Origin of the sequence: Pseudomonas syringae group sp. J248-6, assembly GCF_032586995.1 — a bacterium.
Lineage (GTDB): Bacteria > Pseudomonadota > Gammaproteobacteria > Pseudomonadales > Pseudomonadaceae > Aquipseudomonas > Aquipseudomonas amygdali.
Map to the genome: position 1 here is coordinate 1 of NZ_JAWHOP010000002.1, position 227,500 is coordinate 227,500.

General features: G+C 58.8%; 206 protein-coding genes, 2 tRNA genes and 10 pseudogenes (1 of these 218 cut by a window edge). 121 read left to right on the forward strand and 97 right to left on the reverse strand.

The annotated features are described in order from the left end of the window. Window positions 1-224: 224 nt before the first annotated feature. Complete coding sequence (oprI, locus tag RYC17_RS02075; RefSeq protein WP_002553018.1) at window positions 225-476, reverse strand: outer membrane lipoprotei OprI; 252 nt, start codon at window positions 474-476, stop codon at window positions 225-227. Between the two features lie 473 nt (window positions 477-949). Between oprI and RYC17_RS02080 the strand changes: the two genes are divergently transcribed. Beyond that, on the forward strand, window positions 950-1,237 hold the full coding sequence (locus RYC17_RS02080; RefSeq protein WP_002553019.1) for a GNAT family N-acetyltransferase: 288 nt from the start codon (window positions 950-952) through the stop codon (window positions 1,235-1,237). An 85-nt stretch (window positions 1,238-1,322) separates the two neighbouring features. Here the strand turns inward: RYC17_RS02080 and RYC17_RS02085 are convergent, their stop codons facing one another. Continuing rightward, the gene (locus RYC17_RS02085; protein WP_058401037.1) at window positions 1,323-2,399 is read right to left on the reverse strand and encodes a 3-deoxy-7-phosphoheptulonate synthase; all 1,077 of its coding nucleotides are present in this window, start codon (window positions 2,397-2,399) and stop codon (window positions 1,323-1,325) included. 243 nt (window positions 2,400-2,642) lie between these two features. On the opposite strand from RYC17_RS02085, the gene RYC17_RS02090 reads away from it, so the two are divergent. The 4 genes from RYC17_RS02090 to cysB all read left to right on the forward strand — a co-directional run bounded on the left by RYC17_RS02090 (window position 2,643) and on the right by cysB (window position 6,237). After that, a complete protein-coding gene (locus RYC17_RS02090) occupies window positions 2,643-3,614 on the forward strand; it encodes a putative 2-dehydropantoate 2-reductase (protein WP_058408927.1) in 972 nt (323 codons plus the stop codon). A gap of 3 nt (window positions 3,615-3,617) precedes the next feature. Then, window positions 3,618-4,538, forward strand: a complete 921-nt coding sequence (locus RYC17_RS02095) for a 5'-nucleotidase (RefSeq protein WP_316902414.1) — start codon at window positions 3,618-3,620, stop codon at window positions 4,536-4,538. Between the two features lie 76 nt (window positions 4,539-4,614). Further along, window positions 4,615-5,103 (forward strand): universal stress protein, encoded by a 489-nt coding sequence (locus tag RYC17_RS02100; protein ID WP_058408926.1) that lies wholly within the window; start codon window positions 4,615-4,617, stop codon window positions 5,101-5,103. A 159-nt stretch (window positions 5,104-5,262) separates the two neighbouring features. Then, window positions 5,263-6,237, forward strand: a complete 975-nt coding sequence (gene cysB / locus RYC17_RS02105; protein WP_003382487.1) for an HTH-type transcriptional regulator CysB — start codon at window positions 5,263-5,265, stop codon at window positions 6,235-6,237. Window positions 6,238-6,315: 78 nt separating this feature from the next. Here cysB and RYC17_RS02110 read toward each other — a convergent pair whose 3' ends face one another. Further along, window positions 6,316-7,050, reverse strand: a complete 735-nt coding sequence (locus RYC17_RS02110) for a phosphoadenylyl-sulfate reductase (protein WP_002553025.1) — start codon at window positions 7,048-7,050, stop codon at window positions 6,316-6,318. Between the two features lie 139 nt (window positions 7,051-7,189). On the opposite strand from RYC17_RS02110, the gene thrH reads away from it, so the two are divergent. Beyond that, entirely contained in the window at window positions 7,190-7,807 is a 618-nt protein-coding gene (gene thrH, locus RYC17_RS02115; protein ID WP_122258751.1) for a bifunctional phosphoserine phosphatase/homoserine phosphotransferase ThrH, read from the forward strand. A gap of 118 nt (window positions 7,808-7,925) precedes the next feature. Here the strand turns inward: thrH and pabB are convergent, their stop codons facing one another. The 4 genes from pabB to RYC17_RS02135 all read right to left on the reverse strand — a co-directional run bounded on the left by pabB (window position 7,926) and on the right by RYC17_RS02135 (window position 12,413). Beyond that, window positions 7,926-9,269 carry an aminodeoxychorismate synthase component I gene (pabB, locus tag RYC17_RS02120; protein ID WP_316902416.1) on the reverse strand — a complete coding sequence of 448 codons (1,344 nt, stop codon included), beginning with the start codon at window positions 9,267-9,269 and terminating at the stop codon, window positions 7,926-7,928. 75 nt (window positions 9,270-9,344) lie between these two features. Continuing rightward, window positions 9,345-10,322, reverse strand: coding sequence for an alpha-L-glutamate ligase-like protein (locus tag RYC17_RS02125; RefSeq protein ID WP_161936594.1), 978 nt, complete (start codon window positions 10,320-10,322; stop codon window positions 9,345-9,347). Next, entirely contained in the window at window positions 10,322-11,857 is a 1,536-nt protein-coding gene (locus RYC17_RS02130) for an inactive transglutaminase family protein (protein ID WP_005732527.1), read from the reverse strand. Before RYC17_RS02130 ends, RYC17_RS02125 begins: the two co-directional genes overlap by 1 nt. A gap of 4 nt (window positions 11,858-11,861) precedes the next feature. Further along, window positions 11,862-12,413, reverse strand: coding sequence for an ATP-dependent zinc protease (locus tag RYC17_RS02135; RefSeq protein ID WP_122258753.1), 552 nt, complete (start codon window positions 12,411-12,413; stop codon window positions 11,862-11,864). A gap of 296 nt (window positions 12,414-12,709) precedes the next feature. Here RYC17_RS02135 and RYC17_RS02140 point away from each other — a divergent pair, with 296 nt between their 5' ends. From RYC17_RS02140 to prpF, 5 genes are all read left to right on the forward strand, one after another. After that, window positions 12,710-13,417: a GntR family transcriptional regulator gene (locus RYC17_RS02140; RefSeq protein ID WP_122281126.1), complete on the forward strand. Its 708-nt coding sequence runs from the start codon at window positions 12,710-12,712 to the stop codon at window positions 13,415-13,417. After that, window positions 13,414-14,307 (forward strand): methylisocitrate lyase, encoded by an 894-nt coding sequence (prpB, locus tag RYC17_RS02145; RefSeq protein ID WP_005732529.1) that lies wholly within the window; start codon window positions 13,414-13,416, stop codon window positions 14,305-14,307. Before RYC17_RS02140 ends, prpB begins: the two co-directional genes overlap by 4 nt. Before the next feature lie 383 nt (window positions 14,308-14,690). Continuing rightward, a complete protein-coding gene (prpC, locus tag RYC17_RS02150; protein WP_122281127.1) occupies window positions 14,691-15,818 on the forward strand; it encodes a 2-methylcitrate synthase in 1,128 nt (375 codons plus the stop codon). Between the two features lie 69 nt (window positions 15,819-15,887). Then, window positions 15,888-18,476, forward strand: a complete 2,589-nt coding sequence (gene acnD / locus RYC17_RS02155; RefSeq protein ID WP_057401160.1) for a Fe/S-dependent 2-methylisocitrate dehydratase AcnD — start codon at window positions 15,888-15,890, stop codon at window positions 18,474-18,476. Window positions 18,477-18,612: 136 nt separating this feature from the next. After that, window positions 18,613-19,794 (forward strand): 2-methylaconitate cis-trans isomerase PrpF, encoded by a 1,182-nt coding sequence (gene prpF / locus RYC17_RS02160; protein WP_316902420.1) that lies wholly within the window; start codon window positions 18,613-18,615, stop codon window positions 19,792-19,794. 53 nt (window positions 19,795-19,847) lie between these two features. Here the strand turns inward: prpF and RYC17_RS02165 are convergent, their stop codons facing one another. Continuing rightward, on the reverse strand, window positions 19,848-20,666 hold the full coding sequence (locus RYC17_RS02165; RefSeq protein ID WP_010215814.1) for a pyruvate, water dikinase regulatory protein: 819 nt from the start codon (window positions 20,664-20,666) through the stop codon (window positions 19,848-19,850). Between the two features lie 193 nt (window positions 20,667-20,859). Between RYC17_RS02165 and ppsA the strand changes: the two genes are divergently transcribed. From ppsA to RYC17_RS02205, 8 genes are all read left to right on the forward strand, one after another. After that, window positions 20,860-23,235: a phosphoenolpyruvate synthase gene (ppsA, locus tag RYC17_RS02170; RefSeq protein WP_316902422.1), complete on the forward strand. Its 2,376-nt coding sequence runs from the start codon at window positions 20,860-20,862 to the stop codon at window positions 23,233-23,235. A gap of 161 nt (window positions 23,236-23,396) precedes the next feature. Then, window positions 23,397-24,389 carry an alpha/beta fold hydrolase gene (locus tag RYC17_RS02175; protein WP_058408919.1) on the forward strand — a complete coding sequence of 331 codons (993 nt, stop codon included), beginning with the start codon at window positions 23,397-23,399 and terminating at the stop codon, window positions 24,387-24,389. 87 nt (window positions 24,390-24,476) lie between these two features. Next, window positions 24,477-24,965 (forward strand): ribonuclease E activity regulator RraA, encoded by a 489-nt coding sequence (gene rraA / locus RYC17_RS02180; protein ID WP_058401048.1) that lies wholly within the window; start codon window positions 24,477-24,479, stop codon window positions 24,963-24,965. Between the two features lie 11 nt (window positions 24,966-24,976). Beyond that, window positions 24,977-25,972 carry a zinc transporter ZntB gene (locus RYC17_RS02185; protein ID WP_058408918.1) on the forward strand — a complete coding sequence of 332 codons (996 nt, stop codon included), beginning with the start codon at window positions 24,977-24,979 and terminating at the stop codon, window positions 25,970-25,972. An 86-nt stretch (window positions 25,973-26,058) separates the two neighbouring features. After that, window positions 26,059-26,307 carry a hypothetical protein gene (locus RYC17_RS02190; protein WP_002553041.1) on the forward strand — a complete coding sequence of 83 codons (249 nt, stop codon included), beginning with the start codon at window positions 26,059-26,061 and terminating at the stop codon, window positions 26,305-26,307. Window positions 26,308-26,309: 2 nt separating this feature from the next. Beyond that, entirely contained in the window at window positions 26,310-27,134 is an 825-nt protein-coding gene (locus RYC17_RS02195) for a mechanosensitive ion channel family protein (RefSeq protein ID WP_002553042.1), read from the forward strand. 82 nt (window positions 27,135-27,216) lie between these two features. Beyond that, on the forward strand, window positions 27,217-27,807 hold the full coding sequence (gene sigX, locus RYC17_RS02200) for an RNA polymerase sigma factor SigX (RefSeq protein ID WP_002553043.1): 591 nt from the start codon (window positions 27,217-27,219) through the stop codon (window positions 27,805-27,807). Between the two features lie 105 nt (window positions 27,808-27,912). After that, the gene (locus RYC17_RS02205) at window positions 27,913-28,947 is read left to right on the forward strand and encodes an OmpA family protein (RefSeq protein WP_058401050.1); all 1,035 of its coding nucleotides are present in this window, start codon (window positions 27,913-27,915) and stop codon (window positions 28,945-28,947) included. 87 nt (window positions 28,948-29,034) lie between these two features. Here the strand turns inward: RYC17_RS02205 and cobA are convergent, their stop codons facing one another. From cobA to RYC17_RS02230, 5 genes and pseudogenes are all read right to left on the reverse strand, one after another. Further along, a complete protein-coding gene (gene cobA / locus RYC17_RS02210; protein WP_316902424.1) occupies window positions 29,035-29,796 on the reverse strand; it encodes a uroporphyrinogen-III C-methyltransferase in 762 nt (253 codons plus the stop codon). Between the two features lie 10 nt (window positions 29,797-29,806). Next, the gene (locus RYC17_RS02215; RefSeq protein ID WP_316902426.1) at window positions 29,807-32,527 is read right to left on the reverse strand and encodes a molybdopterin-dependent oxidoreductase; all 2,721 of its coding nucleotides are present in this window, start codon (window positions 32,525-32,527) and stop codon (window positions 29,807-29,809) included. Window positions 32,528-32,547: 20 nt separating this feature from the next. After that, a pseudogene (locus tag RYC17_RS02220) lies at window positions 32,548-33,753 on the reverse strand (NAD(P)/FAD-dependent oxidoreductase); the annotation flags it as partial. A gap of 277 nt (window positions 33,754-34,030) precedes the next feature. After that, window positions 34,031-35,692, reverse strand: a complete 1,662-nt coding sequence (locus RYC17_RS02225; RefSeq protein WP_316902428.1) for a bifunctional protein-serine/threonine kinase/phosphatase — start codon at window positions 35,690-35,692, stop codon at window positions 34,031-34,033. A 7-nt stretch (window positions 35,693-35,699) separates the two neighbouring features. After that, a complete protein-coding gene (locus tag RYC17_RS02230; protein ID WP_002553050.1) occupies window positions 35,700-36,911 on the reverse strand; it encodes a nitrate/nitrite transporter in 1,212 nt (403 codons plus the stop codon). A gap of 901 nt (window positions 36,912-37,812) precedes the next feature. Here RYC17_RS02230 and RYC17_RS02235 point away from each other — a divergent pair. Next, a complete protein-coding gene (locus RYC17_RS02235; protein WP_003433034.1) occupies window positions 37,813-39,060 on the forward strand; it encodes a glycoside hydrolase family 68 protein in 1,248 nt (415 codons plus the stop codon). A gap of 59 nt (window positions 39,061-39,119) precedes the next feature. On the opposite strand, the gene RYC17_RS02240 is transcribed toward RYC17_RS02235, so the two are convergent. Together RYC17_RS02240 and RYC17_RS02245 are read right to left on the reverse strand one after the other, a co-directional pair. Then, on the reverse strand, window positions 39,120-39,695 hold the full coding sequence (locus tag RYC17_RS02240; protein WP_316902432.1) for an ANTAR domain-containing response regulator: 576 nt from the start codon (window positions 39,693-39,695) through the stop codon (window positions 39,120-39,122). A gap of 14 nt (window positions 39,696-39,709) precedes the next feature. Then, entirely contained in the window at window positions 39,710-40,921 is a 1,212-nt protein-coding gene (locus RYC17_RS02245; RefSeq protein ID WP_316902434.1) for a CmpA/NrtA family ABC transporter substrate-binding protein, read from the reverse strand. 251 nt (window positions 40,922-41,172) lie between these two features. Between RYC17_RS02245 and RYC17_RS02250 the strand changes: the two genes are divergently transcribed. Next, window positions 41,173-42,204, forward strand: a complete 1,032-nt coding sequence (locus RYC17_RS02250; RefSeq protein WP_122281136.1) for a quinone-dependent dihydroorotate dehydrogenase — start codon at window positions 41,173-41,175, stop codon at window positions 42,202-42,204. Window positions 42,205-42,342: 138 nt separating this feature from the next. Here the strand turns inward: RYC17_RS02250 and rmf are convergent, their stop codons facing one another. Next, on the reverse strand, window positions 42,343-42,558 hold the full coding sequence (gene rmf / locus RYC17_RS02255) for a ribosome modulation factor (RefSeq protein ID WP_002553055.1): 216 nt from the start codon (window positions 42,556-42,558) through the stop codon (window positions 42,343-42,345). Window positions 42,559-43,146: 588 nt separating this feature from the next. On the opposite strand from rmf, the gene rlmKL reads away from it, so the two are divergent. Continuing rightward, entirely contained in the window at window positions 43,147-45,399 is a 2,253-nt protein-coding gene (gene rlmKL / locus RYC17_RS02260; protein WP_122258762.1) for a bifunctional 23S rRNA (guanine(2069)-N(7))-methyltransferase RlmK/23S rRNA (guanine(2445)-N(2))-methyltransferase RlmL, read from the forward strand. Window positions 45,400-45,539: 140 nt separating this feature from the next. Beyond that, window positions 45,540-47,930: a diguanylate cyclase gene (locus RYC17_RS02265; protein ID WP_316902437.1), complete on the forward strand. Its 2,391-nt coding sequence runs from the start codon at window positions 45,540-45,542 to the stop codon at window positions 47,928-47,930. Between the two features lie 52 nt (window positions 47,931-47,982). Here RYC17_RS02265 and dacB read toward each other — a convergent pair whose 3' ends face one another. Beyond that, a complete protein-coding gene (gene dacB, locus RYC17_RS02270) occupies window positions 47,983-49,449 on the reverse strand; it encodes a D-alanyl-D-alanine carboxypeptidase/D-alanyl-D-alanine-endopeptidase (RefSeq protein ID WP_316902439.1) in 1,467 nt (488 codons plus the stop codon). A gap of 329 nt (window positions 49,450-49,778) precedes the next feature. Here dacB and RYC17_RS02275 point away from each other — a divergent pair, with 329 nt between their 5' ends. Further along, the gene (locus RYC17_RS02275; RefSeq protein ID WP_316902441.1) at window positions 49,779-50,123 is read left to right on the forward strand and encodes a YggL family protein; all 345 of its coding nucleotides are present in this window, start codon (window positions 49,779-49,781) and stop codon (window positions 50,121-50,123) included. Between the two features lie 71 nt (window positions 50,124-50,194). Here the strand turns inward: RYC17_RS02275 and RYC17_RS02280 are convergent, their stop codons facing one another. The 7 genes from RYC17_RS02280 to RYC17_RS02310 form a co-directional block, all read right to left on the reverse strand. Beyond that, window positions 50,195-53,764: a transporter substrate-binding domain-containing protein gene (locus RYC17_RS02280; RefSeq protein ID WP_316902571.1), complete on the reverse strand. Its 3,570-nt coding sequence runs from the start codon at window positions 53,762-53,764 to the stop codon at window positions 50,195-50,197. A gap of 56 nt (window positions 53,765-53,820) precedes the next feature. Then, on the reverse strand, window positions 53,821-54,447 hold the full coding sequence (locus tag RYC17_RS02285; RefSeq protein WP_046719639.1) for a response regulator transcription factor: 627 nt from the start codon (window positions 54,445-54,447) through the stop codon (window positions 53,821-53,823). Window positions 54,448-54,805: 358 nt separating this feature from the next. Continuing rightward, entirely contained in the window at window positions 54,806-55,198 is a 393-nt protein-coding gene (locus RYC17_RS02290; RefSeq protein WP_316902443.1) for a response regulator, read from the reverse strand. 249 nt (window positions 55,199-55,447) lie between these two features. Continuing rightward, window positions 55,448-56,779 carry a deoxyguanosinetriphosphate triphosphohydrolase gene (locus tag RYC17_RS02295; protein WP_058402165.1) on the reverse strand — a complete coding sequence of 444 codons (1,332 nt, stop codon included), beginning with the start codon at window positions 56,777-56,779 and terminating at the stop codon, window positions 55,448-55,450. A gap of 173 nt (window positions 56,780-56,952) precedes the next feature. Further along, on the reverse strand, window positions 56,953-57,309 hold the full coding sequence (locus RYC17_RS02300; RefSeq protein ID WP_002553116.1) for a hypothetical protein: 357 nt from the start codon (window positions 57,307-57,309) through the stop codon (window positions 56,953-56,955). Further along, window positions 57,306-57,698, reverse strand: coding sequence for a phage holin family protein (locus RYC17_RS02305; protein WP_002553117.1), 393 nt, complete (start codon window positions 57,696-57,698; stop codon window positions 57,306-57,308). The genes RYC17_RS02300 and RYC17_RS02305 overlap by 4 nt, the downstream gene beginning before the upstream one ends. Before the next feature lie 4 nt (window positions 57,699-57,702). Beyond that, on the reverse strand, window positions 57,703-58,017 hold the full coding sequence (locus tag RYC17_RS02310) for a YqjD family protein (RefSeq protein WP_002553118.1): 315 nt from the start codon (window positions 58,015-58,017) through the stop codon (window positions 57,703-57,705). A 243-nt stretch (window positions 58,018-58,260) separates the two neighbouring features. On the opposite strand from RYC17_RS02310, the gene RYC17_RS02315 reads away from it, so the two are divergent. The 8 genes from RYC17_RS02315 to pcaC all read left to right on the forward strand — a co-directional run bounded on the left by RYC17_RS02315 (window position 58,261) and on the right by pcaC (window position 65,293). Then, complete coding sequence (locus RYC17_RS02315; protein WP_122281140.1) at window positions 58,261-59,331, forward strand: acyltransferase family protein; 1,071 nt, start codon at window positions 58,261-58,263, stop codon at window positions 59,329-59,331. 57 nt (window positions 59,332-59,388) lie between these two features. Beyond that, window positions 59,389-59,631 carry a glutaredoxin family protein gene (locus RYC17_RS02320; protein ID WP_003315616.1) on the forward strand — a complete coding sequence of 81 codons (243 nt, stop codon included), beginning with the start codon at window positions 59,389-59,391 and terminating at the stop codon, window positions 59,629-59,631. A gap of 52 nt (window positions 59,632-59,683) precedes the next feature. Beyond that, window positions 59,684-60,613 (forward strand): pca operon transcription factor PcaQ, encoded by a 930-nt coding sequence (gene pcaQ, locus RYC17_RS02325; RefSeq protein WP_316902445.1) that lies wholly within the window; start codon window positions 59,684-59,686, stop codon window positions 60,611-60,613. A 128-nt stretch (window positions 60,614-60,741) separates the two neighbouring features. Further along, window positions 60,742-61,461 (forward strand): protocatechuate 3,4-dioxygenase subunit beta, encoded by a 720-nt coding sequence (gene pcaH, locus RYC17_RS02330; RefSeq protein WP_003366939.1) that lies wholly within the window; start codon window positions 60,742-60,744, stop codon window positions 61,459-61,461. Between the two features lie 11 nt (window positions 61,462-61,472). Next, entirely contained in the window at window positions 61,473-62,075 is a 603-nt protein-coding gene (gene pcaG, locus RYC17_RS02335; protein ID WP_003366941.1) for a protocatechuate 3,4-dioxygenase subunit alpha, read from the forward strand. Between the two features lie 87 nt (window positions 62,076-62,162). Further along, entirely contained in the window at window positions 62,163-63,512 is a 1,350-nt protein-coding gene (locus RYC17_RS02340) for an MFS transporter (RefSeq protein ID WP_058408908.1), read from the forward strand. Between the two features lie 24 nt (window positions 63,513-63,536). Beyond that, window positions 63,537-64,898, forward strand: a complete 1,362-nt coding sequence (locus RYC17_RS02345; RefSeq protein WP_316887244.1) for a 3-carboxy-cis,cis-muconate cycloisomerase — start codon at window positions 63,537-63,539, stop codon at window positions 64,896-64,898. Next, window positions 64,895-65,293, forward strand: coding sequence for a 4-carboxymuconolactone decarboxylase (gene pcaC / locus RYC17_RS02350; protein WP_054079414.1), 399 nt, complete (start codon window positions 64,895-64,897; stop codon window positions 65,291-65,293). The genes RYC17_RS02345 and pcaC overlap by 4 nt, the downstream gene beginning before the upstream one ends. 244 nt (window positions 65,294-65,537) lie before the next feature. On the opposite strand, the gene RYC17_RS02355 is transcribed toward pcaC, so the two are convergent. Continuing rightward, the gene (locus RYC17_RS02355) at window positions 65,538-66,794 is read right to left on the reverse strand and encodes an OprD family porin (protein ID WP_316902447.1); all 1,257 of its coding nucleotides are present in this window, start codon (window positions 66,792-66,794) and stop codon (window positions 65,538-65,540) included. A 260-nt stretch (window positions 66,795-67,054) separates the two neighbouring features. Here RYC17_RS02355 and RYC17_RS02360 point away from each other — a divergent pair, with 260 nt between their 5' ends. Then, complete coding sequence (locus RYC17_RS02360; RefSeq protein ID WP_002553127.1) at window positions 67,055-67,942, forward strand: DMT family transporter; 888 nt, start codon at window positions 67,055-67,057, stop codon at window positions 67,940-67,942. 779 nt (window positions 67,943-68,721) lie between these two features. Here the strand turns inward: RYC17_RS02360 and RYC17_RS02365 are convergent. After that, a complete protein-coding gene (locus RYC17_RS02365; protein WP_316887241.1) occupies window positions 68,722-70,050 on the reverse strand; it encodes an MFS transporter in 1,329 nt (442 codons plus the stop codon). Window positions 70,051-70,667: 617 nt separating this feature from the next. Here RYC17_RS02365 and quiC point away from each other — a divergent pair. Next, entirely contained in the window at window positions 70,668-72,575 is a 1,908-nt protein-coding gene (gene quiC / locus RYC17_RS02370) for a 3-dehydroshikimate dehydratase QuiC (RefSeq protein WP_058400195.1), read from the forward strand. A 107-nt stretch (window positions 72,576-72,682) separates the two neighbouring features. Further along, on the forward strand, window positions 72,683-73,354 hold the full coding sequence (locus tag RYC17_RS02375; protein ID WP_010212247.1) for a TetR/AcrR family transcriptional regulator: 672 nt from the start codon (window positions 72,683-72,685) through the stop codon (window positions 73,352-73,354). Between the two features lie 3 nt (window positions 73,355-73,357). Here the strand turns inward: RYC17_RS02375 and RYC17_RS02380 are convergent, their stop codons facing one another. Then, a complete protein-coding gene (locus tag RYC17_RS02380; protein ID WP_058400196.1) occupies window positions 73,358-74,212 on the reverse strand; it encodes a shikimate dehydrogenase in 855 nt (284 codons plus the stop codon). A gap of 184 nt (window positions 74,213-74,396) precedes the next feature. Between RYC17_RS02380 and RYC17_RS02385 the strand changes: the two genes are divergently transcribed. Beyond that, complete coding sequence (locus RYC17_RS02385) at window positions 74,397-75,287, forward strand: pseudouridine synthase (RefSeq protein ID WP_230018301.1); 891 nt, start codon at window positions 74,397-74,399, stop codon at window positions 75,285-75,287. Window positions 75,288-75,363: 76 nt separating this feature from the next. On the opposite strand, the gene RYC17_RS02390 is transcribed toward RYC17_RS02385, so the two are convergent. Together RYC17_RS02390 and mobA are read right to left on the reverse strand one after the other, a co-directional pair. After that, window positions 75,364-75,588 carry a YgdI/YgdR family lipoprotein gene (locus RYC17_RS02390; protein ID WP_002553129.1) on the reverse strand — a complete coding sequence of 75 codons (225 nt, stop codon included), beginning with the start codon at window positions 75,586-75,588 and terminating at the stop codon, window positions 75,364-75,366. 104 nt (window positions 75,589-75,692) lie between these two features. Then, window positions 75,693-76,292 carry a molybdenum cofactor guanylyltransferase MobA gene (mobA, locus tag RYC17_RS02395; protein WP_316902453.1) on the reverse strand — a complete coding sequence of 200 codons (600 nt, stop codon included), beginning with the start codon at window positions 76,290-76,292 and terminating at the stop codon, window positions 75,693-75,695. A gap of 75 nt (window positions 76,293-76,367) precedes the next feature. On the opposite strand from mobA, the gene moaB reads away from it, so the two are divergent. The 3 genes from moaB (at window position 76,368) to RYC17_RS02410 (ending at window position 79,139) form a co-directional block, all read left to right on the forward strand. Beyond that, a complete protein-coding gene (moaB, locus tag RYC17_RS02400) occupies window positions 76,368-76,907 on the forward strand; it encodes a molybdenum cofactor biosynthesis protein B (RefSeq protein ID WP_002553131.1) in 540 nt (179 codons plus the stop codon). Between the two features lie 6 nt (window positions 76,908-76,913). Continuing rightward, window positions 76,914-78,125 (forward strand): gephyrin-like molybdotransferase Glp, encoded by a 1,212-nt coding sequence (glp, locus tag RYC17_RS02405; protein WP_058407618.1) that lies wholly within the window; start codon window positions 76,914-76,916, stop codon window positions 78,123-78,125. 87 nt (window positions 78,126-78,212) lie between these two features. Next, entirely contained in the window at window positions 78,213-79,139 is a 927-nt protein-coding gene (locus tag RYC17_RS02410; protein ID WP_058400200.1) for a glycosyltransferase family 2 protein, read from the forward strand. Window positions 79,140-79,181: 42 nt separating this feature from the next. On the opposite strand, the gene RYC17_RS02415 is transcribed toward RYC17_RS02410, so the two are convergent. Then, complete coding sequence (locus tag RYC17_RS02415; protein WP_230018305.1) at window positions 79,182-80,990, reverse strand: monovalent cation:proton antiporter-2 (CPA2) family protein; 1,809 nt, start codon at window positions 80,988-80,990, stop codon at window positions 79,182-79,184. Between the two features lie 243 nt (window positions 80,991-81,233). Here RYC17_RS02415 and RYC17_RS02420 point away from each other — a divergent pair, with 243 nt between their 5' ends. Then, window positions 81,234-81,422 (forward strand): hypothetical protein, encoded by a 189-nt coding sequence (locus tag RYC17_RS02420; RefSeq protein WP_003393013.1) that lies wholly within the window; start codon window positions 81,234-81,236, stop codon window positions 81,420-81,422. A gap of 33 nt (window positions 81,423-81,455) precedes the next feature. On the opposite strand, the gene RYC17_RS02425 is transcribed toward RYC17_RS02420, so the two are convergent. Then, on the reverse strand, window positions 81,456-81,848 hold the full coding sequence (locus RYC17_RS02425; protein ID WP_060403656.1) for a hypothetical protein: 393 nt from the start codon (window positions 81,846-81,848) through the stop codon (window positions 81,456-81,458). Between the two features lie 229 nt (window positions 81,849-82,077). Then, window positions 82,078-83,106: a FecR family protein gene (locus RYC17_RS02430; protein WP_005779809.1), complete on the reverse strand. Its 1,029-nt coding sequence runs from the start codon at window positions 83,104-83,106 to the stop codon at window positions 82,078-82,080. Window positions 83,107-83,361: 255 nt separating this feature from the next. On the opposite strand from RYC17_RS02430, the gene RYC17_RS02435 reads away from it, so the two are divergent. The 4 genes from RYC17_RS02435 (at window position 83,362) to map (ending at window position 85,838) form a co-directional block, all read left to right on the forward strand. Then, entirely contained in the window at window positions 83,362-84,393 is a 1,032-nt protein-coding gene (locus RYC17_RS02435; protein WP_058400202.1) for an Ldh family oxidoreductase, read from the forward strand. Between the two features lie 102 nt (window positions 84,394-84,495). Next, the gene (locus RYC17_RS02440; RefSeq protein ID WP_316902458.1) at window positions 84,496-84,705 is read left to right on the forward strand and encodes a hypothetical protein; all 210 of its coding nucleotides are present in this window, start codon (window positions 84,496-84,498) and stop codon (window positions 84,703-84,705) included. A gap of 87 nt (window positions 84,706-84,792) precedes the next feature. Continuing rightward, on the forward strand, window positions 84,793-85,050 hold the full coding sequence (locus tag RYC17_RS02445; RefSeq protein ID WP_002553140.1) for a ParD-like family protein: 258 nt from the start codon (window positions 84,793-84,795) through the stop codon (window positions 85,048-85,050). Continuing rightward, window positions 85,047-85,838 carry a type I methionyl aminopeptidase gene (map, locus tag RYC17_RS02450; RefSeq protein WP_058400204.1) on the forward strand — a complete coding sequence of 264 codons (792 nt, stop codon included), beginning with the start codon at window positions 85,047-85,049 and terminating at the stop codon, window positions 85,836-85,838. Before RYC17_RS02445 ends, map begins: the two co-directional genes overlap by 4 nt. A 77-nt stretch (window positions 85,839-85,915) precedes the next feature. Here map and RYC17_RS02455 read toward each other — a convergent pair whose 3' ends face one another. From RYC17_RS02455 to RYC17_RS02465, 3 genes are all read right to left on the reverse strand, one after another. Continuing rightward, entirely contained in the window at window positions 85,916-86,152 is a 237-nt protein-coding gene (locus RYC17_RS02455) for a DUF6555 family protein (protein ID WP_122259691.1), read from the reverse strand. A 234-nt stretch (window positions 86,153-86,386) separates the two neighbouring features. Continuing rightward, window positions 86,387-87,088, reverse strand: coding sequence for an endonuclease (locus RYC17_RS02460; RefSeq protein ID WP_058400205.1), 702 nt, complete (start codon window positions 87,086-87,088; stop codon window positions 86,387-86,389). 4 nt (window positions 87,089-87,092) lie between these two features. Next, the gene (locus tag RYC17_RS02465) at window positions 87,093-87,344 is read right to left on the reverse strand and encodes a DUF1654 domain-containing protein (RefSeq protein ID WP_316902462.1); all 252 of its coding nucleotides are present in this window, start codon (window positions 87,342-87,344) and stop codon (window positions 87,093-87,095) included. 134 nt (window positions 87,345-87,478) lie between these two features. Between RYC17_RS02465 and RYC17_RS02470 the strand changes: the two genes are divergently transcribed. The 8 genes from RYC17_RS02470 (at window position 87,479) to RYC17_RS02505 (ending at window position 94,870) form a co-directional block, all read left to right on the forward strand. Beyond that, the gene (locus tag RYC17_RS02470; RefSeq protein WP_005746777.1) at window positions 87,479-87,703 is read left to right on the forward strand and encodes a YgdI/YgdR family lipoprotein; all 225 of its coding nucleotides are present in this window, start codon (window positions 87,479-87,481) and stop codon (window positions 87,701-87,703) included. A 232-nt stretch (window positions 87,704-87,935) separates the two neighbouring features. After that, window positions 87,936-88,856 (forward strand): sugar ABC transporter substrate-binding protein, encoded by a 921-nt coding sequence (locus tag RYC17_RS02475; protein WP_371217791.1) that lies wholly within the window; start codon window positions 87,936-87,938, stop codon window positions 88,854-88,856. Window positions 88,857-88,909: 53 nt separating this feature from the next. Continuing rightward, window positions 88,910-90,463, forward strand: a complete 1,554-nt coding sequence (locus tag RYC17_RS02480; protein WP_057402301.1) for a sugar ABC transporter ATP-binding protein — start codon at window positions 88,910-88,912, stop codon at window positions 90,461-90,463. Continuing rightward, the gene (locus tag RYC17_RS02485) at window positions 90,460-91,452 is read left to right on the forward strand and encodes an ABC transporter permease (protein ID WP_002553148.1); all 993 of its coding nucleotides are present in this window, start codon (window positions 90,460-90,462) and stop codon (window positions 91,450-91,452) included. Before RYC17_RS02480 ends, RYC17_RS02485 begins: the two co-directional genes overlap by 4 nt. Window position 91,453: 1 nt before the next feature. Next, the gene (locus tag RYC17_RS02490; RefSeq protein WP_060403660.1) at window positions 91,454-92,470 is read left to right on the forward strand and encodes a LacI family DNA-binding transcriptional regulator; all 1,017 of its coding nucleotides are present in this window, start codon (window positions 91,454-91,456) and stop codon (window positions 92,468-92,470) included. 30 nt (window positions 92,471-92,500) lie between these two features. Continuing rightward, entirely contained in the window at window positions 92,501-93,421 is a 921-nt protein-coding gene (gene rbsK / locus RYC17_RS02495; protein ID WP_122259694.1) for a ribokinase, read from the forward strand. Further along, entirely contained in the window at window positions 93,418-93,822 is a 405-nt protein-coding gene (rbsD, locus tag RYC17_RS02500) for a D-ribose pyranase (protein ID WP_044323545.1), read from the forward strand. Before rbsK ends, rbsD begins: the two co-directional genes overlap by 4 nt. 22 nt (window positions 93,823-93,844) lie before the next feature. Continuing rightward, window positions 93,845-94,870: a nucleoside hydrolase gene (locus RYC17_RS02505; protein WP_057402304.1), complete on the forward strand. Its 1,026-nt coding sequence runs from the start codon at window positions 93,845-93,847 to the stop codon at window positions 94,868-94,870. Between the two features lie 27 nt (window positions 94,871-94,897). On the opposite strand, the gene RYC17_RS02510 is transcribed toward RYC17_RS02505, so the two are convergent. Next, window positions 94,898-95,092, reverse strand: coding sequence for a hypothetical protein (locus RYC17_RS02510; RefSeq protein WP_002553154.1), 195 nt, complete (start codon window positions 95,090-95,092; stop codon window positions 94,898-94,900). A 310-nt stretch (window positions 95,093-95,402) separates the two neighbouring features. Between RYC17_RS02510 and RYC17_RS02515 the strand changes: the two genes are divergently transcribed. Next, window positions 95,403-95,750 carry an I78 family peptidase inhibitor gene (locus RYC17_RS02515; RefSeq protein WP_058407608.1) on the forward strand — a complete coding sequence of 116 codons (348 nt, stop codon included), beginning with the start codon at window positions 95,403-95,405 and terminating at the stop codon, window positions 95,748-95,750. A gap of 65 nt (window positions 95,751-95,815) precedes the next feature. Here the strand turns inward: RYC17_RS02515 and RYC17_RS02520 are convergent, their stop codons facing one another. Together RYC17_RS02520 and RYC17_RS02525 are read right to left on the reverse strand one after the other, a co-directional pair. Then, window positions 95,816-96,028 (reverse strand): cold-shock protein, encoded by a 213-nt coding sequence (locus RYC17_RS02520; protein WP_003315566.1) that lies wholly within the window; start codon window positions 96,026-96,028, stop codon window positions 95,816-95,818. A 295-nt stretch (window positions 96,029-96,323) separates the two neighbouring features. Next, window positions 96,324-96,629 (reverse strand): hypothetical protein, encoded by a 306-nt coding sequence (locus RYC17_RS02525; RefSeq protein WP_057412273.1) that lies wholly within the window; start codon window positions 96,627-96,629, stop codon window positions 96,324-96,326. A gap of 360 nt (window positions 96,630-96,989) precedes the next feature. On the opposite strand from RYC17_RS02525, the gene thrS reads away from it, so the two are divergent. The 12 genes from thrS (at window position 96,990) to RYC17_RS02585 (ending at window position 106,638) form a co-directional block, all read left to right on the forward strand. After that, window positions 96,990-98,912: a threonine--tRNA ligase gene (gene thrS / locus RYC17_RS02530; protein ID WP_316902465.1), complete on the forward strand. Its 1,923-nt coding sequence runs from the start codon at window positions 96,990-96,992 to the stop codon at window positions 98,910-98,912. Further along, window positions 98,912-99,463: a translation initiation factor IF-3 gene (infC, locus tag RYC17_RS02535; protein ID WP_170855886.1), complete on the forward strand. Its 552-nt coding sequence runs from the start codon at window positions 98,912-98,914 to the stop codon at window positions 99,461-99,463. The genes thrS and infC overlap by 1 nt, the downstream gene beginning before the upstream one ends. Before the next feature lie 60 nt (window positions 99,464-99,523). After that, window positions 99,524-99,718, forward strand: coding sequence for a 50S ribosomal protein L35 (gene rpmI, locus RYC17_RS02540; RefSeq protein ID WP_002553160.1), 195 nt, complete (start codon window positions 99,524-99,526; stop codon window positions 99,716-99,718). 29 nt (window positions 99,719-99,747) lie between these two features. Then, entirely contained in the window at window positions 99,748-100,104 is a 357-nt protein-coding gene (gene rplT, locus RYC17_RS02545) for a 50S ribosomal protein L20 (protein WP_002553161.1), read from the forward strand. A 104-nt stretch (window positions 100,105-100,208) separates the two neighbouring features. Then, the gene (pheS, locus tag RYC17_RS02550) at window positions 100,209-101,225 is read left to right on the forward strand and encodes a phenylalanine--tRNA ligase subunit alpha (protein WP_002553162.1); all 1,017 of its coding nucleotides are present in this window, start codon (window positions 100,209-100,211) and stop codon (window positions 101,223-101,225) included. A 28-nt stretch (window positions 101,226-101,253) separates the two neighbouring features. Continuing rightward, the gene (gene pheT / locus RYC17_RS02555) at window positions 101,254-103,632 is read left to right on the forward strand and encodes a phenylalanine--tRNA ligase subunit beta (RefSeq protein WP_316902467.1); all 2,379 of its coding nucleotides are present in this window, start codon (window positions 101,254-101,256) and stop codon (window positions 103,630-103,632) included. A 3-nt stretch (window positions 103,633-103,635) separates the two neighbouring features. Next, window positions 103,636-103,938 carry an integration host factor subunit alpha gene (gene ihfA, locus RYC17_RS02560; RefSeq protein WP_002553164.1) on the forward strand — a complete coding sequence of 101 codons (303 nt, stop codon included), beginning with the start codon at window positions 103,636-103,638 and terminating at the stop codon, window positions 103,936-103,938. Beyond that, a complete protein-coding gene (locus RYC17_RS02565) occupies window positions 103,919-104,275 on the forward strand; it encodes a MerR family transcriptional regulator (protein WP_002553165.1) in 357 nt (118 codons plus the stop codon). Before ihfA ends, RYC17_RS02565 begins: the two co-directional genes overlap by 20 nt. A gap of 88 nt (window positions 104,276-104,363) precedes the next feature. Further along, window positions 104,364-104,440 (forward strand) — tRNA-Pro (locus tag RYC17_RS02570). A 321-nt stretch (window positions 104,441-104,761) separates the two neighbouring features. Continuing rightward, window positions 104,762-105,256 carry a type VI secretion system tube protein Hcp gene (locus RYC17_RS02575; RefSeq protein ID WP_316902469.1) on the forward strand — a complete coding sequence of 165 codons (495 nt, stop codon included), beginning with the start codon at window positions 104,762-104,764 and terminating at the stop codon, window positions 105,254-105,256. 95 nt (window positions 105,257-105,351) lie between these two features. After that, window positions 105,352-106,044, forward strand: a complete 693-nt coding sequence (locus RYC17_RS02580) for a DUF4225 domain-containing protein (protein ID WP_410478446.1) — start codon at window positions 105,352-105,354, stop codon at window positions 106,042-106,044. A 519-nt stretch (window positions 106,045-106,563) separates the two neighbouring features. Further along, a tRNA-OTHER gene (locus RYC17_RS02585) sits at window positions 106,564-106,638 on the forward strand. 642 nt (window positions 106,639-107,280) lie between these two features. Here RYC17_RS02585 and RYC17_RS02590 read toward each other — a convergent pair. Both RYC17_RS02590 and RYC17_RS02595 read right to left on the reverse strand, forming a co-directional pair. Beyond that, window positions 107,281-108,133, reverse strand: a pseudogene (locus tag RYC17_RS02590) (IS5 family transposase). 86 nt (window positions 108,134-108,219) lie between these two features. After that, window positions 108,220-108,379, reverse strand: a pseudogene (locus RYC17_RS02595) (site-specific DNA-methyltransferase); the annotation flags it as partial. A gap of 157 nt (window positions 108,380-108,536) precedes the next feature. On the opposite strand from RYC17_RS02595, the gene RYC17_RS02600 reads away from it, so the two are divergent. The 9 genes and pseudogenes from RYC17_RS02600 (at window position 108,537) to RYC17_RS02640 (ending at window position 115,362) form a co-directional block, all read left to right on the forward strand. After that, on the forward strand, window positions 108,537-108,827 hold the full coding sequence (locus RYC17_RS02600; protein WP_122281731.1) for a hypothetical protein: 291 nt from the start codon (window positions 108,537-108,539) through the stop codon (window positions 108,825-108,827). A 456-nt stretch (window positions 108,828-109,283) separates the two neighbouring features. Beyond that, entirely contained in the window at window positions 109,284-109,643 is a 360-nt protein-coding gene (locus RYC17_RS02605; protein ID WP_316902471.1) for a hypothetical protein, read from the forward strand. An 85-nt stretch (window positions 109,644-109,728) separates the two neighbouring features. Continuing rightward, on the forward strand, window positions 109,729-110,022 hold the full coding sequence (locus RYC17_RS02610; RefSeq protein ID WP_316902473.1) for a hypothetical protein: 294 nt from the start codon (window positions 109,729-109,731) through the stop codon (window positions 110,020-110,022). Between the two features lie 150 nt (window positions 110,023-110,172). Next, window positions 110,173-110,322, forward strand: a pseudogene (locus RYC17_RS02615) (helix-turn-helix domain-containing protein); the annotation flags it as partial. A 185-nt stretch (window positions 110,323-110,507) separates the two neighbouring features. Continuing rightward, window positions 110,508-111,230, forward strand: a complete 723-nt coding sequence (locus RYC17_RS02620; protein ID WP_019741340.1) for a GntR family transcriptional regulator — start codon at window positions 110,508-110,510, stop codon at window positions 111,228-111,230. Then, complete coding sequence (locus RYC17_RS02625) at window positions 111,227-112,015, forward strand: SDR family oxidoreductase (RefSeq protein WP_316902475.1); 789 nt, start codon at window positions 111,227-111,229, stop codon at window positions 112,013-112,015. The genes RYC17_RS02620 and RYC17_RS02625 overlap by 4 nt, the downstream gene beginning before the upstream one ends. An 84-nt stretch (window positions 112,016-112,099) precedes the next feature. Then, a complete protein-coding gene (locus RYC17_RS02630) occupies window positions 112,100-113,032 on the forward strand; it encodes a 3-keto-5-aminohexanoate cleavage protein (RefSeq protein ID WP_010200522.1) in 933 nt (310 codons plus the stop codon). A gap of 46 nt (window positions 113,033-113,078) precedes the next feature. Further along, on the forward strand, window positions 113,079-113,957 hold the full coding sequence (locus RYC17_RS02635) for an SMP-30/gluconolactonase/LRE family protein (RefSeq protein WP_058400211.1): 879 nt from the start codon (window positions 113,079-113,081) through the stop codon (window positions 113,955-113,957). 82 nt (window positions 113,958-114,039) lie between these two features. Next, window positions 114,040-115,362: an MFS transporter gene (locus tag RYC17_RS02640; RefSeq protein WP_058400212.1), complete on the forward strand. Its 1,323-nt coding sequence runs from the start codon at window positions 114,040-114,042 to the stop codon at window positions 115,360-115,362. A gap of 146 nt (window positions 115,363-115,508) precedes the next feature. On the opposite strand, the gene RYC17_RS02645 is transcribed toward RYC17_RS02640, so the two are convergent. From RYC17_RS02645 to RYC17_RS02670, 6 genes are all read right to left on the reverse strand, one after another. Next, complete coding sequence (locus tag RYC17_RS02645) at window positions 115,509-116,462, reverse strand: sugar-binding transcriptional regulator (protein ID WP_058400213.1); 954 nt, start codon at window positions 116,460-116,462, stop codon at window positions 115,509-115,511. 81 nt (window positions 116,463-116,543) lie between these two features. Continuing rightward, on the reverse strand, window positions 116,544-117,344 hold the full coding sequence (locus tag RYC17_RS02650) for an SDR family oxidoreductase (RefSeq protein ID WP_058400214.1): 801 nt from the start codon (window positions 117,342-117,344) through the stop codon (window positions 116,544-116,546). A gap of 30 nt (window positions 117,345-117,374) precedes the next feature. Next, window positions 117,375-118,139 carry an SDR family oxidoreductase gene (locus tag RYC17_RS02655; RefSeq protein WP_058400215.1) on the reverse strand — a complete coding sequence of 255 codons (765 nt, stop codon included), beginning with the start codon at window positions 118,137-118,139 and terminating at the stop codon, window positions 117,375-117,377. Window positions 118,140-118,170: 31 nt separating this feature from the next. Further along, window positions 118,171-119,700, reverse strand: a complete 1,530-nt coding sequence (locus RYC17_RS02660; RefSeq protein WP_016981997.1) for a sugar ABC transporter ATP-binding protein — start codon at window positions 119,698-119,700, stop codon at window positions 118,171-118,173. Between the two features lie 15 nt (window positions 119,701-119,715). Then, window positions 119,716-120,648, reverse strand: coding sequence for a sugar ABC transporter substrate-binding protein (locus tag RYC17_RS02665; RefSeq protein ID WP_057422473.1), 933 nt, complete (start codon window positions 120,646-120,648; stop codon window positions 119,716-119,718). A gap of 63 nt (window positions 120,649-120,711) precedes the next feature. After that, complete coding sequence (locus RYC17_RS02670; protein ID WP_054070966.1) at window positions 120,712-121,716, reverse strand: ABC transporter permease; 1,005 nt, start codon at window positions 121,714-121,716, stop codon at window positions 120,712-120,714. A gap of 360 nt (window positions 121,717-122,076) precedes the next feature. Between RYC17_RS02670 and RYC17_RS02675 the strand changes: the two genes are divergently transcribed. The 4 genes from RYC17_RS02675 to RYC17_RS02690 all read left to right on the forward strand — a co-directional run bounded on the left by RYC17_RS02675 (window position 122,077) and on the right by RYC17_RS02690 (window position 127,355). Continuing rightward, complete coding sequence (locus tag RYC17_RS02675) at window positions 122,077-122,913, forward strand: transketolase (protein ID WP_005753658.1); 837 nt, start codon at window positions 122,077-122,079, stop codon at window positions 122,911-122,913. Continuing rightward, complete coding sequence (locus RYC17_RS02680) at window positions 122,903-123,835, forward strand: transketolase family protein (RefSeq protein WP_058400216.1); 933 nt, start codon at window positions 122,903-122,905, stop codon at window positions 123,833-123,835. The genes RYC17_RS02675 and RYC17_RS02680 overlap by 11 nt, the downstream gene beginning before the upstream one ends. Before the next feature lie 30 nt (window positions 123,836-123,865). Beyond that, window positions 123,866-125,341: an FGGY-family carbohydrate kinase gene (locus RYC17_RS02685; protein WP_316902477.1), complete on the forward strand. Its 1,476-nt coding sequence runs from the start codon at window positions 123,866-123,868 to the stop codon at window positions 125,339-125,341. A 391-nt stretch (window positions 125,342-125,732) separates the two neighbouring features. Continuing rightward, window positions 125,733-127,355 carry a methyl-accepting chemotaxis protein gene (locus tag RYC17_RS02690; protein WP_058400217.1) on the forward strand — a complete coding sequence of 541 codons (1,623 nt, stop codon included), beginning with the start codon at window positions 125,733-125,735 and terminating at the stop codon, window positions 127,353-127,355. A 134-nt stretch (window positions 127,356-127,489) separates the two neighbouring features. Here RYC17_RS02690 and RYC17_RS02695 read toward each other — a convergent pair whose 3' ends face one another. Then, the gene (locus RYC17_RS02695; protein ID WP_058407599.1) at window positions 127,490-127,825 is read right to left on the reverse strand and encodes an ArsR/SmtB family transcription factor; all 336 of its coding nucleotides are present in this window, start codon (window positions 127,823-127,825) and stop codon (window positions 127,490-127,492) included. Between the two features lie 58 nt (window positions 127,826-127,883). Between RYC17_RS02695 and RYC17_RS02700 the strand changes: the two genes are divergently transcribed. After that, on the forward strand, window positions 127,884-128,975 hold the full coding sequence (locus RYC17_RS02700; protein WP_058400218.1) for an NADH:flavin oxidoreductase/NADH oxidase: 1,092 nt from the start codon (window positions 127,884-127,886) through the stop codon (window positions 128,973-128,975). 68 nt (window positions 128,976-129,043) lie between these two features. Here RYC17_RS02700 and RYC17_RS02705 read toward each other — a convergent pair whose 3' ends face one another. The 11 genes from RYC17_RS02705 to urtA form a co-directional block, all read right to left on the reverse strand. Further along, on the reverse strand, window positions 129,044-129,901 hold the full coding sequence (locus tag RYC17_RS02705; RefSeq protein ID WP_122259749.1) for an urease accessory protein UreD: 858 nt from the start codon (window positions 129,899-129,901) through the stop codon (window positions 129,044-129,046). Continuing rightward, on the reverse strand, window positions 129,898-130,560 hold the full coding sequence (gene ureG / locus RYC17_RS02710) for an urease accessory protein UreG (RefSeq protein ID WP_316902482.1): 663 nt from the start codon (window positions 130,558-130,560) through the stop codon (window positions 129,898-129,900). The genes RYC17_RS02705 and ureG overlap by 4 nt, the downstream gene beginning before the upstream one ends. Before the next feature lie 26 nt (window positions 130,561-130,586). After that, window positions 130,587-132,299, reverse strand: coding sequence for an urease subunit alpha (ureC, locus tag RYC17_RS02715; protein WP_058400220.1), 1,713 nt, complete (start codon window positions 132,297-132,299; stop codon window positions 130,587-130,589). 3 nt (window positions 132,300-132,302) lie between these two features. After that, window positions 132,303-132,998, reverse strand: a complete 696-nt coding sequence (locus tag RYC17_RS02720) for an urease subunit beta (protein WP_058400221.1) — start codon at window positions 132,996-132,998, stop codon at window positions 132,303-132,305. A gap of 27 nt (window positions 132,999-133,025) precedes the next feature. Then, window positions 133,026-133,757 (reverse strand): urease accessory protein UreF, encoded by a 732-nt coding sequence (locus RYC17_RS02725; RefSeq protein ID WP_005779762.1) that lies wholly within the window; start codon window positions 133,755-133,757, stop codon window positions 133,026-133,028. Beyond that, window positions 133,754-134,194 carry an urease accessory protein UreE gene (gene ureE, locus RYC17_RS02730; RefSeq protein WP_005746865.1) on the reverse strand — a complete coding sequence of 147 codons (441 nt, stop codon included), beginning with the start codon at window positions 134,192-134,194 and terminating at the stop codon, window positions 133,754-133,756. Before ureE ends, RYC17_RS02725 begins: the two co-directional genes overlap by 4 nt. Window positions 134,195-134,216: 22 nt before the next feature. After that, complete coding sequence (gene urtE, locus RYC17_RS02735; RefSeq protein ID WP_005746864.1) at window positions 134,217-134,906, reverse strand: urea ABC transporter ATP-binding subunit UrtE; 690 nt, start codon at window positions 134,904-134,906, stop codon at window positions 134,217-134,219. Window positions 134,907-134,908: 2 nt separating this feature from the next. Next, window positions 134,909-135,646 (reverse strand): urea ABC transporter ATP-binding protein UrtD, encoded by a 738-nt coding sequence (gene urtD / locus RYC17_RS02740; RefSeq protein ID WP_003367067.1) that lies wholly within the window; start codon window positions 135,644-135,646, stop codon window positions 134,909-134,911. Continuing rightward, a complete protein-coding gene (gene urtC, locus RYC17_RS02745) occupies window positions 135,643-136,785 on the reverse strand; it encodes an urea ABC transporter permease subunit UrtC (protein ID WP_122259752.1) in 1,143 nt (380 codons plus the stop codon). The genes urtD and urtC overlap by 4 nt, the downstream gene beginning before the upstream one ends. Window position 136,786: 1 nt before the next feature. Next, a complete protein-coding gene (urtB, locus tag RYC17_RS02750; protein ID WP_031595402.1) occupies window positions 136,787-137,689 on the reverse strand; it encodes an urea ABC transporter permease subunit UrtB in 903 nt (300 codons plus the stop codon). Window positions 137,690-137,755: 66 nt separating this feature from the next. Continuing rightward, the gene (urtA, locus tag RYC17_RS02755; protein WP_058407590.1) at window positions 137,756-138,937 is read right to left on the reverse strand and encodes an urea ABC transporter substrate-binding protein; all 1,182 of its coding nucleotides are present in this window, start codon (window positions 138,935-138,937) and stop codon (window positions 137,756-137,758) included. A 742-nt stretch (window positions 138,938-139,679) separates the two neighbouring features. On the opposite strand from urtA, the gene RYC17_RS02760 reads away from it, so the two are divergent. The 3 genes from RYC17_RS02760 to RYC17_RS02770 all read left to right on the forward strand — a co-directional run bounded on the left by RYC17_RS02760 (window position 139,680) and on the right by RYC17_RS02770 (window position 143,216). Next, on the forward strand, window positions 139,680-140,828 hold the full coding sequence (locus RYC17_RS02760; RefSeq protein WP_011168900.1) for a transporter substrate-binding domain-containing protein: 1,149 nt from the start codon (window positions 139,680-139,682) through the stop codon (window positions 140,826-140,828). Next, a complete protein-coding gene (locus tag RYC17_RS02765) occupies window positions 140,825-141,457 on the forward strand; it encodes an ANTAR domain-containing response regulator (protein WP_122281693.1) in 633 nt (210 codons plus the stop codon). The genes RYC17_RS02760 and RYC17_RS02765 overlap by 4 nt, the downstream gene beginning before the upstream one ends. 88 nt (window positions 141,458-141,545) lie before the next feature. Beyond that, the gene (locus tag RYC17_RS02770; protein WP_316902486.1) at window positions 141,546-143,216 is read left to right on the forward strand and encodes an amidase; all 1,671 of its coding nucleotides are present in this window, start codon (window positions 141,546-141,548) and stop codon (window positions 143,214-143,216) included. 59 nt (window positions 143,217-143,275) lie between these two features. Here RYC17_RS02770 and RYC17_RS02775 read toward each other — a convergent pair whose 3' ends face one another. The 5 genes from RYC17_RS02775 to RYC17_RS02795 all read right to left on the reverse strand — a co-directional run bounded on the left by RYC17_RS02775 (window position 143,276) and on the right by RYC17_RS02795 (window position 148,751). Beyond that, window positions 143,276-144,250 carry an aliphatic sulfonate ABC transporter substrate-binding protein gene (locus RYC17_RS02775; protein ID WP_230018340.1) on the reverse strand — a complete coding sequence of 325 codons (975 nt, stop codon included), beginning with the start codon at window positions 144,248-144,250 and terminating at the stop codon, window positions 143,276-143,278. A 76-nt stretch (window positions 144,251-144,326) separates the two neighbouring features. After that, window positions 144,327-145,286, reverse strand: a complete 960-nt coding sequence (locus RYC17_RS02780; protein ID WP_058407588.1) for a D-isomer specific 2-hydroxyacid dehydrogenase family protein — start codon at window positions 145,284-145,286, stop codon at window positions 144,327-144,329. Then, on the reverse strand, window positions 145,283-146,629 hold the full coding sequence (locus RYC17_RS02785; RefSeq protein WP_230018342.1) for an LLM class flavin-dependent oxidoreductase: 1,347 nt from the start codon (window positions 146,627-146,629) through the stop codon (window positions 145,283-145,285). The genes RYC17_RS02780 and RYC17_RS02785 overlap by 4 nt, the downstream gene beginning before the upstream one ends. 180 nt (window positions 146,630-146,809) lie before the next feature. Continuing rightward, window positions 146,810-147,712: an arginase family protein gene (locus RYC17_RS02790; protein WP_316902490.1), complete on the reverse strand. Its 903-nt coding sequence runs from the start codon at window positions 147,710-147,712 to the stop codon at window positions 146,810-146,812. A 109-nt stretch (window positions 147,713-147,821) separates the two neighbouring features. Beyond that, complete coding sequence (locus tag RYC17_RS02795) at window positions 147,822-148,751, reverse strand: helix-turn-helix domain-containing protein (protein ID WP_219171346.1); 930 nt, start codon at window positions 148,749-148,751, stop codon at window positions 147,822-147,824. Between the two features lie 735 nt (window positions 148,752-149,486). Between RYC17_RS02795 and RYC17_RS26845 the strand changes: the two are divergent. From RYC17_RS26845 to RYC17_RS02810, 4 genes and pseudogenes are all read left to right on the forward strand, one after another. Then, window positions 149,487-150,851: pseudogene (locus RYC17_RS26845) on the forward strand (PAS domain-containing protein); the annotation flags it as partial. Between the two features lie 207 nt (window positions 150,852-151,058). Next, window positions 151,059-151,526, forward strand: a pseudogene (locus tag RYC17_RS26850) (methyl-accepting chemotaxis protein); the annotation flags it as partial. Further along, window positions 151,523-153,004: a chemotaxis protein CheW gene (locus RYC17_RS02805; protein WP_316902494.1), complete on the forward strand. Its 1,482-nt coding sequence runs from the start codon at window positions 151,523-151,525 to the stop codon at window positions 153,002-153,004. The pseudogene RYC17_RS26850 and the gene RYC17_RS02805, both read left to right, overlap by 4 nt. 65 nt (window positions 153,005-153,069) lie before the next feature. Beyond that, window positions 153,070-153,195: a hypothetical protein gene (locus RYC17_RS02810; RefSeq protein ID WP_080164905.1), complete on the forward strand. Its 126-nt coding sequence runs from the start codon at window positions 153,070-153,072 to the stop codon at window positions 153,193-153,195. Window positions 153,196-153,282: 87 nt separating this feature from the next. On the opposite strand, the gene RYC17_RS02815 is transcribed toward RYC17_RS02810, so the two are convergent. Both RYC17_RS02815 and RYC17_RS02820 read right to left on the reverse strand, forming a co-directional pair. Beyond that, complete coding sequence (locus tag RYC17_RS02815; protein WP_058407583.1) at window positions 153,283-153,681, reverse strand: hypothetical protein; 399 nt, start codon at window positions 153,679-153,681, stop codon at window positions 153,283-153,285. A gap of 94 nt (window positions 153,682-153,775) precedes the next feature. Next, a pseudogene (locus RYC17_RS02820) lies at window positions 153,776-154,650 on the reverse strand (MBL fold metallo-hydrolase). Between the two features lie 107 nt (window positions 154,651-154,757). Here RYC17_RS02820 and RYC17_RS02825 point away from each other — a divergent pair. After that, window positions 154,758-155,654, forward strand: coding sequence for a LysR family transcriptional regulator (locus tag RYC17_RS02825; RefSeq protein ID WP_058400235.1), 897 nt, complete (start codon window positions 154,758-154,760; stop codon window positions 155,652-155,654). 118 nt (window positions 155,655-155,772) lie between these two features. Here the strand turns inward: RYC17_RS02825 and RYC17_RS26855 are convergent, their stop codons facing one another. The 12 genes and pseudogenes from RYC17_RS26855 to RYC17_RS02880 form a co-directional block, all read right to left on the reverse strand. Continuing rightward, window positions 155,773-156,540: a methyl-accepting chemotaxis protein gene (locus RYC17_RS26855; RefSeq protein WP_410478449.1), complete on the reverse strand. Its 768-nt coding sequence runs from the start codon at window positions 156,538-156,540 to the stop codon at window positions 155,773-155,775. Window positions 156,541-156,630: 90 nt separating this feature from the next. Then, window positions 156,631-157,761 (reverse strand): annotated as a pseudogene (locus tag RYC17_RS26860) (cache domain-containing protein); the annotation flags it as partial. A gap of 167 nt (window positions 157,762-157,928) precedes the next feature. Then, window positions 157,929-158,501, reverse strand: a complete 573-nt coding sequence (locus RYC17_RS02835; RefSeq protein ID WP_058400237.1) for a sarcosine oxidase subunit gamma — start codon at window positions 158,499-158,501, stop codon at window positions 157,929-157,931. 3 nt (window positions 158,502-158,504) lie between these two features. Then, complete coding sequence (locus RYC17_RS02840; RefSeq protein ID WP_316902499.1) at window positions 158,505-161,411, reverse strand: 2Fe-2S iron-sulfur cluster-binding protein; 2,907 nt, start codon at window positions 161,409-161,411, stop codon at window positions 158,505-158,507. Then, window positions 161,408-161,713, reverse strand: coding sequence for a sarcosine oxidase subunit delta (locus tag RYC17_RS02845; RefSeq protein WP_058400239.1), 306 nt, complete (start codon window positions 161,711-161,713; stop codon window positions 161,408-161,410). The genes RYC17_RS02840 and RYC17_RS02845 overlap by 4 nt, the downstream gene beginning before the upstream one ends. Before the next feature lie 13 nt (window positions 161,714-161,726). Then, the gene (locus RYC17_RS02850; RefSeq protein ID WP_316902501.1) at window positions 161,727-162,968 is read right to left on the reverse strand and encodes an FAD-dependent oxidoreductase; all 1,242 of its coding nucleotides are present in this window, start codon (window positions 162,966-162,968) and stop codon (window positions 161,727-161,729) included. Beyond that, window positions 162,950-163,852 (reverse strand): bifunctional methylenetetrahydrofolate dehydrogenase/methenyltetrahydrofolate cyclohydrolase FolD, encoded by a 903-nt coding sequence (gene folD / locus RYC17_RS02855; RefSeq protein ID WP_316902502.1) that lies wholly within the window; start codon window positions 163,850-163,852, stop codon window positions 162,950-162,952. Before folD ends, RYC17_RS02850 begins: the two co-directional genes overlap by 19 nt. After that, a complete protein-coding gene (gene purU / locus RYC17_RS02860; RefSeq protein WP_004658059.1) occupies window positions 163,849-164,715 on the reverse strand; it encodes a formyltetrahydrofolate deformylase in 867 nt (288 codons plus the stop codon). The genes folD and purU overlap by 4 nt, the downstream gene beginning before the upstream one ends. Before the next feature lie 509 nt (window positions 164,716-165,224). Continuing rightward, window positions 165,225-168,071, reverse strand: a complete 2,847-nt coding sequence (locus tag RYC17_RS02865) for an RHS repeat-associated core domain-containing protein (RefSeq protein ID WP_316902504.1) — start codon at window positions 168,069-168,071, stop codon at window positions 165,225-165,227. A gap of 653 nt (window positions 168,072-168,724) precedes the next feature. Then, window positions 168,725-169,453: a DUF4198 domain-containing protein gene (locus RYC17_RS02870; protein WP_057402788.1), complete on the reverse strand. Its 729-nt coding sequence runs from the start codon at window positions 169,451-169,453 to the stop codon at window positions 168,725-168,727. Window positions 169,454-169,491: 38 nt separating this feature from the next. Beyond that, window positions 169,492-171,603 carry a TonB-dependent siderophore receptor gene (locus RYC17_RS02875; RefSeq protein ID WP_316902506.1) on the reverse strand — a complete coding sequence of 704 codons (2,112 nt, stop codon included), beginning with the start codon at window positions 171,601-171,603 and terminating at the stop codon, window positions 169,492-169,494. A gap of 225 nt (window positions 171,604-171,828) precedes the next feature. Further along, window positions 171,829-173,130 carry an Nramp family divalent metal transporter gene (locus tag RYC17_RS02880; protein ID WP_058400245.1) on the reverse strand — a complete coding sequence of 434 codons (1,302 nt, stop codon included), beginning with the start codon at window positions 173,128-173,130 and terminating at the stop codon, window positions 171,829-171,831. A 162-nt stretch (window positions 173,131-173,292) separates the two neighbouring features. Here RYC17_RS02880 and RYC17_RS02885 point away from each other — a divergent pair, with 162 nt between their 5' ends. Next, window positions 173,293-174,033: a carbon-nitrogen hydrolase family protein gene (locus tag RYC17_RS02885; protein ID WP_316902508.1), complete on the forward strand. Its 741-nt coding sequence runs from the start codon at window positions 173,293-173,295 to the stop codon at window positions 174,031-174,033. Between the two features lie 6 nt (window positions 174,034-174,039). Here RYC17_RS02885 and RYC17_RS02890 read toward each other — a convergent pair whose 3' ends face one another. From RYC17_RS02890 to RYC17_RS02900, 3 genes are all read right to left on the reverse strand, one after another. Continuing rightward, window positions 174,040-175,293 (reverse strand): MFS transporter, encoded by a 1,254-nt coding sequence (locus tag RYC17_RS02890; protein ID WP_058400247.1) that lies wholly within the window; start codon window positions 175,291-175,293, stop codon window positions 174,040-174,042. 106 nt (window positions 175,294-175,399) lie between these two features. Next, window positions 175,400-175,582: a DUF1289 domain-containing protein gene (locus tag RYC17_RS02895; RefSeq protein ID WP_004665593.1), complete on the reverse strand. Its 183-nt coding sequence runs from the start codon at window positions 175,580-175,582 to the stop codon at window positions 175,400-175,402. Window position 175,583: 1 nt separating this feature from the next. After that, window positions 175,584-175,955: a hypothetical protein gene (locus RYC17_RS02900; RefSeq protein WP_316902510.1), complete on the reverse strand. Its 372-nt coding sequence runs from the start codon at window positions 175,953-175,955 to the stop codon at window positions 175,584-175,586. 432 nt (window positions 175,956-176,387) lie between these two features. On the opposite strand from RYC17_RS02900, the gene RYC17_RS02905 reads away from it, so the two are divergent. From RYC17_RS02905 to RYC17_RS02925, 6 genes and pseudogenes are all read left to right on the forward strand, one after another. Further along, window positions 176,388-176,687, forward strand: coding sequence for a hypothetical protein (locus tag RYC17_RS02905; RefSeq protein WP_316902511.1), 300 nt, complete (start codon window positions 176,388-176,390; stop codon window positions 176,685-176,687). Window positions 176,688-176,805: 118 nt separating this feature from the next. Further along, a complete protein-coding gene (locus tag RYC17_RS02910) occupies window positions 176,806-177,897 on the forward strand; it encodes an SMP-30/gluconolactonase/LRE family protein (protein WP_316902512.1) in 1,092 nt (363 codons plus the stop codon). Between the two features lie 110 nt (window positions 177,898-178,007). Continuing rightward, on the forward strand, window positions 178,008-178,844 hold the full coding sequence (locus RYC17_RS02915) for a DUF1206 domain-containing protein (protein WP_122259770.1): 837 nt from the start codon (window positions 178,008-178,010) through the stop codon (window positions 178,842-178,844). Window positions 178,845-179,751: 907 nt separating this feature from the next. Continuing rightward, window positions 179,752-180,174, forward strand: a pseudogene (locus RYC17_RS26865) (HAMP domain-containing protein); the annotation flags it as partial. A gap of 96 nt (window positions 180,175-180,270) precedes the next feature. Further along, entirely contained in the window at window positions 180,271-181,029 is a 759-nt protein-coding gene (locus RYC17_RS26870; protein ID WP_404944460.1) for a methyl-accepting chemotaxis protein, read from the forward strand. Window positions 181,030-181,046: 17 nt separating this feature from the next. Continuing rightward, complete coding sequence (locus tag RYC17_RS02925; protein ID WP_316902513.1) at window positions 181,047-181,967, forward strand: substrate-binding domain-containing protein; 921 nt, start codon at window positions 181,047-181,049, stop codon at window positions 181,965-181,967. A 144-nt stretch (window positions 181,968-182,111) separates the two neighbouring features. On the opposite strand, the gene RYC17_RS02930 is transcribed toward RYC17_RS02925, so the two are convergent. Continuing rightward, window positions 182,112-183,056, reverse strand: coding sequence for a DNA/RNA non-specific endonuclease (locus tag RYC17_RS02930; RefSeq protein WP_316902514.1), 945 nt, complete (start codon window positions 183,054-183,056; stop codon window positions 182,112-182,114). Between the two features lie 210 nt (window positions 183,057-183,266). Here RYC17_RS02930 and RYC17_RS02935 point away from each other — a divergent pair, with 210 nt between their 5' ends. The 3 genes from RYC17_RS02935 (at window position 183,267) to RYC17_RS02945 (ending at window position 187,261) form a co-directional block, all read left to right on the forward strand. Next, window positions 183,267-184,880, forward strand: a complete 1,614-nt coding sequence (locus RYC17_RS02935) for a methyl-accepting chemotaxis protein (RefSeq protein ID WP_058400257.1) — start codon at window positions 183,267-183,269, stop codon at window positions 184,878-184,880. 165 nt (window positions 184,881-185,045) lie between these two features. Then, window positions 185,046-186,842 carry a methyl-accepting chemotaxis protein gene (locus RYC17_RS02940; protein ID WP_122258629.1) on the forward strand — a complete coding sequence of 599 codons (1,797 nt, stop codon included), beginning with the start codon at window positions 185,046-185,048 and terminating at the stop codon, window positions 186,840-186,842. A gap of 107 nt (window positions 186,843-186,949) precedes the next feature. Beyond that, window positions 186,950-187,261 carry a DUF6482 family protein gene (locus RYC17_RS02945; protein ID WP_032609388.1) on the forward strand — a complete coding sequence of 104 codons (312 nt, stop codon included), beginning with the start codon at window positions 186,950-186,952 and terminating at the stop codon, window positions 187,259-187,261. A 6-nt stretch (window positions 187,262-187,267) separates the two neighbouring features. Here the strand turns inward: RYC17_RS02945 and RYC17_RS02950 are convergent, their stop codons facing one another. The 3 genes from RYC17_RS02950 to RYC17_RS02960 form a co-directional block, all read right to left on the reverse strand. Beyond that, the gene (locus RYC17_RS02950) at window positions 187,268-187,669 is read right to left on the reverse strand and encodes a RidA family protein (RefSeq protein ID WP_003367150.1); all 402 of its coding nucleotides are present in this window, start codon (window positions 187,667-187,669) and stop codon (window positions 187,268-187,270) included. A 63-nt stretch (window positions 187,670-187,732) separates the two neighbouring features. Continuing rightward, on the reverse strand, window positions 187,733-189,709 hold the full coding sequence (locus tag RYC17_RS02955) for a DNA topoisomerase III (protein WP_122258628.1): 1,977 nt from the start codon (window positions 189,707-189,709) through the stop codon (window positions 187,733-187,735). Between the two features lie 160 nt (window positions 189,710-189,869). Next, window positions 189,870-190,697: an HDOD domain-containing protein gene (locus RYC17_RS02960; protein ID WP_058400260.1), complete on the reverse strand. Its 828-nt coding sequence runs from the start codon at window positions 190,695-190,697 to the stop codon at window positions 189,870-189,872. 334 nt (window positions 190,698-191,031) lie between these two features. Here RYC17_RS02960 and RYC17_RS26875 point away from each other — a divergent pair. The 16 genes and pseudogenes from RYC17_RS26875 to RYC17_RS03035 form a co-directional block, all read left to right on the forward strand. Beyond that, window positions 191,032-192,063, forward strand: a pseudogene (locus RYC17_RS26875) (cache domain-containing protein); the annotation flags it as partial. Window positions 192,064-192,156: 93 nt separating this feature from the next. After that, on the forward strand, window positions 192,157-192,921 hold the full coding sequence (locus tag RYC17_RS26880; protein WP_371875234.1) for a methyl-accepting chemotaxis protein: 765 nt from the start codon (window positions 192,157-192,159) through the stop codon (window positions 192,919-192,921). Window positions 192,922-193,186: 265 nt separating this feature from the next. Continuing rightward, entirely contained in the window at window positions 193,187-194,020 is an 834-nt protein-coding gene (phnC, locus tag RYC17_RS02970) for a phosphonate ABC transporter ATP-binding protein (protein ID WP_002553874.1), read from the forward strand. Between the two features lie 38 nt (window positions 194,021-194,058). Continuing rightward, the gene (gene phnD / locus RYC17_RS02975) at window positions 194,059-195,069 is read left to right on the forward strand and encodes a phosphonate ABC transporter substrate-binding protein (protein ID WP_058400263.1); all 1,011 of its coding nucleotides are present in this window, start codon (window positions 194,059-194,061) and stop codon (window positions 195,067-195,069) included. A gap of 28 nt (window positions 195,070-195,097) precedes the next feature. Continuing rightward, window positions 195,098-195,886 (forward strand): phosphonate ABC transporter, permease protein PhnE, encoded by a 789-nt coding sequence (gene phnE / locus RYC17_RS02980; RefSeq protein ID WP_002553872.1) that lies wholly within the window; start codon window positions 195,098-195,100, stop codon window positions 195,884-195,886. A gap of 36 nt (window positions 195,887-195,922) precedes the next feature. After that, window positions 195,923-196,657, forward strand: coding sequence for a phosphonate metabolism transcriptional regulator PhnF (gene phnF, locus RYC17_RS02985; protein WP_058400264.1), 735 nt, complete (start codon window positions 195,923-195,925; stop codon window positions 196,655-196,657). A 14-nt stretch (window positions 196,658-196,671) separates the two neighbouring features. Then, a complete protein-coding gene (gene phnG / locus RYC17_RS02990; RefSeq protein WP_230018371.1) occupies window positions 196,672-197,136 on the forward strand; it encodes a phosphonate C-P lyase system protein PhnG in 465 nt (154 codons plus the stop codon). Then, complete coding sequence (phnH, locus tag RYC17_RS02995; RefSeq protein WP_316887112.1) at window positions 197,136-197,732, forward strand: phosphonate C-P lyase system protein PhnH; 597 nt, start codon at window positions 197,136-197,138, stop codon at window positions 197,730-197,732. Before phnG ends, phnH begins: the two co-directional genes overlap by 1 nt. Continuing rightward, a complete protein-coding gene (locus tag RYC17_RS03000; RefSeq protein ID WP_002553868.1) occupies window positions 197,732-198,811 on the forward strand; it encodes a carbon-phosphorus lyase complex subunit PhnI in 1,080 nt (359 codons plus the stop codon). The genes phnH and RYC17_RS03000 overlap by 1 nt, the downstream gene beginning before the upstream one ends. An 11-nt stretch (window positions 198,812-198,822) precedes the next feature. Then, the gene (locus RYC17_RS03005; RefSeq protein ID WP_371875235.1) at window positions 198,823-199,695 is read left to right on the forward strand and encodes an alpha-D-ribose 1-methylphosphonate 5-phosphate C-P-lyase PhnJ; all 873 of its coding nucleotides are present in this window, start codon (window positions 198,823-198,825) and stop codon (window positions 199,693-199,695) included. Then, window positions 199,692-200,513, forward strand: coding sequence for a phosphonate C-P lyase system protein PhnK (gene phnK, locus RYC17_RS03010; protein WP_410478447.1), 822 nt, complete (start codon window positions 199,692-199,694; stop codon window positions 200,511-200,513). The genes RYC17_RS03005 and phnK overlap by 4 nt, the downstream gene beginning before the upstream one ends. A 47-nt stretch (window positions 200,514-200,560) precedes the next feature. Further along, a complete protein-coding gene (phnL, locus tag RYC17_RS03015; RefSeq protein ID WP_058407561.1) occupies window positions 200,561-201,277 on the forward strand; it encodes a phosphonate C-P lyase system protein PhnL in 717 nt (238 codons plus the stop codon). Continuing rightward, a complete protein-coding gene (locus RYC17_RS03020; protein WP_316902515.1) occupies window positions 201,271-202,416 on the forward strand; it encodes an alpha-D-ribose 1-methylphosphonate 5-triphosphate diphosphatase in 1,146 nt (381 codons plus the stop codon). The genes phnL and RYC17_RS03020 overlap by 7 nt, the downstream gene beginning before the upstream one ends. Continuing rightward, window positions 202,416-202,982 carry a phosphonate metabolism protein/1,5-bisphosphokinase (PRPP-forming) PhnN gene (phnN, locus tag RYC17_RS03025; protein ID WP_002553865.1) on the forward strand — a complete coding sequence of 189 codons (567 nt, stop codon included), beginning with the start codon at window positions 202,416-202,418 and terminating at the stop codon, window positions 202,980-202,982. Before RYC17_RS03020 ends, phnN begins: the two co-directional genes overlap by 1 nt. Beyond that, window positions 202,973-203,734 (forward strand): phosphonate metabolism protein PhnP, encoded by a 762-nt coding sequence (gene phnP, locus RYC17_RS03030; RefSeq protein WP_316902516.1) that lies wholly within the window; start codon window positions 202,973-202,975, stop codon window positions 203,732-203,734. The genes phnN and phnP overlap by 10 nt, the downstream gene beginning before the upstream one ends. 126 nt (window positions 203,735-203,860) lie before the next feature. Next, window positions 203,861-206,224 carry a glucose/quinate/shikimate family membrane-bound PQQ-dependent dehydrogenase gene (locus RYC17_RS03035; protein WP_316902517.1) on the forward strand — a complete coding sequence of 788 codons (2,364 nt, stop codon included), beginning with the start codon at window positions 203,861-203,863 and terminating at the stop codon, window positions 206,222-206,224. A gap of 79 nt (window positions 206,225-206,303) precedes the next feature. Here RYC17_RS03035 and RYC17_RS03040 read toward each other — a convergent pair whose 3' ends face one another. The 12 genes from RYC17_RS03040 to RYC17_RS03095 form a co-directional block, all read right to left on the reverse strand. Next, complete coding sequence (locus RYC17_RS03040; RefSeq protein ID WP_122281723.1) at window positions 206,304-206,609, reverse strand: contact-dependent growth inhibition system immunity protein; 306 nt, start codon at window positions 206,607-206,609, stop codon at window positions 206,304-206,306. Between the two features lie 133 nt (window positions 206,610-206,742). Further along, the gene (locus RYC17_RS03045; protein WP_316902518.1) at window positions 206,743-207,204 is read right to left on the reverse strand and encodes an SMI1/KNR4 family protein; all 462 of its coding nucleotides are present in this window, start codon (window positions 207,202-207,204) and stop codon (window positions 206,743-206,745) included. A gap of 101 nt (window positions 207,205-207,305) precedes the next feature. Next, window positions 207,306-207,779, reverse strand: a complete 474-nt coding sequence (locus RYC17_RS03050) for a hypothetical protein (RefSeq protein WP_054078886.1) — start codon at window positions 207,777-207,779, stop codon at window positions 207,306-207,308. Further along, window positions 207,779-209,149: a DUF6861 domain-containing protein gene (locus RYC17_RS03055; RefSeq protein ID WP_316902519.1), complete on the reverse strand. Its 1,371-nt coding sequence runs from the start codon at window positions 209,147-209,149 to the stop codon at window positions 207,779-207,781. Before RYC17_RS03055 ends, RYC17_RS03050 begins: the two co-directional genes overlap by 1 nt. Before the next feature lie 335 nt (window positions 209,150-209,484). Next, window positions 209,485-211,008 carry an amidase gene (locus RYC17_RS03060; RefSeq protein WP_316902520.1) on the reverse strand — a complete coding sequence of 508 codons (1,524 nt, stop codon included), beginning with the start codon at window positions 211,006-211,008 and terminating at the stop codon, window positions 209,485-209,487. A gap of 124 nt (window positions 211,009-211,132) precedes the next feature. Further along, complete coding sequence (locus RYC17_RS03065) at window positions 211,133-212,284, reverse strand: M20 family metallopeptidase (protein ID WP_316902521.1); 1,152 nt, start codon at window positions 212,282-212,284, stop codon at window positions 211,133-211,135. Continuing rightward, complete coding sequence (locus RYC17_RS03070) at window positions 212,281-213,708, reverse strand: M20 family metallopeptidase (protein ID WP_316902522.1); 1,428 nt, start codon at window positions 213,706-213,708, stop codon at window positions 212,281-212,283. The genes RYC17_RS03065 and RYC17_RS03070 overlap by 4 nt, the downstream gene beginning before the upstream one ends. Then, window positions 213,705-214,718, reverse strand: coding sequence for an oligopeptide/dipeptide ABC transporter ATP-binding protein (locus tag RYC17_RS03075; RefSeq protein WP_316902523.1), 1,014 nt, complete (start codon window positions 214,716-214,718; stop codon window positions 213,705-213,707). The genes RYC17_RS03070 and RYC17_RS03075 overlap by 4 nt, the downstream gene beginning before the upstream one ends. After that, on the reverse strand, window positions 214,715-215,716 hold the full coding sequence (locus tag RYC17_RS03080) for an ABC transporter ATP-binding protein (RefSeq protein ID WP_122258617.1): 1,002 nt from the start codon (window positions 215,714-215,716) through the stop codon (window positions 214,715-214,717). The genes RYC17_RS03075 and RYC17_RS03080 overlap by 4 nt, the downstream gene beginning before the upstream one ends. Before the next feature lie 16 nt (window positions 215,717-215,732). Next, complete coding sequence (locus tag RYC17_RS03085; protein ID WP_122258616.1) at window positions 215,733-216,641, reverse strand: ABC transporter permease; 909 nt, start codon at window positions 216,639-216,641, stop codon at window positions 215,733-215,735. 8 nt (window positions 216,642-216,649) lie between these two features. Then, window positions 216,650-217,567 carry an ABC transporter permease gene (locus RYC17_RS03090; RefSeq protein ID WP_316902524.1) on the reverse strand — a complete coding sequence of 306 codons (918 nt, stop codon included), beginning with the start codon at window positions 217,565-217,567 and terminating at the stop codon, window positions 216,650-216,652. Between the two features lie 102 nt (window positions 217,568-217,669). Beyond that, complete coding sequence (locus tag RYC17_RS03095) at window positions 217,670-219,190, reverse strand: ABC transporter substrate-binding protein (RefSeq protein WP_054070851.1); 1,521 nt, start codon at window positions 219,188-219,190, stop codon at window positions 217,670-217,672. A gap of 205 nt (window positions 219,191-219,395) precedes the next feature. On the opposite strand from RYC17_RS03095, the gene RYC17_RS03100 reads away from it, so the two are divergent. From RYC17_RS03100 to RYC17_RS03115, 4 genes are all read left to right on the forward strand, one after another. After that, a complete protein-coding gene (locus RYC17_RS03100) occupies window positions 219,396-220,304 on the forward strand; it encodes a LysR substrate-binding domain-containing protein (RefSeq protein WP_316887105.1) in 909 nt (302 codons plus the stop codon). 173 nt (window positions 220,305-220,477) lie between these two features. Continuing rightward, window positions 220,478-221,383 carry a GTP cyclohydrolase FolE2 gene (gene folE2 / locus RYC17_RS03105; RefSeq protein ID WP_316887104.1) on the forward strand — a complete coding sequence of 302 codons (906 nt, stop codon included), beginning with the start codon at window positions 220,478-220,480 and terminating at the stop codon, window positions 221,381-221,383. Between the two features lie 11 nt (window positions 221,384-221,394). After that, window positions 221,395-221,955, forward strand: a complete 561-nt coding sequence (locus RYC17_RS03110; RefSeq protein WP_005733507.1) for a carbonate dehydratase — start codon at window positions 221,395-221,397, stop codon at window positions 221,953-221,955. Between the two features lie 51 nt (window positions 221,956-222,006). Continuing rightward, on the forward strand, window positions 222,007-223,173 hold the full coding sequence (locus RYC17_RS03115; protein WP_122258612.1) for a DUF1624 domain-containing protein: 1,167 nt from the start codon (window positions 222,007-222,009) through the stop codon (window positions 223,171-223,173). 48 nt (window positions 223,174-223,221) lie between these two features. On the opposite strand, the gene RYC17_RS03120 is transcribed toward RYC17_RS03115, so the two are convergent. Continuing rightward, complete coding sequence (locus tag RYC17_RS03120) at window positions 223,222-223,827, reverse strand: helix-turn-helix domain-containing protein (protein WP_004665568.1); 606 nt, start codon at window positions 223,825-223,827, stop codon at window positions 223,222-223,224. Between the two features lie 290 nt (window positions 223,828-224,117). Here RYC17_RS03120 and glnT point away from each other — a divergent pair, with 290 nt between their 5' ends. The 4 genes from glnT to RYC17_RS03140 all read left to right on the forward strand — a co-directional run. Further along, entirely contained in the window at window positions 224,118-225,452 is a 1,335-nt protein-coding gene (gene glnT / locus RYC17_RS03125) for a type III glutamate--ammonia ligase (RefSeq protein WP_002553848.1), read from the forward strand. Between the two features lie 139 nt (window positions 225,453-225,591). Next, entirely contained in the window at window positions 225,592-226,512 is a 921-nt protein-coding gene (locus RYC17_RS03130; RefSeq protein WP_058400283.1) for a class II glutamine amidotransferase, read from the forward strand. Further along, window positions 226,509-227,192 (forward strand): protein glxC, encoded by a 684-nt coding sequence (locus RYC17_RS03135; protein ID WP_058400284.1) that lies wholly within the window; start codon window positions 226,509-226,511, stop codon window positions 227,190-227,192. Before RYC17_RS03130 ends, RYC17_RS03135 begins: the two co-directional genes overlap by 4 nt. 15 nt (window positions 227,193-227,207) lie before the next feature. Then, window positions 227,208-227,500: the 5' portion of an FMN-binding glutamate synthase family protein gene (locus RYC17_RS03140; RefSeq protein WP_003423978.1), read on the forward strand. 1,048 nt of this gene lie beyond the right edge of the window; 293 of the gene's 1,341 nt are visible here — the first part of the coding sequence; its start codon is at window positions 227,208-227,210; its stop codon lies off the right edge, out of view.

The window sequence follows — 227,500 nt, forward strand, 5'->3', positions numbered from 1 at the left end:
CGAACCTCAATCCACCTCAAGTCGCAGAACCGCTGTGTGACGCGGAGCGTCACGAACTGCATTCCCACGCGGAGCGTAAGGAACGAGAGGCGTCTGGGATAACAAAGGTGATCTGAGTCGAACCTCACTATCGTGCCAATCTGTAAGCCATCACCCAGCCAGATAACAGGCATAAAAAAAGCCGACCCGTTGCCGGATCGGCTTTCAATAATCCCGGGGGATTATTACTTGCGGCTAGCTTTGTCCAGCATGCGCAGAGCGCGCTCGTTGGCTTCGTCAGCAGTTTGCTGAGCTTTTTGAGCAGCAGCCAGAGCTTCGTCAGCCTTGCGGTAGGCTTCGTCGGCACGTGCTTGCGAACGAGCTGCTGCGTCTTCGGTAGCTGTCAGACGAGCTTCGGTTTCTTTGGATACGCTGCTGCAACCGGTAGCCAGAACTGCGGCCAGAGCCAGAGCAGAGAATTTCAGAACGTTGTTCATCGTGTTCACCTTCAAGGAATTTTGTTCAAATTAGTCATCTCTCGAAAATGAGAAAACGACCGGCGTACATAGTACCCATTGTTTGTAGTAAGTAAACGGACCCAGCGCAAGAAGCTGCTAAAATTCCCTGCTTTGAAAGTGTTCCGCGTTACTTCTCAAGCGTTCTGTACAAAAACTATCCACTTTCACTGGACCCCCTGTCCGTATCGGCGGTTCCGCACAACGCGTTTGAACATCTGCAAAAACCTTGGATGTTTGACTGTCGGTCGGTGCGGGAGCATTTCCAGGCATTTTTAATCCGACCGCGCTTGAGCATATCCGGCAATGGTGCCTACTATCTCAGTGTGATGTGCGTCGAGATCGGCAATGCTCTTACCGGTGTCGAAAACAGACACTGGGCGGCGTAGATGTTCCTTCGCCTGAAAAAGACCGGTAAGGTAGGGGTCAAATTCCAAGACCCGCGAGGAGTAGCGATGAGCGAGGCGTTGTCCATCCACCATGACGAAGTCGGCCACCATTTCGAAATCATTATCGACGGCCACCGTGCCTACCTGACGTACATGGATCTCGGCAAGCAGACGCTGGATTTCTACCGGACCTTTGTGCCCGATGCCTTGCGTGGACGCGGTATAGCCGCCGCCCTGACCAAGGAAGCCCTGGACTATGCAGGCAGCATGGGCTATTCCGTCATACCGTCCTGCTCTTATGTCGAGCGCTATATGGAACTGCATGACCTGCAGTCGCAGGCGGCCAAGCTCTGATACATCGAGCTTACTGACCGTCAGCATGAAAAACGCCGAGCATATGCTCGGCGTTTTCGTTGTTGCAGGTTAATCGGTCAGGCAGTTACTTGCGCTTGCGAGCGGGCAGTACACCCTTGAGTTTCGCGTGCATGCTGCGCAGGGTCTTTTCAGTGCTTTCCCAGTCGATGCAGGCATCGGTAATGGATACGCCGTACTGCAATTCCGACAGGTCCTTCGGAATCGCCTGACAGCCCCAGTTCAAGTGACTCTCAACCATCAGGCCGATAATCGATTCGTTGCCTTCCAGAATCTGGTTGGCGACGTTTTCCATTACCAGCGGCTGCAGGGCCGGGTCCTTGTTGGAGTTGGCATGGCTGCAGTCGACCATGATGTTCGGGCGAATGCCGGACTTGTTCAGGGCCTGTTCGCACAGCGCGACGCTGACCGAATCATAGTTGGGCTTGCCATTGCCGCCGCGCAGCACGACATGGCCGTAGGCATTGCCCTTGGTGGTCACGATCGACACGCCACCTTCCTGGTTGATGCCGAGGAAGCGGTGCGGGCTCGAGACCGATTGCAAGGCGTTGATGGCAACGGTCAGGCCGCCGTCGGTGCCGTTCTTGAAGCCGACTGCCGACGACAGGCCGGAAGCCATCTCGCGGTGAGTCTGGGATTCGGTGGTGCGCGCGCCAATGGCCGACCAGCTGATCAGGTCCTGCAGATACTGCGGGGAGATCGGGTCCAGTGCTTCGGTGGCGGTTGGCAAACCCATTTCAGCCAGGTCCAGCAGCAACTGGCGACCGATATGCAGGCCATCCTGGATCTTGAACGAGTCATCCAGGTACGGGTCGTTGATCAGGCCTTTCCAGCCCACGGTAGTGCGTGGCTTCTCGAAATAGACGCGCATGACCAGATACAGCGTGTCGGACACTTCTGCCGCCAACGCCTTGAGGCGCTCTGCATACTCCTTGGCTGCCTTCAGGTCGTGGATCGAGCAGGGGCCGATCACGATGAACAGGCGGTGATCATTGCCATCGAGGATGTTGCGAATCACCTCGCGACCCTGGCTGACGGTGTGCAGGGCAGCGTCGGTCAGAGGGATTTCGCGCTTGAGCTGATCCGGGGTGATCAGAGTCTCGTTGGAGGCAACGTTAAGGTCGTCAATCGGTAAATCAGCCATCGTGTTACTCATCAGGTCGCGGGTACTGGCCGCCAACGGTCCCCCGTGCGGCGGTGCCCAGCAGGTTTGAGCGCAGCGGGGAGCCGAACCTTAGCGCGTTATCGCGCTGTTCGACAATAAGTAAACGAGGTATCGGGCAGGTTACGGGTAACTGCCCGCCGGGCCGCGCTGCTGTATTGCAAGACAATCCGCTGCGACGGATAGTGTGAGGCCCGAAATAATCTGACAGCCAAGGGAGAGGTCATGAGTGTTGATTTCCGTCGTCCGCGTGTCGGCATTATTGGTACAGGTGCCATCGGCGGCTTTTACGGGCTGATGCTGGCGCGTGCCGGATACGACGTGCATTTTTTGTTGCGCAGCGAGTTTGAGGCGGTTGCGCGCGAGGGGTTGCAGGTCAGTAGTGCCGTGCATGGCGATCTGCATCTCAAACCCGTTCAAGCCTATCGCTCGGCGGCTGACATGCCGCCTTGCGACTGGTTGCTGGTTGGCACCAAGAGCACTGGCAATGCCGCGCTGGGGCCGATCATTAGCCAGGCCGCTGCGCCGGACGCCAAAGTGTTGCTGCTGCAGAACGGTCTGGCCGTCGAAGATCAGTTGCGCAGCGTGCTGCCCGACAGCCTGCATATATTGGGCGGGCTATGTTTCGTCTGCGTCAACCGGATTGCGCCCGGCGTCGTCGCTCATGAAGCCTTCGGCGCGGTCAGTATCGGCTATCACAGCGGCCCGGCAGGCGACCAGGCGAGCCGCATGGCGGTCGTCGAAGCCTGCGCGGCCTTGTTCAAGACGGCCGGTATCGACGCCCCCGTCATGGCCAATCTGCAGCAGGCCCGCTGGCAGAAGCTGGTCTGGAATGTGCCCTACAACGGGCTGTCGGCCTTGTTGCAGACCAGTACCAGCCAATTGATGGCCGACCCTGACAGTCAGGCATTGATCCAGGCGCTGATGGATGAAGTAGTACAGGGTGCCGAGGCCTGTGGTCATGCCTTGCCGCCCGGTTTCGCGCAGCATCTGTTTACCGTGACCCAAAGCATGCCGGACTACAGGCCCAGCATGTATCACGACCTGGTCGAGAAGCGGCCACTGGAGCTTGAAGCCATTTATGCCCGGCCCCTCGCTGCCGCGCTTGCTGCAGGGTTTGACATGCCGCGCATGCGGGCGCTTTATCAGGCACTGGCATTTATTGACCGTGGCAACCGCTCGGCAAACGAGGAGTGACTCATGACAGAGGCTGATGGCCATAAGCTGGTGCTGGCGATTTCATCGCGGGCGCTGTTCGATCTTCGTGACAGCCACGACGTGTATATGGCCGACGGCGTGGAGGCCTACCGCAAGTATCAGATCGAGCACGAGGATGAGATTCTCGAGCAGGGCGACGCTTTCCCGCTGGTTGAAAAACTCCTGAGCCTCAATGCCAGCCTGGACAAGGCGCGCGTGGAAGTGGTGCTGGTGTCGCGCAACAGCGCCGATACCGGCCTGCGGGTGTTCAACTCGATCCAGCATTACGGCCTGGACATCAGCCGTGCCGCCTTCGCGGGTGGGCGCAGTCCTTATCCTTATCTGGCTGCGTTTGGCTGCCATCTGTTTCTGTCGACCCATGCCGAGGATGTGCGCAGCGCGCTGGATGCCGGTTTTGCTGCGGCGACAATCCTTTCTGGCGGTGCGCGGCGTGCAGCCAGCGCCGAGCTGCGGATTGCGTTCGATGGTGACGCCGTGTTGTTTTCCGACGAATCGGAGCGGGTTTACCAGAGCGGCGGCCTGGCTGCCTTTCAGGCCAGCGAGCGTGAGTCGGCGCGCGAGCCGTTGCGTGGTGGCCCCTTCAAACCGTTTCTCGCCGCACTCTACCAATTGCAGCGTGAGTTTCCCGATGCGAGCTGCCCGATTCGTACCGCGCTGGTCACGGCCCGCTCGGCACCTGCACATGAACGGGTGATCCGCACCTTGCGCGAATGGGACATTCGTCTCGACGAGTCGCTGTTTCTCGGCGGCTTGCAGAAGTCGGCCTTTCTTGAAGCATTTGCCGCCGATGTGTTCTTCGACGATCAGCCCGGTCACTGCGAAAAGGCGCTTGAAGTAGTGGCAACCGGACATGTTCCGCATGGCATCAGCAATGAAATAACGCCGCTTGCCAACGGTGGCTGAGAAGTCCGTCGTCGCAGCCGATGATGCGCTGCTACGCTGAGTCAATCTCCGCCATTCCGGTTGTTCGGGAGGTTGTATGGTTCGTTCGATGCTGTATGCCACAGACCTTGGTCTGTACGCGCCTTATGTAACGCAGCACGCGCTGGCGCTGGCTCGAACGTTCAACGCAGGGCTGTATGTAATCCATGTCGTTGAGCCCTTGGGGCTGTTCGCCGAGTCGGTATTGCAGAGCCATCTGGGCGAGGAGGCCTTGAAAGAGCTTCGTGGCAAGGGTGTTAATACGTTTCTGGACGCCATAGAGCAACGAATGCTCGACGGCTTTCGTGAAGAACTGGGAGACGGCCACGCGGACCTCTCCCTGATTCGTACGGTGCGTGTCGTTCAGGGAGAGCCTGCCAGTGTGATTATCGAGCAGGCGCACAAGCTGGAGGTGGATTTGCTGGTGGTGGGCAGTCACAGTCGCAGGATAGAAGAGGGCACCTCGATAGGCCGGACGGCTGCCAGGGTCCTGCAATTTTCCGACGTGCCGGTCTACATGGTTCCGATGATGTTGAAAAAGGAGTGAGGGTAGGGAGAGGAAGGTTCAATTGGTGGTTTTAGTGAAATCGAGCGTGCGATCACCTTACAAAGGTGATAAAAAGTTCTAGAATTATTCGTCTCACCATTAATCCAGTTATATACCGTCGCTGATACCCATAGGGTTTATCTGCTTTGAGGGATACATATGAAGCTCCAACAACTGCGCTACATTTGGGAAGTGGCGCACCACGACCTCAACGTTTCTGCGACGGCCCAGAGCCTTTACACCTCCCAGCCCGGCATCAGCAAGCAGATTCGTCTGCTTGAAGACGAGCTGGGCGTCGAGGTTTTCGCCCGTAGTGGCAAGCACCTGACGCGCGTGACACCCGCAGGCGAGCGGATTATCACCACCGCAGGCGAGATTCTGCGGAAGGTCGAAAGCATCAAGCAGATTGCCCAGGAGTTCTCCAACGAGAAGAAAGGCACACTGTCGATCGCAACCACTCACACCCAGGCACGCTATGCGTTGCCGCCGGTCATCAGTAATTTCATCAAGCAGTACCCTGACGTGGCCTTGCACATGCATCAGGGCTCGCCAATGCAGATCGCCGAAATGGCCGCTGACGGGACGGTCGATTTCGCTATTGCCACCGAAGCGCTCGAGCAGTTCAGCGATCTGGTGATGATGCCGTGCTACCGCTGGAACCGTTGCGTTGTTGTACCGCAGGGCCACCCGTTGACCAAGGTGCCCAAGCTCACGCTGGAGCTGCTGGCCGAGTACCCGATTGTGACTTACGTCTTCGGTTTTACCGGCCGCTCCAAGCTCGATGAAGCGTTCAGTCATCGGGGGCTGGTGCCCAAGGTCGTGTTTACGGCTGCGGATGCTGACGTGATCAAGACCTACGTTAGACTGAATCTGGGCGTGGGCATTGTTGCAAGGATGGCGGTAGACGAAGAGGTCGACAGCGATCTGGTGGTACTGGACGCCAGCGACCTGTTCGAGTCCAGCGTGACCAAGATCGCTTTCCGTCGCGGCACCTTCTTGCGTGGCTTTATGTGCGATTTCATCGAAAAGTTTGCCCCGCACCTGACCCGTGAAGTCATGGCCAAGGCGATTCAGTGCCATAACAAACAGGAAATGGAAGAGCTGTTTGCCAACGTCGAGTTGCCGGTGCACTAGTCGCAGCGGCAAGTTACAAGTCAGAGCCGTACGCGCTTTGACCTGTAACTTGCAGGTTGAGGCGTGCCTCTGGCGGCGTCAGTTGCGCGCTATCAGGTTGCCCGCATGCAGCCCGCATTCCTTCTGTGTGGCTTCTTCCCACCACCAGCGACCTTCGCGTTCGTGCTGGTTCGGCAATACCGGGCGGGTGCAGGGTTCGCAGCCGATGCTGATGAAACCGCGCTCGTGCAGGCTGTTGTAAGGCAGTTCCAGCATGCGGATGTAGCCCCAGATTTCTTCGCTGCTCATCTGCGCCAACGGGTTGAATTTGTACAGCGTGCGTTCGGCGGTCGAGAACGCGCTGTCGATTTCCAGTGCGGCAACGGCGCTGCGTGTGCCAGGGCTCTGGTCGCGGCGCTGGCCGGTGGCCCAGGCTGTGACGCCAGACAGTTTGCGGCGCAGCGGTTCGATCTTGCGGACGCCGCAGCATTCGCCATGACCATCCCGGTAAAAGCTGAACAGGCCTTTTTCCTTGACGAACGGTTCGAGCTTGCTCTGGTCCGGCGAGATGATTTCGATCTCGATCTTGTAGTGGTCACGGACCTGTTCAATGAAACGATAGGTTTCCGGGTGCAGGCGTCCGGTGTCGAGACTGAAGACCTTGACGTTTTTGTTCAGCTTCCAGGCCATGTCTACCAGCACGACGTCTTCGGCGCCGCTAAAGGAGATCCATAGTTCGTCACCGAAGTGTTCGAAGGCCAGTTTCAGAATGTCTTGTGCAGACTTGTTCGCATAGGTCGTCGCCAGTTCAGCGACGTCGAAAGGTTGGCTCATCAGGCGGCTTCCTAGAATGCAAGAGTGGCGCTTAAGCGCTCGTGATGGCAGCAATGGTAACAAAATCCGCTGTTCAGTGGCCGTTGCCGGAGGCTAGAGTGCTGCCTGCGTTGATAGCCAAAGCCTTGAGGAGTGTGCTGTGGAAATTGCCTGTCTGGACCTGGAAGGTGTGCTTGTCCCGGAAATATGGATCGCCTTTGCCGAAAAAACCGGTATTGAATCACTGCGCGCGACCACTCGAGACATTCCCGACTACGACGTCCTGATGAAGCAGCGCCTGCGTATTCTCGATGAGCACGGTCTGAAACTGTCGGATATTCAGGAAGTGATCGCCACCCTCAAGCCGCTGGAAGGTGCAGTGGAGTTCGTCAACTGGTTGCGCGAGCGTTTTCAAGTAGTGATTCTGTCCGACACGTTCTACGAGTTCTCGCAGCCGCTGATGCGCCAATTGGGTTTTCCGACCCTGCTATGTCATCGCCTGATCACTGATGAAACCGGCCGGGTGGTCAGTTACCAGTTGCGTCAGAGAGACCCCAAGCGTCAGTCGGTACTGGCGTTCAAAAGCCTGTACTACCGGATCATTGCGGCAGGCGACTCCTACAACGACACCACCATGCTGGGCGAGGCTGACGCCGGTATCCTGTTCCATGCCCCCGACAACGTTATCCGCGAGTTTCCGCAGTTTCCGGCGGTGCATACCTTTGATGAGCTGAAAAAAGAGTTCATCAAGGCGTCGAATCGGGATCTGCCGCTCTAGACGCAGGGCTTACACTTCTGGTTCCTGCGCAAGATCGGACGCGGAGCGTCCAGAAAGGCATGCCAACGCGGAGCATTGGCACGATAGTCGGAGCGAGGTAGGCGTATCGCGCAGGATCTCAGAGCGCCTCAAGCGTTTCCAGCAGCACACGGACCTTGGTGAAGGTTTCCTGATATTCGGCCTCGCAGTTCGAGTCCGCCACAATGCCGCCGCCGCCCCAACAGGAAATGCGCCCATCCTTGACCAGCAGGCTGCGGATGGCGATCGAGCTGTCCATTTCGCCGCGTACGTCCAGGTACATCAACGAGCCGCAATACAGGCTGCGTCGGGTCGGCTCCAGCTCGTCGATGATCTGCATGGCGCGGATCTTCGGCGCGCCCGTGATGGAACCACCGGGGAAGCTGCCACCGATCAGGTCCAGAGCATCGTTGCCAGCGGCCAGCTCCCCGGTCACGCTGCTCACCAGATGGTGCACGTTGGGGTAGCTTTCGAGGCTGAACAGCTCGGGAACTTTCACCGAGCCGATGCGGCAACTGCGGCCGAGGTCGTTGCGCAGAAGGTCGACAATCATCAGGTTTTCAGCGCGGTCCTTTTCGCTGGCCAGCAGCTCTTTGGCGAACGCGGCATCCTCTGCGGCGTCCGGGCTGCGCGGCCGCGTGCCTTTGATGGGGCGGGTTTCGACCTGTCTGGCGCTGACCCGCACGAAGCGTTCCGGAGAAAGGCTCAGGATTGCATCGTGCCCCGGCAGGCTCAGGTAGCCGGCAAACGGTGTAGGGCATGCCGCTCGTAGTGCGCAATAAGCCGCCCACGGGTCGCCAGTACACTGCGCCTGAAAGCGTTGCGCGAAGTTGACCTGATAACAGTCTCCCGCCTGGATGTAGGCCTGAATGCGTTCGAAAGCCTGTCGATAGTCGTCCGCACTGATGCTGGCCTGAAACGCCTGGCTGAGCCGGAAAACGGTGGGTGGTTGAGTGACGCTGACAGAGAACAGCTCAATCAGCCGTTTACGCTCGGTCTCGGCCAGCGTCGGGTGAAAGACAAGCTGGCTGGTCTGATGCTGATGATCACTGATCAGCGCCCAGGCGTAGAGCGCCAGGCGAGCTTCGGGCAGTTGCAGATCGTCAATGGCCTGATCCGGTAGCGGTTCCAGGCGTCGACCAAACTCATAGCTCAGATAACCGATCATGCCGCCAGCGAAGGGCAGTTCGCACCCGTCAGGCAATTGCGCTGTGCCGAGCGCTTTAAGACTATCGCGCAACCGCTGGAGATAGGCGGCTCCATTCTCGTCATCGGCAACGGTCAGTTCCTGCAGCGGCCATGCACTGAGCAGGTCATATCGGCCGCGCTCGGCGGTCGGCCTGCCGCTGTCGAGCAGCACCGCGCCCGGCGCTTCGCGGATTCGCGCAAAGAACGCGATCGGGTCGGCGCTGTAGGGCAGGGGGTGTATCGAGCAGATCGGCATCGTCGAATATCGGTCTTGGAAACGCGGCTGGCGATTGTAGCCTTGCCGATGCGGCAGTCCTAGCGGTATGTCCGTTCAGACGCCGGGCACGTGACCGAACAGGTCCTGGACAAAGCTGACCCGCTCCTGCGCCGATTCCTGGCGTCCTTCAAGAGCCAGCTGCTCCAGACGCGCCTCGACGGCCTGAGTGCGATGGGTCAGGCCACTGTCATTGGCGATCTGAATGTTCAAGCCGGGACGGGCATTGAGTTCCAGAATCAGCGGGCCCTTGTCCTGGTCCAGCACCATATCGACACCAATGTAGCCCAGACCACAAAGCTCGTAACACTCGGCGGCAAGCTTCATGAAACCGTCCCAGTTGGGCAGTTGCACGCCGTCTACCGAATGGGTGGTGTCCGGGTGCTTGCTGATGATGTTGTTCAGCCAGGTGCCTTGCAGGGTGACGCCGGTGGCCAAGTCCACACCGACGCCAATCGCGCCCTGATGCAGGTTGGCCTTGCCACCTGACTGGCGGGTCGGGAGGCGCAGCATGGCCATCACCGGATAGCCCATCAGCACGATGACGCGGATGTCCGGCACGCCTTCATAACTGATGCTTTTGAAGATCGGGTCCGGAACAACCCGGTATTCGATCAGCGCCCGGTCACGGTGTCCGCCCAGCGAATAAAGGCCCGTGAGGATGCTGGACACCTGATGCTCGATTTCCGCATGGCTGATGATGCGTCCCGAGACGGTACGAAAACGCTCCTCGAAACGGTCGGCGATGACCAGAATGCCGTCGCCGCCTGCGCCCTGGGCGGGCTTGATCACGAAGTCGCTGTGCGCGCCGATGATATCGTCAAGCCGGTCGATTTCCTTTTCCGTGGAAATCACTCCATACATTTCCGGCACGTGAATGCCTGCCGCGATGGCTCGCTCCTTGGTGATGATCTTGTCATCGACGACCGGATAAAGGCTGCGCTTGTTGTACTTGAGCACATAGTCGGCGTTACGCCGATTGATGCCCATGATGCCGCGGGCCTCAAGCGCCTTCCAGGTCTTCCACCAGCCGATCATTTAGTCTTTTCCTCTTTCAGAAAAGCCTTGAAGCGCATCAGTTCGGTCAGGCGATAGCCACGGTATCTGCCCATCGCCAGCATGAAGCCGACCAGTATCAACAGCACTGCCGGGAAGGTGAAAACGAAATAGGTCAGTTCCGGCACGCTCATGATCAGGTGTGCCAACGATGCCGCGAACAGTGTGCCGATCGCGACTTTCATGGCGTGGCTGCCGCCGCGCTCTTCCCAGGTAATCGACAGGCGTTCAATGGTCATGGTCAGGATCACCATCGGGAACAGCGCTACCGAAAGCCCGCGTTCGAGCCCCAGCTTGTGGCTGAACAGGCTGATGGCCGCAATCAGCACCACAACGAAGGTCAGTACAACCGACAGGCGCGGCAGCATTTGCAGCTTCAGGTGCTCCAGGTACGAGCGCAATGACAAGCCCAGGGCGGTGATCACCGTAAACAGAATAATGCCGAAGCCCAGTTGGGTTTCGCGGAACGCCAGGGCAATCAGCACCGGCGTGAAAGTGCCCAGTGTCTGCAGGCCGATCAGGTTGCGCAGGATCAGGATGACCAGTACGCCGATCGGGATCATGACCATGACCATGAAGGTCTGCTGGGTTTGCAGCGGCAGCCCGTAGAGAGAATAGGCGAGGAAGTCGGAGTCGGTGCTGGCATCGGTCAGTTTGGCGAGACGCATGGCGTTCATTTCACTGTTATTGAGGCTGAACGTGACTTGCACTTTCTTGCCCCCTTCGACACTGACCAGGGCGTCTTCACCGGTCCACCACAACAGGCGGTCATCCGGCAGACCGGCTTCCCCGGTATCCGGGTTGAAGTACAGCCATTCCTTGCCATTGAAGCTGCGCAGCCAGAGTTCCGGCGTCTGCTGCTCGGCATCCAGGCGAATGGTGTGGGCCTTTTCCAGTGGTACGTGGGCGATCGACAGCAGCAGCTCGGTGACCCGGGCCTTGTTGGAGGCCGAGTTATCACCGGCCAGCAGCAGCTTGACGTTATCGTCATTCAGGTTGTTGACGCGTTTGATGGCTTCGGTGATGAAGGTTTCCACGTCCGCAGAGTGCTGGCGAATGGGGGCCAGCAGTGCCTCGGCTGCAATTTTTTCGGGGCCTTCGACGGTCATGCTGTCGCGAAAGATCGGCCCTTTGACCTTGGGTTTTTCACCGCTGTAGCGCTTGGTCAGTACCAGGCGGTAGTAAAGCGTCTGGTTGCCGGTGGCGCGACGGGCCGACCAGGTGACCTTGCGATTGCCGTCAGCACGGTTGACGCTGACGCCGTAATTGTTCGAGATGAAGCTTTCATTGAGGCTGATGTAGTCGTGGGCCAGTGGCGGCACGAACATCTGGACCTTCACCGAATCCTTTGGATTGGCGATGAATTCGACTTTGGCGTCGATATTCCACAGGTCATCGGTTTCGTCTTCGGTGACGGGTATGCCGAGCGCCAGTATCTGATAGGCCGTGATCGCGATGCCCAGGGTCACAAGGGCAGTGATCAGGATCTTCAGATGGAGTGTAAGAGAGCGCATGGGTTTACTCTGCGTTTTGAGCGACGGAAGCGCAGCCGGGCTTCCCTGCCGCATATTTAAGACTTGGATCGACCAGCGCATCGAAGCGTTTCAACGCTTCGGAGCCGATCAAAAGCGGATATTGGAAAGCACTTCGGTCAGTCAAGTTCACTTCGATGGTGCGTAAAGCTTCACCCATACAGATATCGAGGTTGATCACCGGACGTGACGAGTATTTATTTTCTTCATTCGGGTCAACGTCGTCGGCGCGGCGCTTGATCTTGCTGACCCGGGCCAGAGGTCGTTCTATGGGGTGTATATGCTTGCTGTCGCTGGCTATATAGAAGCGCACCCAGCTTTCGCCATTGCGTTTGAAATGCTTGATGTCGCGGGCGCTCAGTGAAGCGGTCTTGGCCCCCGTATCCAGTTTGGCGGCAATCTCGACGTCGATTTCAATGAGGCTGGCGTATTCGTTGAGGCCATAGACTGTCTTGTTGGCGGCCAGGCTGACGCTGGGCAGCAGCAGGCCGGAAAAGAACAGCAGGCAGAGCAATGTGGGCAGGCTAGTCAGTCTCATAAATCCTGGCGCGATGAGCGAACAACTTCAGGGTCAGGGCGCAAATGGAGTTGACCTGAGGGTGATAGGGCAGGCAGTTCGCAGTCGCCGCTCCGGTGCGGAGCGTGCTGTGCGGACGCGGCGCATTCTAGCATGAAGCCTCGGCGCTGCCAGTGATCAACCTGTATGTCTGTTCAGGTTCACTCGCAGGAACCTTTGACGTCCTTTCGATATATTGTCGACAATCCTTTGTTTTGCTTTGACTGATTTGCAGTTTATGGCTAGATTTGCGTCTTAAAAGGCTAAAGGTGTCGACAATGCTGGGTGCGGTCGAGAAGGCAGTAGCAGTCGTTGATGAGTCGGAAACCCTCTCCGAGAACGTTTTCCGACGCATTCAATCCGCTATTGTGAAAGGCGAGATCGCCCCCGGTAGCAAGATCTCCGAACCGGAGCTGGCGCGCACCTACGGCATCAGTCGCGGGCCGTTACGTGAAGCCATTCACCGGCTCGAAGGGCAGCGACTGGTGGTGCGCGTGCCGCACGTCGGTGCACGTGTTGTCGCGCTCAGCCATGCCGAGCTGATCGAGCTTTATGAGATCCGTGAGTCTCTGGAAGGGATGGCCTGCCGCCTGGCCGCCGAGCGTATGACCCAGGCCGAGATTGATGAATTGCGCGGCGTCCTTGACACCCATGAGCGCGATGCTGCGTTTCAGGCGGGCATCGGCTATTACCAGCAGGAGGGTGATTTCGATTTTCATTACCGGATCATCCAGGGCAGCGGCAATCGTACCCTCAGCCAGATGCTGTGTGGCGAGCTGTACCAACTGGTGCGCATGTACCGCATCCAGTATTCCACAACGCCCAACCGGCCTCGTCAGGCCTTTGCCGAACATCACCGCATTCTTGATGCCATCGCTGATCGCGACGGTGAGCTGGCTGAATTGTTGATGCGCCGCCATATCGGTGCATCCAGACGCAACATCGAGCGCCACTTCCAGGCGGCTCCCGACCGAGGTGAACAATGAGTCACAACAACAATACTCCCGGCCAGCGTTTCCGCGATGCGGTCGCCAGTGAACAGCCGTTGCAAGTGGTCGGCGCAATCAATGCCAATCATGCGCTGCTCGCAAAACGCGCCGGGTTCAAGGCTATTTACCTGTCTGGCGGCGGCGTTGCGGCAGGGTCACTGGGCATTCCGGACCTGGGGATTACCGGTCTTGAGGACGTGTTGATTGATGTGCGCCGCATCACCGATGTCTGCGACCTGCCGCTGCTGGTGGATGTCGACACCGGTTTCGGTTCTTCGGCGTTCAATGTGGCGCGAACCGTGCGCTCGATGATCAAGGCCGGCGCTGCTGCGATTCACATTGAGGATCAGGTGGGTGCCAAGCGCTGCGGGCATCGCCCGAACAAGGAAATTGTCTCGCAGCAGGAAATGGTCGACCGGATCAAAGCCGCCGTGGATGCGCGCACTGACGACAGTTTCGTGATCATGGCGCGCACCGATGCACTGGCGGTCGAGGGGCTGGAATCGGCACTTGAGCGTGCTGCGGCCTGTATCGAAGCGGGCGCAGACATGGTGTTTCCAGAGGCAATCACCGAACTGGCGATGTACAAGCAATTTGCCAACCGTGCAGGCGTGCCGATCCTGGCCAATATCACTGAATTTGGCGCTACACCCTTGTTTACCGTCGATGAGCTGCGTGCGGCCGACGTGTCGCTGGTCCTTTATCCGCTTTCTGCCTTCCGCGCCATGAACAAGGCTGCGGAAAATGTCTACGGCGCAATCCGTCGCGATGGCAGCCAGAAGAACGTGGTCGACAGCATGCAGACGCGCATGGAGCTGTACGACGCCATCGACTACCACACCTTCGAGCAGAAACTCGACGCGCTGTTTGCGCAGAAAAAGGGCTGATGGGCACAGAACGAGAACTCTCGTTCCCACGCTGCAAGCTCAGCGTTATACACAGGTCTTGAAATGACTATCGTGCCAATGCTCCGCGTTGGCATGCAGTTCGTGACGCTCTGCGTCACAAGTTTCCAGCCTGGCGAGAAAGCAAACGTAATCGAAACTCAGGCCCGCATTCGTACGGACTGAATCACGCGTCAAGGCTCCAATGTGTGACGCGGAGCGTCACGAAATGCATCACCACGCGGAGCGTGGGAACGATCATTATCGTAGTTTGAGCCCCGTTTTCCGGGCTCATTGGGCTGATGTACAACGATGAGCGCTGCAGGTGTGAATTTATCTCGTGACGCTCTGCGTCCCATCACACAAAAACAATAGTGGAGAACATCATGGCTGAAGCAAAAGTATTGAGTGGTGCCGGGCTGCGCGGGCAGGTTGCCGGGCAGACGGCGTTGTCCACGGTGGGCATGGCGGGCGCCGGGCTGACGTATCGCGGCTATGACGTGCGCGAACTGGCCGCTGAGGCCCGGTTCGAGGAAGTTGCCTACCTGCTGCTGTACGGCGAGCTGCCGACCCAGGCCCAGCTGGCTGCTTATCTGGATAAACTCAAGAGTCTGCGCGATCTGCCTCAGGCCCTGAAGGAAGTGCTGGAGCGCATTCCCGCCGACACTCACCCGATGGACGTGATGCGCACCGGCGCGTCAATGCTCGGCACACTGGAACCGGAGCGCAGTTTCGATCAGCAGCGCGATGCCACCGACCGTTTGCTCGCGGCGTTCCCGGCGATCATGTGCTACTGGTATCGCTTCAGTCATGACGGCAAACGCATTGACTGCACAACCGCGGAAGACTCCATCGGCGGGCATTTCCTGCACCTGCTGCTCGACAAGTCCCCCAGCGAACTGCATCGCAAGGTCATGGATGTGTCGCTGATTCTGTACGCCGAACATGAATTCAATGCCTCCACGTTCACTGCCCGCGTCTGCGCGTCGACCCTGTCGGACCTGTTTTCCTGCGTCACCGCAGCCATCGGCACGTTGCGCGGCCCACTGCATGGCGGTGCCAACGAGGCCGCGATGGAGATGATTCAGCGCTTCGCTTCGGCTGAGGAAGCCACCAAAGGCACCTTGGGGATGCTTGAGCGCAAGGAAAAGATCATGGGTTTCGGCCATGCCATCTACAAAGAGTCCGACCCGCGCAACGAGGTCATCAAGGGCTGGTCGAAGAAGCTTGCCGACGAGGTGGGCGACAGCGTGTTGTTCCCTGTCTCAGAGGCCATCGACAAGGTCATGTGGGAGCAGAAGAAACTGTTCCCCAACGCCGACTTCTACCATGCCTCGGCGTACCACTTCATGGGCATCCCGACCAAGCTGTTCACTCCGATCTTTGTCTGCTCGCGCCTGACCGGCTGGGCCGCCCACGTTTTCGAACAGCGCGCCAACAATCGCATCATCCGTCCGAGCGCCGAATACACCGGCGTCGAACAGCGCAGCTTCGTGCCCATCGAGCAGCGCTGAAAAGGGGGCAGGGGAGCCGCTGACGAGTTCCCCGCCCGCATTCCGAACACTCCGTGATCGAGTCCCGCAATGAACAGTGAATTTCGCAAAACGCTTCCTGGCACCCGACTGGACTATTTCGACGCGCGCGCAGCGGTCGAGGCGCTCAAGCCCGGCGCTTATGCCACGCTGCCCTACACCTCGCGAGTGCTGGCCGAGAACCTCGTGCGCCGCTGTGATCCTGCGACCTTGAGTGCTTCTTTGACCCAGCTCATCGAGCGCAAGCGTGATCTGGACTTTCCGTGGTTCCCTGCGCGGGTGGTCTGCCACGACATTCTGGGGCAGACCGCACTGGTCGATCTTGCCGGCCTGCGCGATGCAATTGCCTCGCAGGGCGGTGATCCTGCGCAGGTAAACCCGGTGGTGCCGGTGCAGCTAATTGTCGACCATTCGCTGGCAGTGGAATCCGACGGTAATGACCCGCAGGCGTTCGCAAAGAACCGCGCCATCGAAGATCGTCGCAACGAAGACCGCTTTCACTTCATTGACTGGACCAAACAGGCGTTCAAGAACGTCGAAGTGATCCCGCCGGGCAACGGCATCATGCACCAGATCAACCTGGAGAAAATGTCGCCGGTGGTGCAGGTGCTCGACGGCGTAGCCTTTCCCGACACGCTGGTGGGAACAGACAGCCACACGCCACATGTCGACGCGCTAGGCGTGATTGCCATCGGCGTTGGCGGCCTCGAGGCCGAAAACGTCATGCTGGGGCGCGCCTCGTGGATGCGCTTGCCGGACATCATCGGGGTCGAACTGACTGGACGCCGTCAGCCGGGCATCACCGCCACCGATGTGGTGCTGGCTCTGACCGAATACCTGCGTCAGCAGAAGGTGGTTGGCGCGTATCTGGAGTTCTATGGCGCGGGTGCGTCGAGCCTGACCCTCGGTGACCGGGCGACGATTTCCAACATGGCACCGGAATACGGCGCGACAGCGGCAATGTTTTCCATTGATTCGCAAACCATCGATTATCTGCGCCTGACAGGGCGTGAGGACGAACAGGTCAAGCTCGTCGAGTTGTATGCCCGGCACACCGGCTTGTGGTCGGACAGCCTGAAGGAGGTCGAGTACGAGCGCGTGCTGAGCTTCGACCTGTCCAGCGTGGTGCGCAACATGGCCGGGCCGTCCAACCCCCATGCGCGGGTCGCCACCGCGGATCTGGCAGCCAGAGGTATTGCCGGGCAGTGGGAAGACGTGCCGGGGCAGATGCCCGATGGCGCGGTGATCATCGCGGCGATTACCAGCTGCACCAACACCAGCAACCCGCGCAACGTGATTTCGGCAGGCCTGCTGGCCCGCAATGCCAACCGCCTGGGGCTGATGCGCAAGCCGTGGGTGAAGTCGTCGCTGGCGCCCGGCTCGAAAACCGTGGCCTTGTATCTGGATGCCGCAGGGCTGACGTCCGAACTGGAGCAATTGGGCTTTGGCGTCGTGGCGTTTGCCTGTACCACCTGTAACGGTATGTCCGGCGCGCTCGATCCGTTGATCCAGCAGGAAATCATCGACCGCGACCTGTACGCCACTGCGGTGTTGTCGGGTAATCGCAATTTCGACGGGCGTATTCACCCTTACGCCAAACAAGCGTTCCTGGCCTCGCCACCTCTGGTGGTGGCCTACGCCATTGCCGGCACCATCAGGTTCGATATCGAAAACGATGTGCTCGGGATGGCCGATGGCAAAGAGATTCGCCTCAAGGACATCTGGCCGAGCGATGAAGAGATTGATGCCGTGGTGCAAGCGTCGGTCAAGCCGGAGCAGTTTCGTCAGGTCTACATTCCGATGTTCGCCATCGAAGAACACACCGGGCCGAAAGTCGAGCCGCTGTATGACTGGCGCCCGATGAGCACTTACATCCGTCGCCCGCCCTATTGGGAAGGCGCGCTGGCCGGGGAGCGCACGCTCAAGGGCATGCGCGCACTGGCCGTGCTGCCGGACAACATCACCACCGATCATTTGTCACCGTCCAACGCCATCATGCTGGACAGTGCTGCGGGCGAATATCTGGCGAAAATGGGCCTGCCGGAGGAGGATTTCAACTCCTACGCAACCCACCGGGGCGACCACTTGACGGCCCAGCGCGCAACCTTTGCCAACCCGCAACTGGTCAATGAGATGGCGGTGGTCGACGGCAAGGTCAGGAAAGGCTCGTTGACCCGGATCGAACCCGAGGGCGTGGTTACGCGCATGTGGGAAGCCATTGAAACCTACATGGCCCGCAAGCAACCGTTGATCATCATTGCCGGTGCCGATTACGGGCAGGGTTCGTCCCGTGACTGGGCTGCCAAAGGTGTCAGGCTGGCGGGCGTTGAAGCCATTGCCGCAGAAGGCTTCGAACGTATCCATCGCACCAACCTGGTCGGCATGGGCGTGCTGCCGCTGGAGTTCAAACCGGGCACCAACCGCCTGACGCTGGGCATCGACGGCAGCGAAACCTTCGACGTGATCGGTCAGCGCACACCGCGCGCGACCTTGACGCTGGTGATCCAGCGCCGTAACGGTGAACGTGTGGACGTGCCGGTGACGTGCCGTCTGGACACTGCCGAAGAGCTTTCTATTTATGAGGCTGGCGGCGTACTGCAGCGTTTTGCTCAGGATTTTCTGGAGGCTACTGCATCGTAGCTACGCTGGAGCGTGAGGAACGATAAGCGTGCGCAAGAGCACTATCGTGCCCATGCTTCGCGTGGGCATGCAGTTCTGGACGCCCTGCGTCCGATTTTGAGCGCGCAGCGCGCTCTTTGAACAGGACAACGAATTCATGGCTCATTTACCCCAGATCCGCATCCCCGCCACTTACATGCGTGGTGGCACCAGCAAGGGTGTGTTTTTCAGGCTGACGGACCTGCCCGAAGCTGCACAGATTCCGGGATCGGCGCGGGATGCGTTGCTGCTGCGAGTCATCGGCAGCCCGGACCCCTATGAAAAGCAGATCGACGGAATGGGCGGGGCGACGTCCAGTACCAGCAAAACGGTCATCGTGTCGCGCAGCACCAAGGCCGACCACGATGTCGATTATCTGTTCGGTCAGGTGTCCATCGATAAGCCCTTCATCGACTGGAGCGGCAATTGCGGCAACCTGTCGGCGGCCGTCGGCTCGTTTGCTATCGCCAGTGGTCTGCTCGATGCTGGTCGTGTGCCGCAAGACGGCGTCGTCATTGTGCGTATCTGGCAGGCCAATATCGGCAAGACCATCATCGCCCATGTGCCCGTCAGCAACGGCGAGGTACAGGAAACCGGCGATTTCGAACTGGACGGCGTGACCTTTCCGGCCGCGGAGGTGGCGCTGGAGTTTCTTGATCCGGCAGCGGACGAAGAGGGCGCAGGCGGCTCGATGTTTCCCACCGGCAACCTGGTAGACGACCTTGAAGTGCCCGGTATAGGCACCCTGAAAGCGACCATGATCAACGCCGGTATCCCGACGATTTTCGTCAACGCCGCCGACATAGGCTACAGCGGTACCGAGCTGCAGGGCGATATCAATGGTGATCCGCAGGCGCTTGCCCGTCTGGAAACCATTCGCGCCTACGGTGCCGTGCGCATGGGCCTGATTCGCAGCGTTGATGAAGCCGCAACGCGGCAGCACACACCCAAGGTGGCTTTTGTAGCAGCGCCTGCCGATTACCTGTCTTCGAGTGGCAAACCTGTCGTAGCGCAGGATATCGACCTGCTGGTGCGTGCCGTGTCGATGGGCAAGCTGCATCACGCCATGATGGGCACCGCTGCCGTGGCCATCGGCACCGCCGCCGCCATTCCGGGGACGCTGGTCAGCCTGGCGGCTGGTGGACAGGCGCGCAGCGCGGTGCGCTTTGGTCATCCCTCCGGCACGCTGCGGGTCGGCGCGCAGGCTGTTCAGGAAGGCGCTGACTGGAAGGTCACTAAAGCCCTCATGAGCCGCAGCGCCAGAGTGCTGATGGAAGGCTGGGTGCGAGTGCCACAGTAAAACGACTGAAAAAATCAGCTGAAAAAATCAGCTGACGTGGCTACCTTCAACGGTTATTTGAAGCGCCGCTCTACACCTTTTTCGACCAGCACCTTGGCAGAGATTTCTTCCACCGAAAAATGCGTGGAGTTGATGTTGGGAATGTTCTCGCGGCGGAACAGGCTCTCTACCTCGCGCACTTCGAATTCACACTGCGCATAACTGGAATAGCGGCTGTTTGGCTTGCGCTCGTGACGGATCGCGGTGAGACGGTCCGGGTCAATGGTCAGGCCGAACAGCTTTTCGCGATGCTGCTTGAGCGCCGCAGGCAGTTGCAGCTTCTCCATGTCATCCTCGGTCAGCGGGTAGTTGGCGGCCCGGATACCGAATTGCATGGCCATGTACAGGCAGGTCGGGGTTTTGCCGCAGCGCGACACGCCAACCAGGATGATGTCGGCCTTGTCGTAATAATGCGTCCGCGCGCCGTCGTCGTTGTCCAGCGCAAAGTTGACTGCCTCGATGCGCTCCATGTAGTTGGAGTTATGCCCGATGGAGTGCGATTTGCCCACCGAATAGGAAGAGTGTGAACTAAGCTCCTGCTCCAGCGGGGCGAGGAAGGTCGAAAAGATGTCGATCATGAAGCCATTGGACGTCGCCAGAATCTCGCGGATGTCCTGATTGACGATCGTGTCGAAGATGATCGGGCGCACATCGTCCTTGTCGGCGGCATTATTGATTTGTTGTACCATCGCCCGCGCTTTCTCGACGCTGTCGATATAGGGCCTGGTGAACTTGTTGAATGTAATGTTTTCAAATTGTGCCAACAGGCTCTGGCCCAGGGTTTCGGCAGTGATACCGGTACCGTCCGAGATGAAGAAAGCAGATCGTTTCATTTTTGACCCAGGCCTTAAGCAGTTGACGAATTCTGGCTATCATAGGCGTGCCTGCCTGCAGGTGCGTCTTTTTTGAAGGTACGGTTTCAAGGCATGGGCCTGCGCCCGGCCAGACACGCCCGAGGTCACATCACATGTGATTCGGGTGAATGAGCTTTTCCCAACAACAAACACAGTTAGTGGAGAGATCACCTTGGTAGAGTACGTAGTTTCCCTCGATAAGCTCGGCGTCCATGATGTAGAGCACGTGGGGGGCAAAAACTCGTCCCTCGGCGAGATGATCAGCAACCTCGCAGGTGCTGGCGTCTCAGTGCCCGGCGGCTTCGCGACTACGGCCCAGGCTTACCGTGATTTTCTTGAGCTGAGCGGTCTGAACGATCAGATCCATGCTGCGCTGGACGCGCTCGATGTCGATGACGTCAACGCCCTGGCCCGCACCGGTGCGCAGATTCGCCAGTGGATCATGGAAGCCGAGTTTCCCGAGACGCTCAACGCCCAGATTCGTACTGCATTTGCCGAGCTGTCAGCCGGCAATCCGAACCTGGCAGTGGCGGTGCGCTCTTCCGCGACCGCTGAAGACCTGCCGGATGCCTCGTTCGCAGGCCAGCAGGAGACTTTCCTGAACATTCGCGGTGTCGAGAACGTTATCCGCGCTGCCAAGGAAGTCTTCGCTTCGCTGTTCAATGACCGTGCTATTTCCTATCGCGTGCACCAGGGTTTCGACCACAAACTGGTCGCGCTGTCGGCGGGTGTGCAGCGTATGGTGCGTTCCGAAACCGGAACGGCGGGCGTCATGTTTACCCTCGACACCGAATCCGGTTTCCGCGATGTGGTGTTCATTACCGGTGCCTACGGCCTGGGCGAGACGGTTGTGCAGGGCGCGGTCAACCCGGACGAGTTCTACGTGCATAAAGACACGCTGGCTGCAGGCCGTCCGGCGATTCTGCGGCGCAATCTGGGTAGCAAGGCTATCAAGATGATTTACGGCGACGAAGCCAAGGCTGGTCGTTCGGTCAAGGTGATCGACGTAGAGCCTGCTGATCGTGCGCGCTTCTGCCTGACCGATGCCGAAGTCTCGGAACTGGCTAAACAGGCAATGATCATCGAGAAACACTACAAGTGCCCGATGGATATCGAATGGGCCAAGGACGGTGACGACGGCAAGCTGTACATCGTGCAGGCGCGTCCGGAAACCGTGAAAAGCCGTGCCTCGGCCAATGTCATGGAACGCTACCTGCTCAAGGAGACCGGCAAGGTGCTGGTCGAAGGTCGTGCCATCGGCCAGCGCATCGGCGCAGGCAAGGTGCGGATCATCAAGGACGTGTCCGAGATGGACAAGGTCCAGCCTGGTGACGTGCTGGTGTCCGACATGACCGACCCGGACTGGGAACCGGTCATGAAGCGCGCCAGCGCAATTGTCACCAACCGTGGCGGTCGTACCTGCCACGCCGCGATCATCGCGCGCGAGCTGGGCATTCCGGCAGTGGTCGGTTGTGGCAACGCCACCCAGACGCTGCAGGATGGTCAGGGCGTAACGGTTTCCTGCGCAGAGGGCGACACCGGTTACATCTTTGAAGGCGAGCTGGGTTTCGACATCAAGACCAACTCGGTCGATGCGATGCCCGAGCTGCCGTTCAAGATCATGATGAACGTCGGCAACCCGGATCGTGCGTTTGATTTCGCCCAGTTGCCCAACGCCGGTGTCGGTCTTGCGCGTCTGGAATTCATCATCAACCGCATGATCGGTGTGCATCCCAAGGCGCTGCTCAACTATTCGCTGCTGCCGCCGGAAATCAAGGAAAGCGTCGACAAGCGCATCGCCGGTTACCATGATCCGGTCGGTTTCTACGTCGACAAACTGGTCGAGGGCATCAGTACCCTGGCTGCCGCGTTCACGCCGAAAAAGGTCATCGTGCGTCTGTCTGACTTCAAGTCCAACGAGTACGCGAACCTGATCGGCGGCAAGCTGTACGAGCCTGAAGAAGAAAACCCGATGCTGGGCTTTCGCGGTGCTTCGCGCTATATCAGCGAGAACTTCCGCGATTGTTTCGAGCTGGAGTGCCGTGCGCTCAAGCGCGTGCGTGAAGAGATGGGCCTGACCAACGTCGAGATCATGGTGCCATTCGTCCGGACGCTGGGTGAGGCGAGTCAGGTCATCGACCTGCTGGCCGCCAATGGCCTGAAACGTGGCGAAAACGGCCTGCGCATCATCATGATGTGCGAGTTGCCGTCCAATGCGATTCTGGCCGAAGAGTTCCTCGAGTATTTCGACGGTTTCTCCATCGGCTCCAACGACCTGACCCAGCTGACACTTGGCCTTGATCGCGACTCCGGCGTCATTGCCCACCTGTTCGACGAGCGTAACCCGGCGGTCAAGAAGCTGCTGTCCAATGCCATTCAGGCGTGCAACAAGGCGGGCAAGTACATCGGCATCTGCGGCCAAGGCCCTTCCGACCATCCGGATCTGGCGCGCTGGCTGATGGATCAAGGGATCGAGAGCGTATCGCTCAACCCCGATTCGGTGCTGGAAACCTGGTTCTTCCTCGCCGAGGCGCAGGCGCCTGTCTGAGGCGACACGGCCTTCGTGTGACGCGAGGGTGGCCTGAGCCGTCATGTGCTTCAGGTGTTTGAAAGAGGCGGTTTCTTCGGAAGCCGCCTTTTTTATGGCGTGCCGCGATAGCCCCGGAGCCCGATGTTTCATCCCGTCTGTCAAGCCAGATAAAGAGTGATATGCAAAGCAGTAGCCAGCTTTTTCCCGTTGCCTTGATCAGCGCCGAGCGTCGCGGCGATCTTGTCGAGGACGTCTACCGTCTCAAGCCAGCCAACAGCCCGGACCCCAGCGTCGAACTGGTGGTGACCCGACTGGGGCTGGTCGATCAGCCCGATGTGCGCGGCATCCCGGTGATTCTGCTGCATGGCAGTTTTTCCAACCGGCGTTTCTGGTATTCGCCCAAAGGTATCGGTCTGGGGCCGTATCTGGCGCGTGCCGGTTATGACGTCTGGATCCCGGAAATGCGCGGGCACGGTTTGTCGGCACGCAACCAGAACTATCGCGCCAACTGTGTGGCTGACTATGCCCGTTTCGACGTGCCCGCCATTGCCGCTTTCGTCTGCGAGCAAAGTGGTCAGATACCGCACTGGATAGGTCACTCGCTGGGCGGCACAACCCTGGCGGCCGCCTTGGGCGGCCAATACCTGGGGCCGGAAACTGCAGCGTCGGTGGCGTTGTTCGGCAGTCAGGTCAGCCGCACGTACTGGCCACTGAAAATTCCGCCGCTGCAATGGTCCGCGCGACTGTTGCTCAGGTCCTTCGAACATGTCTCGGGGCCGCGTTTCAAGCGTGGGCCGGAAGATGAGCCGATAGGGCTGGTGCTGGAAAGCCTGCGCTGGCACGGGCTGTTCGGGCGGTTTGGCGAGCGCGACAACAACTGGTGGGCCGGGCTTAAGGAGGTTCAGGTGCCGTTGCTGGCCGTTGCTGCGGCTGGCGATCATCAGGACCCGGTGTGGGCCTGTCGCACGCTGTTCGATCAGATCGGATCAGAGCAGCACAAACAGTTTCTTTGTCTGGGGCGCGAGCACGGCTTTGACGAAGACTTCGACCACGTGCGGATGCTGGTCAGCAAGGCCGCGCAGCAACAGGTCTGGCCGCGGGTCATCGCGTGGCTGAACGAGCAGAATGTTCCTGAACAGGTTGTAGAGTTTCAGGCGGCGGTGGGCAGTTAGCGGTTAAAGTCGCTATGGTTAGCGTCAGCCGGTCGCGCCTGATTGATCAGGCCGGTCCGTATCAATCCCGAGACAGGAGTTGACCTCATGCACTACATCACCCCCGATCTGTGTGACGCCTATCCGGACCTGATTCAGGTCGTGGAGCCGATGTTCAGCAATTTTGGCGGTCGCGATTCGTTTGGTGGCCAGATCGTCACCGTTAAATGTTTCGAAGACAACTCGCTGGTCAAAGAGCAGGTCGAGCTCGACGGCAAGGGCAAGGTGTTGGTGGTCGACGGTGGTGGTTCGCTGCGTTGTGCCTTGCTCGGTGACATGCTGGCAGAGAAAGCGGCCAAAAGCGGCTGGGAAGGTATGTTGATTTACGGTTGCATCCGCGACGTTGACGTCATCGCGCAGACCGATCTGGGTGTTCAGGCATTGGCCAGCCATCCGAAAAAAACCGAGAAACGCGGAATCGGTGACCTGAATGTGTTGGTCACCTTCGGTGGCGTGACCTTCCGTCCGGGAGAGTATCTGTATGCCGACAACAATGGCGTCATCATTTCCCCTTCACCCCTGACCATGCCGGAATAAGCGAAGTATCCATGTTCGATGAAGCAAACGCGCAGTGGGGGCTGGTTCATGCCCTCGTATTGGACGGTAAAGGCGGGGCGCGTTTCATCGCTCGAACCGAGTTGCAGGACCTTGAGCTGCAGCCGCAGGAAAGTCTGTGGCTGCATTGGGATCGCAGTCATCCGCAGACCCATACCTGGTTGCGTACCGGTAGCGGTCTGAGCGAATTTGCCTGCGACCTGTTGCTTGAAGAGAACACCCGGCCGCGTCTGCTGCCGTTGCCGGAGCAAGAGTTGCTGCTGTTTCTGCGCGGGGTGAACCTCAACCCCGGTGCCGAACCGGAAGATATGGTCTCGGTGCGCATTTTTGCTGCTGCGCAGCGGGTGATCTCGTTGCGCCTGCGTCCGCTGCGGGCCACTGAGGAACTGATCGAGAGGCTGGGGCAGGGTAAAGGCCCCACCAGTGCCTCGGAGTTGATCCTGTACCTGGCGCAATACCTGACTGACAAGGTTCAGGACCTGGTCGGCGAACTCACCGAATCGGTCGATGAAGAGGAAGAAAAGACCGACGCCGACGAACGGTACAGCCCAGAGCATGGCAAGCTGCTGCATATTCGTCGACGCGCAGCCGGTCTGCGCCGGTTTCTCGGGCCGCAGCGCGATATTTATGGCCAGCTTTCGCGGATCAAATTGTCGTGGTTCGCGCATGACGACGCCGATTACTGGAATGAGCTGAACAACAGCCTGACGCGCTATCTGGAAGAGCTCGAGCTGACCCGCGAGCGGGTAGGGCTGCTGCTGGAGTCCGAAGACCGGCGCTTGCGCGAGCACATGAACCGCACCATGTACCGTTTCGGGATCATTACCGGTATCTTCCTGCCAATGAGTTTTCTCACCGGTTTGCTGGGTATCAATGTCGGCGGCATACCCGGTTCTGACAGTTCATACGGCTTTCTGGTGGCGTGCTCGCTGATTGTTGCGTTAGCCGTCGGGCAGTGGTGGCTATTCAAGCGATTGCGCTGGGTATGAGTACGGGCTTGTCCGGGTTTTTGACGGGCGCGTGTGACTTGTTGTTTTCGCGTCGCGTCTTTGACTGACATTACGTGAGGTGCCTGATGCACGATCCGTTTGAAGAATCTTTACGCGACATGCTCAATTCTTCATCCTCCAGCCGGGATGATGACGCATGTCTGGGACGCGTCCTGAAAACCGCCAATCGCCAGGTCGGTGCCGGTGTGTTGTTCGGGTTGCTGGGCCGTTGGTCAGAAGCACTGATGATTGCCGTGAACAACGGCTCTGCCCACGTCTCTCCTGTTTCTCGCCGCACCATTCCGGGTGCCCGTTCTATCGATAAGGCTGATTGAGCATGGAATTGAATCTCTGGACCCAGAGCCTTCTTGCTGCAATGACTGCATTGTGGACCAAAGTCGCAAATTTCATCCCTAACCTGTTCGGCGCCCTTGTTGTGGTGCTGCTGGGTTTTGTCGTCGCCAAACTGCTCGACGCGCTGCTTTCCAAACTGCTGGCCAAACTGGGCCTGGATCGTCTGGTCGGCGGTACCGGTCTGACCAAGATTATCGGCCGCGCCGGCGTCAAGGTGCCGATCTCAACCCTGATCGGTAAAATCGTCTACTGGTTTGTCCTACTGATTTTCCTCGTCTCGGCTGCCGAATCCCTGGGGCTGCAGCGGGTTTCAGCTACGCTGGACATGCTGGCGCTGTATCTGCCCAAGGTATTTGGTGCGGCGCTGGTGCTGCTGGTTGGCGTGCTGCTGGCGCAACTGGTCAATGGGCTGGTACGCGGCGCAGCCGAAGGCGTAGGTATCGACTACTCTGCTGGCCTGGGGCGAATTGCTCAGGGTCTGGTCATCATCATCAGTATTTCGGTTGCGATCAGCCAGCTTGAGGTCAAGACCGACCTGCTGAACCACGTTATTGTGATTGCCTTGATTACCGTTGGTCTGACAGTGGCGCTTGCCCTGGGCCTCGGCAGTCGGGAGATTGCCGGGCAGATCATCGCCGGAATTTATGTTCGTGAGCTGTTTCAGGTGGGCCAGCAGGTGCGGGTGGGCGATACGGAAGGTCAGATCGAGGAAATCGGTACGGTCAAAACAACGTTGCTGACAGACGAGGGGGAGCTGGTGTCGTTTTCCAATCGCATCCTGCTCGAGCAGAGAGTAAGCAGCCGTTAAGCGGTTAACCTGCTAATGTATGCCGCCAGGTTGCCGATACAGGCCGTGGCGGACACTGACCTGACTGTCGGCAAGATTTGTTTTGAATAAACCTCAACCGTTTTCGACGCGCTACGATCCCCGCGAGCTCTCTGATGAGGAGCTGGTCGCGCGCGCCCATGTTGAGCTGTTCAATGTGACGCGGGCTTATGAAGAATTGATGCGTCGTTACCAGAGAACACTTTTTAACGTCTGCGCACGTTATTTAGGGAACGATCGCGATGCTGACGATGTCTGTCAGGAGGTGATGCTTAAGGTGTTGTATGGGTTGAAAAATTTTGAAGGTAAATCTAAATTTAAGACTTGGCTTTACAGCATCACCTACAATGAATGCATCACGCAGTACAGGAAGGAACGGCGTAAGCGTCGCTTGATGGACGCTTTGAGTCTGGATCCACTTGAGGAAGCGTCGGAAGAAAAGACGCCCAAACCTGAAGAGCGGGGCGGACTTGATCGCTGGCTTGTGTATGTGAACCCGATCGATCGGGAGATTCTGGTCCTGCGTTTTGTTGCAGAACTTGAATTCCAGGAGATTGCTGACATCATGCACATGGGCTTGAGCGCAACGAAAATGCGTTACAAGCGGGCTTTAGATAAATTACGAGAGAAATTTGCGGGAATCGCCGAAACTTAATACGGTGCAAATATCTCTAAAGAACTGGCGAGGTCTGGTAGACTCGCCGCTGAGTTGTCCCCCTGTGTGGGACCGCTTAATAATCATCAGATGGGGATTTAACGGATGAAACTGAAAAACACCTTGGGCTTGGCCATTGGTACTATTGTTGCCGCAACTTCGTTCGGCGCTCTGGCTCAAGGCCAAGGCGCAGTCGAAATCGAAGGCTTCGCCAAGAAAGAAATGTACGACAGCGCCCGTGATTTCAAAAACAACGGCAACCTGTTCGGCGGTTCGATTGGCTACTTCCTGACCGACGACGTTGAATTGCGTCTGGGCTACGACGAAGTTCACAACGTTCGTAGCGATGATGGCAAGAACATCAAGGGCGCCGACACCGCTCTGGACGCTCTGTACCACTTCAACAACCCAGGCGACATGCTGCGTCCATACGTTTCTGCCGGTTTCTCCGATCAGAGCATTGGCCAGAACGGTCGCAACGGTCGTAACGGTTCCACCTTCGCCAACATCGGCGGCGGTGCCAAGCTGTACTTCACCGACAATTTCTATGCTCGTGCTGGCGTTGAAGCTCAGTACAACATCGACCAGGGCGACACCGAGTGGGCGCCTAGCGTCGGTATCGGCGTAAACTTCGGCGGCGGCAGCAAGAAAGTTGAAGCAGCACCAGCTCCAGTAGCTGAAGTGTGCTCCGACAGCGACAACGACGGCGTGTGCGACAACGTTGACAAGTGCCCTGACACCCCAGCCAACGTAACCGTTGACGCTGATGGCTGCCCAGCAGTTGCTGAAGTTGTTCGTGTTGAGCTGGACGTGAAGTTCGATTTCGACAAATCCGTAGTCAAGCCTAACAGCTACGGCGACATCAAGAACCTCGCTGACTTCATGCAGCAGTACCCACAGACCACCACCACTGTTGAAGGTCACACTGACTCCGTCGGTCCTGACGCTTACAACCAAAAACTGTCCGAGCGTCGTGCAAACGCCGTTAAACAGGTTCTGGTTAACCAGTACGGTGTTGGCGCTAGCCGCGTAAACTCGGTTGGTTACGGCGAATCCCGTCCAGTTGCTGACAACGCAACTGAAGCTGGCCGCGCAGTTAACCGTCGCGTAGAAGCAGAAGTAGAAGCTCAAGCTAAGTAATTAGCCGCTTGTACTGAAAAGCCCGGCTTAGGCCGGGCTTTTCTTTGCCTGCGATTTGCTCAGGCAGACGATCCTCAAGGGGCAGGATCAGCTGGCATTCAGCTGTGCGTGATCCATCAGCGTTTGATTTAGCAGCTCATTGCTGCATGCGGCAACCGCGCCGATCACCAGAATGGCAGGGCTCTTCAGCTCGAAAGCGCTGGCGTCGCGCTGCATCGCATTCAACGTGCTGCGGCACTCGCGCTGCCAGGGCAGTGAAGCATTCTCGATCATCGCCACAGGCATCTCGCCACTCATTCCGCCAGCCAGCAGGCTCTCGCGAATTTCCGCCAGCTTTGCCACGCCCATGTAGACCACCAGAGTAGTTCCGCCTTGTGCGAGGGCCTGCCAGTTGAGGCTGCTGTCGTCCTGGGTATGGGCAGTGACCAGTGTTACGCCACGGCTTATGCCGCGCAGGGTCAGCGAAATGCCACACTGTGTTGCGCCGGCGAGTCCCGCCGTGATGCCGTTGACCAGTTCCACCGCGACGCCGCGTTCCTGCAACCACTGCGCCTCTTCACCGCCACGGCCAAAGATGCACGGATCGCCACCCTTGAGGCGCACAACGCATTTGCCCTGACGTACATAGCGCAGCATCAGGCGATGGATAAACGCTTGTGGCGTTGAACGGCAACCGCCGCGTTTGCCGACCGCGATCACTCGCGCATTCGGGCAGTGCTCAAGCACTGCGGTATTGACCAGATCATCGATCAGCACCACATCGGCTTCGTGCAAGGCTCGCACTGCCTTGAGGGTCAGTAATTCCGGGTCACCGGGACCGGCGCCCACCAGCCATACTTTTGCGCTCATGCTGCACTCCTCATTGGGTAACGGCCACGGTGTTGATCAGTCTTTTTATTTCAGGCACGCAGGAGCCGCATTGGGTCCCGCAGCCCAGTTGTGTCTTGAGTTGATTCAGGTCCAGGCCGCGCCCGATACCGTCCATTACTGCGCTCTGGCTGACGTTCATGCAGTTGCACAAGGTCTTGTCACGGGTCTGCGTCGAGTCTTTGCCAGGTTCGCTGCTGAGCGGGGCAAGCAGCCAGCGCCGCAGCGAAGCATCAATGCGTTCTTCCAGCCATAGCGCCTGCAGCCAGTGTCGGGCAAGTGTTTCACCGGCCAGGCGGATGGCGGTAATGCGGCCGTTGTCGATACGCACCCGCTTGCCAATTGAGCGCTTGGGGTCGTCATAAGCCATAACCGGCCCTTCATCGAGGCCCAGTATCTGGTCAATGTGCTGCAGCAGCATCGTATCAGGCGCTTCGGCGCTGGCGGCGCGTATGACCAATGCAGGCCGCTCGCGTCCGGCAAGGCCCATGCTCAGGTAAGTAAACACGTCGCACAGAGGGCGCAGCCTTTCCATCTGCTGCTGCACATTGCCCTCGATCAGGGCGAAAAACTGCCAGGGCAGATAAGCTTTTTCGATTCTGACCCCGGAATGCTTGAGTTCCGGTTGTTTCGAGACCGGGTCGAAGGCTGGCTGAGTCAGCGTGTTTACGCCGCCCTTGAGAAACCGGTCGCCCCAGTGCATCGGCAAGAAGGCCTGACCGCAGGCAATACTGTCATCGCCGCCGACGGGCAACAGCAGCTCGCCGCGTCGGCTGATCAGCTTGACCAGATCGCCAGGTTGCAGGTCATGACGCTGCATGTCTTGAGGGTTGATGCTCAACAGCGCTTCGCTGACATGCCCGAACAGCCGCGCAGCCGTACCGGTGCGGCTCATGCCATGCCATTGATCGCGCAGCCTGCCGGTGTTGAGTGTCAGTGGGTAGTCAGCATCGCGCAGCTCTTTGGCGGCGATATAAGGCTCGGATAAAAACTGCGCACGGCCCGAGTCGGTGGGGAAAATACCATCGGTATACAGCCGCGGCGTGCCCACGCTGGCACCGCGAGGGAAGGGCCATTGCTGTGGGCCATGGAGGTCGATGAGCTCGCGGTCGATCCCGGACATGTCCAGATCTCGCCCGACCGTCAGGCCTTTGAATTCATCGAACAAGGCCTTGGGTGTGTGGAAATCGAACAGCGCAGGTGCATCGGGTTGCAGGCGCTTTTGCAGGCGCTGGGCGAAGTCCACAGTAATTGCCCAGTCGGAGCGCGCTTCGCCGGGGGGCGCAACGGCTTTGCGGACATTGGAAATGCGCCGCTCCGAGTTGGTCACCGTGCCTTCTTTCTCGCCCCAGCTGGCGGCAGGCAGCAACAGGTCGGCATAGCGCGCCGTTTCGGTGGTCTTGAAGGCCTCCTGAAGCACCACGAACGGGCAGGTTTCCAGCGCCTGTCGGATTCTGTTCTGATCGGGCAGTGATTGTGCCGGGTTGGTACAGGCAATCCACAATGCCTTGATCGTACCGTTCTGCAGTTGCTCGAACAGTTCGATGGCGGACAAACCGGGCTTGGCGGGCAGGCTGTCGACGCCCCAGTAGTGCGCAACCTGCGCACGGTGTTCGGGATTGGCTGCGTCGCGATGGCCGGGCAGCAGGTTGGACAGGCTGCCGGTTTCACGTCCGCCCATGGCGTTGGGTTGGCCGGTGAGCGAAAAGGGGCCTGCACCGGGTCGGCCGATCTGCCCGGTGGCCAGGTGCAGGTTGATCAGTGCGCTGTTTTTTGCGCTGCCTGCAGTGGATTGATTCAGGCCCATACACCACAGCGACAGAAAGCCCGGGGCTTCACCCACCCAGCGGGCGCAGGTGTGTAGCTGTTCCTGGGTAATGCCGCAGAGGGTTGCTACGTGTTCAGGCGGGTAATCTCGTACCAGCGCTGACAGCGCCTCATAGCCCTGTGTGTGTGCGGCAATGAACTCGGGGTCAACCAGGCTTTCGCTGATCAGCACATTGAGGATGCCGTGAAACAGCGCAACGTCGGTGCCAGGCTGAATCGCCAGGTGCAGGTCCGCCAGTTCGCAGGTATCAGTGCGTCGTGGGTCGATGACGATGAGTTTCATCTGCGGGCGACGGCTTTTCGCTTCTTCCAGGCGACGAAACAGAATCGGGTGCGCGTAGGCCATGTTGCTGCCGACGATCATCACGCAATCGCTCAGTTCGATATCTTCATAGCTGCAAGGCGGTGCGTCGGCGCCCAGGCTGCGCTTGTAGCCTGCCACGGCCGAAGACATGCATAGCCGTGAATTGCTGTCGATATTGTTGGTGCCGACCAGTGCGCGGGCCAGCTTGTTGAACGCGTAGTAGTCCTCGGTCAGCAACTGGCCGGAAATATAGAATGCGACGCTGTCGGGGCCGTGCTCGCGGATGCTCTCGGCGAAGACGTTGGCCGCGTGCTCCAGCGCAGTGTCCCAATCGGTGACGCTGCGTGCCAGGTCTTTGCTCAGGCGTAGTTCCGGGTACAGTGCGCGCGCGTCGATGTCCCCGGTCAGGTGCAGACTTGAACCTTTGCTGCACAACTTGCCGAAGTTGGCCGGGTGCTTCGGGTCACCGCTGACGCCGAGGATATTCTGGCCGTCATGCTCGATCAGCACGCCGCAGCCAACGCCGCAATAGCAGCAGGTGGAGGCGGTTACCCGAGTGGTCTGAATGGCGAGGCTGGTCATGCGCGGGCGGCCTCTGGCGCGGCGGGCTTGCCGAATATCAAGTGGTTGCGTATGGCATCGATGCCCTGGCCATCACGGATCTGCTGCAAGTACCAGCTACCGTCCGCGGTGTCGCCATAAAGGCAGGCGCCGACCAGTACGTCGTTCTTGATCACCAGTTTCTTGTAAACGCCGCCGATGGGGTCCGAGAGGGTGATGCTTTCAGTGCCTTCGGCACCGAGAAAGTCCCCGGCGGAAAACAGGTCGATGCCGGTGACTTTGAGCTTGGTCGAGGTCACTGACCCCGGATAACGGGCAAAGCCAAGCTGCGCAAGGTGATTGGCACACACCCGGGCCTGTTCGAACAGCGGCGCCACCAGCCCGTAAGCGATGCCGCGATGGCTGACGCATTCGCCAATCGCATAGATGCGCGGGTCGTAGGTCTGCAACGTATCGTTGACCAGAATGCCCCGGTTGCAGGGCAGGCCAGCCTGTTCGGCCAATTCGGTGTTGGGACGTATGCCTGCGGCCATGACTACCAGATCGGTGTCGATCACCTCGCCGTTTTTGAATTGCACCGCGCGTACGCGGCCCAGATCATCGCCGAGCAGGGCTTCGGTCTGTTCGTTGAGGCGAAAACCCAGGCCACGCTTTTCCAGTGCTGCTTGCAGCATCAGCCCGCTGGTTTTGTCCAGTTGGCGTTCCAGCAGCGTCTGGCCGTTGTGAATCACAGTGACCTGCATGCCGCGCAGGCTCAAGCCGTTGGCAGCTTCGAGCCCGAGCAGGCCGCCGCCGATGACCACTGCACGTTTGTGCGTGACGGCGGTATCGATCATCTGGCGGGTGTGGCCGATGTCGCGGTAGCCGATGACGCCTTCCAGCGTGTTGCCGGGAACCGGCAGAATAAAAGGTCGCGAGCCGGTGGCGATCAGCAGGCGATCGTAAGAGGCCTGGGTGCCGTCATCGGCGATTACCACGCGTTTGATTCGGTCAATCTTCACCACGCGACGGTTCAGCAACAACTGGATACCGTTGCTTTCGTACCAGGCCAGATCGTTGAGCACGATGTCTTCGAAATTCTGTTCGCCTGCCAGCACCGGGGACAGCATGATGCGGTTGTAGTTGGGGTGTGGCTCGGCACCGAAGACCGTGATGTCATACAGGTCTTCGCTCAGTTTCAGCAACTCTTCGAGTGTGCGCACGCCGGCCATGCCGTTGCCTACCATCACCAGTTTGAGTTTTTTCATCTTGCCTCCGAGTCACTGCAGTGCGTGCTCGACACGTTTCGCGCAAACAAAAAAAGGCGTCCCGCCAGTTGCCTGACGGGGACGCCTTTGTCCGGTCCCGTTCTATCGGGAGGCGCAGCCCTCATCGTTGAGGGCTACGCGTTATGAATGATCTGCACAAGACCATGCAGCGCCTGTGCCAACTCGCATTTACCTGCGTAAAGGGGGTTACGGTCGATGCCTCAGGTTATTTCTGCACTGCGTTGAGGCGTGTTGCACAGAAGCAGGGCGGTCCGCTTCAGTGATGGCTCATGAGCCAGATCACCAGCAGAAGATTGAGCAGCATCGAGAACAGTGCCAGCGTTCGCCAGACTTTGAGCGGTTCGCGTTCCAGCAATGGGCGCGGTTTTGCTACCACCGGGCGATGCTCGGCCTGCTCCATTTCCAGTAACCACTGCTCGGCGGTTTCGTAACGCTGGTACGGGTCGGCTTGCAGTGCCTTGTCCAGACTCTGGCTCAGCCATTGCGGCAGATCCGGTCGATAACGGCTGGCGGCGATCGGCGTGCCGAAGCGGCGATGCTGAAAGGCTTCGATCTCGCCATACGGGTAGTGGCCTGTCAGCAGGTAATACAGCGTGACGCCTGCCGCATAGAGGTCTTGCTGCGGATGCGGCTCAGCGCCGTTGAAGGCTTCCGGAGCGATGTAGCTCGGGGTGCCGGGCAAGTCGTCAGGGTTGCCGGTTGACAGTCCCGGGCAGTAAGCCAGACCGAGATCCAGCAGGCGCAGTTCGCCATCATCTGCCAGCAGCAGGTTTTCCGGTTTGATATCGCGATGAATGATGTTGCGTCGATGCAGCAGGCCCGCAGCGCGTAACAGTCGGGTCGCGAGGTCCTGCCATTGAGCCAGCGGCAGCGGCCCGTTGCGTGTGAAGACCTCGGCCAGTGTATTTCCGCAATACTCGCGCATCACGTAATACAGGTGCTGACGGTCTGCCAACGGATGGACCTCGGGAAAGAAGCGCCCGGCAACCCGGCGTAAAAACCACTCTTCAAGCAATAACCCTTGACCTGCACCCGACTCGTCATGTCGGCTGGCCGGCAGGGTTTTCAGCAGCCACGGTTGGCCGTGGGTATCGGTCACCCGATAAAGGATGGACTGGCGCGACTGCGCCACGATGCTGCCAACCGTCCAGCCTTCGAAGGCCTGGCCCGCCTTGAGCGCGGGTGGCAGTGGCCATTGCTGCAATTGCAGCAGCGTGTCCCCCAGATCGTCCTCGCCGAGGCTATCGACCTGAATCAGCAGGGCGCTGGCATTGTCCTGGCTGCCTGCCAGATGCGCCGCGCTGACCAGCGTTTTCACCGCCGAGTCGAGGTTGTCCTGCTCGGTCAGAATCGAGCGGATGCTGGCATCACCAAGGGTCGCCCAGATACCGTCGCTGACCAGCAACAGTCGTTCACCTTCACACAGCTCTCCGTCCAGATAGTCCATGACCACGTATTGGTCCAGGCCCAGCGCGCGCTTGAGCACATGCTGCATGTCGGCCTGTTCCCAGACGTGGTCTTCACTGATGCGCTTTAGCGTACCGGCCTGCCAGCGATAAGCCCGGCAGTCACCGACATGGGCAAGGGTGAAGCGTCGTCCACGCAGCACCAGAGCGCTGAGGGTAGTCAGTAAACCATTGGCCAGCAGCCAGCGATTCTGCGCCAGCAGCAGGCGGTCGAGAGACTGGGCCACGCCCCAGGTTTCCGGCGTGGCGTAATAGTCGAGTGCCAGCGCCTGTAGCGTGGACTGCGCAGCCAGTGCGCCATCGGCACACTGGCTGACGCCGTCGGCCAGGGCGAACAGATAGCCCTTGCTGGCGGCCAGTGCCGGGGCCGGAGTGACCAGGCGCAGAGCATCCTGGTTTTCCGCGCGCGGACCGCTGGCGCTGAATTGAGCGAACTGCAATTGCAGCGTCATCGGCGGTTCAGACTCGCGCCGCAGTCACGGCCGCCGAACCCCAGGTGGTTCTCCAGCGACGTTTAACGTTCAGCAAACCGAACCAGGCCAGCACCGCCAGACCTGCGAACAGCCACAGGCCCAACTGGTAATCGCCAGTGTTCTGTTTGATGGTGCCCAGACCGGCTGCCAGCAGGAAGCCACCGATGCCGCCTGCCATGCCGATCAGGCCGGTCATGACCCCGATTTCCTTGCGGAAACGCTGCGGAACCAGCTGAAAGACCGCGCCGTTACCGGCACCCAGGCCCAGCATCGCGGCAACGAACAGGGCCAGTGCTGCCCACGAGCTTGGCAGGTTGAAACCCACCGCCGCGATACCTATGGCCGCAACGGCGTACATCACGGTCAACGTGCGAATCCCGCCAAAGCGGTCAGCCAGCGCGCCACCAAGCGGGCGCATCAGGCTGCCGCCGAAGACACAGGCAGCGGTGTAGTAACCGGCAGTAATCGGGCTCAAGCCATATTGGTCGTTGAAATAGCCGGGCAGGGCGCTGGCCAGGCCGATGAAGCCGCCGAACGTCACGCTGTAGAAAAACATGAACCACCAGCTGTCACGATCACCCAGCGCCTTGAGGTAGTCCGCCATGGATTTGGGCTTGCTGCGCTCCGGGGCGTTGCGCGCCATAAGGGTGAAAGCGATCAGGGTCAGAACCAGCGGTATCAGCGCCAGACCGAACACGTTGCCCCAACCGAAACTGGCGGCCAGTACCGGCGCGATCAATGCTGCCAGCACGGTGCCCGAGTTGCCCGCGCCGGCAATGCCCATCGCCTTGCCTTGGTGCTGCGGTGGATACCATTGCGACGCCAGAGGCAGCGCGACGGCGAATGAAGCGCCCGCCATACCCAGAAACAGCCCCAGCAGCAGTACCTGACCGTAGGTGTGAATGCCCAGCTGCCAGGCTGCCAGCAGTGCGCCTATGACAATCACCTGACCGATGATGCCGGCGGTCTTGGGCGACAGCTGGTCCGCCAGCAGACCCATGAAAAAGCGCAGCACGGCACCCGCCAGAATCGGTGTGGCGACCATCAGGCCGCGTTGCTGAGTGGTCAGGTGCAGGTCAGTGGCAATCTGCACGGCCAGCGGGCCGAGCAGATACCAGACCATGAAACTCAGGTCGAAATAGAGAAACGCCGCAAACAGGGTCGGTTTATGGCCTGCCTTCCAGAAGCTTGTATCCATGTGCACACCTCATCATCTGCTAGTTAGTCAGTCGGGCCATGACCGCGACACGGGGTATTCCAGACGCTGTGGTGGAGTGTTCCGAATGACGGCGACTCCACCGGCCCCGTACCCGGGACCAAAACGCAAAAAACGTCGCCTCTCTGTCCACGTGAGCGGAAAGAGATGAGCGACGTCTTTGTCGTAAAAGGTGATAGCCGCCGTTGGCTACCGTGTGATTGCTAAAGCAAGAGATGGGCCAATGGCGTTGCAAGCGGTTAGCTGCAAGCTGCGAGCGGGTTTGGGTGATTTCCAGGAAGTAGGCGAGGGCCGGTCAGTGACCTTGAAGCGGGCGCTCGTCAGCAAAGCGCCGTAAAACAGGGCGCGCCGCGAGCGACAGCCTGCAGCCTGACAGGACGAGATCAAGCGTGGTTACTGAAGAGTTTATTAAAGTTCAATGGCGTTATTATTATTTCATGTGCCACTAGTTTTGATATTAGGTACTGTCACTGTGATGCTGTTTTGATGTGCTTTTATGACGGTCTTAATAGCGATGATCAATAAGTGTTAATATTTATTAATTTTCTGTTTATTGAGGTTGTACGATAACGCCGGTCTCAATATTTAATTTACATTGCCCGGTATCTCTGACAGCATTCATTGCACCGTGATTAACACGGCTCATTCATCAGGACATGAATTTACTCTTCACTATGGCAATCTGTAATTGCAAATTGCCTGTCAATTTCGATAAATGTTTACTTTTGAAAAAAAGTAATCGGCTACTCGCTCTTTTTCCGGTTTTCAGTTGCCCCAGGGCTTGAAACACCGATCCCGGGTACCTCCCGGCACTACAGCCCGCAGACCGGGCTGTCTTCCTCTTCGCGCTTCATTGCAGGCGCCAATAAAGGACATCATCATCATGAGTAACATCAATTACGCACCTACCATCTGGTCCCGTGCCGATGCGTTGAAGGTCAATGAAAATGACCCGACCACCACGCAGCCATTGGTAAAAGCGGACTTTCCGGTCATGAGTGATAAGGTCTTCATCTGGGACACCATGCCGTTGCGAGAGCTTGACGGCACGGTGGTCTCAGTCAACGGCTGGTCGGTTATCGTCACACTGACGGCTGATCGCCACCCCGACGACCCGCAGTATCTCGGCGCCAACGGCCGCTACGACATCAAGCGCGACTGGGAAGATCGTCACGGGCGGGCGCGCATGTGCTACTGGTATTCGCGCACCGGCAAGAACTGGATCTTCGGTGGCCGGGTCATGGCCGAAGGCGTGTCGCCCACCACCCGTGAGTGGGCAGGCACACCGGTATTATTGAATGACAAGGGTGATATCGATCTTTACTACACCTGCGTGACACCGGGGGCGACCATTGCCAAAGTGCGCGGCCGTATTGTGACGTCCGATCAGGGCGTGGAGTTGAAAGACTTTACCCAGGTCAAAAAGCTGTTCGAGGCCGACGGCACTTATTATCAAACCGAAGCGCAGAACTCGACGTGGAACTTCCGCGACCCGAGTCCGTTTATTGATCCCAATGATGGCAAGTTGTATATGGTCTTTGAAGGTAATGTGGCCGGCGAACGCGGTACGCATACCGTTGGCGCTGCAGAACTTGGCCCGGTGCCACCCGGCCATGAAGAAGTGGGGGGTGCGCGTTTTCAAGTGGGCTGTATCGGCCTGGCAGTTGCGAAAGATCTCAGCGGAGAAGAGTGGGAAATACTACCGCCACTGGTGACTGCGGTGGGCGTCAATGACCAGACTGAACGTCCGCATTATGTCTTTCAGGACGGCAAGTATTATTTATTCACCATTAGTCACAAGTTTACGTATGCCGACGGTGTGACCGGGCCGGACGGCGTTTACGGTTTTGTGGGCGAGCATTTGTTCGGGCCTTACCGGCCGATGAACGCTTCCGGACTGGTGCTGGGCAATCCGCCTGCACAGCCATTCCAGACGTACTCCCACTGTGTGATGCCCAACGGCCTGGTGACTTCGTTCATCGACAGCGTGCCCACCAGCGGCGATGACTACCGTATCGGCGGCACCGAGGCGCCGACGGTCAGAATCCTGTTGAAGGGCGACCGCTCGTTCGTGCAGGAAGAGTATGACTACGGCTACGTCCCGGCGATGAAGGATGTGCAGTTGAGCTGACAGGCTGCGCCCCTGTAAACGGTGAAGAACGCCTGTGCGGGCAGGCGTTCTTCCTGGCTTCAGCCCAGCAGTTCGCTCATTGCGATAATCTGCTCGGCCACCTGAATCAGCTTTTGCTGACGACTCATTGCCTGGCGTCGCATCAGCGTATAAGCCTCTTCCTCGTTGCAATCCTTCATCTTCATAAGTAGCCCCTTGGCCAGCTCGATCCGCTTGCGCTCGGCCAGTTGCTGATCGCGGGCATGCAATTGCGCGCGCAGCGCCTGATCGCTTTCAAAGCGGGCCATCGCCACATCAAGAATCGGTTGCAGCCGTTGGGCCTGAATACCCTCGACGATATAAGCGCTGACCCCGGACTTGATTGCCTGGCGCATCACGCCCGGATCATGCTCGTCGGTGAACATCACGATGGGCCGCGGTTGGTCACGGCTGACCAGCACCACTTGCTCCATTACGTCGCGTCCTGGCGATTCAGTGTCGATGAGGATGACGTCCGGGCGCACCGCTTCAACGCGAGCGGGCAAGTCGATGATCAGTCCCGATTCGTCGATTACTTCAAAACCGGCCTCTATCAATGCCGATTTGAGGCGACCTACCTTTCTGGCCGTGTCATTGATAAGCAGGATACGCAGCATGCTCACGTTCTCCGTCAACGACTGGCCACAGCGGGCGCGTTGTCGGCCAGCGAGTGGAGCTTGAAGCTACGCGCGTAGCCTGCGGGATCGCTGCCGTCCCAGACCTTGCCATCGATCAACTGACTGCTGCGCAGGGTTGCTGTGGGGGCGTCGATGCCCAGCGCATCGGCTGCCTGGCGATACAGGTCCAGTTGCTGGACGCGGCTGGCGACGGCCAGGTAGTCCGGGTCTTCACGCAACAGGCCCCAGCGCCGGAACTGAGTCATGAACCACATGCCGTCGGACAGCCACGGATAATTGACCTGCCCCTGATCATGGAAACTGACTGCATGCGGGTCCTGCCAGTGATTGCCGAGGCCGTCGCTGTAGTGGCCAAGCAGGCGTGGCTCGATGCAGTCCGGCGAGGTATCCAGATAATCCGCACCGCTGAGCAGCTGTGCGGTGCTGCGCCGGTTATGATCGCTTTGCTCGATGAAACGGCTGGCTTCCAGGACGGCCATGATCAGTGCTCTGGCCGTGTTGGGGTTCTGTTCGACAAACTCGCGGGTACAGCCCAGCACCTTGCCCGGGTGATCCGGCCAGATCGACTGGCTGGTCGCCATCGTGAAGCCCAGTTGCTGCTGAACGGCGCTGGCACCCCAGGGTTCGCCGACGCAGAAACCGTCGATGCGCCCAGCCTGCAGGTGTTGCGCCATTTGCGTGGGGGGCACCACGACACTGTTCACATCATCGAGCGGGTGAATGCCCTGGCTGGCGAGCCAGTAGTAGAGCCACATGGCATGGTTGCCGGTGGGGAAGGTCTGCGCGAAGGTCAGCCTTGAGCCGCTTTGGTGCGCACGTTTGTCCAGTGCCTCAGGAGTGATCACGCCCGCCTGCTGCAGCTCGCGGGACAGGTTGATGCACTGGCCGTTCTGGTTGAGCCCCATGAGGATGGCCATGTCGGCCGCCGGGCCACCGCTGATGCCCATTTCCACCGCATAGATCAGGCCGTACAGGCTGTGTGCCGCCTGCAACTGCCCGCTGACCAGCCTGTCGCGCAGCCCGGCCCAGGAGGTCTGACGCTCGAGGTTCAAGCTCAGGCCGTAAGGCTGGGCGAAACCCTGGGTTGCAGCGACTACCAGCGGGGCACAGTCGGTGAGTGCCATGAAGCCCACGTCCAGGCTGTTCATTTCCGGTGCGTCGCTACCGGCCACCCAGTCCAGCGCATTGCCGGTTCGTTCGTTCATAAAACGTGCTTCATAAAGGTCCGTCCAGAAAAAAGGCGTCGTCCGACCCCTTGCCGATGCAAGTGTCGAAGCGACGCCGTTGTCCATGCACCGCTCCGCCGTTGGAGCGAGTACCGATAGCGGTTTCAAGCAAGGCATATGCCATCGCCGGGGAGGGGCGAGCAACAAGTTTGTCGCGCGCCTCGCCTGACAGGCCTGCACACGTCTATAATCGCCACCCTGAATTCAGCTGCTCACGAGCCCATCCCGCCATGTATAACCTGGCCCGCCAGTTACTGTTCAAACTTTCCCCGGAAACCTCTCATGACCTTTCGCTGGACCTGATCGGTGCAGGCGGGCGGCTGGGCCTCAATGGCCTGCTGAGCAAGTCCCCGGCGAAGTTGCCGGTCAGTGTGATGGGCCTTGAATTTCCCAACCCTGTGGGGCTGGCAGCAGGTCTGGACAAAAACGGTGCAGCCATCGATGGCTTTGCGCAACTGGGCTTCGGCTTTGTCGAGATCGGTACTGTGACGCCACGTCCACAGCCGGGCAACCCCAAGCCGCGCATTTTCCGCCTGCCGCATGCCGAGGCGATCATCAATCGCATGGGCTTCAACAACCTGGGGGTCGACAACCTGGTGTCCCGAGTCCAGGCGGCAAAGTATCGCGGCATTCTGGGCATCAATATCGGCAAGAACTTCGACACGCCGGTCGAGCGTGCGGTCGACGATTACCTGATCTGCCTGGACAAGGTCTATGCCCATGCCAGCTACGTCACCGTCAACGTCAGTTCGCCCAATACGCCGGGGCTGCGCAGCCTGCAGTTCGGTGACTCGCTCAAGCAACTGCTCCAGGCCCTGAGCCTGCGCCAGCAAGAACTGACGCAACGGCACGGCAGGCGCGTGCCACTGGCGATCAAGATTGCCCCGGACATGAGCGATGAAGAAACCGTGCTGGTGGCCTCTGCACTGATCGAGTCGGGTATGGATGCAGTGATTGCCACCAACACCACGCTCAGCCGCCAGGGTGTGGAAGGGCTGCCGCATGGCGATGAAGCGGGTGGTCTGTCGGGTGCGCCGGTGCGGGAAAAAAGCACGCACATCGTCAAGGTGCTGGCCGGTGAACTGGCGGGTCGCCTGCCGATCATTGCCGCAGGCGGGATCACCGAAGGCCGACACGCCGCCGAGAAGATCGCTGCGGGGGCCAGTCTGGTGCAGATCTATTCGGGGTTCATCTACAAGGGCCCTGCGCTGATTCGCGAGTCGGTGGATGCCATTGCGGCGATGCCTCGCGCCGCACGCTGAACCCGGGGTAAAAAAAGGGGCTCTGCAAGAGAGCCCCTGGGCGTTGGCCCGCCGCCCGGGTCGGGCGTGCATGGTACAGGTGTGAATCAGTCAATCATGTGGGTGGCCCGACAGAGGCCTGAAAGTCTTTTAATCGCCTCATCCGACCGCGTGAAGTTCGTTGAGTCTGTGGATGCCCGCAGTGCCGGTCATACCGTCCCAGTTGTCGCCGCGTCCTTCGCGCCAGCCATTGATCCATGCCTGGCGTACTGACGGTAGAGTAAAAGGGCAAAGCTCACGGGATTTACCATGAACGCCGTATTGATATCCGCGTAAAAATGCTCTTTCCAACGGATCACGCTTAAGTCTTCTCATAGGGTAATGCCCTCGTCTGTTGACTGTAATATCCCTGAGACCCCGTGATGAGGTCGGGCAGAATCTTCTGCCGTTGGGGCCCGCTGCCGGCGTCGCGGGCCTTGATGCCATGACCATTGCGGCTATGACCTGAGACGATTTCTAACCAAAGCGCAGGGCGGTGTGAATGATCGTTTTGTCATAAGCACGTCACATTCAGGTCTGTCGAGCAATAAGCGATGATCTGTTTCCACCATGATTTTTTCTGCGGCCCCTTGAACATGGGCGTTTGCAGGCTAATTGAAATCGCTTATCAGGCTCATATACTGGCTCAATGCCTTGGCTGTTTAAGCGACGAAGGGTCATGATCGGCGCTGCACAAATGTGACTTTTCAAAACACGACTTTTGATTGCGCACCTTATTGCCGACATCGGCTTGCCTGATATCTGTTCTAATACGCGCCATAACTGCCGCAATGACATGACAGGATCATGCGGTGGACCGGCACACATCACGTGCCACGCAGGCGTTCTCCACGAAAGACGCCTGTTCAAATCTGGCAGGGCAATGCGTTGCCCGCCGCTGACGGCTCAGGCCCTGGAATACACATGTCGGATCGCTACGAACTTTTCCTCACTTGCCCCAAGGGCCTCGAAGGCCTGCTTGCCGAGGAAGCCACTGCGCTGGGCCTGCAAGAGACCCGCGAGCACACGTCGGCCATTCGCGGCTCGGCCGACATGGAGACCGCTTACCGGCTGTGTCTCTGGTCGCGACTGGCCAACCGCGTGTTACTGGTGCTCAAGCGCTTCCCGATGAAGGATGCCGAAGACCTCTACCACGGCGTACTGGATGTCGAGTGGCAGGATCATCTTGAATCCGACGGCACCATTGCGGTGGAATTCAGTGGTCATGGTTCGGGCATCGATAACACCCATTTCGGTGCATTGAAGGTCAAGGATGCGATCGTCGACAAGCTGCGTACTCCGGATGGCGAGCGTCCTTCGGTCGACAAGATCAACCCCGACCTGCGCGTGCACCTGCGCCTGGATCGCGGCGAAGCCATTCTGTCCCTCGACCTGTCCGGGCATAGCCTGCACCAGCGCGGTTACCGTCTGCAGCAGGGCGCTGCACCGCTGAAGGAAAACCTCGCCGCCGCTATCCTGATTCGTGCTGGCTGGCCGCGCATCGCTGCCGAGGGCGGCGCGCTGGCTGACCCGATGTGCGGTGTCGGTACATTCCTGGTCGAGGCCGGCATGATCGCCGCCGACATCGCCCCGAACATCAAGCGTGAACGCTGGGGCTTCTCGGCCTGGCTGGGCCACGTCCCGGCGCTGTGGCGCAAGCTGCACGACGAAGCGCTGGCCCGCGCAGAAGCCGGGTTGGCCAAAACACCTTCGTGGATTCGCGGTTACGAGGCCGATCCGCGACTGATCCAGCCTGGACGCAACAACATCGAACGTGCAGGTCTGAGCGACTGGATCAAGGTCTATCAAGGCGAAGTTGCGACCTTCGAGCCGCGTCCGGATCAGAACCAGAAAGGTCTGGTGATCTGCAACCCTCCATACGGCGAGCGTCTGGGTGATGAAGCCAGCCTGCTGTATCTCTACCAGAATCTGGGCGAGCGCCTGCGTCAGGCCTGCCTTAACTGGGAAGCTGCGGTGTTCACCGGCGCGCCTGACCTGGGCAAGCGCATGGGCATTCGCAGCCACAAACAGTATTCGTTCTGGAACGGTGCCTTGCCGTGCAAACTGCTGCTGATCAAGGTCACGCCTGATCAGTTCGTGACGGGCGAGCGTCGCACACCCGAGCAGCGTCAGATCGAGCGCGAGAACCCTGTCGAAGTTGAAGTCGTTGAAAGAAAGCTCAACAAGAACGGCAACCCGATCAAGCCGGAACCGGTGGTGGTCGAACAGGCGCGCCTGAGCGAAGGCGGGCAGATGTTTGCCAATCGCCTGCAAAAGAACCTCAAGCTGATGGGCAAATGGGTGCGCCGCGAAGGTATCGATTGCTACCGCGTGTATGACGCCGACATGCCTGAATATTCGCTGGCGATCGACCTGTATCACGACTGGGTTCACGTTCAGGAATACGCAGCGCCCAAGTCCATCGATCCGGAAAAGGCTTCGGCCCGGCTGTTCGATGCGCTGGCGGCGATTCCGCAGGCGTTGAACATCGACAAGAACCGTGTGGTGATCAAACGTCGCGAGCGTCAGAGCGGCACCAAACAATACGAGCGTCAAAGCGCGCAGGGCCAGTTTCTGGAAGTCAGTGAAGGCGGCGTCAAGCTGCTGGTCAATCTGACCGACTACCTCGATACCGGGCTGTTTCTCGACCATCGTCCGATGCGCATGCGTATTCAGCGCGAGGCGGCCGGCAAGCGCTTCCTGAACCTGTTTGCCTACACCGCGACTGCCAGCGTACATGCTGCCAAAGGCGGTGCGCGCAGCACCACCAGCGTCGACTTGTCGCGGACTTACCTGGACTGGGCGCGGCGCAATCTGTCGTTGAACGGTTTCTCCGACAAGAATCGTCTGGAGCAGGGCGACGTGATGGCCTGGCTGCAGGCCAATCGCGACGAATACGACCTGATCTTCATCGATCCGCCGACGTTCTCCAACTCCAAGCGCATGGAAGGCATTTTTGATGTGCAGCGTGATCAGGTCGAGCTGATCGATCTGGCCATGGCGCGTCTGGCTCCGGGTGGCGTGCTGTACTTCTCCAACAACTTCCGCAAGTTCGTGCTCGATGAAAATCTGAGCCAGCGCTATGCGGTGGAGGATATTACCGCGCAAACCATCGACCAGGATTTTGCCCGCAACGGCAAGATTCACCGCGCCTGGAAAATCATGGCGCGTGCCTGACACGGTGTGTGATGAGCTTGCCTGTAACAGTTTTGTACAGGTTTGCTCATCGCTCGCTATGAAAATTACTGGCGAATAGCTATAACAGAAGTCATAGCCAGCTTGGCGTTTCAGCATGTTGGCGTCATGAGTTTCTGTGTATGACAGCGAAACGGTTCAGGCTCAGAGTTCTGAGTTTCATCAACGGCCAGCTCTCAGCGTGGCCAATAGCCGTTTTAGCATTGATGGTCGGAGCGGCACTTACCATCATGTTGGCGCTGGCCGACAATGAGCTCTACCAGCGTCAATTGCGCCAGCGGTTCGATATGCTTGCCGCAGAGCGCTTCAGTCGTCTTCAGGAGCGTCTGGACCGGCAGGTCACTCGGCTGGACACCCTGTGTCGCTTCTTTATCTTTTCCCATCAGGTCGAGCAATCGGAATTCGACGGCTTTGTCGCGCCATTGCTGATTGGAACCCAGGCGTACGCCTGGAACCCCAGAGTGACGTTTGCGGAGCGGGCCGCTTTTGAACAGCAGGCGCGCGAGGAGGGCTCAGCCGAATACGCCATACGAGAAATGGATGAAAACGGTACCTTGAAAACCGCCGCTGTGCGCAATGAGTATTTTCCGGTTCGATTCATCCAGACCCTCAGCAAAATTCCCACGCCGTCGGGGTTCGATATAGCCTCGGAGCCGGTACGTCATGTCGCCCTTGAGCGTGCGCGTTTGCTCAAGCGCATTGTTGCAACGCCTCGTATCAGCCTGCTGGCCCTTGACCCGTCAGACACGTACGGAATTTTGCTGGTGGCGCCGGTATTCTCCATTGGCGAGCCGCCTTCGGAATTGAGGGGGTATGTCACGGCAGTGATCAGCCTGGCGCAATTGATGAGCATTGGCACCGCGGAGCAGGACAATCTTGCGGTCACCATGCTTGACCTCAGCTTACCGACGAAGCCTGAGCAGGTTTACCAGTCGCCGGTCGCAGCCATACGTAATCATTTGTACGCCAGCAGCCTGCTGAGCCTGGGCGACAGGGATTATCTGGTCGAGGTTCGCCCTACGGAAATCTTCAGCCAGAGCAATCAGAGCATTATGCCGGGCCGGGTGCTGTGGCTCGGCGGGCTTTTGAGCCTGATGCTCAGTGCGTTGCTCTACAGCCTGATCAGCCAGCGTCAGCGAGCCTTGCAGCGTGTGGCGCAGCGTACCCGTGAGTTGCGCCAGCGCGGGCAGCAGTTGCGGGCGGCGCACGGGCAATTGCGCAGTGTGCTGGACGCCGCGACGGAAGTGGCGATTATTGCAACCGACCTGGACGGGCTGATCACAACGTTCAACGTCGGTGCGCAGAAGATGCTGGGTTATTCGCAGGAAGAGGTGCTGGGCAGGCTGCGCCTCATGGACCTTTATCAGTCGGCTGAGCTGGAGGCTCGTGCGAGTGTATTGAGCAAGGACCGCGGGCACCCGGTCAGCGCTTCCCGGCTGATGTTTCTCGACGCCGTGCAAGACGCTCATCACCCCTCGCAGGAGTGGACCCTGCAGCGCAGTGACGGCAGTACCCTGGTGGTGAACATGCTGGTGACCGCCGTGCGCGACGATCATGGGCTGTGGACCGGGTACCTGGCGGTGTGCATTGATGTCACCGAGCACAAGCGCGTCAACGAGGCCCTTGCCGAACAAGGGCAATTATTGAAAAAGCTCGGCTCGCAGGTGCCTGGCGGCATTTATCAGTATCACCTGGCTATCGACGGCAGTGCGCGCTTCAGGTACGCCAGTGCCGGCATGTGCGAGCTGTTTGAAGTCGATGAAGCGCAGTTGCTGGGCGATTCCGAGGCCGTTCTGCGACGTATCCAGCCACCGGACCTGACGCGCGTCAAAAGCTCGATTCTGGTCAGCGCGAAGCATCTGACACCCTGGAGCGAAGAGTACCGTGTCGATCTGCCACGCAAGGGCCAGCGCTGGTTGCGCGCTGCATCCACACCGGAACGGTTGGCAGACGGCAGCGTGCTATGGCACGGCTTTGTGTCCGATATCACCGACCTCAAGCGTGTCGAACAGGAATTGCGCGCGCTTTCGGTCACCGACGTACTGACCGGCGCCTACAACCGGCGCTATTTCCAGGACCGCATGCAGGCCGAGCTGAAAAGGATCGACCGGCACGGCGGTAACCTGTCGATCATCATGCTCGATATCGATCATTTCAAGCGCATCAATGACCGTTTCGGGCATGCCGCAGGCGATCAGGTGCTCAAGGCGATTTCGGAAAAGATCAGCCAGCGCCTGCGCAGCGATGATGTGTTCTGCCGGCTGGGCGGAGAAGAGTTCATGGTGATCTGCCCGGGCGCACGGGGCTCGCAGGCGTATCAGCTGGCCTTGAGCCTGCGCGAGGGCCTGCGCAATCAGGTTATCGAAGGCGTCGACCAGGTTGTGACGGCCAGCTTCGGCATCGCCAGCTGGCGAGCCGGTGAGGGGATCGACACGATGTTGTTGCGCGCTGACTCGGGCGTCTATGCCGCCAAACAGGCCGGTCGCGATCGGGTCGAGCCCGAGCAGATCTGACGCACACGGACCCGCTTCGAAAGCGGGTCTGCTGGTTGCATGCTGCGGGTGGTTATTGCTGGATCGAGACCGTGGTGTTGCTCAGTTTCGGCTGTCGATACAGATCGACCAGTACCTCGTCGAGTATCGAGGATGCGCCAAACGGACGCGGATCGTTGAGGATCGCCACGACCGCCCAGGTGTTGCCGTTGCTGTCGCGGCTGAAGCCGGCAATGGCGCGAACCGTGTTCAGTGTGCCTGTCTTGATGTGCGCTTCACCCAGCAGCGGGGTGCGCTTCAGACGTTTACGCATGGTGCCGTCCATGCCTGCCAGCGGCATCGAACTCATGAATTCGGCAGCATACGGGCTGCGCCAGGCAGCCTGCAGGATGATGGCCATCTCACGGGCACTGACACGTTCTGCACGTGACAGACCGGAGCCGTTCTCCATGACCAGATGCGGCGCGGTGATGCCTTTTTTCGCCAGCCATTGGCGGATGACGCGCTGAGCGGCCTTGCCGTCGTCACCGTCCGCGTCATTGCGGAACTCTTCACCCAGGCTCAGAAACAGTTGCTGGGCCATGGTGTTGTTGCTGAATTTATTGATGTCACGAATGACTTCCACCAGATCCGGCGAAAAAGCCTTGGCCAGCAGCTTGGCATTGCCGGGCAGAACGCCAACGCGGTCCTTGCCCTGGATGGTGCCGCCCAGTTCCTGCCAGATGGCCCGTACTGCGCCGGCCGCGTAGGTCGGATGGTCCAGCAGCGAAAGGTAGGTCTGCGAATTGCAGCCGTTGCCCAACTGGCCAGTCACCGTCACATTGACGCTGCCGTCAGGCTGGGTGACCGGGTTGTAACGCACGTCTCCGGTGCACTGCTTCGATGCGCTTGCCTTGACCTGGTTGTCGATGTGGATGGTCGCAATCGGCGGCTCGACCGAAACCAGAATCCTGCCGTCATCGTTGCGGGTCACGAAGCGCAATGCCTTGAGGTTGACCATCAGCGCATCGGGCTTGACCAGAAACGGCTTGTTATCGTCGTTGCCGTCATCATTGAACTCGGGCAATTGCGGCTGCACAAAATGACTGCGGTCCAATACCAGGTCCCCGGTCACCTGTTGCACACCGTTGGCGCGCAGATCACGCATCAGCAACCAGAGCTTTTCCATATTCAGCTTTGGATCGCCGCCGCCCTTGAGGTACAGGTTGCCGCGCAGCACGCCGTTGCTCAGGGTGCCGTCGGTGAAGAATTCGGTTTTCCACTGGTGGGTAGGGCCGAGCATTTCCAGCGCGGCGTAGGTGGTGATCAGCTTCATGGTGGAAGCCGGGTTGACCGATACGTCGGCATTGAACACGGTCGGCGTGCCCGGCCCGTTGAGTGGCAACATCACCAGCGAGAGCGCGTCATCGCCGAGTTTGCTGGCTTTAAGGGCCTGTTGAACCTTGGGGGGCAGCGTGGTGTTGATGACGGCGGCGTAGGAGGGAAGAGCCAGTGGCAAAAGAATTGACGCGAGCAACAATGGACGTAGCGACTTGATCATTGAATAAAACCCTACTGCAAGGGGGACATAAAAAAGAGGGCATGGATGGATTCCCTCGGTAACTATTTCGATGCGATGTTGATAACTATAGTAGTGAATGCGTGGCGGGCTTTTTTTGTAACACACAGTGCCAAGCATGAAACGAGCCGCATTATGCCCCAAGCAGGGCAGGCTTGTGATGGGGGGCAGGCCGGTAAACGTTATTTTTTATCGATCGGGCCTGCATCGCTGTCGCAACCCCGGATATCCATGACAGACCGCAATTGTCGGGCTTTTAAATCGCCAAGCTGGTAAAGTGCCGCCCGATATTTATTGATGAGGATTGTCCCATGGCCAATAACCGCTCCCGCCGTCTGCGCAAAAAACTGTGTGTGGACGAGTTCCAGGAATTGGGTTTTGAACTGAACCTGGGCTTCAAGCAAGAGCTGGATGACAAGGCAATCGATGCTTTCCTTGACGCTTTCCTGAAAGAAGCAATGGAAGCCAACGGTCTTGGTTATGTGGGCGGCGACGACTTCGGTGTGGTTTGCCTGAGCAAGCGTGGCTCGGTCAGCGAAGAACAGCGTGTTGCTGTCGAAGCCTGGCTCAAAGGCCGCAGTGAACTGACAGAAGTCACTGTCAGCCCGCTGATCGACGTCTGGTACCCGGAAAAAGAAATCAACCCGGCCGCCTGATGTAACGGGAGGCAGGCCAGCGCCTGCCTCCCTTGCTGCTCCCCCTTCGCCATACCTTCTTTGAAGCACCTTCAGTCAGGTTTCGCCTGCTGCAGAATCAGCGCGTCCTCAAGCTCGATCATCGCCAGCTCCACAACCTGCTGACAGGTATGGAACTGTTCATCCGGTGTGTTCGCTTCGCAGGCCTGTTCAAGCGCATCGCAGGCATCGACCACCCTTGAAGCGCTGATGATTCGTGCGGCACCTTTGATCCTGTGGGCCAGGTCGCGGGTTTTCCTGCGATTGTTTTCCGGTATCAGTCTGGCCAGCAACAGCCGGTCCTCGTGATTGCTGTGCAGGAGCTGCGCAAGCAGGCGTTCAACCATTTCCGGGCGGTCACCGGTCAGGTTGCTGACGCTGTCGAGGCTGAACGGCAGAGGTGTGCGCGCCTGTGGCGAAATGGCTGTCAGCCGTTCGCTGAGCATCGAAAGGCTGATGGGTTTGAACAGGCAGTCGTCCATGCCTGCTGCGCGGCAGCGCTCGATCTCATCAGGTTGCGCATTGGCCGTGAAACCCCAGACCGGACAGCGTGGCTGGCCGTCTGCATCTTCAATCGCGCGGATTGCCGTGGTCATGTCATAGCCGTTCATGACCGGCATGTTGCAGTCGACAACCACCAGATCAAAGCTATCGGTCTTCCAGTGCTCAAGCCCCTGCGCGCCGTTTTCGGCCATTTCGCAATGGTGACCGAGAAAACCAAGCTGCTGGCAGAGCAGCAGCCGGTTGGCAGGATGGTCGTCGACGATCAGGATCCGTAGCGTCTGGTGAGCCACAGCTATCGGTGGTGTAGCGACGGGCTGGCCGCTCAGCGGTTCAAGTGTGGTCAGCACCAGATTCATACTGACCCGGGTGCCTTGACCCGGTGTGCTGTCGAGCGAAAGGTTGCCGCCCATCATCATGCACAGGTTGCGGCAAATCACCAGGCCCAGCCCTGCACCGGTACGCGCCATTTGCCCGGTGTTATCGGCCTGGGCAAAGGGCTTGAACAAACGCTGCTGGTCTTCAGTGCTGATGCCTATGCCGCTGTCCTGAACGGTGATGTGCAGGTGCAGCAACTGCGGGTCGGGGCTTTCTGCTGCCTGCAGCACGATCCTGATCCGTCCCATCGGGGTGAACTTGATGGCGTTGCTCACCAGGTTGGACAGTATCTGCTTGAAGCGCAGCGGGTCGATCAGCACATCGGCGGTGATTCGGCTGTCCAGTTCCAGCACCAGGTCAAGGTCCTTCTGGCGAGCCAGACCGTCGAATACCCGCAGCACCGACTCTACCAGTCGACGCAGGTTCGCCCGCTCCGGGTTCAGTGAAAGCCGCCCGGATTCGATGCGTGCGATATCGAGAATGTCGCCGATCAGGTCCAGCAGGTCGTTGGCCGAGCTGTAGGCGACTTCGATGGCGGAACGGTCAAGCTCGCCATGATCGGCACGTTTGAGCGCCAGCTCCAGCATTCCGATCACTGCATTCATGGGCGTACGGATTTCATGGCTCATGGTGGCAAGGAAGGTGCTCTTGGCACGGCTGGCAGCGTCAGCCTGTTCCTTGGCGGCCTGCAGGTCTTCGATAAGCTGGCGACGCTCGCTGATATCGATCCAGCCGCCAATGATGCCTTGTACCTCGCCCAGAGAGTCACGAAAGGGCAGGATCCAGTGGTAGATGGTCATCTGCCGGTCGCCAATGCGCAGGGGGCGGTCAAGGATCAGTGCGGTATTGCTGGCCATGACCCGTTGATAGTCGGCAGCGTATTCCCGTGCTTCGAAGGCATTGCCCAGCACACCTTCGGTAGCGCTCTTGCCGATGATGTCTTCACGTTGCGCGGAGAAAACCCTCAGGTAGCTGTCATTGCACATGCGCAGCATGCCTTCGCGATCCCGCACGTAGATCGGATGGGGTGTGCCTTCGACCAGTGCACGCATGAATTCGAACTGGTCGCCCAGCGCCCGTTCCGCTGCTTCACGCTGCCGTATCTGCCGCCGCATCCAGGCATTCCAGGCCAGCAGGCCCAGCAGCAACAGGCCTGCACCGACCAGAATCTGATAGATCAGGCGTTCGTAGTCATGCCAGTTGGCGCTTGAAGGGGTGTAGGCGCGCCATCGATTGTTGATCGCCGCCAGATCCTGCGGCGCGATGCTTGCCAGCGCCTTGTCGAGAATCGAACTCAGCTCGATGGCATTGCGTGAGGTCGCCATGGAAATCAGCGCCGGGTCCTCGCCGATGGTCGCGGTCATCTGCAGGCGTTCCTCGAAGATGCCTGAAGACAGAAAGTAGTCTGCGCTGAGCAGCGAGATGACCGCGCCTTCTGTTCTGCCCAGTGACAACATGTCCAGCGCCTGGAAGGGGTTGTCGATTTCCAGCGGTACGACTCTGGGATATTTGCGGCGCAGCCAGTCCAGCATCGGGCTGCCCTGGGTGATTGCCAGGCGTTTGCCGTCCATCTGCTCCAGATAGCTGGGAGAGCCCTGGTCCTTGCGGGTGACCAGCACGAACGAATTGTCGATATAGGGCCGGCTGAAGCTCAGGCGGTCTTCCCGCTCATCGCTGGACACCAGCGCGCCGATCAGGTCCGCCTGGCCCTCGCTGACCTGGTTCAGCATGTCGGTCAGGCTGGGCGAGCGTTTGACGTCGAACCTGAGCCCGGTACGCAGACGGACCAGTTCAAGCAGGTCGGCGGTGATGCCGCGAAAGTTGCCCTTGGCGTCGAAGAAGGTCAGTGGTGCGTACGCTTCATTGACTACCACGCGTACGGTCGGGTGCTGAGCGATCCAGCGTTCCTCGCGTTGCGTCAGTTGCAGCTTCTGGTCGGTGAGCATCAGGTCGCTGCCGGTGCTCCAGCGCCTGGAAATGTTGATGCGCTCATCGACCGGAATTGCTTTCAGTGTCTGGTTGATGACACCCAGCAATTGTGTGTTTTCATTGCTGACGGCAAAGCTGAAGCCATTGGGCTCGTGCTTGCCGAAATTCGACATCTGCACGTTGTTCAGATAGCCCTTGTTGATGATGTATTGGGTGGAAATCGTATCGCCCAGAAAGACATCGGCCTGGTTGAAGGCCACGGCGTTGATGGCGTTCTGAAACGAGGGGTAGGTTTTCAGTGTTGCACCGGGGTACATCGCCTCGACCTCTGCGGGTGGCAGATAGTGATAGACCATGCTCAGCCGCATGCCTTTGAGGCCCTCATTGAGGGGCCGCGTGTCTCCGACCCGAGTGACCAGCACGGGCTGATCAACCGAGTAGGGCTGTGACAGTCTGATGTTGCGATCAACCGCTTCAAAGCCGTTGGCAGTGCCCAGCAGGTCGACCTGGCCTGTGATCAGGGCCTTGATAGCTGCATCGCGGGTTTCGAAACGCTGCACCCTGACCGGCAGGTCCAGCGCATCCGAAATGATGCCTGCGTAATCGGCAGTGATGCCTTCGTAGTCGTTGCCTGACATCGTGATATCGAAGGGCGGGTAATCGGGGTTCGAGATGCCGAGAGTCAGTTCACGTTGACCGCGTACCCATTGCCATTGGCTGCTGTCCAGCTTTACGTCCATGTGTGCCGGGCTCGAGCGACCGAGCAGTGTGTAATGTTCGGCCGCATGAAGGCTGGCCTGAGCACTCCAGCCCATGCACAGGCCTGTGGCCAGTATTAATAATTGTCTGAAGCGCTTGGGCATCCGTTTTCTCACACTAGCGCGTTGCGTTTTGCCATCTCGATAAGTTCTACCAAGGTTCTTGTTTTTAGTTTTTGCATCAGTCGCGTTTTGTAAGTACTGACGGTTTTGTTACTGAGAAACATACCCTTGGCTATTTCCTTGTTGGAACGGCCCTGGGCAAATAACTGCAATACCATCAGTTCGCGGTCATTGACCAACTTGAACAGCTCCAGCTCGTTGGTCTGTCCATCTTCACGAACTGCGCACGTCAACGCCTGGCTGGGAAAGTAATTGTAGCCGGATAATACCGCTTTCACCGAACTGAGCAGCTCGCTAAGGTCTTCCTGCTTGCACACATAACCCGAGGCACCCGATTGCATGCAGCGAATGGCAAACAGGTTGGGGGTTTGCGACGTCAGCACCAGAATCTTGGAGGACAGCCCCATCGTATTGAAGCGCGCCAGTACCTCAAGGCCGTCGAGCTTGGGAATGCTGATGTCGAGAATGATCAGGTCAGGCATGCATTCGCGAACCATTTGCATCGCGTCGACGCCATTATCGGTTTCGCCCACCACTTCGTAATTTTCGTTTTCCAGAAGCATTCTGACCGCCATCCGGATAACCGGATGGTCGTCGATGATAAAAACTGAGTTCATATTCCATTCCATAACAAGCAGTGAAGAAAGCGCGCACCTTAGCTCAGATGTTCGGGCAGGCACATAAAGAGACTTGCTCGGCAGGCATATATAGGAAAAGTCCTACAATAATTAGCGTATCGGAGTACGTAAAAGCCTACGTTGAACACAAGTGTGTTTAAACGTTAACGCTTATTTCAGTGTGTATTTGGTTATTGAGGCACGGGGTGTTTATTACTTTATGGAATCATCATTCATGTGCGTTGATGATTTCCTACGAGACTGAACGTGAATTCACAAACGACGCGGTTTTGTATCAATTGACGTTTACATAGTTGCCAGACATTTCTGAAGTCGCTTGAAGCAGGATTTGTCGATGTCACTCAGGACCGTGTCCCAGCAAGCGACTGAGGTCAGGGCCATGCAGGGGTTTGCTCAGGCAGCCGAGCAGAGGCAGGTCGCGCTGCGCGGCAAGTTGCTGAATGTTTTCAAGCTGTACATCGGGCAGGCCGCTGAGAAGAATGGCCCGGCGTAACAAGCCTTGACGGGTCGCCTCGTCGATCAGGTCAAGGCCTGACATATCCGGCAGGCACTGATCGCACAGTAAAAGCCCGTAGGGCTCCGGGCTGCGATGCATGGCGGCCATGGCCTCTGCGGCGGTGAGCGCGGGAGTCAGCAGAAAATAGCCCTGATTGTTGAGCAGCACCTGAGTGGCGATCAGTTGAAACGGGTGATCTTCCACCAGGAGGATGCGCAGGCTGTGTGTGGACATGAGTTTTCCGGAAAGGCCCTGGCGAGAGGTTCAGGCCTCGCAGACGGCGTGCGGACCGTTAGTATCGCAGGCGGATGGATGACGAGCCGGAGTGGCATTTGAAGTGGCTGTAATTATTGAGGGATGCAAGAAAAGCTGCGATAGGACTCGTCTGACATGCATGTAGGGCCTGTCTGAGTTTTGCAGGGCAATCAGGTATGACCAGCGTTGTATCTGCCTGCGCTCAGGTACTCGGCTGGTCTATCAAGGCTAAATCTGTCCGGAGCGGCCGGTCATTTCCCGGGCCATTTCACTGGCATAGCTGTCGGTCATGCCGGCGATGAAGTCGATCATGCGCAGGAACGAGGCATGCAACGGTGCCTTGGGATCCGGCGCGCTGTTGCCCAGCAGGTCGAGGATACGTCGATGCTTGAAGGATGGCGTCCTGCCGCCAAACTGTTCGACCGCTGCACCGCAAAATGCGTTGAGGAGAATTTCCAGGGTGGTGTAGGCGCCTATTTCATGCAGCGTTTTGCGCTTGTCCTGAAAGATTTTCTTGCGCGCCATGTCCTTGGCGTTCAGGACGCAGCGCTTGGCCGGACCGTGCATGTGTTCCACCAGATCCCCGGGCAGCGTGCCCGCAAGCAGGGCGTCCTGTTGTTCGACGAATGCTCTGGCCGCTGCATTGGTCAGGTGCTCGATGGCCTTGCCGCGCAGGATGGCCAGCTTGCGCCGCCGTGAGTCGCCAGGGCCCAGTTGCCGATAGGTTTCCGGAAGATCATCGCCGACCAGTCCAAGCAGAAGTGACTCAACTTCCGCGTACTCCAGCAGGTCCATCTCCAGGCCGTCTTCCAGATCGATCAGGGCATAACAGATGTCATCGGCGGCTTCCATCAGATAGACCAGTGGATGGCGCGCCCAGCGTTGTTCCTCAAGTTGCGGCAAACCCAGCTTGCCAGCGATCTGCTCAAGGATCGGCAGTTCGCTCTGATAGCAGCCGAACTTGTGCTTCTTGTAGCCCAGCGAGTCTGCGTGGCGCGCGGTCCACGGGTATTTGAGGTAAGTGCCCAGTGTGGCGTAGGTCAGGCGAGTGCCGCCGTCGAACTGGTGGTATTCCAGCTGCGTAAGGACTCGGAATCCCTGGGCATTGCCCTCGAAATTGAGAAAGTCATTGCGCTCGGTCTCGCTCATCGCGTCGAGCCAGCCACGTCCGGCAGCCTGATTGAACCAGTTGCGAATAGCGTCTTCGCCCGAATGGCCGAACGGAGGGTTGCCTATGTCATGTGCCAGGCAGGCAGATTGTACAACCATGCCCAGGTCGCTCGGTTCGCACCAGTCGGGCAGGGCAGTGCGCAGGGTTTCGCCAACGCGCATGCCCAGTGAGCGGCCGACGCAGCTGACTTCCAGCGAGTGAGTCAGACGGGTATGAATATGGTCGTTGCTGGACACCGGATGGACCTGGGTCTTGCGTCCCAGGCGGCGAAATGCACCGGAAAAGATGATCCTGTCATGGTCCTTGTGAAACGGACTGCGTCCCAGCTCTTCGGGGCTGTGCAGGGTCTTGCCAAGTCGTTCTCGGTTAAGCAGGGTTTGCCAATCCAAGGCGTGCACTCCGTCAGTAATGTTGGCTGTAGCTTCCCGGTTCGGCACGCCTGCCGCAAGGCCTGACGCGCGGACAGAGAGAAACAGGGGCTGTTAAAAAGCAAATGCCCGCCCCGGAGCACCGGAGCAGGCATTTGTCGCGAGGTTCGATTCACGCAAAAAGTCTGGCGTAATCAGAGCCTGCGGTTGCGGTTCTGAATGGCGCGACTCTGCATGGCGACCTTGATCAGTGGCGTCAGCGTGATGCCGAGCTTCAACAGGCGACCCAGCAGGCTGGTGCGTCCGGTCTTGGCACGTTTGCCGCTCAGAAACCCCAGCAGGGCGACCGAGCCCACGCCCCAGAGTGGCGCGTGGCGAAAGCCGAGCGCGCTTTTCCAGTCATGGCGGATCCCGCGAAAGCGTTGCAACGGCTGTAACAGTTGCGTCGATTCGTGACGAATTTCCTGACGGTGCATCTCCATGCGCAGGCGGATCAACGCCTTGCGCAGTTCCCGACGGGTATTGCTCTGGTGCGACTTGGGTTCACTCATGGCATCAATCGCTCGCGGTCGTTGGCCAGCTCTTCGAGGGTTGCGTGGAATGGCGACGACTCATCGAAAATCGCGGCCTTGAGGCGCAACCCGCAGAAGATGGCGGCCAGCAGGTAGAACGTGCACAGGCCGACGATACCCGCCAGGCGATAGCTGTCCCACAGAACGATCAGCAACAAGGCCGAGAGCCCGGTGAGCAGCAGCAGACCGAAAACCAGCGCCAGTCCCGCGAACAGCAGCAGGCTCACGGTGCGTGCCTTCTGCTCCTGCAATTCGATGCCGAACAGTTCGACGTGCGTGTGCAGCAGGCCAAGGAATGCAGCGCCAAGACGCCGCGGTGAAGAGCCCGGAGTTCCCTCGGGCGGTGCTGATTCCGTTCCCAGAGTCATGATGTTAGCGCCTTGTAGCCAGCAGACCGATCAGAAAGCCGACACCTGCGGCGATACCGACTGATTGCCAGGGGTTGTTCTGAACGTAATCTTCGGTCGCGATCACAGCAGCCTCACCGCGCTCGCGAAGCGAGTCTTCAGTGGTCTTCAGGGTTTCCTTGGCACGTAGCAGGCTCTCACGAATCTGGGCACGCAGTTCATCGGCCTGATCACCTGCCAGCGATGCGGTATGCGCCAGCAATTTCTCAGTGTCGGCAACCAGTACCTGGAAGTCGGCTCTCAGGATTTCCTGAGCATTCTGTGCGGTTTGGCGGGCCATGATTTTCTCCGTTTGGGTGGCATATGGATGTTTCGAGTACAGGTGATTCCTGAAGGTTCACTTCGATTGCCGTCTGGTGTCCAATCAGGCTGTGGGCTGCCGCTGCACCTTACTCCAAAAGTATCTGTCAGGAAAAACCGCAACGTGTTGAAGATTGGGGTTCCGTATTTCTGGCCATTGGCTATGCTCCACACGCGTGATCACGTGCATGGCGCGCGATATAAGAGCTGAATGGAGAGAGGCATGGAGCGGCTGTATTCCCTGCAGGGCCTCAGGGGCATAGCTGTCCTGGGTGTGGTGTTGTTTCACATGATGTCGGTAGAGAGCAAGTTTTCCGGTGGCGACATCCTTCTGCCGCCGCTGCTCGATTTTTTTCAGTTGGGTGTCGATCTGTTTTTCGTCATCAGCGGTTTCGTGATGGTGATTGTCAGCCGTGGCCGTTTCCAGAGCGGGGTCGAGGCGCGACGCTTTCTATTCAACAGGGTGTCGCGGATCTACCCCACGTACTGGCTGTACTTTTTCATTACGCTGGCGGTGTACCTGGTGCAGCCGGGCATGGTCAACAGCGGGCATGGGTCTTCCAACTTGCTCATGTCGTTCCTGCTGCTGCCCAACGATAAAGTGCTGCTGGTGATGGTGGCCTGGTCGCTGCTGTTCGAACTGTGGTTCTACGTCGTGTACTCAGGCTTTCTGTTGTTTCGTGAACGCAGCGTGCCGCTTTTGCTCGGCGGCTGGGCGCTGATCATTGTTGTGTTCAACGTGCTGGCCGACTGGCAGGACTATTCGCCCGCACTGAAGATCATCCTGCATCCCTATGCCCTTGAATTCATTCTTGGTGCAGCGCTGGCATTGTTCTTTTATGGTCGGCACAGCGCGCGCGTGCCGACAGCTGCCGTCCTTGCGTCGTTGGGTGGTGCATTGCTGCTGGGTGTGCCCCTGATCGGTTACTTCCGGTTATACGACAGTCAGGGCTTGCTGCGCATGCTCATGGTCGGAGGGACGTTCGGCCTGCTGGTGCTGACCCTGGCCCTGCTTGAACGGCGTCGACAACTGGTTGTGCCTGGGTTTCTGGTCGCTGTGGGCGACATGTCCTACACGATCTACCTGTCTCATCTGCTGGTGCTGGGGGTGATCGGGCGGGTGTGGAGCCTGGTCGGTGCCTGGCCCGAAAGCTATCTGGACAACCTGTTTTTCGCGCTGCTGATGATGGCGGCAGCGGTGTGTTACGGCTGGGTCGGTTACCGTTGTTTCGAGAAACCGGTATTGGACCGCGCCAACGCGTTCAGCAAGACGCATTTCCGGATGTCGACGTGATCCCCGGGTGCGCCTAGAATAATTTTCGGTCGTAGAGGATTTGCCGAGGATCAATTCATGCCGCCCGAATGCCAGCTGTTCAGCACCCTGGGATGCCCGCTGTGCGAGGTTGCCGAAGCGGTTTTACTGCCGTTCGCCATCGAGCACGGCCTGCTGGTTGAGCTGGTCGACATCTGCGAGGATGAGCAACTGCTTGAGCGCTACGAGTTGCGCGTTCCGGTGTTGCGTCGAGTCGACACGGGTGATGAGCTGGACTGGCCATTTGACGCGCCTCAGGTGGCGTCGTTTCTGAGCCGCTGAGCTGCCTTGTCGTTGAGCTGCATTCCCTTTCACTTACCGGACACGACGCGCAGTGAATATCGATACACGCATCAAATTTCGCCACCTGGTCTGCTTTCTCGAAGTGGCCCGGCAGGGCAGCCTGGCGCGTGCCTCCGACGTTCTGGCGATCAGTCAGCCTGCGCTGTCAAAAAGTCTCAAGGAACTGGAAACCCTGCTGGCCACCACCTTGTTTGTGCGCAGCAAGAGCGGTGCGGCGCTGACCGAAGCGGGCGTGGCATTCATGCGTTTCGCCGGGCCGAGCGTCCAGGCCCTGCGTGAAGGTGTCAGCAGCCTGCGCTCGGGGGAGCACGAAACTGTCACCGCCCGGCTGGGCGTGCTGTCCACGGCTGAAAGCCTGTTGGTTCCGGAGGTGGTCCATCGTCTGCACGAGCGCCACCCCGCGCTGATCGTCAGCGTGATGACCGGGCCCAGCGCGTATCTGCTGTCGCAATTGAGGGTAGGGGAACTGGATCTGGTGGTCGGGCGCATGACAGACAGCCCGCAGATTCAGGGCCTGACGTTCGAGCATCTGTACAACGAGTCGATGACGCTGGTGGTGCGCAACGATCACCCGTTACTGGCCGCGCCGCTCAAGCCTGAAAGTCTGGAGCAATTCCCGCTGGTGCTGCCGCTGGCGGGCACCACCATCCGCAAGTTTGCCGACAGTCTGTTCGTACAGTGCGGTATCCGCATGCCACGTCAGCGCCTTGAAACACTCTCGCTCACCCTGAGCCGCCGCTATGTGCAGTGCAGCGATGCGGTGTGGATCGCGCCACTGGATGCTGTGTCGCTGGAGTTGAAAGGCGGCACGCTGGTGGAGCTGGACATGGGTATTCGTGAGCCGGGTGGTTCGGTCGGTTTGTGCAGCAACCCGGCTTTGCCGCTGACACGCGCGGCGCAATGGTGTGTGGATGAGCTACGAGGCGTCGGAGAGATCTACCGCAAAGCGCAGTATGCATAACCATTTGGTTATGGATGGCCGGTTTTATTTCAATTCTCTGTAAGTATGGATCGCGCGACACTTCGCCGCAGCCTGTAGCGCATGTAACCCACGCCTGCGCGCCCCATAAGAAAAACGAGGAGAACGCCATGTCTGCCGCGGACAACAGCCGCTTCGTCATTCGTGACCGAAACTGGCATCCAAAAGCTCTCACCCCTGATTACAAGACCTCGATCCTGCGCTCGCCGCGTCAGGCGCTGGTCAGTATCCCGCAGTCCATTTCCGAGACCACCGGCCCGGATTTCTCGCATTTGAAGTTTGGCCAGCACGACAACGATCTGCTGCTCAATTTCAACAACGGCGGGCTGCCCATCGGTGAGCGCATCCTGCTGGCCGGGCGGGTCTGTGATCAGTACGGCAAGCCTATTCCGCATACCCTGGTGGAGATCTGGCAGGCCAATGCCGGCGGGCGTTATCGCCACAAACGCGATGCTTATCTGGCACCCATCGACCCCAACTTTGGCGGCGTAGGGCGAGCACTGACCGACAGCGAAGGCAATTACAGCTTCCGCACCGTCAAGCCAGGCCCTTACCCGTGGCGCAACGGTCCCAATGATTGGCGCCCGGCGCACATTCATGTGTCGATCAGCGGCCCGTCGATTGCCACACGCCTGATCACCCAGCTGTATTTCGAAGGCGATCCGCTGATTCCGATCTGCCCGATCGTCAAGGCCATCGCCAATCCGGACGCCGTGCAGAGCCTGATTGCCAGGCTTGACCTGGGCATGGGCAACCCTATGGATTGCCTGGCGTACCGCTTTGATATCGTGTTGCGCGGCCAGCGCAAGACTCACTTCGAAAATTGCTGAGGAGGCCCGACATGCCCGTTCAATTGCTGCAGGAAACCCCTTCGCAAACCGCTGGCCCTTACGTCCACATCGGTCTTGCACCACAGGTGGCCGGCAATCCGACCCGCGAGCTGGAAATCTGGAACGAGATGGCCAGGCCCGAGGCGCCGGGCGAGCATATCGTGCTGCTGGGCAACGTCTTCGACGGCAACGGTCATCTGATCCGCGATGCGTATCTGGAATTCTGGCAGGCCGACCATCAAGGCGCGTATCACAGCGAATTCGACCCGGACAGGCCGTTCAACGGCTTTGGTCGCACAGCTACCGCGGACGATGGCCAATGGATCCTCAAGACCATCAAGCCAGGCTCGGCACGTAATGCGGCCGGGGTGCCGATGGCGGCGCACATCAATGTTTCGCTGTTTGCCCGCGGTATCAATATTCATCTGCAGACGCGGCTGTATTTCGATGACGAAGCCCAGGCGAATGCGCAGGACCCGGTGCTCAATCTGATCGAGCAGCCCCCGCGTCGCGAAACCCTGGTGGCGCGCCGTTGCACGCACGAGGGGCAGACGGCCTATCGTTTTGATATCCGTGTGCAGGGTGAAGGCGAGACAGTGTTTTTCGATTTCTGAATCGCTTGTCGATTCAGAAATCAATGTGCGTGCGTTTCAAGGCGCCTGCATCGGCAGGCGACCCTATAAAAATAAAAGGACACCTTCATGACGCTTTCCGCCAGCAGCCCTGCGTCGAGTACGCTCGACGTTCAGGCCTTCATCAATGCGCAACCGCTGTCCGGCTATCAATGGCGAGTGGTTGCGCTGTGTTTTCTGATCGTGTTCCTCGACGGTCTTGATACCGCCGCAATGGGCTTCATTGCACCCGCGCTCAGCCAGGATTGGGGAATCGATCGGGCCAGTCTGGGGCCGGTGATGAGTGCCGCGCTGATCGGCATGGTGTTCGGTGCGCTGGGTTCCGGCCCGCTGGCCGACCGGTTCGGCCGCAAGGTGGTGCTGGTGGTCGCGGTATTCCTGTTCGGTCTGTTCAGCCTGGCGTCTGCCTACAGCAGCAACATTGATCAACTGCTGGTATTACGCCTTCTCACCGGGCTGGGGCTCGGTGCCGCGATGCCCAATGCCACCACGTTGCTGTCGGAATACACCCCGGAACGGCTCAAGTCGTTGTTGGTGACGAGCATGTTTTGCGGTTTCAATCTGGGCATGGCCTGCGGCGGTTTTGTCTCAGCCAAGCTGATCCCCAGCATGGGCTGGCACAGCCTGTTGATGCTGGGCGGTATCCTGCCCATCCTGCTGGCGGCGGTGCTGATGGTCTGGCTGCCGGAGTCGGCGCGGTTTCTGGTGGTACGCAATCGCGGTGCAGAGCGGATTCGCAAAGTGCTGGCACCGATTGCGCCGAAGGCGCTGGCTGGCATCACCGATTTCAGCGTTCCTGAACAGAAAACGGTCAGTAGCCGCAACGTGCTGAAAGTGATTTTCTCCGGTACATACAGCGCTGGCACGCTGTTGCTGTGGCTGACGTATTTCATGGGCCTGGTGATCGTCTACCTGTTGACCAGCTGGCTGCCGACGTTGATGCGCGACAGTGGCGCGAGCATGGAGCAATCGGCGTTCATCGGTGCGCTGTTCCAATTCGGCGGGGTACTGAGTGCAGTGGGAGTCGGCTGGGCAATGGATCGTTACAACCCGCATAAGGTCATTGGTCTGGCCTATGCGCTGGCGGGGGTGTTCGCCTGGCTGGTCGGGCAGAGTCTGGGCAATGTCGCCCTGTTGGCCACGCTGGTGCTGCTGGCCGGGATGTGCATCAACGGTGCGCAGTCGGCAATGCCGTCGCTGGCGGCGCGTTTCTACCCCACTCAGGGGCGTGCAACGGGGGTGTCGTGGATGCTCGGGATAGGTCGCTTCGGTGCCATTCTCGGTGCCTGGGCCGGTGCCACCCTGCTGGGCCTTGGCTGGAGCTTCGAGCAAGTGCTGACGGCGCTGGTGGTCCCGGCCGCCCTGGCCGCGATAGCGGTACTGATCAAGGGCTGGGTCAGTCATTCGGACGCTACCTGAAACCTTTCAATCTGGAGTGGTGATGTGAACAGAGCGAGCAATCAACTTTTCGATGCCTACTTCATGCAACCCGAAATGCGCGAGATCTTTTCGGATGAAGGCCGGGTGCAGGGAATGCTCGATTTCGAGGCTGCACTGGCTCGGGCACAGGCACGAGTAGGCCTGATCCCGCCCGAGGTGGTCGCTGACATCGAGCTGAGCTGCGACGCACGGCTGTTCGATTTCGACGCGCTGGCAATGGCCATCGGCAGCGCCGGCAATTCGGCGATTCCGCTGGTCAAGGCGCTGGGCAAACAGATTGCCGCACGCAGCGCTGAAGCCGAGCGCTACGTGCACATGGGCGCGACCAGTCAGGATGTGATGGACAGCGGTCTGATCCTGCAACTGCGTCGAGCCATCGTACTGCTTGAGCATGATCTTGCTCGACTGGCCGATGCGATGGCTGAGCAGGCACAGCGTCATGCTGGCACGCCGCTGGCTGGACGCACCTGGCTGCAACAGGCCACGCCGGTCACCCTGGGGATGAAAATCGCCGGCTGGCTGGGCGCGGTCACTCGTCATCGACAGCGCTTGAACGAGATCAAACCACGCCTGCTGTGCCTGCAGTTCGGCGGTGCTTCCGGCAGCCTCGCGGCGCTGGGCGATCAGGCCTTTTCGGTGGCCGAAGCGCTGGCCGGTGAATTGCAACTGGCGTTGCCCGAGCAGCCCTGGCACACCCAGCGTGACCGACTGGTAGAGTTTGCCGGTCTGCTGGGCCTGATCGCCGGTAGCCTCGGCAAACTGGGGCGCGACGTGAGCCTGCTGATGCAGACCGAAGTAGGCGAGGTCTTCGAGCCTTCGGCCCCGGGCAAGGGCGGATCTTCGACCATGCCACACAAGCGCAACCCGGTTGGCGCTGCCGTCATGATCAGTACAGCCACCCGCGCCCCGGGGCTGGTCGCCACCATGTTCGCGGCCATGCCGCAGGAGCATGAACGCAGTCTGGGCCTGTGGCATGCCGAGTGGGAGACTTTGCCGGAGCTGTGTTGCCTGGTTTCCGGTTCGCTGCAACAGGCGTTGCAGGTGCTACCCGGCCTGCAGGTCGATGCCGAGCGCATGGCGATCAATCTGCAGTCCACCAAAGGGCTGGTGCTCGCCGAGGCAGTGAGCATTGCGCTGGCTCAGCGTATCGGGCGCGACGCTGCCCACCATCTGGTAGAGCAGTGCTGCCGTCGTGCGGTAGAGCAGGGCGCGCTTTTGCGTCAGGTGCTTGGCGAAACCCCGCAAGTCAGCGAGCAGTTTTCTTCCGACGAGCTGGATCGTCTGCTTGATCCGTCCCATTACCTTGGCCAGGCCCGACAATGGGTCGAGCGTGCCGTGGCTGAACACACAAGGATTTTCCGATGACCGAAGACGAACGTTACCAAGCCGGCATGCAGGTGCGCCGTGCGGTGCTGGGCGATACGCATGTCGATAACAGCCTGAGCAAACTGACGCCGTTCAATGAAGAATTCCAGGAGATGATTACCCGTCACGCCTGGGGTGATATCTGGACCCGTCCGGGGCTGCCACGCCATACCCGCAGTCTGATTACCATTGCGATGTTGATCGGCATGAATCGCGAGGGCGAATTGCGCCTGCACCTGAAGGCCGCAAAAAACAACGGCGTGACCCGTGAAGAGATCAAGGAAGTGCTGATGCAGAGCGCTATCTACTGCGGCATTCCGGCCGCCAATGCGACGTTCCACCTGGCTGAAGCGGTATGGGATGAAATGGGGGTGGAGTCGTTGAAGGAGGATTGAAAAGTCGCATGACAAGGAGCGCTGCAGCGAAATGTCATGCCTTACCCGCGTTCACTGCCCATATGAAAGCGCTGTTTTATCACGAAGTCGGGCCTGAATCTCACTGACTCGCAGAACCAGCGCGTAGCGCCACAAAGAGGACGCAGAGCGTCCAGAACTGCATGCCGACGCGGAGCGTCGGCACGATAGTCAGTTGAATTTCTGTATAACGATGAGTGATCAACCGTGGCGGCGTTCTTTGTTTTTAGAGCAGCGACAGCGGGTAGCTGACGATCAGGCGGTTTTCGTCGAACTGGTTGGTGTTGTAGTCACGACGCATGGTCGAGTTGCGCCATTTGAGCGACAGGCTTTTGAACGCGCCACTCTGGAACACGTACGCCAGCTCGGTTTCCCGTGCCCACTCTTCGCCGTCGGTGATAGCGCCGGTGTGTACATTGTCGCCGCTGATGTAGCGGTTCATCAGGGTCAGGCCGGGTGCGCCCAGGGCTGCGAAGTCGTAGTCATGGCGCAACTGCCAGGATTTTTCCCTGGCGTTGTCGAAGCTGGAGTTGTAACTGTCGTTGGCCAGTGTACCGCCGCTGGTGCCGTTGACGCGCATCCAGGCGCTGTCGCCGCTGACCTTCTGCAAACCCAGGTAAAAGGTGTTACCGCCGTGCCGTGCCGAGAGCATCGCTGACCAGGTCTTGTTGTCCAGATCCCCGGCCAGCGACTGGCCATCGTCCTTGCCCTGGAAGTAGCCAAGGTTGGCACCCAGCGTCCAGCTGCCCAGCGGCTGGCTGTGCAGCAGGTTGAAATATTGCTGGTGGTAGATGTCTTCAAGCTCGGCGTACCAGACCCCGACCTGAGTGCGTTTGTCGTTGAAAACGTACTCGCCGCCGCCGAAGTTGAAACGGTCTGAGGTGAACGCTGAGCGGCCGTTCAAGGACATGTCTTCCATGCTGGCGTCGTTGCGCGGGCTGTTGCTGCGGAACTGGCCGCCGTACAGGGTCAGGCCGTCGATCTCCTTGGAGGTGATCTGCCCGCCCTGAAAGGTTTGCGGCAGCGAGCGGCCGTCATCCGAGCGCAGGATCGGCAACACGGGCATCCACTCGCCGACCTTCAATTCGGTCTTCGAGAAGCGCGCCTTGCCCGCCACTGCCAGTCGTCCGAAGTCGTCGGCCGGGCGTCCATCGCTGTGGATCGGCAGCAATTGCGTGCCGCCTGTTCCCTTGCCGCCGTCTAGCTTGAGCGAGTAAAGGCCCAGCGCATCCACACCAAAGCCAACGGTGCCTTGGGTGAAGCCGGAGCGGGCATCGAGGATGAAGTTCTGCGTCCACTCCTCGGCGTAGTTCTGCGCATTGGCCGGGTCGACGAAGTTGCGGTTGATATAGAAGTTGCGTAGGTTCAGATTGACCTTGGCGTCTTCGACGAACCCGGCAGCATTGCCGCTGATGGGTGTCAGGTTTGCAGCAATGGCCGCAGACAGACCGCAAAGGAGTTTGCAGGAGGAATTGGCGCGCATGGAACAGACCTTTTTTGTAGTTATTGAGTCGTGTAGCTGGCTACGATAGTGAAAGGCCGGAAGGTGCCGTGCAATTGTGAAATAACTGTTTCGGGCGATTATCGAACGTTAATGAACCGGTTCGAACATTTTGTGGAGGGCGTTGCAAACGTGTGTGCGATGCTCACTGGTCTGTAGATACGGGTCTGTAAACATAGGCGGCGTGCTCTGGCGTTTTCGGCCACGGCGTCCGGCTGCTGAAACTTGAACAAGGAAGCGCGATGAGCACTGCCAGCACGCCTTTGTCCGGCGTCAACCAACCACTGAAAGGGATTGGTTTCATTCTTCTGGCGACTTTTCTGTTCGCCAGTCACGACACACTCTCCAAGTACCTGTCCGGCTTCTATCCGATCATTCTGGTGGTCTGGGCGCGCTATCTGGTGCACACGCTGCTCATGGCCTGCATCTTCATGCCATCGGCGGGGTTGCGCGTGCTGCGTACCAAGCGTCCCGGCTTGCAGGCATTGCGTGCGCTGGCGCTGTTGGGCACCAGTCTGCTGTTTACCAGCAGCCTGATGTTCATCCCGCAGGCAGAGGCGACGGCGGTCAACTTTCTCGCTCCGTTGCTGGTCACGGCACTGTCGGTGCCGCTGTTGCATGAGCGTGTGACGCGCGGGCAATGGGTTGCGGTGGTTGTCGGGTTTATCGGGGTGATGATCATCATTCATCCGGGGGGCGAGCTGTTTACCCCGGCGATTCTGCTGCCGCTGTCGTCAGCCTTGTGCTTTGCGCTGTATCAACTCCTGACGCGGCTGGTCAGCCCGTTCGACAGCCCGACCACCAGCAACTTTTTTGCCGGGCTGTTCAATACCCTGTTGATGAGCGCGCTGGTGCCGTTCTTCTGGGAAGTGCCTGCGCTTAAACATCTGCCGTTTCTGCTGGCGCTGGGGGCATGTGGTATGTCGGCCCACTTGCTGCTGACCCAGGCCTTCCGCTTCGCCGCCCCGGCAATGCTCGCACCGTTCAGCTATTGCCAGATCGTGTTTGCCGGGCTGCTGGGTTTCGTGGTGTTCGACCACATGCCATCACCTACCGCACAGGCAGGCATCGCCATCATCTGCCTAAGCGGCCTGGCGGCGGCTTGGCAACAGCGGCGTAAGGGTGGGTGATGAGCTGTTCCTTCGCACGAATACACAAATCTGACTGACTATCGTGCCAATGCTCCGCGTTGGCATGCAGTTCGTGACGCTCTGCGTCATATCTGTACCGCAGCACAACGTAGTGTCTTGCGCGCAATCACTGTGCATAGATAAAGCGCTTTTTTATCGCGGTGGCACTGACGACGCAGAGTGCGACCTTAGTGACGGCTGAGTCCTGGCGCTGATCCGGGGGTAGCCTGGCAGGACGCCAGGCTAGCCGCACCGGACCATGGATGGTCCGTTGCGGCGACCCCCGGATCAGTGACAGGGCGAAGGAACCCGACGAAGTCGGGCCGGAAACAGGAGCGAGGGGATTTGCCTACTTTGGCCCCATCAAAGTAGGTCGCCGAGGGGCGAAAAGGTGACCTGATTCGACCCCCAATCCACCTGAAACCACAGAACCGCTTTGTGACGCGGAGCGTCACGAACTGCATTCCCACGCGGAGCGTGAGGAACGAGCGGCGTCCGGGATAACAAAGGTGACCTGAGTCGAACCTCAATCCACCTGAAACCACAGAACCGCTTTGTGACGCGGAGCGTCACGAACTGCATTCCCATGCGGAGCGTGAGGAACGAGCGGCGTCTGGGATAACAAAGGTGACCTGAGTCGAACCTCAATCCACCTGAGGTCGCAGACCCACGAGAGGCGTCCGGGAGAGCACTTTTCGTCACTCTGCGCAAAGCGTGGGGACAATAGCAAAAAGGCCCGGTCACTGAGTGAGCCGGGCCTTTATGACGGTGTCAGACGATTACTCGCTGAGCGTCGGCACCTTGCGCGGGGCCATGAAGTACAGCCAGATCAACGCGATGAAGTACATCGCCGGGATCATGGTGAACAGCACGTTGTAATTGTTGTTGGTGGCGGTCAACACGGCACCGACAATCTGGGTCATGAACATACCGCCAATGGCCGCGCACATGCCGCCGAAGCCGAACACGGTACTCATCATGTGCTTGGGCGTGTAGTCCATCACCAGGCTCCAGATGTTTGCGGTCCAGGCCTGATGCGCACCTACCGCAAGCGAGATGGCCAGTACCGCCACCCACAGGCCGCTGGCGTTGGCGGCGAATACCACGCTGCAGATCGTGATGGCAAAGATCAGCATCGACAGCAGACGCGCAGTGGTCGCACGCATGCCGCGCCCGATCAGCCAGGAGGACAGAATGCCGCCACCCACACTGCCGAAGTCGGCGGTCAGCCAGATCAGGATCAGCGGGATGCCCATCTGCGTCACGCTGATCCCCAGGTTGTATTGCTGATTGAGAAACGGCGGTAACCAGTACAGGTAAAACCAGAACACCGGCGCAGTGATGGCGTAAGCCAGCGCGAACGCCCAGGTGCCGCGCATCTTCAGAATGCCGGTGAAGGGCACCTTGACTGGCGCAGGTTCGACCTCCTGGTTGATGTAATCCAGCTCGGTCTTGCTGACGGTCGGGTGCTCTTCGGGGTTGTAATATTTCAAGCGCCACATGATGACCCAGATCAGCCCCAGCGAACCCATCGCTAGAAAGGCAGCCTGCCAGCCCCAGACGGTAAGGATCAGCGGCAGCAGCGCCGGGGTCAGCATTGCACCGACGTTGGTGCCAGCGTTGAAAATACCAGTCGCCACTGCACGTTCACCTGCGGGGAACCACAGGCGTGTGGTCTTTACACAGGCCGGGTAGTTGGCCGCCTCGGTCAGGCCCAGAATGAACCGGCAGACCATGAAGCCCACGGCGGAAGTTGCTAGGCCGTGGGCGCCGGTTGCCAGGCTCCACAGCAGCACCGCGAGGAAGAACGCGCGCTTCACGCCGACCTTGTCGATGAAGCGGCCTTGCAGCACGAAGCCGACCGCGTAACCGACCTGAAACCAGAAGTTGATGTTGGCGTAGTCCATCGCCGTCCAGCTCATTTCCTTGGCGAGGATGGGCTGCATGACGCCAAGCGCCGCCCGGTCGATGTAGTTCAGCGTGGTGGCGAAGAACACCAGGGCGAGCATGCCCCAGCGCGTCTTGCCTACGGCGAGTGCGCCGCGGATCTTTTCGCCCATCCCGGCACGGGCGGCCTGGGCGACAGGGTTGGTCTGGGTGTTAAGCATGATGTTCTAACCATCCGTTCCAGGACTGTGCTGCTGGCAACAGTCGGACTGAGAAGTCCACTCGATGCAGGCGTTGTGCAGGTAAAGTGAAGTCGTAGAACCGTGATTCGACTGGCCTGTTGACTCAGGCTGTCATCGAGACGATCCGTCGGGCCGACAATTTACAGGTTGGGCCGCGCAAGTGTGTTGGAATGTTTCAGGCGACGCAGATCCGCGCCGGGCTTTTGGCCGGACGAGTTCGTTGAACCTGACGTCTGGGGAGACGGACGGGCGAGCGGGCGAGCAAAGCGAGAGGGGTGCACATGAGCAATGTTCCTGTTTTTTGAATTGTTATGGGTTGCTGCTGATGAAGCAAAAGATCAAAACGTTTGACTGCGGGTCTACCCTGCAATGTGATGCTGATGTTGAGCATTGCGCGATACAGCGTCAATTGAGTAAGACGGCTTTTGTTCGATAATCGAACGTAAAACTAACCGGTTCGTACACTTTATGTTGCTGTAGTATTTTGACAGGCAAATACTTTACTCGCACCTCTGAATAAGGCCGGGAAAGGCCAGGAATGCGGTGCTGTCCAGTCGTGACCGAAACAGGTCGCGTTCATCCAGGAGCTGAAAAGCATGCAGCGTTCAATTGCTACCGTATCCTTGAGCGGTACTCTGCCCGAAAAGCTCGAAGCCATCGCCGCAGCCGGCTTTGACGGCGTCGAGATTTTCGAAAACGACTTGTTGTATTACGACGGTAGCCCACGCAACGTCAGGCAGATATGTGCCGATCTGGGCATCGCCATTACCCTGTTCCAGCCGTTCCGGGATTTTGAAGGCTGCCGCCGTGATCGCCTGCAGCGCAATGTCGACCGTGCCGAACGCAAATTTGATCTGATGCAGGAACTGGGCACCGATCTGGTGCTGGTCTGCAGCAATGCGTCTGCCGATTCGGTGGGCGACGAGAACATTCTGCTGGATGACCTGAGCCTGCTGGCCGAGCGTGCCGGAGCCCGTAACCTGCGTGTCGGTTATGAGGCGCTGGCCTGGGGCAAGCATGTGAACACTTGGCAGCAGGTCTGGAACCTGGTGCGTCAGGTTGATCATCCGGCACTTGGGGTGTTGCTCGACAGCTTCCATACCTTGTCACTCAAGGGCGACCCGAGCGCGATTGCGCAAATTCCGGGTGACAAGATCTTCTTTGTGCAAATGGCCGACGCGCCGATTCTGGCCATGGATGTGCTGGAGTGGAGCCGCCATTTCCGCTGCTTCCCCGGTCAGGGCGAGTTTGATCTTGCCGGTTTCCTCGCGCCGATTCTGCGCAGCGGCTACACCGGTCCGTTGTCGCTGGAAGTGTTCAACGACGGTTTCCGTGCCGCCCCGACTCGCGCCAATGCGGCGGACGGTTTGCGTTCGCTGCTTTATCTGGAAGAAAAAACCCGCCAGTTGATGGCGCGTGACGAGCCAGCCGCTGCGCCTGAAATACTCTTCAACCCGCCCGCTGCCAGCGCTTACAACGGCGTCGAGTTTCTGGAATTTGCGGTCGACGAGAGCCACGGCGCGCGCCTGTCAGGCTGGCTGCAACGGCTGGGCTTTGCCAAGCTGGGTCAGCATCGCTCCAAGGCGGTCAGTCTGCTGGGGCAGGGTGATATCAAGATTGTGCTCAATGCCGAACCCTATTCTTTTGCCCACAGCTTTTTCGAGGCCCACGGGCCGTCGTTGTGCGCCACTGCCTTGCGCGTCGATGACGGCCATCAGTCGCTGGAGCGTGCGCGGGCTTTCAAGGGCCAGCCGTATCGCGGGCTGGTCGGGCCCAATGAGCGGGAGATTCCTTCGGTCCGCGCGCCCGACGGTAGCCTGATCTATCTGGTTGATAACGCTGCGCCCGGAGAATCGATTTACGACAGCGATTTTGTCGTCGACCCGCAAGCGGTTGCCAAGGGTGGTTTACAGCGTATCGACCACATGGCCATGGCGCTGCCCGCTGACAGCCTGGACAGCTGGGTACTGTTCTACAAAAGCATTCTGGACTTCGAGGCCGATGACGAAGTGGTCTTGCCCGACCCCTATGGTCTGGTGAAAAGTCGTGCCCTGCGCAGCCGTTGCAGTACCGTGCGCCTGCCGCTGAACATTTCCGAGAATCGCAACACGGCCATTTCCCACGCGCTGTCGAGCTATCGCGGCTCTGGGGTGCACCACATTGCGTTCTCCTGTGAAGACATCTTTGCCGAGGTCAGCCGCGCCAAGGAAGCGGGGGTGCCGTTGCTGGACATCCCGCTCAATTACTACGACGACCTGGCAGCCCGCTTCGATTTCGATGAAGAGTTTCTCAGCGAACTGGCGTATTACAACGTGCTTTATGACCGCGATGCGCAGGGCGGCGAGCTGTTCCACGTCTACACAGATGCCTTCGACGGGCGCTTCTTCTTCGAGATCCTGCAACGCAAGAATGGCTACGTGGGCTATGGCGCGGCCAACGTGCCGGTGCGTCTGGCGGCGATGGCCAAGGCGCGCAATGTGGCAGCGCGTCAGGCGCGGCTGTAAGGCGAGACCGACAGTAGAGCTGCTGCGAGGGTTCGAATCCCTCGCAGCTTCCCTCTGCCTGCGGTCAGCTTCATACTTCGCGCATTACCCGTGGTCATGAGCCAACAATGAAAAAAATCGACTCCGCCGTTGCCGTTGAACCTGCCGCTACCGTGCCCAAGGGCCGCAAGAACAATCCGGAAAAAACCCGCGAAGACATTCTTCAGGCTGCTGTCGCCGAATTCGTTGCCCACGGTCTTACAGGCGCGCGCGTCGATGCCATCGCCGAGCGCACTAAAACCTCGAAACGGATGATCTATTACTACTTCGGCAGCAAGGAGCAGCTGTATGTCGAAGTGCTGGAAAAACTCTACGGTGCGATTCGCAACACCGAGAGCGAGCTGAACCTGAGTGAGTTGGAGCCTGTCGAGGCGATTCATCGCGTGGTGGAGTTCACCTTCGATCACCACGACAGCAACGTCGATTTCGTCCGCATCGTGTGCATCGAAAACATACATTACGGCGAGAACGTCAAACAGTCCGATTCGATCCAGGCCAAAAGCCAGAACATCATCAGGGCGCTCGACGGCATCCTGCGTCGCGGCGAGGCCAGTGGCTTGTTCCGCGATGGCGTACATCCGGTGGACCTGCACCTGATGATCAGTTCGTTCTGCTTCTACCGGATTTCCAACCGCCATACCTTCAGCGAAATTTTCCAGATCGAGCTGTGGAGCGAGGAAGTCAAACAGCGTCACAAGGCGATGATTTGCGACGCTGTGCTGCGTTATCTCAAGCGCTGAGGTTTACAGCGTATGGAAGTGCGCCATCATCCGTTCTGCATCGGCTGACTGGCCACTGAACAATTCGAACGCCTTGACCGCCTGAAACACCGCCATGGTGCTGCCATCCAGCGTGCGGCAGCCCAGTGCACGGGCATGCTTGAGCAGTTCGGTTTCCAGCGGGAAGTAGATGATTTCCGCGACCCACAGCTCAGGGCGCAGCAACTCGACCGGCAACGGCGTACCTGGCAGTTTGGTCATGCCGACCGGCGTGGTATTGACCAGGCCATCGGCTTTGGCCATCGCGGCAGGCAAATCGACACCCACCTGCGCCCGTCCGGCACCGAAATGCGCGTTGAGGTTGTCCACCAGGCCTTGTGCGCGTTGCGGCTCGACTTCGAATACCGTCAGGCATTCGACGCCAGCGCTCAATAACGCATGAGCCACGGCAGCGCCTGCGCCACCTGCGCCCATTTGCACCACCTGCTGACGTGGAGCCTTGTCCAGGCCGCGTTGGAAGCCTTCGGCAAAGCCCAGGCAGTCAGTGTTGTGACCGATGCGCTTGCCGTCCTTGAACACCACGGTATTCACTGCGCCGATACCGCGGGCTTCGGCGGACAGCTCGTCGAGTAAGGGGATAACTGCCTGCTTGCACGGAAAGGTGATGTTCAGGCCGGTGAAGCCGCAGTTTTGCGCGCTTTCGATAAGCCGGGGCAGGGCGCTGATGTCCAGTTGCAGGGCGTCGATATCAATCAGCCGATACAAGTAGCGCAGGTTCTGTGCATCGCCTTCGTGCTCGTGCATGGCGGGCGTTCGCGAGGCCTGGATACCCGAGCCGATCAGGCCGGCGAGAACGGATGTTTTTTCAGCATGGGTCATAGAATACGTCTCTTGTTTTTGTGCCACTGCCCGGTCCAGAGCAGGTGTTGAGCGGAATGTACCAGATGGTTAATAGTGCCGCAGGTGGCAGGCGATTACTACGCAGCGATGTTGTGCGGTGATCGCACTAATCAGTGATAATCCACGGCCAGCCGCTTCAGATCAGCCAGAGTTCACGCCGCACATGCCCGATTCCGTTTTCAGCGCCGCACAGCAACAAGCCAGCACGTTGTACCTGCCACCGGGCGCGTGGGCCACAGTGCTTGATTGCCTGTGCGCGAAATTCACCGCCATCAGCCGCGAACAATGGCTGGACCGTATTGCCCGTGGGCGGGTACTGGACGAAAACGGCAGGGCCATCGCGCCTGACCTTGCTTACCGCGAGGGCCTGCGCATTCACTATTTCCGTGAGGTGCCCAATGAAACGCCGATCCCGGTGCTCGAAACGATTCTGTACGCCGACGAGCATCTGGTGGTGGCGGACAAACCGCACTTTTTGCCCGTGACACCCGCAGGCGAGTACGTCGAGCAGACGTTGCTGCGCCGTTTGATCCATCGCCTGGGCAACCCCGATCTGGTACCGCTGCACCGTATCGACCGGCACACCGCGGGGCTGGTGCTGTTTTCCGCCAACCGACAGACGCGCTCGGCTTATCAGGCACTGTTTCCCACCCGGCAGATCGACAAGTTCTACCAAGCCATTGCGCCAGCGCTGCCGGGCCTGGAGTTTCCACGTTTGCACGAAAGCCGTCTGGTTGAAGGCGAACCGTTCTTTCGCATGCAGGAAGGAGCAGGGGCGAGCAATACCCGGACGCAGATCGAGGTGCTCGAGCGGCAGGATCAATTGTGGCGGTACGGGCTTTATCCGGTGACCGGCAAGAAACATCAACTACGCGTGCACATGGCAGCGCTGGGCGCGGGGATCTGCAACGATCCGTTCTACCCGGACGTGGTAAAAGACCCTGTCGACGATTATCAAAACCCTCTGAAGCTGCTGGCCAAGGGCTTGCGCTTCATCGACCCGCTCAGCGGTGAACAGCGTCAGTTCGAGAGCCTGCTTGAACTCGACTGGTAAGCGCTAAAGCCGGGCTGACGGCCAAAAAAAACCCGCACTCGGCGGGTTTTTCCAAATCAGTCACGCGACGCCCGGATCACAGATCCTTGACGGTACGTACCTGATCCTTGTTGATGCGGGTCTGCTTGCCGTCGAGTTGCTTGAACTCGTAGAAGCCCGATTCTTCATCGTACTTTGGCGTGTCGACAGCCTGGATTTCACGACCATCGTTCAAGGTGATCACAGTGGGCGATGCGCAGCCGGCGAGGGAGGCAATGCTCAATGCAAGCAGGAAGGCAGCGGGAAGGGTCCGTTGTTTCATTACTGTGTCTCCAGATGGATTCTTGATTTACTGAACTCTCAGACGGATACACCGTCGGCAAAGTTCCGTATACACCGTCAGCAAGTTCAATAGCCAGCCACTTGCTACGGTTTCTCGCTGATCCCGGTCAATAGACAGGGGGTGTTCAGGTTGGCCAGGCGTGAATCACCGGCTTCCAGTTGCAGGGCGACTGGTTGCAGCGGTTCCAGGGCCCGTCTCGGGCTGCGTTCGCCGGCCTGCCATGCGGCTTCCAGCGTTGCGGCGTGAGCGATGGGGATCATACATAAAAGCGGCTGCCAGTGCTGGCCTTCACGCACCATTATTGGTCGCTCCGGGCATTCAACAGCCTTCTCGCGCAACGCTTTCAGCAACGGTTCATCGACCAAAGGTACATCGCAGGGCAAAACCAGCAACCACGGATGCCGGGCGAGTGGCAGGGCGGCGCGAATTCCGGCCAGAGGGCCGTTGAAATCGGCATCATCGTCCTGCACCAGTTGATCGGCGTACTGCGCATAGCGCTCGATGTTGCGGTTGCAGGAAATAATCAGGTCGTCGGTCAGCGGCCGGGTCAGCCGGTGCAGATGCTCGATCAGCGCCTTGCCCTGCCACTCGATCAGGCCCTTGTCGCGCCCGCCCATGCGCTGCCCGCGACCTCCGGCCAGCAGCAGGATAGAGCAGGGCGGCAGTGCGGCAAGGACATTCATCAAACACTCGGCGGGCAGTCAAAAGGAGTGCTGTGATATAACACCGGCCTGTTTCCTTAACAACTGGATGAGGCCATGAAAGCCAAGGCTGACACACCTTTCGTACCCCTGAATATCGCCGTGCTGACCGTCAGCGATACCCGCACCCGTGAAACCGATACCTCGGGCCAGATGTTCGTCGACCGCCTGACCGACGCCGGTCATGGCCTGATCGAGCGTGTGCTGCTCAAGGATGACCTGTACAAAATCCGCGCTCAGGTAGCGACCTGGATTGCCGACGATCAGGTGCAGGTCGTGCTGATCACCGGCGGCACCGGCTTTACCGGTCGCGACAGCACGCCTGAAGCCGTGGCGTGTTTGCTCGACAAGCAGGTCGATGGCTTTGGTGAGCTGTTCCGGCAGATTTCGGTGCCGGATATCGGCACCTCGACCATTCAGTCCCGTGCGTTGGCGGGCCTGTCCAATGGCACCCTGGTGTGCTGCCTGCCGGGATCCACCAATGCGGTACGCACGGCGTGGGACGGTATTCTCGCCCAGCAACTGGATTCGCGCTTCCGGCCCTGCAACTTCGTGCCGCACCTAAAGCAGGCCGAGCCCTGTGCGACTCGTGGTTGAGTGCTGATGAACAACGAGCCGAAAACCTTGCTGCCTGTCGAAGAGGCTATCGCGCGGCTGCTGGCGATGGCCGAGGCCACGCCGATCACTGATCGCCAGCGTGTTCCGCTGGCCGATGCCGAAGGCCGCGTGCTGGCGGTAGATCTGGTCTCCACGCTGGATCTGCCGCCCTGGCCGAACAGCGCCATGGACGGTTATGCCTTGCGCACGGCGGACTGGAGCGGCGAGCCGTTGACGGTCAGCCAGCGCATCTTCGCCGGTCAGGCACCCGAGCCGCTGGCCCCTGGCACCTGTGCACGAATCTTCACCGGCGCGCCGATGCCTGAAGGTGCCGATTGCGTCGAGATGCAGGAAAACGCCGAGGTGCTGGCGGATCAGCGCGTGTGCTTCAGCGAGCCGCTGAGCGTCGGGCAGAACATTCGCCCTCAGGGGCAGGAAACCCGCGTCGGTGATACCGTGCTGGCGGCCGGAACGCGGCTTGGTCCTATTGAATTGGGTCTGGCTGCTTCGCTGGGCCTCGCCGAGCTTGAGGTGATCCGGCGGGTGCGTGTCGCGGTGCTGTCCACCGGCGACGAGTTGATTGAACCAGGTCAGCCATTGGGGCCGGGGCAGATCTACAACAGCAACCGGGTGTTGCTGTGCAGTTGGCTGAAGCGGCTCGAATGCGAGGTGGTGGATGCAGGCATCCTGCCGGACGATCTGGCGAAGACTCGTGCTGCGCTGGCGAATCTGCACGATGTTGACCTCATCCTCTCCACGGGCGGCGTCTCGGTAGGCGAAGCGGATTTCCTGGGTCACGCATTGCGCGAAGAAGGCGAGCTGACGCTCTGGAAGCTGGCCATCAAGCCCGGCAAACCGCTGACCTTCGGGCATTTTCGTGGCGTACCGGTGATTGGCCTGCCCGGCAATCCCGCCTCCACGCTGGTCACCTTCGCTTTGCTGGCGCGCGCTTACCTGCTGCGCCGCCAAGGTGTGATTGACGTAGCACCGTTGCAGTTTCCGGTGCCCGCAGGCTTTGTCTGGACGCGTCCGGGCAATCGTCGCGAGTACCTGCGCGGGCGTCTGGAGCAGGGCAGGGCCGTGGCCTATCGCAACCAGAGCTCGGGGGTATTGCGCAGCGCCGCCTGGGCTGACGGCCTGATTGAAGTGCGTGAAGGCTCAACGGTGGCCGAAGGGGACTGGGTCAACTTCATCCCGTTGAGTGAAGTGCTGGGCTGAGTGCATTAATGGTTGGGCGGGCACGCATGAGCTACTCTCAACATCGCTGACAAGTTGGGCAACCGGACTTCGCCCTGGAGTATTGTTATGGCGCCATTGAGAGTGGCTTGTGTGATCCCGACCTACAACGGACGCAAGGATCTGGAACGTCTGCTGGACTCACTGGCTACGCAGACTGCGAACTTCGATACGCTGATCGTCGACTCCAGTTCTTCGGATGGCACGCTGGAGCTGGCGCAAGCCCGCTGTGCCAATGTGCTGCGCATCGACAGCAAGGACTTCAACCACGGCGGCACCCGGCAGATGATGGTCGATCTGCATCCCGACTATGACGTCTATGTCTACCTGACCCAGGACGCCTACGTTGAAGATATCAATGCCATTGCCAACATTCTGCTGCCTTTCGCCGACCCCAAGGTCGGCGCGGTCTGCGGGCGTCAACTGCCGCACAAGAACGCCAATCTGCTGGCTCAGCATGCACGGTTGTTCAATTACCCTCCGACGTCGCAGATCAAAACCCTGGCCGATGCCCGCACGCTGGGCATCAAGACGCCATTCATGTCCAACTCGTTCGCGGCCTATCGCGGTGAAGCGTTGCGGGAGATCGGCGGCTTTCCCCGGCATGTGATTCTTTCCGAAGACATGTACGTCACTGCCAAAATGCTGATCGCTGGCTGGAAAGCAGCTTATGAAGGTTCGGCCGTATGCCGTCATTCGCACAACTACAGCCTGCGCGAGGAGTTTTGCCGTTACTTCGATATCGGTGTGTTCCAGTCCCGTGAAGCGTGGATCTACGAAACCTTTGGTGGCATCGGCGGCGAGGGCATGCGTTACGTCAAGTCCGAGCTTAAATTCCTCGGCCCCCGGCGAATTCTCTGGTGGCCCATGTCGTTCGTGCGTAATGCGCTGAAGCTGCTGGCCTACAAGCTCAGCAAGCAGGAAAAGCGCCTGCCCCGCGGCGTTAAGAAAAAGCTCGGGATGTACAAGCGCTATTGGGACAGCCCTTACGCCTGAGCGAACTCTGCGCCGGACGCTGAGCGCCCGGCGTCGAGCGCATCAGAGTTTCGCAGCCTCTTCGTCCAGACGGTCGGCCTCGAACAGTTGTGCGAGGTCGGCCCTGGCTTCACGGGCGGTCTGCAGAACCTTGGCGTCGTCGTCATACACTTCATGCTGTGCGGCCAGCACTTGTTCGTCGTGGCGCTTGAAGCGACTGATGCGCGCGTCGGCCTGTGCTTCGGTCAGGCCCAGCCCCATCAAGGTCTGACGGCTCATCTCCAGGCTTGAATAGAACGTCTCACGTACGGCATGAGCGCCAATGTCCATCAACCGGTGAACGTGCTGGCGGTTACGTGCGCGGGCAATGATCTTCATGTGTGGATACAGCTTGCGGATCAACTCGGCGGTCTTGATGTTGGTGTCCGGATCATCCGTTGCAATGACAAAGTATTCCGCTTCATCAACCTTGGCTGCACGCAGTATTTCCGGACGCAGCGGGTCGCCATAAAACACCGGCACATTACCGAAGCTGCGCGAAAACTCGATCGATTCCACGGCGGTATCCAGAGCGATGAAAGGGATTTTCTGCGCCCGCAGGATCCGCGCTACGATCTGCCCCATACGGCCCATGCCTGCGATGACCACGCGTGGTTTGTCAGTCTGGATATCGCGGTATTCGTCCGGCACGTTGACGGCCTTGGCCTTGGGTTTGATCCAGCGCGCCAGAGCAATGAACAACAGCGGCGTGATCGCCATCGACAAGGTGATGGTCAGCACCAGCATGTCGTACAGCCCGGCCTCGAACAGCCCTTGAGCGCTGCCGATCTTGAACACCACGAAGGCAAATTCGCCACCGGCGGCCAACACCAGGCCCAATTGCAGCGCGCTGCGGTTATTGAGACCGCCAGCGGTACGACCGATCAGGAACAGCATCGGCAGCTTGATTCCGATCAACAGCAGCGTCAGGCCCAGCACCGCGAGGGGCGAGCTGAGCAGCAAGCCGACGTTGGCACCCATGCCGACACTGATGAAGAACAGCCCCAGCAACAACCCTTTGAACGGTTCGATCTGTGCTTCCAGTTCGTGACGGTATTCGGAGTCTGCCAATAGCAGACCGGCGAGAAATGCGCCCAGCGCCATGGACACGCCCACCAGTTCCATCAGCCACGCCGTACCAATCACTACCAGCAAGGCAGTGGCGGTCGAGACTTCCTGGATTTTGGTCTTGGCAACGATGCGAAATACCGGACGCAGCAAATAGCGCCCGCCGATCACCACGATGGCAATGCTGCCCAGCACTCGCAGGCCGTGGTTGATGCTTTCGCCGGTGTCCATTGCGTGATCGGCCCCGGCGAGGAATGGCACGATGGCAATCAAAGGAATTGCTGCAATGTCCTGAAACAGCAGGATAGCGAACGCCATCCGGCCATGCGGGCTGTTCAACTGCTTGCGCTCGGCCAGACTCTGCAAGCCGAAGGCCGTGGATGACAGCGCCAGGCCAAGACCCAGAATAACCGCAGTGTTCAGCGACTGGCCGAAGGCAAACAACGCGATCCCGCCAATGACCAGGCCCGTCAGCAACACCTGCGCCATGCCGACGCCGAACACCGATTTGCGCATGACCCATAAACGCTTTGGCGACAGCTCCAGACCAATGATGAACAGCAGCAAGACCACGCCCAGCTCGGATATGTGACTGACACTCTCCGTATCGCCTATCAAGCCCAGCACCGAAGGGCCGATGATCACTCCCGCGAACAAATAGCCGATCACCGCGCCCAGCTTCAGGCGCTTGGCCAGTGGTACCGTCAGCACGGCGGCGAGTAGAAACACTACTGCGGCCTGCAACAGGCTGCCTTCATGGGGCATGTAAAACTCCTTGGTAATAATTGAACACACTATTTGAGCAGGGCGGTATTAAAGCATGGGAGTTTTACACGGCAACGTTCATCGCGGCATGACAATAATCAACGCGGTTGATAGAGCGTGCGTGAAGGGTGCGAAGGAGGGGAACAGGGCAGGCTGACGATGCCATTCGTCGCGCATCGGCGTAAGCTATGCGCGCAAACAGGCAGTGCCAACTGCCCGCTCATGAGCATTCAGGAAACCGTTATGACCAACAAGCAGCGTTTGATTTACTCGATTCTGATCGCCCTCGGCGTTCTGGCGATCATGCTGGGCTTGTCGCACCTGCAAAACAGCGGTGCCATTACCGAAAAAACCTTTCAGTACATTGCAATCAGCGTGGCCGTACTGGTCGTGATCCTCAACGGAATCATGCGCCGCAAGGTCAAGCGATAAGCGCGGCAAGTGGCAAGGATGACGATGCCCACGTCACTGGGCGCCATCCTTGCCCGCTTCACCCAGCCATTGCCGGGCACGAGGGTGCAGGCTGTAGGTCTTGTCGTCATTGAGGTGAATCACGCCTTCATCGCACAGGCGCTTGAGCACCTCGCGCACACTTAGAAACGACAGCGGTACATCAAGCCTGAGCAACTGGCTGTGCACGCCCCGTACTCCCAATGGCTGGCCTTCTTCGCTCGATACCAGAAGCGCATCAAGCACCTTGAGCCTGACCAGGCTGGTACGCAGACCAAAGCTTTTCAGGAGCAGTCGGATGTGCTCGTTTCCGGGCCGCTCTGTCTCCAGAGCGGGCGACTGTGCCTGCGCAGCCAGTGCTGTTTGGCGCAGCAGGGTGCGAGTCGTGATTCCTTGGCGATTGAACATCCGCAAACTCCTTTTCAGGCTTTTTTTAAACAATCTCAGTTACTAAGACGAACGAGCGCAGCAAAACCTCAGTTATCAATGGAAAAAAATAAAAACGCCAACGCGCACGGGGTCGCCGCAGCGTTGTGCGTTTCAGGGTAGATGAAGATCGGGCAGTCGCGAGGGGGCGGTTGATCCGGCTATCGGCGGATACAAAATCGCTCAGCGTCAGTCAGGTACGCGAGAGCGCTCAGCCTTTTGGCGCGTCGGGTATCCGGCGGTTGAGCACCGGGTTGCCGTTCTGGTTCTGCGTGACATAAACCGGCAGCACCTTGGGCAGAGAGGCCAGCAAGCTGGACAGGTCGCGCGTGTTGAAACTGCCGCCCAGGCGCATCGCACCGGTTGCGGTATCCGCCAGCAGAATAGGCGTTTGCAGGTAGCGATTGATAAGTGGCAGCGCCTGGCTGAGAGGCAGATCATTGAAGATCAGCTTGCCATTACGCCACGCCAGGCTCGAATCCTTTGTGTCGGTCTGGCTGATCAGGGGCGCGTCGTCGCCTGCCTTGTAGCTGGCCTGCATGCCAGGGTCAAGATGATGGCTTGATGACGGATGCGCGCGATCACTGCTGACCTGAACCGAGCCCTCGACCAGCGTCACACGTACCTGATCCTGGTACATCCACACATTGAAGCGTGTGCCCGTGACCTTGATGCTGCCCTTGCCGGCATCGACTACAAAGGGGTGTGTGTTGTCGTGGCTGACCTCAAAGAACGCCTCACCCTTTTTCAGCGTAACGCTGCGTCGATCCTTGTAGTTGGCGTAGGTCAGCTCGGTGCCGAGGTTCAGTTCGGCACGGCTGCCATCTGCCAATACCACAAGACGCGTCGCGGTATCGGCGTTGTAGGACTCATAGGCGTCAGGCAGCCAGCCCTGATTCCAGCCCACATAGCCGGTGACCGGGACAGCCAGGGCAATGACCGCAGCGGCAGCCGCGAGTGGTGCCAGGCGGCGCTTGCGACGAAGTACGGGCTGGTTGTTCTGGGTAGCCTGAATCGGCAGTGCAGGGGCCGGATTGAGCGGTTCGATTTGTCCGGTAATGTCCCAGACTTCCCGCATCGCCTCATACTCCACCGCATGCAGAGGATGGGCCTTCAGCCATTGCTCGAACGCTTTTCGTTCTGCGGCCGTGCAGTCTTCGGCATGCAGGCGCATGCACCAATGCGCAGCGGCATCGGTGATCGCATCGTGTTCTGCCTTGCTGAAAAGAGGGTCGCTCATGGGCGCTCCGGCCTATACCGTTGGCGCATTCTACCCTTGGATATCAGGGAGAGAGAACATTTGCAGGAATTACCCGTCAACGCACAGCTTAATTCCTTGTGAATGCAAGCAGCTCTCATTGAAACCTGTCCGCGACAATCGGGCACACCGTAGTGCGCAGGGAGTGTTTTTGCAGAGCCTGCAGCGCTACTCTCGTTGCTGGTATTTCGTGCGGTTGTTCCCGGTACCTTGCCATGACATGAACAGGAGCCTCAGATGCGCGCCACCCCTAACGATCAGCCGGTCCGGACCGTTTCATATCAGCAACTGACAGATCTGTTGCGGCGGATCTTCCTTGCACACGGCACATCCCCGGAAGTTGCCGATGTGCTTGCCGAGAACTGCGCCAGCGCCCAGCGCGACGGCTCGCACAGTCATGGCATCTTTCGCATGCCTGGCTACATCTCATCGCTGAGCAGCGGCTGGGTGGACGGCAAGGCAGTGCCGTTGATCGAGGATGTCGGTGCTGCGTTTGTCAGGGTCGACGCCGGTAACGGCTTTGCCCAGCCTGCGCTGGCGGCAGCCAGATCATTGCTGATCGACAAGGCGCGCAGTGCCGGGATTGCGATTCTGGCGATACGCAACTCTCATCACTTTGCCGCGCTGTGGCCGGATGTCGAACCTTTCGCCGAAGAAGGGCTGGTCGCCCTGAGCATGGTCAACAGCATGACCTGCGTAGTGCCACATGGTGCGCGTCAGCCCTTGTTCGGCACCAACCCCATTGCCTTCGCTGCACCGCGTGCCGGGAGCGGGCCTATTGTTTTCGATCTGGCGACCAGCGCCATTGCCCATGGTGACGTTCAGATCGCAGCGCGTGAAGGGCGACTGCTGCCGGCGGGTATGGGCGTGGATCGCGACGGCCGGCCCACTGAAGACCCCCGCGCCATTCTCGATGGCGGGGCACTATTGCCCTTTGGCGGTCACAAGGGTTCTGCACTGTCGATGATGGTCGAGCTGCTGGCGGCAGGGCTGACAGGTGGTAATTTCTCTTTCGAGTTCGACTGGTCGAAGCATCCCGGCGCGCAGACACCCTGGACCGGCCAGTTGCTGATCGTCATCGATCCGGACAAAGGCAGCGGTCAGCATTTTGCACAGCGTAGCGAGGAACTGGTAAGGCAGCTCCACGGGGCAGGGCAGGAACGCCTGCCGGGGGACCGACGCTACAGCGAGCGTGCGCGGTCGATGGCGCACGGTATCGACATCGCTGAGGCTGATCTGGAGCGCTTGCAGGGGCTGACGGGCGGTTGAGCCGCTTACAAATTCGCTGACCATTCGTCGCAGTCAGTCTTGTGTCGGCGCTCGGTTCTAAATACTGTATGCATGAACAGTAAAGAGCGAATGAGGTCTGTCATGTCCCTTAAGTCAGTGCAAACGTCAGTACAAAGCCCTGTTGCTCAGCAGCATCGTACTCTCTCTACCGTCGATGAAATGCAGCGTGAGGATTTCCTCCGGCTGGCGGCGGGTCTGCGGCAGTTCAATGGCTACGAGCAGGATGTATCGATAGCCATTGCGGCAGCCCGCACGAGTGGTGAATACCGTCAGGCAAGCGCGATGGAATAGTGCGGCCGATAGCGGTCATGACGCGTCTCGGGTTGATTGTGAGTATATGTAACGTATATGCTTCATATATTCAATTTGAGGTGAATCATGGGTCTGGTAAAGATTTCCGAAAACATGCACGCCAACCTGCGCTCTGCCAGTGTTGCGCTCAGTCGCTCCATCAATGCGCAGGCTGAGCACTGGATGCGCATCGGCATGCTTGCCGAATTGCACCCGGCACTGGATTACAGCGAGATCTGCCAGATGTTGATCCGTATCGAGAACGCAGGCGGCACGGTGCTGACTGCTTCGAACTTCAACGTTGCAGAGCTTTCTGCGTCCAGCCTTTCCAAGGCGGCCTCATGAGCAGCGCCATCGGTATCAAGACCGAACAGGACCTTGTGCAGTTGCGCATAGCCGGAAGGCTGGCTGCCGATGTGCTCGCAATGATCACGCCTCACGTCAAGGCTGGCGTCAGCACCGAAGCGCTCGACGATATCTGCAACGAATACATCGTCAAAGAGCTGAAAGTGATTCCCGCGAATGTGGGCTATCACGGTTTTACCAAGACCACCTGTATCTCTCCCAATGCAGTGGTCTGTCATGGCATACCTTCTGCCACCGATATTCTGAAAGATGGCGATATCGTCAATATCGATGTCGCGGTCATCAAGGATGGCTGGTACGGCGATACCAGCCGTATGTATCTGGTCGGTGAGGTCAGTCCCCTGGCAAAACGTCTTGTCGAGACGACTTACGAAGCAACCCGCGCCGGTATTCATGCAGTGCGCCCCGGGGCAACGCTGGGTGATATCGGTTATGCCATTCAGAGCATCGCTCATCGTGAAGGCTTTAGTGTAGTGCGTGAATATTGCGGGCACGGCATTGGCCGCAAGTACCATGAAGAGCCTCAGGTTCTGCACTACGGCGCTCAGGGCAAAGGCCTCAGGCTGAAGCCGGGCATGGTGTTCACCATCGAGCCGATGATCAATGCCGGCAGGGCCGGTACTCGTACTCTGCCGGATGGCTGGACGGTTCTGACCAGTGATCTTTCATTGTCTGCGCAATGGGAGCATATGGTTGCAGTCACCTCTACCGGTTTTGAACTGCTGACGCCCTGGCCTGAGGGGACGGGCGATTATCCTGCCATTTAGACGTGAGTGGTCCGGTGATTTGAGTGCATAAAAAATGGCCTTCCCGAGAGGCCATTTTTTTGATCAGGGGTGATGTTTCAGTATTGCGGCGAAGATCTTTTCCAGCGTACTTCTGTTACGCCAAAACGCTCGGCTTGCAAGGTCGCCATTCCTATCGGCCCTGCAGACATATTGCCACTCACTGTGCCAACGCCGGCGTGCAGCGTTGCGCAGTGCAATGCGTCGCACTGGCACATTTGCCTGGTCTTGTGCAGGAAACAACGAGGTTCGCCATTGAACTGATAGTGAATTTCAAATTCCGTTTGATGATTCATCTTTCCTGCCCGTGAGCCTGACGGCATGCCATCAAAATAGTGTGATTATTCCAGTGGGGCATGCGCGAGAAACCTTCTCCGGTCACGCTGCTGTCTTCAGATCGTAGAGCGAAAATCGCGTCGTTTCGAGATGTAGTTAACAGTTGTCCGATGAGTGGTTTTGGGTTCACTCAAACGCATGAATGGATGACCGAATGGTCATCCAAACGAAGATCTTCTTTTTTGAGGCAAGCCTCATTTACAGGACTTGAGGTCTACCGGGCCGACAAAATCATTACCCCGTCCCATGACGCAAGCGACCTGCTGATTGCGCTGGCGCTCCCAGGCCTGGGGAGGATAAGTCTTGTCCCAGGCTTGATAAAGCTGCTGGTCCTGGCGCGACAGGCGCAAGTTGTATTGCTTGCTCATGTAGAAGTAGGTGCGGGCGATCATGCCGCGAATGGAAGGGCGAGGCATGACCTTTTTCGCCTTGAAATCCACTTGCGTCAGGCATGAACCGTACTGGCCTTTTTGCTCGGGTATCCAGCCAAAGCTGAAGTTGCTGCGGTCGCCATTCACTTCGCCGATGCTGGGCACCAGGTTATGCAGGTCTGCCTCGGCGCGTTTATAAACGGCATCGGTCTTTGTGCAGTTTTTGCGCCCGCCGTTCTGCCAGCATTGGCGCAGATGGCCGATCTGCCAGGCCGGAACGATGTGTTCCCATTCAATACGACTGGCGCGCTTGGCGCTCTTGCGCGGGACATAGCCGCAGCCCGCAAGATCGACCCGGTTGCCGGTGTATTTGCAGCCGCAGTAAAATTCGGTCGATTGTGGTGCGTATAACCCCCAGGCGACTTTCTTGGCTTCGCTGAAAGTACGCGGAGCTTCGGCCTGAGCGCTGAATGAAGCGGTGATGAGCAGGGTGGTGCAAAGCAGTGTCGAGAATCGAAACATCATGCCGTCAGTCTTCCTTCGGCAACGTCCAGAATATTTGCACGCCACCATCGTCGCGCCAGGCGAGGGTGACGTTGTCGTTCTCGGCTATTTCTTCAAGAAGCTGCGCCCAGTCGTCCTCTGACTCATCCGGTTGACGAAAAAGCAGGGCAGCCCTGGATTTCTGCGCGGTAGGCGAGTTGATGATCTTCTGTACCCGCATGCCCATGCGCTCGTAAGGGTCGGGAGTGGAGGCGGTCGCTGCGGTTTGTTTGGCCACGGATAAGGTTCCTGATTTTAGCTGTACGGGCATACAGTATTTCAGTGTCGGATCTTTCGCAACATCTATGTAAGATAAAGCGCTTGAAATGGCACACTATTGTCTTGAAAAAACCAACGCTCCCGGAGTCGCGCATGAATATCAAGTCACTGGCATTTCCGTTACTGGCCGCAACTGCTGTACTGCTGGCAGGCTGTTCCACGCCTTCGGTCGTCACGCTTCAGAACGGCACACAATACATCACCAAGGACATGCCCAAGACCAAGAGTCGTGATGGTTTCTACGAGTTTGAAGACATCTCTGGCAAGAGAGTCCGAATCAAGGCCGACGAAGTGGCTACGGTCAGACCGGAGGAGTGAAATCCGACTGAACGCTAATGCTCGTTCCCTGTGCGTCGGGGGCGAGCAGTACAAACAGATTTCATTTTCGACGGATTGACAAACCCTGCGGGTTTTTTCATAGTTCAGTCCTCGCAAACGTTTGCGTGTTGATGCCTTGCATCAACCCTGCGTCGTTCGCCCGAACAATAATCACAAGATCGGAGATGAACTCATGAAGCTGCCATTTGCTGGACGCCTTCTCGCTGTCGCCATGTTCGCTGCTGTCACGGCAGTCATGCCCCTCTCTGCTGCATACGCTCAGACGCCTGAAAAACCCAAGGTCGCATTGGTGATGAAGTCGCTCGCCAATGAATTTTTCCTGACCATGGAAGACGGTGCCAAGGCTTATCAGAAAGAGCACGCCACCGACTTCGACCTGATTTCCAACGGAATCAAGGATGAGTCAGACACCTCTGCGCAGATTCGTATCGTTGAGCAGATGATTGTCTCCAAAGTCGACGCCCTGGTGATCGCGCCTGCCGACTCCAAGGCGTTGGTGCCGGTGCTCAAGAAAGCTACAGACGCCGGTATCAAAGTCGTCAATATCGACAACCAGCTTGATCCCGACGTGCTCAAAAGCAAAAGCCTGATGATCCCGTTCGTGGGTCCGGACAACCGCAAAGGTGCCGAGCTGGTAGGCGACTACCTGGCCAAGCAGCTCAAGAGCGGTGACGAAGTCGGCATTATCGAAGGCGTGCCGACCACCACTAACGCTCAGCAACGCACCGCCGGTTTCAAGGATGCCATGGACAAGGCGCAGATGAAGGTTGTGTCTGTACAGTCCGGCAACTGGGAAATCGACAAGGGCAACGCCGTTGCTTCGGCAATGCTCAATGAATACCCGAACCTGAAGGCCCTGCTGGCCGGCAACGACAGCATGGCGCTGGGGGCGGTTTCTGCAGTGCGTGCAGCAGGCAAGGCTGGCAAGGTCATTGTGGTGGGTTACGACAACATCAACGCGATCAAACCGATGCTCAAGGATGGCCGAGTGCTGGCCACTGCTGACCAGTTTGCAGCCAAACAAGCGGTCTTTGGTATTGAAGCTGCGTTGAAGCTGGTCAAAGGCGAGAAGGTCGACACCAACGAAAAAGGCGTCATCGAAACGCCAGTAGAACTCGTTACCAAACCTTGATCCACGCCGCGTAAAGGTGCCCGTCCTTGCAGGACGGGCGCTGGGAGAAATGTATGTCAGCGTCTGTTCAGACAGCTGTTCTTTCGGTCAGTGGTATCGGTAAAACCTACGCTCAACCCGTGCTCGGTGACGTCGATCTGACGTTGATGCGTGGCGAAGTGCTGGCCCTGACCGGGGAAAACGGTGCCGGTAAAAGCACCTTGTCGAAAATCATTGGCGGCCTGGTGACGCCCACTACCGGGCGCATGGAGTTTCAAGGGCAGCCTTATGAACCTGTGAGTCGTACCCAGGCCGAAAAGCTCGGGGTTCGCATGGTCATGCAGGAGCTCAACCTGCTGCCGACCCTGACCGTTGCCGAAAACCTGTTCCTTGACGACCTGCCGCGTCGTGCTGGCTGGATCGACCGCAAGCGCCTGCGTGAAAATGCGATCAAGGCTATGGCTCAAGTGGGTCTGGACGCTATTGATCCCGATACGCTGGTCGGCGATTTGGGGATCGGTCATCAGCAGATGGTCGAGATCGCTCGCAATCTGGTTGGCGACTGCCATGTGCTGATCCTCGATGAGCCTACTGCCATGCTCACCTCACGCGAGGTGGAAATGCTGTTCGAGCAGATCACGCGGCTGCAGGCTCGTGGCGTCTCGATCATCTACATCTCCCACCGGCTTGAGGAGCTTGCCAGAGTGTCTCAGCGCATAGCCGTACTGCGCGATGGCAAGCTGGTGTGCGTCGAGCCGATTGCCCGTTACAACAGTGAGCAACTGGTCACGCTGATGGTCGGCCGTGAACTTGGCGAACACATGGACATGGGCGCCCGGCAGATTGGCGAAGTAGCGCTGTCAGTCAAGGGGCTCAGTCGTGCCGGCAAGGTTCAGGATGTTTCGTTCGATGTGCGACGAGGTGAAATCTTCGGTATTTCCGGGCTGATCGGTGCCGGGCGCACCGAGTTGCTGCGCCTGATCTACGGTGCAGATGTTGCCGACAGTGGTGCGATTGAAGTTGGGCAGCCACTGCAAGCCGTCACCATCCGTTCACCCTCGGACGCCGTCGAGCACGGTATTGCCCTGATCACGGAAGACCGCAAGAGCGAAGGACTGCTGATGTCGCAGTCAATCAGCGCCAACATTGCGCTGGGTAATATGCATTCGATCTCCAGAGCAGGCCTGGTCAACACCGATGACGAACTGAAGCTGGCGCAGCGCCAGGTGGCTGCCATGCGTATTCGCAGTTCCAGTCCGGACCAGCTGGTCTCCGAGCTGTCAGGCGGTAATCAGCAGAAGGTCGTGATCGGTCGCTGGCTGGAACGTGATTGCCCGGTGATGCTGTTCGACGAGCCGACGCGAGGCATCGACGTCGGTGCCAAATTCGATATCTACGCGCTGCTGGCCGAATTGACCCGTCAGGGCAGGGCGCTGGTGGTGGTTTCCAGTGATCTGCGCGAACTGATGTTGATCTGCGATCGTATCGGTGTGCTGTCTGCCGGTCGCCTGATCGACACGTTCGAGCGCGACAGCTGGACTCAGGACCAATTGCTTGCCGCTGCCTTTGCCGGTTATCAGAAACGTGACGCGCTGCTCAATGACGCCGCGCCCAGGAACGACTCATGAAAAATACTCCTTCTCCGACGCTGACCGTGCCGGCCCGTCGCGGCGGCAATTACTTTGGTCTTGGCACTTACATCGGGCTGGCGGGTGCGCTGCTGGTGATGATCGTGCTGTTTTCCCTGCTCAGCGATCACTTTCTGTCCTATCAGACATTCAGCATGCTGGCCAACCAGATCCCTGACCTGATGGTGCTGTCGGTCGGCATGACGCTTATCCTCATCATCGGCGGTATCGACCTGTCCGTTGGGTCGGTGTTGGCGCTGGCTGCTTCGGCTGTGAGTGTGGCCATCCTGGGCTGGGGCTGGAGTGTGTTCCCGGCCGCCTTGCTAGGCATCGCCTGCGCGACCCTGGCCGGTACGATTACCGGCTCCATTACTGTTGCCTGGCGCATCCCTTCGTTCATCGTCTCCCTCGGTGTGCTTGAGATGGCCCGTGGCGCGGCCTACCAGATGACCAATTCGCGCACCGCTTATATCGGTGATTCGTTCGCCTGGCTGTCTGACCCGATCGCGTTCGGTATCGCGCCGTCCTTCATCATCGCACTGCTGGTTATTTTCATTGCTCAGGCGGTGCTGACCCGTACCGTTTTTGGTCGCTACCTGATCGGCATCGGCACCAATGAAGAAGCGGTGCGTCTGGCCGGTATCAATCCCAAACCCTACAAGATTCTGGTGTTCTCGCTGATGGGCCTGCTGGCCGGTGTGGCGGCGCTGTTTCAGATATCGCGACTGGAAGCGGCTGATCCGAATGCCGGTGCCGGGCTTGAGCTGCAAGTGATTGCCGCCGTCGTGATCGGTGGCACCAGCCTGATGGGCGGGCGCGGTTCGATCATCAGTACTTTTTTCGGCGTGCTGATCATTTCGGTACTGGCCGCAGGCCTGGCGCAGATCGGTGCGACCGAGCCGACCAAACGCATCATCACTGGTGCGGTGATTGTGATCGCAGTGGTGCTGGACACCTACCGCAGTCACCGGGCACGGCGCCAGGGCTGATATGGCGACTATCAAGGATGTCGCGGCGCTGGCGGGAATCTCGTACACCACGGTTTCCCATGTGCTGAACAAGACCCGGCCGGTGAGCGAGCCGGTCAGGCTCAAGGTCGAGGCGGCCATCGCGCAGCTCGATTATGTGCCCAGCGCCGTGGCGCGTTCGCTGAAGGCCAGGAGCACATCGACTATCGGCCTGTTGATTCCCAACGGTATGAATCCGTATTTCGCCGAGTTGGCGAGGGGCATCGAGGACTACTGTGAGCGCAACGGTTTTTGCGTGATCCTCTGTAATTCCGACGACAACCCGGAAAAGCAGCGCAGTTACCTGCGTGTTTTGCTGGAAAAGCGCGTTGACGGGTTGATTGTCTCGTCTGTGGCGGGTGATGCCAGCGTCGCCTGTGGCCTCACCGAGGTGCGCACGCCGCTGGTAATCGTCGACCGCGAGCTGCAAGGCATCGAAGCTGACATGGTGCGCATCGATCACGAGCAGGGTGCCTGGCTGGCAACCCGACATCTGCTTGATCTGGGGCATCGTCACATTGCCTGCATTGGCGGGCCGCGTGACAGCATGGTTGCCGAGATGCGCCTGGCGGGTTATCGGCGGGCCATGCAGCAGGCATCTGTCGAGGTCGGCCCGGATTGGGCGGTGCACAGCGAATTTACCAGTTCGGCTGGCCACGCAGCTGCGGGCCTGCTACTGGCCGGGCATGCGCCAACAGCGATCTTTGCCGGCAACGATGTCATCGCCATCGGTGTGCTGCGCGCTGCCGCCGAACGTTCGATTCGCGTGCCTCAGGATCTGTCGGTCATCGGCTTTGATGACATTCAGATGAGCCGCTACGTCTATCCGGCCCTCACCACCGTGGGGCAATCGATCATGCAGCTGGGCGAAACCGCCGCCGAAATGTTGTTAAACCGAATCGCCGCACCGCATACAGTTCCTGTCGAAAAAAGACTCGTGACGCCTTGCGTCGTGGTGCGCGAGTCCACGGCAGCGCCGAACACTTTGTCCAATGAATGACGCGCACGCACAGCAACGGATTAATGAGCCATGCAAGCAAAAATAGTGATAGTGGGCAGCCTGAACATGGATCTGGTCATCCGCGCCCAGCGTCTGCCGCGCCCCGGCGAGACGCTGAGCGGGGAGACGTTCGACACCGTGCCTGGTGGTAAAGGCGCCAACCAGGCAGTTGCCGCAGCGCGCCTGGGTGGCAGTGTGGCGATGATCGGCTGTGTGGGTGCCGATGCCTACGGGGAGCAACTGCGTGCAGCACTGCTGGCCGAGCATATCGACTGTCAGGCCGTGACGGTCGTTGAAGGCGTGTCCACCGGGATCGCTTCGATTGTGGTCGACGCCAGCAGTCAGAATGCAATTGTCATCGTTGCCGGAGGCAATGGTCGGCTCACTCCGGCATTGATCGAGCGTTTCGACGCATTGCTGGCGGGTTCCGGGATCGTCATCTGCCAGCTTGAAGTGCCGACTGAAACAGTTTTCCACACCCTGGCCCGCGCCCGCGCGCTGGGCAAGACCGTCATTCTCAATCCTGCCCCGGCCAGCGAGCCTTTGCCGGCAAACTGGTATGGCCTTATCGACTATCTGATCCCCAATGAAAGTGAGGCGCAGACCCTGACCGGTGTGACTGTCGACTCCTCGGCGGCGGCTGAAGAGGCGGCAGCGGCCATGCTGGCTGCCGGGGCGCGCAACGTAATCATTACCCTGGGTGAGCGCGGAACCCTGTTCGCCAGTGCTGCGGGCGTGGAACATATCCCTGCGCGTCGTGTACAGGCCGTGGACACCACCGCTGCAGGTGATACCTTTGTCGGTGGTTTTGCCGCAGCACTGGCGGCGGGTCAGAGTGAATCGCAGGCCATTCGATTCGGTCAGGCCGCGGCAGCCATATCCGTGACCCGCGCGGGTGCCCAGCCGTCCATCCCGACGTTCGAGGAAGTAAAGGAATTCGATTCACTATGAAAAAGACCCCGCTACTCAACATTGCCCTGTCTCGCGTCATTGCGTCGCTGGGGCATGGCGACATCCTGATGATCGTCGACGCTGGAATGCCAGTACCGGCAGGCGTCGAGCTGATCGACCTGGCGCTGACTCGCGGCGTACCTGATTTCGTCAGTGTGCTGGACGTGGTGCTGAGTGAGATGCAGGTCGAAAGCCATGTGCTGGCCAACGAAATGGCCGAGGTCAAACCTCCCGCATTGCAGGTCATCGAAAGCCTGAACCTCGATGATCAATTGGGTCAGCAGCGCTGGATAAGCCATGAGGACCTGAAAGTATTGAGCCGCAAGGCCAAGGCAATCATCCGTACCGGAGAATGCCAGCCGTACAGTAATGTGGCGCTGGTTTCCGGAGTTGTGTTCTAGCTATCAAGAAAGGGAGTTTCATATGACGTTGATGCAGTTTTCCAGACAGTTCATTCGTGGAGCATTGCTCTTGTCCATACTGAGTAGCGCTGCCGTTCAGGCGGCAGAAAAGCGTGATCTGATCATCGATACCGACCCTGGCGCGGACGACGTCGTTGCGTTGCTGCTGGCGCTGGCGTCACCCGAAGAATTGAACGTGATGGCGATCACCACCGTGGCCGGCAACGTCCGTCTGGACAAGACCTCGCGCAATGCCAGGCTGGCGCGTGAATGGGCCGGGCGTGAAGAAGTGCCGGTGTATGCCGGTGCGCCCAAACCGTTGGTGCGCACACCTATCTACGCCGAAAACGTTCACGGTCAGGAAGGGTTGCCCGGCGTGCCCGTGCATGAGCCAGCCAAGGGGTTGGCCGACGGTAATGCAGTCGATTACCTGATCCGCACCTTGAGCAAGGCCAAGCCGCACAGCATCACTATCGCCATGCTCGGTCCGCAGACCAACCTGGCGCTGGCGCTCGTGCAGGCACCGGAAATCACCCAGGGCATCAAGGAAGTGGTGGTCATGGGGGGCGCGCATTTCAACGGCGGTAACATTACGCCGGTTGCCGAATTCAACCTGTTTGCTGACCCGCATGCTGCGCAGATCGTTCTGGCCAGTGGTGTGAAGCTTACTTACGTACCGTTGGACGTGACCCACAAGATCCTGACCAGCGAACAACGCCTCAAGCAGATTGCCGCATTGGGCAATAACGCCGGCAAGCTGGTCGACGGCATTCTCAATGAATACGTCAAACTGGACATGGAGCATTACGGCTTGCCCGGTGGTCCGGTTCACGACGCCAGTGTCATTGCCTGGTTGCTCAAGCCCGAGTTGTTTTCCGGGCGGCAGATCAACGTTGCGGTCGACACCCGCGAGGGCATTGGTTTCGGTCAGACAGTGGCTGACTGGTACGGCACGCTCAAGCAGCCGCAGAATGTATTCTGGGTCGAGAATGGCGACGCTCAGGGTTTCTTCGATCTGCTGACCGAGCGTCTGGCGCGACTGAAGTAACCCATCACGCGGGCTGCAACAGGTGCATCAGACCGGCAGCCCTGCCGTGGCATAACGGCTCAGTACCTGGCTGATGAAGGCGCGGGCACCCTCGGTGCCCAGTTCCTTGATCAGCAGGTCGACGGCAATGATCATCAGCTCTTCCGGGTTTCCGGGGCTGTGCGAGCAGTGGCCCTGAGGCCATCTGGCCTTGATGTCTGCATCCAGAGTTATGGCTGTCATGTCTGTTGATCTCCAGTGAAGGGTCACGCACTACGCTGTTCGCTTCCCGGCGCTTGCGTCTCTCGCAGTAAACCATTCCGCGCACATTTTGACACTTCTACTTACATCTCATCCCGATAGTCAGAGTCTATGGCCATAGGTTGTAAACGTTTTGTGACGATTTCACCGCGCGCCCTGTGTGATCCCAAGGCAGACTCTCGGCCCAGGCAGATCAACAGGTTGCCGATGGCTTCTCAACTAGAGTTGTGCAACCAACGCGTCTGAGCGCGGTCGGACAGGTCTGGAATGTTTTATTGGCAGAGGAGGGTGTATGCCCCGGAAGTTCGCAACATTGGGTTTTGTGGTCGTGGCGTCGTTGCTGGCAGGATGCAGCAGCACGTCCTCTGATAAGGACGCTGAAGCGTCCGTCAAGGCAGACGCTCCCGCATCCGCCAGTAACGCCAACGCCATACCTGGCCGTTGTGATGCAGGGCTTGGCCAGTTCGCAATCGGCAAGCCAGCGTCCATCGACCTTCTGTCACAAGTGCGCGCCCGTACCGGTTCTCAGGATGCCCGCATTCTCGGGCCTGACGACATGGTCACGCTGGAATACCGATCCGAGCGGGTAAACGTCAATACCGACGTTTCGGGAAAGGTGACGCGCATCAACTGCGGTTGAGTCGGCACTTTTCTGTGGCGCATAAAAAACCCCGTCAGTGACGGGGTTTTTTTATGTCAGGTGAATCAGGCTACCTGAACTTCTTCTGCTTGCATGCCTTTCTGGCCTTTAGCCGCAACAAAAGTAACGGTCTGGCCTTCTTTCAGGCTTTTGAAACCGTCGCTCTGGATTGCTTTGAAGTGTACGAACAGGTCGTCACCGCCACCCTGTGGAGTGATAAAGCCGAAGCCTTTTTCATCGTTGAACCATTTTACGGTGCCGGTTTGGCGATTAGACATGGTGTATCTCCAGAAACATAATTTTCAATAACGTGCTGCTCAGGCCAACTGGGCACACGGGCCTATCATAGTCGAAATGCGCAAAAAGACAGCTACTAAGGTGATCTCTTTAGCCCGGGCCCCTGCATATGCAAAGCGTCATACACGTAAAGTGGCTAAATGATGTCTCTGATTGCCTTGCATCAAGACTGTGCAGGATATGCTGAAAGCCCCGCTCTGCAAGGCTTTCAGGTTAGCGGCGGGGCGTAGCTCTCGGCATTTCAGGCGGCTGCTTTACCGAGTTAAAAAAAATGATTTATTTTGATTTGGTGCAGTTTTCGGCAACCAGTTTCTGCAGTTTTTGCGTCAATGCAGGGGCGGGAGCGCGATCGGTACTGCTCAACGCTTCAATTTCCTGCTGAGAAAACTCCTTGTTCACTACCCGGGCGCTGCAATCGCAATGAGCTTGTGCGGCCTTGGCATCCTGCTTGTGCTGATTCGCCGCGGCGATGCATTCCTGCGTGAACGTGTCTTGCACGGTTTTTTCCATGGCGGCCTGAGCGCCCCAAGGGGCCAGGACGGCGGCGCAGGCGAGGAGTGCGGACAGACGGGAAAGCTTCATGGTGTTCTCCTTTTGCTGACTTTAGTGAACAAGGAAACGTACAGGATCCTGACTGGTTAAGACGCCCATCACGCCTGCCAGTTCAGGTGACGTGTTATTTGGTGTGATTTACGCATATGGACGTCCGGTGTCGGCCGAGCTGTGCTAGGATGCGCGTCCTGTTATTTTCAAGTGTCCCCATTGCTGATGGCTTTGGACGCGACGCAGGCAGGTTTTTCGTACATTCCAGTCATCTGGTCCGGTTCAAGGTTGGCCCCAAGGCTCCTGCCACTGTGAGGCAGGCATACCACCGGATCACGTACTGGCTCATCCCAACCCACGTGACCTTTGGTAGGGGTCACCACTAGGAGAGGAGGCGCCATGCCAACTATTACTCTTCCCGACGGCAGTCAACGTTCATTCGATCATGCGGTTTCCGTAGCCGATGTCGCGCTTTCAATCGGTGCCGGGCTGGCCAAGGCCACCGTGGCCGGCAAGGTTGACGGCAAGCTCGTTGACGCCTGCGACCTGATCGAAAACGATGCCAGCCTGCAGATCATCACCCCCAAGGATCAGGAAGGACTGGAAATAATCCGTCACTCTTGCGCTCACCTGGTCGGGCATGCGGTCAAGCAGTTGTATCCGACTGCAAAAATGGTCATCGGCCCGGTGATCGACGACGGCTTCTATTACGATATCGCCTACGAGCGCCCGTTCACGCCTGACGACATGGCGGCGATCGAGCAGCGCATGCAGCAGCTGATCGAAAAAGATTACGACGTCATCAAGAAAGTCACCCCGCGCGCTGAAGTGATCGAGGTGTTCACCGCCCGTCACGAAGACTACAAGCTGCGCCTGGTCGAAGACATGCCGAACGAACAGGCCATGGGCCTGTATTACCACGAAGAATACGTCGACATGTGCCGTGGTCCGCACGTGCCGAATACGCGTTTCCTGAAATCGTTCAAGCTGACCAAGCTGTCCGGTGCCTACTGGCGCGGTGACGCCAAGAACGAGCAGTTGCAGCGTGTCTACGGCACTGCGTGGGCTGACAAGAAGCAGTTGGCTGCCTACATTCAGCGCATCGAAGAAGCCGAAAAGCGCGATCATCGCAAGATCGGCAAGCGCCTAGGCCTGTTCCATACCCAGGAAGAAGCGCCGGGTATGGTGTTCTGGCATCCGCAGGGCTGGACCCTGTATCAGGTGCTCGAGCAATACATGCGCAAAGTGCAGCGCGAGAATGGCTACCTCGAGATCAAGACCCCGCAAGTGGTCGATCGCTCGCTCTGGGAGAAATCCGGGCACTGGGCCAACTACGCTGACAACATGTTCACCACCGAGTCCGAGAGCCGCGACTACGCGATCAAGCCGATGAACTGCCCTTGCCACGTGCAGGTGTTCAATCAGGGCCTGAAGAGCTACCGCGAGCTGCCGATGCGTCTGGCCGAGTTCGGTGCCTGCCACCGTAACGAACCGTCGGGGGCCTTGCACGGCATCATGCGTGTGCGTGGCTTCACTCAGGACGATGCTCATATCTTCTGTACCGAAGATCAGATGCAGGCCGAATCTGCCGCATTCATCAAGCTGACGCAGGATGTCTACGCCGATTTCGGTTTCAAGGACATCGAACTCAAATTGTCCACTCGCCCTGAAAAGCGTGTAGGCTCCGACGAGCTTTGGGACCGTGCCGAGACGGCGCTGGCCTCTGCGCTCGACAGTGCTGGTCTGCCCTATGATCTGCAGCCGGGCGAAGGCGCGTTCTACGGTCCGAAAATCGAGTTTTCCCTCAAGGACTGCCTCGGCCGGGTCTGGCAGTGCGGCACCTTGCAGCTGGACTTCAACTTGCCGATCCGTTTGAGCGCCGAGTACGTTTCGGAAGACAACAGTCGCAAGAATCCGGTCATGTTGCACCGTGCGATCCTGGGGTCTTTCGAGCGTTTCATCGGAATTCTGATCGAGCATTACGAAGGCGCGTTTCCAGCCTGGCTGGCGCCTACCCAGGCAGTGATCATGAATATCACTGACAAACAGGCCGATTTTGCCCTTGAAGTGGAAAAAACTCTGGCTGAAAGCGGGTTTCGTGCCAAGTCCGACTTGAGAAATGAAAAGATCGGCTTTAAAATCCGCGAGCATACTTTGCTCAAGGTTCCTTATCTCCTCGTGATTGGAGATCGGGAGGTTGAAATGCAAACTGTCGCTGTGCGTACACGTGAAGGCGCTGACCTTGGCTCGATGCCGGTTGCCCAATTCGCTGAATTCCTCGCACAAGCGGTTTCCCGGCGTGGTCGCCAAGATACGGAGTAATTATTATTAAGCGTGAAATGAGACAAGATAAACGAGCTGCACCCAAGGCCCCGATCAATGAAAATATCTCGGCCCGCGAGGTTCGTTTAATTGGCGCTGACGGCGAGCAGATTGGCATCGTCTCGATTGATGAAGCGCTTCGTATTGCCGAAGAGGCTAAGCTGGATCTGGTAGAGATTTCTGCCGACGCACTTCCTCCTGTCTGCCGTGTGATGGATTACGGCAAATCGATCTTCGAGAAGAAGAAGCAGGTTGCTGCAGCGAAGAAAAACCAGAAGCAGATCCAGGTTAAAGAAATCAAGTTTCGTCCAGGGACGGAGGAAGGGGATTACCAGGTAAAACTACGCAACCTGGTACGTTTCCTGAGTGACGGGGACAGGGCCAAGGTATCGTTGAGATTCCGCGGTCGTGAGATGGCCCACCAGGAGCTGGGTATGGAGCTGTTGAAGCGGGTTGAAGGTGACCTGCTCGAATACGGTTCCGTCGAACAGCATCCTAAGATGGAAGGACGCCAGCTGATCATGGTCATCGCCCCGAAAAAGAAGAAATAACCACCAGGGCACGGCAGGCCTTGCGGTTATATTTATCAACTGAATGCGGAGTATCCGAACATGCCAAAGATGAAGACTAAAAGTGGTGCAGCTAAGCGGTTTTTGAAAACCGCCAACGGCATCAAGCACAAGCACGCTTTCAAGAGCCACATCCTGACCAAAATGTCGACAAAGCGTAAGCGTCAACTGCGCGGTAGCAGCTTGCTGCATCCGTCTGACGTGGCAAAAGTCGAGCGCATGCTGCGCCTTCGTTAATTTTGATCAAGATATAGAGGAAGTAACTCATGGCTCGTGTAAAGCGTGGCGTCATTGCCCGTAAGCGTCACAAAAAAATTCTGAAACTTGCAAAAGGCTACTACGGCGCGCGTTCACGCGTATTCCGTGTTGCCAAGCAAGCGGTAATCAAGGCAGGCCAATACGCCTACCGTGACCGTCGTCAGAAAAAACGTCAGTTCCGCGCTCTGTGGATCGCTCGTATCAACGCTGGTGCTCGTGTTAACGGTCTGTCCTACAGCCGTTTCATTGCTGGCCTGAAAAAAGCGTCCATCGAGATCGACCGTAAGGTTCTGGCTGATCTGGCAGTGAACGAAAAAGCGGCGTTTGCTGCGATTGTCGAGAAAGCTAAAGCCACTTTGGCCTAAGTCCCCGACAATCACTTGCCCCGGTTCTCCGGGGTCGGTGTTAAACGTCATAAATAGGGGAAGAGCCTTCAGCTCTTCCCCTATTTTGTATCTGGAGTCTGTACATGGAAAACCTGGACGCGCTGGTCTCTCAAGCTCTTGAGGCTGTGCAAAGCGCCGAAGATATCAATGCCCTGGAGCAAATCCGGGTTCACTACCTCGGCAAGAAAGGCGAGTTGACTCAGGTGATGAAGACCTTGGGGAACCTGCCAGCTGAAGAGCGTCCGCAAGTCGGTGCGCTGATCAACGTTGCCAAGGAGCGTGTCACAGAGGTTCTCAATGCACGCAAGGCGTCGTTCGAGCAGGCGGAACTGACTGCCAAACTCGCTGCCGAATGCATCGACGTGACCCTGCCGGGCCGCGGCCAGACCTCCGGTGGTCTGCACCCGATTACCCGTACTCTGGAACGTATCGAACAATTCTTCACGCACATTGGCTACGGCATCGCCGAAGGCCCTGAAGTGGAAGACGATTACCACAACTTCGAGGCGCTCAACATCCCAGGCCATCACCCGGCCCGGTCGATGCATGACACCTTCTATTTCAATGCGAACATGCTGCTGCGCACCCATACCTCACCGGTACAGGTCCGCACCATGGAATCGCAACAGCCGCCGATCCGCATTGTCTGCCCAGGCCGTGTGTACCGTAGCGACTCCGATATTACCCACTCGCCGATGTTCCACCAGATCGAAGGTCTGCTGGTTGATCGCGACATCAATTTTGCCGACCTGAAAGGCACCATCGAAGAATTCCTGCGGGTGTTCTTCGAGAAAGAACTGGCCGTGCGCTTCCGTCCTTCGTATTTCCCGTTCACCGAGCCGTCGGCAGAAGTGGATATGGAATGCGTGATGTGCAGTGGCAAGGGCTGCCGTGTCTGCAAGCAGACTGGCTGGCTTGAAGTCATGGGCTGCGGCATGGTCCACCCGAACGTGCTGCGCATGTCGGGTATCGACCCTGAAGAGTTTCAGGGCTTCGCGTTCGGCATGGGCGTAGAGCGTCTGGCCATGCTGCGTTACGGCGTCAATGATTTGCGCCTGTTCTTCGACAACGATTTGCGGTTCCTCGCGCAATTTCGCTAAGTCGTAACGAACCTTTCAGGAGAGCAGGATGAAATTCAGTGAACAATGGCTGCGTGGCTGGGTAAGCCCGCAGGTTTCCCGCGACGAGCTGGTTGCTCGTCTGTCGATGGCCGGTCTTGAGGTTGACAGCGTCACGCTGGCCGCCGGCGTTTTCAGTGGAGTGGTCGTGGGCGAGGTGCTGAGCACCGAACAGCACCCCGATGCCGACAAGCTGCGCGTGTGCCAGGTCAGCAATGGCAGCGAAACCTTTCAGGTTGTGTGTGGCGCGCCAAACGTGCGCCCCGGTCTGAAAATTCCGTTCGCCATGATCGGTGCCGAGCTGCCGGGCGATTTCAAGATCAAGAAAGCCAAGCTGCGTGGCGTCGAGTCCAACGGCATGCTGTGTTCGGCTGCCGAGTTGCAGGCCGGCGAGGGCAATGATGGCCTGATGGAGCTGGCCGCCGATGCGCCGGTCGGTGAGGACATTCGCGTCTACCTGAACCTGGACGACGCCAGCATCGAGGTCGACCTGACCCCGAACCGTGGCGACTGTTTGTCAGTAGCAGGTCTGGCGCGTGAAGTCGGTGCGCTGTACGCCACTGACGTCACCCGTCCGCAGATCGCTGCTGTCAGCGCTGTGCACGATGAAGTGCGCCCGGTCGAAGTATTGGCTCCGGCTGCATGCCCGCGTTACCTGGGCCGCGTCATCCGCAACGTTGATCTGTCGCGTCCTACTCCGCTGTGGATGGTCGAGCGTCTGCGTCGTTCCGACGTGCGCAGCATCGATGCCGCTGTCGATATTACCAACTACGTGATGCTCGAGCTGGGTCAGCCTCTGCATGCTTTCGATCTGGCCGAAATCAACGGTGGCATTCGTGTGCGCATGGCGGAGGAGGGCGAGAAGCTCGTTCTGCTCGACGGTCAGGAAGTCAGCCTGCGTGCTGACACCCTGGTCATTGCCGACCACCAGCGTGCTCTGGCAATTGCCGGTGTCATGGGTGGCGAGCACAGCGGCGTAACTGCCGGTACTCGCGATATCTTCCTGGAAAGTGCTTTCTTCGACACCATCTCGGTGGCTGGCAAGGCGCGTTCCTATGGTCTGCACACCGATGCCTCGCACCGTTACGAGCGTGGTGTTGACTGGCAGCTGGCCCGTGAGGCCATGGAGCGGGCGACCGGCCTGCTGCTGGAAATCACCGGTGGTGAGGCTGGTCCGATAACAGAAGTGGTCAGCGAACAGCATTTGCCATCGATTGCTCCGGTTACGTTGCGCGCCAGTCGCGTCGAGCAGATGCTCGGTCTGGTCATTGAAAACGCCGAAATCGAGCGTCTGCTGACAGGTCTGGGCCTTGCTGTCGCTGCCGAAGCCGACGGCCAGTGGCGTGTAGAAGTGCCAAGTCATCGTTTCGACATCAGCCTTGAGGTCGATCTGATCGAAGAACTGGCACGTCTGTACGGCTACAACCGTCTGCCGGTCCGTTACCCGCAAGCCCGTCTTGCTCCTCAGGCCAAGGCCGAAGCCAAGGGCGATCTGCCCGAGCTGCGTCGCCTGCTGGTTGCCCGCGGTTATCAGGAAGCGATTACCTACAGCTTCATCGACCCGAAATGGTTCGAACTGTTCACGCCGGGTGCCAAGCCCTTGCTGCTGGCCAACCCGATCTCCAACGACATGGCGGCCATGCGTGCCTCGCTGTGGCCCGGTCTGGTCAAAGCGCTGCAACACAACCTCAACCGCCAGCAGGACCGCGTACGCATGTTCGAAAGCGGCCTGCGTTTCGTCGGTCAGCTTGACGGCTTGAAGCAAGAGCCGATGCTGGCGGGTGTGGTATGCGGCAGCCGTCTGCCGGAAGGTTGGGCGCAAGGCCGTGATGCGGTCGACTTCTTCGACGTCAAGGCTGACGTAGAAGCGGTTCTGGGTTTTGCCGGTGCGCTGGGTGAGTTCACCTTCACACCGGGCCAGCATCCCGCCTTGCACCCAGGCCAGACAGCTCGCATCGAGCGCGATGGTCGCGAAGTCGGCTTCCTGGGCGCCATTCACCCGGAACTGTCGAAAACCCTGGGCCTGGATCGTCCGGTCTTTGTTTTCGAGCTGGTTCTGGCTGAAGTATCGACAGGCCGTCTGCCGAAATTCCACGAGCTTTCGCGCTTCCCGGAAGTGCGTCGCGACCTGGCCTTGCTGGCTGATCGCGACGTTTCGGCCAGTGCGGTTCTGGACGTTATTCGTGAAAATGCAGGCGAGTGGCTCACAGACCTCAGGTTATTTGATGTTTACCAGGGTAAAGGCATTGATCCACATAGAAAAAGCCTTGCAGTCGGCTTGACCTGGCAGCATCCATCGCGCACTCTTAATGACGATGAGGTAAACGCAACGACACTTGCTATCCTCACCTCGCTTGAGGAGAGGTTAAACGCCACGTTAAGGAAGTAGCGTATGGGGGCTCTGACGAAAGCTGAGATGGCCGAACGTCTGTACGAAGAGCTGGGCCTGAATAAACGGGAAGCCAAGGAACTGGTTGAACTGTTTTTTGAAGAAATCAGGCACGCTCTGGAAGATAACGAGCAGGTGAAGTTGTCAGGTTTCGGCAACTTCGACCTTAGAGACAAGCGCCAGCGGCCTGGGAGAAATCCCAAGACCGGTGAAGAAATTCCGATTACGGCGCGCCGTGTGGTCACCTTTCGTCCAGGGCAGAAGCTGAAGGCCCGAGTTGAGGCATATGCTGGAACCAAGTCATAACGATGAGCTACCGCCGATCCCCGGCAAACGCTACTTCACCATCGGTGAGGTTAGCGAGCTCTGCGCGGTAAAACCGCACGTTTTGCGTTATTGGGAGCAGGAGTTTCCTCAGCTCAACCCCGTCAAGCGACGCGGAAACCGCCGGTATTATCAGCGCCAGGACGTGCTGATGATCCGTCAGATCCGCGGCTTGCTCTACGATCAGGGCTTCACCATTGGTGGTGCCCGACTTCGTCTTACCACCGGTGAACCGAAGGACGATACCCAGCAGTACAAGCAGATGATCCGGCAGATGATTGCCGAGCTGGAAGACGTACTGGTTATGCTCAAAGCGTAATTGAGCAAGCAGGATACTTCCAAAATTCAAACGCTTAGGGTATATTTCTCAACGTTTTCGCAGGTTGCAAAACAGATACACGCCTAGTCGGGGCGTAGCGCAGTCCGGTAGCGCACTAGCATGGGGTGCTAGGGGTCGAGTGTTCGAATCACTCCGTCCCGACCATATAATTCAGTGATTTAGCCCAATCTGAGAAGGTTGGGCTTTTTCATGTGCGTGAGTTTTGAGTGACTTGCTGTCTCTCGATGGTTATCACCTTTTCCAAATTGTCACAAACGGCCCGTGTGATCATTTTCTGACACCATGTTTGCAGCCTAGGTCATGTATCCAGGATCTGAGTATTGGTCCTGCGCTTCGCTGTGGGATGCTCCGCTGAGGGACGGATAGGGCAAGGAAGGTGGTTGTAGAATTTTAAAGTGGTAATGATTCTGCAGCAGTACTAAAGTGTGGCTGATTTTTCCATTTTTTCGAAGAACAGGGAGTTCTATGTCTTTTGATGCGTTTATGAAGGTTGATGGTGTTGAGGGCGAGTCTCTTGACGATGGGCACAAAGGTTGGGTCGAATTGCTTTCCTACCACTACAACGCCATGCAGTCCATCAGTCAGACTGCCAGCTCGAATGGAGGGGCTACTGCTGGAGGGGTTTCCCTTGGCGATTTCCAGATCAGTAAATATGTGGATAGAGCCACCCCTAAGCTATTTGAGCTTTGCTGTAGGGGTTCGCATATCAAAAATGTGACCATTCGAATCCATCGTGCAGGAACTGAAAAATTCAAGTATCTGGATATCGTACTTGAAGAGGTCCTGATCTCATTAGTAAGCGGTCAAGGTGCCGACCAGTCAGGCTTCCCTGTAGAAGTAGTAAACCTGAATTATGGCCGCATTAAATTTGAATATTCACAACAACGCCGCGCTGATGGTGGTAGTGCCGGTATCGTTTCTGGTGGCTGGGACAGGACTGCGAATAAGCCATTTGCGTAGGCGAATGGATTCAGTGTCAACAGATAAAGTGGAAGATTTAATCTCAGGGGTAGATGTATGACTAGCGGCACATACGTCATTTGGAGGGGTGAAGTATGAAACCAACAGACGAAAATCGCACAAGCTATTTGATGGTTAGTGCCGCCGCTGAAAAGCTAGGAGAGCAAGCCTGTACATTAGGTATTAAGCATATTGATAATGGCATTCTGCGATTGCAATTCAATCGTGAAGTCTCTTATTACGCAAAAAGTATTGTTAATGATGTTTCTGAAGGTAAAAAAAGTCCTGAGCAGGGGCTAAAAGAAATAAAAGATGAACAAGATAGCTTGTTTGCCCAGTCATGGGAGGTTGCCAAAAAAGGCGTTGGAGTAGTCGCCGGAGCAATGCAATTCGGAGCTGGTGCGGGCATTTGCTATGGCTCTTTAGGTACGCTGTGCCTCGTTGCAGGTGTACCAATTATGGCTCATGGTGCAAATAACGTTTATGAAAACGGGCGCAACCTTTGGGAGGGGCGTAGTGATACAGAGGGCCCAGTAAGAAAGGGATACCAAGCAGCAGCGAAAGCAGTTGGTTACGGAGCACGAGAAGGAAATATGGCCTACGGGTCAGCCGACCTTGCGATGTCTGTATATGGGGTCACGAAGCTGGTTTTAAAGCCGGATTCCTGGCGGCTATTTAGATATATTAGAACTGACTATGTTCGTGCATATCGAAGCACGTCAGTACCTGTATTGGTCATAGATAGAGCCGCCGATACCATCACAGTAGACGGAATGCAAAAGCAGTGAACCGACAAAAAGCTGGGCGATTTTTTTCACACGCAAGAGTTTATTTTTTCGCGATTGCGTGCGCTGCTTTTCATTCAGTATGGATATTGCTTCTCCTTAATTATTTTTTTGATCTTAGTGTTCTTGTGGCTAGGTTTATAGTTGCGCTGTGTTTTATTATTATTTCTTTTTTTTGTATTAAGTTGTTCCATAAAAAAATAAACAGGCTTTGATGTGCATGTCTGCAATATACAGTTTTTCTTAGTTAATTAGAGACTCAATAATGAGTCGCTCAGTATGCCGATTACGTACGCTTGGCCATGTCCAATACTGTTGATTTCAGGGCTGATCGAGAGGTGGCCTTGCCCCCGATAAACGTATCCCTTAACCCGGCGTCGGGGTTGAGCATCTAGGGTTGTTGATCTTGCCAGTTCTGCTTGTAGTGGCTGAAACCCCCTTGCGCTGCTTGCTTGCACATAAAAGACTTGTCGCTTTTTAGAAGAGGCACAGCCCTGTGCCAGCGTCCTCCAGGGTAATAGGTGGGGTGTAGTGAACTGTAGTGGTCTAATGATTTTGTGCTAGGGGTCGAGTGTTCGAATCACTCCGTCCCGACCATATTTTTCAATGACTTAGCCCAATCTGAGAAGGTTGGGCTTTTTCATGTGCGTGAGTTTTACGTGGCATTAGATTTTTGCTAAGGCGATCTTCGTCTGATTTGTTGATTAGACGCCTCCGTGCCCGGTATTAATCTGTATGTTTTAGGATCAGGAGGGCAGGTATCCCCGCCCTCCGTCAGCCTAAGGAAAAAACTCGTCTATGATACCGCTGGCAAGAAACGCCAACGCCCAGAGACTGATTTCTACCTGTACCGCTTTTGTCCGCAACTTGAACATGGCAATAGCCCTGCTAGGTGCTGACAGCGCTGCCAACTTTTAAGGGTTGGTTATTTGTAAAGCGCCATGCCGGGCGCTTGCTTTTGGCTTACCGCGAATGGCCGCAAGCAGTAGCTTAAATGTCTGAGGTATCCGATCGGCACAGCCGGGAACGGGCTCATCCACTTTCACCTTAAGCAGCTTGACTGAGCTGCAGTCGGAAGAGTCACCCCCCTAGGACGTCCTGGCTTAGCGAGGAATCGTCGTGGCTCGACTTTACACGATCAACACATAACAAGTAATCCTCCCGCAAAGTTTTTTGAGATTTACTAAAGAATCAATAGTAGATAGGAGCTAAAAGCAAGCCCGCATACTTGGGTTAATTTTAGGTTTTGTACGAAAAGTATTGCTGCATACAACGTAGGCTGCAGGCCAGCGTGACCATGGCTGCGTAGCTCTTGGCCAACTTGTCGTAGCGAGTGCCGATTCGGCGGTTCTCTTTTAGCCAGCCAAACATCCGCTCAATGATGTTGCGCTGCCGCTACTTTGGACGATCAAAAAGTCGGGGCAAGCCAGGCCGGGGTTTGCGTGGCATGGCGCGTAGCGGGATCACAGGCTGTATTCGGTAACGGTCGCATTAGTAACGCAGGTATTCTGCGTCATAGCCTTTGTCAGCCAGTAACCATCTACTGCGTTTGCGTGGTCGCCCCGGCTTACCGGGAATGCGCACCTGATCCAGCAACGGCTGGGCGTGGGCTATATCGCTGGCTTGTCCCGGTGACAGCATGAAGCGCAATGGCACGCCATTAGCGTCGCAAACCATATGAATCTTGGTTGTCAGGCCGCCTCGACTGCGCCCCAGAGCATGGTTTAGCGCTTCTTCAGGCCCCCCTTTTTTTCCGGCGCCTGAAGAGGCTCGGGTTGCACGTACCGCCGTGGAGTCGATTATCCAGGTGTCCAGATCGATCAGTCCTTCCTGGTTGAGTCGAATGTGCAAGCGTTCCAGTATACGGTCGAACGTACCGTTATCGCGCCAGTCACGAAAACGCTGATACACCGTCGACCAGGGCCCAAAGCGTTCCGGCAGATCTCGCCAGGCAGCACCCGAGCACAAAACCCAAAGGACCGTGGAGTACCAGACGATCATCGCTACGTGGGCGACCCATTTTCTGCTCGGGAGAAACCAGATCCTTGATCAATTCCCACGATGCGTCAGAGAGTTCGTAGCGCTTTGCCATGCGGGCCTCCAGCCAATCATGGCGGCAATTCTACCCCAGCCGACTTTTCGTACAAAAACTAGTGAGCCTTCGTGCAACGATCACGCTCCGTCAGCGCGAAGCACTTGGCGCACTTCGCGAAACACATCGACCAGCCGAGCCATTAACTCGGCCGAGCAATCTGGCCTTCTACGCCATAATCACGCAGACCTTGGCACACAGGCTGGTCACGCACGTATGCACGCTTTCATCTGGCAGCGTGAGCATTATGTCGATGCAGTCGCCTATCCGTATCTGATGGCGCTGGCTCATATCGAATTCATAAAGGTGGCGTGAGTTGATTAAGTGGTCTATTAACTTTATGAGGGTCTTAACGAGGAGCGCAATCTTGGTCGGTAGAATTTCTGATTCAGAACTCCATGAAATGCGGATTCGCAAGCTACAGAACGACATCTCTGATTCAGCGCGTCTCGGCATACCTGTGAAATTCATGCACCTGTCGGCTCTGACACCCACCAGCAGAGAACATCATGTTGAAAGGCATGGTGAGCTCTTCTCTGGGCAGGAGATGCTTGATTGGTGGGCAGAGGGGGATAACCGTGTGCGCTGTCGCTGTGCATGCACCCCAGTGCTTTTAGATAATCAGGGGAGGCCTATGACTCCAGACCTCATGGTTAAAGCCAAGATGGATCTGAAGGCTTTCAAAGCGTCCTGATCTCACGCTTCGTAGCCTTCAGCGTAATAGGCGAGGGTGGGGAGTCAGAAACCTTCGTCGTACTTTTTTCTGCATTTAGTTAATTTTAATGGCGTCTTTTGGCTTGCTTTGGCATGGCACCGCTCAGCGCTGTTAAAGCGGTTTATATCGTGGCACCTGTAGCGAGTCATACGTTATTTGTGCTTGCCGCATTCGCTGCTCTTGCTACCACCACATCCAGATTATTTGCATCATCAAACCCCGGACTGCTCGGGAAGTGATTTTGGCTGATTTCCCGGCGGATTGGCTGTTCGGGCTTCAGACCCAAGGTATGCCCGATCAGGCGGAGTTAAGCGTCGGTGGCCTGAACGTCCCCCATAGTGTTTCTCCTGAGTGCGTCTACCTCCGTGCCCGGTACTGGAAAATTTGCTTGGGATGAGGTATTACGGCGGACGTTATTTTCGAAAGGATGCAGTTATGCGTTATCTAATGGGATACTTGATGCTCTCCGTGTCATCAGTTTCCATGGCTACCGAAGCCCAAATGAAACAGTGGGAAAAAATGGATCGCTGCTCAAATGCCGCTTACATCACAGTGAACGTTCTGGAGAGTAGCGCGGATGGCATGCAGCAGGAGATCGCACTACAGGGAAGCATCAAGGGGCTGAAAACGAATACAAAGCTGGGCGCGGCGACTCCGACAGAAAACGAGCTTCGGGGCTCTTATAATTTCTTGCTTAGAGTCTCAGCCGGAATGCCTCGACCTTATGCCAAGCGTGAGCATGATTGGTTGGTCGCACAGGCTGCTTCAGCGTGTTCGTTATGGGTTCCTGATTAAAACGCGTAAAGAGTGTCGTTTTTTTGGCGAATTGGTTGGGTTTGAGCTATAGAGATCACCGGTATAGGGTCGCAAGGAGCTAAAAATGCTTGAAGTCATTGAGGATGTGATTGGCATCAACGAGGCTGGCTTGGTCTGCCATCCCTATAAATTTCAGAGAGGCCCGAAGAAAGGTCGGTTTAGCTTCACACTCAAATCCGACAACAAGTCATTTGAAGGTATTGATGAAAAAACGCTTAGATCGCTTATCGAAGATGGTCACTTTAATGAGACGGGACGGATATTTATGGTACCAGCGGGCTGTATAAGCGTTCGTCATCATGCAGCACTGAACGTGCGTCGTTACAAAGGCGATTTGATCCCATTAGTGGTGAAATGATTTCATCCTATGGGGCCTCATCAGGATTGTTAGGAGGCGTCTAACGCCGCAGTCGTATATGTGCTCTTTCCCTTGTCCGCTGAATGGCCAGCTTGATGCCCGGTCTTACTCGGCGCGGCAATTCCTCTTACCACCTCGAAATTTCAAGTGACTGAGGTTCGTCGGTTACTGCAGCATTCCAGGCTGACCATTGTTCAGGTCGCAGTGGCCTGCGGATTCGTCTCTCCGAGCCATTTCAGCAAGTGCTATACCGCTTATTTTGGACATGGTCCTTCCCGAGAGACACGACTGGAATTTTGAAGGGCGGGGTCGCGGCAATGTCTGTGCGATGACTGAACTGCTGCGCACTGGCCCTATGAAAGTAACCCGGAGTCACCTGAGGCCGAGGCGTGGGCTCATCCCGTCGTCCCCCCTGAAAAAATTTGACATATGTTATTTGTGATCACATATTAGCCCCATAAGAACGTTAATATGAGTCACTCCCCATGACAGACCGTCCGATCCTCCTGCCCGCCATGCGGCAGGTTTCCCGCGATACCCTCCAGGATCAGGTTTACCGACAGATCCGTGAAGCGCTGATGAGCGGGCGCTTTCAGCCGGGTCAGAAGCTGACGATCCGTGGTCTTGCCGAGGCGCTGGGCTCCAGCCCGATGCCGGTGCGCGAGGCATTGAATCGTCTCAGTGCAGAGAACGCCTTCGAAGTCACCGAAACCGCTCGTCTACGCGTACCCATGATGACCCCGGAGCGGCTGCGCGAAATTCGTGATGCCAGAGTTGCGCTGGAAGGTCTGTTGGCCGAGAAGGCGGTCATTCTGATCAATGACGCCGATCTTGCAGACATCAGCCAGCTCTGCGAGCAGATGCAGAAGGCAGCAGACAGTGTTGATGTGGCTCTCTACCTGTGGACCAACTTTGCCTTTCACCGCCGCATTTATGCGGTCGCCAAGGCTGAGTTGATCGTTGCGGCAGTAGAGAACTTCTGGCTGCACATAGGCCCGTGTTTCGCACTGGTCGCACCTGACAGGGCGCACCTTCAGCGTTCGATGGAGGCACACAACCGTATCGTCGAGGCGCTGGCGGCGCGTGATGGGGCGGCCGCTCGCGCAGCGGTCACCGACGACATCATGCAGGCGGCTGATTCTCTGACGCGCCTGATCGCAAAGAGCGACCGCTCCAGGTCGCGTGTCTCGGGAGTGAAAAAAGCATGAGTGTTCTCAATCGGCTGGTTCCCTACACAGGGCTGCGCGTGCTGATTTCCGGTGGTGCCGCCGGGATCGGTGAGGTGTTGGCGGCGGCTTATATGGAAGCCGGGGCAAAGGTGCATGTGTGTGATGTCAGCGAGGCGGCCATTGCGGCATTCCTTGATCGCCATCCAGGCTGCGTTGCCACCCGCGCAGACGTTGCTGACCCGGTGCAGATCGAAGCGGTGTTCAGGGTGCAGCGCGAACAGTTCGGCGGTCTTGATGTGCTGATCAACAACGCCGGGATCGCCGGCCCTACGGCAGGCATTGATGCCATTAGTGAAGAGGAGTGGCAGCGCACCATCGACATCAATCTCACTGGGCAATACCGTTTTGCTCATCACGCGGTGCCGCTGCTCAAGGCGTCGCCCAACGCTCATCTGATCCATATCGCGTCTGTCGCCGGTCGTCTGGGCTACGCCTGGCGTACACCGTACGCGGCGACCAAGTGGGCGATTGTCGGCCTGATGAAATCTCTGGCGTCCGAGTTGGGTGAGAGCGACATCCGCGTCAATGCCTTGCTGCCCGGCATCGTCGAAGGCCCGCGTATGGACGGTGTTATTCGTGCGCGTGCGCAACAGATGAATGTGCCTGAGGAGGAGATGCGCGAGGAGTACCTGAAAAAGATTTCGCTCAAGCGCATGGTCACTGCCGAGGACGTTGCCGCGATGGCGCTTTTCTTGTGCTCGCCCGCTGCACGCAATGTCACGGGCCAGGCCATCAGTGTGGATGGCAACGTCGAATACCTCTGAGTATCAGGCTCGATAGGACCGGACAGCGTCCGAGTCGTGTTCCACACCAGACTTTCTCGCCAAGAACAAGAACGGAGAATGCTCATGCCCAAGAAACGTCCGATCATTATTACCTGTGCCGTCACGGGGGCCATTCATACGCCCTCGATGTCGCCTCATTTGCCGATCACACCGCAGGAAATCGCCGATGCAGCCGTCGGTGCCGCCGAGGCGGGGGCCTCTATCGTCCACTTGCATGCCCGCGACCCGGTTGACGGGCGGCCCAGTCAGGATGTCGATCTGTTTCGGCAATTCCTGCCGCACATCAAGGCCAGGAGCGATGTGGTGATCAATATCACCACCGGCGGTGCGCCGACCATGGGCGTTGAAGAGCGCTTGCAACCTGTGGCGCAACTCAAGCCGGAACTCGCCTCGTTGAACATGGGATCAATGAACTTCGGGTTGTATGAAATGCTCGATCGCTACAGCGAATTCAAGCACGACTGGGAACGGCCGTACCTGGCCGAGAGTGATGACCGGATCTTCCGTAACACCTTCCGCGACATCGCGCACATCCTCAATACCTGTGCCGAGAACCGTACGCGCTTTGAAATCGAATGCTATGACATCGGCCATCTGTATACCGCCGCGCATTTTCTGCAGCGCGGGCTGCTCAAGGCGCCGATTTTCATTCAGTCGGTGTTTGGTTTGCGCGGAGGTATAGGCGGGCATCCCGAAGACCTGGCGCACATGCGTCGTACGGCCGACCGTCTGTTTGGCGACGCTTACCAATGGTCGATTCTGGGTGCCGGTCGCAATCAGATTCCGCTGGGCACCATGGGCCTGTCGATGGGCAGTCATGTGCGGGTCGGTCTTGAAGATTCGCTGTGGGACGGACCGGGCAAGCTGGCGGCGTCCAATGCCGATCAGGTCAAGCGTATTCGCACAGTGATCGAAGCGCTGGGCGGGCAGGTGGCGACGCCTGATGAAGCCCGTGAAATGCTTGATCTGAAGGGGCAGGACAAGGTTAATTTCTAGTCTCGCAAAACGTGTCATCTCAATAACAACAAGACAGAGGTGAAAAATGCGTATCGAAATCGTTGTCGACGTGAAGACCACGCTGGGCGAAGGCCCGGTCTGGGATGTCGAGCAACAGCGTCTGTACTGGATCGACAGTTTCGACGGTCGTGTTCTGAGCTGTACGGATGACGGGCGCGAGTTGCGAGCCTGGGATGTCGGCCAGAAAATCGGTTCCATGGCCCTGCGCAGGAATGGCGACGCGGCGCTCGTCGCGTTGCAGAGCGGCATCTACAACCTTGATTTGCCGACCGGTGATCTCGAGCTGATAGTCGACCCCGAACCGGGGCTGCCCGACAATCGACTCAATGATGGCAAGGTCGATCGGCAGGGCCGGTTCATCGTGGGCTCGATGGACACGCAGGAGGATCAGGCCAGCGCCAGGCTGCATCGCCTCGACCCGGACCTGAGCCTGCACACGCTGGATGAAGGCATCATCGTGTCCAACGGACCGTGCTGGAGCCCGGGCGGTGAAACCTTTTATTTCGCTGACACCTGGTCCGGGGATATCTGGGCCTATGACTACGACAACGCCAGCGGCGCAGTTGCCAACAGACGAACCTTCGCCAAGGTCGACACCTCAGCAGGAGGCGCGGCGGATGGCTGCACCGTCGATGCCGAAGGCTGCCTGTGGCAAGCGCTGGTCTACGCCGGAAAACTGGTGCGCTACACCCCGGACGGGCAGGTGGATCGCATCATCGACATGCCCGTGAAGAAAGTGACGAGCCTGAGCTTCGGCGGACCGAACCTGGACACGCTGTATGTCACTTCCATGGCCAGGCCGCCGTTGCCACGCTTTCCGGAAGATGGCCAGCAACGCGGTGCCTTGTTTGCGATCACCGGGCTGGGCGTGCAAGGCATCGCTGAACGGCGCTTTGCCAGTTAACCCGTCAACAGACTGAACCTGAACGTTAAGGACGACTGACCCTTTCTCGCTTGGGCGTGCCTGGCACGCCTGGAGAGTTCCCATGCCAAATAACAAGAATGCATCGCTGGGCAAGATTCACCGGTTTTCGTGGGTGTCGTTGTTGGTCTGCTGGATGATCTGGATTCTGAATGCCTATGACCGCGAGATTGTATTGCGCCTGGGGCCAACGATTTCCAAGCATTTCGAATTGTCTGCGGACCAGTGGGGTACGGTGGCCACCGTCGTCATGCTGGCTCTGGCCGTTCTCGATATTCCAGGCTCTATCTGGAGTGATCGTTACGGCGGCGGCTGGAAGCGGGCACGCTTTCAGGTGCCATTGGTACTGGGCTACACCGCATTGTCCTTTCTCTCAGGCTTCAAGGCGTTGAGTGGCAGCCTTGCGAGTTTCATCGCCTTGCGGGTGGGTGTGAACCTGGGGGCTGGCTGGGGCGAACCGGTCGGGGTCAGTAACACGGCTGAATGGTGGCCGGTGGAGCGCCGCGGTTTTGCTCTGGGCGCACACCACACCGGTTACCCCATCGGCGCGATGCTCAGTGGCATTGTCGCCAGCTTCGTGATCAGCACCTTCGGTGAGGAAAACTGGCGTTATGTATTCTTCTTCGCCTTCGTGGTAGCTCTGCCGCTGATGATCTTCTGGGCGCGCTACTCGACGGCCGAGCGCATCACCAAACTGTATGTGGACATTGCCGCCAAAGGCATGACCCCGCCGGACAGCACGCCGTCGACCAACGTCAAAGGCCAGGTCTGGAAGTCAGTGAAGGCCACGCTGAGTAACCGCAATATCGCCCTGACAGCCGGTAACACCATGCTCACGCAGGTGGTGTACATGGGGGTGAACATTGTCCTGCCAGCCTATCTGTACAACATCCTCAACCTGTCGTTGGCCGAATCGGCAGGAATGAGCGTCGTATTCACGCTGACGGGTATCCTCGGGCAACTGATCTGGCCTTCTTTGTCGGACATCATTGGTCGGCGCATAACCCTGATCATTTGCGGTCTATGGATGGCGGTCAGTGTTGGTGCCTTTTACTTCGCCAACACCATCCTGATCGTCATCGCCGTGCAACTGCTTTTCGGCCTGGTCGCCAATGCCGTCTGGCCCATCTACTACGCGGTTGCGTCCGACTCTGCACAACCCTCTGCAACGTCGACCGCCAACGGCATCATCACCACGGCGATGTTCATCGGCGGCGGTATTGCACCGGTACTCATGGGCACACTGATTTCCATGGGCGGCGGCTGGACCAGCCTCAGTGGCTATACAGTGTGCTTCTTCGTGATGGCGGGCTGCGCGCTGGGCGGGGCGTTTCTACAACTGTTTTCTCATCGGCCGGAAGTGTTGGCGGTGCAGCGCGGAGTGTGAGGCTGGCGCCGACTTTTCATACAGAACCCAAGACGCAGGCCAGGGAAAAAGATGTTTAAAGGTCTGCCTATTACTGCTCCGCAGGATGTATGTAGGGCTAACACGTGTAGCCCTACAATAACATGCAGGATAGGAGGGATTTTGGCTCAACCCGCCAACCCCCGCGCAGTCCCCAAATCGGTAATCAACACATCCAGATACCCCCCCAACAACGCTCCTCTGATCGCCTGCACCTTCCTCACCCCCCCAGCCAACCCCAGCACGCGATTGATCGACCGCAGCTTCGGCAAGCCCATCGACACCACAAACTCTTCATCCTCTTCCAGCACCGGTTTGCCCTGGGCATCAAAATACCGCAGGCAGATATCACCCACCGCACCCCGTTCAGCGAGCACGCGCAGCATGTCTTCGGTGTAGTAGTTGCCGCTGTTGCGCAGCAGTTGTGACGGTTCGAGCTCGCCAATACCCACGATGGCGAGGGTGATGCTGTCGAAGCGCTGGAGGACTTCTTTGACTTCTTCCATTTCGACGATGCGCTGTTTGCTTTCTACCGATTGCTCGATGCTCTGCGAAGGCAGCAGGAAGGCGGGGCAGTTGAGGAGGGTGGCCAGACGCTGGGTGAGCAGGGTGGCTTCAAAGGCACCTTTATTGCCGACGCCACCGAGCAGTTGCACGACTTCCTGGGCACTTTGTTTGCCAGGCTGGGGGTGCATGTGGCTGACCATCGCGCGGATCGTGCTGCTCCAGGAGGAGATACCGATGTGGTCCTGAGCGCTAAGGCTGGTTTCCAGGTAATGCGCGGCGGCCGAGCCGATGGCTTGTTTGATGCTTTCTTCGTTGTCCGGCTCGGTGGCTTCGACGACGATCACCTGGCGTATGCCGTACAGGGTCTGCAAGCGGCTTTCCAGCTCCAGGTGCAGGCCTTGCGGGCGCATGACGGTGATTTTTACCACGCCTTCCTGCAACGCACGGCGCAGGGCGCGGCTGATGAAGGATTGGGACAGGTCGAGGCGGGTGGAAATCTCGGACTGTTTGAGTCCTTCTTCATAATAGAGGCTGGCGATCTTGCTCATCAGCCGTTGTTCTTCGATCTGGCTCATGCAGGCCCCAAAAAATGATAGCGATATCCAAAGTGGCGGCGAGGATACCAAACTGGCAGCGGGTCGTGCCTACCTGACCGGTCAGGACATGATCAGCCCGCCGTCGATATTGATTGCCTGACCGGTCAGGTAGGCGGCGTCATCCGAGGCCAGGAATGCGACCAGCCCGGCGACGTCCGAGGGTTTTCCGGCGCGACGCATGGGGATGTTGCGGACCCACTCGGCCATCAGTTCGCCCTTGGCATAGCGTTTTTCTTCGGTGCCGAGGATTTCACCCCAGACGCGGTCGTTGTAGTCCCACATTTCGCTTTCGATGATGCCTGGGCAGAAGGCGTTCACCGTGATGTTGTGCCGTGCCAGTTCCAGCGCCAGGCTTTGGGTGATGCCGATCACGCCCATTTTGCTCGCGGCGTAATGTGGAGTGTAGATGAAGCCCTGACGGCCCTGGCCTGAGGATGTGTTGATCAGCCTCCCGCTGCCTTGTCTGACCATGTAGCGGGCGGCTTCCCGGCAGCCGAGCCAGACGCCGGTGGTGTTGACCTGCAGGACCTTGTCGAAGTCTGCGCGGGGCATGCTTTCGCAATGGTCGATGGTGATGATGCCGGCGTTTTGCACCGACACATCAATGCTGCCGAAGCGCTCGTTGGCGATCTGGTAGAGGCGCTGTATGTCGGCCTCATCGGTAACGTCGATGCCCAGTGCCAGGCTGTTGACCGAGTATTCGCTGGCCAGTTGCTCAGAGGTGAACGTCACCCGTTCGAGGTCGTTGGAGGCCAGCACCAGATTGGCACCTTCCTGAGCGAAGCGCTCGGCGATGCCTGCACCGATGCCTCGGCAAGCGCCGGTGATGACCACGGTTTTTCCGCTGAAACGTTGATACATATGCGTGCTCCAGTAGTTGAAAGGACTGGCTCACCAGCAGACAAATCCGCCGTCCACCAGCAGATCGACGCCGGTACAGAACGATGAGGCCTGACTGACCAAAAAGACCGCCGGGCCGACCATCTCGTCCACGCTGGCCATACGTCCCATGGGCGTGGTCTGTTCGAATATCTTCACTTGCTCGGCCACTTCCGGCCGTGAATTCATGGGCGTGGCGGTGTAGCCGGGGCTGATGCAGTTGACCCGTAAACCCTTGTCTGCCCATTCCATTGCCAGGCTTTTGCTGAGGTGAATGACGCCCGCTTTCGAGGCGTTGTAGTGGGCTTGCAGCAACCCACGATTGACGATACTGCCGGACATCGAGGCGATATTGACGATGGCGCCTTTTCCGCGTGGCAGCATGACCGCCGCCTGGGCCTGGCAACTGAGAAAGATGCCGGTGAGGTTGATGTCGAGCATGGTTTGCCAGCGTTGCAGTTCCAGGTCTTCGGCGGCCTGCGCGTTGGCGATCCCGGCACAGTTGACGGCCACGCTGAGCGCGCCCAGTTCAGTTTCGGTACGCGCGATGGCTGTATCCAGCGTCGCGCGGTCGGTGACAGTACCTTGCAGGGCAAGCGCGCGTCGGCCCAGTGCGTTGATGCGTTCTACGGTGTCGCCGATGCCCGCGCTGCCTGGCAAGTCAAAGCACGCCACGTCAGCGCCGGCCTCGGCAAGGCCGACTGCAATGGCCTGGCCAATGCCGCTGCCGGCTCCGGTCACAAAGGCCACCTGGCCATCCAGACGAAAAAGTTGCATGTCGTTCTCCACGTAATCAGTGTGTTGACTCTCAGGCGGTGGCCATTTCCATGACTGACACCGGTGTCGCTTCGCCACGTTCAAGGATGCCCATCTGCCGGCCACGGCTCATGACCATGACCCGGTGTGACAAACCCAGCACTTCGTCGAGGTCGGAACTGACCACGATCACGGCCATGCCGGTTGCCGCCAGCTCGGCGATCACCTCGTAGATCGCCGCCCGCGCACCGACGTCGATGCCTCGGGTCGGCTCGTCGAGAATGAACACCTTGGGGTTACGGGCCAGCCATTTGGCGATGATGACTTTCTGCTGATTGCCGCCGGACAGGCTGTCGATTCGCTGCTCGGGCGCGCCTTTTACGCCGAGGCGCGAAATGGCGTTTCGGGCAAACGCGTGCAGGCTTTTGGGCGATACCCAGTTGCCGCTGTGCAACAGATCGGTGTTGCCATAGACCAGGTTGTCTTCGATACGGTGCTCGACCACCACGCCTTGTTGCTTGCGGTCTTCAGGCACCAGCACCACGCCCGCCTGAATTGCTTGCGAGGGGGAGTGCAGTTGAACGGTTTCGCCATCCAGTTGCATGTGGCCCTGAATATCCCTGGCTGCGCCTGCAATCACCCGAATCAGTTCGGTTCTGCCTGCACCAACCACTCCAGCGATGCCGAACACTTCACCGGCGCGTACGCTGAAGTCGATGCCATGCAAGGCGAACTCGCGGCAGGCGAGGTCCTTGACCTGCAGCATCACTCTGTCCTGCGGCGCTTGCAGGACGGGGAAGATACGTTCCAGGCTGCGCCCGACCATTTGTTCGACCAGTTCGCGCACGGGCACCTGTGCAGTGGCATGGAGCGCGATCTGTCGGCCATCGCGCAGTACCAGAATACGGTCGGCGATTCGCGCGATTTCTTCCAGGCGATGGCTGATATAGATGAACGACACGCCTTCAGCCTTGAGGCGCTCGACCTGTTGAAACAGCAGCTCGGTTTCTTCACCGCCAAGAGCGGCGGTGGGCTCGTCGAGAATCAGCAGGCGTGCGTTCAGGGTCAGGGCTTTGGCGATCTCGACCAGTTGCTGTGCAGCGACGCTTAAACCCTCGACCTTGCGCGAAGCTGACACGTCGAGGCCGAGGCGTTCCAACTGCTTCTGTGCCTGCGCTTGCATGTAGTCCCGGTCGACCTTGCCGTGGCGCATGGGCAGCCGCCCGACAAAGATGTTTTCGGCAATCGACAACTGCGCCAGCAGGCGAATCTCCTGATGAATCAGGCCGATGCCAGCGCCCAGCGCCGCGCCCGGAGAGGCTGGCGCGTAATCCTCGCCGAGCCAGCTCATGGAGCCTCCCGCTTCAGGCTGCACAAGGCCCGCGATAATCGACGACAAGGTCGATTTGCCTGCGCCGTTTTCACCGAGCAGGGCGAGCACTTCACCTGGCCGCACGTCGACATTGATCTGTGAAAGCACCTGCACCGGGCCGTAAGTCTTGCCAATGTTACGCAGGCACAGCACTGCTGCAGGTGTGACCTCAGGGTTGTGGAGCGTCGGGTTATCCAGAGCAGCTTGCATGGCGGACTCCGTGGCTCAAGGGTGCTGTTGCAGGAAAGGCGCGACGTTGTCTTTGGTAGTCAGCACGGTTTCCAGCAGTTGTTCCTTGGGCACGGCTTTGCCAGCCTTGAGGTCAAGTGCGGAGGCAACGGCCATGCGCCCCATCTTTTGCGTCTGCTGGGTCATGGTCGCTTGCAGCACGCCGCTTGCCACCGCCTTGAGGCCTGCCACGTCGCCGTCAAAACCGACTACGACCACCGGTTGCCCGAGGTTGGCGACTTTTACCGCCTGTGCAGCACCGAGGGCCATCGCGTCAGCGCGACCGAAAAAGACGCTGATGTTCGGGTCACGCTGCAACAGGTCCTGAGCGACTGCAAAGCCCTTGTCCTGCGCCCATTCGGCAGGCTGCTCGGCAACGACCTTGAGTCCGGGAAAGCCTTTCAAGCCTTCCTGGAAACCTTTCGCCCGATCGTTTTCCGGGGTTGTGCCCAACTGCCCTTGAAGGATGGCGATGCGGCCTTTGCCGCCAGTCACCTTGCCTACGTATTCGGCAAGCGTGCGCGCACCGGCCACGCTGTCGCTGGCAATAAACGTGTCGCCGGGCGCGTCAGGCGCATTGCGGTCCACAGCGATTACCGGAATCCCGGCAGCCTTGGCGGCCTTGACTGGCACGCCCGCGGCAGTGGCACCTGCGGGAATGTAGATCAACGCATCAATCTGGCGGGTGATCAGGTCCTCAATCTGGCTGACCTGAGTCGATGAATTGCCCTGCGCATCGACGGTAATGATCTTCACCCCGCGGGCTTTGCCTTCGGCTTCGACCGACTGTTTGATCTGGTTGAAGAAGTCAGCCTGCAGATTGGCTACGGCCAGGCCGATGGTCAGCTCTTTGGCCCAGGTCGAGCCTGCTGTGGTGAGTGTGGCGGCGGCCAGGGCCGTGGCGAGGAGCAGTTTTTTGGTCATGAACATGGCGGTGACTCCTGATTTTATTGTTGGGGATGTCAACATCGGTCAAACACAAAACGACAACGCTTAGTGAGCACTGTTGGAGCGACGACGCAAGGTATCGATGGTCACGGCGAGGGCAATGACCACGCCGATAACGACCTGTTGAATGAAGGGCGAAACGCCAAGCAGGTTGAGGCCGTTGCGCAGCACGCCGATGATCAATACACCGACCAGCGTGCCACCGACGCTGCCGACACCGCCGCTGAGACTGGCACCGCCGATAACCACTGCGGCGATGGCGTCCAGCTCCAGCGTCAGCCCGGCGCTGGGTTGCGAGGAGTCGAGGCGGGCGGCCATCGTCACCGCGGCGATGCCGGCAAGCGCGCCGCTGATGGCGTACACCCATAAAGTGATGGCTCGCACCTTGATCCCTGAAAGCCTCGCTACTTCAGGGCTGCCGCCAATGGCGTAAAGGTTGCGCCCACCGGCCCGAAAACGCAGGAATACCCAGGCCACGCCCAGCATGACCAGAAACAGCCCGACTGTGGCCGACAGAAAGCCGAAATGGCGCACGGTGGCCAGGCTGGTGAACCACTCCGGATAACCGACTATCTGCCGACCTTCGGTAAGAATGTTTGCCAGGCCTCGGGCGACCGACATCATGGTCAGTGTGGCGATAAAGGCGGGCAGTCTGGCGTAGGTAATCAGCAATCCGGAAACCAGCCCGGCGAGCATGCCGGTCGCTATGGCTACCGGGATCGCCAGGCCCAGCGCCAGGCCTTGGTCCTGATACAGCCAGCCCAGCATCATCATCGAAAACGCCAGCACCGAACCGACAGACAGATCGATGCCGCCGATGACGATCACCGCCGTCATGCCGATGGCGAGAATGCCCAGCACTGTCACCTGGTCAAGGATGTTCAGACCGTTGCGCAGGGTGAAGAAGAATTCGGAGCTGAAGGAAAAGACCACCAGCAGCAGGGCCAGGCCAATCAATGGCCCACCGATGTTGTCAGGCAGCAGCTTGAGCAACCACGCACGACCTGACGGTTTTGCGGCGGCCTGATGAGCAGGGGCTTTGGCGTCCATGGGGGTCTCCGGATTTATTGTTGTTGGAGTTTGTTCTGGCTGCTTGAATATATATGCATGCCTGACTGTTAATTCAGATTCCGTCTCCGGCTGAGCAAAGTCAAGCGGTTTAATTTTCTTCAATCCTTGCGAATACACCTCAAACGTCCCTGTGAGCCTCAAGACAGAGCCTCGCGCAGCTGATTCAAATGTCGTCGGCAAAAAATGTAATCAACGTTTTTTGATTTTTCAGGTGCGCGCCTGCTTGACCTGTTGGGCGATCGGCGTCTAAATATAAATATATTTTCAGTGCTGAATAAATATTCAAGTGCTTTTCAGAATAATGAATCACCGCGTGGCTAGCCCCGCAGGAGCCGCTCCATGAATGCCTTTCGCTACGATGCCCAGCAGATCAAAGAACAGGCACGCCTGATCAGGCGTAATGTCATCACCCTCAATGCCGGATCGCCTGCGGGAGGGCACACGGGGGCTGACCTTTCGGAAACCGACATTCTTGCAACCCTGTATTTCCGTATTCTCGATATCAGCCCCGAGCGCATCGAAGACCCTGCGCGCGATATCTACATCCAGAGCAAAGGCCATGGCGTCGGTGGTCTGTATTGCTGTCTGGCCCAGGCCGGTTATATCCCCGAAGCGTGGCTGCCCGAGTATCAGCATTTCAATTCGCGTCTGCCGGGCCACCCGGTGCGGCAGAAAACGCCGGGCATCGAGCTCAATACCGGTGCATTGGGCCACGGTCTGCCGGTTGCGGTAGGCCTGGCGCTGGCGGCGAAGATGTCCGGGAGCACCAAACGAATCTACGTGCTGACCGGCGACGGCGAACTGGCGGAAGGCTCGAACTGGGAGGCGGCAATGGCAGCCGCCAAGTACGGCCTGGACAACCTGTTTGTGATCGTCGACAAGAACAAGCTGCAACTGGCGGGCCTCACGGCAGAGATCATGCCGCTGGACCCGCTGGATGAGAAATGGGCGGCGTTTGGCTTCACGGTCAGCGAATGCGATGGCAACGATGTCGGGCAACTGGTGACGGCGCTGGAGCAGATGCAACTGCGCAAAGGCGCGCCTCAGGTGCTGATCGCCCACACCATCAAAGGCAAGGGCGTGTCGTTCATCGAAGGGCGATCCGAATGGCACCACCGGGTGCCGAAAGGTGATGAAGTCAGCGCAGCACTGGAGGAGTTGAATCATGTCGAGTGAGCATTTTGCCAGCGTGATGGTGGACGCGTTTATCGCGGCCGTCGACGAAGGTCTGGACCTGGTGCCAGTGGTCAGCGACTCGACGTCCACCGCCAAGATCGCCCCCTTCATGCAGCGTTTTCCGGAGCGGGTAATCAATGTCGGCATCGCTGAGCAGTCGCTGGTCAGTGTGGCGGCGGGCCTGGCGCTGGGGGGCAAGATCGCTGCCACCTGCAACGCTGCGCCGTTCCTGATTTCCAGGGCCTGCGAGCAGGTCAAGGTTGATGTCTGCTACAACCAGGCCAATGTGAAAATGTTCGGGCTCAATGCGGGCACCAGCTATGGGCCGCTGGCGAGTACCCACCATTGCCTGGACGACATCTCGGTCATGCGCGGCTTTGGCAACGTACAGATTTTCGCGCCGTCCGACCCGCTGGAGTGCCGGCAGATCATTTATTACGCCCTGCGTTATCACGGCCCGGTGTACGTCCGCCTCGATGGCAAGCCGCTGCGTGAACTGCATGACCCCAGCTACCGCTTCGTACCCGGAAAAGTCGATATTCTGCGCCGTGGTTCAGACCTGACCATCGTCGCGCTGGGTTCGGTGGTGCATGAAGCGGTAGACGCTGCGGCGCGGTTGGCGGAGCAGGGGCTCGACGCGCAGGTCATCAACCTTTCTTCGATTCGTCCACTGCAACGTGATGCGCTGCTCAACGCCTTGAGCGGCAGTCGCGGGGTGATTACTGTCGAAGAACATAACATCAACGGCGGGCTCGGCAGCCTTGTGGCCGAATTGCTCGCCGAGAACGCGCTGGGCATCACCCTGATTCGCTTGGGCATTGGTGACGGTGAGTACGCAGCAGCCGGTGCCCGTGAGCCGACGCGTGCCTTGCATGGCATTGATGCGGACGGCATTGTCGCGGCCGCTGCACGTTTGCGTTAGGGGCATTTCTGCATGTCGAGCAACCAGACCATGAATGAACACTCCCCGCTGATTCTGGCCATCGATGAAGGCACCAGCAATGCCAAGGCCGTGCTGGTCAACGAACAGGGGCAAGTCGTCGCCCGTGGTTCACGGCCCTTGAGTATCAGCCACCCGCAAGCCGGTTATTCGGAGCAGGACCCATTGCTGATCTGGCAAGCCACGCTTGAGGCGATTGCAGACTGCATGACTGGTCTGCAGCGTCCGATCAGCGCACTGGCCATCAGCAATCAGCGCGAGTCGGTGGTGGCGTGGGACCGGACGAGCGGGGCACCCTTGTCGCCTTGCATCAGTTGGCAATGCCGTCGTTCCTTGCCGCTGTGCACCGAGCTGCATGCCCAGGGTCACGAAGCCATGATTCTGAGCAAAACCGGGTTGGCCCTCGACCCGATGTTCTCCGCTGGCAAAATGCGCTGGATTCTCGATCACCTGGACGACGGTCACGCTCGCGCGGCAGCAGGGGAAATCTGCCTGGGGACCATCGACAGCTGGTTGCTCTGGAAACTCAGCGCAGGGCAAGCTTTCGCGACCGACTGCTCCAACGCGGCACGCACCCAGTTGTTCAACCTGCAGACCTGTGACTGGGATCCGCAATTGCTTGAGCTGTTTTCGATCCCTGCTGCTGCACTGGCCAGCATTCAGCCCAGTGCCGGTCTGTTTGCTCATACCGTGGCGGTCGGCGGGCTGGACGCCGGTATTCCGATTCTGTCGATGATCGGCGATTCGCATGCTGCGCTTTATGGGCAGGGCGGTTTTGCCCCCGGATTGGTCAAGGCGACCCTGGGCACCGGCTCTTCGCTGATGACGCCAATGGCCGGGCCTATCGCCTCCAGCCACGGTCTGTCGACGACACTGGCCTGGCATGATGGCGCAGCATCGACTTACGCAATGGAAGGCAACATCGTACACACCGGCGCAGCGGTGCAATGGGCCGCGCGACTGGTGGCCGGAGAATCCATGGATGCCCTGAGCGAACAGGCCACGCAATTGGCCGACAATGGCGGCGTGTACTTTGTACCGGCGCTGTCCGGTCTGGGCGCGCCGCACTGGCAGGCTGAAGCCCGCGGGCTGATCTGCGGCCTGACGGAGGGGGCTTCCGGCGCCCACATCATGCGTGCTGCGCTGGAGTCCATCGGTTATCAGATTCGCGATGTATTCGATGCGATGCAGGCTGACATCGGCACGCCGCTCAAAGAGCTTTGGGTGGATGGTGGGGTAACCCGCAATCGCTGGCTCATGCAGTTTCTGGCAGATCTGTTGCAATGCCCGGTGATCCGCAGCCTGTCGCCAGAAGTCTCGGCGCTGGGTGCCGCGCACCTGGCGGGCAAAGCCCTCGGCCTCTGGAATAACGCCGCCGACCTGCAAGCGCTGGAAAGACAGCGTGAACGCTTCGACCCCGTTCCCGGCAGGAATCTGCAGGGTTTGTATCTGGAATGGAAGGAAGCGCTGCGGCGGCTCGTATGTTGAGCGATTAGTATGACTTTTCCGAACTAACGGTGTACTTACCTTACTGATATTCTCCGCTCAAAAGGCGCAAAAGAGTCATTGCACCACGCATGTCCAAACTTATATAGAAAATTAATGACGTTTTTCTAACGTCAATATGTTAGCGATTTATGGGTGGTTAATTTGAATGTTGGTCGTCATTTAAATTAATTTCTTTAGCCTTATCATCGGGTTGACTAAAGCAGCATGCCATTCATGCAGTGTGTTTAAAGCCGGACCCTAAAGTTACGGAAAGCACGGGCGACAATACGGATGTCGAAACGACATCACTCGCGCAGAATAGTTCCATTACCTCTGTCGACTAGGTAGCTCATCACCCTGCCACGGACAGGCACGGCTAAGGATTAACATCATGTTCAGCAAGCTCAGCATCTCGCAAAAGCTGTACTTCAGCTTCGTTGCTATAGTCGTTCTAATCGCCGTGCTGGTGTTCAGTGCATACAGAGGCTTCGAGCAGGTTGAGGACGCTACCAACAGCAACGTCCATACCTATCAGGTACTCAGTGATGCACAACTGGCTCTTGAGCAACTGATTAACATCGAAACGGGTATGCGAGGCTTCGTCATCTCCTCGAAAGATGCGTTCCTCGAGCCGCAGGTAGCAGGTGAAAAGCGCTTTACCGAAGAACTCGATTCGCTCAAGCGCCTGACCGCCGATAACCCGGAGCAACAGCGTCGTCTGGCCTCGCTGGGTGAAATTCAGAAGCGCTGGCTCGATGAAGATATCCATCCGATCATCGCTCTGCGCCGTGACCTGACCGCCCGCAACATGTCCGATGACGAGCTGGACAATCGCATCACCTCCGGTGCCGATAAGGCCAAGATGGACAGTATGCGCGCGGTGTTGGCTGAAATCAGCGCCACCGAGAACAAGCTTCTGGTGCAAAGAACCCAGAATATGCTGGACGCAAAGCATTTCGCTATCATGATTCTGATGTGTGGCGGCCTTGCGGCAGCGCTGCTCTCGGCTATCCTGGCCACCGCATTGGGGCGCAGCACTACAGCACGCCTGCAACTGGCCATCGATGCTGCAACGGCAATTGCCAATGGCAAGCTGGACACGGTAATCGACACCAGCAGCCACGACGAACTGCCGAAAGCGTTCGATCGCATGCAAAACCGCCTGCGTGAGATGATTCAACAGATCAGCCAGGCAGCCAATCAACTGGTAATCGCCGTGCAACAGATCTCCGGTGCTTCCGAGCAGCTTTCCGGTGCAATTCAGGAACAGTCGACGTCTGCGTCGATGATGGCGGCCACCATTGAAGAGCTGACCGTCAGCATCCACCACGTTTCCGAAAATGCCGATGAGGCGCATCAACTCGCCAGTCGTTCGGGTCAGCAGTCAAAGGATGGTGCGCAGGTCATCGAAAATACGCTGTCCAGCATGAACGGCATTGCCAAGACCGTGCAGCTGTCGTCAACACAGGTCGCAGGCCTGGGTCAGCACTCCGAGCACATTTCATCGATCATCAGCGTGATTCAAGGCATTGCCGACCAGACCAACCTGCTGGCGCTCAACGCGGCTATCGAAGCGGCTCGTGCCGGTGAGCAGGGTCGCGGCTTCGCAGTGGTTGCCGATGAAGTGCGCCTGCTGGCGCAGAACACTGGCAAGTCCACCAAGGAAATTGCCGGAATGATCGAGAAAATTCAGGCAGGCGTACGCGAAACGGTCGAGAGCATGCGCAGCGGTGTTCAGGAAGTGAATCAGGGTGTGGAGATGGCTGGCACGGCCGGTCAGGCCATCATCGAGATTCGCGACAGTTCGGGCAAGGTTCTGCAAGTGGTCGACCAGATATCCTTTGCACTGCGTGAGCAAACCGCAGCCAGCCAGGATGTGGCACGTAATGTTGAGCGTTCTGCGCAAATGGCCGAACAGAACAACATGTCGGTTCAGGAACTGCTCAAGACCAGCGGCGGGCTGAAAAACCTGGCTACCAGTCTGCAACAGGAAGTGGGGAAATTTAAGCTTTAAGACGGCCTGACAAGCGAGTCGGTAAATAGATTCGCAGCAGCAAAGAAACGCCCGGTATCAGGCAATTGGCTGATACCGGGCGTTTTCGCATTCATGTAAAGGAAATGGCAGCACAGGACTGGCGCTTTGCTGCTTTACCGCTGCGCCAGAATACTCCCCAACAACCCCGGAAAGCGGCTCTCCAGCACCTGCGTGCGCAACGAATTCATATGCGTGGTGCCGATGTTTCGCGTCTGCACAAGCCCGGCATCCCGTAAAACACGAAAGTGGTGGGACATGCTGGATTTCGGCCGGCCACCGTCCAGCTCACCGCAGGTGGCTTCGGCGACACCCGCAAGGTAGCGCACAATTTCCATGCGCACCGGGTCGCTCAAGGCGTAGAGCACGCGTTCAAGGGAGAGGTCTTCTGGATCGGGGTGTTGGAAGGTTCGCATGGTGCGAATGATATCAAGGCTTCCGTTGATTGCCATAGTTCGATTATCATCGAACAACTGAAATCAAAAGTCATCTGGCCTACGGGAGCTTTTAATGTCTGCATTGTTCGAACCCTTCAAACTGAAAGACGTGACGCTGCGCAACCGAATCGCCATTCCACCGATGTGCCAATACTCGGCAATCGACGGGGTAGTCAATGACTGGCACCACGTTCACCTCGCAAGCATGGCGCGTGGCGGTGCAGGTTTGCTGGTGGTTGAGGCCACCGCGGTTGCACCGGAGGGGCGCATCACCCCCGGTTGCACCGGTATCTGGAACGATGAGCAGGCGCAGGCGTTCGTGCCGATCGTCAAAGCCATCAAGGACGCAGGTTGCGTGCCGGGCATCCAGATCGCCCACGCAGGACGCAAGGCCAGTGCCAATCGTCCATGGGAAGGCGACGACCACATTGTCGCTTCCGATTCGCGCGGTTGGGACACCATCGCGCCTTCCGCCATTGCGTTCGGTGCCAACTTGCCAAAAGTCCCGCGCGCCATGACCCTGGAAGACATTGCCCGCGTTCGTCAGAACTTCGTCGATGCCGCCCGTCGTGCTCGTGATGCCGGCTTTGAGTGGATCGAACTGCACTTTGCCCACGGTTATCTGGGGCAGAGCTTCTTCTCCGAGCACTCCAACCAGCGCACCGATGCATACGGCGGCAGCTTCGATAACCGCAGCCGTTTCCTGCTTGAAACGCTGGCAGCGGTGCGTGAAGTCTGGCCGGAAAACCTGCCATTGACAGCACGCTTTGGCGTACTTGAGTACGACGGTCGTGACGAACAGACCCTCACCGAATCGATCGAACTGGCACGTCGCTTCAAGGCCGGTGGCCTGGACCTGTTGAGTGTCAGCGTCGGTTTCAGCACGCCAGACGCCAACATTCCGTGGGGGCCTGCGTTCATGGGGCCGATTGCCGAGCGTGTGCGCCGTGAAGCGGATATTCCGGTGACCAGCGCCTGGGGTTTTGGCGAGCCGAAACTGGCTGAAGAAGCGGTTAAATCCGGTCAGCTTGACCTGGTTTCGATAGGCCGTGCGCATCTGGCCGACCCGCACTGGGCGTACTTCGCAGCGAAAGAGCTGGGTGTCGAAAAATCGGCCTGGACCCTGCCTGCGCCTTACGCTCACTGGCTTGAGCGTTATCGCTGAGCCAGTGTGACGACCGGGGCTGCATCACTCTGCATCAGCCCCGGTGCCACGATCGAACCCGCGCTGTTTCACTTGCGCCGCACCCGCGGCGCAATGCCGGTCAGTTGCTGGCGAGCGCACGCCCAGGCCAGGTGCAGGGCGCTGCGCAATGCCACGGCATCGGCGGTCATAATGCGCACAGATACGCCGCAATCATTCGGCAGCGCGCTGACGCCCAGATAGCTCTCTGGGACGACGCGCAATGCGTCGCGCAAGGCCCGTTTCACATCCTCTACAGGTAAACCCTGTCCTACCAGCATGAAGGTCGCCAAGGCCTGTAGCTCAGCGCTTACGCCTGGCAAACGCCGTTGCAGGTCTTCGCCGGTCAACGCCAGCCGATCACCGGCGAGCAGTTTTCCGGCCGGGCAGTGGATCTGCAGATCGGCGCGGTAGAAGCCGGGTAAGCCCTCGCTGCCTTGGGGCGTGTGCAGGCAGAAAGCGTCGCACAACGTGACCCGCGCATCGGGGTGCAAGGTCACATTTACCATGCTGTGCAGCTGCGTCTGCGGAAACAAAATGGTGGCCATCGGCAGGTACTCCAGCAGCGCGCCAGGTTCGGCGACCAGCGTGACGGTCTGCCGTGCGGACCGTTCCAGCATGCTGTGCGCGACCGTCGCAGCGCCGGTGCTGACGTGCACCTGTGTGCCTGGCCCTGCGTGCAGATGCAGGTGCAGGGCTTCGCCTGCGAACAGCCCCCCCGAGCACGATTGCAGGTAGACCGCCGCCATGCCGGGCGGGTCCTGTGGCAGTTTCAGCGTGCGGCCCAGATGGAAGGGGTAGCCGACCTCCTGACGTGACACATAACTGGCCCCCGAAGGCGCTTTGCTGAAGGCAATATGCGCCGTGGTTTTGGTCTGGACGGGCAGTAACGTTTGATGGGCGTTCATGGGCGGTCGAACAATACGGCGCGGCTTATCGCTTCAACCACTGCGTCGACACCTTCACCGGTGCCGCAGTTGGTAAACAGGACGGGCCGGCCGTTTCGCGCGTCCGCCGATTCGCGCCGCATGCGTGGCAGATCAACGCCCACATAAGGCGCCAGGTCATATTTGTTGACCACCAGCAGGTCACAGCTCAATACGCCGGGGCCACGTTTGCGCGGTATGTCGTCACCGCCCGCGACGTCGATGACGAAGATCCAGTAGTCCACCAGGTCCAGCGAAAAGGTCGAGGCCAGGTTGTCGCCGCCTGACTCGATCAGCACCAGGTCGAGATTGCCGAAACGTGCTTCCAGCTCGTCAGCCATTTGCAGGTTGAGGGTTGGGTCTTCGCGAATGGCGGTGTGCGGACAGGCACCGGTTTCCACTGCGCGCACCCGTTGCGGGTCGATAAGGCCACTGCGCTGCACGCGCTCGGCATCCTCGCGAGTGGCCAGGTCATTGGTGATGATCGCAAGCTCGATGCCACGCGCGATAAAACGTGGAATCAGTTGTTCCAGCAAACGGGTTTTTCCGGAGCCTACCGGGCCGCCGATTCCGACTCGGGCAGCGCCGGGGTGAGGCTGGACATCGGTGTGCGTGGCGGGTGCATTCAAGGGCAGGCTCATCGTCGGGTTTCCTGTGTGGTCGAGGTTCAGCGCAGCATGTAGCGCTGCGCGAGGGGCACTTCGCTGACCGGTTCGCAGTAAAGGCGCTCGCCGTCGGCATACACGTCGAAGGTCTGCGGGTCGACGCGGATGTCCGGGCAGGCATCGTTGTGCAACATGTCCGACTTGCGCAGGGTGCGCGTGCCGAACGCGGGCAGCAGTTGCTTCTTGAGCCCCAGGCGCGTTGCAGTGTCGGCCTCGACGGCGAGGCGGTTGACGAAATTGACCGACAGCGCCTGCTTCGCCTCGCCAAACGCCCCCCATTGCGGGCGCATCACCAATGGCTCGCAGGTGTACAGCGAGGCGGCGGAATCGCCCATCACGCCATGCACAATAAAGCCGCCCTTGACCACCAGTTCCGGCTTGATGCCAAAGAACGCCGGTCGCCACAGCACCAGATCGGCCAGTTTGCCGGGCTCCAGCGAGCCGATGTAGCTGTCGATGCCGAACACCCGCGCAGCGTTGATGGTGTATTTGGCGATGTAGCGCTTGATCCGCTCGTTGTCGCCCAGTGCCGTGGTTTCTTCCGGCAGGCGGCCGCGTTGGTCTTTCATTTTCGACGCCAGTTGCCAGGTGCGGCAGATCACCTCGTTGATGCGCCCCATGCCCTGGCTGTCAGAGCCGAGAATCGAAATGGCGCCAGTGTCGTGAAGAATGTCTTCAGCGGCGATGGTTTGTGGCCGTACCCGCGATTCGGCGAATGCCACGTCTTCCGGTACGTCCGGATTGAGATGGTGGCAGACCATGATCATGTCCAGGTGTTCGTCGAACGTGTTCACCGTGTAAGGGTTGGTCGGGTTGGTGGAGGAGGGTATGCAGTTGCTTTTACCCGCCACACTGATGATGTCCGGGGCGTGTCCGCCGCCTGCGCCTTCTGTGTGGTACATGTGGATGGTGCGGTCGCCGATGGCCGCCAGTGTGTCTTCGAGAAACCCGGATTCATTCAGCGTGTCGGTGTGCAACTGGACCTGAAAATCGTATTCGTCGGCGACCTTCAGGCAGGTGTCGATCACCGCAGGCATGGCACCCCAGTCTTCATGGATCTTCAACCCCAGACAGCCACCGCGCAGTTGCCCGAGCAGCGACTCGGGCTTGCTTGAATTACCGCGCCCCAGAAAGCCGAAGTTGATCGGCCATGCTTCGGCGGCCTGTAACATCTTGCCGACATTCCATTCCCCGCCACAGTCGATGCCGACCGTGATCGGTCCCAGTGAACCGCCGATCAGGGTAGTCAGGCCCGCCGCCAGCGCGTGGTCGCAGAGTTGCGCCGAGTCGAAATGCACATGCACGTCGATACCGCCGGGGGTAACGATCAGGCCCTCGGCATCGCGCACGGTAGTAGCGACGCCGCAGATCAGTTGTGGGTGTACGCCGTCCATGATCTGCGGATTGCCTGCCTTGCCAATCGCGACGATCTTGCCGTCCTTGATGCCGATGTCGCCTTTGACGATACCGATCACCGGGTCGATGATCAGCGCGTTGCAGATCAGCATGTCCAGGGCACCGTCGGCGCTGTCATGACCGGGCATCAGGCCCATGCCGTCGCGCAGGGTCTTGCCGCCGCCGTGCAGGCACTCGTCGCCGGGCACCGAGTAGTCGAATTCGACTTCAGCCAGCAACGAGGTGTCGCCCAGGCGCACTGCATCGCCTGTAGTGGGGCCGTACATGGCCGCGTATTCCTTGCGGGTCATCGTCGCCATGCTTCAGGCTCCCTTGAAATGTTGGGCGCGGGCACGCTCCAGCGCTGTCTGTTTGCAGGCCGGGTCGTGCAGGTTGCCATTGGTCAGGCCGCTGAAGCCGTGAATGTCACCAGTACCGCCGAACTGCACCAGTTGCACTTCGCGCAGCTCGCCCGGTTCGAAACGCACCGCCGTGCCTGCGGGAATGTCCAGGTGCATGCCGAAGGCCGTTTCGCGCGGAAAATCCAGCGCTTTGTTGACCTCGAAGAAATGGTAGTGACTGCCGATCTGCACCGGCCTGTCACCCGTATTGATCGCGCGCAGGGTCGCGGTCGGTCGGCCGCTATTGAGCTGGATGTCGCTGTCCGGCGAGAGTATCTCGCCAGGTGTCGGCATGAGCGTAAGCGGCAGTTTGCCCGGCCTGATGGGCTGGTGCACGGTGACCAGCTTGGTGCCGTCCGGGAAGGTGCCTTCCACTTGCAGCACGGGCAGCAGGTCGGCGACGCCTGGCATCACATCATCGGTATTGAGAATGGTCGAGCCGAACCCGATCAGCTCGGCAACACTTCGGCCTTCGCGTGCGCCTTCAAGAATCTCGTCGGCAATCAGGGCCGAGGCTTCCGGGAAATTCAGGCGCAGGCCCTTGCTGCGGCGTTTGCGTGACAGTTCGGCGGCGGTATATAGCGTCAGTCGTTCAAGCTCGGTGGGGGTCAGCAGCATGACAGGGCTCCCGGTAGGGTGGCTGGCTCAATTGGCAAACAGGCGCAGGTCCTGGGTTTCGTGGCGCATCACGGCGATTTCGGCCATGGGCGTGAAACCACAGGCGTCGTCCGGGGTGGGTGGCTCCATTGCGAGAAGTTCGGTGATCAGCGGCTGGATATTGGTCAGGACCCGTTGCCCATCGATATGGCCAATGACCCCCAGGCGCACGGCGGCGCTGACCAGCCCGGTACACAAACCGTGCGCCGCCGCCAGCTGGCAGTGATCGCGCTGCATGCCCAGACGGTTCCAGAGCAAGCCCTGCACAACTGGCAAATGCCCCGGCGCGTTACCCGCCAGAACCTGCTGTTGATAAGCCGCCGCATCCTGCATGCCCAACGCGACGTGCACGGCCAGCAATGCCTGGCCTACACGCCGTGAGCCCTGACGCAGTTCCTCGGCGAGGGTCAAGGCTTCGATCTGCGCGTCCATGGCCATCAACGCAGGCTGGTCATCGGCCGTGCGCCATGCAGCAAGTAGAAATACCCGGTCAAAACTGTTCCAGCGGTGGCGCAACTGGCCTTCGACAAAGCCGTGCACCTCGGCACTGCGGTTGAGGCGAACGGTTCGCTGTCGGCGGCGCGGCACGACGACTTCGCCATTGCCGAGATACCCGTCAGCCAGCAGGGTTTCCAGGCCCCACGACCATGCCACCGCGCCACCGGGAAAGAAGCTGTCGGCCTGTTGCAGGGCCAGCAGCAGGCTGCTCATGGCGTTCATGCGCATCGCACCCGGCCGTCCGCAAGCATGGGGGCCAGACGTTCAAGGTAATCGGCTTGCGGGCCATTGAGCGGTATTTGCAGGATGTCACCGGCAAAGCGCACCGCCCAATGCATGTTGCCTGCGAAATAACCCAGCTCCAGCGCCGCCGCTGCGTCCCTTGGCAACAGGTCGAGGTATTCCTGATCCTGCATCTGCACGACGATGGCGCGTTGACTGTCGAGCATCAGCACCGAGCCGTTGCGCAGCTGCTGGTGACGCTCAAGGCGAATGGCGCAGTCGGTGCCCCGATCACTGGCCAGGCGCAGGCGATGGCGCTGAATGTCACTGCCGGACAGGCTCAGGGTTTCGACCTGGCCGGCGTGGCTCAGGTCATGCAGGCGGTCGGCAAGGGCAGGGTCGCTGGCCTGGCCCAGAATGCGGTCGAGTATCAGCATGGCGATGGCTCCTGTGCTCTGTTCAGATGGTCAGGTAGCGCAGGATGCGCTCGCGGTCGACGGTTTCGCGGACTTCGCTATGCACGAATTCGCCTTTCTCGATGATCAGATAGCGGTCAGCCACGGCCATGGCGAACGACAGCACCTGCTCGGAAACAATCAGCGAAAATCCGCGCTCCTTTTTCAGCAGATTGAGGGCCTTGGCGATGTCCTTGATGATCGAGGGCTGGATGCCTTCGGTGGGTTCATCGAGGATCAACACCTTGGGGTTGGAAACCAGCGCCCGGGCGATGGCCAGCTGTTGCTGCTGACCGCCGGAGAGGTTGCCGCCCTTGCGCCGACGCATTTCGAACAACACCGGAAAGTATTCGTAGACGTAGTCGGGGATCGGCGCAGCGGGTGCGCCCTGCATGCCGGTGAGGATATTTTCCTCGACGCTCAGGTAGGGGAAGATCATCCGCCCCTGCGGTACGAAACCGACCCCGGCTGCAACCCGCTCATAGCTCTTGCTGCCAGTCAGTTCCTGCCCGGCCAGTGTGATGCTGCCGCTGCGGGTCGGTAGCATGCCCACCAGGCTTCTCAGCAGCGTGGTCTTGCCCATGCCGTTACGGCCCATGATCGCCAGCGACTCGCTCGGTGCAAGCTCCAGGCTGAGGTCGCGCAACACATGGCTGTCGCCGTAATACACATTGAGGTGAGAGACATTCAGCATGTTCAGTGCCCCAGGTAGACGTCGATGACGCGAGGATCGTTCTGCACCTGATCCATCGAGCCGTAGGCCAGGGTTTTGCCCTGATGCAGGACGGTGACCTTGTCGGCCACCGATTTCACGAACTCCATGTCGTGCTCGATGATGACCATTGCCCGGCCCTTGGCGATGAGCTTGAGCAGGCCAGCGGTTTTCTCCCGCTCGCCAGCGCTCATGCCGGCCACGGGCTCATCGAGCAGGAGCAGTTCCGGACGCTGCATCAACAGCATGCCGATCTCCAGCCACTGTTTCTGGCCGTGGGACAACAGCCCGGCCTTGCGTCCCAGCTGGTCCTTGAGAAAGATCATTTCGGCGGTCTGATCGATTTCGGCATTCAGCGCTGCGTTCTTCCCGGCGAACAGGCAGTTGAAGATGCCGCGCTTGTCCGGCGAGGAAATGTCGAGGTTTTCACGCACGGTGAGGTCTTCGTACACCGACGGGTTCTGAAACTTGCGGCCCACGCCTGCGCGAGTGATCTGGTACTCGATCATGTTCGCCAGTTGCAGGTCCTTGAAGCGGATGCTGCCTGCGCTCGGGCGGGTCTTGCCGCAGATCATGTCGAGCAGGGTGGTCTTGCCCGCGCCGTTGGGGCCGATCACCACATGCACCTGATTTTCCTCGACATAGAAGTTGAGGTTATCGACCGCCTTGAAGCCATCGAACGATACGGTCAGGTCTTCGACACTCAGTAACATTGCGCTCATGACTGCGCCTCCTTGTTACTCAGGCGTTGCAACAGCCCGGCGAGGCCGGTCGGCAGGAACAGCACCACCGCCATGAACAGAAAGCCGATGAAGTATTGCCAGAAGCTGACGAAGTTCTCCGACAGGTAAGTCTTGGCTGCACCGATCAGCAGCGTGCCGTATACCGCGCCGACCAGTGAAAGGCGACCGCCCAGCGCGGCATAGATCACTATTTCCGTGGACGGAATGATGCCCACCAGCGATGGCGACGCCAGACCAACCTGCAGGGTGAACATCACGCCGCCCAGCGCTGAAATAAGGGCCGCCACGGCAAAGATGAAGGCCTTGAACAACGCAGTGTTGTAGCCGGAAAAACGTACCCGGTCTTCGCGGTCACGGATCGCCACGACGACCTTGCCCAGGCGGCTGCGCAGAATGAAACCGCACATTGCCACACTGGCCAGCAGCAACAGCGTGGTGATCAGGTAGAGAATCCAGGGCGTCTGGGGGGCTTGCAGGCTCATGCCGAAGGCGGTCTTGAAGTCGGTCAGACCGTTGACACCGCCGGTGTAGCCCTGCTGGCCGATGATCATGATCGACATGATCGAGGCCAGTGACAGGGTAATGATCGAGAAGTACACGCCACCGACGCGCTTCTTGAAATAGGCATAGCTGAACAGAAACGCCAGCAGCGAAGGCAGGATCAGGATCGCTGCGAGGGTGAAGGTGGCCGATTCGAACGGTTTCCACCACCAGGGCAGGGCTTCGACGCTGTTCCAGATCATGAAGTCCGGCAGCGCCGAGCCGTAGAAAGCGGCGAGGGCGCTGGCGGCTTCGTCCGTGGCAGTGGCTTCCAGTTTCAGGTACATCGCCATCATGTAACTGCCCAGGCCGAAGAAGATCCCCTGGCCGAGGCTGAGAATGCCGCCGTAGCCCCAGATCATCACCATGCCCACGGCGCAGAACGCCAGGCTCAGGTATTTGCCCGCCAGCCCCAGACGGAAATCGCCCAGCAGTAGCGGCAATACCACCAACAACAGCAGTGATAGCCAGATCAGGCTGTAACGCTCGATCAGCGACAACCAGCCACCACTCAGCCAGTCTGGTCGGGCTGCTTTGACCGGCGTCCCGGCCAGTGGCTTTTCAGTCATGTTGTTCATCTCAACGTCTCACTTTCGTGGCGAACAGGCCGTTGGGGCGGAAAAACAGCAGCACGATGACCACCAGCAGGGTGATCGCCTTGGCCATGGAGCCGGTGGTGAGGTATTCCAGCGAGATCTGCGTCTGGCCGATGGCGAACGCCGAGAGAAAGGTGCCGAGCAGGCTTTCGACGCCGCCGAACACCACCACGATGAAGGTATCCACCAGATACTGCTGGCCACTCACCGGGCCGGTGGAGGCGAGCATGGTGAATGAACTCCCGGCAATACCCGCCAGGCCGCAGCCCAGCGCAAACGTCACCGAATCGACCCGCGCAGTGTTGATTCCGGCCGCTCCGGCCATCGCGCGGTTCTGGGTCACTGCACGAATGCGCAGGCCCCAGCGGCTGCGGTAGAGGAACAGAAACACCGCTGCGGCAATCACGAACGTCAGGCCGATGATGAAAATGCGGTTGAGCGGCAACTCCAGCCCTTCGCTGATTTTCCACGCACCCTGCAGCCATTGCACGGTAGGTACGCTGACTTCCTTGGGGCCGAACACCTGACGGAACAGTTGCTGCAGCACCAGCGACAGTCCCCAGGTTGCCAGCAATGTGTCCAGTGGCCGGTTGTACATGAAGCGGATAAAGCAGCGTTCCAGCAGTAGACCGAAGGCGAAGGTCACCACAAAGGCCATTCCGATGCCGATGATGAAATACCAGCCCATGAGCTCGGGGAAGTAGCGCTGAAACACCACGGAGGTGACGTAGGTCATGTATGAGCCCATCGCCATCAGTTCACCGTGGGCCATGTTGATCACGCCCATCAGGCCGAACACGATGGTCAGCCCGAGTGCCATCAGCACCAGCACGGAAAACAGCGAGAACCCGCTGAAGACTTGCATTACCAGCGTATCGAGAGTCATGCCGTCGCTACCTGTTGCTGCACATTGACGAAAGCGGGCGCGAACCAGATAGCGCCCGGCCCGGTATCAGAGTTTCGGAAACGGGTTGGGCTCGATCGGTGCGGACTCGTAGATCACGTCCACCTGGCCCTGCGCGTTGAGCGTGCCGATGCGTGCACGTTTCCACAGGTGGTGGTTGTCCTTGTGCACCTTGATCTCGCCTTCGGGCGCATCGAGGGTCAGTTCCGAGGAGGCGGCGATTACTTTCGGCACGTCGAAGCTACCTGCTTTCTCGACGGCCTTTTTCCACAGGTACACCGCGGTATACGCCGCAGCCATCGGGTCACCGACGACGCGCTGCTGCCCATAGCGTGTTTTGAACGCCTGGACGAACTTCTCGTTGACCGGGTTTTTCAGGCTCTGGAAGTAGCTCATGCAGGTCAGGAAACCGACGAGGTTTTCCGCGCCGATGCCGGTGACTTCCTCTTCAGTGATCGCAAGGCCCATCAGCGTCTGGTTGCTGCTGTCGATACCGGCAGCCTTGAGCTGTTTGTAGAACGCCACGTTCGAGCCGCCGACGATGGTCGAAAGCACGATGTCCGGCTTGGCCACCTTGATCTTGTTGATCACCGAGGAAAATTCGATAGCGCCCAGCGGCAGGTAGTCTTCGCCGACGATGGAGCCGCCCTGTTTGGTGACCGATGCCCGCGCCAGCTTGTTGGTAGTGCGTGGCCAGATGTAGTCGGAGCCGACCAGATAGACGCTTTTGCCCTTGTTGGCCATCAGCCAGGTGACGGCTGCCAGGGTCTGCTGCGAGGCCTCTGCGCCGGTGTAGATAATGGCCGGGGATTTTTCCAGCCCTTCATAGAAGGTCGGGTAATAGAGCAGGCCCTTGTTGCGCTCGAAGACCGGCAGCACCGCTTTGCGCGACGCCGAGGTGAACGCGCCAAAGGTGACCGCAACGTGGTCGTTTTCCAGCAGCTTGCGGGCTTTCTCGGCAAAGGTTGGCCAGTCGCTGGCACCATCTTCAACGATCGGTTCGATGGTTTTGCCCATCACGCCGCCACTGGCGTTGATCTCTTCGATGGCGAGCTTTTCGGCGTCGACCACCGAGGCCTCACTGATGGCCATGGTGCCGGTCAGCGAGTGGATGATGCCGACTTTCACAGTCTCGTCCGCCTGCGCCTGACCGATCAGGGAAAACGGCAGCAGGCTGATCGCACCCAGCAACAGAGCATGCTTGATCAAACGGCGTTTGTCGTTGTGCATTCACTTTTCTCCCAGGAATAAAAAAAGCCCGACATCCCGGCCAAATCAATGGGCGGGATGTCAGGCTTCTGTGCCGAATCTGGCGGGACAAACTGTGTCCGATCCAGTCGTACGCGAGGTGTCTCCCTACTTGCCAAGGGGGCGTAGGGCAGACAGCTGGCGCGATGTCTCAGGGGGAACATAGCAAGGGCAATGCCAAGTGCCGAAACGGCAGTTTGCACGGGTTTTGAAACCGTGTGGCAGAGCATCCCTGCATTAATTGCACGAACAAACCGGCATGCGCCGCTTTGGCGCGAACGGGTCTCTTGCGCACCAAAAACGTGAGGCTACGGACGTTTTTCTGGGAAATTCGCACAGCTTTTGTGGGAGCGAACTTGTTCGCGAAAGCTATGTTTTGAGCGACAGACCCCCTGCGAATGTACGCCTGTTTCTGCCAGCAAATGCCTGTTACCAAGGGAACGCCCCGGCCAGCAGACACACGAGTCATCAACACCCACGCAGCACCTATGGCCCGCTACCTGCATAAGCCTGATCAACACCCTCGCAGGGTCTCTTGCCACACGCCCACTCTCGGCAGGTGTGGAAGGTCCCTCGCACGACTGGTCCTGACACTGCCGTCACGCCAGCCCCAGGCACAACCGCCTGAGAGCCACCGTTGAATCCACGGTTATTCGCTCAGTCTTCTTTCAGGCTCCCGGCCAGGTTCGGGCGTCTCACCTCACGTTGAACAAGGTTCATAGACATGGTTGACCCGTCGATCCGCATAGGAGGTCTGTTTTCCAATACCGGCGTTACTGCTGCCGGTGAGTGTTCAACAATGCGCGGCGCACAGTTTGCAATCCATCAGATCAACGCGGCAGGAGGCGTGAATGGCCGTCCTCTGGAACTGATTACCCGTAACCCGGATTCAACGCCTGCGTTGTTTGCCATGCACGTTGAATCGCTGATTCGTGAAGAGAACCTGCGGTTTTTCTTCGGTTGCTACACCTCGGCGGCGCGCAAGGCAGTATTGCCCGTCGTCGAACGGTACAACGCGTTGCTGCTCTATCCGGTTTACTACGAGGGCTTCGAGTATTCGCGCAACATCATTTACACCGGTGCCACGCCGAACCATAACGCCGTGCCATTGGGCAGTTACATGTTCGACCACTTCGGCAGTCGCGTGCTGATGATCGGCTCCGAGTACGTCTACCCTTACGAAACCAATCGGCTGATGAGCGACCTGCTCTACGAGCGCGGAGGCAGCAAGCTGGGCGAGTACTACCTGCCATTGAAAAATGCCAGGCCAGAGGACTTCGCCAGGCTCATGGTCAAGGCCCGGGAACTGAAACCCTCGTTCATCTTTTCCACAGTGGTCGGTGACACCATGGCGCACCTGTACCAGGCCTACGCCGACGCCGGTTTCGACCCGGCGGTCATGCCGATTGCCAGTGTCACCACCAGCGAAACCGACATTCAGCAGATGGGTGTGCATCTGGGCACCGGGCACATTTCGGCAGCCACTTACTTCCAGTCGATCGACACGCCGCTCAATCGTCAGTGCATTGCGCAATACCGGGAGATGTTCGGCCAGCATCAGGTGACCGACCGCTGCTGGGAAGCCGCTTATTTTCAGGTCCATCTGCTGGCCAAGGCGATAGCCCGCGCAGGCAGCACGGAGGTAGAGGACGTCTTGCAAACCATGCGCGGTCTGGAATACGACGCGCCTCAGGGACGGGTGCGCATCGATGAGCACAATCACCATACCTACCTGTACTCGCGGATCGGCCGTGCCAATGGCGACGGGCAGTTCGACATCCTTTACCAAAGTCAGAAAGCGCTGAAGCCCGATCCTTATGCCGTTGCGCCTGACTTCAACGGCTGGTCCAGCCTGACCGGGAGGCGTCCATGACCCTGCGTGCCGCCAAGAAACGTTTGCGCAACGACAGCGCAGGCGGCATCAAGGACCTGCGCGACATCAGCGTGCTGGTGATGCACCCCGATGATGAAGACGGTCGCAACCTGATCGCCCAGTTGCAGCGTATTGGTTGCCAGGTACGCGTGCAGTGGCCGATCCCCGAACGGTTGCAGAGTGAGGCTGACGTGATCGTGCTGGCGGTGTCGCCGGAAAGCCTGTCGACCAACACGCCCTGGCTGCTGCACAACTCGACGCCGCCGATCATTCCGGTGATCGCCTATGAAAACCCGATCATTGTCGAGGCGCTGGTGCAGCTCAATGCCTGTTCGGTGATTCCCTCGCCGGTCAGGTCTTTCGGCCTGCTGACGGCGCTGGCCATCACCCTCAGCCAGGCACGCAAAACACGGGAACGGGAAAAACACGTCAAGCGCCTGGAAGGGCGCATGGCGGTGATGCGTACCGTGCAGCAGGCAAAAATCATCCTGATGGAAACCAAGGGTATGTCTGAAATAGACGCTTACAACGCGCTGCGGGATCAGGCGATGGCCAAGCGTGAACCCGTGGAGAAAATCGCCGAGGCGCTGGTCAAGGCCCACGAACTGTTTCAACAAGCCTGTTCCTGACAGGCTGCAGACTCGCTTCGAGTGTCGGGCCTCATCGGTCTGATCCTCTTCTGCGCGGACGCTTGCCATACGCCCTGAACCGGCAGGTATGGAACACCGCGTGGCGACCGGCATGGACAACGGCGTCCTCCGGATCGAGCCCATGCCTGCGCATCCTGCGCAGGCGGCTCCAGTCAGTGTCTGCCCGATCCCGGGCGGCCCTTACCGTTATCTGGAGAACACCATGTCCGTAAAACGCCCCGACAAAGCCGACTTTCTGATTGCCGCCCAGGATCACGGGTACGACCTGTCAGACAGCCAGATGGCATCGTTCCTGAGTCTTGCTGACGAAACCCTGGGCTCCTACGAAGCCATTGATGCGTTGTACGCCGCTCACGTTGCGCAGCCCACGCCGCTGCGCGAGCACAGCAAACCGACAGAGGCCGAAAACCTGCATGGCGCCTGGTACGTGAAGACGCACATTGCCGGTGCGGCGAGCGGCCCATTGGCGGGCAGAACGGTGGTCATCAAGGACAACGTCTCAGTGGCCGGCGTTCCGATGGCCAACGGCTCGCTGAGCCTTGATGGTTACGTGCCGTCCGAAGATGCCACGGTGGTCAAACGCTTGTTGGCCGCAGGCGCGACGGTGGTCGGCAAGTCAGTCTGTGAAGACTTGTGTTTCTCCGGAGCCAGTTTTACCTCGGCCACCGGTGCGGTAAAAAACCCGTGGGACCTGACTCGCAACGCAGGCGGCTCCTCCAGCGGCAGCGCCGTGCTGGTCGCCTTGCAGGAAGTGGACATGGCCATCGGCGGCGACCAGGGCGGGTCGATCCGCATGCCGTCGGCCTGGAGCGGCATCGTCGGGCACAAGCCGACCTATAGCCTTGTGCCTTATACCGGGGCTTTTCCGATCGAGCGGACCATCGACCATGTCGGTCCGATGGCCAATAACGTGCGCGACTGCGCGGTGATGCTCGACGTAATCGCCGGGGCCGACGGGCTTGATTCAAGGCAGAAAAACCCGCCGGCGGTCAGTTGTGTCGCGACCCTCGATCAGGGCGTTGCCGGCTTGAAAATCGGCCTGCTGCGCGAAGGTTTTGCGATTCCCGGCATGTCCGAACCGCAGGTAGACGCCCTGGTTCGCGCCGCAGTGGCACAGCTGGAAAGCCTTGCTGCGACGGTCGGAGAGGCAAGCGCTCCGTGGCACCGCGGTGTGGCGCTGGACATGTGGAATGTCATCGCCACCGATGGTGCGGCGTATCAGATGCTGCAAGGCAACGGCTATGGCATGAATGTCGACGGCTATTACGACCCCGACATCATGAGCTACTTCGGTGCCAGGCGTCGTGAGCATGCCAACGCATTGTCCAGCAGCGTGCGTGCCGTGGCACTTACCGGGCATTACAGCCTGAAAAACCTGCACGGTGCCTACTACGCCAAGGCGCGGATGCTGGTGCCGGAACTCACCCGTCAATACGACGAAGCATTCAAGGATTTTGACGTACTGGTGATGCCGACCATGCCGTTTGTAGCCACCACGCTGACCGCCGCCGATGCGCCGATTGAAGAGTACGTGCACAGCGCACTGAACATGCTCGCCAATACCGCGCCGTTCGACCTGACCGGCCACCCGGCCACGTCAATCCCGGCAGGCCTGGCCGAGGGCCTGCCGGTTGCCATGATGATTGTCGCGCCGCGCTTCAAGGATGCCCTGGCGTTGCGTGTCGCGCAGGCTTATGAAACCGCCCGCGGAGTGTTTCCCAGGCCGCCGCGTGCTTGAATTCGCACGCTGACCGAGGGGCGTGCGTGCTTGATGTAAGAGCACATACGCCCCCTCTCTCAAGGCTTCCATACCTCCACAGCCTGCGCATCCACCGCCTTGGGCAGCAGGCCCGCTGCGAAGAAGGCATCGGCGATATGCTGCTGCTCGTCCAGTTGCTCATGCGTGACCGGCTGTATCTGATAGGTGCGGTGGCTGTTGGCGATTTCGACCGTTTCGATATCCAGATTGCCCCATAAAGGGCTCAGTACCTGCGCGGCTTCTCGCGGGTTGGCCTTTAGCCAGATACCGGCGCTGTGCAACTGCTCGTAAACCACGCTGAGTACTTGCGGATGGTCCTTGGCGTAGTTGGTGCCGGTCAGGTAATAGCGCTTGTAGCTGGACAGCTCCTTGCCGTCAGCCAGGGTGCGAGTCGGCAATTGCCGTTGGGCGCTGGTCAGGAAGGGTTCCCAGGTGACCCAGGCGTCCACCTTGTTGTTTTCGAAGGCCGCGCGGCCGTCGGCGGGCGACAGGTAGGCGGGCTGAATATCCGAAAATGCCAGACCGGCCTTTTTCAACGCAGCAATCAGCAGGTAGTGAGAGCCCGCTGCCTTGGTGACAGCGACTTTTTTGCCTTTCAGATCCGATAACTGCTGCACGGGCGAGTTTTTGTGGACGATGATTGCCTGCGCGGAAGGCGAGGCCGCTTCCTGGGCAAAGTAGGTCAGCTTGGCCTGTGCTGCCTGAGCGAAGATCGGTACGGTGTCCGCCACATCCGCGCTGATATCGACGTTGCCGACGTTCAACGCCTCCAGCAGCGGCAGGCCACTCGGAAACTCATGCCAGGTGACGGTGACGTCCTGTGGCGCAAGGGCTTTTTCCAGCGTGCCGCGTGTTTTCAGCAGGGTGATCAGCGTGGAAGACTTCTGGTAACCGATCCGCAACGTTTGCTGTGCTTCGACGGGGAGGGCGATGCATAACACCAACGCCGCGAGCAGACCTGCCAGCAGCGGACGGCGGTAGCCAGGTTGTGTGTGTTTTATCGGTTTGGGCATGGCACGCTCGGTATTTGAGGGTGACGCTGAGTGTCAGGAGTTGTATTTCCACGCAGCGTAATGGGTGTGATCTGTGTCAGTAGCCGCGCTGGCGATCAGCCTGATTCTGCAAGGCCTGCCCATTGAGAAAACGCTCAAGGTTGGCCAGAAAGCTGTCGGCTATTTCGTTACGGCTGTTGCTGGAGATCGCCGAGGTGTGCGGTGACAGGCGCACGCGAGGGTGTGAGTACAGTGGATGCCCGTCCGGCAGGGGCTCGGGTTCGGTGACGTCCAGCGAGGCCAGGCCGATGTTTCCATTATCCAGCGCATTGAGCAGCGCTTCATGGTCAAGCAGGCCGCCACGGGCGATGTTGATCAAGTGCAGGCCGGGTTTGGCACTGTTCAGCACCTCGGCGTTGACGATGTGCCGCGTGGCCGGTGTCAACGGCGCGGCCAGTACCAGATTGTCTGCGCGCGCGAACAGGTCGTGAATGTCGCGTGCAGCCTCGACACCGTCAACCTCGAACGGAGCCGGACTTTGCCGCAATGCGATCACGTTGATACCCAGCGCCTGGGCCTTGCTTGCCAGGCTGCGACCGATGGCACCAAAGCCGAGAATCCCCAGCGTAGTGCCCTTGAGCGGTGTCAGTGCGGTGAAATTCCATTGCGAGTCATGCACCCAGATATCCGGCAGATGTTTGGCTGCGGCAAAAATGGCGGCCAGCGAGAACTCGGCGATGTTTTCTGCCGCGCTGCCCCGCGAGGTGCTCACCGGCGGCCCGTTGAACAGCCAGCCTGGGTAGAAGTCGATACCCGAAGACACCACCTGAATCCATTTCAGGCCATAGGGCCAGCCCGGAGGCGGCAAGGCCGGGGCTTCATAACCACGCACGTTGATAGGGCACGCCAGCAGAATGCTGACCTCGCCGGGCAAATCGCTCGGCACTCCGGCAGGTACGCCGATGACCCTGGCTTCAGGGTGGGTCACTGCAAGCCGCTCGCGAATCACCTGATTGAAATCATCATCCAGCTGGCTGGCAATCACGAGTCGAGTCATGCCACCACCTCGTCAGATTGATGGGCGACAGCCTTCGCATGACGATTGACCGGCACCTCAAGGCCGAGGTTTTCACGTAGCGTATTGCCGCTGTATTCGGTGCGAAATAGTCCGCGTCGTTGCAGCACCGGCACCACCCATTCGGAGAAGTACTGCAGGCCGTCCGGCAGGACGCTATTGATGATGAAACCGTCGGCTGCGCCTGCTTCGAACCACGTTTGTATCGCGTCGGCGACCTGTTCCGGTGTGCCGACAAAGTCACGGCGGGGCAGGGAGAAGCGCAGGGCGACTTCACGCAGGCTCAGGCCTTCGTCTTTGGCCAGTTGCTTGATCCGGTCCGAACCGCCTTTCTGGCTGTTGGAGCCCAGATCGCCCAGTTCCGGGAAGGGTTCGTCCAGTGGGTACTGGCTGAAATCGTGATCATTGAACGGTCGGCCAAGGGCGACAATGGCGTCTTCGATCGTCACCAACTCCACGGCCTGGCGATAGCGGCTCTCCACCTCAGCCTCATCGCGCCCGACAATCGGGCGAATGCCCGGAAGAATCGACAGCGCGTGAGGGTCGCGACCAAAGCCGCCAGCCCTTTGTTTCAGGTCCTGATAATAGGCGCGCGCTTCATCGAAACTCTCGGCGTGGACAAAAATTGCATCGGAGTTCTGAGCGGCAAAGTTACGCCCGGCCTCGGAGGTGCCTGCCTGAAAAATCACCGGCTGACCCTGCTTCGACCGGGCGATGTTGAGCGGGCCTTTCACCGAGAAGAATTCGCCCTTGTGGTTCAGCGTGTGCAGTTTGCCGGGCGTGAAAAACTCGCCTTTCTGCTTGTCGTAGGCGAAGGCGTCGTCTTCCCAGGAATCCCACAGGCCCTTGACCACCTCGATATGCTCTTTGGCGATACGGTAGCGTACGGCGTGCGGTGGGTGTTCGCCCTTGCTGAAGTTGTCGGCGGTGCCACTGAGCCAGGAAGTCACCACATTCCAGCCAGCCCGACCGCCACTGATGTGGTCCAGCGAAGCAAACTGGCGAGCTACCTGAAAGGGTTCGGTGTAGCTGACCGTCACCGTTGCCACCAGACCGATATGCCGGGTGGTGGCTGCGAGTGCGGAGAGAATGGTCAACGGTTCGAAACGATTCAGGTAATGCGGGCTGGATTTTTCGTGAATGTGCAGGCTGTCGGCAATGAACACAAAATCGAAGCGGGCCGCTTCGGCCAACTGGGTCTGCTGCTGATAAAAGCCGAAATTCACACTGGCGTTGGCCAGCGCCTGCGGGTGGCGCCATTCGCCCCAGCCATGGCCGACTCCGTGGACCATTGCGCCAAGTTTAAGGTGTCGTTGTCTGCTCATGTTTTTGCTCCGGACGGTTCAGAAAGGTGGATGCACCTCCGCCTGGAGAAAGGGGTCGGTATAGGATGACGATATGCCTATAAAAACCCACAGTGAAATTCTATTTTGTTATATGTTAATTATTAAATTAACTAATTATCTGGTATTTAAATATGCATAAATTGAATTTTACTCGCTGGTTCAGGAGTCAGTCCCGTGGCTTGGCAGCCGGTCGCCAAGCAGCGGCAGTTTCGTCAGCATGTTCTGCAGCGCCAGAGCATCCCACGGCAGGTGCTCGGCAATGCCAAGGCCGACCACGTCCACGGCGCTGGCAACGTCTGTCAGCAAGCGTACGACCTGCTCGATAGTCATCTTGCCCTGAGCAACGCCTTCAAATTTACTGGCAGGGACACCGGGTTGGGCAAACAGCACAGAGCGAAACAGTGCCGGGTCCAGCACGTCCAGGTCCAGATGGATCGCCAGGTGCCTTGCACCGGTTTCCTCAAGCCACTGCAGCACCGGCTCGCTGGAGTGTGCCAGCGCCTGTGCATCGGCGCTGCGCAGCCCGAGACGCTTGATGAATGCGCTTTCGACCTCAAGGGTTTCCTGCAGGCCCGCGTACATCACATTGGCCGGCTTGATCGGGCGTTTCACGGCATCGACGAAATCCTTGTCACCTTCGCCCAGCAGATTGCCCATGACCATCGCGTGCGCATGCTGGAAGTCTCTGGGTGTCATGACGTCCGGGTGAGCGTCGACCCACAGCACCGCAAGGTCACCGTCATAACGTTCGTTCAGGTAGGCGAATGGCGCGAGGTCGACCAGGCAGTCGCCACCCAGAACCACCAGACGATCCGGCTGATGCCGGTCTATCAGCTGCCGTGCAATGCCAAGCTGGGCCAGCAGCGCATGGCGGGCAATGATGCCGTTTTCAAGTTCAAGTGGTTGGTCATCCGGTTCGGTTACGGCCACGTGCTCGACGGGCCCTGACGCGTCCGGTGCCAGCCACGCCAGCAGCTGTGCGCCAAAATGATAAGGCGCGTTGTTGCCACCTTGCCACTGGGGAAAGATCAGGCGCAGGGTTTTATCGGGTTGGGTAGTCATCGAGGTTTTCCTTCGTCACCGTTCATTGGCATGGCGGTGATACTGCTCGACCCGGATGTGGCGTGCTTTGCCTGAACGGTCAATCGCTGTGCCGAAGGTGCCAATCGTCTTATCGTGGCCCCAGCAACTGCTGAGGAGAGATGCCATAAGCGTTTTTGAAGGCTCGACTGAAATGCGAGAGGTTGCTGAAGCCGAAATTCAGCGCAGCGTCACTGACGCGGCAAACGTGGCCTTTGCGCAATGCGTCATGGCACGCCGAGAGCCTTTGCTGCCAGAGCCAGCGAATGGCCGTGGTGCCTTCCTGTGCGAACAGGCGATTGAGCGTGCGTGGCGAAACATGAGTCGCCAAAGCAATGCTTTCGGCCGTCAGCCCTGTGTCGGGTAGATTATTCAACAGGAACTGCTTGATGCGCTGCAGTTGTTGCATTTGACGAGACTGCTGCCGGATATCGGTGTCGCCGAACACCGAGTCGAAGGCTGTAGACAGTACGTCCAGCAGTGATGCATTGAGTCGCTCGCTTAGCGGGTCCGATAAGCCTTCTGTGTTCCAGGCTTCATTCAACAAGGTTGCGGCAACACGGCCCAGCGTCGAACGGCCATCGAGCGTGCGACACACCAGTCGTTCGGCAGCGGGCATGTGTTGCAGCAACAATTTGCGGGGCACCGCCAGCACAATCTGATCGTCACCTTCGGGGTAACTGCATGCGTAAGGCTGTGCGCTATCGTAAAGGACGATATCGCCAGCGCCTTGCCGGGACTCTCTGTCGTTCTGCACGACGATAGCGACGGAACACAAAGAGAGCGTGAGGAGGAAGTGATCGCTCTCCCTGTCTTGCTGCAACCGCCGGTAATGGACGGGGGAAGACTGGATACGGGTGAAGGTAACGCTACTCTGATCCCTGACATTCAGCCTGCCGTCAAACGGCGCTTCGGTCAGCGGCTGGCTGGTGACCAAGCCATACGTCGAGCTCACAACCTCCTGCCAGGCGTCGAAACGATCCTCGGGCCGTAGTGGTTCGGCTGGGAAAATCATGGCCATGGCTGCCTCTGCGACGAGCGTCTTTTTACGAAGTGATCGGCGGCAAGGTTATCAGACGTTGATCCAGAGCAAGACCCCTGTGCCGGCAGTGTTTCAAGGTGGTGAAAATAGTTTATAGACCTGTGATCCAGCCGATATATCCCTACGTATGCAGCGCTCTGCTTACCCAAGCCTTCTAGAACAGGAGTTCCATGGACCCGCGCCTTGCAGGGCTTTCTTTCTTGCTCACCCTGGGATGGACGGGGGCCGTGATTCTCGTCATCTGGTTTTACGCCTGATGACGCAACGGTTTTCAGCAGGGGACGGAAGTGGTTTACGAAGCGATCCTTACCGGTGAACGGTAGGGCCAAGAAGTGTGTGCGTTGATAGTGGCTAAATAGTGGTCTGGCAGCGCTAAAGCTAATCTGACTGAAGCCGATGTTTATGTAACGGCTCCTTGCCGAGTGACTTCGATAGTTCCACCTGGCTCTGACGGCCTTGAAGTTTGCGCTATGGAAGGCATTGAGAAAGACGATTAACCGGCTTGATCAGCAGGCACCATAGTCAGTCCGCGCCTCATGTTTGAAGCGTTTGACCGGGCCCGCACAGACCGGGGCTTTATAACAATACTTCCACAGATGCTTACTCGCAGAGTACTTCCACATGTCGACCACAATTGAAAGCACCCACAGGGACCGGGCCGGGCTGGAACTTGATGTTCACTCGCTGTTGACGGCCATTGACCGTTCCCAGGCGATGATCGAGTTCGATCTTGAAGGCAATATCCTGCGGGCCAATACCAATTTTCTGGATTGCGTCGGTTATCGGCTGGATGAGGTCCAGGGTCGGCATCACCGTATGTTCTGCACGCCGGAATATGCGTCCAGCGTCGAATACGCGACGTTTTGGGAAAAACTGGGCAAGGGCGCTTTCGACGAAGGGCAGTACAAGCGCCTGGGCAAGAACGGGCGCGAGATCTGGTTGCAGGCCACTTATAACCCGGTGTTTGACGAGCAAGGCAATCCGTTCAAGGTGGTGAAGTTCGCTACGGACGTGACTGCGCAGCGCAAATCCAATGCCGAGTACGAAGGCAAGGTTGCGGCTATCGATCGCTCGCAGGGTGTCATCGAATTCGACCTTAACGGTCGCGTGCTCACCGCCAACGAAAACTTTCTCAAGGTCCTGGGTTATCGTCTGGACGAGATTCAGGGTCAGCACCATCGCATGTTCTGCGAAGACGACTACCTGAACAGTCCGGCCTATCGTGCCTTCTGGGCCAAGCTCGAACGTGGCGAGTATGACTCCGGCGAATACAAGCGCATCGGCAAGAACGGTCGCGAGTTGTGGATCAGCGCCACCTACAACCCGATATTCGACCCGGATGGTCGTCCTTACAAGATCGTGAAGTTCGCCAACGATGTGACCGAGAGCCGCATTCGTCAGGCTGAGTCCGCGGGCAAGGTGACAGCCATCGAACGTTCTCAGGCGGTGATCGAATTCGATCTGACGGGCAAGGTGCTGCATGCCAACCGCAATTTTCTGGCGGTATTTGGCTACGAGCTCGATGAAATCGTCGGCGAGCACCACCGCATGTTCTGCTCCGAGGAATTTGTCAGCAGCCTGCAGTATCGTGAGCTCTGGGAGAAGCTGGGGCGCGGCGAGTACGACGCCAACGAATACAAGCGCAAGCGCAAGGACGGTAAGGAAATCTGGATTCAGGCGACCTATAACCCGATCTTTGACGCGCAGGGCAAACCTTACAAGATCGTCAAGTTCGCGCTCGACGTGACAGTTGCCAAGGAAACCAGCGTCGAGGATCAGGGCAAGGTCAATGCAATCGACCGCGCCCAGGCCGTCATCGAATTCGACATGAGCGGCAACATCATTACGGCCAACGCCAACTTCCTGAAAGCGCTTGGTTATGGCCTGCAGGAAATCAAGGGCCAGCATCACCGTATTTTCTGTGATGAGGAATATGTGCGTGGCACTGAATACCGGGAGTTCTGGCACGGGCTGGGGCAGGGCGAGTTCTATTCCGGACGCTTCATGCGCGTCAGCAAGTACGGGCAGAAAATCTGGATTCAGGCGACGTACAGCCCGATTTTAGACCATGACGGGCTGCCGTTCAAAGTGGTGAAATTCGCCACTGACATTACCCGTCAGGTCGAGATGGAGCAGGCGATAGAAGCCAAGACCCGCGCCATGGGCGAGTCGGTGAAAGCACTGATGAATGCCATTTCCTATGTGGCACAGAGTACCGAGACGGCCACCGATCTGGCCAGAATGACGCGTGAGCAGGCCAGTACCGGTTCGCAGACTCTGGTCAAGGCGTCCGATGCGATGGGCATGATCGCCAAGTCGGCCGAGGGCATTCAGGACATCATCCAGGTGATCAGCGAGATAGCCAGTCAGACCAACATGCTGGCCTTCAACGCCGCTATCGAGGCGGCCAGGGCTGGCGAGCACGGCCTGGGCTTCTCGGTGGTGGCCGATGAAGTGCGCAAGCTGGCCGAGAAGTCCTCGCGTGCGACCAAGGAAATCAACAAGCTGATCCTCGAAACAGTCAGCCGGATCGAGTCGGGCAACGAGATTTCGCGCAGTGCCGGCGAAGCCTTCGAACACATCGTGGAAGGCGTGATGCAGACCACTCAGGCAATCGACGGGATCAACACCGCGACCGAGAAACAACGCTTGTCGGCGCAGGAAGTGGAAACACTGATCGTGGAGCTGCATAAAGCCAACCTGACCGGCCACACCCAGACTCTGGACAAGGTATCCATCGGACAACCTGCATGAGCAGCCTGAATGCCTATGGCGTCGTGCAGATCAATGGCGTTTATCTGGCGGTGGTTGCCGAAGCGCTGATGGAGGCCGTGCACTGGCCTGCCGACCTGTACCCCCATCCGCTGACTCGCGGTGCGTTGCGCGGGGTGTTTACCTTGCGCGGCAAACCGGTGCCTTTGGTGGACCTGCGGGGCCAGTTGGCGGAGGGCGGCGATACATCGTTGCCCACGCCGCTGGTCGCTATTCTCAAGTACGGCGGTGGCTACCTGGGGCTGGCGATTGATGCGGTATGCGACATCCTCAAGGCCCGCGACTCTCAATTCAGCCCCTTGGGCCCTGGCGGCACCAGTGTCGGGTTGCTGCCATCACTGCTGCTGGGCGCAGAAGAATCGCGGATGATCTACAAGCTCGACCTGGGTTTTCTGAGTAGCTTGCCAGGCGTACTGTTTGCTGCTGATCCGAGCGCGCAGGTGCTCAAGGAAGAGGCACTCGCGGCCAAGAATCGTTTGCTGCATTACCTGGTGTTCGAGTGTGACGGTCGCAACTTCTGTATCGATGCGAGCGTCGTGACCGAACTGGTGGATAACCCTGAAATTTCGGCGTCGGACTTTGCCAGTGACTGCTGCTTTGGCGTGACGTCGGTACGTGGCACCAAGGTTCCGGCGCTCAATCTGTCTGAAGTCCTTGGTCTGGACCATAAACGCCAGACTTCCAAGCCGCAGTTGTTGCTGTTGACGGCACCGGATGGCCGGGTGTGCGGGTTTGGTTACGACCGCATGGTCGCCATCCAGCGCCAGGACCCGGGCAGTCTTCTGGCGGCACCGGGTTACGGCCTGCCGCATCCTGAACTGCTGGCCGGGGTTATGAACCTGGAGGAGGGGCAACAGGCATTGTTGCTGGATCATCCAATGCTGTTGCAGCGCCCGGAAGTCAAAAGCTACACCCAGGTTTATCAGCACGACGTCAAACCTGCACAAGCCTCGCACGATGTGACCAAGGCCATGCTGCGGCATGCCTGCCTGCTGTTTGACGCACCGACCCGCTTCGTCGCGCCGTTGAGTCAGATCGTCGAGATCATGAGCGTGCCGCAACAGCTGATCGGTTTGTCGCAACCGACGACACACTTGTTGGGGCAGTTCAATCTGCGTGGCGAGCAAGTGCCGCTGATCTGCCTGAGCAGCCTGCTGGGCGAGGGGGCGCAAACCCCGGGTGAAGCGTCCCGTGTCCTGATCGTGCGTGGCGAGCGCCTGTGCTTTGGTTTTGCCGTGAGCCGGGTCGATGCGATCGACGCGTTCAATCAGTTCGACCCGGCCATGCTCGAGCAGGGCTGGCAGGCCAATACCGGCAAGGGGATCTCGGTCAATGACCGAGTGCGCTCGCTGGTCAGCGTCGGCAGTCAGGAACGCAGTTGGCGCGCAACCCTGCTCGATTTGCAGGGGCTGGCCAGGCAACTGGAGTGCAATGTCGCCGAACAAGTGGCAGCGCGCTAATCAATCGGAACCGAATGCTTCGCGTGTGGCCTTATTTTGAGTGTCCACGAGCGGAGAGAATGACCATGACTGACCAGAAAGACGAGAAAAAGCCGGAACCGGCAAACGATGTGCCTGCGCACTCGACGCCAGAAGAAAAGGAACGCCTGAAGGACTTCAACAAGGGTGGTATTCCGCCGGGGGCCTGTTGATCAGTCAACAGGACAATGAACATGACGCCCGCTCCGTTTTAGATCGGGCGTTATGGTTTCAAAGGCCTGTTCGGGCTCTGTATTGACTCACGCGTCGCGCAGCAGGTCGTTGGCGTTGAGTAGTTCATAGGCGATCTGCGGGCGTGCCTCAAGTGCACTGCGGATTGCGCTTGCAACCGACTTGCGCGTCTTGCGGCACAGGCCGGTCTTTTTCTGCACGACAATGCTGATGCCGCGCATGGTGCGTACTTCGTTGAAGCCCGGTGCGATTTCGACGCGCACACCCAGTTGCTCGAAAATCTTGCGCTGCATGTGCTCCAGATCCTTCAGGCTTTCAACACGGCTCAGGCGCTCAAGCAGCGTGTTTTCCGCATCACGGGTCAGCTTGAGGATGCGCAGGTCGGCGTCTTCCGCATCCAGCCGTTCGCGCTCGCAGTCGCAAGCGCCGGGCGGGCAGGAGTTACGGATTTTGACGGGAGCATTCATGGGTGCAGCATAGCGATTGACGGGGGCGTCTGACCATCCCCCGGAATTGCTGCGCGCAACTGCGGCGATGCGGCAACAGTTCCCTGGTTTCAGATCAGTTCGGCCACTTCATCTCGCCCTTGATGACCTTGGCACTCAGTTCCAGCGAACTCGGTTCGGCCAGTTGTGGCCAGGCATTCTGCATGGCATCGATCAGGCCCTTGGAATCCTTGGTTTTGGCCGCTTGTTGTTCAAAGGACTTCAGGTAGTCGGCGGTGAACGTCACAGCCTTGGTGCCCGCTGGAACCTCGCCCAGATAATGGCCCGGAATTACCGTGACCGGCTTCAGCGCCTCAATACCCTTGAGGGTGGCGAGCCAGTCCTGACGCGATTTCGGGCTTTGGGTATCGGCAACCCAGACATGAATGCCGCTGGACACCACAACGCCGCCGACCACCGCCTTGAGCGATGGAATCCATACGTAGCTGCGCTCGGGTGCCGGACCGTTAAGGCCTTTGATCTGCAACGGTTGGCCTTCAAGGGTCAGATGGTCGCCCTTGAGCACCTCTGGGAGGACCAGGCTGGCTGGCGCATTGTCCTTGAGAATCGGGCCCCAGTAGGCAAGTTTGCCCTGCATCGACGCCTTGATCGCCTTCACGGTAGGGGCGCTGGCAACGATCTTCGCATCGGGGAAAGCGGCTTTGATGACGTCCAGCCCGAAGTAGTAATCCGGGTCGCTGTGGCTGATGTACACGGTGGTGAGTTTCTTGCCGCTGGCCTTGATCTTCTCTACCAGCGCCTGAGCATCGTTACGCTGAAACTGTGCATCGATCAGCACCGCATCATGCTTGCCGGTGATCAGTTCGGATGACACCGGGAAGATGGCTTTTTCGGCCGGGTGTAGACTTCGATCGCCAGTGGATCAGCGGCCTGGGCTGCAAGCGGGAATAGCGCAGCGAACGATAGAGCAAGCAGGGAATTGCGCAGCATGGGGCACGACCTTTATCGGACAGGACTAAGGTGGTTATCTTATGTTGCTTCAAATGAAACAAAAGCCTCAATATTGGCAACTATTGATTGCTTATATCGGATGAATCATGGATCGGATCATGGCGGCGCGGGTGTTCATGGCCATCAACGAACGCGGCAGCCTCATCGCTGCCGCCGAAGCGCTGGACATGTCACGGGCGATGGTTACCCGTTATCTGGCGCAAATGGAAACCTGGGCGGGAGCGCGCTTGTTGCACCGCACCACGCGCAAGCTCGGGCTCACTGCGCCCGGACAAGTGACGTTGCTGCGTTGCCAGCAGCTTGTCGAGCTGGCTGACGCAGTGCCGCTGGCTGCCGATACGCAGGTCGATGAGCCCCGCGGCATGTTGCGCATTGCCTGTTCGCAGTCACTGGCACTGGCGGTTCTGGCCCCAGCGGTGACGGCTTACCTGCAACGCTACCCCGGTACCTCGGTGGATCTGCTTATTGGCAACGAGGCTGTGGATCTGGTCAGCGAGCGTATTGATCTGGCGATCCGCATCACCAATCAGCTGGACCCCAATGTGATTGCCCGTCCACTGGGGCATTGCGATTCGGTTGTCTGTGCCTCTCCAGCCTACCTCGCCATGCATGGCACTCCCTCCAGTCCGCAGGAACTGGCTGCACACCACTGCCTGACCTATTCGTACTTCGGCAAGAGCCTGTGGGAGTTCACCCGTCAGCAGTTGCCGCTCAGTGTTCCGGTGGGCGGCAACCTCAGCGCCAACGATTCAGTGGTGTTGCTGGAGGCCGCAGTGGCTGGCGCGGGGATCACCTTGCAACCGGTGCATTCGGCAGCGCCGCTGATTGCAAGTGGCAAGCTGATCGCGGTGCTGCCCGACTACCAGCCAAGGGCGCTGGGGATACACGCGATCTACACCTCGCGGCATCACCAGTCGGCCACCTTGCGCACCATGCTGGATTTTCTGGCTGAATGGTTTGAGAGGGGCAGCGCAGAGCCCTGAGGTTGGATCACCTGCTGCGCACAGGACGCAGAGCGTCCAGAACGGATTGCCAACGCGGAGCATGGGCACGATAGGGGCACACAGACACCTATCGTTTCCACGCTCCGACTGTGCAGGATCAGGTCTTGAACTTGCGCACCAGGCCGTCGAGTTCGCTGGACAGTAGTTCCAGACTTCTGGAATCCGCACGGGCGGAGTCCGAGAGGTCGGCGATCAACTGGGCGTCGCCATGGATCTGGCTGATGTGACGGTTGATGTCCTCGGCCACCTGATGCTGCTCTTCGGCGGCGGTTGCGATCTGGGTGTTCATGTCGCGAATCACATCCACCGACTCACGGATCTGCCCGAAGCTGCTGCGTGCCTGTCCGATCTTGGTCACCGATTGCTGCGACACGTCGAGGCTGGCGTGCATCTGTTGCGCCACCGAGGCGGTGCGTCTGGCCAGATTGCCCAGCAGGTTGTCGATTTCGGCGGTCGAGTCCGAGGTACGTTTGGCCAGTGCGCGGACTTCGTCGGCTACCACGGCAAAGCCGCGACCCTGTTCGCCTGCGCGGGCTGCTTCGATGGCCGCGTTGAGGGCCAGCAGGTTGGTCTGCTCGGCAATCGAACGGATGGTATTGAGGATCGACTGAATGCCTGCGCTGTCCTTTTCCAGTTGCGTCATGTCCTTGGCCGAGCGGGTGAGTTCTTCGCTGAGCTGGTCGACACTGCGCACCGCATCATCGATCTGCCGCTGACCTTCACGCGCCTGCTGCTGACCGCTGTCGGCCGAATCGGCGGCCTGGCTGCAGGAGCGGGCGACTTCGTTGGAGGTGGCGACCATTTCATGGAAGGCCGTGGAGACCATGTCCACCGCCTCGCGCTGACGGCCAGCGGCTTCGGCCATGTCGTTGGAGACACGGGTGGAGCTGTGTGAGGCTTCAAGAATCTTCCCGGCAGCCTGGCCGATGTGCTGGATCAGGTTGCGGATCGCGGTCAGGAATTTATTGAACCAGCCTGCCAGGTGCGCTGTTTCATCCTTGCCGCGCACGGCGAGGTTCTGGGTCAGGTCGCCTTCGCCGCCCGCAATACCTTCCAGGCCGCTGGACACGCTGTGAATCGGGCGCACGATGACCCGGGCAAAACTGGCCCCGACAATCGCAAAGACCACCGCCAATACCGCAGCGATAATGCCGATCAGCCAGGTCAGGCGGGTGGCCGAGGCCATCACTTCGTCCTGCTTGATCAGGCCGATGAAGTTCCAGCCCAATTGCTCGGACGGGTACACGTTGGCCATGTAGCGTTCACCGTTGAGTGTCACCTCGACCAGACCACTGGGGGTTTTCGCCAGCTCGCTGAAGCCGTCGCCCAGTTCACCCAGTTTCTTGAAGTTGTGTTCCGGCTGCTTGGGATCGACCAGCACGGTGCCGCTCTTTTCCATCAGCATCAGGTAGCCGCTGTCACCCAGCTTGATCTGCTTGACGATGTTGGTCAGTTGCTTGAGTGATACGTCGATGTTAACCACGCCGCCAGGGTTGCCCAGTTTATTGGGGATCGCCCTAATGGTGCTGACCAGCACCGCGTCATCGTTGGCCCAGTAATAGGCGTCGCTGCGCACGGTTTTGCCAGCATTGGCCATTGCGGTCTTGTACCACGGGCGAACACGTGGGTCGTAGTTGCTCATTTTCGGGTCTTCCGGCGTCATGATGTAGCTGCCGTTGATCAACCCGTAAGAGACGTAGGAGTAGGCCGGATGGGCCTTGGCGATACTGGCGAACAGCTCGGTCGCCTGCCTGTCATTCTCGGACTGCGGGGGAGGCGTTGCGCCCATGTAGTTGCGGAAATCATCGCTCGCCCCGGCGATCAGCGGGTGCGCCGCGATGTAATTGACGTTCTGCGTAATGCCGTCGAAAAACAGTTGCATGGCATTGTCGACCTGGCGAATCTCGCGTGCGCTGCTGTCCACGAAATCACTGGTCGCCTTGTCACGCAGATTCACGATCACGATGGCGGCGACGACTAATATGGGCAAACACGCAATGACTGCGAACGCCCACGTCAATTTCTGTTTGATATTCATTTGAGCTCCGGGGGGGCGCGTTACTGCCGCAAGTGTCGGGTGCTGCATGGGTGCAGTCTGCGACCCCAGGCGTTGAGCCGAAGGTCGCTCTTATGGTCTACCAAATGTCCAACGGCTTTATGCCAGTATTCTTTAGGCGGCTTGGCGGTAACAGACACTTGTTGTCGTTCATGAGCACGAAACGGCCTTTATTCACTGAAGCAGTAACCCGTTGTTCATGAGAGGCGCCCTCCAAACTCGGTCATGGCATCCAGCATCGCTTCCTTGAAGTAAGCCAGTGAAGCCCGATCAAAGAGAATCTGAAAACAGGGTTCGCTCTGCGCGCCAACATTGATCACGATCACATTGATTCGCGCTGCCGAGGTCTGCGCCACGGAGCCGACTGCGAATGCTGTCGGACGCAGGTCCACGCCGCACAATTTGGCCATCACCTCGGGGATGCACGGGCCGCTCAGTTGCAGCCACGCATGGCTGTCTTCGCGAGGCAGCAGGTAGTTGGCGTTATGGTCCAGTTCCCAACGGGCTTCCTCATCGGCTATGCGCTGGCCTTTATCAAGCGGGCTGCCGAGCAGCAGGTATTCGGTCTGCGAAAGACGTGCAACATGGCTGCCGTCGGCCTGAGTAACCGCGCGGTTCGGCGTGTCGGGCAGACTGAAACCACGTGCTGTCAGGTATTCGGCGCTTTGCGTACCGCGAAACCCCACGCGCGGCAGATCGGTCAGGTCTTGCAGTGTGCACAGTGAGGGCGCGCCGGCTCTGACCGGGCGGTCCTGGATAAGGCTATTCATGGTTCAGAGCTCCTGGCGCTGGTTTTCAGGATCAAAGAAGGGCAGTTTCACGACGGTCGCCTGAACCACCACGCCGTCTTCGACGCGAATCGGAATCTGCTGGCCGGGTGTGCTTTGGTCGAACGCGGCATAAGCCATGCCGATAATCATGCCCAGGGTTGACGAGTATTCGCAGGAGGTCACGTTGCCACTGATGTCCGGGCCTTTGAGCACCAGATGACCTTCAAGCGGCAACGGACTGGCCTTGGGCAGGGTGAAACCCACCAGCTTGCGTTTCTGCGGCTGGGCTTCGAGGATATCCACCGAGCGGCGGCCGACGAAGAACGGCTTGCTCCTGCTGACCGCCCAGCCCATGTCGATTTCGGCCGGATGGGTCATGCCATCGGTGTCCTGGCTGATGATGACGTGGCCTTTTTCCAGACGTAACAGACGTTGCGTCTCGACGCCGAACGGACGCATGTCGAAGGCCTTGCCAGCCTCGACAAGTGCATCCCAGAGCCTGAGCGCGTGACGAGCGGGGACATGGATCTCGTAGCCCAGTTCGCCGACGAAACCGACCCGCAACAGCCGCGCCTTGATACCGGCAACAGTGCCCAGGCGCACGCCAAGATAAGGGAATCCCTCGGCAGACAGATCAAGGTCGGTACACACTTGCTCCAGCACCTTGCGTGAATCCGGACCCGCCACGTTGACCGCAGCAATGGCCGCTGTGACGTTGGTGATGTCCACGTTCAGACGCCACTGGGCATTCCACTTGAGCATCTGTTGGTAGATGCGATCCACACCGCTGGTGGTGGCGGTGACGTAGAAGTGCTGGTCGGCAAAGCGTGCACAAACGCCGTCGTCTATGACTACGCCTTGCTCGTTGGTCATCAGCGCATAGCGTGAACGCCCGACCGGCTGCTTGAGGAACGCAAAGGTGTACATGCGGTTGAGCAGCTCGGCGGCATCGGGTCCGCGCACGTCCAGGCCACCGAGTGTCGACACATCGATAATCCCGACCTTGTTGCGCACATGCAGTGCTTCTTGCTGCATGCAGGCATCGCGTTGCGCCGGCTTGCCGTAGAACGCTGGGCGCTGCCAGATCCCGGCCGGCATCATCTTCGCGCCTGCCTGCACATGCCGTTGATGCATGGGCGTCTGGCGGTAGGGGTCGAAAGCCCGGCCCGCCACGTGTGCCAGTTTCTCTGCCTCAAAGGGCGGGCGGGCAGTGGTCACGCCGGTTTCGCTGATGCTGCGCTGGGTCGACGCAGCCACCAGCCGTGCGGTTGGCAACGCTGAGTGACGACCTTGCGACGGCCCCATTCCGACGGTGGAATAACGCTTTACCAACTGGATGTCGCGATAGCCGATGCGGGTGGCATTGACGATATCGCGCACCTGCAAGTCTTCGTCGAAATCGACAAAATCCTTGCCCTCTGGATGCGGAAAAATTGGCCAGGGGAAGTTGACCCGCGCTTCACTGCGCAGCGTGGCCGGGTTGGCTGCCGATTCCAGGCCGAGCGCCGAGAGCACCCCTGTGGCGGCATTCGTCGCATCGGCCAGCACGTTATCCAGCGCGTGATAACCGTTGACCGAACCGGCGATGCCCAGGTTCTGCGGCAGGCTGCTGATCGCGAACTCGGCCAGTCGATCATCATAGGCGAGCTTGCCGCCCGCCTGACACAGCAACTGGTAGGCCGGCATGTAGCCGCCGGACATGCACAGCAGGTCGCACTCGACACTCAAACCCTTGTTCGCCACCTGACCCTGGCCGGTGATCTTGCGCAGCTCGGCCCCGCTCACGTGACGCATGCCTTTCTCGTGCAGTGCTTCATACACGGTGGTGCTCATGTGGCAGACAATGCCGCGTTGCTCCAGCGCAACCTGCAATGCCCGATCCGACGGATTGGCGCGCATGTCGGCGACCGCGACCACTTCGACACCCTGATCGTGCAAATCCAGTGCAGCGAGGTAACCGTCATCATTGCCGGTCAGCACCAGCGCGCGCTTGCCGGGCTTGACTGCGTACAGCCTGATCAGACGTTGCGCAGCGCTGGTCAGCATCACACCGGGCAAATCATTGTTGCGAAAAATAACCGGCTGGTCGAACGAGCCACTGCACACCAGGCATTGCGTAGCGCGTACCTTGTACAGACGCTTGCCCTGAATCACTGGCAGGTAGTTGTCGGTGAACCAGGCATTGCAAGTGGCCTGTGTGAGGACCTGAATATTGGCGTGCGCCTGCACGGCGTCGACCAGTTCGCGCCGTAGTTGCCCGGCACGCTGACCGTCGATATCGAAGCGCGCGTAAGTCAGCGAACCTCCGAGTATCGGCTGCTGTTCGATCAACAGCACCCTGGCTCCGGCGTTGGCTGCGGTCAGAGCCGCCTGTAGCCCGGCAGGTCCTGCACCGATCACCGCCAGTTCTGTGAACAGGTAGGCCTTGTCGTAGTATTCAGGCTGAAAGTCCAGATCCAGCACGCCGAGGCCCGCTTTCTTGCGAATGATCGGCTCCCAGACTTTCCACATACCTTTGGGCTTGTAGAACGAGCGGTAGTAGAAACCCACGGGCATGAACTTCGAGAACTTGCCCAGCCAGGCATCCCTGTCGTGGTCCAGCGAGCCGCTGAAATTCTGTCCGGTTGCCTGCAAGCCATCCTGCAAGACAAAAGTGTCAGCCAGCACGTTAGGCTCGTGTGGCAACTGGATCAGGCTGTTGGCGTCCTGTCCGGCCATGCTCAGCGGGCCGCGCGGGCGATGGTATTTGAACGAGCGCGAGAGCAGAAAGCGACCGTTGGCCAGCAGTGCGCTGGCAATGCTGTCGCCTTGCAGGCCCTGATAGGTTTTGCCATCGAAGCTGAAGGTGAGCGGCTGGTTGCGATTGATCAGCAGGCCCATGGGCGCGGGCAGGCGGGCTGGGGTGGTCATCCTGCGATCTCCTTGGATGGGAGGGGAGCGAAGTCGATACGTGCGGTAAATATTTCCCGCGGGTCGAAGGTGCGAATGATCTCGTCGCTGCCGGTATGGCGTTCCGCCAGAAACCAGTAGCTGGACGGGTTGTGCATCCACCACTCGCGCACCACGCCCAGGGTGTCCTCGCTGTTGAACACGTAGTCGGCCCATTCGGCATCGCTGCAGGTCTGCGGGTCAGGCATGTGCTTGAATTCGCCGCCGTAGGTGAATTCGCTGATGTTGCGCGGCCCGTTGAGCGGGCAGGTCATGATTTTCATGTGTCGCTCTCCGTCAGTGGCTGGCCGCTGTCGCGCCCATTTCGTTGACTTGCTGGAAGGTCGAGAAGCGGTCCAGCGCGAATGGCCTGATCAACTCGGGCACCTTGCCGCCACTGGCCACCAGTTCGGCCATGGTCTTGCCGCAGATTGGCGTTGCCTTGAAGCCCCAGGTGCCCCAGCCTGCGTCCAGGTAATAATTCCTGACCGGCGAGAGGCCCATGATCGGGCTGTAGTCCGGGGTCATGTCGGTGATTCCGGCCCACTGGCGCATCAATTTGGCGTTGGCCAGAAACGGAAACATCTCGATGGCGTGGGCCAGCAGGCTTTCCTTGAGGTCCAGCGTCGAGCGCGTGTTGAACAGCGGATACGGGTCCGAGCCGCCGCCAAACACCACCTCGCCACGGCTGGTCTGCTGGACATAACAGTGCAGGGCGGACGAACTCACCAATGGGGCGAGGAACGGCTTGAACGGTTGAGTGACCATCGCTTGCAGCGGGAAAGTCTGGATCGGTGAGCGAATTCCGGCCTTTTTCATCATCTGCGAACTCATGCCCGCGACTGCCTGCACGGCGCAACCGCACTGGATGGTGCCGCGATTGGTTTTCACTGCGGTGATGGCGCCATTCTCGATCACCAGCTCCTGCACTTCGGTCAGTTGATGGATCTCGACGCCGCGCTTGGCCGCCTGTTTGGCATAGCCCCAGGCCACCGCGTCGTGGCGTGCGGTGCCGCCGTCGATATGCCACAGGCCCGCGAGCACCGGCAGATGGCCGGGGTCCAGATTGAGGCTCGGCACCAGTTCGCGGATCTGCTGGCGGTCGATCATTTCGGTGCGGCCGCCGAAATGCTTGTTGACCTCGGCGCGCTGACGGAACGAGCGTACGGTGGCGTCGGTATGCGCAAGGGTCAGCTGGCCGCGCTCGGAATACATGATGTTGAAGTCGAACTCGTTGGACAGGCCCTGAAACATCTTCACCGACTCGGCATAGAACTTCACGCCTTCACTGGTCAGGTAGTTGGAGCGGATAACCGCAGTGTTGCGCGCCGTGTTGCCGCCGCCCAGATAGCCTTTTTCCAGCACGGCTATATTGGTGATGCCGTGGTATTTCGACAGGTAGTACGCGGTCGCCAGCCCATGACCACCGCCGCCGATGATCACCACGTCGTAGGAAGGCTTGAGTTCCTTGGGCGCAGGCAGATCCACCTCGACCGGATACTCCGGGCTGAGCCCGTATTTCAATAGGTTGAAAGGCATACGGCCTCCGATTGGCTGCGCTGTGCGAGGGCTTGCTGCCTGGCAGCAGTCACTGTGTTTTTCATCAGAAAGGCGATGGTCATCGGCCCGACGCCACCGGGTACCGGTGTGATGGCAGAAGCCACGCTCAGGGCGCTGTCGAAATCGACATCGCCCACCAGGCGGCTGCGGCCTTGATCCTCTATGCGATTGATGCCGACATCGATCACCACTGCGCCGGGCTTGAGCCAACTGGCGTCGATCATGCGCGGGCGACCCACCGCTGCGACGACGATGTCTGCCAGCTGACACAAGGCCTTGGCATCGGTACTGCGCGAATGCACTACGGTCACCGAGCAATGCGCTTGCAACAGCAGGGCGGCCATTGGTTTGCCGACGATATTGGAGCGGCCGATGACCACCGCATGTTTGCCGCTCAGATCGCCGCAGGTCTGTTCAAGCAAGTGCATGCAGCCGCTGGGCGTGCAGGGCGTCAGTACGCTGCGTCCCTGGCTGAGGCCGCCCACGTTTTCACTGTGAAAGCCATCGACGTCCTTGCCCGGGTCAATGGCCTGCAAGGCGCGGGCTTCTTCAATGTGCGGCGGCAGTGGCAGTTGCAGCAGGATGCCGTTTACCGAGTCATCGGCGTTCAGTTCGGCAATCAGCGCCAGCACCTGTTGCTGGCTACTCTTGGCAGGCAGGCGGTGCTCCAGCGAACGAATGCCCGCTTCCTCGGCGCGCAGGATCTTGTTGCGCACATACACCTCACTGGCCGGGTCGTTACCTACCAGAATGACCGCCAGTGCCGGTTCGATGCCGTCGGCTTTCAAGGTTTTCACGTCGTTTCTGACCTGTTCCAGAACACAAGCGGCGGCGGCCTTGCCATCGATGATGCGCGCGCTCATCGGAAGATCACCGTTCGGTCAGTGTTTAGAAACACCCGATGCTCAAGGTGGTACTTGACTGCCCGCGACAGCGCGATGGTTTCGTTGTTACGGCCTGCTGCGACCAGGTCTTCAGGCAGGTAGACGTGATCGACACGCTGCACTTCCTGCTCGATGATCGGGCCTTCGTCCAGGTCGCTGGTGACGTAATGCGCAGTGGCGCCGATCAGTTTCACGCCGCGCTCATAAGCCTGGTGATACGGCTTGGCACCCTTGAAACCCGGTAGAAACGAGTGATGAATGTTGATTGCCCGCCCCGCCAGTTGCTTGCACAGGTCGTCGGAGAGAATCTGCATGTAGCGCGCCAGCACCACCAGTTCGGTGCCGGTTTCGTCGACCACCTTCATCAGCGCAGCTTCCTGCGCTGCCTTGGTTTCTTTACTCACAGGCAGGTAAATGAAACGAATGCCTTCCCGCTCGGCCATCGGCCGCAAATCCAGGTGGTTGGACACAATGGCGGTGATGGTCATGTCCATTTCCCCCTTGTGGTAGCGGTACAGCAGGTCCGTCAGGCAGTGATCGAACTTGCTGACCATCAACAACACGCGCATCGGGCGACGTGTGTCATGCAGTTCCCACTGCATGGCGAAGTCTTTGGCCACCACATCGAAACCGGTTTTCAGCTGCTGGATGTCGCCGTCGTGACCATCGTTGAAACGAAACACTGCACGCATGAAAAATGTGCCGCTGTACTCGTCGTCGAACTGGGCCATTTCACCGATATAGCAGCCGTTGCCAGCCAGGCATGAAGCCACTGCCGCGACAATGCCGGAGGTCGCCGGACAGCTGATCTTCAGGATGAAATGGTTCTTCTCGTGTTGCATGGCTTGTCCTCTGGAATAGGGCGGCAGCTCGGCAAAGGGGGCAAAAAGTCAGATACAGAGGTTTTCTGAGTGGCGAATAAAATTCTCTACAGGAATTTAATATTCTTGAAGGCTGTTTTATAGGCGAAAGGAAAAGCAGCGTCCAGAGGTTTCTGGAAACTTTGTTTACTCGAGGGAATGTGGATGGGTGGGGGAGTGAGGGCTGGGGTCCTGGTTTCGCTTGCCATCAGACAGAAAACGCTTGAGGCAGGCGTGTACCAGCAGGAATAGGGAGGTCATTTGTGATGCGCAACGCCTACAAAGGTCAGCGAGGTAAACAAGCCACGCTCTGCGAGATCGGCGCTGGCCATTCGCTGAGGAAGCGGCAGCGCTCGGTGACGCTGAGTTAAAAGCAGACTCGTGCGCGAGTCCGATCGTAATGCTCATCCACAACCCATAGCGTCGAACGCTACGCCGACCGTTCCTCGCCTGCTTGCCTTGCCTTCGCCCACCGAGTTCCTGTACAGAACCTAGGAGCGGTACCCCGTAACTGCTTTTTTTATGCCATGTAAAAACGACCCGGTGTAGGTCCTTTTGAAGTTGTAAGAAGCTATGTAATCATCTGGGCTCGAATAGTGGGGGTGCATGTTTTTTACCATGGGTGTAAATCTTCTTCTGTTACGGTCTTTGATATCGGTATAGCTTATAGCCTTGTGCTGATGTATTGCACTTGTCATCATGCCATTGAGTCTGGATTTTTTGTCTTCCAGGATGCCGGCTGTTTCGCCCGAGTCGATGTTTGTGAAGTGGAATTTTTCGGTGTAGCTTAAGCCCTTGTCAATCTCGTTATGCAAGATTTTTATCAGTCGCATAACCCCTCTGTTTTTATAGTCAAGACGTGCTTTTCCACGGGGTGTGTCATATAAGAGGTTGTCGGGATGATGAAAGCTCGCCGCTTCACTAGCGCTAAGATCATCATCGTTTAAAAACCTGGATATAGTCGCCATTTTGATCGTTGTGCGTTCGCTGCCAAAATGTTGCGTGAGCATCTTGTGCGTTTCCATAATGCTGCTTCCCGTCACCGAGTAGTCCAGCAGTACCGCATTTTTATGCTGAGAAAACGCTTCTCCGAGACTCCCATCCAGGTAGTTATTCCTGTTAGTCCTTTCCACCTCGCCGAGTTCGCTGATTTCCGGCATTTTTTTCATGTTACCTAACCCTGACACCTGCAACAGTGCGGTGTCGAAGCCCGAGGCGCTGATATATTCTCCCAAGGCTTGCGGTGAGCGGCCAACCATGACAAATACTGTTTCTTCCGCCGACAGGCCCGCTGCAGAAAGCCCTTCTTTTATACTCTGAAAAACTGAACTGAATCCTTCAATATCTTTTTCATCAAAATGCGTTCTTGTCGCTATGAGACCGTCAGTGTCATGGTAGGTAACGGGATTATTGCGCACCATCCTGTACCGGTTCAGTCCGTCAGCATCTCCTGCAGGATCAGGGCTGATCCACCTCTGCAGCCACGGCGCATAATACCTGAACCCGTAGTAATACAAGCCCGTCGCGTCCCGCTCTTTACCCGAGTAACGGACCGTTTTGTAGGTCGCTTCGATTGCATTTTTCGCAGCCCACCATGCCGTACCGCCGTAAGGATAATAGCTTTCCTGACTGATTAATTCGGCCTGTTGATTCAGTTCCAGTGTATGGCTGCCCACAGAATCGCTGAGGCTGTAACGCACTTGGTCGTTATCAATGCCTTTACGTAACCCGTTTTCCCAATGCAACCAGTGCACACTATTACGTCCTGCCTGGGCAATGACGGCATGTAACGTTTCACCTGATGTACGTGTGCGAATCTCAAGCCCTGGGAGGTAACGCACTTCGCTCACCTGCTCTGTGCCAAGGGTTTTGGCGCGGCGCACTTTGCGCACTCGCTGGCCGCCGCCGTCATAGACATAGGTTTCGACATCATCGTCCTGGCCATCCGGCGCATCGCGCTGTACCTGGGTGACGTTGCGCAAGTGGTTGCGGGTATCCCACTGCATGACCTGACCCGGTGACAAGTTCTGTTGGTTACCGTTGGCATCAAATGCTTTGGCGAAATCTATAGGTGAACCGTCCTTGTACACACTGCGGTTGCTGCGTGGGTCGACTACCATTTCGCGCGTATAGGTGTTGCGCACTCCGGCGTTGTGCCTGAGCCGGGTCAGGTTGCCACCGCTGTCATAGCTATAGGTTTGGCGGTAATTGCGCCAACGGCTGTCATCCGCTGCGCCAAAGACTTTCAGCCCTGGCAGGTCCGGGCCGATGGTGTAAGTGGCACTTTCCCGCCCCGTCGCGCTGATCAATTGATAGAGCGTGTCGTAGGTATACGTACTCACCGCCTGGATACGCTGCTGAGTATCCCACTGTACCGGCTGCGCGAGGTCTTCAACTTGCTCGATATTACCCACCGGGTCGTACTGGTAATGCAAGTCCTGCAGCATTTTGCCACTTGGACTTTCGGCCTTGAGGCTGCACAGCACGCCGCTCACTGGCGAGTAATAAGCCGTCGTGATCACATCATTGCCTGCCTGTTCGATCTCTACGTCGCCGAAAGCATTGTAAGTGGCGCGTTTGAGTAACACCGTGCCGTCAAGCCAGGAAGCACGGGCCCCGCCTGTGACATTGACCTCGAAACGCTGTACGTGATCGAGGGCATCCTTTTGCTCGATGACAGCGCCTAAGGCATTGTGACGCCAGCAGGTGGCGTAGGTGTCGATTTCTAAATCATCTGCTGACTCAGGCCAGATCGGGGCCGCCAGCGATTTGCAGAAGCGGCGGACTTCGGTGAGCGGCTGGGCCAATACGCCAAAATGCTCACGCGATAAACTGCCCGCCTGATCATCATGGCGAATCAGTTGGCCACAACGGTTGTTATGGGCGTCTTCCTCGCCGGATCCCGCATAGGTAAAACGCTCTACACAAAGCAGCGGGGCATCCCAAGAGACTTGCTCAAACACGCTGACAGGGCGCATAAGTTCATCGTAGGCATAACGCAGGCAGGTACCGCGCCCGTCCCAGCTTTCATACAACACCCCCGCAGCGTCATGGCAGGCAACCCGCCAACCCGCATCGACGCTCTCCGTTTGCAACGCTTGCCCACTAAGGCTATAACGCGCGGTTTGGGTGGGTTGAATTTCAATCTCACCCGAATCAAGCAAACGCGGGTCCCACTGTTGGCTTAAATGACCATAGGTATTGAACACATGGCGCTGGACTCGCGCAACGATAACCTCCTTGGCATCCCGTCGATAGTAAGCAATGTTACGCACAGCCAGGCTGCGCGGATCAATGACTGCTAGAGAAGGCGTGTATTGGTGCAGGGAAGCCGTCATAAGTCATTCTCACTGTCAATCAGGGATGCATTAATTAATTGAAGCGTCTTGAAGCAGGGAACAGCAAAAGGATCAGGTTATGAGCCGCATCGTGGGGCAAGGCCAATTTTAGCGTGTGTCATAAATAGAGGCTTTATAAGCGTTTGCCGATAGGGATTTACGCACGTATAGACAGCATCGTTAGTTTCAGCTTCTGCCTGAGCGCATAAGCTCGAACTTAATGAAAAGTTGCGCACGCTTTACGTCCGGCTTGAGCCGTCTTAGTGACGGTACGCAAGCGAGTCAATGAGATGGCCGGATGTCGCATACCTTGGTTAGCGTATCAGCTAATATGGCGTTGGCGAGGTCACTCGTCTCTTTTGACGGGATTAAAAAGGCTCGTTTGTTAAGCAAGGGCACTATCGTTATTGCGCGTCGCTATATGGCCGCGGCGCTGTGAGGCTTCATCTCGCACGGTATCCCCAACCGCACCACCACGCGTTGACTATGAACTGACCAAACTCGACCACTCATTGAAGCCGCAACTGGAGGTGCTTTTCTGCAAGGGCGAGCACGAGCAGGTACGCGCAAAGTTTGACCAGCAAGGTTCTTCGGCAACGTCGGCCGAAGATACCTTGCGTACCTGAATAGAAGCAATTTGCTACTGCGCGTCATCAGTCGTGATGCGCCTCACCGACAAACGTCAGCGAGGTAAACAAGCCGCGTTCGGCGATGTCGGCGTTGTCCTTGACGGGTAGCGTGACCTCGGCAGCGATGATATTCAGCCCTTCGTTGCGCACGATGACGCTGGCCAGGCCCTGGGCGTCGGTTTCGGCGCTGACGACATCCGGTGCGCTGCGGTAATCGCCGATCAGCTTGATACCGGCGGCGGGTTTGCCGTCGATCAGTACGCGTACCGGTAAGGGTTTGCCAACCCCGACTTTCAATGGATCAGCCTGTGGCACGATCACAAAATTCAGTTTGCTGAACGAGGGCAGGTGCGCGTCTTCTGCGTAGATTGCCACGCTGTATTTGAAGGTATGAATCGAGTCGGTGCCATTGGGCACTTTGCTGCGGCCTTCGTTGATCCACTTTTTCTCGGCGTTGCGTGTCCACATGCCGTTGTCCAGCGCCACCGTCATCACGGCGGGCGGCTTGAGCGGCACCAGTCGCGCGTGATCCTCAAGGCGTTGTACCGTCACCGGGATCATTTTGCCCTGCTGGTCATACGCCCATGCGCCGCTGACTTTTTGCGCTTTGAACGCGTTGTCTTCCGCGCCATGACCGTAGACCACCTCGATATTACCGCGCCGCTGTTCGGTCCACAGGCCGTGTGCGTTTACTTGACTGGCGAACAATGCGCCGAGCAGGCCCAAGGCCATGAAAGGTTTTGTTGACAGCATGGTGCATCCTTATTGTTGTGAAGCGAGGGTTACAGGAGTCAAAGACCGAGTGTCAGGCTGACCGTAAAGTTACGCGGTTCGCCGGGCGCGACCCAGTAATTGCTGTAGGAGCGCTCGTAGTATTTTTCATCGAAAATGTTGTTGAGGTTCAAGCCCACTGTCACGTTCTCGCTGGCTTTATAGTGAGCCAGCAGGTCGACGGTCTGGTAGGCTGGCAGCTCGAAGTCGGTGCCGGACTGGCCGGAACGATCGCCGACGTAGGTATATGCCGCGCCCACGTCCGAACCGCGCAATACGCCTTCCTGAAATTCATAGACGCTCAACAGGCTGCCACTGTGTTTGGCGACCCCGAGGATGCGACTGCCTGCCGGGATGGTCCGGTCGCCCTTGGTGACTTCGGCATCAATGTAGGCGAATGCTCCGATGATCCGCACCGCGTCAGTGATTTGTCCGGTGAATTGCAGGTCGAAACCCTGGCTGCGGGCCTTGCCCACGGCGCGATTGGTGTCGGTGGCCGGGTCCAGGGCCAGAACGTTTTCCTTTTCTATGTGGAAGGCGGCGAGGGTGGTGCTCAGGCGGTTGTCGAACAGTTCGCTCTTGATCCCGGCCTCATAACCGATGCCTTCTTCCGGGTCGAAGGTTTTGCCGGCGGCGTCCAGGCCATTGTTCGGCTTGAACGAGGTGGATGCGTTGGCGAACAGGCCAACCTGCGGTGTGAGCTGATAAAGCAGCCCGGCGCGCTGGGTGAACGCGTCGTGACGCTGCCCGGAGGTGGCATTGGTGGTGAAGTCATTGATCTGTTGATCGAAGTGTTCGTAGCGCGCGCCGATCATCCCGCGCAGCTTGTCGGTAAAGACAATCTGGTCCTGCAGGTTCAGCGCACGGCTTTCAATGTGCTCGTAGAAATCAGTGCCGGAACGCGCGCCATTGGGTTTCGGCTGGCCATACACCGGCTTGTAGATGTCGATGGCGTATGGGCTGCCTGCAATGGTAGTCACACGCTCGTTCTTGCGGTAATTCTCGTATTCGGTGCCGATCAGCACTTCGTGCTCCAGACCGATCGCGTCGAAATGACCGCGCAATTCCAGCTGGGTGATGCTGTCGTGCCAGTTGTTGTCGCGTTCGCGGTAACGACGGTTGACGGTGCGGCCGTCGGCATTCAATGGGCGCGCCTCGCTGGCAAACCCTGACATTTCGCCTTGCTTGTAGTGGCTGGCCAGGCGCAGCGACCACACATCACTGAGTTGATGGTCGAGGGCAAACTGAACCATGTTGTTGTCATTGTCGATGTCGTCATCCGGTTCACCGAGGAAGGTCGAACGGGACACGCCACTCCATTTATTGTTGGGTGCGACCACGCCCCGGTCAAAAGTCGATGTCTGCCGCACGAACTCGGTTTCCACCAACAGACTGGTGTCGGGGTTCAACTGCCAACTGAATGAGGGGGCGACGAAGACCCGCTTGCTTTCGACATGGTCACGAAAGCTGTTGTTGTCTTCGACGGCCAGATTGACACGCGACAGCAGCCTGCCTTCCTCATCCAGCGGTGTGTTGACGTCCAGTGCGGTGCGATAGCGATCCCAGCTACCCGCGCTGGTCTGCAGGGTGGTGAAGGCTTCACGCTGGGGTTTTTTAGTGACAATGTTGACCGTCCCGCCAGGATCGCCACGGCCATACAGACTGGCGGCGGGACCTTTAAGCACTTCGATACGCTCGATGTTGGCGGCATCCGGTGTGGCAGGGTAGCCGCGGTTGGCGCTGAAGCCGTCCTTGTAGAATTCGGAGGTAGTGAAGCCGCGGATGCTGTATTCGTAGAGCGTCAGGCCACCGAAGTTGTTTTGTTTCGACACGCCCCCGGCAAACTCAAGCGCGCGCTCGACACTGTTACTGCCCAGGTCCTTGAGCACCGAAGCGGGCACTACGCTGATCGACTGCGGGATGTCCTGAATGGCGGTATCGGTTTTGGTGGCGGTGGCCGAACGCGTAGCGCGATAGCCCTGAACCGGACTGGTGGCTGTCTCGTACTGATAGTCGGAGGTTACGTTGACGCTTTCCAGTTCAATGGTTTGCGGATGTTCCTCCGCATAGCCGGTATTGCCAAAAACCCCGATTGCCAAGCCTGCCAGAGACGCGATTCTACGAGACGACATGTGAGACTTCCTGATGATAATAGATACAATATAACATCTCCTTTAAGAATTATTTCTGTTTGTTTTTGGCAGGATGCGACAGTTGTATCCATCAGCAGGAGCCTGACGCGTGAGGGTAGGGTTTGAGGCAGGGGGAAGATTCAATCACTGAAACCGAGTCCATTTCCATGGACGGAAATGGACTCGCGGACGGTTTATTCAGCGCACATGCAGCGTTCTATCTGCTCAGGCAAGCAACTCTGTCCCCAGCTGAAACGCCACCCACAAGGCCAGTCCGGTCGCAAAGGTCAGCGCAATGTTCTCGAACCAGTTGTTGCGGTATTCCTTGCTCAACAGCGACTTCTGATTGGACATGATCAGCAGCCCCAGCGAGATGACCGGCAGGCCCACGATATTCAGTGCGTTGACGCCCAGCGTCAGGGTCACGAAGTCCGGCATGCCGGGCAGCGACCAGATCAGCGGGGTGACCAGGATGAACAGCATGAACCATTTGTGCATTGGGTCGTTGTGGAACACCTTGCCGTAGCGTTCGCGGCGCTTCGGGCGAATGTGCTGGAAGGCATCGGTGATCAGCATCGGGAAGGCGGTGGTCTTGCCGGAAATACTGGCAAACAGCGTGGCGAACACGCCGATGAAGAAGATGTACCAGCCCAGCGGGCCGAAGAATATCTCCAGCGCCTTGCCCAGATCAGCCAGCGTATTCACCTGAATACCGTTGGGCCGGAGAATTTCGACGCCTACAACCCAGATGGCCAGGTTGATGATAATGCCGACGATCACGGCGAACAGCAGGTCGTTGCGCTGAATGCGTTTGTGCTCGGGGCCGGTCCAGCCTTTTTCACGCATCACGTAAGGGTGGACGAAGTTGGCGATAGAGCCTGCTACGGCACCGATCACCGAGACAGCCACCAGCAGCGCCCCGTGCACGCCTTCATCGGGTGGAATGCTGAAACCGATAGTGCCCTTGATGATGCCGCTGACATCCGGACCGGACATGATCGCCAGGGTAAGAAACGCCAGGGTCATGATTGCCAGCAACACCTTCATGACGCCTTCGATCATCGTGTAGATATTGCGTCCCACCAGCAGCCATACAGCGATCACTACCGCAACCGAGCAGAGCAACGGCTGATTGATGTGCAGCAACATGGCAAGCGCTTCACCGGCACCCTTGATCATGTAAGCGTTGATCAGATGGCCCATCAACAACGCATAGCCCAGCATGAACCAGGCAAACAGCGGATGCAGTTGCGCATAGCCCTGCAGGATGGTCATGCCCTGGTTATTGCAGAGCTGGAAGCGGGCAATGATGTTGACGATCAGGAACCTGAGCAACAGCGAAATCGCCAGCACCCACATCATGGCGTAGCCATAACTGGCACCTGCCACCGACGATGTGATCAGATCACCCGCGCCCAGCCAGGACAGCACCGCGATAATGCCGGGGCCCAGCAGTTTGGCGAGTTTTTTGAGGCGAGGTTCGCTGGCGGGTATAGCTGTTTCTTTGAGAGACGGGGTATGAGGCATGCGTTGAATCTCCGTTTTTATTGTAATGAGATGTCATTCACTGCCAGACAAGATAAGACGTCGTACAACGCTGGTGGTGGTTGAAAATGTAACCAGGTGTGAACCGGGCATCGCATGTTAGATAATGTTCCCCTTGTCACCACTGTGTTCTCAGGAGAGTCCATGAAGTTTCCGATACTCGCTGTTGCTCAGTTCTGCTCTGCAAGGGGAGATATCGAACAGAACCTCGCCGGACACCTCGCTTTCATGCACCGCGCGGCTGACCTTGGGGCCAGTTACCTGCTGTTTCCCGAGCTCTCATTGACAGGCTATGAACCCGATCTGGCCCGAGAGCTGGCGGTGCATGCGGACGACCCCCGTCTTGAGCCGATTAAGGCGTTGGCCATGAAGCTGCGCCTGGTGACCACCATTGGCGTACCGCTCAGAGGAGCAAATGACAGCATCCTGATCGGCGCGCTGACCTTCACCGCCGACGGCGACGTCATTACCTATGCCAAACAATACCTGCATCCCGGTGAGGACAAAGCGTTCAGTGCTGGAGACAAGGACTGCTATCTGTCCATTGATCAGCAACGGATTGGCCTGTGCGTGTGTGCTGATTTCACTCAGCTTGCGCATGTGCAGCGTATGGCGGAAGGTGGCGCCTGGGTGTATGCAGCGAGCGTGCTTATTTCGCCAGGTGGCTATGCACAGGATGCAGAGCTGCTCGCGGGGCATGCCCGACGTCATAACCTACCAGTGCTGGTGGCTAATCACGGTGGACCGACTGGCGGCTGGGAGTCGGCAGGCCGCAGCGGTCTATGGGACGGGGCAGGGCGCTGGATAGGCGGGATGCAGGGCGCAGGAAGCGGGCTGGTTATTGTGACCTGCCAGCGCGAAGGCTGGCAGGTTCGGGTGGCGTAAACAGATTTACGTGCTCACCGCGTGGTCAGGTTTGAGTTCAGGTTCATTATTCGAACGTGAAAGTGTCTCCGGTACGGCCACCAGCAACAGACAAAACGCCGCCGCCGCCACACCCGCGAGGGTCAGGAACGCAGCGCTGTAGCCCGCTGCATGTACCACGAAACCGGCCAGACCGTTGCTCAGCGCCGCGCCCAGTCCAAACAGAGTGGACAGCGCCCCGAGGCTTACATTGAAACGTCCGCTGCCTTGAGTGAGGTCCTTGACCATCAATGGAAACAGCGCGCCGAACAGGCCGGCGCCGATGCCGTCGAGCATCTGCACCGCCACCAGCCAGTACGGGTCGTCTGACAGGGTATAAAGCACACCACGAATCGGCAGAATCAGAAAGCCTGCCAGCAGCAGCGGCTTGCGTCCCCAGTCATCCGCTTTCATACCCACCAGCAGCGCAGCTGGCACCATGACCAATTGGGCTGCGACGATGCACGCCGAGGTCAGCGGCGTTGCCATCTGCATATTGATTTGCGAAAGCTTCTGACTGACCAGTGGCAACATGGCCGCGTTGGCCAGATGGAACAGTGCGCAACAGATGCCGAACAGCAGCAGCGGCTTGTTGCTCAGCAACGTAGCAAGTCCGGAAGGCTGAGCACCGTGAGAGTCGTGGTTCGCATCAAAACCCCGGGCGACGTCGTGGTCGATGGCATCCGCAGAAACGAAGCTGATCGCGATAACACTCGCCAGGGCCATCGCTGCCATCAGATAGAACACCGCAATAGGCCCGAAGAGGTAGGCAAAGCCGCCCGCTAACAGAGCTGCGCAGGCGTTACCTGCATGGTTGAATGTTTCATTGCGCCCGGTGCGGCGGGTAAAGGCCTTCGGCCCGGTTATGCCCAGAGAGATTGCGGCGATGGCCGGTGCGAACACCGAGGACGCGATGCTGCTCAGCGCCTGGGTCAGGGCGACGACCGAGAAGGACGAAGTGAAAGGCAGAATCAGGCAACTCAGGGTCACCAGCAGTGCCGCTACGCCAATCATGGCGCGCTTGTAAGGCGTACGGTCGATAAGCGCGCCAGCAGGGGTTTGGGTCAGCAGCCCGGCAATACCTGCGATGGTCATCACCACGCCTATGCTGGCCGGGTCCCATTTATGCACGGCCAGTAGATAGATCGCCAGGTAAGGCCCCAAGCCGTCACGCACATCGGCGAGGAAGAAATTCAGGCTATCCAGTGAAAGGGTGTTGCGGCGATCTGCATGACTGGCCAAGAGCGGAATTCCCGTAATTCGTCAGACTCCAGGTAGCCGAGTCACGGGTAATACTGACCGGGGCCGTTTTAAAGAAGTTTCCGCACCGAAGATGAAATTTTCGGTTTCACACGTTCTTTTTCTGCAGGCTTTTCATGCGCTGTGTGGCACGTTGCACGGCGGCCATCTTTTCCGGACGTTTCATGCGTTTCCACTTGCGGATATCGTCCTTGGTACGCCCGCAGCTCACGCACAGATCGCCGCTGAGCTGGCACACGGAAATGCACGGGTTTTCAATGTCTTTTGCCATATCAACTCCGCCTGGCGTATTTGCGCTTGATACGCTGCTGCCAGTCGCCACCGTTCTCGCGCAGGCACTGCTCTTCGCAGTCGACATGCACATGAGCCGGTACATTTGCCAGGCCGACCTGTGCATCGTCAAGTGCCTCAACCGTGAGACCGATCATCCGCTCCACCAGCCCGCGCGCCAGCGCAGCGTTCTTGTCGGCCAGCGTGTCGAACACCCATACCACCTGCAAGCTGGCAGGGAAGGCTGCGTAATCAACTTCGTGAGTCAGCCAGCAGAAGCCGGGCATTTCGGTTTTGGCTGTTTCGCAGGCGGGTGTCAGTGCGCTCACCAGACGCCGATCTGTCTGGGCCTGTTCGCGTTTGCTGGATGGCATTGGAGGCCTTGGAGTATAGAGGTAAAGATAGGCACGATACCTGATGCAGGTAGTGCTCGCAGTACTGATCAAGCACATAAGATGGGAAACGGTATCTGGCGTCGATCCCCGCCACGTAACGCGCCACAAACAGACAAATGAATGTTTATCGTTAAACACTATTTTGCGATGAGTCCCTCATGATTTTCGGACCAGGATGAGGGCGTTGGCGAACGCTGCTCATGTAGTCTGATATTCGGTAAGGTAATGCAGTTTTAGCTGGGGCTAAAGAGCGTTTCAGGCTTGAAAAGCCAAGCCGTTGAGCCGTTTTTAATTTATGGTCAAGGAGCGTTACATGGCATTTGATACCTCTATGCACATCGAAGGTATTCCGGGCGAATCATTCGATGGAGTTTTAAAAAACTGGATTGAGCTTTCCGACGTTGATGTGAGATGAAAATAGTTCTTCGCAGTGTGCTGATTCTGGTGCTTTCTATACTGCTCACCAAATGGCTAGTCGCGTTGGGTCTGCTGGGCTGGCTACTTCAAACCGAAACAGGCCTCGATCTGTATATTTCTGCTGCAAATGCGCTGGGCATAATCGGTGGCGAGGATGGAGAGTTTATGCTTCTTGCCTTGATGGTATTCGTAGTGCTGGTGCCATCGACTTTTCTTGTAGGCGCTGCAGCTAAAGTGCTTCATACGCTCAGAGCAGAACGGCAGTCAACAGCAAATAAGCAAGCTGGCAGATAACCCTTAATATTATCTGATCGCACACGGCCATTATTCAAGCCATCCAGCGGTATCTTGTAGGATGGCGTGCGGCCGCAAGGCTGGCGCATTCCCAAAAATAATATAATGGATGCTCATCATGGAATTTTCTCCGTCAGGCAGTAAAGCCGATCAGAGCCGCAGAGGCTTCCTGAAACAATCACTGGCTGTTTCGGCCACGGTTGCCGCCATTGGCGCATTGCCGCGTCTTTCCAGCGCTCAGCCGTTGACCCAGCGCTACCCCGACCCATTGGTCAGTGTTCTGGATGACAGCTTTACCCAAATACGAATATTCAATGCCAGCGTCGAGAAGCTGGCCAGCGGCATGCGCTGGGCCGAAGGGCCGGTGTGGGTGGGTGACGGTCGCTACTTGCTGGTCAGCGATATCGCCAACAATCGGATCATGCGCTGGGACGAGGTAACGGGTCAGCTGTCGGTGTACCGCGAGCATTCAAACTTTTCCAATGGCATGTGCCGCGATCGCCAGGGCAGGCTGCTGGTCTGTGAGGGGTCGAGCACCACCACCGAAGGACGGCGGGTGACGCGTACCGAGTACAACGGGCGTATCACCGTGCTGGCCGACAGCTTCGAGGGCAAGCCTTTCAATTCGCCCAACGACATCGCCTGCAAACGCGATGGGTCTATCTGGTTCACCGATCCTACCTTCCAGGCCGAAAGCAACTACGAAGGTCAAAAGGTCAAGCAGGAGCAACCCTTCGGCGTCTATCGCATAGACCCGTCAAACGGCAAGGTTTCCAGGGTCATCGATGATCTGGCAGGCCCGAATGGTTTGTGCTTCTCGCCGGACGAGAAAACCTTGTATGTGGTCGAAGGGCGCGCCAAACCCCACGGCCTCATCTGGGCGATAGCGGTCAACGAAGACGGCACGCTGGGCGAGCGGCGCAAACACATCGAAGGTCTCGACTACGCCGCCATCGACGGCATCAAATGCGACGAAAGCGGCAACTTGTGGTGCGGCTGGGGAGGTAACGGTGATCCAAAGGCGGATATGGAGAAACTCGACGGCGTGCGAGTGTTCAACCCTCAAGGCAAGGCCATCGGCCATATCAGCTTGCCGGAGCGCTGCGCCAATGTCTGCTTCGGCGGGCGAGAGGGCAATCGGCTGTTCATGGCCAGCAGCCATTCACTTTACTCGGTGTTCGTGAATACGCGAGGCGCCACGTTTGCCTGAAGGGTCATGAGCCCACTGACGGCGTGCAATGTGCGCACGCCGTCAATCGGGTCGAACCCCTGTGAACATGTCGGGTCTGTTCCTGTAATTACTCTCAGGGATAGTTATTTATGTCGGCGCAACGCGGCCTTGTTCTACTTGCACGAGGCGGTTATGCCGCCCGTGGTGTTGTTTATCTGATTATTGGTCTGTTCGCGGTATTGGCGGCGCAGGGATCTTCGCAGCCTGCCGATAGCCACAGCAGTCTTGAAGCCTTGTTGAGCCAGCCGTTCGGCAGTGTGCTGGTCGGGCTGGTGATTGTTGGCCTGCTGGCGTTCGCTGCATGGCGTGTGCTGCAGGCTACGCGTGACGTGGATCATCATGGCCGCGAACTCAAGGGGCTGGTGATTCGTGGCGGTCTTCTGGTGGGCGGCTTTACTTACGGGGCATTGGCGTTTTTCGCGCTGGGCCTGCTGGTCAGCGGGCTCAAGAGCTCCGGTGGCTCATCGGGTGGTGGTCAGGCGAAGGACCTGTTGGCAACGCTTCTGTCCTGGGATCACTCCAACCTGCTGGTCTACGTCGTGGCACTGGTGCCCCTGGCGCTGGGCATTGTGCATATCATCAAGGGCTACAAGGCTTCCTTCGTGAAGTATTTCGAGGCTGATGAAGACGTCATGAAATATGTGCGTCCGGTGTCGCGCTTCGGGCTGATCGCGCGCGGCGTGGCGTTTATCGAAATTGCGGTGTTACTGGCCGTAAGCGGTTCTAGCTATCAGGCCATGCACCCGCCGGGCATGAAGGATGCGCTCAACGGTTTGCAGGATCTGCCTGCCGGTGGTCTGGTGCTGCTGATCGTGGCGCTGGGTCTGATCGCGTTTTCGGTGTACAGCTTCGCCCAGGCCGCATGGCGCAGGATCAACATGGATGTGCCTGATGCACCGGAGGCGGTAGCGCGTCATTTCCGCTGATCTCCATGCGGGTAGTCAAAGGGCTGCGTGATCTTTCAGGTCAGGCGGCCCTTTTTTCGATAAAGATAATGTGAACCATGCCTCAAGTCGCCTTCTGCCCGGCCGACATTCTCTCTTGAGCTCCGATCATTTTCCGGACTGACGTTCTCTGCGCAGGCCCGGATCAGATTCGGCGCAATAAAAATAAAAGAGGATAGCCATGACCATTCTTCAGCGAGTGATCGGTGGGTTTGCCGTGCTGGTTGTGCTGCTGCTCGCCATGGCAGGTATCAGCTACCAAAGCACCCATTCCATAAGCGACCGGATCAGCATCATTACCGGGCAGTCGGCACCCTTGAGCAGGGCGGCGAGCGAGCTTTACGTACATGTGCTGCGCGCCAATCAGGCACTGCTCGGGATTCTGGTCAGCACTGACCCCAAGCAGATTGACGATGGCAAGCAGCCCTTCAACGACAGCATGGCCCGGTTCAATCAGTTGCTGGACAGCACGCCTGCCTATATCGGCGACCGCGCTGAACTGCGCGACAACCTGAATCAGCAGCGTCAGTTGAGCGCTGCTTATGCCGAACAGGCGCAGACCCTGATTGCCAGTCATCGACAGCACGTTTTGCAGTCACTCCAGAGCCGGGTATTGCAGGGCTACAGCAGCAGCCAGGGCGCACAGCTGACCGGTTATCTTCGTGATTACATTGCCCGCGAGCGCAGTGCAGGGGCTGCGGATAATGTGGCAGCAGGTGAAAAGCTGCTGCTGGAAGTCGGCAAATCCTACGAAGGGCTGGCGGCTCATGCGGCGACGCCGGATATCCAGACCTTGCAGCGTGTGCTCAACCTGCAGGATGAGGTAATCAGCACTCGGGCGCGCGAACTGACTGCAGTAGATCCACGCGGCGGTCGTATTGCTGGTGTGATGGTCAACCGCCTGCTTAACGACCTCACCGGCAGTGATGGCGTTTATCAGGCCTACAGGCAGGAAGCGGCGCTCGCCGAGCAGGTCGGCAAACAGCGCCAGGCTGCGGAAACCCGTCTTCAGGCAACACTGGACAAGATCGGCGAGTTCGGCAATCAGTCACTGGCGGTGGCTAATGAGGCCAAGGCGGGTGCAGATTCGACCATCGCCACCGGCCTCAGCCTGCTGCTGATCGCTTGCCTGCTGGCGGTAATCGCAGCGGCAGTCATCGGTACCTGGGTCGCCTTCAGCCTTCGGCGTCCATTGGCAGCGTTTCGCGAGGTGCTCAAGACCCTCACCAGCGGCGACATGCGGGTGCGTTTCGATGTCAGCCGTCGCGACGAGTTCGGCGAGCTGGGCGGTTACCTCAATGAATTCACCCAGTCGTTGCAACAGACGTTTCGGCAGTTGATCGGCTCTGCCGACACACTGGCGTTGACTGCCAGTCAGAACGCGCAGATCAGTGAACAGACCACCCGCGTGGTCGACGAGCAGAAAGACCGTCTCAATTCTGCCGCGTCGGCCATGAATGAAATGGAAAGCACCGTGGAAGAAGTGGCCCGTCGTGCTCAGGACACGCGTGGCGCGGTGGACAGCACCAGCGAACTGACCAGCAAGGTGCAGAAGCGCGTGGCTGAAACCATCGTCAACATTCGTCAGCAGGCTGAACAGGTCAACAAGGCGTCTGCGGTCACCGACGAGCTGCAGAAGTACGGGCAGAACATTGACGGTATTGTCGATGCCATTCGTACCATTGCCGAGCAGACCAACTTGCTGGCGCTCAACGCGGCCATCGAAGCGGCACGCGCGGGTGAACAGGGCAGGGGCTTTGCGGTGGTGGCCGATGAAGTACGTTCGCTGGCCAGCCGCACCCAGACCTCGACCAGCGAGATTCAGGAAATGATCGGCCAGATGCAGAGCAAGATCCACTCGGCTGTGCAGGTGATGAACGAAAGCCAGATCCAGTCCAATCACTGCGTGACGCTGGCTTCCGGTGCCGACCAGTTACTGGTGGAAATGGGCGAGGCAGTGGACACGATTCGCGACATGAATATCCAGATCGCAGCTGCCACCGAGCAGCAAAGCGCAACGGTGCAGGAAACCAGTCGCATGGTCACGCACATCAACGATTCTGCCCAGCAGGCCGCTGACGGTGCCGAACAGTCTGCGAGCAGCAGTCAGGACCTGTCGAAAATGGCCAGGGATCAGCGCGAGCTGCTCCATCATTTCAGCGTTTGATGCCCGGGAGTCAGAACATGAAACAGTGGTTATCGATTTCCCTGAGTGCGAGCCTGCTGGTCGCCGGCCTGACACAGGCTGCCACGCCATTGATCGGCGTGGGTATGGCCAAGTACAACGACAATTTTCAGACCATTCTGCGCCACGGGGTGGAAAAACAGGTGGCGCTGCTGGATGCCGACATCTTCATGGAGAACGGTCAGGACGACGTCGAGCTGCAGATGCGGCAATTCCGCAACCTGGTCAATTCGAAAGTCGATGCCATCGTTGTTGCTATGGTGAACGGCAAAAGTGCAGCGGAAATGATGCGTCTGGCCAATGAGGCCAAGGTTCCGCTGGTATTCGTCAACCGCAATCCGGAACCTGCCAAGTGGCCTGCGCTGACGGCATTTGTCGGTTCTGACGAACTGGAGTCCGGCACTTTGCAAATGGAAGAGCTGGCCCGTCGTGCCGGTTACAAGGGTAACGTGGTGATTCTGGTGGGTGATCCGAGTAACAAGTCGTCGGTCATGCGCACCGAGGACGTGGAAAAGGTGGTCGCCAAGTACCCGAACATGAAGGTCGTGCAGAAGAAAATCGGCAACTGGGAGCGCAGCCAGGCCGCGACAATCGTGATTGACTGGGTCAAGCAGGGTGTGGACTTCTCTATCGTCGCGGCCAACAACGACGAAATGGCGATCGGTGCGATCATGGGGCTGGAAAAGGCCGGTAAGAATGCCAGGGATTATCTGGTGGGCGGCATCGACGGCACCCCGGACGGCCTGAAGCTGATGGCCGAGGGCAAGATGGCCGTCAGCGTGTTCCAGGACGCGGTCGGGCAGGCCAACGGTGCAGTAGATGCAGCGTTGAGCATGGCGCGTGGCGAAACGCTGGCATCTCCGGTCATCTGGGTGCCGTTCAAACTCATCACCCCGGAGAATCGCCAGCAGTTCGAGTAAGGCTGCGGTGTGGACTGACTGTCGCTCCAGTGATCTGCACGCGGAGCGCTCAGCGTTGGACACATGTTCCAATCAGCCCGGAAGCTGTCACGCCTTCCGGGCACGGGCCCACTCCAGGGTATCTCAGGGCTTGTCTATAAAGCGCTAGACCCGAATATCCTGCGGCCCGCGAATCTGTGCTTCGATGCGCGTGCCGGTCAGGCGCTCTTCGTTGGAGAAACCGTCGTAGCTGGCCAGGTCGCCGAAGCTGATGCCGGTGAGTTTTTCGATCTGCAGGACGCTGCGCTGCCAGGTTCTGAGTGGACCGAATACGATGTCCAGCTTACCCAGCTCGCTGCTCTGGTCGATCATGTAGGCGCTGGCCGAAGGTTTGCCGTCGTCGCCAAGAAACGCCACGACCTTCCAGAATGCCGAAGGGATCTTGACGTTGCGGTAGCTGCGGTCGTCTTCGCGCAGCACCGGCCCGCTGAAAACGGTTACCCGGGATTTCCAGCGACGCGTGTTCTCAAGGATGTAGTACTCAAGTTCCAGCCATGTCTTCTGATTGAAGGCGGCCATCTGCGGTGAGCAGTTGGTGAAGTGAAAGGTATCGCTGTTGGCCGTTTCGGCTTCCTTGCCCCAATTAGGGTCCTGACGCCTGACCAGATGACCGCGATCCAGCAGATTGTCGGCGTACAGGCTTTCGCCGATCTGCGCCTCGGCAGGCAGCCTGCCATCAAAAGACCACGAATCCTTGCCACGCTTGACCTCGACGCTGCTGGCACCGTCGATATTGACACCGACATACAGGGCCAGACGCCGACTGCGCGACATGGTGATTGAAAAGTGGGTGTAATCGAGGCGATTGCCGACGTTGTCCAGCGGATAGACATCCGGTGCCAGCTCCGCGTCGGTCGAAGGCCATGGCACGACGAAGTCACCGAGAAAATTCTCGACATACCCCTTACGTTTCTGCAATTCGCTCGCCGGTGTGGTGCGTGGCGATGCAAGAGGTTGCGGTGCAAGCAATTCGGCCGAAGGGAGCAGTGGCTTGAGGTCGGCGAGGCGTGGTCGGTAGGTGAGATCGATAGCGGGCTTTTTGTCAGACACTTGGTTGGCTCCTGCGGTGGGCGTGAGTTCATTACAGTTCACCATAGCCGCGTTACAGGTCGACGTCAGGCCGGGTAATCGATCGTTCGCGGGCACTCATACGGTAAAAAACTGTAAACGGGTTCAAGTTACGGGTAACAGGCGTCGATAAGCTCTGAATAAGAGCACTCCGCAGTTCATGTTATTTCACTGATCGCAGGGGACATCAGGATGTCGATAAAGCTACGTCTATTGTTGTTGATTGGCACTAGCGTGCTGACGGTTCTGATCATCAGCCTGGTCAACTATGTGGGCAATACCCGCACGGAGACGGCGATGATCGACAGCGAGGTCAGCATGACCGCGCTCAGCAATCATCTGGAAGCCGACATGATGCACGATGCGCTGCGTGCCGATGTGCTGTCGGCGATGCTGGTCGGCCTGGGCAAAAGCAACAGCACGCGTGAAGAGGTGCAGAAGTCCCTTGATGAACATGCTGCACATTTTCGCGCTGTGCTGAACGATAACCTCAAACTTCCCATCACCGAAGCGATCAAGGCGGAGCTGAACAGGATCAAGCCGAGCCTCGATACCTATATTGCCAGTGGCGAGCGTATTGTCGGTCTGGCTCTGGATAATCCGGAGCGAGCGCAACAGGAACTGGGCACGTTCACCAGCGCCTTCACGCAACTGGAAGAGCAGATGTCCAGTCTCAGCGACCTGATCGAGGGGAATTTCAAGGCAAGCGGCGAAGGTGCCCGTCAGGCAATCCGCAGCGCCAACATCGCTCTGGTTGTGGTGCTGGTGGCCAGTATCCTGCTGCTTCTGGTTCAGGGCCGTTGGGTAACCCGCAGCATCATGATTCCTCTTGCCTCTGCCAGCCGCATTGCCGACAGCATTGCTCACGGCAATCTCAGTGAACCTATCAACGAGCCCCGTGGCCGTGATGAGGCCAGCATGCTGATTCGCAGTCTGGCGGTCATGCAGCGCGACCTGCGCGGGATGATCGAAGTGGTGCGCAGCAACGCGCATGGCGTCAGTGGTATGAGCCGCCAGCTCAGCAGTGGCTGCCATGAAGTGGCCGACAGCAGTCGGCAGCAGAGCTCGGCAGCGGGCACCATGTCGGCAGCGACCAGCGAGATGACGGCGAGCATCGAAGAAATCACCCGGCATGCCGGGCACGCACTGGAGATGGCAAATCAGGCTGAGACACTGGCGAAAAATGGTGGCCGGGTGATTCATCAGGTGGTCAGTGACATGGACAGCATTGCCCGCTCGGCGCAGCTGTCAGCGCAGGTGATCCGTACGCTGGACAAGGACTCGGAAGGAATTTTCAATATCATTCAGGTGATCAAGGGCATTGCCGATCAGACTAACCTGCTGGCGCTTAACGCAGCCATTGAAGCTGCACGCGCTGGCGAGCAGGGTCGGGGTTTTGCCGTGGTTGCCGATGAAGTTCGCAATCTGGCGGGGCGCACCAGTACCTCGACTCAGGAAATCACCGCGATGGTCGCTCGTATTCAGCAAAGTACCCGGGAGGCGGTTACCAGCATGGAAGCAGGCGTTGCCCAGGTCGACAAGGGCATGGCCGTCACTGCCGAGGTGCAACGCTCGATCAGCGAGATACTAGAGGCCACGTTGAGCACCACACAGCTGGTCAACGACATCACTCGCACCATCGGTGAACAGAGCCTGGCCAGTAACGAAATCGCTCACCAGGTGGAGATGATTGCCAGCATGTCCGAGGGCAACAGCCGGGTCATCGGGCAGACCGCCAGCACCACCGATGAACTCTCGGCAATGGCCGGGCAGCTTTCACAATCGGTGGATCGTTTCCGTCTTTGATATCAAATAGCCCCAACCTGCAGTACTCTCCGGCGCATTCGACCCTCGGTCGAGTCGCGCAGGGCTCATCACAGGCCTGTATTGGCCGGTTCAGCCCTTGAATCTTCGGTACCGACAAGCGTTAATTTTCGTGGATGAATCACTTTCCACCCCAGGAGCAGCGACATGCAGACGTTAAAGGCCTTATACGAGTCAGTTGAAAAGCAGTTTTTCAACACGCTGACCAAGAAGCTATCAAGCCTTTTCCTGCTGGTCCTGGTCAGCGCCTTGCTGTATTGGGTGGCGCTGAACATTCGTTCCGACATCATGCTGCAATTGCGCGGCACGCAAACGGACCCTGCCGCGCTGGGCGTGATCCAGAGTCAGCTCGATCTGCTGAGCAACGCAATTCTGCTGAGCACCCTGTTCACGCTGGTCATGGTCAGCTTCATGGTGTGGTATTTCCGCCACCTGATCGTGCGTCCGGTGATGTCCATGACTCGCGCGCTCGAAGAGGTCGCCAGTGGCGAAGGTGATCTATCAAGGGATCTGCCGCTGCTCACACATGATGAAATTCGCGGGCTGGCCAGTACCTGCAATCTCTTTCTGGCCAAACAGCGCGAGATCATCAGTAGCATTCAGGGGCTGACTGTGCAGATCGCCGTCGAATCGGCACGCTCGCTGAAGAACATCAGTGACTCCAGCGACAGCGCGACCGATCAGGCACGCTTCGCCAGAGAAGTGATGGACCAGAGCAATATGGCAGTGGGCAGCATCGAGGATGTTTCGCAGCAGACCCAGGGTATTTCCAGCACCACTGCGCAGAATCTGAGCATGGCACGCGACTCTTACGCCGAACTGCTTGAGGTGACCGGCAATATCAGCCAGATATCCACCAGTCTCAACGAGTTCGGTGGGCTGGTCTCCGGCCTGAATGAGCGTTCATCAAGCATCAAGTCGATTGTCGGGCTGATTCAGCAGATTTCTTCGCAAACCAACCTGCTGGCGCTCAATGCGGCCATCGAAGCGGCTAGGGCGGGGGAGAGTGGTCGAGGTTTTGCGGTGGTGGCCGACGAGGTGCGCACGCTGGCGCAAAACGTCAGCAAAGCCACTGACGACATCTCGCGCAACATCGACGCGATGCTTCAGGAGGTCAGCTCCACCCACGAACAGACCATTCAGATCAGCCACAGCGCCCGCGAAACCCAACTGGTCGTAGAGCGCGCATCCGGCCATTTCGAGAGCATGATCGGTGATTTCGAGTCGACCAACGACAAGCTCGCCGACATCGCTGCACACATTCAGCAGTTCGCCTCTACCAACACGGGGATCAATGAACGGGTAACGCGGATCTATTCCGATAGCCAGGCCATCGATCAGCGCATGCAGCACTCCGCAACGGCTACTCGGGATCTGTCCAGTGTGGCTGAGCAAGTGCAGGCGCTGCTGGGGCGTTTCGTGCTGGGGCATGGCGAGTTGGACGCTGCCATTACTCGCGCGAGTCAGTGCCGGGACATCCTGCAGGTGCGGCTGGCCGAGCTGCACAAACAGGGCGTCAATCTGTTCGATCAGAGCTACAATCTGATTCCCGGCACCGACCCCAAGCAGTACATGACCGGTTACACAGAACGTTTCGCACAAGTCTGCCAGGAAGAGTGCGACAAGCTGACCAAGGGCACCCGGGGTGGCAAGGTCACCTTTATCGTGGATAACAAAGGTTACTGCCCGGTCAACAACAGCTGGGTGTCACTGAAACCGACCGGCGACCGTGCCGTCGACTTGCCGGTGTGCCGCAACAAACGCATGTTCTCCGACCCGATAGGCTTGCGTGCAGCGGGCAACCAGCAACGTTTTCTGTTGCAGACCTACCTGCGTGATACCGGCGAGATCATGACCGAAATCGATGTGCCGTTCTTTTTCGAGGGGCGCCACTGGGGCAACTTGCGGATGGGCTTCGACGCAGCGCTGTTGCTGGGCAAGTGAAGGCAGCGTTATTGTTGCACCGATAAGGCCTGCAACACGACTGAACGTTCGCGCCGGTAAAAGCTCCACTTCTACAAGGCGCTGATTTTCAGAACGCCACTGGAGGTGTGACTTTGAACATTCAAGACCTGACCAAACATGTAAAGGATCAAACGGTTCGTGAACTCGATCTGATCTCCATGGAAGGCGGTTCCTACGTGCTGCACGCAAAGCTCGAGGGCAAGTCTGTGCCAGTAGAAGATTCGAGCGGAAAAACCCTGCACGTTGCTTCGGTGGAAGAGGCGCGCAAGGTGCTGTCTTCGGTCTCTGACGTAAAACTGTTCATGACCCAGGCCGTGGCGCATGACGAAATGGTCGGTCTGGACGATGTTCAGGCACAAACTTCGCGGCACGAGATACCCCTGCGCTCGAGTCTGTGATGTCGATCAGGCGTTGTTGCGCCTGATCGCAACGCACTTGATTTCGAGCAGCAACCCGGGGTGCGCCAGTTCGGCAACGCCGATGCAGGTCCAGGCGCACTGGCCACGCGGGAATATGCGGTTTTTTACTTCACGAAAGACCGCCATGTGTTCGCTCATGGCGACATGGTAAGTCGTCATGTCGACTATATCCTCGAAGGTGCAACCGCCCTCGGCGAGCACCGTACGCAGATTCTCCCAGCAGGCGATGAACTGCGCCTCCGGGTTGAGGATGACTTCCATATCCCGCGTACGCCCCACCTGGCCCGCGCAGTACAGGGTATCCCCAACCCTGACCGCAGGTGCATAGCCTGCACGGTCCATGATCGACTGCATGGTGGACGGAATGATGAGCTCTCGGTCTGACATGTTGTAACACCTGTTCGTAACGCTTGAATGTGCAATGGCTGATCTGGTTATCGCTGTTCCGGCCTACGCCTTGGCGGCCGGTCTGGCAGCGCGCCGCGGCTTTTTCGCCGCAGTATCCGCCGTGGCGGTGGAGGTCTTGGCGGCGCGTTTAGTGGTCTTGCGTTTTTTCTTCCAGGGCGGCGCAACGCCTGCCGGGCTGGCCGGGCCGCTGATGCTCATGCGCATGCCGACGCAACGGCTGACCTGTTTGCTCATCCACGCTGCCTGTTTGGCGACGAACTCTTCAAGGCTCATTTCGCCGCTTTGTACCATGTCCAGTGCCTGCTCCCAGATCGCTGTAGTGCCGGGGTCGGCGATGGCGCGGGGAACGGCGTCTATCAGGCTGAACGCTGCGGGCGCTGCGCAGAGTGCCTTGCCCAGTTTGGTCAGATAGCCACGATCCAGCAGGCCTTGAATGATCCCGGCGCGGGTGGCTTCGGTACCGATGCCGGTCGTGTCCTTGAGCTTTTGCTTGAGCAGTGGGTCTTCCACCAGTTTGGCGACGTTTTTCATCGCCTTGATCAGATCGCCTTCGGTGAACGGTTTGGGCGGTTGGGTCCAGAGGTCCTTGAGGATGACCTCAGCGACGGCGCACTCGCAGCCTTGAAACAATGCCGGCAACGGCTGCGGCGCAGGCGCTTCGCGACCCTTGGCCGGTGCCAGTGCCTCGGGCATGGCACGTTTCCAGCCTGGCTCGACAATTTGTTTGCCGACCGCCCGCAGCGCATGGCCTGCGCAGTCGAAGTCGGCCTGGGTACGGTCGTATTCGTGGTTGGGCAGGAACTGCGCCAGATAGCGCGCCCTGATCAGGGTGTACACCGCTCGCGGCTTGCCGGTCAGACGCTCGACGCCGCGCACGGCAGCAGTGGGAATGATGCCGTGGTGGGCTGTCACTTTGCCGTCATTCCAGGCCCGCGACCGGCGTTGCGGGTCAAGGTGCGGCGACAGGCTGGCCAGCGTCGCGTCTGCCTTGCACAGCGCTGCGATGATACCCGCGGCTTCGCCATGCTGACTGTTCGGCAGGTAACCGCAATCGCTGCGCGGGTACGTGATGACCTTGTGGGTTTCATACAGCGACTGAGCTATATCAAGGGTTTCCTGCGCCCCGAGCCCGAGCTTTTTCGAGCAGATTTCCTGCAGGGTGCCCAGATCGAAAGGCAGTGGGGCAACTTCGCGAATCCGCTCGGTGCGCAGCTTGACCAGCCGTGCGCTGGCCGCACTGCGCATCGCTTGGGCAGCCTGTTGCGCCAGCGGTTGATTCAGGCAGCGGTCCTGATCGTCGCAGGCGTCGGACGGTGCGCGCCATTGGGCGATAAAAGCCTGGTTGTCGTGCAACAGCCTGACGTCGATGGCCCAGTGGGGTGCCGGTACGAAGTTGGCGATGCTGCGATCACGGTCCACCACCAGCCGCAGGGTCGGGGTTTGTACTCGTCCGACTGGCAATACGCCCTGATAACCCGACTGGCGACCCAGCAGGGTGAACAGGCGGCTCATGTTCATGCCGATCAGCCAGTCGGCACGGGATCGACCCAGCGCCGAGTGATACAGGCTGAACGTATCGGCACCGGGTTTGAGCGCTGCCAGCGCCTTGCGGATGGAGGCGTCATCGAGTGCCGACAGCCACAAACGCTGAATCGGCCCGCGATAGCGACAGTGTTCGACCAGCTCGCGGGCGATCATCTCGCCTTCGCGGTCGGCGTCAGTGGCAATCACCAGCTCTTGAGCTTCGCCCAGCAATCGCTTGACTGCCTTGAACTGGCTGGCAGTTCTCGGCTTGACGAGCATCTTCCACTTTTCCGGAATGATGGGCAGGTCTTCCAGCACCCAGCGTTTGTAACGCGCATCGTAGGCGTCGGGCGGAGCGGTTTCCAGCAGGTGGCCGATGCACCAGGTCACGGTGGCATTGGCACCCACCCAGCAGCCGTCGCCACGCCGGGTCGCGCCGAGCGCAGCCGCAATGTCTTTGGCCTGGGAGGGTTTTTCGCAAAGAAACAGCCGCATGACTACCGTCGTCGATTACCGGTGCAAGGGCTGCAAGGATGAACGTTGAATACGCTGCGGGCAAGTTTTATCTGTATGGATATACAGATAAATGGAGCAGGTCATGGAGTGAAGTGTTCACCCCATGACCGCTTTTTCAGCCTGCGAAGAGTGTGTCGGCTCAGCTCAGCAGGTCGGAGAACGCCTTGTCGGCTTCAAGCACCGCTGGCAGCCCGGCAAACAGTGCGTCCAGATCGACTCCCTCCATCAATGGCCCGCCGCAAGCCTGCTGCGCTTGCGGGGTTGCGCCGCCATGGGCTTCCAGTGCATCGGAGATGGTGATGGCCTGAGCGACAATCTTTGGCAGCGGTGCGTCGGCCGGAGCCTTCAGCGGTGTGGCCTGATAGGCGATAGCCTGTTTGATCAGCTCTGGCAGATGCCAGCGACTGGCCAGTTCTGCGCCTACTTCCGGGTAGCTGAAACCCAGTTGCAGGGTTTCGTTGGCTGCACGCCCCGGCGTACCGGCCTTGGCTGCGTTGTTCAGGCGCTCTGCAACGTCGGGCGCGCCGGTCTGGATCAGCAGTTCGCCGATGTTATGCATGACCCCGCAGGTAAAGGCGATTTCAGGGTCGACGCCCGTTTGTTTCGCCAGCATTCGGCAGATCCCTGCCACCTGAAAGCTTTTGAGCCAGAACCCTTTGAGGTCAAAACTCGGCCCGGCTTTGAACGCGCCGGTCACTGCCGAGGCCATTACCAGGGTGCGCAGGGTGTTGAAACCCAAGCGCATGGCCGCGTCTTCGATACTGGAAGATTCTCGCGAGCCGCGAAACCGCGCCGAGTTGGCAAGGCGCAGCACCTTGGCAGCAATCACCGGGTCCTTCTCGATGTTTCGGGCAATGCTTTCCAGGTTCGAGGAAGGGTTGTCAAATTGCAGCATCAGGTCCTGAGCCACTTTGGGAATGCTCGGGAGACTGTGCAAATCGTCAAAAAGTTTTTCGATACTCAGCATGGCAAGACCATCCTCTGCACGGCGGGGATGAGTTCACCATAGCCAGTTTTTCCGGCTCTGCACGTTTCACCGTCGATTGTGGGAGACAGGTCTCAGCATGCTTGGAAAAAAATAATCAAGGACTCGTCCATCTCGGCCGATATGGCGATACAAGCGTCTCTGTAAGGTTTCGGTGCTCGAACCTGCCTGATGATCGACACCGCAGGCGTTTGTGTATCGACTCCGGTTGCTGAACGGCCTGTAGGTTGTAACGTGAAATAGACGGCACTGTTGTGAAGTTTGATTGGCGATTCAGAGATCGTCCTTATTGGTTTTTTGCCGTGGAAGTAACCGTATGAAAAGTCTGGGTTTCAGCAAAAAAATTCTTCTCGCCGCCGCATTGATTGTGGTCGTGGCGTTCAGTGTGTTCATTGTCATCAATGACTATCGACAACGTCAGTCGCTCAAATCCAGCGTCAGGTCCGAGCTGCAACAACTGGGTACGCTCACCACGCAGAACATCCAGACCTGGCTGGAAAGCCGCATGCAATTGCTGCAATCGATGTCGCAGCAAATCGCCGCGGATGGCAAGGAGCTGCCACAGTTGCAGCGCGCCATCGGCCTGCCTGCCTACAGCGAAAGTTTTCAGCTGAGCTACTTTGGCAGCACCGATGGCGTGATGTTCTCGGTGCCGTCGGCCAATCGCCCTGCTGACTACGATCCGCGTGCGCGTGGCTGGTACAAGGCGGCACAGAATGCGCCCGGCACCATTGTGACCGAACCCTACATAGCGGCATCTTCCGGCAAGCTGGTCATGACCATGGCCACACCGGTCAAGTTTCAGAATCAGTTCGTGGGTGTGGCCGGTGCTGATATCGCTCTGGACAACGTCACCAAGATCATCAACTCGCTGAACTTTGATGGCCATGGTTACGCGTTTCTGGTCAGTGCCGACGGCAAGATTCTGGTGCATCCGGACAGCAAGCTGGTGCTCAAGAACATCAATGAAGCGTACCCGGTCAATACGCCGAAAATTGCCACTGGTGTAACGGAAATCGACTCCGGTAAAAAGCCGGAGATCATTTCCTTCACGCCCGTTCAAGGTGTCTCGACGGCCAACTGGTACGTGGCACTGGTACTGGAGCAGGATTCCGCCTACGCCATGTTGACCGAGTTCCGTACCTCGGCGATCACCGCGATGGTGGTTGTGGTGATGGTGATCATCCTGCTGCTGGGCTTGTTGATCCGGGTGCTGATGCAGCCGCTGCACCAGATGGGCCGTGCGATGCGAGATATCGCTGACGGCGAGGGCGATCTGACCAAGCGTCTGGCAATCACATCGCAAGACGAATTCGGCGCACTGGCTGAGTCCTTCAACCATTTTGTCGAACGTATCCATACCTCGATCCGCGAAGTGGCCTCGACTGCCGCGCAATTGGGCGAGGTTGCCACACAAGTGGTCAAGGTCTCCAACGCGTCGATGGACAACTCCGACCAGCAGGCCAACCGCACTGAAAGCGTGGCAGCGGCGATCAACGAATTGGGTGCCGCCGCCCAGGAAATCGCCCAGAACGCCGCGCGTACCTCGCAGCAGTCGAGCGACGCGAGCGGCCTGGCCAGCGACGGCCAAGGTGTGGTGCAGCAGACCATCAAGGCCATGAACGAGCTGTCCGGCAAGATCAGCGAGTCGTGCGTGAACATCGAAAGCCTGAATGGCAAGACCGCCAACATCGGGCAGATTCTCGAGGTAATCACCAGCATTTCCCAGCAGACCAACCTGCTGGCGCTCAACGCGGCCATCGAAGCGGCGCGTGCCGGTGAAGCCGGGCGCGGGTTTGCCGTGGTGGCTGACGAGGTGCGTAACCTTGCGCACCGCACCCAGGATTCGGCGCAACAAGTGCAGAAGATGATTGAAGAGCTGCAGGTCGGCGCTCGTGAGGCAGTGGTCAACATGACTGAAAGCCAGCGTCAGAGCGAGGACAGCGTAGGCATCGCCAACCTCGCCGGCGAACGCCTGAGCAGCGTGACCCGACGCATCGAAGAGATCAACGGCATGAACCAGTCGGTGGCCGCCGCAACGGAAGAGCAGACCTCGGTGGTGGAGTCGATCAATGTCGACATCACCCATATCAACACCCTCAACCAGCTGGGCGTCGACAACCTGCGTCAGACCCTGGACGCCTGCAACTCGCTGGAAGAGCAGGCGGCCCGCTTGCAGCAACTGGTCGGCAGCTTCCGGATCTGATCCGGCAGCTGTCCACTATGATGATGATCGTTACCACGCGGAGCATTGGCACGATAGTCATCTCATAGGTGCGTGTATAACTGTGAGCGCGGAGGCAAGCCGTACGTCTGCGCGCTCTGCTTCACAGATCTGCGCTGCAACACCTTCTGCGACAAACTGTTATCAGCTCTTCACTTACGGTTCATGAGGCTGCAACAACACAGGTCCAGTTTGGTTGACAACCGAATACGACCTGTCCCGGGTCGTGCGCAGACCGAGAAGCCTCATGAACGATGCCATTCATGTACAAGGCCTGAACAAGACCTTCTCGCACAAAAGTGCGTTGGTTGACCTTGCGTTGTCTATACAACCCGGTGAAATGGTTGCGCTGATTGGCGCTTCCGGCTCTGGCAAGTCAACCTTGCTGCGCCATCTTGCCGGTCTGGCGTGCTGTGATCGCAGCAATGGCGGTCAGGTCCAGGTGCTGGGTCGCGAGGTTCAGTCGTCCGGTCGTCTCAACAGCCAGGTGCGACGCCTGCGCGCCGATATCGGCTACATCTTCCAGCAATTCAATCTGGTCAATCGCCTCAGTGTGCTGGACAACGTTCTGCTTGGTTGCCTGGGCCGCATGCCGCGCTGGCGCGGCAGTCTGGCGCTGTTCAATCGCGAGGAAAAACAGCGTGCGATGGCCGCGCTGGACAGGGTAGGGCTGGCAGATCTTGCCGCCCAGCGGGCTTCGACCCTGTCCGGCGGCCAGCAGCAACGAGTGGCGATTGCTCGCGCCTTGACCCAGCGCGCCGAAGTGATCCTTGCCGACGAACCGATTGCCTCGCTGGACCCCGAATCGGCCCGCAGGGTCATGGAAATTCTTGCCGACATCAATCGCAGCGACGGCAAGACCGTCGTCGTCACCCTGCATCAGGTGGATTACGCGGTGCGCTATTGCCCGCGTGCCGTGGCCCTCAAGGGCGGGCGGATCCATTTTGATGGCCTGGCGCAGGATCTCAGCAAACAGTTCCTCAATGACCTCTACGGTGCAGACGCGGACGCGAGCCTGATGATCACCGAACGAAGCCGTCGGGTTCGGCAGAAACCACGTCTGGAACTGGCCAAAGTCTGAAGCTTTTCAACATCACCCCATTTATCAGGAGAGCCTGCATGTTCAAGCGTATCGGTCGTCTTCTCGCCTCTGCCGCCTTGCTGACCGCCTGCGCGTTGGGCACGGTCCAGGCTGCAGAAGAAAAAGCCATCAATTTCGGCATCATGTCCACCGAGTCATCGCAGAACCTGAAAAGTATCTGGCAGCCGTTTCTCGATGACATGAGCCGCAAAACCGGTCTGAAGGTCAATGCCACCTTTGCCTCGGACTACGCCGGTCTGATTCAGGGCATGCGCTTCAACAAGGTCGATGTGGCCTGGCTGGGCAACAAGGCCGCGATGGAAGCGGTAGACCGCTCCAATGGCGAGATCTTTGCCCAGACATCTGCCGCCAACGGCGATGCGGGCTACTGGAGCCTGTTGATCGTGCGCAAGGACAGCCCGATCAACTCCGTCGAAGACATGCTCAAGAACGCCAAGAGTCTGACCTTCGGCAACGGTGACCCGAACTCCACATCGGGTTATCTGGTGCCTGGCTATTACGTATTTGCCAAAAACCACGTGGATGCCTCCACCGCCTTCAAGCGCACCTTGAACTCCAGCCATGAGGTCAATGCCCTGAGTGTTGCCAAAGGTCAGCTGGATGTCGCGACCTTCAATACCGAAAGCTGGGACCGCCTGGCCGTGACTCAACCAGACAAGGTCGAGCAGTTGAAAGTGATCTGGAAGTCGCCGCTGATTCCAGCCGACCCGATTGTCTGGAGCAAGGCGCTGTCGGACGAAAACAAGGCGAAGATTCGTGAGTTCTTCGCCGATTATGGCAATACCGCTGAAGAGAAAACCGTCCTGAAGAACATGCAGATGGGCAAGTTCCTCAAGTCCAGCGATGACCAGTTGTTGCCTATTCGCCAGCTTGAGCTGTTCAAGCAGCGTACTGAGGTGGCTGCCAGCACCACGCTGGATGCTCAGGAGAAAGCGACCCGCCTCAAGGACATCGACGCCAGCCTGAACAAGTTGCAGGAGCGGATCACCGAGCTGAACCAGAAAACGGCAGACAGCTCTGCAGGTTGAGCCAATCGATCACTATCAGGAGTTCGCCATGACCACTCAAGTTGCCTATGCCCAGGCTGCGGGCAAGCCCAACTGGTCTCGTTACCTGGGTTGGGGGCTGTTGCTTGCGGCACTGGCCTGGGCCTGGCAGGGCGCGGAAATGAACCCGATGACGCTGGTTCGGGACTCGTCGAACATGGCGACCTTCGCCGCTGATTTCTTCCCGCCGGACTTCCGTGAGTGGCGCAGCTACCTCAAGGAAATGCTGGTGACCATCCAGATTGCCCTGTGGGGTACGGCGCTGGCGATTGTCTGTTCGATACCGCTGGGCGTTCTTTGCGCCGAGAACATCACGCCGTGGTGGATTCACCTGCCATTGCGGCGCTGCATGGACGCCTTTCGCTCCATCAATGAGATGGTTTTTGCGATGTTGTTTGTAGTCGCGGTCGGGCTTGGGCCGTTTGCCGGGGTGCTGGCGCTCTGGATCAGTACCACCGGTGTGCTCGCCAAGCTGTTCGCCGAAGCCGTCGAGGCCATAGAGCCTGGCCCTGTCGAAGGTGTACGTGCGACCGGTGCCAGTGCTTTACAGGAAGTCATCTACGGTGTAATTCCTCAGGTCATGCCGCTATGGATCTCCTATGCTTTATACCGGTTCGAATCCAATGTGCGCTCGGCGACCGTAGTGGGCATGGTCGGTGCAGGCGGCATCGGGGTCATTCTCTGGGAGAATATCCGGGCCTTTGCGTTCGTCCAGACCAGCGCCGTGCTGCTGGTGATCATCGTTGTGGTAAGCGTCATCGACATCATGTCGCAGCGCCTGCGCAAGCAATTCATCTGACAGAAGAGGGGTGTTCAATGAACACTTTTTTTAATCATGCAGTTGTCTAGACAAGCTGAGCCGATGTACCTCGAACTGGCTGAAACCCTGCGCGATGAGCTGGTTTCGTATCGGCCCGGCGATTATCTGCCTGCCGAGTTTCAGTTGGCCGAACGCTTCTGCGTCAACCGCCATACGATCCGCCGAGCGGTCGATGAACTGGTCCGTGAGGGCAGTGTGCTGCGACGCCAGGGCAAGGGCACGCAAGTGCTGGAACGTCCGTTGATCTACCCGATGCAGGCCGACAGCGCCTACAGCCAGTCGCTGTCGGCACAAGGCATCGGCGTGGAAGCGATTCTGCTGTTGCGCCGCGAATGCCTCGCCAGTCACGAAGATGCGCTGCATCTGGGGCTGGCCGAGCATGCGCCGCTGATCGAAATGCAGACGTTGCGCAAGCTGGATGGCCAGCCTGTAAGCCTGATCTGCCACCGCTACAGCGCCCGCTACAGCGATGTGCTGGCTGAGTATCAGGGTGGTTCGGTTCGCCAGTATCTGGCTGAGCGCGAGTTGCCGCTGAGCCGTGCGCAGAGCCTGATCGGAGCCCGCCTGCCGTCCCGTGAAGAGGCCGGGCTGCTGCTGATGCCCCGGCACATGCCGGCGCTGACGGTGTTGACGGTTTCGTGTGACCGATCGGGGCAGCCGGTGGAGCTTTCTCGCTCGGTCAGCCGCTGCGACCGCTTCCAGTATCAGGTGGCGTTCAATCAGATCGCCGTTACCCCAACGACTGACTGACATCGAGGTGTTCCATGCAAGCAACCCCTGAAACGGCCGCACGGCAGCACTGGATGGGCGTACTGGCGCGCGCCCTTGTCGATGAGCCGAGCCGCGAACAATTACAGCGTCACGAAGCGGCGTTGCGTGACACCGATTACCAGATGATCCGCGCCCCGGAAATCGGCATGACCCTGGTGCGTGGCCGCATGGGCGGCACCGGTTCGGCGTTCAACCTTGGCGAGATGAGCGTTACCCGCTGCGTGGTCCGTCTGGCCGATGGCCGCACGGGTTACAGCTATCTGGCCGGACGCGACAAGCGCCATGCCGAACTGGCGGCACTGGCCGATGCCCATTTGCAAGGCGCGCAACAGGCCTGGTGGCTGTCCGAGCTGATCGAGCCACTGGCACGTACGCAAGCCGAGCGTCGGGCACGCAAGGACGCCGAAGCCGCTGCAACCAAAGTGGAATTCTTTACCCTGGTCCGAGGAGAAGACTGATGAATGCCGTCCTTCTGCAACCTGCCTTCACCGATCCGGTGCTGGATGCCCAGCGCAGTTTTCGCGTAGCGCTCAAGGCCTTGTCCGGTCCGGGTGTGATTCAGACCCTGCCCACCAGGCATCAGCCGCCTGCCTTGCAGGGCCTGGACAGCGCAACTCATGCCTTGTGCCTGGCGCTGCTGGACCTGGACACTCCGCTCTGGCTCGCCCCTGCATTTGATACCCCGGCGATTCGCGCGAACATTGCCTTTCATTGCGGCAGCCCGATTGTCACTGACCGGAGTGCTGCCCGCTTCGCGTTGCTTGATGCGTCGACTGTCGGTGAACTGCGAGGTTTTGATACCGGCAACGACCGTTACCCTGATCAGTCCTGCACCTTGCTGATTCAGCTGCCAGGCCTGCAAGGCGGACCGGCCCTTGCCTGGAGCGGTCCCGGCATCGAGCAGCAAAATTCTGTGGCCTTGCCGCTGGACGAGGCGTTCTGGACCGAGCGTGAAGCATGTAATGTCTTCCCCTGCGGGCTGGACGTGTTCTTTGTGTCGGGCAACCAGATGCTCGGCTTGCCACGCAGCACCCGCGTGCAGGAGTGTGCCTGATGTACGTCGCCGTGAAAGGTGGCGAACAGGCCATCGATAACGCCCACCGCCTGCTGGCCAACAAGCGCCGTGGCGATACAAGCATTGCCGAGCTCGATGTCGAGCAGATCCGCCAGCAGTTGCCATTGGCGGTTGCGCGAGTCATGAGCGAGGGTTCGCTGTACGACCCGCAGCTGGCCGCACTGGCGATCAAGCAATCGGCGGGGGATTTGATCGAAGCGATCTTTCTGCTGCGCGCGTACCGCACGACGCTCACGCGTTTTTGCGCCAGCGTGCCCATCGACACCTCGAACATGCAGCTCAACCGGCGTTTGTCCGCCACGTTCAAGGACGTGCCCGGCGGGCAATTGCTGGGCCCGACATTTGACTACACCCACCGCTTGCTGGATTTCACCTTGCTGGCCGAAGGCGAGCACCCTGGCCCGGACGTGGCACCGGACGCAACGCTGCAACCCTGTCCGCGAGTGCTGGGGTTGCTGGCCAAAGAAGGGTTGATCAAACCTGAAGTGGACGATGGCGAGAGCGTTGCGGACATCACTCGCGAGCCGTTGGAGTATCCGTCCAGTCGTGCCCAGCGTTTGCAGGCGCTGGCCCGTGGCGACGAGGGTTTCCTGCTGGCGCTGGGTTATTCGACCCAGCGCGGTTACGGTCGCAACCATCCGTTCGCCGGAGAAATCCGCATCGGCGAAGTAGAGGTCTGGATAGAGCCTGAAGAACTGGGTTTTCCGATTGTGATCGGCGACATCGAAGTGACTGAATGCGAGATGGTCAACCAGTTCGTCGGCTCGGCCAGCGAACCTGCGCAGTTCACCCGTGGCTACGGTCTGGCATTCGGCAACGCAGAGCGAAAGGCAATGGGCATGGCACTGGTGGACCGCTCGTTGCGCGCCGGGGAATTCAACGAAGAAGTCCGCTCGCCGGCCCAGCAGGAGGAATTCGTGCTGGCGCATTGCGACAACGTCGAGGCGGCCGGTTTTGTCTCGCACCTCAAGCTGCCGCATTACGTGGACTTCCAGTCCGAGCTGGAGTTGATCCGCAAGCTGCGCAAGTCCGCACCGCAACCGGAGAGCGACCAATGACTAATGCACCCATGAACACCGCAGAGCAAAGGCCCGCACGGGATGACGCCTACAACTTCGCGTATCTGGACGAGCAGACCAAACGCATGATTCGCCGTGCCTTGCTCAAGGCGGTGGCGATTCCCGGTTATCAGGTGCCGTTCGGCGGGCGCGAGATGCCGCTGCCTTATGGCTGGGGCACCGGCGGGATGCAACTGACCGCTGCAATCCTGGGGGCCGATGACGTGCTTAAGGTCATCGATCAGGGCGCTGACGACACCACCAATGCCGTCTCGATTCGGCGCTTTTTTGCCCGTACGGCAGGCATCGCCACCACTGAGCGCACCCCCGAGGCGACTGTCATCCAGACCCGTCACCGCATTCCGGAAACACCGTTGCACGCCGATCAGATCATGGTCTATCAGGTGCCGATTCCCGAGCCGCTGCGTTTCATCGAGCCTTCGGAAACCGAGACCCGCACCATGCACGCGCTGGATGATTACGGCGTCATGCACGTCAAGCTCTACGAAGACATCGCTACCTTCGGCCACATCGCGACCAGTTACGCCTACCCGGTGATGGTCGATGAGCGCTACGTGATGGACCCGTCGCCGATTCCCAAATTCGACAACCCCAAGCTGCACATGAGCCCTGCGCTGATGCTGTTTGGTGCTGGACGGGAAAAGCGTCTGTACGCCGTGCCGCCGTTTACCCAGGTGGTAAGTCTGGATTTTGAAGATCACCCGTTTGAAGTACAGCGCTGGGAGCAGTGCTGCGCAATCTGCGGCAGCCATGAGTCCTTTCTTGACGAGCTGATTCTTGACGACGCCGGGACGCAGAGCTTTGTCTGCTCGGACACCGATTACTGCGCCCAACGCGTCAAGCAGCAGGAGAACGCCCGATGATCAGTGCTCTCTCATTGAACCCGGCGGGCGACCGCCAGCCCGAACCTGCGCAACCGCTGCTCAAGGTGCGCGGCCTGACCCGTTTGTACGGGGTACAGAAGGGCTGTCAGGACGTCAGTTTTGACCTTTACCCCGGCGAAGTGCTGGGCATCGTCGGCGAGTCCGGCTCGGGGAAATCCACGCTGCTGTCGCTGTTGAGCGGACGTTGCCCGCCGGATCGCGGCAGCATCGATTATCGAGGCAAGGATGGCGACTGGTTTGATTTGTACAGTTCCAGTGAAGCGCAACGTCGCACCTTGTTACGTACCGAGTGGGGCTTTGTCGAGCAGAACCCGCGTGATGGCCTGCGCATGGGCGTCTCTGCCGGAGCCAATATCGGCGAGCGTCTGATGGCCCAGGGCGTGCGCAATTATCAGCAATTGCGCAGTGCGGCGGTGGACTGGCTGAGCCAGGTCGAGATCGACCCGCTGCGCATTGATGATCTGCCGCGCACGTTTTCCGGCGGCATGCAGCAACGCCTGCAGATCGCCCGCAACCTGGTGTCCAGTCCCAGACTGGTATTCATGGACGAACCCACCGGTGGGCTGGATGTGTCGGTGCAGGCGCGGTTGCTCGATCTGTTGCGTGGCCTGGTTCGGGAGCTGGACCTGGCGGTGGTCATCGTCACTCACGACCTGGCGGTCGCGCGGTTGCTGGCTGATCGGCTGATGGTCATGCGTCGCTCGGAAGTGGTCGAGAGCGGCCTGACCGATCAGATTCTCGATGACCCGCAGCATCCGTATTCACAACTGCTGGTGTCCTCGGTATTGCAGCCATGAACCAGACAACCCGATCAGACACCGTTCATAGACAAGAGGTGAATCCGATGACGACGTTGATCGAGGTCCGCGATCTGTCGAAAACTTTCACCCTGCACCAGCACAATGGCGTGGTCCTCAATGTGCTGCGCGGGCTCAATTTTTCGGTGCGCGCTGGCGAATGCCTGGTGCTCAGCGGGCATTCCGGCGCGGGCAAAAGCACATTGTTGCGCACTTTGTACGGCAACTACCTGCCTGCCGCTGGCAGCATCCGCGTACAGCACGAAGGCGAGTGGACTGAACTGGTCGGGGCAACGCCGCGCCAGGTGCTTGAGGTGCGGCGCAAAACGCTCGGCTACGTCAGTCAGTTCTTGCGCGTCATTCCGCGTGTATCGAGCCTGGATGTGGTTATGGAGCCAGCACTCGCACGCGGCTGGTCGCGCGAACAGGCTCAGGAGCGCGCGCAACTGCTGCTGAGCCGGCTGAACATTCCCCAGCGCCTGTGGCCTCTGGCGCCCAGCACCTTTTCCGGTGGTGAACAGCAGCGTATCAACATCGCCCGGGCATTCATGGTGCCGTGGCCGGTTTTATTGCTCGACGAACCGACGGCTTCGCTGGACGACGCCAACCGTCAGGTGGTGCTGGAGCTGGTCGATGAGGCCAAACAGGCCGGTGCCGCACTGATCGGTATTTTTCATGACCGCGACGCCCGCGAGGCAGTCGCCAATCGTCAACTCGACATGAGCCCGGTGGACCTCACCGCCAAGGAGTTGCTGCAATGCTGAACGAACAGATCTTCAGTAACGCCCATGTGGTGACTGCCGAGCAGGTGTTCGTCGGCACAGTTGTGGTCCGTGACGGCCTGATTGCCGAGGTTCAGAGCGGGCGTAGCCAACTGAGCCAGGCTCAGGACATGCAGGGTGATTATCTGCTGCCCGGGCTGGTGGAATTGCACACCGACAACCTGGAGAAGCACCTGTCGCCGCGGCCGGGTGTCGATTGGCCGTCGATGTCAGCGGTGATCAGCCATGATGCGCAAATCGTCGCGGCCGGTATTACCACGGTGTTCGATGCGCTGTCGATTGGCGACATCAACCCCAAGGGCAAGCGCATGCAGCAACTGCCCGCGATGCTTCAGGCGATTGCCGACGCCAACGCAGCGGGCCTGACCCGCGCCGAGCACCTGTTGCACCTGCGTTGCGAGGTCAGTCATCCGGATACCCTGAGCGTGTTTCGTGACCTGGTGGACCAGCCGCTGGTGCAACTGGTTTCGGTGATGGACCACGCGCCTGGCCAGCGTCAGTTTGCCCTGGAGTCCAAGTACCGCGAGTACTACATGGGCAAGTACCACATGAATCATGAGGAAATGGATCGCTTCATCGTCGAACAGGTCGCCAACTCCACCGAGTACGCCGACCGCTACCGGCGCGCGATTGTCGAGCTGTGCCTGGCGCGTGGCCTGTCGATTGCGAGCCACGACGACGCAACCATGGCGCATGTCGAGGAATCAGCAGGTTTCGGCATGAACATTGCCGAATTCCCGACCACTCTCGAAGCGGCCCGCAGCTGTCGGCAACTGGGCATGAGCGTGCTGATGGGCGCACCGAACATCGTGCGCGGTGGCTCGCACTCCGGTAACGTGGCGGCAGCATCGCTGGCCCGAAATGGGCTGCTGGACATTCTGTCCAGCGATTACTACCCGGCCAGCCTGTTGCAGGCCGCGTTCATGCTGGCCGAACAGGACAACGACTGCGAGCTGCCGCACGCGATCAATATGGTCAGCCGCACGCCCGCTGTTGCGGCAGGGCTGGCGGATCGTGGCGAGATTCGCATCGGTCTGCGCGCTGATCTGATTCAGGCGCGCAATCATGCAGGCCTGCCGGTGATCGACAAGGTCTGGCGACAAGGCAAGAGGGTGTTTTGATGGTTGGCAGGTTGATCTATCTCATCGGGCCGTCCGGTTCAGGCAAGGACAGCCTGCTGGATGCAGCCCGTGAAACGCTGGCACAACGCAACTGCCGGGTTGTACGGCGGGTGATCACCCGTTCTGCCGAAGCGGTGGGTGAGGCGGCACAGGCGGTGACGGTCGAACAGTTCGAGCAGATGCGCGAGCGTGGCGCGTTTGCCTTGAGCTGGCAGGCGAATGGCTTGCACTACGGCATCCCCATCGAGATCGATCAGTGGCTGCTGGAGGGCCACGACGTGTTGATCAACGGCTCCCGGGCGCATCTGCAGAAGGCGCAAATGCGTTACCCGACGCTGCTGGCGGTGCTGCTGACCGTCAACCAGGACGTGCTGCGCCAACGGCTGTTGGCGCGCAACAGGGAAACCCTTGCGGAAATCGAGGAGCGACTAGCGCGCAACTCGCGCTTTGCCGGGGATTTACTGGCGAACAATCCGCAGGTCTTCCCGCTGGATAATTCGGGCGATCTGCAACAGACCGTCGCCACGCTTATCGGCTTGATGGAGCGACGTGACGCATGCGCCTGACCCTGCTGGGCACCGCTGATGCACGACAGGTGCCGGTCTACGGTTGCCAGTGCCCGGGCTGCTCGGCGGCGCGGGCGAATCAGGACCTGCGGCGCTTGCCGTGCAGTGCGCTGATTGAATGCGCCGATCAGCGCTGGTTGATCGACAGCGGTCTGACCGACCTTACCGACCGTTTCCCGCCGCGCAGCCTGAGTGGCATCCTGCAGACGCATTACCATGCCGACCATGCCCAGGGGCTGTTGCATCTGCGCTGGGGGCAGGGGCTGGTGATTCCGGTCCACGGCCCGGCGGATCCGGAAGGCCTGGCCGACCTCTACAAGCACCCCGGCATTCTCGATTTCAGCCAGCCGTTTGCAGCCTTCGAAACCAGAGCCTTGGGCGCACTGCAGGTCACGGCGCTGCCGCTGACCCACTCCAAGCCCACGTTCGGCTACATGTTCGAAGGCGACGGGCAACGTTTTGCCTACCTGACCGACACCGTCGGCTTGCCTGACGACACCCGCGAGTATCTGCAACGTGCACCGCTGAATCTGCTGGTGCTCGACTGCTCGATGCCTCCACAGCTTCAGCCGCCACGTAATCACAATGACCTGACCCTGGCGCTGCAAACCGTCGACCAGTTGCGACCGGGCAAGGCGGTATTGACGCACATCGGCCACACGCTGGATGCGTGGTTGATGGGGCAGCCGCAAGGACTGCCGGGGCATGTACTGATCGGTCGGGACGGTATGGCGCTACAGGCGTGCGCATAAACGCAAAAACTGTGCGCTGATCGCCCGCAAACGCCTGTTCCAGACGCTTGGCAGGCTGCGACAATTTGTCATTATGAACCGTTTGGTACATTCTGTTCGGCTGTAAAAATCCGACAGGTTTGAAAAATGACAAACAAGCAAGACACAGGAACTGGCGGCAGGTTGCTGCTGCTCGGGCTGGGAGTACTGATCGCCCTGATCGGGCTCGGTCTGGCAGGTGGCGGCGGCTACCTGGTGAGATTGGGCGGCAGCTGGTTCTTCCTGCTGATGGGGCTGGCGATGCTGGTCAGTGGTGCGCTGATCGCCGTGCGCAAACCCAAAGGTGCCGTGTTGTATGGCATCGCCCTGATACTGACCGCCGTCTGGGCTATCTGGGATGCAGGCCTGCATTATTGGCCGCTGGTGTCCCGCCTATTGACCTTTGCCGTGATCGGCCTGGTGATTGCGCTGATCTACCCGACACTGGTTCGCGCTTCGGGTGCTCAGGCAGGCCGCGGTGCCTATGGTCTGGCCGGTCTGTTGGCCATCGGTGTTGTGGCGACCATCGGTTACATGTTCGTTCCGAGCCATGTGGTCAGCGCCAGCAGCGTGCCGGCTATTGTCCCGGTGGCACCGGGTGCCGAGCAGAAGGACTGGGCACACTGGGGCAATACCCCGGCAGGTAACCGGTTCGCTGCTCTGGATCAGATCAACAAGAGCAACGTCGACCAGCTTCAGGTTGCCTGGACCTTCCACACCGGCGACATTCCGCAGAGCACAGGTGCCGGTGCAGAAGACCAGAACACCCCGCTGCAGGTCGGTGACACGGTGTACACCTGCACCGCCTACGGCAAAGTGTTCGCACTGGATGCTGACACCGGCACCCAGCGCTGGAAGTTCGACCCGCAGGGCAGTGCGCCCAACTGGCAGCGCTGCCGCGGCCTGGGTTACTTTGCCGCGCCCGCAGCCGACGCACCAGCCCAGCCAGCCGCCGCGTGTGCCACACGCGTGTTTCTGCCGACTGGCGACGCTCGCCTGATCGCACTCGACGCCAGGACCGGCGAGACCTGCAAGGACTTTGGTAATCAAGGCGTAGTCGATCTGAAAACCGACATGGGCGAAGTCAAGGAAGGCTACTACCAGCAGACCTCGACACCGCTGGTGGCGGGCAATGTGGTTGTGGTGGGCGGTCGGGTTGCCGACAACTTCTCCACCGGCGAACCTCCAGGCGTGGTGCGTGCTTTCGACGTACACAGCGGCGAGCTGGTCTGGGCCTGGGATCCGGGTAACCCGAATACCAACAAGCGTCCGCCAGCAGGCGAAACCTACACGCGTGGCACGCCGAACGTCTGGTCGGCCATGTCCTACGATGACAAGCTCGGCCTGATCTACCTGCCGACCGGTAACGCCACACCCGATTTCTTCGGCGGAACGCGTACCGAGCAGGACGACAAATGGTCTTCGTCAGTCGTTGCGGTGGACGTAAAGACCGGTCAGGTGCGCTGGAACTTCCAGATGACCCACCACGATCTGTGGGACTTCGACATTCCGGCGCAACCGTTGCTGTATGACATCCCGGACGGCAAGGGCGGTACGCAGCCAGCATTGGCGCAAGTCACCAAGCAGGGCGAGATTTTCCTGCTCAACCGCGAAACCGGCGTGCCGATCTCGCGTGTCGAAGAACGCCCTGTGCCGCAGGGTAATGTGCCGGGCGAGCGCTATTCGCCGACCCAGCCGTTCTCGGTGGACATGCCGTCGATTGGCAACCAGACCCTCAAAGAGTCCGACATGTGGGGTGCCACGGCGTTTGACCAGCTGATGTGCCGCATCGCTTTCAAAGGCATGCGTCACGAGGGTGTTTACACGCCGCCAGGCCTGGACCCTGCGTTGCAGTTCCCCGGCTCGCTGGGCGGCATGAACTGGGGCAGCGTCTCGGTCGACCCGACCAACAACTATATGTTCGTCAATGACATGCGCCTGGGCCTGGCCAACTACATGATCCCGCGCGACAAGATCGCCGCCGGTGCCAGCGGTATCGAAATGGGCGTCGTGCCGCAGACCGGCACGCCGTTCGGTGCCATGCGCCAGCGCTTCCTGTCTGCCGTCGGCATTCCGTGCCAGGCACCGCCGTTCGGCACCATGTCGGCGATTGACCTGAAAACCAAAAAACTGATGTGGCAGGTTCCGGTCGGCACCGTGAAAGACACAGGCCCGATGGGCATCCGCATGGGCCTGCCGATTCCGATCGGCATGCCGACGCTGGGCGCTTCGTTGTCCACCCAGTCGGGCTTGCTGTTCTTCGCCGGTACTCAGGACTTCTACCTGCGCGCCTTCGACAGCGGCAACGGCAACGAAATCTGGAAGGCCCGTCTGCCCGTAGGCAGCCAGTCCGGCCCGATGACCTACGTGTCGCCCAAAACCGGCAAGCAGTACATCCTGCTCACCGCCGGCGGCGCCCGCCAATCGCCGGATCGTGGCGATTACGTGATTGCCTACGCGTTGCCCAAGTAACGTGCTTCAACGTTGAGGGGCAGATTCTGCCCCTCGATTCGCTTTGTCACACGCTGGATGTCTCGCTAATGGATGGATGCTACTGTTGGCTTTTCAAGTAAATGGCCATTTTGGATAGCCAATCCGAATAATGGGTGTGTTCACTGCTGGGCTCAAAGTAGCATCCCACTGTGGATGCCATTAATTCGCTGTAGTCTGTTTCTGTCATGGGCTGGCTTAACAGATGCTCAATTTCTTTTACGCTATCTCGCAAACAGCTCGCGGGTTCACATTTTACGATCTCTTCAAGCGCGTGATTGCTGTCCAAAAACTCTTTAGTCCAGTCCTGATGGAAATAGCAGCCTAGTAATCGGCTCAAGTTGGCGTATTGTTCTTTTTTCATCATGATGTCCGGCTTTTTGTTATTGGGAGCTGGCTTCAATCTTTGATTGTTGTTGATGTCTGGTGCGAATCTATCTAATAGGGGGCGGAGCGGCCTTGTTGGTAGAGTGTTGTTAGGCCGCAGTTTGGCTATATGTCTAGGCGTTGGCTATTATTCTTTTGGCAAGATACTCATAAAAATTTTCTGCATAGTGGATCGCTGTTCCTGAAGGTATTCGCAAGAAGATTTGACATTCATTATCTTTGTAAGTGTCATAGTTGAAGAAGAAAACTTCGCCCAGGTCCGTTTTGCTGATGACTACTTTTTCTGGAGTTGTCGACTTGTTTTTGAGTCCGTTAATATGTTGGAAGACAATATCTCCACCATTTATGTCATCGAGGTCCATGCCGTAGATGCTGTAAATTTCCTCGGTGCCTACTTCTCCTCCCGCATAATTTCGTAAAAACCATTTGTAGGAGTCAGGCAATGGGTGACCTAAACGCTGTTCTGCCTTAATAATCCACTCGTCGGCCACCGCGTCGGCAGGTGTTCCGAATGCTGCTACATCCTCATGTGTCTTTATAAGGTTTCCAAGATCAAATGCTGTCAAATTAGTCATTTCATTACTCGTGAGTATTCGCGCAGTTAAATCTAGTTCCACCTCTTGTATCTGCTCCTGAAAATTCAAATAGTTCAGTATTTGCTAGAGGCTTTCCACGCTCATCTGTTGACTTTGGTTACGTTTGAGTAATCGCCGAACTCGGGGATTTTTTCGTAATTGTCTTTAGGCTCGAACTGCGATTTGGCTTCCTCAAGCTTATGTGGGTTTAGCTGCTCCCGACGAATCAAAAGCTCGCCGCTTTCTTTGAAGATGTAGCTGGTTCCAACTGAGATTTTCCCAGCGTCATCAAATTCACGATGGGTTGCCATCGTGAGGAAAAGCGTTTCTGAATCCAGGCATTGAAACTGATAGGTAAGGTATTCGCGCTGATGGTCATCCAGAAATCCAACGCCCACCATGTTCTTGTCTAAAATCATTTCTACGAAACAAGCTGGTTTAGAGTCTGAGCCTATCAACGCTGTATAAGGTTTTTTAGCCAAATGCAAAGCGTTGGCGGTAGCCTCGTCCATAGGGTCGATTGCACGATGCTTAAGGCGGAACCAGGACTTGCAATAAAAAATAGAAGGACTCATCAATACACCTTTCCGTTGATATCTCTTATTAAAACTCCTGCTTTGTCTGCAGAGTCTAAAATAGTTTGGGGTATTATACCTGTTTGAGGTGGAACTTCCAGTATCAAAGCGCCCTGTAATTTTTGTCCTGCCAAAGAGCCACTGGATGGAACATTCGCTATAGTAGAGCCGCTCGGGTACTTTGATATTGCTTCATTTATATAGCTTTTGGCGGTGGATTCAGATATTTTTGAAAATTGAGTTAATTTACGTGATATGATTTCTCCAGTTGTTGGGTTGTATGAATCTAGTCGGTAATAGCCATTGCCGTCAGGCCTCTGTATGTAGACCTCATTGTAGGGGTAATTTTTTGATTGAACTCTATTAAACTCGTTACCTGCATCGAGTCGCTGCAGCCACTCTGGTTTTGATGAGGTATTTGCCACGTCGTTGGATTCTTTTTTTGCATCTGGCCGATTAGATAGCGAGGGTGTAGTTGGCGGCTCTTGGGTGTCCATTACTTCCCGGAGCGGTGAAGGCTCACTCCTCTGCAACTCAGGATGAGCCAGCAATCTCTGCTCATTTCGAGCCAACCAACCCGCAATTTGCTTATTGGTCATGTCTGCTTGAAGCTTCGCGCTTCTTGCGGCGATGCCGTCCAGACTGCCTACGATCCCAGCCTTGACCTGACCTCGTGTGATGTAGGTAACGATGGCAGTCAGTAGGAGCATGACTAATTGCTCCTGACCTCTGGCAAGTTGCCGCGCGGCGGCATCTATACGCTCATCAATCAGCCACGCGGAGGCTCCTGTGGGATCAAGCCCTGGCGGTTTGACACCTTCCTCTGCATTCCAGGCAGTCACAATACCTTCATAGAGAGTTGCAAGACAGGCAGGGAGCCCTTGATAAAAGTACTCGGCAATGGCTGAAAGCCCCATACCCAGCAGAATTAGGTTGCCGACCTGTAAGCCTATGCCGCTGCCTGCTATGGCCCCTGGTACAGCGCCCGCCCCGAATGCTAGCGATCCAGCCGCGCCACCAACAAGAGTTCCTACGGCTACGCTGCCGCCCATGATCATGGCGACCTCTTTTACCAGTTGCAGCAAGACAGGAAGGATTTCCGTAATGTCTATGGAAGCCCACTTGCGCATCAGATTCAGCTGGATGATTGGGTAAGACTTGGACATCGCCAGCTTCACCGACTCAATGCGGTTTCCGCCGATACTGCCAAAGGCCAGTGTGGCCTCGTTACTGACTCGTCGAGTGAAACCGTTCCAACCATCCAAAGCGCTTTCCCAGCCTTGATCGAAAGACTGATTCAGATGGTTGAATTTGTTATCGAGGGTTCGCTCGATGTCTTCCCATTTGGGGACGTTGGCTAAAAGATCCATTTATTCATCTCTGTCCTTGAAAAGAGTAAATTCAGATTCTCGATCCTTGAGTTATCGGACTACAGCCTGCGCTAGAGGTAACCTTTGCCTGATCGTCTGGCATGCCAATTCGATCTCAGATACTGCCATTTTTCTCATTTGTGCGACGATCGCAATGATGTCAATGAGATAGCAGTTGGGTGTTCACGACTGTGATAGCTAGATGACGCATTGAATTCCCGGCGCTTTTCCTCACCGCTGTGGTTTGAAAGTTTTTTTGGTTGATCGCTAAAAAGTGAAGTGCGGCACGTTTTTTGAACGCCTGGTATTGGTCTTGCTCCTTCACACATCCCCAACTACATCGCACCAATCTCCGGCTTGCCCGTTCTCGACCCGCCATAAACAGGTGGATGCGTGACGATATGCGTCAGGTCGACCGCCGAGGCCAGCAGTTTCTGCAGGTCGGGACGCGGACGTGACAGGCGTGGATCATTCAGTGTTGCCTGCTCGAGCGCCGCTGCGCAGGCGAGCAGTTTTGCGTCGCCGCGAAACCCGCCGATCATCTGTAGCCCGAACGGCATGCCGTTGTGATCGGTGCCGCAGGGCAGGGACAGTGCCGGGTTGGTGGTCAGGGTGATGGTGTAGCACAGCGCCAGCCAGCGATAGTAATTGTCCAGTGGCACGCCGTTGACTTCGCGCAGGTACAGTTCGCTCCACGGGAAGGGCGAGACTGGTGTGGTCGGCGCGAGGATCAGGTCGTAGTGTTCGAATTGCTTCTGGAAACCGCGGAAGATCCGGCTCTGCTCGCCATGTGCCTTTACGCAGTCCTGCAGCGACATGGCGGCGCCCATCTCAAAGTTGGCGCGGGTGTTGGGTCCCAGCGCATCGGGGTCGCGGTCATGGGCGTCCTGCAGCCCGGCAACGAAGGCTTCGGCACGCAGTACGTCGAAGGTGCGATGGGCGCTGCCCAGGTTCAGGTCGATGGCTTCGCAGGATTTGAAGAGCGGCTTCAGTGCGTTGATTTTTTCCCGGAAAACGGCACGGATTGTGTCATCGACTGCGCAGGCGCCGAAGTCTTCGCTATAGCCGACCCGCAGTTGGCTGAGGTCGACGGTGCGTGGTGCAAACGCGTCATCGGCAATGGCATAGCTCAACGGATCGGACTGCCCCAGCCCGGCGCTGGCGCGCAGTTGCAGCAGCGTGTCGGCGACATTGCGACCCATCGGGCCAACAACGGAAATCGGCGTCCAGCCGAGTTTTTTGCGTTCGCTCGGTACCAAGCCGGGTGAAGGTCGCAGGCCGACGATGCCGCACAGTGCTGCGGGAATGCGCAACGAACCACCGGTATCTGAACCGCTGCATAACGGCACCATATCCACAGCCAATGCGGCGGCTGAACCACCCGAGGAACCGCCTGCGTTGAGTTCCGGATTGAACGGGTTGCCGGTCGCGCCCCAGACTACGTTACGGGTGTTGGCTCCGGCGCCGAGTTCCGGGACATTGGTCTTGCCGACGACGATTGCCCCGGCAGCACGCAGGCGCGCGACGAACAGGTTGTCCTGCTCTGGAATGTTGTCGCGGAACAGTTGTGAGCCGTAAGTGGTGAGTACCCCGGCGGTTTCTTCCAGGTCCTTGATGCCGATTGGCAGGCCATGCAGCAGCCCCAGCGGTTTGCCTTGCAGGACTGCATGCTCGGCCAGCAGCGCCTCGTCGCGGGCGCGCTTGAAACAGGTGGCGGCGAACGCATTGATTTTCGGATTGAGGGTTTCAATCCGCTCGATGCAGGCGTCGAGCAATTCCACTGGCGAGATCTGTTTGTTGCCGATCAACGCACGCAGTTCGGTGGCGGATTTGCCGAGCAGCCCGGATGGGTTTTGCATGGAGTGTTCTCCCGAATTTCATCGTTCCGCACGCTCGCGTGGGAATGCATTTCGTGACGCTCTGCGTCACACATCTGCGTCGCGCCTCTTTTTCCAGGTCGGGCACAGCACGTGGGCAGTCTCTTCAAACATCCCCCAGCGCCAGTATCGTTGCCACCAGCGCCTGGCCTCTGGGCACCAGGGTATCAAGCTCCAGATACTCACGGTCGGTGTGTACCTTGCCGCCGACCGGGCCGAGGCCGCACAGCGTGGGGATGCCCAGGCTGGCGGTGAAGCCAGAGTCGGCGCAGCCGCCGGTGAACTCACCTTCCACGCTGAAACCCAGTTCCTGCGCAAGCCCCTGATAGATACTCAGCAGTTCAGTGCTGTGCCGGGCTTCCATGGGCAGGAAGGTCGTGGCTTCCAGCAGTCTGGCCGATGTGCCGGGCAGCTCCTCTTGGGCGACGATGGCCTGAACGGCGGCGAGAATTTCATCCCATTGGCGCAGTTCGACAAAGCGCACATCGAGCTTCGCCGTGGCGCTGGGCGCTACCGTATTGCTGGAGGTGCCGCCAGAGATCAGCCCGACATTGGTGGTGATGCCCGCTGCGTAATCAGTCAACGCATGCAACTTGATTACCTTGTGCGCCAGCGCCTGAATCGCGCTGGCACCGTCGGCGTGATTGACCCCGGAATGCGCCGCGCGGCCGCTGACTTCGATGATCAGCGTGGCACCGCCTTTGCGGGCACTGACCACGTTGCCGCTGGCGCGTCCCGGTTCCGGGTTGAGCACCGCGCGAGCCTGGCGTGCGTACTCTTCGATGTGAACACGAGCGCTGGCGGAGCCGATTTCTTCGTCGCCGGTATAGAGGATCTGTACCGGAAATGGCAGCGGGCCGATGCGCTTCAACGCTTTCAGCGCAAAGCAGTTCAGCACCAGTCCGCCTTTCATGTCGGCCACGCCAGGGCCATAGGCCAGTTCAGCATCTTTGGTATAACCGCGAGCGGACGTGGTGCCTTTGGGAAATACGGTGTCGCGATGACCCAGCAACAACACTGGTTTGCCGGGGCCGCCGGGCAATTCAGCCAACAGCACATCGCCAAAACCCTCAACCGGGATACGTTCGACGCTGATCCCGTCGGCCTGCAATTGCGCGGCGAGCAGTTCGCCGACCGCATCCACTCCGGCCTTGTCGTAACTGTTGGAGTCGGTATCGACCAGGCTCTGCAACAGCTTCTCCATTGCCTCGTACTGCGCGCTCAGCCAGTCAGTGGCCTGCCGTTGTGCCTCATTCATTCACTCAGCTCCTGTATCCGATGCTCGCGGGTCAGCCGTGCGCCGTCCGTTCCCAGGTCCCAGAACAGTCCGGCCATGATTTGCAGACTTTCTTTGACCACCGGTGCCAGCAAATGCTCGTCGGGGGCATGTTGTGAGCACGCCGGGTACGAGTGTGGCACCCAGACAGTCGGCAGGCCCAGCACTTCAGCGAACACGTCATTGGGCAGCGAGCCGCCCAGATTGGGCAGCAGTGCCGGCTTCTTGCCGGTGGTGGCGGCCAGAGATGCCAGTGCCCAACCGACCCACGGGCTGTCGGGTGACAGGCGCGTGGCATGCATCACGTCCATGCGCGTCTGACGGACTTCGACCTGGGTGAAACCGTGCGCATCCAGGTGTGCACGCACGGCGGGAATGAACGCGTTGTAATCGCTGTCGACCACAAAGCGAATGTGGCATAACGCGTGCGCTTTGCCGGGAATGGCGTGTACCGGGGCGTCCGGGTTGCCGGTCTTGAAGGCGAGAACGTCGAGGGTGTTCCAGCCGAAGACTTTTTCGCTGAGCGACAGCGCCGGGTCGCCCCAGTCAGCGTCAATGTCCGGGTCGCCGGGGCCGCCGCCGACCTCGATATCCGCCAACGCTGTACGAACGGCATCGGGGATGGCTGTCGGCACCAGGCCCGCGACTTTCACGCGGCCATGCGCATCGACCATGCTGGCAATTGCGTTGGCCAGAATGATGCCTGGGTTGGCCAGCAGCCCGCCCCAGTTGCCGGAATGGTGCGCGCCTTCACGCAGGTTCACCGTCAGCTCAAAGTTGAATACCCCGCGCGAGCCAAGAAACAGGGTAGGGCGCGCCGCTGCCAGGCGTGGGCCGTCGGAGGCGATGAAAATGTCTGCGGCGAGTGCTTCTGCGTGGGCCTGGCAGAACGCGCTAAGGCCCGGCGAGCCGTCTTCTTCGCCCATTTCCAGCAGCAGTTTGACGTTGAAACCCAGCTTGCCGTCGCGTGCCTTGAGGGTCTGCTCCAGAGCGGTCAGGTTGATCAGGTGCTGGCCCTTGTTGTCGGCGGTGCCACGTCCGTACCAGCGCTCGCCACGTTCGATCACCTGCCACGGCGACAGGCCTGTCTGCCACTGCGCGTCATAGCCGCGAACCACGTCACCGTGGCCGTAACTGAGCAGCGTTGGCAGTTCAGGGGCTTCGATGCGCGTGGCGATCATCAGCGGGCCGCGTCCGGCGACCGGGTTGTCATGCACGGTAACGCTGAAACCCAGACGCTCGACATGCGGGGTGATGAACTCATGAAGATAACGATACAGCTCGGGCAGGCTTTCGGCCTCCTGGCTCTGGGTCGGGTAGGCAACGCTTTTGCCGAGCAGGGCGAAAAACGCGCCGTTGTCGAACTGTTCAGTGACGTTTTCGATAGCGTGCGAACGGCTACTCATGAGGGCATCAGCTCCAGGGTTTTCGAGGTGTCGCGCAAGTGGCAGCGCACGGTTCCGCCTTCCATGCGGCCAATCACCGGAGACTTCTCCTTGCACACCGCCATGCAGGCCGGGCAGCGCGGGTGAAAGGCGCAGCCGGATGGCGGCGACATAGGGTTGGGGAAGGTCCCGTGCAAACCCAGATCGGGAATGCCCAGATGCGGATCAGGGGTCAGTACCGAGTCCAGCAACGCCTTGGTGTAGGGATGACCGGGTCTGGCGAACAGCGATTCGCGGCTGCGCTCTTCGACAATCCGCCCCAGGTACATCACCGCGACACGGTCGGCCAGGTGTTCGATAACGGCCAGGTTGTGGCTGATCAGCAGGTACGTCAGGCCGAATTCCTGTTTCAGGTCCTGTAGCAGATTAAGAATTTGCGCCTGCACCGAAACGTCCAGCGCCGAGGTCGGCTCGTCGCAAATCAACACATCCGGGCGCATTACCAGGGCCCGCGCAATCGCTACCCGCTGGCGCTGGCCACCGGAAAGCTGGCTCGGGTAGCTGTCGATCACGCGCTTGGGCAAGCCGACCACGTCCATCATCGCCTCGGCACGCTGGCGACGTTCGGCCGGGGTGCCAATGCCATGCACCACCAGCGGCAGAGTGACGATTTCGCGCAGAGTCTTGCGCGGGTTGAGCGACGAGTAAGGATCCTGAAAGATCGGCTGGATGCGCCGTGCCATCTCTTTGCGGTCGGTTCCGGCGAGGTGTTTGCCGTTGACCAGTACATCGCCGCTGCTGGGCGCGAGCAGGCCCAGCAGCATCTTGGCCAGGGTGCTCTTGCCGCATCCCGATTCGCCGACCAGACCGAGGGTTTCGCCGCGCATCAAGCGCAGTGACACTCCGTCGACGGCTTTCAAAGTGGCATTGGGTTTGAAAAAACCACGGCTGATGCTGAATTCGCGTCGGATGTCGCACAGCTCCAGAGCAATGTCTTTTTTGACACTCGTGTTAAGGGCCTGATTGTTCATGACGTCATGCCCTCACGGTGCAATACAGTTTCTACGCCCGTTGAAGCAAACAGGCAGCGGGTCATGTGGTCGTGGCTGTGAACCTGAGGGACATCATCAGCACACGCTGCGATTGCTTGCGGGCAGCGATTGCGAAATGCGCAGCCGTGTTGCTCGCCCACCAGACTGGGCACCAGCCCCGGAATCGATCCCAGCGGCTGACCCGGTTGAGTGCGCCCGGGGATCGGTATGCTCGCCAGCAAGCCGCGGGTATAGGGGTGTTGCGGGTTCTCGAACAACTCGACGGCCGGGGCGGTTTCGACGATCTGCCCGGCGTACATCACCGCAACCCGGTCGGCAATGCGCGCCACCAGGCCAAGGTCGTGGGTAATGAAGATCACGGCCAGACCCAGCTCCTTCTGGATGTCGCGAATCAGGCGCAGGATCTGTGCCTGAATGGTCACGTCCAGCGCAGTGGTCGGCTCGTCGGCGATGATCACGTCCGGTTCGCACATCAGGGCCATGGCGATGATTACCCGCTGGCGCAGGCCGCCCGACAATTGATGCGGGTACTGACGCAGGCGCTCGCCAGCGTTGCTGATCCCGACTTTTTCAAGCATTTGCGCCGCACGTTGCAGCGCTTCCTTGCGCGATACCTTGCGGTGTCGGGTGAGCACTTCGCTGAGCTGATCGCCAATGCTGTAGGCCGGGTTCAGCGAGGTCATCGGCTCCTGGAAAATCATCGCCAGACGGTTGCCACGCAGGTCGCACATCTGCCGTTCGCTCTGGGTCAGCATATCGATGCCGTCCAGGCTCAGCGTCGTTGCGGTACGCCGGGCCTTGCGCGGCAGCAGGTCCATGAGTGCCAGCGAAGTCAGGGATTTGCCGCAGCCGGACTCGCCGACGATGCACAGCATTTCGCCGCGCTCGACCTGAAAGTCCAGGCCGCGTACTGCGTGGAGCGTGTCTTGGCCGAGAGGAATCTCGACACGCAGGTTTTCAACATGCAACAGCGCCATGTGCGTATCTCCTCTGTCAGTTGCGCCCGTCGGGCAGGATCAGGTCGCGCAGGCCGTCACCGACCAGATTGATGCCCAGCACCAGCACCATCAGGGCGATGCCGGGAATCGCGATAACCCAGGGGGAAAAGAACATGTACGGTTTGCCTTCGGCGATCATCAGTCCCCAGGACGGAATCGGTGGCTGTACGCCGACCCCGAGAAACGACAGCGCCGATTCCAGAAGGATCGCGTGGGCCATCTCCAGCGTGGCAACCACGATCAGTGCACCGACCAGATTAGGCAGAATTTCGCTGGCCAGAATGCGCAGCGTCGAGCAGCCCAGCGCCTGGGCCGAGGCGACGTATTCAGCATCGCGAATCTGCTGCACGGCAGCGCGCACCACCACGGCAAAGCGGTCCCAGAGCAGGCAGCCAAGCAGCACGATCACCACTTTCAGCGAGCCACCGATCAGCGATGCGGAGGCCAGCGCGATCATCACCACCGGCATCGCCAGGCGTGTGGTGATCAGGTAGCTGATCACAGCGTCGGTCTTGCCGCCGAAGTAGCCGGCCAGCAGGCCCATGATGGTGCCGATGACGCCAGAGATGAGCGCCGCCGAGAAACCGATGAATAGCGAGATGCGTGCGCCGTACAGCAGGCGTGACAAGTAATCGCGGCCCAGTTTGTCGGTGCCCAGCACATAGTCCCAGGTGCCGTTGGCCATCCATACCGGTGGTTTCATGCGCAGCATCACATCCTGCGCGTAAGGGTCGTAGGGGGCCAGCCAGGGGGCGAACAGTGCGCCAAACAGAATGATCAACAGCAGTACCGCGCCGATGGCAAAACCGCGGTGCGCGAAGCTGCTGCGCAACGTGCGCCAGGCACTGCGCGCCGGTGGCTGGTAATCGTTGATCAGCAGCGGCGATGAGGTGGTTGTACTCATGGGGCCTCCTATTTCACGCGAATGCGCGGGTCGAGCAATGCGTTGAGCACGTCGGCCAGCAGGGTGAGGACGATGTAGATCACCGCGATCAACAGCACGACCGCCTGCACCACCGGAAAGTCGTCGCGGGCAATCGCATCCCAGGCCAGTTGGCCGATGCCTTGCAGCGAGAAGACCGTTTCAATGACCACCGAGCCGCCAAGCATGAAACCGAACTCCACGGCGGCGAGCGCCACCACCGGGATCAACGCGTTGCGCAACGCATGCTTGAACAGCACGGTGGCGGGGCGCAGGCCCTTGGCACGCGCGGTGCGGATGTAATCGGAATTGAGCACGTCGAGCATGCCGGCGCGGGTCAGGCGCATGATCGCCGGTGTGGCGTAATAACCCAGCGCGATGGCGGGCATGACGAAGTGCGCCCAAGTCGAGTTGCCCGATACCGGCAGCCATTTCAGGGTGACCGAGAACACCACGATCAGCATCAGTGCGAACCAGAAACTCGGCATCGCCTGACCCAGTACCGCGATGCTCAGCGCCAGGCGATCAATCCATGTGTCGCGCTTCACGGCGGCCAGCACGCCCAACGGAATGGCAATCAGCAGCGCAATGCTCAGGGCTATTGCCCCCAGCCCGAGGGTGATCGACAGGCGCGAGGCGATCAGGTTGTAGACCGATTCCTGAAAGAAGAACGAGTCACCCAGATCCAGGCGTACCACGTCGGCCAACCATTCGAAATACTGCGTAACCAATGGTTTGTTGAGGCCGTATTGCACACGGATCTGTTCGATCTGCTCGCTGCTGGCTTCCGGCCCGCCGATGGCGGTGGCCAGGTCGCCGGACAGGTGCAGCAGGGAAAAGCTGATCACCGACACGGTGATCGCTACGCACAGGGCAATGCCCAGGCGGCGCAAGAGAAATCCGAACATGGCAAGTGACCTTGTGTTCAGGGAATGACGGGCTGGCTGCCGATGCTGCAAGGCGCATCACGCACCTCACAGCCGGTCTCGCCAATTGACTTCACCAACGGCCTATTTCCAGCTCGACAGCACGAAGCGCGGCAGCTCGTCCGGATACGGCTTGAAGTTCAGGTCCGAGACGTAGGCGTAGTTCATCGAGTAGTTGAACAGCGGCGCCCAGTAGGCCTGCTCGCTGATGCGCTGCAACGCCTTGCGGTAATTGTCCTTGCGCACCTGCGGGTCCAGTGCATTGTCGGCGGTCTGCAGCCAGCCCTGGACTTGCGGGTCCTTGATGTTGTCGTCCGGGTTGCCCTTGAACCAGGTGCCGGCCGAGGCCGAGGTATCGAGAATCGAGAACGAACCCCAGGCCTGAAAAGACATTGGCACCTTGCCGCCACGCTGCTGGTCACGCAGGGCTGCGTACTTGAGGTAGCGCAGCTTGGCGTTGATGCCGACTGCACGCAGGTTGCCGATGATGGCTTCAACGTAGTCGCGGTCGCGGTAGGCGAATATTTCGGTTTCAAAGCCGTTCGGGTAACCCGCTTCGGCAAGCAGCGCCTTGGCCTTGGCCGGGTCATAGTTGTAGACCGTGGCTGCCGTGGTGTCGCAACCGAACTGACCGGGGTAGCAGGCGACCTGCAATGGTTTGCTTTCGCCACCGACCAGTTGCGAGGCCAGACCGTCACGGTTGATCGCATAGTTGATTGCCTGGCGTACTTTCAGGTGCTTCATTGGCGAGTCGGCGCTGGAGGTGCCGCGCGCATCCAGAATCAGAAAGCCGATACGCATGGTCGCGCCGCTGGTGACCACCAGGTTGGGCATGGCTTTGAGGTTTTCGGCCTGATCCGGCGCTACGCGCCAGGTCCAGTCGATGCCACCGGTCATCAGCTCGGCCAGACGTGTTTCAGCATCGGCAATCACGCGAAAATTGATGTGAGCGATCTTCGGCTGGCCCTGTGGGCTGCCCTGAAAGTAATCCGGGTTCTTGTCCATCTTCACGCCTTCACCGGTAGCAATGGCCGTCACCTTGTAAGGCCCCGTGCCAATTGGTTTACGGCTGAAGCCTGCCATCCCGACCTCTTCGAAATACTTTTTCGGGAACATCGGCACAGCGTTGGAAAGGTATTCCAGCGCAGGCGGGAAAGGCTTTTTCAGGTGCAGGCGCACGCTGTAGTCACTCAGTTTTTCGGCACTCTTGATCCAGTCGACGTTTTGTACGGTGACCACCTTGGATTCGGGCGATACCACGTAATTGAGGGTGAATACCACGTCATCTGCGGTAAACGGATCGCCGTTGTGAAACTTCACGCCCTCGCGCAGCTGGAAATCGATGGTGGTGTCGTCGACCTGCTTCCAGCTGGTGGCGAGCATCGGTTGGTACTCGCCGTTGTCGGGGTTGCGATAGACCAGGTTGTCCCAGATCAGGCGACCGAGAATCACGCCCTCGCGCAGGTCGTTGTGATAGGGGCTGATGTTCTCCGGTTCGCTGTCGGAGGCGTAGACCAGTGTGTCGTCGGCCTTGCCAGCCAAGGCGGAAAAACTGCTGAACAGGCTCAATAGCGCGATGCTGCGAGCGAAACCCTTGATTCCCATGCCGTCGTCTCCAATAGGCAAAGTGGATGTATCAAAGGGCAGTGGGGTCGCAAATGCGAGAAGAGGGGAGAAGCGAGGCTGCAGTGTTCTTTTGATTGGGTTGTTTTGATGTTGCGCCTCGACATGACTCTAGGCAAAGCGTATCAATGCCACAAGCACAATATTTCGAACCTTTCATTGCCGAAAAGGCAACGCAGGAGCCGCAATGCAACTCTACGGCGTACAGTCCACTGCGTTGCGCTACTTCCTCGAAGTGGCGCGTTGCGGGTCAATCAGCGAGGCGTCGATCCGGCTGAATGTCGCGTCCTCGGCAGTCAGTCGGCAGATCAGCAAGCTGGAGCGCGAGCTGGATGCCGTGCTGTTCGAGCGCCAGGCACGCGGCATGATGCTCAGCGAGGCGGGTATCCGTCTGGCAGCCTATGCGCGCAAATCACAACTGGAAGCCGAGCAGGTGGTGCTGGAAATCACCGAGCTGCAAGGCTTGCAGCGTGGGCATGTGCGAATTGCCTGCTCGGAGGGCTTTGCCCTGGATTTCCTGCCACGGTGCATTGCGCGGTTCCGGCGGCTGTATCAGGGCATCCATTTCTCGATGGAAGTCTGCGCGCCGGCCCAGGCCACAGAGCGGGTGCGCTCCGGGGATGCGGACCTGTGTCTGACCTTCAGCCTGACACCGCAGAACGAAATCAAGGTCGAGCACATTCACAGCGGCGCGATCTGCGCGGTGGTCAGTCATAACCATCCGCTGGCCTCACGCACAGAAGTCTCGCTGGCCGAGCTGCAACCCTATGCCATCGCCCTGACCAATACCGATACGACCTTGCGCCAGTTGTTCGACATCTGCTGCGGGGTGCAGGGCCTGCTGTTCGATCCGGTGCTGACCAGCAATTACATTGGCGCGCTGTTGCGGTTCGTGCGTGAGGAGGGCGGTATCAGCCTGTCCAGCGAGATGACGCTGGACAAGCGCGCCCACGAAAAACAGCTCAAGTCGCTGCCGATCAGCGACGAAGGCATGAAGGCGCGCCGTATCGAACTGCAAAGCATGGCCGGGCGCAACTTGCCCGCAGCGGTTGCGGCCTTCAGGGATTTTCTGATCGAGGAACTGGCAAAGACCTGACACGCAGATGGCGTCGGCGGTGCGCGGTAACGGGCTGGGAGCGTTTGGTTGATGAAGTTCGTAAGCATGATGTTATAGTATAACGAATTTACGGCTGCACGCTGTATAGCCGTGAACCGCCAACATCAGGCCTCGCCCTTAGGCGAGGTTTGCCAAAGAGACGACTGACGCACATGAACAACCCCCTCCCAGACGTTGCCCTGACGGAAGTTTCCTCGGCCCTGGTTTCACTTGACTGGGTCGGCATGCAGGGCGTCGAAGTGCCTGTCAGGCTGGCCGAAGCGGGCGTCCGGCACCCGGTCCATGCGCATGTCGATCTGCAAGTCGATCTGGCCGATCCGAGTGTCAAGGGTATCCATATGTCGCGGCTCTACCGGCTCCTCGACAGGTTTGCCGAGCACCAGATACTGAGCCCCGATACGTTGTCTGCGCTGATGGAAGCCATGGTTGAAAGCCACCTGGACTGCCATTCCAGCCGCGCCCGGCTCACCCTGAGCTTCAATCTGCTGTGCCGTCGCCCGGCGTTGATTACCGAAGGGCTCAGCGGCTGGAAATCCTACCCGGTGAAGCTTGACGCCACTTGGCACGCTGGCCGTTTGTGCCTCGACGTTTCAGCCGACATCACTTATTCGTCTACTTGCCCGTGCTCGGCTGCACTGTCTCGACAATTGCTGGAAGGCGCTTTTACGGCACGCTTTGGCAGGCAGTCGTTTGTCGACCCGATGCAGGTTGCGACCTGGCTGCGCGAGAACGCCTCGTTCGCCACGCCGCACAGCCAGCGCAGCGTGGCTACCGTTCAGGTGCGGGTGGCCGAGCAGGCGACCGAACTGGGCCTGATGACGCTGATCGACGCGGTCGAGCAGGCGTTGGGCACCCCGGTGCAAACCGCCGTCAAACGTGCCGACGAGCAGGCATTCGCCCGGCTCAACGGCCAGAACCTGATGTACGTCGAAGACGCCGCACGCAAGGTCCAGCAAGCGCTGGAAGGCCGCTATGCAGCCTCCAGCGTCAGTGTGCGTCACTTCGAAAGCCTGCATCCGCACGATGCGGCCGCCCAGACTTCCAACTACCTGTCCTGAGGCTTCATACCGTGATCCGTAAAAATCCTTCCGGCCATCTGCCGGTCATCGCCGAATCCGCCTACATCGATAAAACCGCGATCATCTGCGGCAAGGTGATCATCAAGGACAACGTGTTTGTCGGCCCTTATGCCGTGATCCGCGCCGACGAAGTCGACGCTACAGGGGACATGGAGCCGATTGTCATCGGTGCCAATTCCAATATTCAGGATGGCGTGGTGATTCACTCCAAATCGGGTGCTGCGGTGACCATCGGCGAGTTCACCTCGATTGCCCACCGCTCCATCGTGCACGGACCTTGCATGGTCGGAGATCGCGTGTTCATCGGCTTCAACAGCGTGCTGTTCAACTGTCAGGTCGGCAACGGCAGTGTGGTCAGACACAACTCGGTGGTCGACGGTCGCGATTTGCCGGAGAATTTTTACGTGCCGTCCACCACCCGGATCGGGCCTAATACTGATCTTTCGCAATTCCCGCCGGTGAGCATTTCGGCCTCGGAATTTTCCGAAGACGTGGCGCACACCAACATTGACCTGGTGCGCGGCTACAAGGCACTTCAGAACGAGTTCTGACACAGAACACAATCGACTCATTGCACTTCCGGCTACGGATCTGGATTTTTCATGACAGCAGTTGTTCAACCAACCCGCGCGCCAGCATCACGGCTGCGCTCTATTGATGCTCTGCGCGGGCTGATCATTCTCTTCATGCTGCTGGACCACGTGCGGGAAACCTTCTTCCTGCACCGCCAGGTCCTCGACCCGATGGAGGTCGCAAGCACCGAACCCGCCCTATTTTTCAGCCGCACACTGGCGCATTTATGTGCGCCGCTGTTCGTTCTGCTGACCGGGCTTTCGGCGTACCTGTATGGCGAGAAATATCAGGGCAAGACTGACGTGTCGGCGTTTCTGCTCAAGCGCGGGCTGTTCCTGATTGCCCTGGAGTTCACCTTGGTGAGCTTCGCCTGGACCTTCCAGTTCCCGCCGACCATCATCTACCTGCAAGTGATCTGGGCCATCGGCCTGAGCATGCTTGCGCTGTCGCTGATGGTGTATCTGCCGCGCTGGGCGCTGGTGGTCATTGGCGTGGTGATCATTGCCGGGCATAACCTGCTGGACTCACTGCACTTCGGCGTCGAGTCGGCCATGCACATCCCGTGGGCGATTCTGCATGATCGGGGCTGGATCGAAGTGTCCGATAACCTGCGTTTCCGTACCTCTTACCCGTTATTGCCGTGGATCGGCATTATCGCGCTGGGCTACGCCGCAGGCCCCTGGTTTGCCGGCAGCTACGATGCTGCGAAACGACGTGCAAACCTGTGGATGTGGGGTGGGGGAGCGCTGTCGGGCTTTGTGGTCCTGCGCATGATCAACGGCTACGGTGAAAAACCGTGGAGCGTTGGCGAGACCGGTGTGCAAACGGTCATGAGCTTCTTCAACATCACCAAATACCCACCGTCGTTGCTGTTCATCAGTCTGACGCTGGGGATCGGTCTGCTGATTCTCATCGCCTTCGAACGCAGTCAGGAAAAAAGCTGGTTGCGGCCATTGGTAGTGCTCGGCTCGGCACCGATGTTTTTCTACCTGCTGCACTTGTACGTCCTGAAGATTCTGTACCTGATTGCCGTAGCGATCTGGGGAACCAATCAGGGCAAGTACTTCGGTTTCGACCACATGTGGGGCGTCTGGCTGACCTCGGTGGTACTGGCGGTGCTGCTGTTTCCAGCGGTGCGCTGGTTCGCTGCGCTGAAGGCGCGTCGTCGCGATATCAGCTGGTTGAAATACCTGTAACCACCGTAGGCACGGCGCGCCAGCAGGCGCGCCGCTGCCGGTCTGGCCTCAATCGCCCTGCGCACCATAGTTCATGATCGACAGTAGCTTGATCGGCACCTGCACCAGTTGCTCGGGTCCGTGGGGAATGTCGCCGTCGAAGGTCAGGCTGTCACCGGCCTGCATCGGATACAGCTGATTGCCGTGGCGGTAGATCAGTTCACCTTCGAGCAGGTGGAGAAACTCGGTGCCGGGGTGTGAGAAGGTCGGAAACTCCTCGCTGGCATCGTCCATCGTCACCATGTACGCCTCGAAACTCTTCTTCGGCCCACGGGTATGGTTGAGCAAGTGATAGGTGTGGCCTTTCTCGGTGCCGCGCCTCACCACCTCAAGCCCTTCATCGGCTTTCACCAGCAGTGCACTGCTGCCTTGCTGATCGTACTGGCTGAACAGCTTGGACATGGGCATGCCCAGCACGTCGCAAAGACGGCTGAGATTGTCGAGGCTGGTCGACACCTGTGCATTCTCGATCTTGCTCAGCATGCCTTGGCTGATACCGGCAATGCGCGCTACGTCGGCAAGCTTCAGCTCTTGAGCCTGGCGCTGGCGTTTGATCTGAATACCCAGGTACTGCTCAAGCTTCAATTTGGGATGCGGTTCGGTCGGCATATTCATCGGCTGCGCACAGTTTCCGTTCAATAATTTTTATTTCGCACTGGGAATGTGCATTTCGCCGCTGTCATCGCGTGCTTCAGTTGCAGATTATTCCCGGAGGGAAAACGAGTTTCCCATAGAAACAGCTGAATTGCCCCTTCCACGTCTCTTCGATTTGCTGGCATACCAAACTGGCAAGCGCTTTGCATTCCTAAAGGGAAAGTAACTTTCCTGTTCAGAATATATTCTCGGCAGGTAGTGAAACAACGCTCCTTCCCTGAAACGTTTTGCCATGCCAGGAGACACGTCCCATGTTGCCACCCGAAACACAGCGCCTGATCGAACAGCACGGCATCAAGTACGTGCTGGCTCAGTTCGTGGATATTCATGGTTCGGCCAAGACCAAGTCGGTTCCTGTGACGGGCCTGGAAATGGTTGCAGAGGACGGTGCCGGGTTCGCCGGTTTCGCTATCTGCGGCATGGGCATGGAACCCCACGGCCCGGACTTCATGGCCAGGGGCGACCTGTCGTCGCTGACCCCGGTGCCTTGGCAGCCGGGGTATGGGCGGGTGGTGTGCATCGGTCATGTGGATGGCAAGCCGTGGCCCTATGACAGCCGTTATGTGTTGCAGCAGCAGGTCGAACGCCTCAGCCAGCGTGGCTGGACCCTCAATACCGGGCTGGAGCCCGAGTTCAGCCTGTTCAAGCGCGATGCTGCGGGCAGCCTGCAAATGGTCGATGCCAGCGATAACCTCGACAAGCCTTGCTATGACTACAAGGGGCTGTCGCGTTCGCGTGAGTTTCTCGAGCGCTTGACCGAGGCGCTACAGCCGGTGGGCTTCGACATCTATCAGATCGATCATGAAGATGCCAACGGCCAGTTCGAGATCAATTACACCTACAGCGAGGCCATGGAATCGGCGGACCGCTTCACTTTCTTCCGCATGGCCGCCGGGGAGATCGCCAACGACATGGGCATGATCTGCTCGTTCATGCCCAAACCTGATCCCAAGCGTGCCGGCAATGGCATGCACTTTCACCTGTCGATCGCCAGTGCCAGCAGCAAGAACCTGTTCCACGACGCCAGCGACCCCAGCGGCATGGGCCTGTCGAAAATGGCCTATCACTTTGCGGCTGGCCTGCTGGCTCACGGCCCCGCGCTGTGTGCCTTCGCGGCACCCACGGTCAACTCCTACAAACGCCTGGTGGTCGGCAATTCGCTGTCGGGGGCCACCTGGGCCCCGGCCTTCATTGCCTTCGGCGCCAACAACCGTTCGGCGATGGTGCGCGTGCCCTATGGCCGTCTGGAGTTTCGCCTGCCGGACGCCGGTTGCAACCCGTATCTGGTCAGCGCCGCGATCATCGCCGCAGGGCTGGACGGCATCGACCGGCAACTGGAAATCGATCACGTCTGCAACGAGAACCTTTACACATTGAGCCTGGAAGAAATCGCCGCACGGGGCATCAAGACCCTGCCGCAGTCACTCAAGGAAGCCTGCGATGCACTCGAAGCCGACCCCTTGTTCGCCGAGGTGCTGGGCAACGAGATCGTTGGTGAGTTCATCCGCCTCAAACGCATGGAATGGGTGGAGTACAGCCGCCACGTGAGCGACTGGGAAGTGAAGCGTTATATAGAGTTTTTTTAGTGGAGCAGCTGCAAGTTTCAAGCTTCAAGCGGCAAGCAGAAGCTGGATTGCGGCGTATTTGATTTCTCTGTCTATGCGGTTGGTTTCTAGCTTGCAGCTTGTAGCTAAAAGCTTGCCGCTCCCGAACAAGGTGAGGCTTATGTGCGGAATCGTTGGTTTGTATCTGAAAAACCCGGCGCTGGAGTCGCAACTCGGCAAGTTGTTCGAGCCGATGCTCGAAGCCATGACCGACCGTGGACCGGACAGTGCCGGGTTCGCTATCTATGGCGATGAAGTGGCGCAGGGCTGGGTCAAGCTGACCTTGCAGGCCACCACCGAACAGCATGATTTCACGGCGCTGATCGCGGCACTGCAAAGCAGGCTGGATGCACCACTGGAATGGTTTCAGAACGCCAGCGCCGTGGTATTGAAGATTCAGGCCGAAGAAGCCCCAGTGCGTGCCGCGCTGGCGGAGCTGGCGCCCACCGTGCGCATCATGAGCGCCGGGCAGAGTATCGAGATCCTCAAGGGCATGGGGTTGCCGAGGGAGATTTCCGAGCGCTTCGGTCTGGCGTCCATGAAGGGCAGCCACATCATCGGCCACACGCGCATGGCCACTGAAAGTGCGGTGACCATGGAAGGCAGTCATCCGTTTTCCACGGGTTCGGACCTGTGTCTGGTGCACAACGGCTCGCTGTCCAATCACTTTCGCCTGCGCCAGAACCTGCGCCGTGAAGGCATTCACTTCGAGACCGACAACGACACCGAGGTGGCCGCCGGTTATCTGGCCTGGCGCCTGCAACAGGGCGACAGCCTCAAGCAGGCGCTCGACAAATCGCTGGAGGACCTCGATGGCTTTTTTACCTTCGCCATCGGCACGCGCAACGGTTTTGCGGTGATTCGCGATCCGATTGCCTGCAAACCGGCCATTCTCGCCGAAACCGACGATTACGTCGCCATGGCCTCGGAATATCAGGCGCTGTCCAGCCTGCCGGGGATCGAAAACGCCAGGGTCTGGGAACCGGTCCCGGCGACCATGTACATCTGGGAACGCGAGCCAGCCGAGGGAGCACGCTCATGAAAACCGTCGATCTTTCCAGCGCCACCGTGCGTGATCTCAATCAGGCCCTGCACGACCAGGTCAAGGCATTGCAGGACCGCGAATGGCTGGTGACGCATCCCGATGGCGCGCATAACCTGGCGGTCGGCGTCAACGAGGCCATCTCCATCGATATTCAGGGCCATGCCGGCTATTACTGCGCGGGCATGAACCAGAAAGCCTCAATTACCGTGCACGGCAATGTCGGTGTTGGCTGCGCCGAGAACATGATGTCCGGCGCAGTCCGAGTCAAGGGCAGCGCTTCGCAGGCCGCAGGTGCCACAGCGCACGGCGGTTTGCTGGTGATTGAAGGCGATGCCGGGGCACGCTGTGGCATTTCCATGAAAGGCATCGACATTGTGGTCGGCGGCAGCATTGGCCACATGAGCTGCTTCATGGGCCAGGCCGGTCGGCTGGTGGTCTGCGGCGATGCAGGCGATGCGCTGGGCGACTCGTTGTACGAAACGCGGATCTACGTCAAAGGCAAGGTCGAGTCGCTGGGCTCTGACTGCATCGCCAAGGAGATGCGCGAAGAGCATCTGCAGGAGTTGCAGGAGTTGCTCAATCGCGCGGGCTTCAACGAGAAGGCCGCGGATTTCAAGCGCTACGGCTCGGCCCGTCAGCTTTACAACTTCAAAGTCGATAACGCCTCCGCGTACTGATTCAGGAGCACTACCATGAGCGACCCTATCAGCCACAAACCTGCTCCAGTCCTGCGCGAGTCGGCCACCTTCGATCGCCTGACCATTCAGGAAATCCAGCGTGCTGCGGAAACCGGCATCTACGATATTCGCGGCGGCGGCACCAAACGCAAACTGCCGCACTTCGACGACCTGCTGCTGCTAGGCGCCAGCGTCTCGCGCTACCCGCTGGAAGGCTATCGCGAGAAGTGCGGCACCGACGTGGTGCTGGGTAATCGGTTCGCCAAAAAGCCGCTGTACCTGAAAATTCCGGTGACTATTGCAGGCAT

What these genes read in the sequence shown, in the direction of transcription:
- RYC17_RS02835 (WP_058400237.1), bottom strand. Translation starts at nt 158,501, where the DNA reads ATGAATAGCCTTATCCAGGACCGCCCGGTCAGAGCCGGCGCGCCCTCA.
- RYC17_RS02100 (WP_058408926.1), top strand. Translation starts at nt 4,615, where the DNA reads ATGGTTCGTTCGATGCTGTATGCCACAGACCTTGGTCTGTACGCGCCT.
- RYC17_RS02610 (WP_316902473.1), top strand. Translation starts at nt 109,729, where the DNA reads ATGCTTGAAGTCATTGAGGATGTGATTGGCATCAACGAGGCTGGCTTG.
- RYC17_RS02355 (WP_316902447.1), bottom strand. Translation starts at nt 66,794, where the DNA reads ATGCGCGCCAATTCCTCCTGCAAACTCCTTTGCGGTCTGTCTGCGGCC.
- phnH (WP_316887112.1), top strand. Translation starts at nt 197,136, where the DNA reads ATGAATGCCGTCCTTCTGCAACCTGCCTTCACCGATCCGGTGCTGGAT.
- ureC (WP_058400220.1), bottom strand. Translation starts at nt 132,299, where the DNA reads ATGGCGACGATGACCCGCAAGGAATACGCGGCCATGTACGGCCCCACT.
- RYC17_RS02775 (WP_230018340.1), bottom strand. Translation starts at nt 144,250, where the DNA reads ATGCCCAAACCGATAAAACACACACAACCTGGCTACCGCCGTCCGCTG.
- RYC17_RS03055 (WP_316902519.1), bottom strand. Translation starts at nt 209,149, where the DNA reads ATGGATCTTTTAGCCAACGTCCCCAAATGGGAAGACATCGAGCGAACC.
- phnD (WP_058400263.1), top strand. Translation starts at nt 194,059, where the DNA reads ATGTTCAAGCGTATCGGTCGTCTTCTCGCCTCTGCCGCCTTGCTGACC.
- RYC17_RS03090 (WP_316902524.1), bottom strand. Translation starts at nt 217,567, where the DNA reads ATGTTCGGATTTCTCTTGCGCCGCCTGGGCATTGCCCTGTGCGTAGCG.
- RYC17_RS02510 (WP_002553154.1), bottom strand. Translation starts at nt 95,092, where the DNA reads ATGACAGCCATAACTCTGGATGCAGACATCAAGGCCAGATGGCCTCAG.
- RYC17_RS02635 (WP_058400211.1), top strand. Translation starts at nt 113,079, where the DNA reads ATGCGTATCGAAATCGTTGTCGACGTGAAGACCACGCTGGGCGAAGGC.
- RYC17_RS02815 (WP_058407583.1), bottom strand. Translation starts at nt 153,681, where the DNA reads ATGAATGCTCCCGTCAAAATCCGTAACTCCTGCCCGCCCGGCGCTTGC.
- RYC17_RS02085 (WP_058401037.1), bottom strand. Translation starts at nt 2,399, where the DNA reads ATGGCTGATTTACCGATTGACGACCTTAACGTTGCCTCCAACGAGACT.
- RYC17_RS03135 (WP_058400284.1), top strand. Translation starts at nt 226,509, where the DNA reads ATGAAAACCGTCGATCTTTCCAGCGCCACCGTGCGTGATCTCAATCAG.
- RYC17_RS02095 (WP_316902414.1), top strand. Translation starts at nt 3,618, where the DNA reads ATGACAGAGGCTGATGGCCATAAGCTGGTGCTGGCGATTTCATCGCGG.
- RYC17_RS02230 (WP_002553050.1), bottom strand. Translation starts at nt 36,911, where the DNA reads ATGGATACAAGCTTCTGGAAGGCAGGCCATAAACCGACCCTGTTTGCG.
- folD (WP_316902502.1), bottom strand. Translation starts at nt 163,852, where the DNA reads ATGAGCGCGCGCATCATCGATGGCAAGGCCGCCGCCGCTTGTGTTCTG.
- RYC17_RS02810 (WP_080164905.1), top strand. Translation starts at nt 153,070, where the DNA reads ATGACTGACCAGAAAGACGAGAAAAAGCCGGAACCGGCAAACGATGTG.
- cobA (WP_316902424.1), bottom strand. Translation starts at nt 29,796, where the DNA reads ATGAGCGCAAAAGTATGGCTGGTGGGCGCCGGTCCCGGTGACCCGGAA.
- purU (WP_004658059.1), bottom strand. Translation starts at nt 164,715, where the DNA reads ATGCAACACGAGAAGAACCATTTCATCCTGAAGATCAGCTGTCCGGCG.
- RYC17_RS02630 (WP_010200522.1), top strand. Translation starts at nt 112,100, where the DNA reads ATGCCCAAGAAACGTCCGATCATTATTACCTGTGCCGTCACGGGGGCC.
- ureE (WP_005746865.1), bottom strand. Translation starts at nt 134,194, where the DNA reads ATGCTGATACTCGACCGCATTCTGGGCCAGGCCAGCGACCCTGCCCTT.
- RYC17_RS03065 (WP_316902521.1), bottom strand. Translation starts at nt 212,284, where the DNA reads ATGAATGAGGCACAACGGCAGGCCACTGACTGGCTGAGCGCGCAGTAC.
- phnE (WP_002553872.1), top strand. Translation starts at nt 195,098, where the DNA reads ATGACCACTCAAGTTGCCTATGCCCAGGCTGCGGGCAAGCCCAACTGG.
- quiC (WP_058400195.1), top strand. Translation starts at nt 70,668, where the DNA reads ATGCAGCGTTCAATTGCTACCGTATCCTTGAGCGGTACTCTGCCCGAA.
- RYC17_RS02435 (WP_058400202.1), top strand. Translation starts at nt 83,362, where the DNA reads ATGCGCGCCACCCCTAACGATCAGCCGGTCCGGACCGTTTCATATCAG.
- RYC17_RS02885 (WP_316902508.1), top strand. Translation starts at nt 173,293, where the DNA reads ATGAAGTTTCCGATACTCGCTGTTGCTCAGTTCTGCTCTGCAAGGGGA.
- RYC17_RS02375 (WP_010212247.1), top strand. Translation starts at nt 72,683, where the DNA reads ATGAAAAAAATCGACTCCGCCGTTGCCGTTGAACCTGCCGCTACCGTG.
- rpmI (WP_002553160.1), top strand. Translation starts at nt 99,524, where the DNA reads ATGCCAAAGATGAAGACTAAAAGTGGTGCAGCTAAGCGGTTTTTGAAA.
- dacB (WP_316902439.1), bottom strand. Translation starts at nt 49,449, where the DNA reads ATGATCAAGTCGCTACGTCCATTGTTGCTCGCGTCAATTCTTTTGCCA.
- RYC17_RS02090 (WP_058408927.1), top strand. Translation starts at nt 2,643, where the DNA reads ATGAGTGTTGATTTCCGTCGTCCGCGTGTCGGCATTATTGGTACAGGT.
- RYC17_RS02240 (WP_316902432.1), bottom strand. Translation starts at nt 39,695, where the DNA reads ATGCTGCGTATCCTGCTTATCAATGACACGGCCAGAAAGGTAGGTCGC.
- rraA (WP_058401048.1), top strand. Translation starts at nt 24,477, where the DNA reads ATGCACTACATCACCCCCGATCTGTGTGACGCCTATCCGGACCTGATT.
- RYC17_RS02780 (WP_058407588.1), bottom strand. Translation starts at nt 145,286, where the DNA reads ATGACTCGACTCGTGATTGCCAGCCAGCTGGATGATGATTTCAATCAG.
- thrS (WP_316902465.1), top strand. Translation starts at nt 96,990, where the DNA reads ATGCCAACTATTACTCTTCCCGACGGCAGTCAACGTTCATTCGATCAT.
- RYC17_RS03070 (WP_316902522.1), bottom strand. Translation starts at nt 213,708, where the DNA reads ATGAGTAGCCGTTCGCACGCTATCGAAAACGTCACTGAACAGTTCGAC.
- RYC17_RS02425 (WP_060403656.1), bottom strand. Translation starts at nt 81,848, where the DNA reads ATGTTCAATCGCCAAGGAATCACGACTCGCACCCTGCTGCGCCAAACA.
- RYC17_RS02365 (WP_316887241.1), bottom strand. Translation starts at nt 70,050, where the DNA reads ATGCTTAACACCCAGACCAACCCTGTCGCCCAGGCCGCCCGTGCCGGG.
- RYC17_RS02870 (WP_057402788.1), bottom strand. Translation starts at nt 169,453, where the DNA reads ATGCTGTCAACAAAACCTTTCATGGCCTTGGGCCTGCTCGGCGCATTG.
- RYC17_RS02460 (WP_058400205.1), bottom strand. Translation starts at nt 87,088, where the DNA reads ATGATGTTTCGATTCTCGACACTGCTTTGCACCACCCTGCTCATCACC.
- RYC17_RS03075 (WP_316902523.1), bottom strand. Translation starts at nt 214,718, where the DNA reads ATGAACAATCAGGCCCTTAACACGAGTGTCAAAAAAGACATTGCTCTG.
- RYC17_RS02480 (WP_057402301.1), top strand. Translation starts at nt 88,910, where the DNA reads ATGTCAGCGTCTGTTCAGACAGCTGTTCTTTCGGTCAGTGGTATCGGT.
- RYC17_RS03005 (WP_371875235.1), top strand. Translation starts at nt 198,823, where the DNA reads ATGAACACCGCAGAGCAAAGGCCCGCACGGGATGACGCCTACAACTTC.
- RYC17_RS02430 (WP_005779809.1), bottom strand. Translation starts at nt 83,106, where the DNA reads ATGAGCGACCCTCTTTTCAGCAAGGCAGAACACGATGCGATCACCGAT.
- pheT (WP_316902467.1), top strand. Translation starts at nt 101,254, where the DNA reads ATGAAATTCAGTGAACAATGGCTGCGTGGCTGGGTAAGCCCGCAGGTT.
- RYC17_RS02645 (WP_058400213.1), bottom strand. Translation starts at nt 116,462, where the DNA reads ATGAGCCAGATCGAAGAACAACGGCTGATGAGCAAGATCGCCAGCCTC.
- RYC17_RS02655 (WP_058400215.1), bottom strand. Translation starts at nt 118,139, where the DNA reads ATGCAACTTTTTCGTCTGGATGGCCAGGTGGCCTTTGTGACCGGAGCC.
- RYC17_RS02380 (WP_058400196.1), bottom strand. Translation starts at nt 74,212, where the DNA reads ATGACCCATGCTGAAAAAACATCCGTTCTCGCCGGCCTGATCGGCTCG.
- RYC17_RS02900 (WP_316902510.1), bottom strand. Translation starts at nt 175,955, where the DNA reads ATGCCATCCAGCAAACGCGAACAGGCCCAGACAGATCGGCGTCTGGTG.
- phnN (WP_002553865.1), top strand. Translation starts at nt 202,416, where the DNA reads ATGGTTGGCAGGTTGATCTATCTCATCGGGCCGTCCGGTTCAGGCAAG.
- phnK (WP_410478447.1), top strand. Translation starts at nt 199,692, where the DNA reads ATGATCAGTGCTCTCTCATTGAACCCGGCGGGCGACCGCCAGCCCGAA.
- acnD (WP_057401160.1), top strand. Translation starts at nt 15,888, where the DNA reads ATGAACAGTGAATTTCGCAAAACGCTTCCTGGCACCCGACTGGACTAT.
- RYC17_RS02235 (WP_003433034.1), top strand. Translation starts at nt 37,813, where the DNA reads ATGAGTAACATCAATTACGCACCTACCATCTGGTCCCGTGCCGATGCG.
- RYC17_RS02250 (WP_122281136.1), top strand. Translation starts at nt 41,173, where the DNA reads ATGTATAACCTGGCCCGCCAGTTACTGTTCAAACTTTCCCCGGAAACC.
- RYC17_RS02175 (WP_058408919.1), top strand. Translation starts at nt 23,397, where the DNA reads ATGCAAAGCAGTAGCCAGCTTTTTCCCGTTGCCTTGATCAGCGCCGAG.
- phnC (WP_002553874.1), top strand. Translation starts at nt 193,187, where the DNA reads ATGAACGATGCCATTCATGTACAAGGCCTGAACAAGACCTTCTCGCAC.
- glnT (WP_002553848.1), top strand. Translation starts at nt 224,118, where the DNA reads ATGTTGCCACCCGAAACACAGCGCCTGATCGAACAGCACGGCATCAAG.
- cysB (WP_003382487.1), top strand. Translation starts at nt 5,263, where the DNA reads ATGAAGCTCCAACAACTGCGCTACATTTGGGAAGTGGCGCACCACGAC.
- pabB (WP_316902416.1), bottom strand. Translation starts at nt 9,269, where the DNA reads ATGCCGATCTGCTCGATACACCCCCTGCCCTACAGCGCCGACCCGATC.
- RYC17_RS03120 (WP_004665568.1), bottom strand. Translation starts at nt 223,827, where the DNA reads ATGAATATGCCGACCGAACCGCATCCCAAATTGAAGCTTGAGCAGTAC.
- pheS (WP_002553162.1), top strand. Translation starts at nt 100,209, where the DNA reads ATGGAAAACCTGGACGCGCTGGTCTCTCAAGCTCTTGAGGCTGTGCAA.
- RYC17_RS02700 (WP_058400218.1), top strand. Translation starts at nt 127,884, where the DNA reads ATGTCTGCATTGTTCGAACCCTTCAAACTGAAAGACGTGACGCTGCGC.
- RYC17_RS02110 (WP_002553025.1), bottom strand. Translation starts at nt 7,050, where the DNA reads ATGAGCCAACCTTTCGACGTCGCTGAACTGGCGACGACCTATGCGAAC.
- RYC17_RS02205 (WP_058401050.1), top strand. Translation starts at nt 27,913, where the DNA reads ATGAAACTGAAAAACACCTTGGGCTTGGCCATTGGTACTATTGTTGCC.
- RYC17_RS02840 (WP_316902499.1), bottom strand. Translation starts at nt 161,411, where the DNA reads ATGACCACCCCAGCCCGCCTGCCCGCGCCCATGGGCCTGCTGATCAAT.
- rbsD (WP_044323545.1), top strand. Translation starts at nt 93,418, where the DNA reads ATGAAAAAGACCCCGCTACTCAACATTGCCCTGTCTCGCGTCATTGCG.
- RYC17_RS02165 (WP_010215814.1), bottom strand. Translation starts at nt 20,666, where the DNA reads ATGAAACGATCTGCTTTCTTCATCTCGGACGGTACCGGTATCACTGCC.
- RYC17_RS02420 (WP_003393013.1), top strand. Translation starts at nt 81,234, where the DNA reads ATGACCAACAAGCAGCGTTTGATTTACTCGATTCTGATCGCCCTCGGC.
- phnG (WP_230018371.1), top strand. Translation starts at nt 196,672, where the DNA reads ATGCAAGCAACCCCTGAAACGGCCGCACGGCAGCACTGGATGGGCGTA.
- RYC17_RS02265 (WP_316902437.1), top strand. Translation starts at nt 45,540, where the DNA reads ATGACAGCGAAACGGTTCAGGCTCAGAGTTCTGAGTTTCATCAACGGC.
- RYC17_RS02565 (WP_002553165.1), top strand. Translation starts at nt 103,919, where the DNA reads ATGCTGGAACCAAGTCATAACGATGAGCTACCGCCGATCCCCGGCAAA.
- RYC17_RS02305 (WP_002553117.1), bottom strand. Translation starts at nt 57,698, where the DNA reads ATGACTCTGGGAACGGAATCAGCACCGCCCGAGGGAACTCCGGGCTCT.
- RYC17_RS03050 (WP_054078886.1), bottom strand. Translation starts at nt 207,779, where the DNA reads ATGAGTCCTTCTATTTTTTATTGCAAGTCCTGGTTCCGCCTTAAGCAT.
- RYC17_RS02790 (WP_316902490.1), bottom strand. Translation starts at nt 147,712, where the DNA reads ATGACTACCCAACCCGATAAAACCCTGCGCCTGATCTTTCCCCAGTGG.
- RYC17_RS03080 (WP_122258617.1), bottom strand. Translation starts at nt 215,716, where the DNA reads ATGGCGCTGTTGCATGTTGAAAACCTGCGTGTCGAGATTCCTCTCGGC.
- RYC17_RS02640 (WP_058400212.1), top strand. Translation starts at nt 114,040, where the DNA reads ATGCCAAATAACAAGAATGCATCGCTGGGCAAGATTCACCGGTTTTCG.
- RYC17_RS02915 (WP_122259770.1), top strand. Translation starts at nt 178,008, where the DNA reads ATGTCGGCGCAACGCGGCCTTGTTCTACTTGCACGAGGCGGTTATGCC.
- RYC17_RS02300 (WP_002553116.1), bottom strand. Translation starts at nt 57,309, where the DNA reads ATGAGTGAACCCAAGTCGCACCAGAGCAATACCCGTCGGGAACTGCGC.
- RYC17_RS02770 (WP_316902486.1), top strand. Translation starts at nt 141,546, where the DNA reads ATGGAACACCGCGTGGCGACCGGCATGGACAACGGCGTCCTCCGGATC.
- RYC17_RS02195 (WP_002553042.1), top strand. Translation starts at nt 26,310, where the DNA reads ATGGAATTGAATCTCTGGACCCAGAGCCTTCTTGCTGCAATGACTGCA.
- RYC17_RS02725 (WP_005779762.1), bottom strand. Translation starts at nt 133,757, where the DNA reads ATGAACGCCATGAGCAGCCTGCTGCTGGCCCTGCAACAGGCCGACAGC.
- urtC (WP_122259752.1), bottom strand. Translation starts at nt 136,785, where the DNA reads ATGAACAACATGACTGAAAAGCCACTGGCCGGGACGCCGGTCAAAGCA.
- RYC17_RS02895 (WP_004665593.1), bottom strand. Translation starts at nt 175,582, where the DNA reads ATGGCAAAAGACATTGAAAACCCGTGCATTTCCGTGTGCCAGCTCAGC.
- RYC17_RS02470 (WP_005746777.1), top strand. Translation starts at nt 87,479, where the DNA reads ATGAATATCAAGTCACTGGCATTTCCGTTACTGGCCGCAACTGCTGTA.
- RYC17_RS02795 (WP_219171346.1), bottom strand. Translation starts at nt 148,751, where the DNA reads ATGGCCATGATTTTCCCAGCCGAACCACTACGGCCCGAGGATCGTTTC.
- RYC17_RS03000 (WP_002553868.1), top strand. Translation starts at nt 197,732, where the DNA reads ATGTACGTCGCCGTGAAAGGTGGCGAACAGGCCATCGATAACGCCCAC.
- rlmKL (WP_122258762.1), top strand. Translation starts at nt 43,147, where the DNA reads ATGTCGGATCGCTACGAACTTTTCCTCACTTGCCCCAAGGGCCTCGAA.
- oprI (WP_002553018.1), bottom strand. Translation starts at nt 476, where the DNA reads ATGAACAACGTTCTGAAATTCTCTGCTCTGGCTCTGGCCGCAGTTCTG.
- ihfA (WP_002553164.1), top strand. Translation starts at nt 103,636, where the DNA reads ATGGGGGCTCTGACGAAAGCTGAGATGGCCGAACGTCTGTACGAAGAG.
- urtD (WP_003367067.1), bottom strand. Translation starts at nt 135,646, where the DNA reads ATGAGCGCAATGTTACTGAGTGTCGAAGACCTGACCGTATCGTTCGAT.
- RYC17_RS02285 (WP_046719639.1), bottom strand. Translation starts at nt 54,447, where the DNA reads ATGAACTCAGTTTTTATCATCGACGACCATCCGGTTATCCGGATGGCG.
- prpC (WP_122281127.1), top strand. Translation starts at nt 14,691, where the DNA reads ATGGCTGAAGCAAAAGTATTGAGTGGTGCCGGGCTGCGCGGGCAGGTT.
- RYC17_RS02245 (WP_316902434.1), bottom strand. Translation starts at nt 40,921, where the DNA reads ATGAACGAACGAACCGGCAATGCGCTGGACTGGGTGGCCGGTAGCGAC.
- RYC17_RS02190 (WP_002553041.1), top strand. Translation starts at nt 26,059, where the DNA reads ATGCACGATCCGTTTGAAGAATCTTTACGCGACATGCTCAATTCTTCA.
- RYC17_RS03045 (WP_316902518.1), bottom strand. Translation starts at nt 207,204, where the DNA reads ATGACTAATTTGACAGCATTTGATCTTGGAAACCTTATAAAGACACAT.
- RYC17_RS02695 (WP_058407599.1), bottom strand. Translation starts at nt 127,825, where the DNA reads ATGGCAATCAACGGAAGCCTTGATATCATTCGCACCATGCGAACCTTC.
- RYC17_RS02910 (WP_316902512.1), top strand. Translation starts at nt 176,806, where the DNA reads ATGGAATTTTCTCCGTCAGGCAGTAAAGCCGATCAGAGCCGCAGAGGC.
- rbsK (WP_122259694.1), top strand. Translation starts at nt 92,501, where the DNA reads ATGCAAGCAAAAATAGTGATAGTGGGCAGCCTGAACATGGATCTGGTC.
- RYC17_RS02925 (WP_316902513.1), top strand. Translation starts at nt 181,047, where the DNA reads ATGAAACAGTGGTTATCGATTTCCCTGAGTGCGAGCCTGCTGGTCGCC.
- RYC17_RS03040 (WP_122281723.1), bottom strand. Translation starts at nt 206,609, where the DNA reads ATGATGAAAAAAGAACAATACGCCAACTTGAGCCGATTACTAGGCTGC.
- RYC17_RS02960 (WP_058400260.1), bottom strand. Translation starts at nt 190,697, where the DNA reads ATGCTGAGTATCGAAAAACTTTTTGACGATTTGCACAGTCTCCCGAGC.
- RYC17_RS03130 (WP_058400283.1), top strand. Translation starts at nt 225,592, where the DNA reads ATGTGCGGAATCGTTGGTTTGTATCTGAAAAACCCGGCGCTGGAGTCG.
- RYC17_RS02320 (WP_003315616.1), top strand. Translation starts at nt 59,389, where the DNA reads ATGCCGCCCGAATGCCAGCTGTTCAGCACCCTGGGATGCCCGCTGTGC.
- RYC17_RS02475 (WP_371217791.1), top strand. Translation starts at nt 87,936, where the DNA reads ATGTTCGCTGCTGTCACGGCAGTCATGCCCCTCTCTGCTGCATACGCT.
- RYC17_RS02605 (WP_316902471.1), top strand. Translation starts at nt 109,284, where the DNA reads ATGCGTTATCTAATGGGATACTTGATGCTCTCCGTGTCATCAGTTTCC.
- phnF (WP_058400264.1), top strand. Translation starts at nt 195,923, where the DNA reads ATGCAGTTGTCTAGACAAGCTGAGCCGATGTACCTCGAACTGGCTGAA.
- RYC17_RS02280 (WP_316902571.1), bottom strand. Translation starts at nt 53,764, where the DNA reads ATGGGCTGGAGTGCTCAGGCCAGCCTTCATGCGGCCGAACATTACACA.
- RYC17_RS02620 (WP_019741340.1), top strand. Translation starts at nt 110,508, where the DNA reads ATGACAGACCGTCCGATCCTCCTGCCCGCCATGCGGCAGGTTTCCCGC.
- RYC17_RS02660 (WP_016981997.1), bottom strand. Translation starts at nt 119,700, where the DNA reads ATGCAAGCTGCTCTGGATAACCCGACGCTCCACAACCCTGAGGTCACA.
- prpF (WP_316902420.1), top strand. Translation starts at nt 18,613, where the DNA reads ATGGCTCATTTACCCCAGATCCGCATCCCCGCCACTTACATGCGTGGT.
- RYC17_RS03115 (WP_122258612.1), top strand. Translation starts at nt 222,007, where the DNA reads ATGACAGCAGTTGTTCAACCAACCCGCGCGCCAGCATCACGGCTGCGC.
- RYC17_RS02135 (WP_122258753.1), bottom strand. Translation starts at nt 12,413, where the DNA reads ATGAGACTGACTAGCCTGCCCACATTGCTCTGCCTGCTGTTCTTTTCC.
- RYC17_RS02225 (WP_316902428.1), bottom strand. Translation starts at nt 35,692, where the DNA reads ATGACGCTGCAATTGCAGTTCGCTCAATTCAGCGCCAGCGGTCCGCGC.
- prpB (WP_005732529.1), top strand. Translation starts at nt 13,414, where the DNA reads ATGAGTCACAACAACAATACTCCCGGCCAGCGTTTCCGCGATGCGGTC.
- RYC17_RS02415 (WP_230018305.1), bottom strand. Translation starts at nt 80,990, where the DNA reads ATGCCCCATGAAGGCAGCCTGTTGCAGGCCGCAGTAGTGTTTCTACTC.
- RYC17_RS02950 (WP_003367150.1), bottom strand. Translation starts at nt 187,669, where the DNA reads ATGTCAGACCGAGAGCTCATCATTCCGTCCACCATGCAGTCGATCATG.
- RYC17_RS02705 (WP_122259749.1), bottom strand. Translation starts at nt 129,901, where the DNA reads ATGAACGCCCATCAAACGTTACTGCCCGTCCAGACCAAAACCACGGCG.
- ureG (WP_316902482.1), bottom strand. Translation starts at nt 130,560, where the DNA reads ATGAGCCTGCCCTTGAATGCACCCGCCACGCACACCGATGTCCAGCCT.
- RYC17_RS02185 (WP_058408918.1), top strand. Translation starts at nt 24,977, where the DNA reads ATGTTCGATGAAGCAAACGCGCAGTGGGGGCTGGTTCATGCCCTCGTA.
- RYC17_RS02825 (WP_058400235.1), top strand. Translation starts at nt 154,758, where the DNA reads ATGGATCGGATCATGGCGGCGCGGGTGTTCATGGCCATCAACGAACGC.
- moaB (WP_002553131.1), top strand. Translation starts at nt 76,368, where the DNA reads ATGAAAGCCAAGGCTGACACACCTTTCGTACCCCTGAATATCGCCGTG.
- RYC17_RS02390 (WP_002553129.1), bottom strand. Translation starts at nt 75,588, where the DNA reads ATGAAACAACGGACCCTTCCCGCTGCCTTCCTGCTTGCATTGAGCATT.
- RYC17_RS02600 (WP_122281731.1), top strand. Translation starts at nt 108,537, where the DNA reads ATGCGGATTCGCAAGCTACAGAACGACATCTCTGATTCAGCGCGTCTC.
- rplT (WP_002553161.1), top strand. Translation starts at nt 99,748, where the DNA reads ATGGCTCGTGTAAAGCGTGGCGTCATTGCCCGTAAGCGTCACAAAAAA.
- RYC17_RS03095 (WP_054070851.1), bottom strand. Translation starts at nt 219,190, where the DNA reads ATGGGAATCAAGGGTTTCGCTCGCAGCATCGCGCTATTGAGCCTGTTC.
- RYC17_RS02665 (WP_057422473.1), bottom strand. Translation starts at nt 120,648, where the DNA reads ATGTTCATGACCAAAAAACTGCTCCTCGCCACGGCCCTGGCCGCCGCC.
- RYC17_RS02880 (WP_058400245.1), bottom strand. Translation starts at nt 173,130, where the DNA reads ATGCCTCATACCCCGTCTCTCAAAGAAACAGCTATACCCGCCAGCGAA.
- RYC17_RS02215 (WP_316902426.1), bottom strand. Translation starts at nt 32,527, where the DNA reads ATGACCAGCCTCGCCATTCAGACCACTCGGGTAACCGCCTCCACCTGC.
- RYC17_RS02515 (WP_058407608.1), top strand. Translation starts at nt 95,403, where the DNA reads ATGCCCCGGAAGTTCGCAACATTGGGTTTTGTGGTCGTGGCGTCGTTG.
- RYC17_RS02455 (WP_122259691.1), bottom strand. Translation starts at nt 86,152, where the DNA reads ATGAATCATCAAACGGAATTTGAAATTCACTATCAGTTCAATGGCGAA.
- RYC17_RS02445 (WP_002553140.1), top strand. Translation starts at nt 84,793, where the DNA reads ATGGGTCTGGTAAAGATTTCCGAAAACATGCACGCCAACCTGCGCTCT.
- RYC17_RS26880 (WP_371875234.1), top strand. Translation starts at nt 192,157, where the DNA reads ATGGACAACTCCGACCAGCAGGCCAACCGCACTGAAAGCGTGGCAGCG.
- RYC17_RS02490 (WP_060403660.1), top strand. Translation starts at nt 91,454, where the DNA reads ATGGCGACTATCAAGGATGTCGCGGCGCTGGCGGGAATCTCGTACACC.
- RYC17_RS02675 (WP_005753658.1), top strand. Translation starts at nt 122,077, where the DNA reads ATGAATGCCTTTCGCTACGATGCCCAGCAGATCAAAGAACAGGCACGC.
- RYC17_RS02080 (WP_002553019.1), top strand. Translation starts at nt 950, where the DNA reads ATGAGCGAGGCGTTGTCCATCCACCATGACGAAGTCGGCCACCATTTC.
- phnP (WP_316902516.1), top strand. Translation starts at nt 202,973, where the DNA reads ATGCGCCTGACCCTGCTGGGCACCGCTGATGCACGACAGGTGCCGGTC.
- RYC17_RS02670 (WP_054070966.1), bottom strand. Translation starts at nt 121,716, where the DNA reads ATGGACGCCAAAGCCCCTGCTCATCAGGCCGCCGCAAAACCGTCAGGT.
- RYC17_RS02290 (WP_316902443.1), bottom strand. Translation starts at nt 55,198, where the DNA reads ATGTCCACACACAGCCTGCGCATCCTCCTGGTGGAAGATCACCCGTTT.
- RYC17_RS02625 (WP_316902475.1), top strand. Translation starts at nt 111,227, where the DNA reads ATGAGTGTTCTCAATCGGCTGGTTCCCTACACAGGGCTGCGCGTGCTG.
- RYC17_RS02845 (WP_058400239.1), bottom strand. Translation starts at nt 161,713, where the DNA reads ATGAAAATCATGACCTGCCCGCTCAACGGGCCGCGCAACATCAGCGAA.
- pcaG (WP_003366941.1), top strand. Translation starts at nt 61,473, where the DNA reads ATGCCCGTTCAATTGCTGCAGGAAACCCCTTCGCAAACCGCTGGCCCT.
- RYC17_RS03020 (WP_316902515.1), top strand. Translation starts at nt 201,271, where the DNA reads ATGCTGAACGAACAGATCTTCAGTAACGCCCATGTGGTGACTGCCGAG.
- RYC17_RS02680 (WP_058400216.1), top strand. Translation starts at nt 122,903, where the DNA reads ATGTCGAGTGAGCATTTTGCCAGCGTGATGGTGGACGCGTTTATCGCG.
- rmf (WP_002553055.1), bottom strand. Translation starts at nt 42,558, where the DNA reads ATGAGAAGACTTAAGCGTGATCCGTTGGAAAGAGCATTTTTACGCGGA.
- RYC17_RS02690 (WP_058400217.1), top strand. Translation starts at nt 125,733, where the DNA reads ATGTTCAGCAAGCTCAGCATCTCGCAAAAGCTGTACTTCAGCTTCGTT.
- RYC17_RS02575 (WP_316902469.1), top strand. Translation starts at nt 104,762, where the DNA reads ATGTCTTTTGATGCGTTTATGAAGGTTGATGGTGTTGAGGGCGAGTCT.
- RYC17_RS02310 (WP_002553118.1), bottom strand. Translation starts at nt 58,017, where the DNA reads ATGGCCCGCCAAACCGCACAGAATGCTCAGGAAATCCTGAGAGCCGAC.
- RYC17_RS26855 (WP_410478449.1), bottom strand. Translation starts at nt 156,540, where the DNA reads ATGGCCGAAGCCGCTGGCCGTCAGCGCGAGGCGGTGGACATGGTCTCC.
- urtA (WP_058407590.1), bottom strand. Translation starts at nt 138,937, where the DNA reads ATGCACAACGACAAACGCCGTTTGATCAAGCATGCTCTGTTGCTGGGT.
- RYC17_RS02440 (WP_316902458.1), top strand. Translation starts at nt 84,496, where the DNA reads ATGTCCCTTAAGTCAGTGCAAACGTCAGTACAAAGCCCTGTTGCTCAG.
- RYC17_RS02935 (WP_058400257.1), top strand. Translation starts at nt 183,267, where the DNA reads ATGTCGATAAAGCTACGTCTATTGTTGTTGATTGGCACTAGCGTGCTG.
- pcaC (WP_054079414.1), top strand. Translation starts at nt 64,895, where the DNA reads ATGACCGAAGACGAACGTTACCAAGCCGGCATGCAGGTGCGCCGTGCG.
- glp (WP_058407618.1), top strand. Translation starts at nt 76,914, where the DNA reads ATGAACAACGAGCCGAAAACCTTGCTGCCTGTCGAAGAGGCTATCGCG.
- RYC17_RS02650 (WP_058400214.1), bottom strand. Translation starts at nt 117,344, where the DNA reads ATGTATCAACGTTTCAGCGGAAAAACCGTGGTCATCACCGGCGCTTGC.
- RYC17_RS02720 (WP_058400221.1), bottom strand. Translation starts at nt 132,998, where the DNA reads ATGCTGCTGACCCCCACCGAGCTTGAACGACTGACGCTATATACCGCC.
- mobA (WP_316902453.1), bottom strand. Translation starts at nt 76,292, where the DNA reads ATGAATGTCCTTGCCGCACTGCCGCCCTGCTCTATCCTGCTGCTGGCC.
- RYC17_RS02275 (WP_316902441.1), top strand. Translation starts at nt 49,779, where the DNA reads ATGGCCAATAACCGCTCCCGCCGTCTGCGCAAAAAACTGTGTGTGGAC.
- RYC17_RS02805 (WP_316902494.1), top strand. Translation starts at nt 151,523, where the DNA reads ATGAGCAGCCTGAATGCCTATGGCGTCGTGCAGATCAATGGCGTTTAT.
- RYC17_RS02360 (WP_002553127.1), top strand. Translation starts at nt 67,055, where the DNA reads ATGAGCACTGCCAGCACGCCTTTGTCCGGCGTCAACCAACCACTGAAA.
- RYC17_RS02955 (WP_122258628.1), bottom strand. Translation starts at nt 189,709, where the DNA reads ATGCGGCTGTTTCTTTGCGAAAAACCCTCCCAGGCCAAAGACATTGCG.
- RYC17_RS02525 (WP_057412273.1), bottom strand. Translation starts at nt 96,629, where the DNA reads ATGAAGCTTTCCCGTCTGTCCGCACTCCTCGCCTGCGCCGCCGTCCTG.
- RYC17_RS02505 (WP_057402304.1), top strand. Translation starts at nt 93,845, where the DNA reads ATGACGTTGATGCAGTTTTCCAGACAGTTCATTCGTGGAGCATTGCTC.
- RYC17_RS03100 (WP_316887105.1), top strand. Translation starts at nt 219,396, where the DNA reads ATGCAACTCTACGGCGTACAGTCCACTGCGTTGCGCTACTTCCTCGAA.
- pcaH (WP_003366939.1), top strand. Translation starts at nt 60,742, where the DNA reads ATGTCTGCCGCGGACAACAGCCGCTTCGTCATTCGTGACCGAAACTGG.
- RYC17_RS02140 (WP_122281126.1), top strand. Translation starts at nt 12,710, where the DNA reads ATGCTGGGTGCGGTCGAGAAGGCAGTAGCAGTCGTTGATGAGTCGGAA.
- RYC17_RS02865 (WP_316902504.1), bottom strand. Translation starts at nt 168,071, where the DNA reads ATGACGGCTTCCCTGCACCAATACACGCCTTCTCTAGCAGTCATTGAT.
- RYC17_RS02340 (WP_058408908.1), top strand. Translation starts at nt 62,163, where the DNA reads ATGACGCTTTCCGCCAGCAGCCCTGCGTCGAGTACGCTCGACGTTCAG.
- RYC17_RS02905 (WP_316902511.1), top strand. Translation starts at nt 176,388, where the DNA reads ATGAAAATAGTTCTTCGCAGTGTGCTGATTCTGGTGCTTTCTATACTG.
- map (WP_058400204.1), top strand. Translation starts at nt 85,047, where the DNA reads ATGAGCAGCGCCATCGGTATCAAGACCGAACAGGACCTTGTGCAGTTG.
- RYC17_RS03085 (WP_122258616.1), bottom strand. Translation starts at nt 216,641, where the DNA reads ATGAGTACAACCACCTCATCGCCGCTGCTGATCAACGATTACCAGCCA.
- RYC17_RS02765 (WP_122281693.1), top strand. Translation starts at nt 140,825, where the DNA reads ATGACCCTGCGTGCCGCCAAGAAACGTTTGCGCAACGACAGCGCAGGC.
- RYC17_RS02940 (WP_122258629.1), top strand. Translation starts at nt 185,046, where the DNA reads ATGCAGACGTTAAAGGCCTTATACGAGTCAGTTGAAAAGCAGTTTTTC.
- RYC17_RS02875 (WP_316902506.1), bottom strand. Translation starts at nt 171,603, where the DNA reads ATGTCGTCTCGTAGAATCGCGTCTCTGGCAGGCTTGGCAATCGGGGTT.
- RYC17_RS02485 (WP_002553148.1), top strand. Translation starts at nt 90,460, where the DNA reads ATGAAAAATACTCCTTCTCCGACGCTGACCGTGCCGGCCCGTCGCGGC.
- RYC17_RS03060 (WP_316902520.1), bottom strand. Translation starts at nt 211,008, where the DNA reads ATGCAAAACCCATCCGGGCTGCTCGGCAAATCCGCCACCGAACTGCGT.
- RYC17_RS02385 (WP_230018301.1), top strand. Translation starts at nt 74,397, where the DNA reads ATGCCCGATTCCGTTTTCAGCGCCGCACAGCAACAAGCCAGCACGTTG.
- urtB (WP_031595402.1), bottom strand. Translation starts at nt 137,689, where the DNA reads ATGACTCTCGATACGCTGGTAATGCAAGTCTTCAGCGGGTTCTCGCTG.
- RYC17_RS02760 (WP_011168900.1), top strand. Translation starts at nt 139,680, where the DNA reads ATGGTTGACCCGTCGATCCGCATAGGAGGTCTGTTTTCCAATACCGGC.
- RYC17_RS02315 (WP_122281140.1), top strand. Translation starts at nt 58,261, where the DNA reads ATGGAGCGGCTGTATTCCCTGCAGGGCCTCAGGGGCATAGCTGTCCTG.
- RYC17_RS02785 (WP_230018342.1), bottom strand. Translation starts at nt 146,629, where the DNA reads ATGAGCAGACAACGACACCTTAAACTTGGCGCAATGGTCCACGGAGTC.
- RYC17_RS02410 (WP_058400200.1), top strand. Translation starts at nt 78,213, where the DNA reads ATGGCGCCATTGAGAGTGGCTTGTGTGATCCCGACCTACAACGGACGC.
- RYC17_RS03035 (WP_316902517.1), top strand. Translation starts at nt 203,861, where the DNA reads ATGACAAACAAGCAAGACACAGGAACTGGCGGCAGGTTGCTGCTGCTC.
- RYC17_RS02130 (WP_005732527.1), bottom strand. Translation starts at nt 11,857, where the DNA reads ATGCGCTCTCTTACACTCCATCTGAAGATCCTGATCACTGCCCTTGTG.
- RYC17_RS02685 (WP_316902477.1), top strand. Translation starts at nt 123,866, where the DNA reads ATGAATGAACACTCCCCGCTGATTCTGGCCATCGATGAAGGCACCAGC.
- RYC17_RS02850 (WP_316902501.1), bottom strand. Translation starts at nt 162,968, where the DNA reads ATGCCTTTCAACCTATTGAAATACGGGCTCAGCCCGGAGTATCCGGTC.
- RYC17_RS02580 (WP_410478446.1), top strand. Translation starts at nt 105,352, where the DNA reads ATGAAACCAACAGACGAAAATCGCACAAGCTATTTGATGGTTAGTGCC.
- RYC17_RS02520 (WP_003315566.1), bottom strand. Translation starts at nt 96,028, where the DNA reads ATGTCTAATCGCCAAACCGGCACCGTAAAATGGTTCAACGATGAAAAA.
- urtE (WP_005746864.1), bottom strand. Translation starts at nt 134,906, where the DNA reads ATGCTGAATGTCTCTCACCTCAATGTGTATTACGGCGACAGCCATGTG.
- phnL (WP_058407561.1), top strand. Translation starts at nt 200,561, where the DNA reads ATGACGACGTTGATCGAGGTCCGCGATCTGTCGAAAACTTTCACCCTG.
- folE2 (WP_316887104.1), top strand. Translation starts at nt 220,478, where the DNA reads ATGAACAACCCCCTCCCAGACGTTGCCCTGACGGAAGTTTCCTCGGCC.